At 43.5% G+C, this 230,686-nt stretch carries 214 protein-coding genes, 4 tRNA genes and 2 pseudogenes (1 of these 220 cut by a window edge); 144 read left to right on the top strand and 76 right to left on the bottom strand.

Annotation, left to right across the window (positions count from 1 at the left end; all coding sequences use genetic code 11):
* The 3 genes in view from uvrB to J3998_RS02285 are tightly spaced (at most 40 nt apart) and all read left to right on the top strand, a layout consistent with a single transcriptional unit that may run on beyond the window.
* On the top strand, positions 1-899 hold the 3' end of the coding sequence (uvrB, locus tag J3998_RS02295) for an excinuclease ABC subunit UvrB (RefSeq protein ID WP_208147255.1). It extends 1,141 nt beyond the left edge of the window; the window shows 899 of its 2,040 coding nt (coding positions 1,142-2,040); its start codon lies beyond the left edge, outside the window; its stop codon occupies positions 897-899.
* 40 nt (positions 900-939) lie between these two features.
* Entirely contained in the window at positions 940-1,833 is an 894-nt protein-coding gene (locus tag J3998_RS02290; protein ID WP_208147253.1) for a L,D-transpeptidase Cds6 family protein, read from the top strand.
* Positions 1,817-2,890 carry a L,D-transpeptidase family protein gene (locus tag J3998_RS02285; protein ID WP_208147251.1) on the top strand — a complete coding sequence of 358 codons (1,074 nt, stop codon included), beginning with the start codon at positions 1,817-1,819 and terminating at the stop codon, positions 2,888-2,890. Before J3998_RS02290 ends, J3998_RS02285 begins: the two co-directional genes overlap by 17 nt.
* Before the next feature lie 58 nt (positions 2,891-2,948).
* Here J3998_RS02285 and J3998_RS02280 read toward each other — a convergent pair whose 3' ends face one another.
* From J3998_RS02280 to J3998_RS02260, 5 genes are all read right to left on the bottom strand, one after another.
* Entirely contained in the window at positions 2,949-3,842 is an 894-nt protein-coding gene (locus J3998_RS02280; RefSeq protein WP_208147249.1) for a M14 family zinc carboxypeptidase, read from the bottom strand.
* 38 nt (positions 3,843-3,880) lie between these two features.
* Complete coding sequence (locus J3998_RS02275; protein ID WP_208147247.1) at positions 3,881-5,029, bottom strand: PilT/PilU family type 4a pilus ATPase; 1,149 nt, start codon at positions 5,027-5,029, stop codon at positions 3,881-3,883.
* A 9-nt stretch (positions 5,030-5,038) separates the two neighbouring features.
* Complete coding sequence (locus J3998_RS02270) at positions 5,039-6,076, bottom strand: type IV pilus twitching motility protein PilT (RefSeq protein WP_208147245.1); 1,038 nt, start codon at positions 6,074-6,076, stop codon at positions 5,039-5,041.
* Between the two features lie 121 nt (positions 6,077-6,197).
* Positions 6,198-6,668 (bottom strand): DNA polymerase III subunit chi, encoded by a 471-nt coding sequence (locus J3998_RS02265; RefSeq protein WP_208147243.1) that lies wholly within the window; start codon positions 6,666-6,668, stop codon positions 6,198-6,200.
* A gap of 5 nt (positions 6,669-6,673) precedes the next feature.
* A complete protein-coding gene (locus tag J3998_RS02260) occupies positions 6,674-8,152 on the bottom strand; it encodes a leucyl aminopeptidase (RefSeq protein WP_208147242.1) in 1,479 nt (492 codons plus the stop codon).
* A 389-nt stretch (positions 8,153-8,541) separates the two neighbouring features.
* On the opposite strand from J3998_RS02260, the gene lptF reads away from it, so the two are divergent.
* On the top strand, positions 8,542-9,696 hold the full coding sequence (gene lptF, locus J3998_RS02255; RefSeq protein WP_208147239.1) for an LPS export ABC transporter permease LptF: 1,155 nt from the start codon (positions 8,542-8,544) through the stop codon (positions 9,694-9,696).
* Positions 9,693-10,844: an LPS export ABC transporter permease LptG gene (gene lptG / locus J3998_RS02250; RefSeq protein ID WP_208147238.1), complete on the top strand. Its 1,152-nt coding sequence runs from the start codon at positions 9,693-9,695 to the stop codon at positions 10,842-10,844. Before lptF ends, lptG begins: the two co-directional genes overlap by 4 nt.
* A 4-nt stretch (positions 10,845-10,848) precedes the next feature.
* On the opposite strand, the gene J3998_RS02245 is transcribed toward lptG, so the two are convergent.
* The 7 genes from J3998_RS02245 to J3998_RS02215 form a co-directional block, all read right to left on the bottom strand.
* Complete coding sequence (locus J3998_RS02245; protein WP_208147237.1) at positions 10,849-11,706, bottom strand: 23S rRNA (adenine(2030)-N(6))-methyltransferase RlmJ; 858 nt, start codon at positions 11,704-11,706, stop codon at positions 10,849-10,851.
* 76 nt (positions 11,707-11,782) lie between these two features.
* Positions 11,783-13,141: a phosphohexomutase domain-containing protein gene (locus tag J3998_RS02240; RefSeq protein ID WP_208147236.1), complete on the bottom strand. Its 1,359-nt coding sequence runs from the start codon at positions 13,139-13,141 to the stop codon at positions 11,783-11,785.
* 76 nt (positions 13,142-13,217) lie between these two features.
* Entirely contained in the window at positions 13,218-14,462 is a 1,245-nt protein-coding gene (locus J3998_RS02235; protein WP_208147235.1) for a UDP-glucose dehydrogenase family protein, read from the bottom strand.
* On the bottom strand, positions 14,459-16,018 hold the full coding sequence (gene pgi, locus J3998_RS02230) for a glucose-6-phosphate isomerase (protein WP_208147234.1): 1,560 nt from the start codon (positions 16,016-16,018) through the stop codon (positions 14,459-14,461). Before pgi ends, J3998_RS02235 begins: the two co-directional genes overlap by 4 nt.
* Positions 16,015-16,884, bottom strand: a complete 870-nt coding sequence (galU, locus tag J3998_RS02225; protein ID WP_208147233.1) for a UTP--glucose-1-phosphate uridylyltransferase GalU — start codon at positions 16,882-16,884, stop codon at positions 16,015-16,017. The genes pgi and galU overlap by 4 nt, the downstream gene beginning before the upstream one ends.
* Positions 16,885-17,023: 139 nt before the next feature.
* A complete protein-coding gene (locus J3998_RS02220; RefSeq protein WP_208147232.1) occupies positions 17,024-18,118 on the bottom strand; it encodes an HD domain-containing phosphohydrolase in 1,095 nt (364 codons plus the stop codon).
* Between the two features lie 262 nt (positions 18,119-18,380).
* Positions 18,381-18,965, bottom strand: a complete 585-nt coding sequence (locus J3998_RS02215) for a LexA family protein (RefSeq protein WP_341829240.1) — start codon at positions 18,963-18,965, stop codon at positions 18,381-18,383.
* Between the two features lie 186 nt (positions 18,966-19,151).
* Between J3998_RS02215 and J3998_RS02210 the strand changes: the two genes are divergently transcribed.
* From J3998_RS02210 to J3998_RS02175, 8 genes are all read left to right on the top strand, one after another.
* Positions 19,152-19,913, top strand: a complete 762-nt coding sequence (locus J3998_RS02210; protein WP_208147225.1) for a CHAD domain-containing protein — start codon at positions 19,152-19,154, stop codon at positions 19,911-19,913.
* 143 nt (positions 19,914-20,056) lie between these two features.
* A complete protein-coding gene (locus tag J3998_RS02205; protein ID WP_208147223.1) occupies positions 20,057-20,539 on the top strand; it encodes a hypothetical protein in 483 nt (160 codons plus the stop codon).
* A 431-nt stretch (positions 20,540-20,970) separates the two neighbouring features.
* Entirely contained in the window at positions 20,971-21,681 is a 711-nt protein-coding gene (locus J3998_RS02200) for a transglutaminase-like cysteine peptidase (protein ID WP_208147221.1), read from the top strand.
* A 77-nt stretch (positions 21,682-21,758) separates the two neighbouring features.
* Positions 21,759-23,687 (top strand): bifunctional diguanylate cyclase/phosphodiesterase, encoded by a 1,929-nt coding sequence (locus J3998_RS02195; RefSeq protein ID WP_208147219.1) that lies wholly within the window; start codon positions 21,759-21,761, stop codon positions 23,685-23,687.
* Positions 23,688-23,928: 241 nt separating this feature from the next.
* Positions 23,929-25,089, top strand: coding sequence for an MBL fold metallo-hydrolase (locus J3998_RS02190; RefSeq protein WP_243750551.1), 1,161 nt, complete (start codon positions 23,929-23,931; stop codon positions 25,087-25,089).
* Positions 25,082-25,723, top strand: coding sequence for a TetR/AcrR family transcriptional regulator (locus J3998_RS02185; protein WP_208147217.1), 642 nt, complete (start codon positions 25,082-25,084; stop codon positions 25,721-25,723). The genes J3998_RS02190 and J3998_RS02185 overlap by 8 nt, the downstream gene beginning before the upstream one ends.
* Before the next feature lie 531 nt (positions 25,724-26,254).
* Positions 26,255-26,330, top strand: a tRNA-Asn gene (locus J3998_RS02180).
* A gap of 50 nt (positions 26,331-26,380) precedes the next feature.
* Positions 26,381-26,456 (top strand) — tRNA-Asn (locus J3998_RS02175).
* Positions 26,457-26,585: 129 nt separating this feature from the next.
* On the opposite strand, the gene J3998_RS02170 is transcribed toward J3998_RS02175, so the two are convergent.
* The 6 genes from J3998_RS02170 to yajC form a co-directional block, all read right to left on the bottom strand.
* Positions 26,586-28,160, bottom strand: a complete 1,575-nt coding sequence (locus J3998_RS02170) for a peptide chain release factor 3 (protein ID WP_208147215.1) — start codon at positions 28,158-28,160, stop codon at positions 26,586-26,588.
* 155 nt (positions 28,161-28,315) lie between these two features.
* Entirely contained in the window at positions 28,316-28,744 is a 429-nt protein-coding gene (locus tag J3998_RS02165; protein ID WP_208147213.1) for an acyl-CoA-binding domain-containing protein, read from the bottom strand.
* Positions 28,741-29,469 (bottom strand): hypothetical protein, encoded by a 729-nt coding sequence (locus J3998_RS02160; protein ID WP_208147211.1) that lies wholly within the window; start codon positions 29,467-29,469, stop codon positions 28,741-28,743. The genes J3998_RS02165 and J3998_RS02160 overlap by 4 nt, the downstream gene beginning before the upstream one ends.
* A 152-nt stretch (positions 29,470-29,621) precedes the next feature.
* Positions 29,622-30,641: a protein translocase subunit SecF gene (gene secF / locus J3998_RS02155; RefSeq protein WP_208147209.1), complete on the bottom strand. Its 1,020-nt coding sequence runs from the start codon at positions 30,639-30,641 to the stop codon at positions 29,622-29,624.
* An 8-nt stretch (positions 30,642-30,649) separates the two neighbouring features.
* Positions 30,650-32,533 carry a protein translocase subunit SecD gene (gene secD / locus J3998_RS02150; protein ID WP_208147207.1) on the bottom strand — a complete coding sequence of 628 codons (1,884 nt, stop codon included), beginning with the start codon at positions 32,531-32,533 and terminating at the stop codon, positions 30,650-30,652.
* A gap of 118 nt (positions 32,534-32,651) precedes the next feature.
* Positions 32,652-32,981 (bottom strand): preprotein translocase subunit YajC, encoded by a 330-nt coding sequence (gene yajC / locus J3998_RS02145; protein ID WP_208147206.1) that lies wholly within the window; start codon positions 32,979-32,981, stop codon positions 32,652-32,654.
* Positions 32,982-33,260: 279 nt separating this feature from the next.
* Between yajC and J3998_RS02140 the strand changes: the two genes are divergently transcribed.
* Both J3998_RS02140 and J3998_RS02135 read left to right on the top strand, forming a co-directional pair.
* Positions 33,261-34,409, top strand: coding sequence for a YeeE/YedE thiosulfate transporter family protein (locus J3998_RS02140; RefSeq protein WP_208147204.1), 1,149 nt, complete (start codon positions 33,261-33,263; stop codon positions 34,407-34,409).
* 240 nt (positions 34,410-34,649) lie between these two features.
* Complete coding sequence (locus J3998_RS02135) at positions 34,650-34,937, top strand: GIY-YIG nuclease family protein (protein WP_208147202.1); 288 nt, start codon at positions 34,650-34,652, stop codon at positions 34,935-34,937.
* Between the two features lie 250 nt (positions 34,938-35,187).
* Here J3998_RS02135 and tgt read toward each other — a convergent pair whose 3' ends face one another.
* Together tgt and queA are read right to left on the bottom strand one after the other, a co-directional pair.
* Complete coding sequence (gene tgt, locus J3998_RS02130; RefSeq protein WP_208147200.1) at positions 35,188-36,306, bottom strand: tRNA guanosine(34) transglycosylase Tgt; 1,119 nt, start codon at positions 36,304-36,306, stop codon at positions 35,188-35,190.
* Positions 36,307-36,317: 11 nt separating this feature from the next.
* Positions 36,318-37,373 (bottom strand): tRNA preQ1(34) S-adenosylmethionine ribosyltransferase-isomerase QueA, encoded by a 1,056-nt coding sequence (gene queA / locus J3998_RS02125; protein WP_208147197.1) that lies wholly within the window; start codon positions 37,371-37,373, stop codon positions 36,318-36,320.
* 230 nt (positions 37,374-37,603) lie between these two features.
* Between queA and J3998_RS02120 the strand changes: the two genes are divergently transcribed.
* From J3998_RS02120 to fcl, 21 genes and pseudogenes are all read left to right on the top strand, one after another.
* Positions 37,604-37,690 (top strand) — tRNA-Leu (locus J3998_RS02120).
* 31 nt (positions 37,691-37,721) lie between these two features.
* A tRNA-Val gene (locus tag J3998_RS02115) sits at positions 37,722-37,798 on the top strand.
* Between the two features lie 447 nt (positions 37,799-38,245).
* Positions 38,246-38,746 (top strand): hypothetical protein, encoded by a 501-nt coding sequence (locus J3998_RS02110; protein ID WP_208147189.1) that lies wholly within the window; start codon positions 38,246-38,248, stop codon positions 38,744-38,746.
* Between the two features lie 86 nt (positions 38,747-38,832).
* The gene (locus J3998_RS02105) at positions 38,833-39,981 is read left to right on the top strand and encodes a surface lipoprotein assembly modifier (RefSeq protein ID WP_208147188.1); all 1,149 of its coding nucleotides are present in this window, start codon (positions 38,833-38,835) and stop codon (positions 39,979-39,981) included.
* Between the two features lie 64 nt (positions 39,982-40,045).
* The gene (locus J3998_RS02100; RefSeq protein WP_208147187.1) at positions 40,046-40,807 is read left to right on the top strand and encodes an SLBB domain-containing protein; all 762 of its coding nucleotides are present in this window, start codon (positions 40,046-40,048) and stop codon (positions 40,805-40,807) included.
* Entirely contained in the window at positions 40,807-43,140 is a 2,334-nt protein-coding gene (locus J3998_RS02095) for a GumC family protein (protein ID WP_208147186.1), read from the top strand. Before J3998_RS02100 ends, J3998_RS02095 begins: the two co-directional genes overlap by 1 nt.
* A 14-nt stretch (positions 43,141-43,154) precedes the next feature.
* Complete coding sequence (locus tag J3998_RS02090; protein ID WP_243750550.1) at positions 43,155-43,883, top strand: tyrosine-protein phosphatase; 729 nt, start codon at positions 43,155-43,157, stop codon at positions 43,881-43,883.
* Positions 43,884-43,891: 8 nt separating this feature from the next.
* Positions 43,892-44,614 (top strand): hypothetical protein, encoded by a 723-nt coding sequence (locus tag J3998_RS02085; RefSeq protein ID WP_208147184.1) that lies wholly within the window; start codon positions 43,892-43,894, stop codon positions 44,612-44,614.
* Between the two features lie 27 nt (positions 44,615-44,641).
* Positions 44,642-44,770: pseudogene (locus J3998_RS02080) on the top strand (UDP-glucose 6-dehydrogenase); the annotation flags it as partial.
* A 14-nt stretch (positions 44,771-44,784) separates the two neighbouring features.
* Positions 44,785-46,122 (top strand): flippase, encoded by a 1,338-nt coding sequence (locus J3998_RS02075; protein WP_208147183.1) that lies wholly within the window; start codon positions 44,785-44,787, stop codon positions 46,120-46,122.
* Positions 46,100-46,732, top strand: coding sequence for a LicD family protein (locus J3998_RS02070; protein WP_208147181.1), 633 nt, complete (start codon positions 46,100-46,102; stop codon positions 46,730-46,732). The genes J3998_RS02075 and J3998_RS02070 overlap by 23 nt, the downstream gene beginning before the upstream one ends.
* Positions 46,729-47,184 carry an adenylyltransferase/cytidyltransferase family protein gene (locus tag J3998_RS02065; protein ID WP_208147179.1) on the top strand — a complete coding sequence of 152 codons (456 nt, stop codon included), beginning with the start codon at positions 46,729-46,731 and terminating at the stop codon, positions 47,182-47,184. Before J3998_RS02070 ends, J3998_RS02065 begins: the two co-directional genes overlap by 4 nt.
* Positions 47,171-47,485: a hypothetical protein gene (locus tag J3998_RS02060; protein WP_208147177.1), complete on the top strand. Its 315-nt coding sequence runs from the start codon at positions 47,171-47,173 to the stop codon at positions 47,483-47,485. Before J3998_RS02065 ends, J3998_RS02060 begins: the two co-directional genes overlap by 14 nt.
* Entirely contained in the window at positions 47,466-47,801 is a 336-nt protein-coding gene (locus J3998_RS02055) for a hypothetical protein (protein ID WP_208147175.1), read from the top strand. Before J3998_RS02060 ends, J3998_RS02055 begins: the two co-directional genes overlap by 20 nt.
* Positions 47,794-48,828 (top strand): glycosyltransferase family 2 protein, encoded by a 1,035-nt coding sequence (locus J3998_RS02050; RefSeq protein WP_341829239.1) that lies wholly within the window; start codon positions 47,794-47,796, stop codon positions 48,826-48,828. Before J3998_RS02055 ends, J3998_RS02050 begins: the two co-directional genes overlap by 8 nt.
* A 150-nt stretch (positions 48,829-48,978) precedes the next feature.
* Positions 48,979-49,950, top strand: coding sequence for an IS5 family transposase (locus tag J3998_RS02045; protein ID WP_208147172.1), 972 nt, complete (start codon positions 48,979-48,981; stop codon positions 49,948-49,950).
* A 362-nt stretch (positions 49,951-50,312) separates the two neighbouring features.
* Positions 50,313-51,551, top strand: coding sequence for a glycosyltransferase (locus tag J3998_RS02040; protein ID WP_208147171.1), 1,239 nt, complete (start codon positions 50,313-50,315; stop codon positions 51,549-51,551).
* 1 nt (position 51,552) lies between these two features.
* Complete coding sequence (locus tag J3998_RS02035) at positions 51,553-52,884, top strand: hypothetical protein (protein WP_208147169.1); 1,332 nt, start codon at positions 51,553-51,555, stop codon at positions 52,882-52,884.
* The gene (locus J3998_RS02030; RefSeq protein ID WP_208147167.1) at positions 52,881-54,104 is read left to right on the top strand and encodes a glycosyltransferase WbuB; all 1,224 of its coding nucleotides are present in this window, start codon (positions 52,881-52,883) and stop codon (positions 54,102-54,104) included. Before J3998_RS02035 ends, J3998_RS02030 begins: the two co-directional genes overlap by 4 nt.
* Complete coding sequence (gene gmd / locus J3998_RS02025; RefSeq protein ID WP_208147165.1) at positions 54,101-55,228, top strand: GDP-mannose 4,6-dehydratase; 1,128 nt, start codon at positions 54,101-54,103, stop codon at positions 55,226-55,228. The genes J3998_RS02030 and gmd overlap by 4 nt, the downstream gene beginning before the upstream one ends.
* Before the next feature lie 3 nt (positions 55,229-55,231).
* The gene (fcl, locus tag J3998_RS02020; RefSeq protein ID WP_208147163.1) at positions 55,232-56,191 is read left to right on the top strand and encodes a GDP-L-fucose synthase; all 960 of its coding nucleotides are present in this window, start codon (positions 55,232-55,234) and stop codon (positions 56,189-56,191) included.
* 6 nt (positions 56,192-56,197) lie between these two features.
* Here the strand turns inward: fcl and J3998_RS02015 are convergent, their stop codons facing one another.
* Positions 56,198-56,356 carry a hypothetical protein gene (locus tag J3998_RS02015; protein ID WP_208147161.1) on the bottom strand — a complete coding sequence of 53 codons (159 nt, stop codon included), beginning with the start codon at positions 56,354-56,356 and terminating at the stop codon, positions 56,198-56,200.
* Between the two features lie 73 nt (positions 56,357-56,429).
* Here J3998_RS02015 and J3998_RS02010 point away from each other — a divergent pair, with 73 nt between their 5' ends.
* Positions 56,430-56,720 (top strand): GIY-YIG nuclease family protein, encoded by a 291-nt coding sequence (locus J3998_RS02010; RefSeq protein ID WP_208147159.1) that lies wholly within the window; start codon positions 56,430-56,432, stop codon positions 56,718-56,720.
* A gap of 247 nt (positions 56,721-56,967) precedes the next feature.
* Here the strand turns inward: J3998_RS02010 and J3998_RS13355 are convergent, their stop codons facing one another.
* Entirely contained in the window at positions 56,968-57,099 is a 132-nt protein-coding gene (locus tag J3998_RS13355) for a hypothetical protein (RefSeq protein ID WP_279576186.1), read from the bottom strand.
* A 227-nt stretch (positions 57,100-57,326) separates the two neighbouring features.
* Here J3998_RS13355 and J3998_RS02005 point away from each other — a divergent pair, with 227 nt between their 5' ends.
* From J3998_RS02005 to J3998_RS01820, 38 genes are all read left to right on the top strand, one after another.
* Positions 57,327-57,797 (top strand): GDP-mannose mannosyl hydrolase, encoded by a 471-nt coding sequence (locus J3998_RS02005; RefSeq protein ID WP_208147157.1) that lies wholly within the window; start codon positions 57,327-57,329, stop codon positions 57,795-57,797.
* Positions 57,794-59,224: a mannose-1-phosphate guanylyltransferase/mannose-6-phosphate isomerase gene (locus J3998_RS02000; protein ID WP_208147155.1), complete on the top strand. Its 1,431-nt coding sequence runs from the start codon at positions 57,794-57,796 to the stop codon at positions 59,222-59,224. The genes J3998_RS02005 and J3998_RS02000 overlap by 4 nt, the downstream gene beginning before the upstream one ends.
* Before the next feature lie 10 nt (positions 59,225-59,234).
* On the top strand, positions 59,235-60,662 hold the full coding sequence (locus J3998_RS01995; RefSeq protein WP_208147153.1) for a phosphohexomutase domain-containing protein: 1,428 nt from the start codon (positions 59,235-59,237) through the stop codon (positions 60,660-60,662).
* A gap of 14 nt (positions 60,663-60,676) precedes the next feature.
* A complete protein-coding gene (locus tag J3998_RS01990) occupies positions 60,677-62,071 on the top strand; it encodes an undecaprenyl-phosphate glucose phosphotransferase (RefSeq protein WP_208147152.1) in 1,395 nt (464 codons plus the stop codon).
* Positions 62,072-62,114: 43 nt separating this feature from the next.
* Complete coding sequence (locus tag J3998_RS01985; RefSeq protein WP_208147141.1) at positions 62,115-62,477, top strand: VanZ family protein; 363 nt, start codon at positions 62,115-62,117, stop codon at positions 62,475-62,477.
* 24 nt (positions 62,478-62,501) lie between these two features.
* Complete coding sequence (locus J3998_RS13470) at positions 62,502-63,866, top strand: O-antigen ligase family protein (protein ID WP_208147139.1); 1,365 nt, start codon at positions 62,502-62,504, stop codon at positions 63,864-63,866.
* Positions 63,867-63,897: 31 nt separating this feature from the next.
* Positions 63,898-64,755 carry an SPOR domain-containing protein gene (locus J3998_RS01975; RefSeq protein WP_208147137.1) on the top strand — a complete coding sequence of 286 codons (858 nt, stop codon included), beginning with the start codon at positions 63,898-63,900 and terminating at the stop codon, positions 64,753-64,755.
* A gap of 147 nt (positions 64,756-64,902) precedes the next feature.
* Positions 64,903-66,123 carry a nucleotide sugar dehydrogenase gene (locus J3998_RS01970; protein WP_208147135.1) on the top strand — a complete coding sequence of 407 codons (1,221 nt, stop codon included), beginning with the start codon at positions 64,903-64,905 and terminating at the stop codon, positions 66,121-66,123.
* A 105-nt stretch (positions 66,124-66,228) separates the two neighbouring features.
* Positions 66,229-66,651: a nucleotidyltransferase substrate binding protein gene (locus tag J3998_RS01965; RefSeq protein WP_208147113.1), complete on the top strand. Its 423-nt coding sequence runs from the start codon at positions 66,229-66,231 to the stop codon at positions 66,649-66,651.
* A complete protein-coding gene (locus J3998_RS01960; RefSeq protein ID WP_208147111.1) occupies positions 66,641-66,952 on the top strand; it encodes a nucleotidyltransferase family protein in 312 nt (103 codons plus the stop codon). The genes J3998_RS01965 and J3998_RS01960 overlap by 11 nt, the downstream gene beginning before the upstream one ends.
* The gene (locus J3998_RS01955) at positions 66,952-67,995 is read left to right on the top strand and encodes an NAD-dependent epimerase (protein ID WP_208147109.1); all 1,044 of its coding nucleotides are present in this window, start codon (positions 66,952-66,954) and stop codon (positions 67,993-67,995) included. The genes J3998_RS01960 and J3998_RS01955 overlap by 1 nt, the downstream gene beginning before the upstream one ends.
* 316 nt (positions 67,996-68,311) lie before the next feature.
* A complete protein-coding gene (locus J3998_RS01950) occupies positions 68,312-70,108 on the top strand; it encodes an ABC transporter ATP-binding protein (RefSeq protein WP_208147107.1) in 1,797 nt (598 codons plus the stop codon).
* A gap of 13 nt (positions 70,109-70,121) precedes the next feature.
* Positions 70,122-71,111 carry a hypothetical protein gene (locus tag J3998_RS01945; protein ID WP_208147105.1) on the top strand — a complete coding sequence of 330 codons (990 nt, stop codon included), beginning with the start codon at positions 70,122-70,124 and terminating at the stop codon, positions 71,109-71,111.
* A 3-nt stretch (positions 71,112-71,114) separates the two neighbouring features.
* Positions 71,115-72,275, top strand: coding sequence for a glycosyltransferase family protein (locus J3998_RS01940; protein ID WP_208147103.1), 1,161 nt, complete (start codon positions 71,115-71,117; stop codon positions 72,273-72,275).
* A 20-nt stretch (positions 72,276-72,295) separates the two neighbouring features.
* The gene (locus tag J3998_RS01935) at positions 72,296-73,330 is read left to right on the top strand and encodes a polysaccharide biosynthesis protein (RefSeq protein WP_208147101.1); all 1,035 of its coding nucleotides are present in this window, start codon (positions 72,296-72,298) and stop codon (positions 73,328-73,330) included.
* A gap of 2 nt (positions 73,331-73,332) precedes the next feature.
* The gene (gene wbjC, locus J3998_RS01930; RefSeq protein ID WP_208147099.1) at positions 73,333-74,442 is read left to right on the top strand and encodes a UDP-2-acetamido-2,6-beta-L-arabino-hexul-4-ose reductase; all 1,110 of its coding nucleotides are present in this window, start codon (positions 73,333-73,335) and stop codon (positions 74,440-74,442) included.
* 12 nt (positions 74,443-74,454) lie between these two features.
* Complete coding sequence (gene wecB / locus J3998_RS01925) at positions 74,455-75,621, top strand: non-hydrolyzing UDP-N-acetylglucosamine 2-epimerase (protein WP_208147097.1); 1,167 nt, start codon at positions 74,455-74,457, stop codon at positions 75,619-75,621.
* Between the two features lie 4 nt (positions 75,622-75,625).
* Positions 75,626-76,858 (top strand): glycosyltransferase, encoded by a 1,233-nt coding sequence (locus J3998_RS01920; RefSeq protein ID WP_208147095.1) that lies wholly within the window; start codon positions 75,626-75,628, stop codon positions 76,856-76,858.
* A gap of 6 nt (positions 76,859-76,864) precedes the next feature.
* The gene (locus J3998_RS01915) at positions 76,865-77,953 is read left to right on the top strand and encodes an EpsG family protein (protein ID WP_208147093.1); all 1,089 of its coding nucleotides are present in this window, start codon (positions 76,865-76,867) and stop codon (positions 77,951-77,953) included.
* 14 nt (positions 77,954-77,967) lie between these two features.
* The gene (locus J3998_RS01910) at positions 77,968-78,966 is read left to right on the top strand and encodes a glycosyltransferase (protein ID WP_208147091.1); all 999 of its coding nucleotides are present in this window, start codon (positions 77,968-77,970) and stop codon (positions 78,964-78,966) included.
* The gene (locus J3998_RS01905; RefSeq protein ID WP_208147089.1) at positions 78,963-80,270 is read left to right on the top strand and encodes a glycosyltransferase family protein; all 1,308 of its coding nucleotides are present in this window, start codon (positions 78,963-78,965) and stop codon (positions 80,268-80,270) included. Before J3998_RS01910 ends, J3998_RS01905 begins: the two co-directional genes overlap by 4 nt.
* Positions 80,271-80,280: 10 nt before the next feature.
* The gene (locus tag J3998_RS01900) at positions 80,281-81,312 is read left to right on the top strand and encodes a glycosyltransferase family 2 protein (RefSeq protein ID WP_208147087.1); all 1,032 of its coding nucleotides are present in this window, start codon (positions 80,281-80,283) and stop codon (positions 81,310-81,312) included.
* Positions 81,313-81,336: 24 nt separating this feature from the next.
* A complete protein-coding gene (locus J3998_RS01895) occupies positions 81,337-82,461 on the top strand; it encodes a glycosyltransferase family 4 protein (RefSeq protein ID WP_208147085.1) in 1,125 nt (374 codons plus the stop codon).
* Positions 82,462-82,530: 69 nt separating this feature from the next.
* On the top strand, positions 82,531-82,782 hold the full coding sequence (locus tag J3998_RS01890) for a helix-turn-helix domain-containing protein (RefSeq protein ID WP_208147083.1): 252 nt from the start codon (positions 82,531-82,533) through the stop codon (positions 82,780-82,782).
* 251 nt (positions 82,783-83,033) lie between these two features.
* Entirely contained in the window at positions 83,034-84,086 is a 1,053-nt protein-coding gene (locus tag J3998_RS01885) for an AAA family ATPase (RefSeq protein WP_208147073.1), read from the top strand.
* A gap of 2 nt (positions 84,087-84,088) precedes the next feature.
* A complete protein-coding gene (locus J3998_RS01880; RefSeq protein ID WP_208147071.1) occupies positions 84,089-84,607 on the top strand; it encodes a cysteine--tRNA ligase in 519 nt (172 codons plus the stop codon).
* 6 nt (positions 84,608-84,613) lie between these two features.
* Positions 84,614-85,210: a sugar transferase gene (locus J3998_RS01875; protein ID WP_208147069.1), complete on the top strand. Its 597-nt coding sequence runs from the start codon at positions 84,614-84,616 to the stop codon at positions 85,208-85,210.
* Positions 85,207-85,833: an acetyltransferase gene (locus tag J3998_RS01870; protein ID WP_208147068.1), complete on the top strand. Its 627-nt coding sequence runs from the start codon at positions 85,207-85,209 to the stop codon at positions 85,831-85,833. Before J3998_RS01875 ends, J3998_RS01870 begins: the two co-directional genes overlap by 4 nt.
* Before the next feature lie 28 nt (positions 85,834-85,861).
* A complete protein-coding gene (gene galE, locus J3998_RS01865) occupies positions 85,862-86,914 on the top strand; it encodes a UDP-glucose 4-epimerase GalE (RefSeq protein ID WP_208147066.1) in 1,053 nt (350 codons plus the stop codon).
* Between the two features lie 84 nt (positions 86,915-86,998).
* Positions 86,999-87,889: an Rpn family recombination-promoting nuclease/putative transposase gene (locus J3998_RS01860; RefSeq protein ID WP_208147063.1), complete on the top strand. Its 891-nt coding sequence runs from the start codon at positions 86,999-87,001 to the stop codon at positions 87,887-87,889.
* Between the two features lie 110 nt (positions 87,890-87,999).
* On the top strand, positions 88,000-89,211 hold the full coding sequence (locus J3998_RS01855) for a DegT/DnrJ/EryC1/StrS family aminotransferase (RefSeq protein ID WP_208147061.1): 1,212 nt from the start codon (positions 88,000-88,002) through the stop codon (positions 89,209-89,211).
* Positions 89,204-91,126, top strand: coding sequence for a polysaccharide biosynthesis protein (locus J3998_RS01850; protein WP_208147060.1), 1,923 nt, complete (start codon positions 89,204-89,206; stop codon positions 91,124-91,126). The genes J3998_RS01855 and J3998_RS01850 overlap by 8 nt, the downstream gene beginning before the upstream one ends.
* Positions 91,127-91,448: 322 nt before the next feature.
* The gene (locus tag J3998_RS01845; protein ID WP_208147058.1) at positions 91,449-92,912 is read left to right on the top strand and encodes a Fic family protein; all 1,464 of its coding nucleotides are present in this window, start codon (positions 91,449-91,451) and stop codon (positions 92,910-92,912) included.
* Positions 92,913-93,103: 191 nt separating this feature from the next.
* Positions 93,104-93,358 (top strand): prevent-host-death protein, encoded by a 255-nt coding sequence (locus J3998_RS01840; RefSeq protein WP_208147056.1) that lies wholly within the window; start codon positions 93,104-93,106, stop codon positions 93,356-93,358.
* Entirely contained in the window at positions 93,348-93,623 is a 276-nt protein-coding gene (locus J3998_RS01835) for a type II toxin-antitoxin system RelE/ParE family toxin (protein ID WP_208147054.1), read from the top strand. Before J3998_RS01840 ends, J3998_RS01835 begins: the two co-directional genes overlap by 11 nt.
* A gap of 789 nt (positions 93,624-94,412) precedes the next feature.
* Entirely contained in the window at positions 94,413-95,741 is a 1,329-nt protein-coding gene (locus tag J3998_RS01830; RefSeq protein WP_208147052.1) for a capsule assembly Wzi family protein, read from the top strand.
* Between the two features lie 100 nt (positions 95,742-95,841).
* Complete coding sequence (locus tag J3998_RS01825; RefSeq protein WP_208147050.1) at positions 95,842-98,700, top strand: SLBB domain-containing protein; 2,859 nt, start codon at positions 95,842-95,844, stop codon at positions 98,698-98,700.
* Positions 98,700-99,719 carry a Wzz/FepE/Etk N-terminal domain-containing protein gene (locus J3998_RS01820; protein ID WP_208147048.1) on the top strand — a complete coding sequence of 340 codons (1,020 nt, stop codon included), beginning with the start codon at positions 98,700-98,702 and terminating at the stop codon, positions 99,717-99,719. The genes J3998_RS01825 and J3998_RS01820 overlap by 1 nt, the downstream gene beginning before the upstream one ends.
* A gap of 303 nt (positions 99,720-100,022) precedes the next feature.
* On the opposite strand, the gene J3998_RS01815 is transcribed toward J3998_RS01820, so the two are convergent.
* The 8 genes from J3998_RS01815 to J3998_RS01780 form a co-directional block, all read right to left on the bottom strand.
* Positions 100,023-100,667 carry an OmpA family protein gene (locus tag J3998_RS01815; protein ID WP_208147046.1) on the bottom strand — a complete coding sequence of 215 codons (645 nt, stop codon included), beginning with the start codon at positions 100,665-100,667 and terminating at the stop codon, positions 100,023-100,025.
* A gap of 96 nt (positions 100,668-100,763) precedes the next feature.
* Positions 100,764-102,116 (bottom strand): magnesium transporter, encoded by a 1,353-nt coding sequence (gene mgtE, locus J3998_RS01810; protein WP_208147044.1) that lies wholly within the window; start codon positions 102,114-102,116, stop codon positions 100,764-100,766.
* A gap of 277 nt (positions 102,117-102,393) precedes the next feature.
* Positions 102,394-102,726 (bottom strand): ribosome hibernation-promoting factor, HPF/YfiA family, encoded by a 333-nt coding sequence (gene hpf, locus J3998_RS01805; RefSeq protein WP_208147042.1) that lies wholly within the window; start codon positions 102,724-102,726, stop codon positions 102,394-102,396.
* A 360-nt stretch (positions 102,727-103,086) separates the two neighbouring features.
* Entirely contained in the window at positions 103,087-103,809 is a 723-nt protein-coding gene (gene lptB / locus J3998_RS01800) for an LPS export ABC transporter ATP-binding protein (protein WP_208147040.1), read from the bottom strand.
* Positions 103,810-103,865: 56 nt separating this feature from the next.
* The gene (lptA, locus tag J3998_RS01795) at positions 103,866-104,414 is read right to left on the bottom strand and encodes a lipopolysaccharide transport periplasmic protein LptA (protein WP_208147038.1); all 549 of its coding nucleotides are present in this window, start codon (positions 104,412-104,414) and stop codon (positions 103,866-103,868) included.
* A gap of 31 nt (positions 104,415-104,445) precedes the next feature.
* Positions 104,446-105,072: an LPS export ABC transporter periplasmic protein LptC gene (gene lptC, locus J3998_RS01790; protein ID WP_208147036.1), complete on the bottom strand. Its 627-nt coding sequence runs from the start codon at positions 105,070-105,072 to the stop codon at positions 104,446-104,448.
* An 86-nt stretch (positions 105,073-105,158) separates the two neighbouring features.
* On the bottom strand, positions 105,159-105,704 hold the full coding sequence (locus J3998_RS01785; RefSeq protein WP_208147035.1) for a KdsC family phosphatase: 546 nt from the start codon (positions 105,702-105,704) through the stop codon (positions 105,159-105,161).
* Between the two features lie 179 nt (positions 105,705-105,883).
* Positions 105,884-106,879 (bottom strand): calcium/sodium antiporter, encoded by a 996-nt coding sequence (locus tag J3998_RS01780; protein ID WP_208147033.1) that lies wholly within the window; start codon positions 106,877-106,879, stop codon positions 105,884-105,886.
* 221 nt (positions 106,880-107,100) lie between these two features.
* Here J3998_RS01780 and J3998_RS01775 point away from each other — a divergent pair, with 221 nt between their 5' ends.
* The 21 genes from J3998_RS01775 (at position 107,101) to J3998_RS01675 (ending at position 127,918) form a co-directional block, all read left to right on the top strand.
* Positions 107,101-107,730 (top strand): hypothetical protein, encoded by a 630-nt coding sequence (locus J3998_RS01775; RefSeq protein WP_208147023.1) that lies wholly within the window; start codon positions 107,101-107,103, stop codon positions 107,728-107,730.
* A 199-nt stretch (positions 107,731-107,929) separates the two neighbouring features.
* Positions 107,930-108,751, top strand: coding sequence for an ATP-binding cassette domain-containing protein (locus J3998_RS01770; protein WP_208147021.1), 822 nt, complete (start codon positions 107,930-107,932; stop codon positions 108,749-108,751).
* A gap of 14 nt (positions 108,752-108,765) precedes the next feature.
* Positions 108,766-109,560, top strand: coding sequence for a lipid asymmetry maintenance ABC transporter permease subunit MlaE (gene mlaE / locus J3998_RS01765; RefSeq protein WP_208147010.1), 795 nt, complete (start codon positions 108,766-108,768; stop codon positions 109,558-109,560).
* A 39-nt stretch (positions 109,561-109,599) separates the two neighbouring features.
* Positions 109,600-110,070, top strand: coding sequence for an outer membrane lipid asymmetry maintenance protein MlaD (mlaD, locus tag J3998_RS01760; RefSeq protein ID WP_208147008.1), 471 nt, complete (start codon positions 109,600-109,602; stop codon positions 110,068-110,070).
* On the top strand, positions 110,070-110,720 hold the full coding sequence (locus J3998_RS01755) for an MlaC/ttg2D family ABC transporter substrate-binding protein (RefSeq protein ID WP_208147006.1): 651 nt from the start codon (positions 110,070-110,072) through the stop codon (positions 110,718-110,720). Before mlaD ends, J3998_RS01755 begins: the two co-directional genes overlap by 1 nt.
* Before the next feature lie 9 nt (positions 110,721-110,729).
* Positions 110,730-111,023: an STAS domain-containing protein gene (locus J3998_RS01750; RefSeq protein ID WP_208147004.1), complete on the top strand. Its 294-nt coding sequence runs from the start codon at positions 110,730-110,732 to the stop codon at positions 111,021-111,023.
* 49 nt (positions 111,024-111,072) lie between these two features.
* The gene (locus tag J3998_RS01745; RefSeq protein WP_208147002.1) at positions 111,073-112,023 is read left to right on the top strand and encodes an ABC transporter ATP-binding protein; all 951 of its coding nucleotides are present in this window, start codon (positions 111,073-111,075) and stop codon (positions 112,021-112,023) included.
* Positions 112,017-112,781: an ABC transporter permease gene (locus tag J3998_RS01740; protein ID WP_208147000.1), complete on the top strand. Its 765-nt coding sequence runs from the start codon at positions 112,017-112,019 to the stop codon at positions 112,779-112,781. Before J3998_RS01745 ends, J3998_RS01740 begins: the two co-directional genes overlap by 7 nt.
* A 16-nt stretch (positions 112,782-112,797) precedes the next feature.
* Positions 112,798-113,016 (top strand): BolA family protein, encoded by a 219-nt coding sequence (locus J3998_RS01735; protein WP_208146998.1) that lies wholly within the window; start codon positions 112,798-112,800, stop codon positions 113,014-113,016.
* 25 nt (positions 113,017-113,041) lie between these two features.
* A complete protein-coding gene (gene murA, locus J3998_RS01730; RefSeq protein WP_208146987.1) occupies positions 113,042-114,301 on the top strand; it encodes a UDP-N-acetylglucosamine 1-carboxyvinyltransferase in 1,260 nt (419 codons plus the stop codon).
* A gap of 62 nt (positions 114,302-114,363) precedes the next feature.
* Positions 114,364-114,996, top strand: a complete 633-nt coding sequence (hisG, locus tag J3998_RS01725) for an ATP phosphoribosyltransferase (protein ID WP_208146975.1) — start codon at positions 114,364-114,366, stop codon at positions 114,994-114,996.
* A gap of 1 nt (position 114,997) precedes the next feature.
* Positions 114,998-116,299 (top strand): histidinol dehydrogenase, encoded by a 1,302-nt coding sequence (gene hisD / locus J3998_RS01720; protein ID WP_208146964.1) that lies wholly within the window; start codon positions 114,998-115,000, stop codon positions 116,297-116,299.
* A gap of 102 nt (positions 116,300-116,401) precedes the next feature.
* Entirely contained in the window at positions 116,402-117,139 is a 738-nt protein-coding gene (locus J3998_RS01715; RefSeq protein ID WP_208146962.1) for a Nif3-like dinuclear metal center hexameric protein, read from the top strand.
* 263 nt (positions 117,140-117,402) lie between these two features.
* Complete coding sequence (gene petA, locus J3998_RS01710) at positions 117,403-118,020, top strand: ubiquinol-cytochrome c reductase iron-sulfur subunit (protein ID WP_208146953.1); 618 nt, start codon at positions 117,403-117,405, stop codon at positions 118,018-118,020.
* Positions 118,020-119,258, top strand: coding sequence for a cytochrome b (locus tag J3998_RS01705; protein ID WP_208146951.1), 1,239 nt, complete (start codon positions 118,020-118,022; stop codon positions 119,256-119,258). Before petA ends, J3998_RS01705 begins: the two co-directional genes overlap by 1 nt.
* Positions 119,259-119,918: a cytochrome c1 gene (locus J3998_RS01700; RefSeq protein ID WP_208146949.1), complete on the top strand. Its 660-nt coding sequence runs from the start codon at positions 119,259-119,261 to the stop codon at positions 119,916-119,918.
* A gap of 118 nt (positions 119,919-120,036) precedes the next feature.
* Positions 120,037-121,596 (top strand): FMN-binding glutamate synthase family protein, encoded by a 1,560-nt coding sequence (locus tag J3998_RS01695; RefSeq protein WP_208146947.1) that lies wholly within the window; start codon positions 120,037-120,039, stop codon positions 121,594-121,596.
* A complete protein-coding gene (gene radA, locus J3998_RS01690) occupies positions 121,596-122,960 on the top strand; it encodes a DNA repair protein RadA (protein ID WP_208146945.1) in 1,365 nt (454 codons plus the stop codon). The genes J3998_RS01695 and radA overlap by 1 nt, the downstream gene beginning before the upstream one ends.
* A gap of 116 nt (positions 122,961-123,076) precedes the next feature.
* Positions 123,077-124,318 (top strand): OmpP1/FadL family transporter, encoded by a 1,242-nt coding sequence (locus J3998_RS01685; RefSeq protein WP_243750549.1) that lies wholly within the window; start codon positions 123,077-123,079, stop codon positions 124,316-124,318.
* 12 nt (positions 124,319-124,330) lie between these two features.
* Entirely contained in the window at positions 124,331-126,397 is a 2,067-nt protein-coding gene (locus J3998_RS01680) for a lipase (RefSeq protein ID WP_208146934.1), read from the top strand.
* A 222-nt stretch (positions 126,398-126,619) separates the two neighbouring features.
* On the top strand, positions 126,620-127,918 hold the full coding sequence (locus J3998_RS01675) for an OmpP1/FadL family transporter (RefSeq protein WP_208146932.1): 1,299 nt from the start codon (positions 126,620-126,622) through the stop codon (positions 127,916-127,918).
* 264 nt (positions 127,919-128,182) lie between these two features.
* Here the strand turns inward: J3998_RS01675 and J3998_RS01670 are convergent, their stop codons facing one another.
* The 4 genes from J3998_RS01670 to J3998_RS01655 form a co-directional block, all read right to left on the bottom strand.
* Positions 128,183-128,770, bottom strand: coding sequence for an HvfX family Cu-binding RiPP maturation protein (locus J3998_RS01670; protein ID WP_208146922.1), 588 nt, complete (start codon positions 128,768-128,770; stop codon positions 128,183-128,185).
* 103 nt (positions 128,771-128,873) lie between these two features.
* Positions 128,874-129,680 (bottom strand): inositol monophosphatase family protein, encoded by an 807-nt coding sequence (locus J3998_RS01665; protein WP_208146920.1) that lies wholly within the window; start codon positions 129,678-129,680, stop codon positions 128,874-128,876.
* Positions 129,673-130,974: an HlyC/CorC family transporter gene (locus J3998_RS01660; protein WP_208146918.1), complete on the bottom strand. Its 1,302-nt coding sequence runs from the start codon at positions 130,972-130,974 to the stop codon at positions 129,673-129,675. The genes J3998_RS01665 and J3998_RS01660 overlap by 8 nt, the downstream gene beginning before the upstream one ends.
* Before the next feature lie 117 nt (positions 130,975-131,091).
* Positions 131,092-131,895: a cytochrome C assembly family protein gene (locus J3998_RS01655; protein WP_208146915.1), complete on the bottom strand. Its 804-nt coding sequence runs from the start codon at positions 131,893-131,895 to the stop codon at positions 131,092-131,094.
* A 272-nt stretch (positions 131,896-132,167) separates the two neighbouring features.
* On the opposite strand from J3998_RS01655, the gene ffh reads away from it, so the two are divergent.
* The 6 genes from ffh (at position 132,168) to xerD (ending at position 136,708) form a co-directional block, all read left to right on the top strand.
* On the top strand, positions 132,168-133,547 hold the full coding sequence (gene ffh / locus J3998_RS01650) for a signal recognition particle protein (protein ID WP_208146903.1): 1,380 nt from the start codon (positions 132,168-132,170) through the stop codon (positions 133,545-133,547).
* A gap of 201 nt (positions 133,548-133,748) precedes the next feature.
* Positions 133,749-133,985 carry a 30S ribosomal protein S16 gene (rpsP, locus tag J3998_RS01645; protein WP_208146901.1) on the top strand — a complete coding sequence of 79 codons (237 nt, stop codon included), beginning with the start codon at positions 133,749-133,751 and terminating at the stop codon, positions 133,983-133,985.
* A gap of 24 nt (positions 133,986-134,009) precedes the next feature.
* Positions 134,010-134,531 carry a ribosome maturation factor RimM gene (rimM, locus tag J3998_RS01640; RefSeq protein ID WP_208146891.1) on the top strand — a complete coding sequence of 174 codons (522 nt, stop codon included), beginning with the start codon at positions 134,010-134,012 and terminating at the stop codon, positions 134,529-134,531.
* Positions 134,528-135,208 (top strand): tRNA (guanosine(37)-N1)-methyltransferase TrmD, encoded by a 681-nt coding sequence (gene trmD, locus J3998_RS01635; protein WP_208146889.1) that lies wholly within the window; start codon positions 134,528-134,530, stop codon positions 135,206-135,208. Before rimM ends, trmD begins: the two co-directional genes overlap by 4 nt.
* A gap of 135 nt (positions 135,209-135,343) precedes the next feature.
* A complete protein-coding gene (gene rplS, locus J3998_RS01630) occupies positions 135,344-135,688 on the top strand; it encodes a 50S ribosomal protein L19 (RefSeq protein WP_208146876.1) in 345 nt (114 codons plus the stop codon).
* A gap of 132 nt (positions 135,689-135,820) precedes the next feature.
* A complete protein-coding gene (xerD, locus tag J3998_RS01625) occupies positions 135,821-136,708 on the top strand; it encodes a site-specific tyrosine recombinase XerD (RefSeq protein WP_208146866.1) in 888 nt (295 codons plus the stop codon).
* Here the strand turns inward: xerD and J3998_RS01620 are convergent, their stop codons facing one another.
* Complete coding sequence (locus J3998_RS01620; protein WP_208146864.1) at positions 136,709-139,030, bottom strand: ATP-binding protein; 2,322 nt, start codon at positions 139,028-139,030, stop codon at positions 136,709-136,711.
* Complete coding sequence (locus tag J3998_RS01615) at positions 139,031-139,876, bottom strand: substrate-binding domain-containing protein (RefSeq protein ID WP_208146862.1); 846 nt, start codon at positions 139,874-139,876, stop codon at positions 139,031-139,033. It lies immediately after the preceding gene.
* 147 nt (positions 139,877-140,023) lie between these two features.
* On the opposite strand from J3998_RS01615, the gene J3998_RS01610 reads away from it, so the two are divergent.
* Complete coding sequence (locus tag J3998_RS01610) at positions 140,024-140,767, top strand: DsbC family protein (protein WP_208146859.1); 744 nt, start codon at positions 140,024-140,026, stop codon at positions 140,765-140,767.
* Between the two features lie 160 nt (positions 140,768-140,927).
* Here the strand turns inward: J3998_RS01610 and J3998_RS01605 are convergent, their stop codons facing one another.
* The 4 genes from J3998_RS01605 to J3998_RS01590 are packed head-to-tail and all read right to left on the bottom strand — an operon-like array spanning position 140,928 to position 145,688.
* Positions 140,928-142,391: a type II secretion system protein gene (locus tag J3998_RS01605; protein ID WP_208146857.1), complete on the bottom strand. Its 1,464-nt coding sequence runs from the start codon at positions 142,389-142,391 to the stop codon at positions 140,928-140,930.
* Positions 142,391-143,956 (bottom strand): type II secretion system protein, encoded by a 1,566-nt coding sequence (locus J3998_RS01600; protein WP_208146855.1) that lies wholly within the window; start codon positions 143,954-143,956, stop codon positions 142,391-142,393. Before J3998_RS01600 ends, J3998_RS01605 begins: the two co-directional genes overlap by 1 nt.
* Complete coding sequence (locus tag J3998_RS01595; protein ID WP_208146853.1) at positions 143,910-144,701, bottom strand: type II secretion system protein; 792 nt, start codon at positions 144,699-144,701, stop codon at positions 143,910-143,912. Before J3998_RS01595 ends, J3998_RS01600 begins: the two co-directional genes overlap by 47 nt.
* 9 nt (positions 144,702-144,710) lie before the next feature.
* Positions 144,711-145,688, bottom strand: coding sequence for a hypothetical protein (locus J3998_RS01590; RefSeq protein WP_208146851.1), 978 nt, complete (start codon positions 145,686-145,688; stop codon positions 144,711-144,713).
* Between the two features lie 217 nt (positions 145,689-145,905).
* Between J3998_RS01590 and J3998_RS01585 the strand changes: the two genes are divergently transcribed.
* Positions 145,906-146,871: a DUF4382 domain-containing protein gene (locus tag J3998_RS01585; RefSeq protein ID WP_208146849.1), complete on the top strand. Its 966-nt coding sequence runs from the start codon at positions 145,906-145,908 to the stop codon at positions 146,869-146,871.
* 70 nt (positions 146,872-146,941) lie between these two features.
* Here J3998_RS01585 and J3998_RS01580 read toward each other — a convergent pair whose 3' ends face one another.
* From J3998_RS01580 to J3998_RS01570, 3 genes are all read right to left on the bottom strand, one after another.
* Positions 146,942-147,646, bottom strand: coding sequence for a TIGR04211 family SH3 domain-containing protein (locus tag J3998_RS01580; RefSeq protein ID WP_243750548.1), 705 nt, complete (start codon positions 147,644-147,646; stop codon positions 146,942-146,944).
* Positions 147,647-147,653: 7 nt separating this feature from the next.
* Complete coding sequence (locus J3998_RS01575) at positions 147,654-150,425, bottom strand: valine--tRNA ligase (protein ID WP_208146845.1); 2,772 nt, start codon at positions 150,423-150,425, stop codon at positions 147,654-147,656.
* A gap of 293 nt (positions 150,426-150,718) precedes the next feature.
* Entirely contained in the window at positions 150,719-151,516 is a 798-nt protein-coding gene (locus J3998_RS01570; RefSeq protein WP_208146833.1) for a flagellin N-terminal helical domain-containing protein, read from the bottom strand.
* An 84-nt stretch (positions 151,517-151,600) separates the two neighbouring features.
* Here J3998_RS01570 and J3998_RS01565 point away from each other — a divergent pair, with 84 nt between their 5' ends.
* Complete coding sequence (locus J3998_RS01565; RefSeq protein WP_208146830.1) at positions 151,601-152,035, top strand: hypothetical protein; 435 nt, start codon at positions 151,601-151,603, stop codon at positions 152,033-152,035.
* 26 nt (positions 152,036-152,061) lie between these two features.
* Here the strand turns inward: J3998_RS01565 and J3998_RS01560 are convergent, their stop codons facing one another.
* The 3 genes from J3998_RS01560 to J3998_RS01550 form a co-directional block, all read right to left on the bottom strand.
* Positions 152,062-152,520 (bottom strand): flagellar basal body-associated FliL family protein, encoded by a 459-nt coding sequence (locus J3998_RS01560; RefSeq protein ID WP_243750547.1) that lies wholly within the window; start codon positions 152,518-152,520, stop codon positions 152,062-152,064.
* A 185-nt stretch (positions 152,521-152,705) separates the two neighbouring features.
* Positions 152,706-153,953, bottom strand: coding sequence for an ammonium transporter (locus tag J3998_RS01555; protein ID WP_208146826.1), 1,248 nt, complete (start codon positions 153,951-153,953; stop codon positions 152,706-152,708).
* A gap of 15 nt (positions 153,954-153,968) precedes the next feature.
* Positions 153,969-154,307 (bottom strand): P-II family nitrogen regulator, encoded by a 339-nt coding sequence (locus J3998_RS01550; RefSeq protein ID WP_208146824.1) that lies wholly within the window; start codon positions 154,305-154,307, stop codon positions 153,969-153,971.
* Between the two features lie 200 nt (positions 154,308-154,507).
* Here J3998_RS01550 and J3998_RS01545 point away from each other — a divergent pair, with 200 nt between their 5' ends.
* Positions 154,508-155,305, top strand: coding sequence for a class I SAM-dependent methyltransferase (locus J3998_RS01545; protein ID WP_243750546.1), 798 nt, complete (start codon positions 154,508-154,510; stop codon positions 155,303-155,305).
* A 20-nt stretch (positions 155,306-155,325) separates the two neighbouring features.
* A complete protein-coding gene (gene glnE / locus J3998_RS01540; protein ID WP_208146820.1) occupies positions 155,326-158,064 on the top strand; it encodes a bifunctional [glutamate--ammonia ligase]-adenylyl-L-tyrosine phosphorylase/[glutamate--ammonia-ligase] adenylyltransferase in 2,739 nt (912 codons plus the stop codon).
* Between the two features lie 102 nt (positions 158,065-158,166).
* Here glnE and glnA read toward each other — a convergent pair whose 3' ends face one another.
* Positions 158,167-159,573, bottom strand: a complete 1,407-nt coding sequence (glnA, locus tag J3998_RS01535; RefSeq protein WP_208146810.1) for a type I glutamate--ammonia ligase — start codon at positions 159,571-159,573, stop codon at positions 158,167-158,169.
* Positions 159,574-159,950: 377 nt separating this feature from the next.
* On the opposite strand from glnA, the gene J3998_RS01530 reads away from it, so the two are divergent.
* The 6 genes from J3998_RS01530 to phoR are packed head-to-tail and all read left to right on the top strand — an operon-like array spanning position 159,951 to position 167,508.
* Positions 159,951-162,218, top strand: coding sequence for an ABC transporter permease subunit (locus J3998_RS01530; protein ID WP_208146799.1), 2,268 nt, complete (start codon positions 159,951-159,953; stop codon positions 162,216-162,218).
* Between the two features lie 12 nt (positions 162,219-162,230).
* On the top strand, positions 162,231-163,868 hold the full coding sequence (gene pstA / locus J3998_RS01525) for a phosphate ABC transporter permease PstA (RefSeq protein ID WP_208146797.1): 1,638 nt from the start codon (positions 162,231-162,233) through the stop codon (positions 163,866-163,868).
* A 38-nt stretch (positions 163,869-163,906) separates the two neighbouring features.
* Complete coding sequence (gene pstB / locus J3998_RS01520) at positions 163,907-164,725, top strand: phosphate ABC transporter ATP-binding protein PstB (protein WP_208146795.1); 819 nt, start codon at positions 163,907-163,909, stop codon at positions 164,723-164,725.
* 20 nt (positions 164,726-164,745) lie between these two features.
* Complete coding sequence (gene phoU / locus J3998_RS01515) at positions 164,746-165,477, top strand: phosphate signaling complex protein PhoU (protein WP_208146793.1); 732 nt, start codon at positions 164,746-164,748, stop codon at positions 165,475-165,477.
* 31 nt (positions 165,478-165,508) lie between these two features.
* On the top strand, positions 165,509-166,213 hold the full coding sequence (gene phoB / locus J3998_RS01510; protein ID WP_208146791.1) for a phosphate regulon transcriptional regulator PhoB: 705 nt from the start codon (positions 165,509-165,511) through the stop codon (positions 166,211-166,213).
* 5 nt (positions 166,214-166,218) lie between these two features.
* Complete coding sequence (gene phoR / locus J3998_RS01505; RefSeq protein ID WP_208146789.1) at positions 166,219-167,508, top strand: phosphate regulon sensor histidine kinase PhoR; 1,290 nt, start codon at positions 166,219-166,221, stop codon at positions 167,506-167,508.
* Between the two features lie 13 nt (positions 167,509-167,521).
* Here phoR and J3998_RS01500 read toward each other — a convergent pair whose 3' ends face one another.
* The gene (locus J3998_RS01500) at positions 167,522-168,097 is read right to left on the bottom strand and encodes a response regulator transcription factor (RefSeq protein ID WP_208146787.1); all 576 of its coding nucleotides are present in this window, start codon (positions 168,095-168,097) and stop codon (positions 167,522-167,524) included.
* A complete protein-coding gene (locus J3998_RS01495; protein ID WP_208146785.1) occupies positions 168,097-169,410 on the bottom strand; it encodes a sensor histidine kinase in 1,314 nt (437 codons plus the stop codon). Before J3998_RS01495 ends, J3998_RS01500 begins: the two co-directional genes overlap by 1 nt.
* A gap of 247 nt (positions 169,411-169,657) precedes the next feature.
* On the opposite strand from J3998_RS01495, the gene J3998_RS01490 reads away from it, so the two are divergent.
* The 3 genes and pseudogenes from J3998_RS01490 to J3998_RS01480 all read left to right on the top strand — a co-directional run bounded on the left by J3998_RS01490 (position 169,658) and on the right by J3998_RS01480 (position 173,113).
* Positions 169,658-169,903 (top strand): hypothetical protein, encoded by a 246-nt coding sequence (locus tag J3998_RS01490; RefSeq protein WP_208146783.1) that lies wholly within the window; start codon positions 169,658-169,660, stop codon positions 169,901-169,903.
* Positions 169,894-170,868: pseudogene (locus tag J3998_RS13465) on the top strand (cytochrome-c peroxidase); the annotation flags it as partial. The gene J3998_RS01490 and the pseudogene J3998_RS13465, both read left to right, overlap by 10 nt.
* Before the next feature lie 19 nt (positions 170,869-170,887).
* The gene (locus J3998_RS01480; RefSeq protein ID WP_208146779.1) at positions 170,888-173,113 is read left to right on the top strand and encodes a TonB-dependent receptor plug domain-containing protein; all 2,226 of its coding nucleotides are present in this window, start codon (positions 170,888-170,890) and stop codon (positions 173,111-173,113) included.
* A 98-nt stretch (positions 173,114-173,211) separates the two neighbouring features.
* Here J3998_RS01480 and J3998_RS01475 read toward each other — a convergent pair whose 3' ends face one another.
* The 3 genes from J3998_RS01475 to J3998_RS01465 form a co-directional block, all read right to left on the bottom strand.
* A complete protein-coding gene (locus J3998_RS01475) occupies positions 173,212-173,481 on the bottom strand; it encodes a type II toxin-antitoxin system RelE/ParE family toxin (protein WP_208146777.1) in 270 nt (89 codons plus the stop codon).
* Positions 173,482-173,491: 10 nt separating this feature from the next.
* Positions 173,492-173,704 carry a TA system antitoxin ParD family protein gene (locus tag J3998_RS01470; RefSeq protein ID WP_208146775.1) on the bottom strand — a complete coding sequence of 71 codons (213 nt, stop codon included), beginning with the start codon at positions 173,702-173,704 and terminating at the stop codon, positions 173,492-173,494.
* Between the two features lie 161 nt (positions 173,705-173,865).
* Positions 173,866-175,440 carry an inorganic phosphate transporter gene (locus tag J3998_RS01465; protein WP_208146773.1) on the bottom strand — a complete coding sequence of 525 codons (1,575 nt, stop codon included), beginning with the start codon at positions 175,438-175,440 and terminating at the stop codon, positions 173,866-173,868.
* Between the two features lie 352 nt (positions 175,441-175,792).
* Between J3998_RS01465 and J3998_RS01460 the strand changes: the two genes are divergently transcribed.
* Entirely contained in the window at positions 175,793-176,755 is a 963-nt protein-coding gene (locus J3998_RS01460; RefSeq protein WP_208146771.1) for a PstS family phosphate ABC transporter substrate-binding protein, read from the top strand.
* A gap of 126 nt (positions 176,756-176,881) precedes the next feature.
* On the opposite strand, the gene J3998_RS01455 is transcribed toward J3998_RS01460, so the two are convergent.
* Positions 176,882-177,133: a 2Fe-2S iron-sulfur cluster-binding protein gene (locus J3998_RS01455; RefSeq protein WP_208146761.1), complete on the bottom strand. Its 252-nt coding sequence runs from the start codon at positions 177,131-177,133 to the stop codon at positions 176,882-176,884.
* Positions 177,134-177,262: 129 nt separating this feature from the next.
* Between J3998_RS01455 and J3998_RS01450 the strand changes: the two genes are divergently transcribed.
* Positions 177,263-178,093, top strand: a complete 831-nt coding sequence (locus J3998_RS01450; RefSeq protein ID WP_208146759.1) for an ion transporter — start codon at positions 177,263-177,265, stop codon at positions 178,091-178,093.
* A gap of 70 nt (positions 178,094-178,163) precedes the next feature.
* Here the strand turns inward: J3998_RS01450 and J3998_RS01445 are convergent, their stop codons facing one another.
* Positions 178,164-178,685, bottom strand: a complete 522-nt coding sequence (locus J3998_RS01445) for a DsrE family protein (protein WP_208146757.1) — start codon at positions 178,683-178,685, stop codon at positions 178,164-178,166.
* Between the two features lie 147 nt (positions 178,686-178,832).
* Here J3998_RS01445 and J3998_RS01440 point away from each other — a divergent pair, with 147 nt between their 5' ends.
* Positions 178,833-179,135: a BolA family protein gene (locus tag J3998_RS01440; RefSeq protein WP_208146755.1), complete on the top strand. Its 303-nt coding sequence runs from the start codon at positions 178,833-178,835 to the stop codon at positions 179,133-179,135.
* Here J3998_RS01440 and J3998_RS01435 read toward each other — a convergent pair.
* The 6 genes from J3998_RS01435 to J3998_RS01410 all read right to left on the bottom strand — a co-directional run bounded on the left by J3998_RS01435 (position 179,132) and on the right by J3998_RS01410 (position 186,310).
* Positions 179,132-179,752 carry a hypothetical protein gene (locus tag J3998_RS01435; RefSeq protein ID WP_208146754.1) on the bottom strand — a complete coding sequence of 207 codons (621 nt, stop codon included), beginning with the start codon at positions 179,750-179,752 and terminating at the stop codon, positions 179,132-179,134. The genes J3998_RS01440 and J3998_RS01435 overlap by 4 nt on opposite strands.
* A gap of 96 nt (positions 179,753-179,848) precedes the next feature.
* The gene (locus J3998_RS01430; protein ID WP_208146752.1) at positions 179,849-180,715 is read right to left on the bottom strand and encodes a symmetrical bis(5'-nucleosyl)-tetraphosphatase; all 867 of its coding nucleotides are present in this window, start codon (positions 180,713-180,715) and stop codon (positions 179,849-179,851) included.
* Between the two features lie 12 nt (positions 180,716-180,727).
* Positions 180,728-181,573: a 16S rRNA (adenine(1518)-N(6)/adenine(1519)-N(6))-dimethyltransferase RsmA gene (gene rsmA / locus J3998_RS01425; RefSeq protein WP_243750545.1), complete on the bottom strand. Its 846-nt coding sequence runs from the start codon at positions 181,571-181,573 to the stop codon at positions 180,728-180,730.
* 2 nt (positions 181,574-181,575) lie between these two features.
* A complete protein-coding gene (gene pdxA / locus J3998_RS01420; protein WP_208146750.1) occupies positions 181,576-182,556 on the bottom strand; it encodes a 4-hydroxythreonine-4-phosphate dehydrogenase PdxA in 981 nt (326 codons plus the stop codon).
* A gap of 70 nt (positions 182,557-182,626) precedes the next feature.
* Positions 182,627-183,940, bottom strand: coding sequence for a peptidylprolyl isomerase (locus J3998_RS01415; RefSeq protein ID WP_208146748.1), 1,314 nt, complete (start codon positions 183,938-183,940; stop codon positions 182,627-182,629).
* A 12-nt stretch (positions 183,941-183,952) separates the two neighbouring features.
* A complete protein-coding gene (locus J3998_RS01410) occupies positions 183,953-186,310 on the bottom strand; it encodes an LPS-assembly protein LptD (protein WP_208146745.1) in 2,358 nt (785 codons plus the stop codon).
* Positions 186,311-186,378: 68 nt separating this feature from the next.
* Here J3998_RS01410 and J3998_RS01405 point away from each other — a divergent pair, with 68 nt between their 5' ends.
* From J3998_RS01405 to yaaA, 8 genes are all read left to right on the top strand, one after another.
* Positions 186,379-187,446: an aminoglycoside phosphotransferase family protein gene (locus tag J3998_RS01405; protein ID WP_208146743.1), complete on the top strand. Its 1,068-nt coding sequence runs from the start codon at positions 186,379-186,381 to the stop codon at positions 187,444-187,446.
* Entirely contained in the window at positions 187,407-188,144 is a 738-nt protein-coding gene (gene murU / locus J3998_RS01400; protein ID WP_243750544.1) for an N-acetylmuramate alpha-1-phosphate uridylyltransferase MurU, read from the top strand. The genes J3998_RS01405 and murU overlap by 40 nt, the downstream gene beginning before the upstream one ends.
* 10 nt (positions 188,145-188,154) lie before the next feature.
* The gene (locus J3998_RS01395; protein ID WP_208146741.1) at positions 188,155-188,916 is read left to right on the top strand and encodes a pseudouridine synthase; all 762 of its coding nucleotides are present in this window, start codon (positions 188,155-188,157) and stop codon (positions 188,914-188,916) included.
* Positions 188,885-189,142, top strand: coding sequence for a hypothetical protein (locus J3998_RS01390; RefSeq protein ID WP_208146732.1), 258 nt, complete (start codon positions 188,885-188,887; stop codon positions 189,140-189,142). Before J3998_RS01395 ends, J3998_RS01390 begins: the two co-directional genes overlap by 32 nt.
* 116 nt (positions 189,143-189,258) lie before the next feature.
* A complete protein-coding gene (gene minC / locus J3998_RS01385) occupies positions 189,259-190,011 on the top strand; it encodes a septum site-determining protein MinC (RefSeq protein WP_208146730.1) in 753 nt (250 codons plus the stop codon).
* Between the two features lie 62 nt (positions 190,012-190,073).
* Complete coding sequence (gene minD / locus J3998_RS01380) at positions 190,074-190,883, top strand: septum site-determining protein MinD (RefSeq protein ID WP_208146728.1); 810 nt, start codon at positions 190,074-190,076, stop codon at positions 190,881-190,883.
* 2 nt (positions 190,884-190,885) lie between these two features.
* Entirely contained in the window at positions 190,886-191,146 is a 261-nt protein-coding gene (gene minE, locus J3998_RS01375; protein WP_208146726.1) for a cell division topological specificity factor MinE, read from the top strand.
* A gap of 70 nt (positions 191,147-191,216) precedes the next feature.
* Positions 191,217-191,993 carry a peroxide stress protein YaaA gene (gene yaaA, locus J3998_RS01370; protein ID WP_208146724.1) on the top strand — a complete coding sequence of 259 codons (777 nt, stop codon included), beginning with the start codon at positions 191,217-191,219 and terminating at the stop codon, positions 191,991-191,993.
* Positions 191,994-192,060: 67 nt separating this feature from the next.
* Here yaaA and hslO read toward each other — a convergent pair whose 3' ends face one another.
* Positions 192,061-192,918: an Hsp33 family molecular chaperone HslO gene (gene hslO, locus J3998_RS01365; protein ID WP_208146714.1), complete on the bottom strand. Its 858-nt coding sequence runs from the start codon at positions 192,916-192,918 to the stop codon at positions 192,061-192,063.
* Between the two features lie 173 nt (positions 192,919-193,091).
* On the opposite strand from hslO, the gene J3998_RS01360 reads away from it, so the two are divergent.
* From J3998_RS01360 to J3998_RS01320, 9 genes are read left to right on the top strand one after another with little or no spacing between them, the layout of a single operon-like run.
* Entirely contained in the window at positions 193,092-193,745 is a 654-nt protein-coding gene (locus J3998_RS01360; RefSeq protein ID WP_208146705.1) for a TnsA endonuclease N-terminal domain-containing protein, read from the top strand.
* A gap of 9 nt (positions 193,746-193,754) precedes the next feature.
* A complete protein-coding gene (locus J3998_RS01355) occupies positions 193,755-195,632 on the top strand; it encodes a Mu transposase C-terminal domain-containing protein (RefSeq protein WP_208146703.1) in 1,878 nt (625 codons plus the stop codon).
* Complete coding sequence (locus J3998_RS01350; protein ID WP_208146701.1) at positions 195,629-196,531, top strand: TniB family NTP-binding protein; 903 nt, start codon at positions 195,629-195,631, stop codon at positions 196,529-196,531. The genes J3998_RS01355 and J3998_RS01350 overlap by 4 nt, the downstream gene beginning before the upstream one ends.
* Before the next feature lie 2 nt (positions 196,532-196,533).
* A complete protein-coding gene (locus tag J3998_RS01345) occupies positions 196,534-197,571 on the top strand; it encodes a TniQ family protein (protein WP_208146699.1) in 1,038 nt (345 codons plus the stop codon).
* Positions 197,572-197,612: 41 nt separating this feature from the next.
* Complete coding sequence (locus J3998_RS01340) at positions 197,613-200,408, top strand: type I restriction endonuclease subunit R (RefSeq protein WP_208146697.1); 2,796 nt, start codon at positions 197,613-197,615, stop codon at positions 200,406-200,408.
* A 14-nt stretch (positions 200,409-200,422) separates the two neighbouring features.
* Complete coding sequence (locus J3998_RS01335; RefSeq protein WP_208146695.1) at positions 200,423-202,123, top strand: type I restriction-modification system subunit M; 1,701 nt, start codon at positions 200,423-200,425, stop codon at positions 202,121-202,123.
* Complete coding sequence (locus J3998_RS01330) at positions 202,120-203,715, top strand: restriction endonuclease subunit S (RefSeq protein ID WP_208146693.1); 1,596 nt, start codon at positions 202,120-202,122, stop codon at positions 203,713-203,715. The genes J3998_RS01335 and J3998_RS01330 overlap by 4 nt, the downstream gene beginning before the upstream one ends.
* Positions 203,712-205,520: a restriction system-associated AAA family ATPase gene (locus J3998_RS01325; RefSeq protein WP_208146691.1), complete on the top strand. Its 1,809-nt coding sequence runs from the start codon at positions 203,712-203,714 to the stop codon at positions 205,518-205,520. The genes J3998_RS01330 and J3998_RS01325 overlap by 4 nt, the downstream gene beginning before the upstream one ends.
* A gap of 2 nt (positions 205,521-205,522) precedes the next feature.
* On the top strand, positions 205,523-206,617 hold the full coding sequence (locus tag J3998_RS01320) for an HNH endonuclease (protein WP_208146689.1): 1,095 nt from the start codon (positions 205,523-205,525) through the stop codon (positions 206,615-206,617).
* 67 nt (positions 206,618-206,684) lie between these two features.
* Here J3998_RS01320 and J3998_RS01315 read toward each other — a convergent pair whose 3' ends face one another.
* From J3998_RS01315 to J3998_RS01260, 12 genes are all read right to left on the bottom strand, one after another.
* Complete coding sequence (locus tag J3998_RS01315; protein WP_208146687.1) at positions 206,685-208,889, bottom strand: S8 family peptidase; 2,205 nt, start codon at positions 208,887-208,889, stop codon at positions 206,685-206,687.
* Positions 208,886-210,007, bottom strand: a complete 1,122-nt coding sequence (locus J3998_RS01310) for an AAA family ATPase (protein WP_208146684.1) — start codon at positions 210,005-210,007, stop codon at positions 208,886-208,888. Before J3998_RS01310 ends, J3998_RS01315 begins: the two co-directional genes overlap by 4 nt.
* Positions 210,008-210,143: 136 nt before the next feature.
* Positions 210,144-211,814 carry a hypothetical protein gene (locus J3998_RS01305; RefSeq protein ID WP_208146682.1) on the bottom strand — a complete coding sequence of 557 codons (1,671 nt, stop codon included), beginning with the start codon at positions 211,812-211,814 and terminating at the stop codon, positions 210,144-210,146.
* Positions 211,815-211,856: 42 nt separating this feature from the next.
* Positions 211,857-212,897 carry a lipoyl synthase gene (gene lipA / locus J3998_RS01300; protein ID WP_208146680.1) on the bottom strand — a complete coding sequence of 347 codons (1,041 nt, stop codon included), beginning with the start codon at positions 212,895-212,897 and terminating at the stop codon, positions 211,857-211,859.
* A 73-nt stretch (positions 212,898-212,970) separates the two neighbouring features.
* Complete coding sequence (gene lipB / locus J3998_RS01295) at positions 212,971-213,603, bottom strand: lipoyl(octanoyl) transferase LipB (protein WP_208146678.1); 633 nt, start codon at positions 213,601-213,603, stop codon at positions 212,971-212,973.
* 3 nt (positions 213,604-213,606) lie between these two features.
* Positions 213,607-213,891, bottom strand: a complete 285-nt coding sequence (locus tag J3998_RS01290; RefSeq protein ID WP_208146676.1) for a YbeD family protein — start codon at positions 213,889-213,891, stop codon at positions 213,607-213,609.
* 172 nt (positions 213,892-214,063) lie between these two features.
* A complete protein-coding gene (locus J3998_RS01285; RefSeq protein WP_208146674.1) occupies positions 214,064-215,269 on the bottom strand; it encodes a D-alanyl-D-alanine carboxypeptidase family protein in 1,206 nt (401 codons plus the stop codon).
* Positions 215,270-215,428: 159 nt separating this feature from the next.
* Positions 215,429-216,553: a rod shape-determining protein RodA gene (gene rodA, locus J3998_RS01280; protein ID WP_208146672.1), complete on the bottom strand. Its 1,125-nt coding sequence runs from the start codon at positions 216,551-216,553 to the stop codon at positions 215,429-215,431.
* The gene (gene mrdA / locus J3998_RS01275) at positions 216,550-218,418 is read right to left on the bottom strand and encodes a penicillin-binding protein 2 (RefSeq protein ID WP_208146670.1); all 1,869 of its coding nucleotides are present in this window, start codon (positions 218,416-218,418) and stop codon (positions 216,550-216,552) included. The genes rodA and mrdA overlap by 4 nt, the downstream gene beginning before the upstream one ends.
* 25 nt (positions 218,419-218,443) lie before the next feature.
* Entirely contained in the window at positions 218,444-218,950 is a 507-nt protein-coding gene (gene mreD / locus J3998_RS01270; RefSeq protein ID WP_208146668.1) for a rod shape-determining protein MreD, read from the bottom strand.
* A 20-nt stretch (positions 218,951-218,970) separates the two neighbouring features.
* Positions 218,971-219,876: a rod shape-determining protein MreC gene (gene mreC / locus J3998_RS01265; protein ID WP_208147287.1), complete on the bottom strand. Its 906-nt coding sequence runs from the start codon at positions 219,874-219,876 to the stop codon at positions 218,971-218,973.
* Positions 219,877-219,937: 61 nt separating this feature from the next.
* Positions 219,938-220,984, bottom strand: coding sequence for a rod shape-determining protein (locus J3998_RS01260; protein ID WP_208146666.1), 1,047 nt, complete (start codon positions 220,982-220,984; stop codon positions 219,938-219,940).
* A gap of 415 nt (positions 220,985-221,399) precedes the next feature.
* On the opposite strand from J3998_RS01260, the gene gatC reads away from it, so the two are divergent.
* The 8 genes from gatC (at position 221,400) to J3998_RS01220 (ending at position 228,245) form a co-directional block, all read left to right on the top strand.
* Entirely contained in the window at positions 221,400-221,687 is a 288-nt protein-coding gene (gene gatC, locus J3998_RS01255) for an Asp-tRNA(Asn)/Glu-tRNA(Gln) amidotransferase subunit GatC (RefSeq protein ID WP_208146664.1), read from the top strand.
* Positions 221,688-221,699: 12 nt separating this feature from the next.
* A complete protein-coding gene (gatA, locus tag J3998_RS01250; protein WP_208146662.1) occupies positions 221,700-223,157 on the top strand; it encodes an Asp-tRNA(Asn)/Glu-tRNA(Gln) amidotransferase subunit GatA in 1,458 nt (485 codons plus the stop codon).
* 17 nt (positions 223,158-223,174) lie between these two features.
* Positions 223,175-224,605: an Asp-tRNA(Asn)/Glu-tRNA(Gln) amidotransferase subunit GatB gene (gene gatB / locus J3998_RS01245; protein ID WP_208146660.1), complete on the top strand. Its 1,431-nt coding sequence runs from the start codon at positions 223,175-223,177 to the stop codon at positions 224,603-224,605.
* 77 nt (positions 224,606-224,682) lie between these two features.
* Positions 224,683-225,645, top strand: coding sequence for a hypothetical protein (locus J3998_RS01240; protein WP_208146658.1), 963 nt, complete (start codon positions 224,683-224,685; stop codon positions 225,643-225,645).
* The gene (locus J3998_RS01235; RefSeq protein WP_208146656.1) at positions 225,605-226,042 is read left to right on the top strand and encodes a hypothetical protein; all 438 of its coding nucleotides are present in this window, start codon (positions 225,605-225,607) and stop codon (positions 226,040-226,042) included. Before J3998_RS01240 ends, J3998_RS01235 begins: the two co-directional genes overlap by 41 nt.
* A 121-nt stretch (positions 226,043-226,163) precedes the next feature.
* On the top strand, positions 226,164-227,060 hold the full coding sequence (gene htpX / locus J3998_RS01230; RefSeq protein WP_208146654.1) for a protease HtpX: 897 nt from the start codon (positions 226,164-226,166) through the stop codon (positions 227,058-227,060).
* Positions 227,061-227,347: 287 nt separating this feature from the next.
* Positions 227,348-227,905, top strand: coding sequence for a hypothetical protein (locus J3998_RS01225; RefSeq protein ID WP_208146651.1), 558 nt, complete (start codon positions 227,348-227,350; stop codon positions 227,903-227,905).
* A gap of 202 nt (positions 227,906-228,107) precedes the next feature.
* Entirely contained in the window at positions 228,108-228,245 is a 138-nt protein-coding gene (locus J3998_RS01220) for a hypothetical protein (RefSeq protein ID WP_208146649.1), read from the top strand.
* Between the two features lie 88 nt (positions 228,246-228,333).
* On the opposite strand, the gene trpB is transcribed toward J3998_RS01220, so the two are convergent.
* From trpB to J3998_RS01205, 3 genes are all read right to left on the bottom strand, one after another.
* Positions 228,334-229,530 carry a tryptophan synthase subunit beta gene (gene trpB, locus J3998_RS01215; RefSeq protein ID WP_208146647.1) on the bottom strand — a complete coding sequence of 399 codons (1,197 nt, stop codon included), beginning with the start codon at positions 229,528-229,530 and terminating at the stop codon, positions 228,334-228,336.
* A 160-nt stretch (positions 229,531-229,690) separates the two neighbouring features.
* Positions 229,691-230,128 carry a SufE family protein gene (locus J3998_RS01210; protein WP_208146645.1) on the bottom strand — a complete coding sequence of 146 codons (438 nt, stop codon included), beginning with the start codon at positions 230,126-230,128 and terminating at the stop codon, positions 229,691-229,693.
* 68 nt (positions 230,129-230,196) lie between these two features.
* Positions 230,197-230,686 (bottom strand): energy transducer TonB (locus J3998_RS01205; protein WP_208146642.1); only part of this gene is annotated, 490 nt, incomplete at its 5' end.

Here is a 230,686-nt window from a genome sequence, read left to right as displayed (position 1 = left end):
AATTTGATGAGTTTGAAGATTTGATGCCGCAAACCATCTTTGTTTCCGCGACGCCGGGTAAATATGAAGGTGAGCATACGGATACCATTATTGAACAGGTGGTGCGCCCGACCGGATTGCTAGACCCTGAGATCGAAGTGCGTCCGGCTTTGAGCCAGGTTGATGATTTGCTTGGTGAAATCAATTGGCGGGTAGAGAAAGGACAGCGTATTTTAGTGACGGTGCTGACCAAGCGTATGGCAGAAAACCTCACTGAGTATTTTGAAGACCACAATATCCGTGTTCGTTATATGCATTCGGATATTGATACGGTTGAACGTATCGAAATTATTCGAGATTTACGTCTCGGCGAGTTTGATGTATTGGTTGGGATTAACTTGCTTCGAGAAGGCCTCGATATTCCGGAAGTGGCTTTGGTGGCCATTCTGGATGCCGACAAGGAAGGTTTCTTACGTTCCGAGCGTTCTCTGATTCAGACCATAGGAAGGGCGGCACGTAATGTAGAAGGCAAGGCAATTCTGTATGCCGACAAAATCACGCGTTCGATGAAGGTAGCGATTGACGAAACCGAGCGTCGTCGTGCCAAACAGATTGCCTACAATGCCGAGCGAGGAATCGTTCCGCAACCGCTGAATAAAAAGGTTACCGATATCCTTGAAGATTCGCCGTATGCTTCGAAAAGTAGCGCTTCCGCGAAGATCGCCATCGCTGCTGAAAGAGGTGGTGAATATGCTGTACAAGAGAAAATGACTCCGGCGCAATTAGCCTCTCATATTAAGAAGTTGGAAAAGCAGATGTATCAGGCTGCCAAAGATCTCGACTTTGAAACGGCAGCATCCTTAAGAGATCAGATAAAAAGCATGAAATCCGACATGGTCGGCGTAGGGGATTTAGGCTAGAATAGCTGATTGCTGAGAAATTTTAACTTTTAGGAATGTAATGAATACTGCTTCTCGCATTGCGTGTAACCCATTGAAAACGATCACTTCCACGGCATTTTTGAGTTTGGTGCTTTTGTTTACGCCTCCGGCGTTTTCAGCGATGAATGGCGCTGAACAAAAACAGGCATTTGAGAAGGGCTGGCAGGCGATGAAGAACGATAAGTTGGATGAAGCCTATAATATTTGGGATAAGCTCAGCAAAAATCCAAACAATTCCCCCGAACTAAAACGTGCTTTAGAGAATAATTTGGCCGTCGTTTTGATGCGCCAGAAAAAATATGAACAAGCACAACAGCGTTTAGATGCTGCGTTACAAGCCGATAAGCAGGTTGCCAGAACACTGGATAACTTAAATCAAATTTATGCCTATCAAGCACAGCAAGCTTATAAAAAGGTGTTTGAGAAAACCACGGTAAAACAGCCAAAGGGTGAGCTGTTATTTATTGAACTGCCGGGTGACGTAAGTGTGCCGAAAGAGACTAGTGTGGCAGTGGTACCTGAAACCCCAGCTGAACAAAAACCGTTAAGCAATGCGTTGTTTGAAGTAACCGGTCTGGTAGAAGGTTGGCGACAAGCTTGGTCTTCGCAAGATGTTGATCGTTACTTAAGCTTTTATGATCCGAATGAATTCCAGCCAAAGAACGGTATGAGCTATCGTTCTTGGGAAAAAAGCCGTTATCGTAATGTCCGCAACCCAAAATATATCAGAATCTATTTAGATGATTTGAAGCTGACAGAACTTGATGGCGGAGAGCAGGTTCGAGCCGACTTTGAGCAGCGTTACGAATCAGATCGTTTTAGAGACACGATTCATAAATTCCTTGTTTGGCAGAAAGACGGCGGTGATTGGAAAATTATCCGCGAGGAAGTAGTTTATGCGAATGGTGATTAAAACGGCATTAAGGTTTTGTCTAGCTTTCCCTTTGGTGGTAAATGCTGCACAAGGGGATAAAGCGTTGATGGTTGAACAGAAATTGTTGACCGGAATGCAAGCGATGCAAAACTTAGCATTAAACCAAGCCGTCGGGGCATTTTCCGAAATCAGCCAAGAAAATCCCAATTATAAGTTGGTGCAGCTAATGCAAGCCGATTTGTTAGCGCTCAAAGCCGGTAAGCAAGAGATGTTGGCGGAGTATCGTAAAAGCCATCCAAAGACAATTTCTAAGTTGGAAGACGAGGCGCGTGTACGTTGGCAATTTGCCGAAAATGCATTACAGAAGAATTCCGGTTTTGAGCACTATGTCCTTAAATCTGCTCAGCAGAAGTACATGGTCATCGTCAATATTCCAGATAGCCGTCTGTATCTGTTTGGGGCTGATAAAAACGGTAAGATGCAGCAGTTAGCCGATTATTATGTGACGGTTGGTTCTAAAGGGGCAGGAAAGCAGAAAGAGGGCGACAAACGAACTCCGATAGGTGTTTATCATGTGGTCGATATGATTGAAGATCAACGCCTTCCAGAGCTTTACGGAGTGGGTGCCTTGCCAATTAATTACCCAAATAAATGGGATAAATCGCTTGGCAAAACAGGTTCTGGGATTTGGTTGCACGGCGTGCCGCGAGACACCTATATTCGTGCGCCTCGTTCAAGTCGAGGTTGCGTTGTACTAAACAACAGTGCGATGGAAAAATTGCTGACTGAATACAGCTTGCCTTTAAGTACGCCGATTATCATCGTCGACGAAGAAAGCTCGCAGTTGACCTTTAATCGCGATTCGGTGTATTTAGTGGATGAAGTACGTGCTTGGTTAAATGACAATCAACCGGGCTTAGCATGGAAGGATGTGTCTATCTTCCGTTATCCAAGTGAAGAAAATTTATATTATGTGACTTTTCCTGCCGGTAAAGACAAGATGGTGCATCAGTTCTGGAAGCGGGATTTGGAAGGTGAATGGCGCATTGCGGTTCAAGACACCGAGGCAAAAGAAATTAAGTATGTTTTCCGTTAACCTCTTCTGATTTAGCGAATAAAAAAGCAGCTGCTATGGCTGCTTTTTTTATGGTCGGTTAAAAATCTCGTTCTAAGTGACGAATTTTTTCATTTGACCATTTTTCGATATCTTGCCACATCTGTACAATATCTTTTTCTTTCGGCATAGCTCCAGCAGAACGCAATTCTAAAGTGAGCACCGGAATGTCCAAATATTCTCCTGCGTAACGACCAAGAGAGCCTGGAAAAGTACCTAATTCACGATAGTCAAGTACACCGATTTTACTGGGTACGGCATGCTCAGGACCATCGTAATCCAAGAGTCCATAAGGTGCATGAACGGAGATAATTGCATCTGGTTGGAAACGTTCAATGGTTTTGACCATCCATTGAGTCTCAATCTCTGAAGCGGCTGATGGCCCAGGGTAGCGACGCTCGTTTTTACGGTAATAGTGCTCCCAAAAATCCAAAGCGCTGTCATCCCAATCCGGTGAAGGAAAGTTGCGATTCAAATCCACGCCATTGGCATTTTGGCGTGTTGCAGGGTCACTGCGGAATAAGCCGTCGGGATTGGTCAATGGTAAAAACAGCCAGTGGTGGTTACGGACATTTTTGTTGTTTTGCATTGCCAGCATCCACAAGTAAGTGATACTGATCGCAGAGTACTCATCACCGTGAATGCCACTGATAAAAAGGATTTTTCCTTTTGGACGAGTTGCTTCGCCGTTGTGTTCGGTCGGCACAAATTCTTTGTAGGTTAGTAATCTTTTTTCCGACGAACGAGTATCGGCAATTTTCAGGTGTAAATCCAGACAACCATCATATTTGACGGTGCGGAGCTTTTTTGACCATTGACTACAGAACACTTCAATGGAAGTCTGCTCTTCGTGAAAGGCTTGTGCCTGAGCATTGTTAGTTGTCGCACTAAAAACAAAAACGCTGCTCAATGCAGCGAAAAAGGTTTTTTTCATCGGTTGCTCAAGCAAGCTGTGAAAGTGTTTTTTTAGTCTCATTCTTCTTTCGACTGCTCTCGTAAAATAAAGTTACTATCTTCACCGATATCAGTGTCGCCGGGACGATGACGCTTACTGTTCAGTTTGATATTCAGACGTACATCATTCATCGCGTCGGCATTGCGCAAGGCGTCTTCGTAACTGATTAAACCATCTTCATATAATTGAAAGATATGTTGGTCAAATGTTTGCATGCCTTGCGCGGAAGATTTGGCGATAACTTCTTTAATTTCGCTCACCTTACCCTGCATGACCAGTTCGGCAATACGTGGTGAGTTAATCAATACTTCAACGGCGGCAATCATGCCCCCACCAATTTTAGGGATTAGCCGCTGGGAAATGATAGCACGTAAGTTCAAAGAAAGGTCGAGCAATAAATGGTTTTTATGATCAATCGGGAAAAAGTTGATGATACGATCCAAAGCTTGGTTGGTGTTGTTGGCGTGCAATGTTGATAGACATAAGTGGCCGGTTTCGGCAAAGGCGATAGCGTGTTCCATGGTTTCTTGAGCACGGATCTCACCGATTAAGATAACATCTGGAGCCTGACGTAAGGTGTTCTTAAGTGCATTTTCATAAGAATCTGTATCAACGCCAACTTCGCGCTGGGTTACGATACAGCCGTCGTGGCTATGCACAAATTCGATAGGATCTTCAATGGTGATAATGTGTCCTTGCGTCTCACGGTTACGTACTCCGATCATACTCGCCAAACTGGTGGATTTACCGGAACCGGTTCCGCCAACAATGAGAATCAGACCGCGCTTTTTCAGAACCAGTTCGCGTAATACCGGCGGTAAATTCAACTCTTCAAAACTCGGGATTTCGGTATGTACGGAACGAATGACCATGCCCGGTGTTCCACGTTGCACGAAAACATTGACACGGTAACGAGCGCGGCCGGTAATTCGGTAGGCAAAGTTGGCTTCCGACGTGGTTTGGAAGGTCGATAGTTGGTCATGATTCATGATTTCGTAGCACAGTTCGCGCGCTAAATCCGGGGTTACCTTATTTTCGGTAAGATCAACCAGTTTGCCGCTTTTTTTCATTGCAATCGGTCGACCGGCGGTAATGAAAAGGTCGGAGCCGTCGTTGTCAGTGAAGTGAATCAGCAGTTTCTGTAGGTCGGTGAGTTCTTGATCCATCCTAAACTCCTAGGTAAAGTTCTGTTTGTTAACTGCTTTCGAGCGCGCAGCTTCAGGGGTTATCATGCCGCTGTCGACCAGCTGTTTCAGGTTCTGATCGAGGGTTTGCATCCCAAGTTGGTTAGAGGTCTGAATGACCGAATACATCTGCGGAATTTTTGCTTCACGAATCAGGTTTCGAATCGCTGCTGTTGCCAGCATGATTTCATGCGCGGCAATACGGCCGCCGGAGATTTTTTTCAAAAGCGTTTGTGAAATTACCGCTCGTAGCGACTCTGACAACATCGAGCGAACCATATCTTTCTCTTCAGCAGGGAATACGTCGATAATACGGTCAATGGTTTTTGCTGCTGAACTGGTGTGTAAGGTTCCGAACACCAAGTGACCGGTTTCTGCCGCGGTTAGCGCTAGACGAATGGTTTCTAAATCACGAAGCTCCCCGACTAGAATGACGTCAGGGTCTTCACGCAGCGCTGAACGAAGCGAGTTTTCAAAACTCTTGGTGTCGCGGTGCACTTCACGCTGGTTAATCAGGCTTAGAATCGGTCGATGTACGAATTCAATCGGATCCTCAATGGTCAGAATATGTGAAGCGAAATTTTTGTTTACGTAGTCAATCATGCCGGCCAGAGTGGTTGATTTACCGGAACCGGTTGGGCCGGTTACCAGAACAATGCCGCGTGGAAAGCTTGAGATGTCTTTGAAAATCGCAGGAGCCTTGAGCTGTTCAAGTGTCAGAATTTCACTCGGGATGGTTCGGAATACGGCACCGATACCACGGTTTTGCATAAAGACGTTAACACGAAAACGCGCTAAATCTGGAATTTCGAATGAGAAATCCGCTTCGAGTTCGCCTTCGAAGTGACGGCGCTGTGCGTCAGTCATGACATCGTAAACCATTAACTGCAACTGTTCTTCTTCAAAATCCGGTGCATCGATACGGGTGATATCACCGTTGATACGAAGGATTGGCGGTTGACCGGCGGAAAGGTGGAGGTCAGATGCGCCTTGTTCGACACTGAAAGTCAGTAGGCTGGTAATGTCCATAGCAAAACCTCTAGTAATTGAGTTTTTAAGAGATTAGGCCAATTATAGAGAATGGCTTTTTTAAAACCTAGATAAGATTACATTAATGGCGAGGGATATGTGTTAAATCATGTTTTATCACTTACTCAAAACCGATTTTATGTACGGTCGGTTGTAAGTTACGAGCCCCGTAGTCTTTATAGCGTTGCCGACCTTTTTGCACCAAAAATTCGGACTGGTCAACGACTTCAATCGTTCTTTGATAGTTGTTGTACTGTTCGGAAAAGTCAGGATGCAGATTGATTAGAACATCTGCACAAGGTTTATCGATCTGCCCTGAATAGAGTTGCACCGGTGCCGGTACTTGTCGTTGTATGGCGTGCGGGATAAAGCTCTCGGCCTTCCAGTTCCATAGTGTGAGTTCGAAGCGTTGCGCTTCTTGCTGATCGGCAAAACGCACATCACAGTGTCGGCCCTGTTGGTAAATTTTGTTAATCAATTTACAGACAAAAGCTTCGCGACTGGCGCTATCAGTGCTGTTCAGAATGTAAAACAGTACGTCTTTGGCATTATCGTCGCGAGTTTCGACACTGGTTGATGCGTTCGGTTTCATCTTGGTTATTTGGCCTGTTTATTTAGGTATTCAACTAAGGCAGGAACCGGACGGCCGGTCGCGCCTTTGTCATTACCGCTAACCCAAGCCGTACCGGCGATATCCAAGTGCGCCCAAGGGATCTCTTTCGTGAAGCGTGCCAAGAATTGTGCTGCGGTGATCGTGCCGCCAGCACGTCCGCCGATATTGGCCATGTCGGCGAAATTCGATTTCAGCTGCTCATCCCACTCTTCACCAAGCGGTAACTGCCAGAGGCGGTCATAGGTTTCTTCACCGGCGGCACGGATTTCATCAATCAAGGCTTGATCGTTGCCTAAAATACCCGATACATGTTTGCCTAGGGCGATAATACAAGCGCCGGTTAGCGTTGCCATATCAATTACTTTGGCTGGTTTATAGGTCTGTTGGCAATAGGTCAGAGCGTCGCATAGAATCAAGCGACCTTCGGCATCGGTGTTTAGTATTTCGATGGTTTGACCAGACAGAGAGGTTACGACATCCCCCGGTTTAACCGCTTTACCGCCCGGCATATTTTCGGTCGACGGTACGACTGCCACTACATTAATGTTCGGCTTTAGTTCGCCAAGCGCCTTGAATACACCGAATACGGTTGCCGCGCCGCCCATGTCGTATTTCATTTCGTCCATGGCTTCGCCCGGTTTTAAGGAAATACCGCCGGTATCAAAAGTGACCCCTTTACCAACCAAGGCAATCGGTGCCTCATCGCCGCCGCCGTTATATTGCATACAGATCATTTTCGGCGGGGTTGCACTGCCTTGTGCGACTGACATAAACGAGCCCATGCCCATTTCCAGCATTTGCTCTTTATCTAGAATATTGACGTCGAAACCGTAGGTTTCGCCTAACTCTTGTGCCGTTTCGGCAAGGTGGGTCGGGGTGCAGAAATTCGGCGGCATATTGGCTAGGTCTTGAGTCATCTCCATGCCCATTGCGGTTGCCTGCGCGATGGCAATAGTCGCTTCGGATACATCCTGAGTGAAATGCATTTCTGCCAGTTTGTTGTTTGGCGATTCGAATTTACCACGGCTGACATGTTCATAGCTATAGAAGCTACGCTGGAAAATCTGGACGTTTTGGCGAGCGCACCATTCGCTGTCACGGCCTTGTGGCGCGCTAGCGATGGTTGCGTTTAGCAGTTTTTCAGTGCCGCCGCTATTAACCGCTTTGCTCAATGCCGTAATTGCGGCAAGGTAGCTTTTGCTGGTTAGCTTTTCACATTCGCCTAGGCCGACTAGGTATAAGCGTTTAACGCTCAAGCCGCTCGGCATTGCCAAGGTAAAGACTTCACCGGTCTTGCCTTTGAAATCGCCATTTTCTTGCAAAGATTGGATAAGTGACTGTACCGCTGCTTTTTCGGTTAGGTTGTCGCATAAGACTTGCCCGTCGGCAGAAACGCTTATCGCTAAGCTGTCGAAGTTTTCACAAGATTGAGATGCTGAAGCTGAGAAATGAATTTTTTGCATAGTCGCGCAGATCCTTTTGACCGAGGGAAGCATAAGGCTTCCCGAAAGTAATTTGATTTTGCGTTATTGAAGCACAAATTTTTATGAATATCAGCAATTGCTGGTTATTGAGAGCTTTGCACGAGATAGTTTCACAAGTAAAAATGATTAAAATTCACCTGAATTGTGTTGAAAAAACGGCTAATAGCGGGTTATTAGCAGCGTTTCCCGCCTTATTCAGTCAAATTTTTCCTCATTTTTCATCCGCGACCTAGTCGTGTTTATTCCTTTTGGGTGCAAAGCTCTCTTATTTTCGAAAAAATGCGCTTGGTTCGGCAGAAAACTACCCCCGCCGAGCGGCGAGTTTCTATAATAGGCGTATTTCTATATTTGCCGACGGTGTAGCGATTTTGCGCATTATTGATCGAATGCTCCTGCGAGAGCTGACTTTAACATTTCTAGCGGTCATCAGTGTTTTGCTATTGATTACCTATGGGGGCGAAGCGACCAAATTACTAGGCCGCGCGCTAGATGGTCGGGTGCCGGTCAATCTAGTAGGACAATTGCTCCTGTTAAAATTGCCGGACGTCCTAGGAATGATAATACCGCTGTCGGTATTGATCGCCGTGGTACTGACTTTCGGGCGTCTGTATCAAGATCAAGAGATGGTGGTGCTCAGTTCTAGCGGTGTTTCACCGAATTACTTCCGTAAATTGTTAATGTGGTTTCTGCTACCGATTACCTTGTTGCTGTATTTGCTATTGAATGTTCTCGATCCTATGGCGTTGCAGTATGAGAAGAAACTACTGGTGGAAAATCAATCAATCTCGCCGATAGCTGCCTTGCAAGAAGGTAAATTCAATCCTTTACCGAAAGATAAGGGCGTTCTTTATGCCAAGAGGATTAATGCCGACGGGACGCTGGAACAGGTGTGGATTAAATATCGCGACGGCAGTAATGATTTGATTTTAATGGCGCCAAGCGGCAAGTTTGTGCGTGAAAAAAACGGGCTTGTTCTGCGTTTACAGGATGGATGGCGTTATCAGAATTTGCATGGCAGTCTGCAAACGCAAAGTCAAATGCAATCTCCACCAGCCGATGGGCTAGAAGTACAAAGTTTTGAGCTGTTTGAGGGAGTGATTCCTGAATTATCAATTGAACAAAGTAAGTTAAGAGAAAGAGAGATGTTTACTTGGCAATTGCTGGATTCGGATTCGGCTAAAACTCAGGCGTTGATACAGTGGCGTCTGAATATGCCGTTAGGCGTTCTAGTGCTTGGGTTAATCGGCTTGATGCTGTCTAAAAGCGGTCCAAGACAAGGACGATTCGGCAAGATGTTCCTCGCTATTGTGGTTTTTATTCTCTTTAACCAAGCTTTATCGGCAGGTGAAAGCGCTATTGAAAAAGGTCACTGGCTCGCAGAAATCGGGCTTTGGCCGATTCCGCTGTTATTTCTTTTGGTCGGGCTAGGGCTGTTTGCATGGTTACAAGCCACGCTGCGAAGATGGCTGATAAGCACCAAGATAAAACCGCAACGGATTGATTCTAGCGGAGCGAAATCATGATGAATATTACCGAGCGCTATTTAGGGCGGACTATGTTTGCTTACAGTGCTTTAGTGCTGTTTGTATTGGTTTCGCTGGTCGGTTTCTTCGATTTGATTTATCAGCTCGGTAAGGCAAGCGGGGATTTCACTTACCTCAAGGTTGTGCTCTATGTGACCTTGAAATTACCGACCTATTTCTATGAGCTGTTTCCGATTGCTTTATTGATCGGTTCTTTAATGGGATTGGGAAATCTGGCGAATCGTGGTGAACTAACGATTTTGCGCGTCACTGGCTGGTCAATGTGGCGAATTCTGTTGGCCTTGGCGAAGACGGCTTTTTTGATGTGGTTAGCGGTTGCGATTATCGGCGAATTCATTGCCCCGAAAAGTGAATCCTTAGCGCAGAAAGTCCGTGTTGAAGCGCAGAACAAAAACTTCTCTTTAGATATCGGTACCTCGCAGGGCTTTTGGTTAAAAGACGGTACACGTTACATTCATATCGAACGCATTATTTCCGAACGGGAGATGAATAAAGTCAGCATCTATACGCTGAAAAATGGTCAGTTACAAAGCTTACAGGTGAGCGATAAATTGATTTATAACGATGATCGCGGGTGGCTTATGCCGAACGGAGAATCGATTTCTTTGCAGTTTGTCGCTTTGCCTGGCGAGCTAAGGCAGCTATTGTCCGAGCAGGAGACGGGTATGACTGCCGGACAGTTGGCGGTGACGCGTCTGCAATTGATTCAGCAGTCGTTACAACAGCTTCCTATCGCTTTGCCGTTTCTTCCTGAAGATTTGGTTAAATTGGATATCGATAGCCGTTATTTGAGTCTGTACGACCTGTATAACTATATTCAATTTCTGCAACAGAACGAATTGGATGCCAGCGCGTATGAGTCGGATTTCTGGCGCAAGTTGTCGATGCCGGTGGTCGCTTTCGCAATGTGGATTCTAGCTTTTCCGTTACTATTTGCTTCGCAGCGCCAGGTTAGTATCGGGCAGCGGATTTTTATCGGTGTCGTCATCGGTTTGGGCTTTCAACTGATGAATATGCTGATTAGTAACGCCGCTTTAGTCTATCAATTGCCGATTGGCGTAGTGGCTTTTGTTCCGGCATTGTTATTAATCAGCTTCGCAATTTGGTCAATGCGGCGTTTGCCATAGCGGTTTATTCGTCCACCAATTGTTCGCAGCGGTAGTAACCTTCGCTGTTGTTCGCTTGTCCTAATATTTTCGCTAAAAACGGCAGGGTTTTCTGCATTTCCGCAAACAGAGTCCAAGGTGGATTAATCCATAACATGCCGCTACCGTTCATACCGCGTCCACGGCTGTCTGGGGCAATGCCTAGTTCAAACACTTGAATATTGCGAATGCCGCTTTCTTGCAGATTCTTGCAGAGCTTATCGATGGTTTTGCGTTCCACAACGGGATACCACAAAGCATAGCTTCCGGTCGCAAAGCGTTTATGACATTCAATCAGTGTCTGCACCACTTTTGCGTAATCTTTTTTGTCTTCGTAAGGAGGGTCAATCAGCATTAGACCACGACGCAATGGTGGCGGCATGGAAGCGATCGCTTGTTGAAATCCGTCGTTGAAAAATAGTTTAATTCGGCGGTTGCTACCGAGGTTTTTACGCAGCGTTTGTTGTTCGCGTGGATGCAATTCACAAAGTTGTATCTTGTCATTGTCACGTAACATCTGGTCGGCAAACCACGGTGAGCCAGGATAGAAGTTCAATTCATTAGGCTTATCGCTATTCAGTTCTTGCACTAAGTCTTTGTACTGTTGCAGACTTGTATAGTCGCTACAGTCCTGGTTCCAAAGCACGCCAATGCCATTGGCAAATTCTTGGTTTTTCTGTGCCTCAGAGCCGCCAAGACGATAAACGCCGGCACCGGAATGACTATCGAAATACAGCATCGGCTTTGGTTTTTGTGTTAAATAATCAAGCGCATGCACAAGATTGACGTGCTTAAGGACATCGGCAAAATTGCCGGCATGAAAAGAGTGAAGGTAACTGAGCATAGGCACTCCAAATAGTAGAGCGCCTATTTTACTCGGGGGCGAGGATTCGTCCTAATAGTTTTATGAGTGTGGGCGGTTAGCCAATCTGGTTAATAATTGCTTCGACTTGTCGCACCTTGTCTTGAACCAGTGCAACATTGCCGCGACTTTCGACATTTAAACGCAAGAGTGGTTCGGTGTTTGAGGTGCGGATATTCAAGCGCCATTCGGCAAATTCCAGTCCTAAGCCATCGGTTAAATCCACCGTTGGGTTCTGCTCGGCAAAGGTTTCCTGCACAGTTTGAATAATCTGCTTGCTGTTCTGTACTTTGTAGTTCAGTTCGCCGCTACACGGGTAGGCAGCAGTGCGTTCTGCGACCAGTTGGTGCAATGTTTTGCCGGTGCGGCTGATGAGCTGCAAAATCAGCAGCCAAGGAATCATGCCGCTGTCGCAATAGAAAAAGTCTTTGAAATAGTGATGTGCCGACATTTCGCCGCCGTAGATGGCATCGACTTTGCGCATGTGCTCTTTAATAAAGGCGTGACCGGTTTTCGATTGAATCGGTTCGCCACCGGCTTGAGTCACCTGCTCGATAGTATTCCACGTCAAACGTGGGTCATAGACGATTTTACTGCCCGGTTGTGTGGCCAAAAGCGTTTCGGCCAGTAAACCAACCAGATAGTAACCTTCGATAAACTGCCCGTTATGATCGAATAAAAAACAGCGGTCGAAATCGCCATCCCAGGCGATACCAAAATCGGCATTATGCTCGCGTATCGCCTGCTCGGTGATAGTACGGTTTTGCGGAATCATTGGATTCGGCACACCTTGCGGAAAGTTCCCATCCGGTTCGTGTTGTAGACGGATGAATTCGCATGGCAGATGTTTGGCTAGCAGATCGAAAGTCGGGCCGGCTGCGCCATTACCGGCATTGACTACGATTTTTAATGGCTTAATCGTCGGCAACTCGATATAGCTCAGCAGCTTTTCGATATAAGCGCTTTTGTCATGTTTGGCGATAACGTCGGCAGGCGTTTGGCTTAGTGCAGTGAAATCCTGTTTTTCAATACGCTGTTTTATGGCGGTCAAGCCGCTGTTGCGACTGATTGGTTTAGAGCCTAGGCCGACCAATTTCATGCCGTTATTGCCTTTTGGATTGTGGCTGGCTGTGATCATAATGCCGCCGTCAGCATGATAGTGACTGGTAGCAAAATAAACTTCTTCGGTGCCACAAAGTCCTAAATGCCAGACTTCAACGCCGCTAGCAATTAACCCATCGCACAGTGCCTTGCTTAAGCTAGGACTTTCTAGACGGATGTCGTGCCCGACAATCATCTTTTTGGGGTGAAATTCGGAGGCATAGGCGCGACCGATTTGATAAGCCAAATCCGGATTGATTTGTCTGGGTACTTCGCCACGAATGTCATAGGCTTTAAATCCACTTAAGTCTTGCATTCTATTGCCTTTGTAAAGAGTGGAGTGATAAAAAGCCCAAGTGCAACTTGGGCATTTCTGCTTGTGCTTGGTCAGTTTAGCGCCCAACCCCGAAATAGGTAAAACCTTGTTCTTTAAGAAAGTTTTTGTCATACAAATTACGTCCGTCCAGTATCACTGGCTGCGACATCAATGTTTTAATTTTGTTGAAATTCGGGGTCCAGAAGTTTTTCCATTCTGTCAGAACGCACAGAGCATCACTTGCTTCTAGGCTGGCATACATATTGTCGTAAATATGAATTTTTTCCTGTTGTGCTTTGCTTAGGTGTCGGTTCATCCATTGATAGAAATTATCATCTAATTTCGGATCAAATAGGTGCAGCTCACACCCTTGATGAAGTAGTGCTTGAATCATTACCAAGCTTGGCGCGCCCTCAATCGAATTGGTGTTCGGTTTATAGCTGATACCCCAGATTGAAATCTGTCGGTTTTGTAGGTCACACTCGTAGTGGCTCCAAAGCTTACGGAACAGCAGTTCTTTCTGTTGTTCATTGATATTATTGACGGAGCGAAGCAGGTTCTCCTGAGAGCCGGTCTGGTCGATTAAATCCTGGACGCGGTGGAGGTCGCGTTCAAGGTAAGCACCGCCAAAACCGACACCGGAATAGAGGTAAGCAAAACCGATACGATGATCGGAGCCTAAACCTTGACGAACTTCTTCGATATCGGCATTCATCTGCTCGGAAACTAAGGCCAGTTCGTTCATCAAACTAATACGTGTCGCGATCAGAACGTTAGTGGCGTACTTGGTAAGAATCGCCGATTCCGGTTTCATTTGGATAATGGTGTCACGGTTTCGGTTGAAGGGTGCAAACAGACGACGGAATTTAGCAATTGCGGTATCATCTGTGGCGCCGATAATAATGCGGTCAGGACGTTGGAATCCCTGAATTGCGCTACCTTCCGGTGCAAAATCCGGGTTGATGATAATTGCCATCTGCGCCGCTTGCATAATCTCGCGGGCAATGTCGATACCAAAGTTCGAACGAATTAATAAAGTGCTGTTCGCGGAATTCTCTTGTGCCAGATGTTTTGCCATATCCAAAGCGACAGAGCAATCGCCATCGCCATAAGCGAAGATATGAAAGTCGGCCTCTTTAGCGTGTTGGTCAGTAATCTGTAAATGTTTTTGCTGTAGCTGTTTTTCAAGCAGTTTCTGTAAACCCGGCTCGGCAATTTCGTTCGGGAGCTGGCCTATCAGTTTAACGTCATTCCCGGTTTCGGCGAGACATCCAGCGGTCACTAGCGCGCTAATAGTTGAACCAAATACGTTAATAATCATGCGTTATGTTCCCAAATTTGCTGCAAAATGCCCTGAGTTGATTGATCAAGTTGTGTTGCGTTGCGTTCGTCAATGCATTCTAGAATGCTTAGCGCAATTTTCTTTCCAAGTTCTACGCCCCATTGGTCAAATGGGTTGATGTTCCAGATAACAGATTGGGTGAAAACCTTGTGTTCATACATTGCAACTAGCATGCCTAGGTGGTGGGCATCGACACGTGTCATTAGTAGGGTGTTAGAAACTTGGTTGCCCGGATAGTGCTTATGCGGATCGTCACTCTCCTGTCCGACCATCATGGCTCTGCTTTGAGCAAGGCAGTTGGCGATATTTAAATTTTGGTGGAAAGTGGCACGTTCACCGCTGCCTTGGCCTTCTTTAAATAAAATAAAGTCGGACATGACGCGCTCGGTGCCTTGGTGTAATAGTTGATAAAAGGCGTGCTGCGCATTTGGGCCGACTTCGCCCCACAGAATCGGGCAGGTGCGGTAATCGACAAATTCGCCATTGCGTTTAGTGTGTTTACCGTTACTTTCCATTTCTAGCTGTTCAAGATAACCGGCAAAATATTTCAAGCGTGAGTCATACGGTAGAATAGCTTGTCCGGCAAGGTCGAGGAAGTTAGTATTCCAGACGCCGAGCAAGCCAATTAATGCAGGAATGTTTTCTTTGAAAGGAGTGTTCTTAAAGTGCATGTCGACTTCATGAGCACCGGCCAACATCTGTTTGAAACCGTCCATTCCCATTTGAATGGCGATGGTTAAACCGATACTGGACCATAAAGAGAAGCGACCGCCGACCCAATCCCAGAAAGCAAGTTGCATCTGCGGCAAAATACCCCATTCGGTCATTTTTTGCGGGTTGGCAGAGACACCGATAAAGTGACGCATTGCGGATGTTTCAACACCGCAACTGCTAAGCATCCACGCCTTGGCAGTTTCAGCCAGTGATAGAGTGTCAATGGTGCCGAAAGATTTTGAAGCAACGATAAACAGAGTGGTCTCAGGGTTGAGTTTCGCCAAAATTGACTGCAGTTGGCGGCCATCCAGAGTGGAAACAAAGTGGATGTCCGGACTGTTAGAGTTTTGCTGCATTTCTAAGGCGTGCGTTACCATTAGCGGGCCGAGGTCGCTGCCGCCAACACCAATATTGACGACGTCGGTAATCGCTTTGCCTGAATAACCGCGCATCTGTTTTTGGTGTAACTCATCAACAATATAGGCCATCTTTTCCCACTGCTCTGCCACTTCCGGGTTCGGATTGCTGACATCTCGTAGCGCGGTATGCCAAGCCTTGCGACCCTCAGTGTGATTCAGTTCATCACCGTCAAGTAAGCGTTCAATCCACTGTTGTAGATTAGCTTCTTCGGCCATGGAAACTAGGCCGTCTAGCACTTCTTCAGTGATCTTCTGTTTGGAAAAATCGAGCATGGCACCAGGCATTTGCACATGGAACTGGGCAAATCGTTCTGGGTTTTGAGTAAACAGGTCATTAAGATGGGTTTGCTGTAAACTCTCAGCCTGTGCCTTTAATTGTTGATAGGCATGGAATTGCTTCATTTGATCTCCGTAGCGAGCCATTCTTTAAAGTCTGAGCCAAGCTCAGGGTGTTTCATTGCAAATTCTACCGTCGCTTTCAGATAACCGAGTTTGTCGCCGCAGTCATAACTTGTCGACTCCAGTTGATAAGCTTGCGCACCTTTTTCTTTCATTAAGGTGGCAATGGCATCGGTAAGTTGAACTTCGCCACCGGCACCTTTCGGTGTGGTGTGCAGAATTCCCAAGATGCGGTTATCAAGTACGTAGCGTCCGGTAATTGATAGATTAGATGGCGCGTCTTCGTTTTTTGGTTTTTCTACCATACCGACCATATTGACCGATTCACCAGCGGAAAATTCAACGCCTTGACAGTCAACGATACCGTATTTATGAACCTCTTCCGCTGCAACCGGTTCAACCATGATTTGACTCTTACGGCTGGTCTGGAATGCTTGCACCATCTTGGATAGATCACAGGTGTCATTTCCGAGGATTACATCCGGCAAAATTACGGCAAAGTCATCATCGCCGATAATCGGTTCTGCACAGAGAATAGCATGACCTAGGCCAAGAGCTTCAGGCTGACGGATGGAAATGATATTGGCGTCGCTTGGCAGAATATTGTCGACCACTTCAATTAACGCTTTTTTGTTCTTTTTCTCTAGCGTGGTCATTAGCTCAAAGTTATGGTCGAAATGGTTCTCGATGGCATTTTTTGAGGAGTGGGTAACTAAAATGATGTCGGTGAAGCCTGCACAAATCGCTTCGCAGACAACATATTGAATGAGAGGCTGATCGACAAGGGTGATCATCTCTTTAGGAATAGCTTTGGTCGCAGGAAGAAAACGAGTGCCAAGACCGGCAACGGGGATTACAACTTTTTTCATTTATTCACTCTAAATCTATTTAATTCATAATTTGGGTTTTGACCTCATTCTAACCAATAAATATTGAATTTAAATGAACAATTTTAAAAAAGCAAAATACCGTCATTATTTGCACCAAGTTAAAGCAAAGTGTGCTTTTTTATTGGTCAGGGTTGGCTTCGGCAATCATTTTTAGCTGATCTTTTATCTCGGCAAAGGTTTGTAAAATAACTTCTTGGAAGTGTGTGCCGGCTCCTTCAAACATAATTTCTAGAGCTTTCTCTTGGCTAAAGGCTTTTTTGTACGGGCGCTCGCTGGTTAACGCATCATACACATCCGCTACAGCCATAATTCGAGCTGAAAGAGGGATTTCTTCGCCGGCAATCCCATTTGGGTAACCGGAACCATTCCATTTTTCATGGTGGTAATAGGCTATTTCTTGTGCTACCTCCAGAAACAGGCCTTTTTCGCCCATCGAGCAGGCCGCTTCCTGCAAGATTTTGTAGCCTTTCTCGGCGTGGGTTTGCATGATACTGAACTCTTCGGTAGTGAGTTTTCCGGGTTTGAGCAGAATGTCATCTGGAATCGCAATTTTACCAATATCATGCAAAGGTGCCGATTTGGTGATCACTTCAATGTTTTGATCATCTAGTCGGCTGGTGAACTCGGGATTTTTCGCCAAAGCTTTTGCTAGCGCTTGTACATAATATTGAGTGCGGCGAATATGATTGCCGGTGCATTCGTCACGAAACTCTGCCAAAGAAGTCATAACAAAGACGGTGCTATCTTGTAGTTTATTGATTTCACTAAGACGCTGACTTACTTCTTGTTCAAGACTCTCAGCACGTTGTTGGATTTTCTTTTGCGCGTATTTGAGTTTGAGCTGGGTGTCGATTCGCGCCTGTAATACGCCAGGGTTAATCGGTTTGGAAATAAAATCGTTGCCACCAATTTGTAAAGCATATTCTTCATCTTGCGGCTGATTTTTAGCAGTAATAAACAGAATCGGTAGGTCTTGTTTGTCGAGAGTCTTACGGATATTTTTACAGGTTTCAAAGCCGTCCATAACGGGCATCATTACATCTAGAAGAATCAAGTCGGGTTGCTGTTGCTCGACGACTTGTAGAGCTTTTTCGCCATTGGTAGCAATGCGCGTATTGAAACGAGCGCTAAGGAGGTCAACTAGAAGTTTTAAGTTGAGAGGCTCGTCATCTACACAGAGGATAAGTGGTTTTTCAGAACTGGAAGGGGTCATTCGGTCGTGCACTCTTTATGGGTTGTAGAGTAAATGCTCTTTATGATAATAGTACGTATTCTTTCGAGTGTAAACAGCTGGAAATTATGAAATGGGATTTTGCAGGTATGGTTTTGACTACAGCTATTTGTAATCAAGTTTCTTCACAGTTTTTGTGTTGATTCTGCCGTAGAAATTAATTGATATTCTGTTGTGAATGTTGGCTCAAAGGAGTTGGCCATCTAAGAGTTAGGTAGCCAACTTCAGTTTTTTAGGTGAGACGTTAGAACTGGTGGATACATGAGGTAACCACACCCCAAATGACCATTTCGCTTTCGGCGCCGACTTTAATGTCGGGATAATCGGGATTTTCCGGTAAAAGATAGGTGCCGTCGTTACGAATGTCTAAACGTTTGACGGTTAATTCTCCGTCCAGTGCGGCGATGACAATTTTTCCCGGGCGTGGCGTGATGCTGCGATCAACGACTAAAATGTCACCGTCAAAAATTCCGGCGTCGCGCATTGATTCGCCTTGTACCTTAAGAAGAAAAGTACTGCTGTGGTTTGGCGCCAGTTTTTCATTTAAATCCAAACGGTCTTCGATAAAGTCATCCGCAGGAGAGGGAAAGCCGGCCACTACTTTATGGCTATAGAGCGGAAGTAACTGCGCGGCTTCTTCCATCATTCCGCTAATGGCATCCAAATTTTCCAAACTGGCTTCGCCGACTTGCTCTTTGTAATTTTGCAGCCAGAGCTTGACAGTATCAACCTGTGACTCAGGGATACGTACTACCTTAGTTGCTTCTCCAAAGGCACCGCTGCCTTTTTTTCGCCCTGCTCCGTTACGTTTGCCACCGTGACTTAACACTTGAATTTCCTTATTATTTGAAATGAGATAGGTTTGATGGTTTTGGTTATTGTAACATGTTTCAAAAGGGTGCCGGATGAACTGTTATAAAAATGTCTTAAGCTTGTCATCAGCCTGTCAAATCCGAAGCGAGACTCTATGGCACTATTCGCACATTATTGAGTATGGATAGATGAGTGGATGACGATGAGTAAAGAAAAAGATTTACCGATTGGCAAAGTGTTGCGGTTAAGTGACAGTTATTTGCAGTCGCCGCCAAAATTAAAGTCGCAGGCTAAGAGTTTGCATAAATTGCGCCAAACTGCACGCCAGATTGTTTCGCTACTGCCTGAAGATGGTTATTCCCAACAGCGAGTCAAACGCGTTATTCAAGCCAGTAATAAGATTCGTGATTTGGATGTTTTGTTATTGGAATTATTGCCTGGGTTTCCAGAGGAATATGCTGAGATAGTGGCAGAGATTAAAGAACAGCTATTGGATGTTCGTTGGCGTTTGGACGACGATTTTAAAAACGATTTGCAGATGGAAATGGTGCCGGAAATTGAATCTTGCATCGGTGATGATCAAGTGATGAGTCACATGTTTGCGCCGACTGCTGGCGAGGCGTTACATGACCGGCTTAAAGATATTAAAGCGCGTTTTAAGAAAATCAAAAAACAGCTCGGTTTACTCGATAACGATAGCGGTCAGATTCATAAACAGCGTTTGAAGGTAAAACGAATTCGTTATCAGGTAGAACATTATTTTCCAGAACAGCAGTCTTTGTTAGATCAACTTAAATATTTGCAGAAGCAGCTTGGCGAATTTCATGATTATGCTCAGGCAGAGAAAATGATTGGCAAATACACCGAGCTAGATGCTACACAAAGAGGTGTCGTTAAAGCTTATCTTCTGTCTCAGCAACAGCAGATTCTGTCAAAGGTGCGAAAAAAGTTGAATAGGCTCTGATTGATGGCTTCGGCCTTATCGGTCAAATGACTGAATAGAGTGAATTCAGGCGTGCTTTTGGTTATTTTGGAGAGTGCGTTTTGGTAGAATTTGCGCCATTAATGTTTTCACCGATTGAGTTCGGTACAAAGGATTTAGAAAAGATGGCGAGCATTCAATCATGGGAATTTTTTAGACGCGTAAGCGTACTTTGTAAAGCATGGTCGTCGCAAGTGCTGTTGCTTGCCGGTTTGAGTTTTTTGTTGCTAAGCGTTTTATTGCAGAGCGGTTGTTCAACGAGCAGCAGCATTGAGAAAGATCGACCGGCCAGTCAGTACGCTTTGACAACGAATTTATCGGATAGTTTTGGCCGACTTTATCCAAAAATTTATATTAATGGCAGCTATGTTTTTCGCGATAAATTGTTGCTAACGCCGAATCAATATCATTTCAAGATTACCTATAGAGATGCAGCCGGGTTAATTCATACTGAAAACATGCAGGTGAAAATTGAATCGAACCACTGTTACTATCTACAACGCAAAGATGGTCGTTTTCGTTTTAATGCCAATGCTTTGGATGGTGACATCTGCTCAGATGTGATTGACCGAACTCGCTACGAAATGACTTATTTTCGTAAGTCCTAAAGAAAGGCTGAGCATCCCACGAATGTTATTGGGGAGCTTGTTCAGTGCGATTTGAACGAAAAAGAGGCTACAACAATCAAGTTGTTGCCTGCTTTGGACAAGCCTGCAAACGTCCGGTTTGCTAGACACGTTTTTCTGCGCCTGAATCTAATTTGGACGTGTTCTGTACTTTCCTCGCTTTTTTTCACTAAAACTTGATTTGCCGCTTGTGAATGCGGTTTTCTTATCTTGTGTAAATCTTTGCTTTTGGTAAGGTAACAGCTGTATAAAACGGTTGTGTAAATCGCGTTTTGGTTGAGTTGATGGCATAGTTATGGAGGGCGAGAAATTGGCTGAGTATAGAGCACAAGTGTATGCCCAATATATTAATGTCTCTCTTCAATCGTTGCGTGTTGGCCTTCGCTTGAAAATAGCTGCTGGACGGAGTTTTTATGGCTAAGCCACTCTTTTCTGCTCCTTCTAAGATATCGGGGGCGATTTTGCGTTCGCAGTATAAGATTCTATTAAGCTTAATTTTGCTATTGGGCATTGCCGGATATGCCGTTAGCCAAGCGACTCTCGATTTCAATCGCTTTTATCAGTCAATTTACTCGGAATATGGCGAACAACGCTCGCGTCTAGCCAAAACTTGGCAAACCACTATGGAGCGGGTTAAGCCGCTGCCAGATCAGCAAAAGCTACAAGAAGTGAATAACTTTATCAATATGGCAGTCCGCTACCAATCTGATATGACTAATAACCGGGTAAAAGATCATTGGTCGTCACTTGTCGAAACTTTTGGCAAAGGTGTCGGAGATTGTGAAGACTATGCCATTGCTAAATATGTCACTTTGCGTTTGGCGGGCGTGGAAGATAAGCATCTGCGTATGATTTATGTTAAAGCGTTTAATCGAGGCCGTACTGAGGCGCATATGGTGTTAGGTTATTATCCAACACCAGATTCGATGCCGTTGATTTTGGATAATTTGATTTCTGAAGTGAAACCCGCCAGTCAGCGTAATGATTTGAAACCGGTTTTCAGCTTTAACAGCCGAGGGCTTTGGGCAGGGCTTTCTAAAGCGACCAACTCAGATCCAATGGCACGCCTGTCGCGTTGGCAGCAGGTTGTTTCGAAGCTGAAAAGCGAAGGGATCACCTTATGATTATTTGTCGGACGATTGCTAATAATAAACGTCATTTTCTTTTTCAAATAACCTCGTCGGTCACAAAGGAGTAGGTTATGTCTTTGGTTAAACAGTTATGGATTGCGATTGTCGGATTGATGGTTCTGGTGTTTTTTGCCAGTTTTTCCATTAGCACCCTAAGCGCCAAAGGCTACTATATTGAGCAATTGAGTTTGAAAAATAGCGATAACGCCAACTCTTTAGCGTTGATGCTGTCACAAATGGATAAAGACGAAATTATGGTCGAGTTATTAGTGGCAGCACAGTTTGATACTGGTAACTATAAAAAAATAGAGCTGCTGGATCAAAACGGGACTGAGCGCTTAGTTAAAACGCATGAATATAATATTGAAGCGGATGTGCCGAATTGGTTTAAGAAAATGGTGCACATTAAAGCGGGTAAGGGGGTTGCTCAAGTACAGGATGGTTGGAAACAGTATGGCACTTTGATTGTCGAAAGTGACGACCGTTTTGCCTATGAATCCTTGTGGGAAACGACTCGCCAGTTCTTCTTATGGTTTCTGGTGGCGGCATTGGTTTTAGGCGCTTTGGGAACTTGGGTATTGCGAATTCTGACGCGTCCGTTGGAAGATGTGGTCGAGCAAGCCGAGGCAATTGGCGGGCGTAGGTTTATTACCTCGAAAGAACCGAAAACACTTGAATTTAACCGTCTTGTTCGTGCCATGAATACCTTGTCCGACCGAGTGCGTACTATGTTGGAGAATGAAAGCCGTCGTTTAGAAGAGATGCGCTATAAAAATCAGCATGATGCTCTGACCGGTTTGGCGAATCGTGATTTCTTTATTAGTAAGCTGGAAACGATTCTTGCTGATGAAGATAAGAATACGTGTAACGGCATGTTGCTACTGCGAGTTGCCGATTTGCTGACTGTCAATAAAACTCTTGGTCACCAAAAAACGGATTTGCTGCTAAAAGGGATTGCCGAGCAGATGGACAATACGATCAAACAACATAGTAAAGAGTTTGACGAAGGGATGCTTGGCCGCTTAAACGGCAGTGATTTTGCCGTGATTTTAACCAATATTGATGATTTGAGCTCGGTTGCTAAGGCGTTGGAAGTCTTTATTAGTACTTATTTGAAAAATTATGAGTCGCAATTATCGGTAGTGTTGCCAATGGCAGCGTGTTCTTTTAAAGGTGATGCGAGTCGACCAAATCTGTTCCAGAAGATTGATAGTTTATTGGTGAGTGCGGAAAGTGAAAAACGCACTAATATGGTTGTTGAAGATAGCGAAGCACAAAAATCGGTATTGAAAAATGCCGATGAATGGCGCGAAATGCTAGTGAGTGCGATCTCTTCTGGAGAAGTGATTGCGCAGCTGTTCCCTGTTGTTGATATTAAAAATCGTTTATTGCATCTGGAAGCAATGATGCGTTTGCAAGTGGAAGGCAAAATTTTATCGGCAGGGGAATTCTTACCTTGGGCGCGTCGATTAAATCTGTTACCGCAGTTGGATTTAGCGTTGGCGGAATTCATTCTTTCGCAAGAGCAAGATCAGCCGCAGGATATCGCTATTAACTTGTCGATTGAAACCCTTAAGGATATGCAGCAGCGCGATATATTAGTTGATATGCTAAAAGCGTCCAAGTATGCCGATAGATTGTGGTTAGAATTGCCTGAGCGCGCTATTCTAGATAATTTAAATTATTTCGTTGAGTTCTGTGGATTAGTCAAGCCACTTGGTTGTAAAGTCGGTTTAGACAAGGCTGGGTCCGGTTTCGGAAATATCTCGCATTTGCAGGAAGTTGGCTTGGATTATATTAAGATTGACGCGGTATTGATTCAAAATATTACTCGCAATAATCAGGAGACCGAAGGCTTTGTGCGTGGCGCTTGTACATTAGGACACTCAATTGGTCTGCAATTAATTGCGGAAGGTTTACAGGACATTAGTGAGCTGAATCATCTTGAAGGGATTGGTTTAGACGGGGCTACAGGTCCAGGGATTCAAACGCGTAACTAAGCACGCCAAAAACTTTTCTATTAAGCCACTACTTGGATTTTCTGAGTAGTGGCTTTTTGTTTTTAGACCCTGAAGGAAAGATCGTCGGGTCTTAAAAATAATTTTAGTTGGTATAAATTTTTTCAGGTTTTTCCATGGATATAAGTTGTTATGATAGCTGCCTAACAGTTGTTAGAATTTCGGTTTGTTTATCGATAGTCGCAACGTCATTTAAATTTAATGTCCATAATCTGGAGGGCCTATGTCCGCAATAAATCATCAAGCTAAATCATTTTGTTCGTTAGCGAAAAGTGGTCGCAAGTCGAACTACCTGAGTAAGTTGGCTTGGCCTTTGTTGTTGATGTCTACAACGATGAGTGGAACGGTGCAAGCGTCTAGCCAAGATCCTTATATAGCCGGTTTTGAAGTTTATGCCAAAGAGAATGGTTCTTTGACTGGTTCGATTAATGCTTATGTTCAGGACGTTAATAAAACCGTGCGCAGTGTAGGTTATGTTGGCAAAGAAGTCAGCCTACCGCAGCCGACTAAAGTTATGGATGGTGTTTACACCGTAGTCGGTAGCTTGATTTGGCATAACCCGAGTAATTTTGGGTTAAATAACAATTTGTCATGGATCGAATTTGAAGACGGTGTTTTTGTTTTTAACGCAGGGCCAAACCCTGCTGTAGCTCACAGTTTTCATCAGATTATTAAGCGCCATACCAATAAGCCGGTTAAATGGTTAGCGGTAGAAAATTCACAGGGGCACGCCTATCTCGGTGCGAGTTATTGGTATGATGTCGGCGTGCGCAATATGTATTCGCATAGTCAAGCAAATAGTGATTTTGCCAATGGTTATCAGCAGATTAAAGCTAGCTGGGCACGTGCGGTTGGGCAAGCGATTACTCAAGATGCGCGAGACGTTAGTGATAAATTTACCGAATTTGATGATAAATTGGTGATCAATGTAGGCGGGGGGGAGACCGTTGAGCTACTGAATTTCGGTCCAGGACATACTCCAGGGTCAACTCTCGCTTATATTCCGAGTCGTAATCTCTTATTTACCGGAGATGTCGGCTACAATAAACGCTCGCTTGCCTTCTTCTCTTATACCAATGTTGGTTACTGGATCGATACTTTCAAAGCGATGAAAGCGGCTATGCCGGAAGATGTCGTGGTCGTGCCTGGGCACGGTGCGCCGACCGATATGGCAACCATTACTCGCGATACCTTAGGATACATGGAGTATCTGACTAAAGAGGTGCAAAAGAAAATCGATGCCGGTCAAAAAGAAGAAGATATGAGCTCTATTGACCAATCAATGTACAAAGACCGTCCGGTATTTCAGCAGACGCACGAACACAATACCGTGCATATCTATAAAGAGCTGACCGGCGGCGATTTAGGAATGAGTTTTGAATAGTTCGGGAAACAGTACCCAATTAAAACCGACCGCGCGCCGCATTGTTGAACAGGCGGCGCGTTTATTTGCCGATCAAGGTTACGATCTAATCTCGATGCGTGATATCGCCAAGGCTTGCGATATTAAAGCTCCCTCACTTTATCATCATTTTAGCGACAAACAGAGTCTATACCAGGCAGTGCTACAAGCAGTATTCGCGCAGCAAAATGCCGAGATAGCGGAAGTGTTTGTTACTCAAATGGCTGCGGAGGAAAAATTGCACCAAGTGATTTTGCTTAGTGCCCGAAAAATTTCCTCCGATCATGTTTTTCGCCAATTACTATGGCGCGAATTATTACAAAATGATCCTGAAAGAATGCAGTTTCTGGCTGAAGAGGTAATGGCACAGTCTTGTTTGCAATTGCAAGAAATTCTCCAGCAGATTCAACCGAATTCATTGCAGACCGATTCGCACTTTGCGATCACTTCAGTGATGGGGTTATTGTTGTTCCATTTTCAACTTGGTGCCATGCGTCAGTATCTTCCGGGTGCGCAAGCGCTGCATCAAGATGTTGATTATCTTGCCGAGCAAATTTTTCATATGATTAAATCTGGCGTGGTTTATGCGCCACCACAGCGTATCAATGATAAATAAAGATAAGTGTGTTTATAGGTCATAAAATTCCTTTTTGCTGTCTGTAAATTTTCTATGCCTAAGCCTTGGCGAAATCGTTATAATCCCCGACGATTTTGAAAAGGGCCGGTTTTACTAAGTAAAACAATTTGATAAGTGAATCAGCACTTAAGGCCATCTACAAAAAGGATAAAAAAATGGAAAAGAAAATTATTCCGGGCGCGATTATTTTTGCAGCAGCGATTGTTGGTGTTCTTGTTAATATGCCAGTTGCTGAAGCGGCTCAAGCTGCGGTATCAATGGTTAAGTAAGCCATGCTTAGTCTCTAATATCGGGTTAGTTTCTTAACCTGCATTGAGATTAAAAACGCCAGCTTTGTTATTGACAGGCTGGCGTTTTCTATTTTTTAGTGATGGAGTTCAAATTCAAGCGCTGCTTCGATAGTCGCTTTTGTGAGTTTAGCTTAATAAATTTAAAAAAATACTTGCATTGAATTTTGCACTCAATATAATACGCACCACATCAAAACGAATTACCGTTTTGAAGTATTTTTCCCCAATAGTTCAGTTGGTAGAACACCGGACTGTTAATCCGTATGTCCCTGGTTCGAGTCCAGGTTGGGGAGCCAAATTTTAGGTTGAGATGAATTTCTTAACCTGCTCTTTTTGAGCAAATCATTCCCCAATAGTTCAGTTGGTAGAACACCGGACTGTTAATCCGTATGTCCCTGGTTCGAGTCCAGGTTGGGGAGCCATTAGAAAGCCCGCTTTGAGATGACTCAGCGGGCTTTTTTATTGCCCGAAAATAATAAGATGGTAATAGAACGAAAAAAGCCGAAGTCGTTTTACGCTCCGGCTTTGTTCTGTTTTGCTGTTAAGGCTTGTTAGTGTTCTCGTGTTGCCACAAATTGTAGTTCCGGCCAGCGCTCTTCAATCAACGATAAATTAACGCGGGTTGGCGCGATATACACCAGCTGGTCAGCAGCATCGTAAGCGACGTTCTCGGTGACCTTTTTAGTGAATTTATCGATTTCTGCTTGGTCGCCGATTACCCAACGGGCGGTATTGACGTTGACCTGCTCGAAAATACAGTTAACGTTGTACTCGTCTTTCAGGCGTTGTGCCACTACTTCAAACTGCAGCACACCAACCGCACCGAGAATCAAATCATTGTTATTGACCGGACGGAATAGCTGGGTCGCACCTTCTTCGGAAAGCTGTTGTAGACCTTTTTGCAGAGCTTTCATTTTCATCGGATCTTTTAACTGTGCTCGCCGGAATAGTTCCGGCGCAAAGTTTGGAATACCGGTAAATTTCAGTTCTTCGCCTTGGGTGAAGGTATCGCCGATCTTTATGGTGCCGTGATTGTGCAGACCGATAATATCGCCCGGATAGGCTTCTTCGGCATGGTCGCGTTTATTGGCAAGGAAAGTAATCGCTTTCGATACCTTAACGTCTTTTCCGATACGGACGTGTCGCATCGACATACCACCGTTGTATTTACCTGAAACGATGCGCATAAAAGCGACTCGGTCACGATGTTTCGGGTCCATATTGGCTTGGATTTTGAAAACAAAACCGCTTAGCTTGTCTTCTTCGGCTTCAACGAAGCGGTCATCAGTTTCACGTCCTTTTGGTGCCGGAGCGTATTTTTCAAAGCCGTCTAGTAATTCTTGTAGACCGAAATTATTGACGGCCGACCCGAAGAATACCGGCGTTAGTTCACCGGCTAAAAACAGCTCCAAATCAAATTCATGACTGGCGCCGCGCACTAACTCCACTTCGTCACGAAGTTCTTCGGCTTGTGACCCAAGCAGTTCATCCAGACGAGGGTTGTCCAAGCCATCGATTAACTCACCTTCCGAGGCTTTTTGTCCTTCGGCCTGAGCAAAGATACGAACGGTATCGTTATAAAGGTGATAAATCCCTTTAAAGCGTTTGCCCATGCCGATAGGCCAAGTCATTGGTGCACAGGCGATATTTAATACTTCTTCGACTTCATCCAATAGTTCAATCGGCTCTTTACCTTCGCGGTCAAGCTTGTTGATAAAGGTCAGGATTGGCGTAGTACGCAGGCGACAGACTTCCATCAGTTTAATCGTACGATCCTCGACACCTTTTGCCACGTCGATAACCATTAGTGCTGAATCCACCGCGGTCAGAACACGATAAGTGTCTTCCGAGAAATCTTCGTGCCCCGGAGTGTCCAAGAGATTCATGATCGCACCCTTATAAGGGAACTGCATCACGGATGAAGCCACCGAGATTCCACGTTCTTGCTCCATCTTCATCCAGTCGGAGGTTGCGCCGCGATCGGTCTTGCGGCTTTTTACTGCACCGGCCATCTGAATGGCGCCGCCGTATAACAGCAGTTTTTCGGTAACGGTGGTTTTACCGGCATCCGGGTGAGAAATTATCGCAAAAGTGCGACGCTTGGTGGTTTCGAGATGTAAAGACATTTAAATATCAACCGCTTAGCAATGATTTGGCTTGGAGAAAAGAGCCGTATTATACAAGTGAGATTAAGGCTTGGCAAAGAGTGCGACAGGGCTGGGTAAAAAATAAGCGAACAACATGGCTATTGTTCGCTTAAGGCACTACTCAGGCAAAAAAGTTAGAAGCGTTGAGCTAAATATAGCTTTTTTAATGATTGCGCTGTTTTGTCGTCATTAGGTTTATCTGTCAGGGGATCGCCCAGTTCCGGGAATAACTGTTCTTGCAGTCGAGTAATTTCTTGTAGAAACAGCTCGGTGGCGTCTTCGCGAGGCATGCCTTTGAGTGTTTTCCAGACGTCCTGTTTATGCCGTTCGAATAAGCTCTGTCCAGCAATTTTTATACGTTTGCAGTCACCATGTAAGGCTTGCTGGTAAAGCGCCTTTAACAGACATTCATCTTGATAGGGAAAGCTAATCTTCTCTTCGGAATGATGAATCGAGCTGTATAGCTCGTTGTACATTACTAGAGCATCGGCCAATAAATTCGGTGACGCTTGTTGGCGTTCGTTTACATCGTCAATGGCAACAGCGGAGTTGGCGGAATTCATGCTTTTGCCTCGCTTTGGTAGTTATGATGTCGAAGTTGTCTGTTTTGCGCCTGTCGACGCTGTAAAACTTGTGCGACTTGGTACAGCCAATACAGAGCGACAAAACCGAGATAGATGCTGAAGAATGGCAGATTACTTGGCGCGAGGGCGCCAAAAAGCAGAAGCACGCTACCGACAATGATGCCGCGACGTAGCATATAGAGTGGCCAAAACTTTTGCCATAGAGGCGCTTTGACGGTGTGTAATACTCGACAGATGGTGCGGGTGAATTGGTATTCAAACAGCCCGATGGCGGCGAGGGCAGAAAGGTTAATCCAAAGCTGTTCAGTAAACAGTTCTAATACAAAAGGCAGCCATAACAGTAGCGATAAAGCTAAAAACGGATTGAGCCATAAACGGTTGCGCCAGAGCGCGAGTTCAAATGCACTGATCCGAGTTTCATTACGGCGTTTTGCCGAATCAAACTGTGCACCGAGTATGACTTTATTGCTTGTTGAGGTTGAGACTTTCTGCGTTGGTTGGGACGTATCTATTGCCGTGTCGCTATCATTGTCTGCAAAGGCGGCATGCGCTGCGGCCTCGGATTTTTCGAGAGTATCTATTGTCGCCGGCGTATGCTGCTGTGCTCTAGGTTTTTGGTTTGATTGTGGATGCTGGATAAACTCTGCCAATTGCTCGGCTAGAGATCTTGCATTTTCAAGCTTTTGGAGGCTTGCTGCTTGCATAAGCAATGCCCTTTATTCTTTATTTATCTTTGCGCCGCCAATAAAAAAGCGGCTTAGTAGCCGCCTTTAAATGTATCAGTTTCTTTAAAGTGTAAAAAGAATTTACCTATATTTTAAGCACTGAATTTTTTTATGGTGTTCAAGAGAGAGTTTTATTCATCTTCTTTAATGCCCTTCTGCGCTAACTTAGCTTCACGCTTGGCTTCTTGTTCCAAGAATATACGTTGTAGCTCTGCTTCGTCAGTTTCGCTATCACGCTCTTCCTTCGGTTGTTTCATCAGGTCTTCTTTTGATACGCCTAGCATCAATGCAAATGCAGAGGCAACGTAGGTTGAAGAGTAGGTACCGACCACGACACCGACAATCAATGCCGCTGCAAAACCGCTGATGACTTCACCGCCTAAGAAGAACAAAGCCAGCAATACCACTAAGGTCGTTAGGGAGGTCATAATGGTTCGTGAGAGCATTTGGTTGACCGCGATATTGGTGATCTCTACCGGATCCGGCTCGCGCATGGTGCGGAAGTTTTCACGGACACGGTCAAATACAACGATGGTATCGTTGAGCGAGTAACCGATGACCGCAAGCAGAGCGGCAACAACAGTCAGATCGAATTGCATTTGTGTCCATGCAAAAACCCCAAGGGTAATCACAACGTCGTGCACCAACGCAGCCACCGAACCAAGCGAGAAACGCCACTCGAAACGCAAGGCAACATAAATCAGGACGCCGAACAGAGCGTAAAGAACCGCTAGAGCGCCATCTTCAGTCAGTTCGTCACCGACTTGCGGGCCGACGAATTCAACACGGCGCAGTTCAATCGGTTCTGAACTGGCGGCCTTTAGAGAATCCATGACTTGGTTGCTTAATTGTGCCGAGTTCATGCCGTCACGTGGCGCGATGCGAATCAATACATCTTCGGCGGCACCGAAGTGTTGGGCAACGGCTTCTTCAAATCCGGCATCGGCCAAATCTTGACGGAGGTTGTTTAAATCAACCGGTTTTGGGTAGGAGACTTCAATTAAGGTACCACCGGTAAAGTCGATACCAAAATTCAAGCCTTTCATCCACAGACCGGCTAAAGAAGCGATAATCATCACCGCTGACAGAGCCACCGCCAAAAAGCGTTGACCCATAAAATTAATCATTTTCGTTTCAGTCGCAGTACTCATATCCGTTCCTAAATCGATAGTTTCTCAACACGCTTATTACCGTAATACCAATTGATAATAGCGCGGGTGCCTAAGATGGCAGTAAACATCGAGGTTAAAATCCCGATAGACAGGGTGATGGCAAAGCCTTTAATCGGCCCGGTTCCAAAGCTGAACAGCACCAATGCCGCCAGCAGGGTGGTGATATTGGCATCGGCGATGGTGACAAATGCTTTCTCGTAACCGGCATAAATCGCGCTCTGAATTGAGGTGTTTTTCAACTCTTCACGAATACGCTCGAAAATCAGCACGTTGGCATCGACGGCCATACCGACTGTCAAAACGATACCGGCAATACCCGGTAAGGTAAGGGTGGCTTGTAACATGGAAAGTACGGCAATGATAATCACCAAGTTCAGCATTAACGCGAAGTTAGCAATCATGCCGAAGAACTTGTAGCGCCATACCATTAGGATCAACACCAGTACAAAACCGATTACTACTGACATAAAGCCTTGATTGATATTGTCTTGCCCCATGCTTGGCCCAACAGTACGTTCTTCAACGATTTCCATTGGTGCGGCTAGAGCTCCGGCACGAAGCAATAGAGCTAAGTCTTGGGCTTCTTGAGGAGAGTCCAGTCCGGTAATTTGGAAGCGGTCGGCGAACTGCCCACGAATGACCGCCGCATTGATAACGTCTTTAGTGGTGATTCGTTTCTTAACTTTCTCGCCATTTACCTCAATCGTTTCGACGCGGTTTTCGATAAACAATACCGCCATGCGGTTACCGATGTTTTTCTTGGTTGTCGCCAACATCTTACGCCCGCCGGCACCGTCAAGCGAGACACTAACCATTGGCGAGCCTTGTTGCGGGTCAATGCTCGATTGTGCGTTTACGACATTCTCACCGGAAACGATAATTTGGCGTTGTAGCAGAATCGGGCGGCCGTCACGGAAGTGTTGCAAAGTTGAGTTGCTCGGTGCAAAACCGGTTTTCGCGGCGCGTTCCGCATCCCCTTTTTCATCTACCATGCGGAATTCAAGCGTTGCTGTCGCCCCAAGAATTTCTTTAGCACGCGCGGTATCTTGAACCCCCGGAAGTTGCACGACAATACGACGGTCACCTTGCTGTTGAATTACCGGCTCGGCAACACCTAACTCGTTAATACGGTTACGCAGGGTGGTGATGTTCTGTTGCAGTGCGTATTTTTGTGTTTCGGCAATAGTTGCGTCACTGAAAGTCAGCATTACACTTGGTTTCGCAGCGGCGTCATCCGGCGCAATAATGAAGCGATCAGCGAACTCAGTTTGCAGCGCTTGAAGGCCGCTTTGGAAATACTCGTCGGAGGCAAAAGGGATTTCAATCTTGTCTTTTTCTGCTTCAAACGGTAAGTAACGAACCTTCTGTTCGCGTAGCAGTCCTTTAATTTCGTCAACATTACGTTGGTAGGCTTTCTCTACCGCCGCTTCCATGTCAACGTCCATCAAAAAGTGCACCCCGCCACGCAGGTCAAGACCAAGATACATTGGTTGACCGCCGACACCGCTCAACCAAGCCGGTGTTGCCGGAGCAAGGTTTAAGGCGACCACTGCCGTGCGTCCCATCTCTTCTTTAAGCAGGGATTTGGCTTTCAGTTGATCTTCGGTATTGGTGAAACGGATTAAGAATTTACCGTTTTCGAATACCGAAGATTTAACGTCAATATTGGCGTTTTGCAGAATGCCGGCAACTTGCTGTTGAGTCTGTTGGTTAAACTCGACCGACTTGGCCGGAGAGATCTGTACAGCAGGATCGTCGCCAAAAATATTTGGCATGGCGTAGGTGATACCGAGCACGGTAATCACTATCAGTAACAGGTATTTCCACGCGGGATACTGGTTACTAATCACTTTTTGTTGTGTTTGAAACATAGATTGCTTTCCGGGATTGATCGCTGTTTATGAAGAAAGAAATTATCTGTTGAAACAGCGTAGAAATAGCATTGTATAGACAACAAAGGGGCTGATTTGCCCCTTTTGCTTTTTGGAATTATTCGCCGCGCATGGTGCCTTTAGGAAGTAGGCGCGCAATGTTTTGACGTTCAACCTTTACAACAACGTTGTCAGCGATTTCTAGGTCGCAGAAGCTGTCGTTGATTTCGCGAATCTTACCTAGCATGCCACCGTAAGTGACCACTTCGTCGCCTTTCTTTAGCGATTCAACCAGGTTTTTGTGCTCTTTAACTTTTTTCTGTTGTGGGCGAATCAATAAGAAATAAAACACCACAAACAGTAGAACTAGCGGAATTAGGCCTTCCCAGCCACCGCCTTGTGCTGCTGCGGTACCTTCTGCCATAGCGTCGCTAATAAAAAAGCTCATAGATTTCTCCTAAAAGTCTCAAATAGTAAAAATTAAACCGATGTATTTTGGCACAGCTAAATTAAAAAATCCTTAAATAATGCGTTCTTTTCCGCGATTTACTCGCTGGTACCGATATGAGCTGTGTTTTTGTATGCGGCAAAGTTATTCCCCTATCTAAAATTTGAATTACAAAAAACTTCTTCAGAAACGCAAATAGCAGGTCAATGCTTCTACAATACACGCAATTGTATAAGGGATATTGTGATGGGGTTCGCTATTTCACTGAGAAGCGCTTTTATGAATTCTGGACTGCATCGAACATTGGTTTGGTTGTTGTTTGTTGCGGTTTTTTTCGCGGAGGCAATGTTTGTCGAGCGGCCAGTATTGCTGTTGATCGGTGTATTGATTGGTTTGGTATTTCAGTATTTTAGTTTTGGTTTCGCCAATTTTTGGCGTAATGCATTGGTCGAGAAAAACACGGTTGGCATGCGTTCTCATCTATTGATGCTGGCGGTTGGTGGAATATTGTTCTTTCCTGCTTTAGCGCTCTTGCCGGATTTGCATGGCGCGATTCGTCCTGTCGGCTTGAATGTATTAATCGGCGCTTTTTTGTTTGGTATCGGGATGGCGTTAGTCGGCAGTTGTTCTTCCGGAACGATTCGGCATATGGGAACCCTGAATCTGCGTTTTTATTGGGTATTTCTGTGGATGGTGATTGGCGGCACCATTGCCGCAGCCTTGGCCGATTGGTGGCAGAACTTAGCTAGTTTGCCGAGTTTTTCTATGGCGTTGCAGTTACCTTGGTTTGTTGGATTGGTTGCACATTTAACGGTTCTCGGTTTTTTGTACCTGTACTTGCATCGGCAAGAGTCTAAGGCGTATGGAAAGGTTAAACCTTTGATAAGCAAAATGTCGCCATTTTTATGGGCAGGTGTTTTGCTGGCGCTATTGAATTTCGTACTGCTTTTGGTCAATCAAGCGCCTTGGGCGATGAGTTGGATTTTTCCGAAGCTTGGAATTCTGACCATGCAAGTTTTTGCTTTGCCGATTGAATGGGAATTTTGGGATTTCACCGCTCAAAATGAATTGTCATTAGCGAAACCACTGCTACAGGATTCCATTGTTGTGGTGGCAGTCGGTATGTTACTCGGCGTTTTTTTAGCGTTTTGGTGGCAATCGAGAGCAATGGATGGTTCTGGCTTAGCCACTAAGAAATGTGCAAAGATCAAGCCGTTGCAAACTGTAGTTAAAGATCCGGCAATGGGCGGATTAATGGGGTTTGGTGCAGTGACTGCCTATGGTTGTAATGTTGGTGGTTTTTTCAGCGGAATCGTGTCCGGAAGTCTGCACGGCTGGGTATGGATGTTCGCAGCATTGCTAGGGATGAGCACCGCCTTGCTGGCTTCGAAATGGTTGTCGCAAGGGATTACTCGTCAGAAATATTAAAAGATTTTGTCCCTCGGCTGGAATCGGGGATGAAGGTGTTTTTGAATTAAGTGAATCCAGTATTAACCCCAGAATGTTTCTGTAGTTTAAAGCTTGTCATTCTCTCTATCTAAAATCTACGTCATTCCCGCGTAGGCGGGAATCTATGAGCTTGCTGTTGTTCTCACTATAGGTATGATCGTCGCCCTTGAATGTGGTTAGAAATCAGGCGCTCTCTTTTAAAGGATGGACTAAGAGTTTATGAAAGTACCGACTGTTTATATTTTGACTAATCAAACGAACAGCGTCTTGTATATTGGTGTCACCTCAAACCTAGTGCAAAGAGTCTATCAGCACAAAAATAATCTTGTAGAAGGCTTTACTAAAAAATATAAAGTTCACAAGTTGGTCTACTTTGAGCAGTTTGAAGATATGTATGCCGCGATTGCGAGAGAAAAAGCGTTGAAGAAATGGAATAGAGGCTGGAAAGACCGATTGATTAACGAAATGAATCCTAATTGGCGTGATTTATGGGGTGAAATTATTTAATTGATTAGGCAAGAGATCCCCGCCTACGCGGGGATGACGATGTTTTCGGGAGGATTTTACTGTTTGCTATAAAGAAGTCACTGGCTTTAATAGTGCAAATATATGCCGTTACCGAACCCCAAGTCATTCTCTCTATCTAAAATCTACGTCATTCCCGCGCAGGCGGGAATGACGTAGATTCTGATCCGTTTTCACTGAAGATAGGCGTAGCATTATTAACTTTAGTCGTGGAGCAAAATCTCTTTTTGTCTTATGCAGTAAGCGGTGGAACTGGCTGGCCGATACCGTCGTAGAATTCTTGCACAAAGGCATCCAGATGGTTTTCGGCAATCGCCGCACGCAGACCTTTCATCAAGTCTTGATAATAGGTCAGGTTGTGGATGGTGTTCAGGCGCGCGCCTTGAATCTCGCGGCACTTATCTAAATGGTGCAGGTAAGCGCGAGTATAGTTTTTACAGGTGTAGCACTGGCATTCAGAATCCAACGGTTCCAAACTGGTTTTATTCACCGCATTACGAATCTTGACCACGCCTTTACGGGTGAATAAGAAACCGTTACGCGCATTACGGGTCGGCATAACGCAGTCGAACATATCAATCCCGCGACGAACCGCCTCAACAATGTCTTCCGGTTTACCCACGCCCATTAAGTAACGCGGTTTGTCTTTCGGTAGGTGCGGTTCGGTGTAATCCAGTGTCGCCATCATTTCATCTTTAGGCTCACCCACCGATAAACCGCCGATAGCGTAACCGTCAAACCCGATTTCTTTTAAGCCTTCGGCTGAAATAATGCGCAAGTCTTCATACATTCCGCCTTGCACAATGCCGAATAGTGCCGAAGGGTTGTCGCCGTGCGCTTCTTTAGAGCGTTTTGCCCAGCGCATCGACAGTTCCATTGATTCACGTGCGGTTTTATGGTCGGCAGGGTAGGGTGTGCATTCGTCAAAAATCATCACGATATCTGAGCCAAGCTTGCGCTGAACTTCCATCGACTCTTCCGGCCCCATAAAGATTTTTGAACCGTTAACCGGGCTTTGGAAAGTGACGCCTTCTTCTTTGATTTTGCGCATCTTACCAAGGCTGAAAACTTGGAAGCCGCCGGAGTCAGTCAAAATCGGACCTTGCCAGTGGGTGAAGTCGTGCAAGTCGCCATGCTGTTCGATAATATCCGTCCCCGGGCGTAGCGAGAGGTGAAAGGTGTTGCCCAAAATAATCTGTGCGCCGGTGGCTTCAATTTCTTCTGGTGTCATGCCTTTTACCGAACCGTAAGTTCCCACTGGCATAAATGCAGGCGTTTCGACTACGCCGCGGGCAAATTTTAAACGGCCACGGCGCGCACGGCCGTCGGTATTGTCTAGTTCAAATTCCATATTCTGTCTTCTTATTTAGCATTGGCAGGGTGCACTAACATCGCATCCCCATAACTGAAAAATCGGTATTTATTTTCTACTGCATGTTGGTAGGCGCTCATGGTGCGCTCATAGCCAGCCAGTGCTGAAACCAACATAATTAAGGTCGACTCCGGCAGGTGGAAGTTGGTTTGCAGAACATCGACCACTTGGAATTGATAGCCAGGAGTGATGAAAATGTCGGTTTCACCGCGATAGGCTTGCAACTCGCCATCCGAGTATTTAGCGGCACTTTCTAATGAGCGCACTGAGGTGGTGCCGACAGCAATTACGCGGCCGCCGTTAGCTTTGGTGGCTTTAATCTGCTCAACCACGTTCTCATCCACTTCTAAGTATTCCGAGTGCATGACGTGTTCTTTAATGTCATCCACTTGTACCGGTTTAAAGGTGCCGGCGCCAACGTGCAGAGTGACAAAACCAATTTGCGCGCCTTTGTCCTTAATGGCTTGCATTAACTCATCATCAAAATGCAGCCCAGCAGTCGGCGCTGCAACCGCGCCGGGTTTGTAACCATATACGGTTTGGTAACGTTCTTTGTCTTCAGCGCTATCGCCGTCTTCATCTTGATGGCGTTCGATATAGGGCGGCAATGGCATATGGCCGTGTTCTTCTATCAACTCCAGAGCACTCAAATCATTATTAATGACCTGTACTTTAAATAATGCCTCTTCACGACCAATTACTTCAACATCAAAAGCGTTTTCAATGGTTAGTTTTGCACCGGTTTTTGGCGAACGGCTTGAGCGAATATGCGTCAGCAGGGTTTTTTCATCGATTACCCGTTCAATTAAAAACTCGACTTTTCCACCGCTTTCTTTCTTACCGAACAGGCGCGCCGGAATAACACGAGTATTATTAAAGACCAGCAAGTCATTCGGCTCAATAAAGTCCAAAATATCTGGGAAGCTTTTGTCTGCAATGCCGCCGTCGGGTTGCATTACGAGTAGACGGCTACCGCGGCGCTCTTTAGCAGGTTGTTGCGCAATTAACTCTTCGGGTAATTCAAAATGGAAGTCTTGGCGTTTCACTGACAGTTCTCAAAAATGGGTGGAGTTAGGCATAGCCTGAAAAACGCGATATTCTACTGAATGCCCCTTATTTTTCAACTGTTTAGCGAGGTAGCTAGGTTTTTAATTACTGTGTTAGCATAGATTTTGTAGATCACGACTTTAATAGTTTGTTAAATAGATGTCGTTTTTACTTATAACTTGCTTGACAGCTGTGGGGGGAATGATTAACATACGCGCCACAATTCAGTGCCAGTGTGATGAAATTGGTAGACATGACGGATTCAAAATCCGTTGGTGGTGACACCGTGGCGGTTCGAGTCCGCCCACTGGTACCAATTCAATTAAGCTTCTACGCTTATCTATAGTACGACCGTAGCTCAGTTGGTTAGAGCACCACCTTGACATGGTGGGGGTCGGTGGTTCGAATCCACTCGGTCGTACCAATTTTCTTTTGATTCCTTTTTTTATTTCGTTGTTAGCCATGTTTCGTGGTTTTATGTATTTGTCGTTCGCTTATCTATTTGTAGAGTTATAGCAGAAAATTTTCTTTGAGAACTTGGTCTAGTTTTTGTAGGTGGATTGAGTGTCTGGAACGTTTGATTCAAATATCTTTGTTGTTATGTGGCAGTTTGAGTCTGTTTAATATGTATTAATACATATTAAATTGTGTTTTTTAGTATGGTGCGTGAAGCTATAATTTAGTTTGATAAAGGGTTGTTTGGGTGTTTTGAAAACTACTTACTTTGTTACGTGAAAAAAGCAAGGAAAAAATATAAACATATAATTGTTTTTCAATATCAAATGTTTATAATCAAGACTATAGTAATTCTTTATAGGTCTTCTGTTTTGAATTTTTAGTGATTGTTTTAAAAGTTTTGAAGGTGAGTGATATGCGTAAGACAATATTGGCATTAGCCGCGAGTTTAGGATTGGTTTCTGTGAATGCATTTGCAGACACAAAAGCATTAACGTCAGTGCAGAATGGAATTGCTGGATTGAGTGAGGAGCAACAGCTTCAGCTTAGTGATGAGCAGTATAATATGATTTTGAATGCTACTGATGAAGAGTTGCCAGCAGTTGTGGCTGAAATCATTGCATCGATTTCAAAATCAACACTTGATGTAGCTAAAAAAGAAGAATTGGTTTCATCTATTTTGATCGCTCTGATGCAGGCAAAACCAGAGTTGTCTGACTTGATTAGTCAAGCTGTAATCGCCGCCGCACCAGAGATGGAAACTGTGGTTCTTACCGCATCGCTTGAAGCGACGCCTACGGCAGCAGGTCCAGACGGAGCTGAAAATCAAACTCAGCAAACTTCACCTGATAATAATGTTGTAGCAACAGTAACTCCTCCGCCTGCAGGAGGCGGTCCTGCAGTTAGTCCAAACTAATTCAAATCTCTAAAAAAATAATATACAAAAAGCCATTGCTTCGCCTTAGTGGGGTGGTGGCTTTTTTGTGAGCAGTGGTGGATATTATGTTTTCAAAAAAACCTTTACTAATTTCAATCGCAGGGCTGTTAGCGAGTGGCCCTGTATTCGCTTTGCAGCCAGCTTCACTTGGTTCTTCTGGTGAGTCTTGGACGCCGACACTTGGCGTTTCCTTAGTCCATGATGACAATATTCGAGCAACCAGTGAAGGTGAGTCGGCATTGATCAAAACAGTAAACCCTAAACTTTTCATGAGAATGGATACGGGTAAATCGATGTTTGATGCCCAGTTATCGGTTACTCGTCGTTACTACTCGGCAGATGCGATTCCAAGTTTTACTGATTATTCATTTAGTAGTGTTTCTGCCTTGATGTTTGATGTTCGCAACCGTGTCGACTTTGGTTATAACTTAAGCAAGACGACCAGTGCTGCCGGTGCGACGGTGATTGGCAATGTGGATACCTTTAAAAACCAAAATTTATTTGCGAATTATAAATATGGCGCTCCGAGTGCAACCGGTAATATTGTTGCGGGCATTAACTTTAATAAGTATGACGCTTTACAGGCGGTTAATAATCGTTTGAATCGTGAGTCAAGTACGGCAAGCTTGGAGTTTTCTGTTAAGGGTGCCGGTCAATCAAGAGTCTTGGCTGAGGTGATAGCGGTTAAGAATGATTATGTGACAGCGGATGATAAAGACAGTAATAACTATATTGGTCGTGTAGGTATTCGTTGGGATGCAACGGCGAAAACGACTGGTGAAGTGAAGGTCGGTTACGAAGAAAAACAGTTTGATGCTAGCGGCGTTGACGACAGCAATCTTGTGAACTGGAAAGCAAGTATTCAATGGCAGCCTAAAACCTATTCAACTTTTACACTAAGCACATCACAAAGAATTGACGAAGCAAGTACTTTAGACTCAAATGCAATTGATAGTAGTGATGTCTCTCTTGGCTGGGCTCATGATTGGGGGAATAAAGTTTCAACGAATTTGAATCTTAGCTATTTTCATAAAGATTACTTGGACTCTACACGAGTTGATAAGGCGCGTAATGCATCGCTTCAAATGACCTACGAGTTTAGACGTTGGTTCGATATTGCGCTTGGTTATAATTTCACTAAACAGGATTCTACGTATGCGGATTACGATTATGATCGTAATCAGTACACACTTACTTTTGTAATGTCTTTATAGTAAGGGAAGTAATTATTCAAGATATTTGGATTTTTTTAGGATAAGGGCATTTTTTAGGAAAGGTATGTTGAGCATCTTTAAATATTTATTTGTTTTTTCAGTGATATGGATTTTTAACCCTGTTTTGGCGCAAGAAGTTAGTGATGATTATAGGTTGGCTGCTGGCGACTCTGTATCCGTCAATGTTTTTGGAGAGGAAGAATTAAGCTTTGAGTCTCTAAAGCTTAACGAAAAAGGGCAATTCTCTTATCCTTTTGTTGGTGATATTGAGGCTCAAGGGTTAACAGCGAAGCAATTGCAGGAAAAATTAGTCAATATATTAAAAGATGGCTTTTTAAAAGATCCCAAGTTAACGGTAAGTGTTGAAGAATATCGTCAAATCTATGTTAGCGGTGCGGTAAACGAGCCGGGCGGCTATCCTTATCAACCAGGATTGACAGTGCGTGGTGCAACTACGTTGGCAGGAGGTCTGACTGAAGAAGCGGATGAAAAACGCATTTTTATCATTCGTGAAAAAGGTCTGGCACAAACTGAAACCCTTGCAGGTATGGAAGTTGAAGTTGGTCCAGGTGATAGTGTTAATGTTAAAGAGTTTAAGAAAGTCTTTATCACTGGTGCAGTAAAAAAACCGGGTAGCTTTCCGTTTGAACAAGGTTTGACTGTCGCGCAGCTTACTGCCTTAGCGGGTGGGCTTACTGAAAGGGCTTCTGAAAGTAAGATTACCGTGGTTCATGATAATGATGAGTCAAAAACTGCTTATTCAATTGAAATGAAGAATTTTATTCAACCAGGTGATTCTGTAACGGTTGGGGAAGGGTTCTTTTAATGAGTTATCAAAGTAATCATGGTCGTCAATCAGTGTCTAATGCAAATTCCGAATCCTTCCAAAATAACTTTTCAAGTTCCGAACAAGCAAATAATGATGTGATCGACTTACTGCCGATTTTCAAATATTTGTGGGCAAGGCGTTGGTCAATTGTTTCTTTTACAGGCTTAGCTGTAGTGCTTGCAGTACTAATTGTTTCGCAAATGGAGCCGGTTTATAAAGCGACTACGAGCTTGCAAATTTCTTCCAAAGAGGCGCAGGTTGTATCGGTTGAAGAGCTGTATGGAATAGATAATAGCGACGAGTACCTAAATACTCAATTTGAGTTGATCAAGTCTCGTACTGTTGCTGAACGAGTGGTTCAGGAATTAAACCTTGTTAACCATAGGGAGTTTGATCCGGCACAGAAACCAGAGCCTCTGTTTAATTGGCGATCCTTTGTTTTAAATTGGTTGGTGTCCGATGAGGTAATGAATAACTCAAGTTTAATGGAATCAGAAGATGTCTCTCTTTCGAATGGCTTTGGGTTGTGGAAGGATCAAATTCTAATCGATATTGCCGGGGCTCCTGAGGCGTTAACTGAATCGGAAGTTTTTGAACGAGTGGTTTCTGCTTTTATGAAGCGCGTCAGTGTTACACCGGTCAAAAAAAGTCAGTTAGTCAATATTAGCGTTGAAATGGCAGATCCACATACCGCTGCACTTGCCGCCAATAAAATTGCGGAAAGCTACATTAATACTAAGCTAGAAGCGTCGATTGCTGCTTCAACCGAAGCAACCGGTTGGATGAATCAGCGTTTAGCCGAATTGAAGGTTAAGTTGTCAAAGGCGGAAGAGGCTCTGCAAGCCTTTAAAAAAGAAAAAGGGTTGATTGACTTAGACGGTATTGTCACCGTCTCGGCAAATGAGCTTTCAGAATTAAATCGTAAGTTGGTCACGGCAAAAGCTGAGCGTGCAGAGGCAGAGAGTCAGTATATTCAAGTGCGTGACACAAAGCCGCAAGGTTGGGAAGCATTGGCTTCGATTCCTGCTGTATTAAGCCATCCTGTTATTCAAACATTCATTGCAGAAGAGGCTAAGGCGCAAGCGAAAGTTGCAGAACTGTCAGAGCGTTATGGCAGTCGACACCCTTCAATGAAGGCTGCGCAGAAGGAGTTGGAGTCGGCTCAAGCCGGTTTGAAGCTTAAAGTCGAGCAAATTGTAGCAGGGATTGAAAAGAAATATCAAATCGCTCGTGCTAATGAAAAAGCGCTTGCAGGGGCTGTTTGGAGTAATAAATCGCAAATCAAAAAAGTGGCGTCTAACGAGTTTGAGTTAACGCAACTTAAACGTGAAGTCGAATCTAATCAGGCTCTCTACAATACGTTCCTAACTCGAATTAAAGAAACCAATGCAACATCTGATATGCAGTTAGATGTAACGGCAACCATTGTTGATAAAGCTTTGAAGCCGTTAGAGCCGATCAAGCCTAAGAAAAAGTTAATTGTGGTATTGGCAGCGATTCTCGCAATGCTGCTTATCGTAACGCTATTTATTGTGTTAAAAGCTTTAAATAATACCTTTAAAACCTCTAGAGAGGTCGAATCAAAGTTAAACCTATCGGTTTTAGGGGTTCTGCCGCTTGTTAAAGTGAAAAAAGCATTTTCTGAAGATTTGGTTGAGCTTTATCATAAAAATGAAGATCGTTCATACATTGAATCCGTGAATACTTTACGGACGAGTGTAATGTTAACCTCTCTGAAACATGACTATAAGAAAATAATGGTTACCTCATCAATACCTGGGGAGGGGAAAACCACTACTTCAACTAATTTGGCTTTTGCAATCAGCAATATGGAAAAGACTTTGTTAATTGAAGCGGATATGCGTCGTCCGAACTTGGCAAAGAAATTGCGTATAGGTGTTGGTGTTGCTGGTCTGGCTAATGTGTTATCCGGTGTCTCAGAGTTAGAAGAGGCTATATACACGGTTGATAATCTGGACGTGCTACCTGCAGGTAATGTTCCACCAAACCCGCTTGAACTCTTGATGAATAATCGATTTACGGAATTACTTGCTAGTTTAGAACAAAAGTACGAACGAATTATTATCGATACTCCGCCGGTAAATGCGGTCAGTGATGCTCTAGTCCTTGCTGGCACGGTTGACAAGGTCGTTTATGTTATCAAAGGTGATGCGACTCCCGTTGATACTGTAGTGAAAGGGGTGGGGCAATTATTGCAAAATAATGCACCATTGAAGGGCGTAGTGTTGAACCAAGTGAACATTAAGAAGGCTCAAAAAGAAGGCTACTATCACGAAGGCTACTATGACTACTATGGCTACAATAAATAAATCCCGTTTGTTTTATGTATGACTTGCATAACCATTTGTTACCTGAAATTGATGACGGAGCTAGAGATCTTCAAAGTGCCGTAAAAATGGCTAAGCAAGCTGTCGAGTGTGGGGTGACCCATATGGTTTGTACGCCGCATATACACATTGGTCGCTATGATAATGACTTAAAAACGATTGCTGAGGCATTGAGCATTTTTAGAGCGGCGTTAGAGCAAGAGTCGATACCCCTAAAAGTTGCGGCAGCAGCAGAAATACGATTGGCAGCAGAAGTTATTCCTTTGGTAAAAAAGGAACTGTTGCCTGCTCTGGGGGAGTGGCAAGGGAAAAAAGTGTTGCTTATAGAATTCCCTTCAGATCGCATACCGCATGGTGCAATAGAAATGATCGAATGGTTACTTCAGTTAGGTTATGTGCCTATGATTGCCCATCCTGAACGTAATAAAGCCTTCATAAAAGAGCCGTCTAAACTTGATCAATTTATTGATAAAGGGTGTTTAACGCAATTGACACTAGGTGCTTTGACAGGACAGTTTGGCGTTAAGGTAAAGGAAACCGCCATCCGTTTTTTAATGGAAGATAAGCTAACGATTATGGCGAGTGATGCGCACAATATGCGTTATCGGCCGCCAGTTTTTCAGGAAGCAATCCAATACGCGCGATCATTAGTCGGTGTGGAACAGGTCGAAAAATTGCTTGTTGTAAATCCACGGCTGATTAGTCAATCAAAGTTTTTCGATTAAGGTTGAATGTGTTCCAGACTGAATGGTTAGGCCGTTTATTGGTGCAAAGGTTGGTTAAGTGGTTGTTTGCTTTTCTGGTAATTGGTTGTCTAATTGCCTCCGCACGTTATTTTGTTAGCTCGGCAATGCTTAGCTCCGCCACGAGTAAAGTTGATGTCTGGAGTGCAAATAACCTGCCTTCTGAACAGCAAATAATAAGAACGAAACAGTTGCTTAACACCTCACTGCTTTGGGTTGATAATGCAAAAGCCTATTATTACTTATCAAAAGTATTCCAGTGGCAAGCTTATCAATTGCAGCAATCGGATGCTGTTGAGAAAGAGGTTGCTAGCTTATTAAGGCTAGCGAATAAATATGCTGTAAAAGCGGTAAGTGTGCAACCTGCAAACCCATACTATCAATTACAAGTACTTGAAACAAAAATACGGCTCAATGAATTTGATAAGCAATTTGCTGAGATATTCAGCGGTCTTCAATTGGTTCTGGGACAAAACTCGAAAGTGCATTGGTTAACAACCATGTCAATGCTGCCTGCTTGGAACAAGATAACAAGTAAACAAAAGGCGCAGGTTTTGTTCAGTATTAAATGGCAACTTGATACTAAATCCTATTATCGATTTGATCTATCTAAGCGGTTAATAACTAGCTTAGCTAAAAATGATTTTTGCCATTATATGAATATCGTTCAGCTAAATGAACAATCGACAGTTAAAAAGATTTGCGCAAAATAGGTTGGCATGATTTGTAAAAGGGTAGTTATGAAAATAGCAGTAGCGGGTACGGGTTACGTAGGCCTTTCATTGGCCGTTTTGTTGGCACAAAATTATGAAGTTATGGCTTTGGATATTGTGCCGGAAAAGATTGATTTGTTGAACAATAAAAAATCACTGGTGGATTTGGCTTGATTTCTAAATTACTTGCACTTAAAAACCACCAAGGCTTCATCCGCTACTTTACAAACACCAGCTGGATGATGGCCGAACAATTCTTGCGCATTATTGCCGGCCTGTTTGTCGGCATCTGGGTAGCGCGTTATCTTGGCCCAGAGCAATTTGGTCTGTTTAGCTATGTGCTGGCCTTTACCGCCATCTTTGGCGGCATTGCCAAACTCGGGTTAGACGGCATTATGGTGCGCGAACTCGTCAATTTCCCCGAAAAGCGCGATGTTTTTCTTGGCACCGCCTTTTGGCTAAAAATCATTGGCGCGTTTATGGTCATGGGGCTGATGGCGGTCATTGTGCCTTTCACCAGTAATGATGCCACCACCAACACTTTTATCTTTATAATCGCCGCCGGGCTGATTTTTCAGAGTTTTGAAGTAGTTGAGTTCTACTTTCAATCTCAAGTGCTCGCCAAAATTGTCTCGATATGCAAAGTGATCCAGCTTGCATTATCGTCGGTCATTAAAATCTACCTCGTGCTTAATGAAGCCGAATTGATTTGGTTTGTGCTGGTTACCGCGTTTGATGCCTTCAGCTTAGCGATTAGCTACTTTATTGCCTACAAAATAAATCAGCACAGCAGCTTTTACAAACACTTTGATCTCAGTATCGCCAAACAACTGCTTAAAGACTCATGGCCACAAATTATAACTGGCATAGCAGTATTGATTTATATGAAGTCAGATCAGGTTATGATTCAGTACATGATTGGATCATACTATAACGGTTTATATTCAGCCGCTGTGAATTTGTATCTTGCTTGGGTTATGTTTCCATATGTTTTAACAATTTCAGTTTTTCCTTTAATTGTTAAGCTTAAAGATGATGTTTTAAAGTATGAAAGGTTCTTAGTTTATTTATCAGCATTTGTTTTTTGGACGAGTATGTTGGTTTTTTTTATTATACTTCTCGTTGGTGATCTGTTAATTAATTTAACCTATGGTGTGGAATATAAAGGTTCTGCAATTGTATTAGTGATTTTGATGTTTGCATCTGCATTTACGGCACTTGGTTCTGTATCAGGAAGATATCTAACGGCAGAAAATATGTTGAAAAAAGTTGCATCAAGAACTGTTATTGGTGCCATATTGAATGTGATTCTTAATTTTTTATTAATACCAAAATACGGCATTGTTGGAGCAGCAATCTCATCTCTCATATCTCTAGCTTTTGCAAATTATGTTTTGAATTACTTTGATAATAAAATGGATTTTATACAGAATACGCATAATAAGGGTATTTTTATATTTGCGTTTGTTTTAAAGAGTGTTGTTTATGGAAAAAATAAAAACAAGTAGCGGGGGGTATGAGTATGAGCCAACCGCCTTATATTATGGCCGAAAAATTATTGATAAATCTATAGCATCGGAAAATCTACTTTTATTAAAGTCTGTTTTGGATAAAGATGGTGTGTTTTTTGGTTTAATTTATGGAACTTTACTTGGGGCATATAGAGATAATGATTTTATTTCTCATGATGAAGATGCAGATATATACATATTGGATGAAGATAGAATTAAAGTTATCGACTTGCTTTTTTTTCTAAGAGAAAAAGGTTTCGAGGTAGCAAGATATGAAAATGACCTTTTGTCAGTAATTAGAAAAAATGATTACATTGATATTTATATATTCAAAAAGTCTTTTGGTGGACGGAAGTGTAATGGTGACTTTTTGCCAAATAGGTTTTTTAAAAAAACTTCAAAAATTGAGTTTTTAGGCTGTATTTTTAATGCGCCTGGAACAGTTGAAGATTTTTTAGAGTTTGCCTATGGAAAAACTTGGAAAACACCTATTAAAAATAAGCCAGCAGAAGTCAAGTCATTCTCTTCAAAAATAAAATCACTACTTAGAAAGATTTTACCTGGATTTATTATTAAACTATTAAAAATTATTTTAGGAAAAAAATGAAAACTGTTATAACTTATGGAACCTTTGATCTTTTTCATGTAGGACACCTTAGGTTGCTAGAGAGGCTTTCAAACCTCGGTGATAAGTTGATTGTTGCAGTTTCTTCTGATGAGTTTAATTCTTTGAAAGGAAAAAAAACAATAATTCCTTGGGAGCAACGAGCTGAAATTGTTTCTGGCTTAAAATGTGTTGATCTTGTTATTAAAGAGTCAAACTGGGAACAAAAGAAATCTGATATAGAAAAGTATGATGTTGATGTTTTCGCAATGGGAGATGACTGGAAAGGAAAGTTTGATTTTTTAAATGATATAGTTGAAGTAGTATATTTAAAGAGAACAGAAGGTATTTCATCTACTGAATTAAAAACAGCAATACGTGATATTTTGTTAAGGAAGGATGATTTTGATAAAGCCTTTGCAATTCTAGAACAGATAAAGAATGATTTATCTTAAAAAAATTCAAGGCTTTAGGGTAGTGCAGAAGGGTTTATGGAAGATTAACAATGCTCATTCGTTTTGCGAGCTGTTTCTTGATAAGTTTCTAGTAAACGGTTTTGGTGCTATGCCTAAGCGTGAATGTGAAATTTATTTGCTTCACTTATTGCTCAAAGACGGTCAGTTCAAGAATGAAAAAGGTCAAACTGACTTTCATGAAATGTCGTTAGATTTAAAGATGACTGAAACCAAAGTTCGCAATTTGGTTTATGAGATTGAGCTGAAATACCAACAGTCCTTTGCTAAAACAGGCTTTTGAATATGAAGTCCGTCAGCTGGGTGGCATCAGTGATGGCAGTTTTGCCAAGCATTTGGTTACAATCAAAGAAGAGACTTTTGCAAAATTACTCAACCACTTGTATGGCGAGGCGGTAAACGATACGCTGATGAATCGTGTGTCTGTTCAACTAAAAGACAATGAAACGCCTAAAGCTGGCTTGTTTCGACTGTTTGCCGAAGAATTTGTAAAGACCAGCGGCGGTAAAACTGCCGAAATGATATTTGATAATTTGAGCCCTATCGAGTGGCTAAAAGCACTCACAGATAGGAAAGAAGTGGAAACCCTAAGTGAATAAAATAGTAACTCTTGATGAAACCTACAGCACCACCCGCCGAATGGTCAAATCTGAGCCGGAAGTGATTGCAGATTTAATCAAGCAATCGGCCAAGCCAGAAGATCAGTTTGAAACCCAAGTATTTCTACCGGCCGGTGAAAACCGCCAAGGCGAAGGCGGCTTGCGTACAAAAGGCTACTTTAAAGTCGGTGGGTTAATTCCAAATGAAACCATGATTGCGGGTGCAGTCTGTCATCCTGAACGAAGTGAAGGATCTAACAAACCCCTCATCACTGTCGTCACCGTGGTCTATAACGGCGAACAATTTTTAGAGGAAACCATTCTCAGCGTCATCAATCAAACCTACGACAATGTCGAATACATCATTATCGACGGCGGCTCCACCGACGGTACCCTCGACATCATCAAAAAATACGATCACGCCATCGACTACTGGGTGTCTGAAAAAGACAAGGGTATCTACGATGCGATGAATAAAGGCATTGATTTAGCCACAGGTGAATGGATTAACTTTATGAATGGTGGGGATAGGTTTCATGCGCCAACGACACTTAAAGATATCTTCCTTGAAAAGAAATATGAAGAAATAGTGTTGTTCGGTGATGTCTTAGCCGATTACGGAGATTTTAAAAAAGTATTTAAAGCCAAAACAAACCTTGGCAATCTTTGGAAAGGTATGTGTTTTTCGCATCAAAGTACCTTTCTGAATACAAGATATCATAAATCCAATAAGTATAATATTAGCTTTAAGTTAGCTGCTGACTTCGATGTTATTTATAATGCTTATGTTAAGGGTTGTTTATTTAAGTATGTTGGAACAATAATCTCAACGATTGAAGTTGGAGGGGTTTCATATGTTCAAAGAGAGAAAGTGCTTAATGAGTATTCTAAAGTATCTGCATCCCATAAATACTCCATTCGTGCTCTGTATTTCTACATTTCTAGAATACAATTAAGACTTAAGAGTATGGTGAAAAAAATTATTGGAAAAAAAGCAACGCAACTGATAATAAAGGGTTCTAGTTAAATGGTTTTTAATATTTATAATATATTTTAGAATAGTGGCTGACAATGCTTTATTTTTTTCTCCCATTTATTAAGGAAACGCGTAACAAGTCCCTCGTTTTGGTCTCTGTGAGATAATTCCCACTCTTTTGACTATTTTGGATTAGTTTTCATGACTCAACTCAGCTTTTCAGACAGCGAATTCGCGCAAAAAAAGTATCAGACTCGTAAGCAGGTGTTTCTTGGTCGAATGGAAAAGCTGATGCCGTGGAAACGGTTTGAAGCGATTATTGAACCGTATTATCCAAAAGCCGGCAATGGACGTAGACCCTATCCGTTTTCCACCATGCTGCGTATTCATTGCATGCAAAACTGGTATAACCTTGCGGATGAAGCGATGGAGGATGCGCTTTATGAGATTGCCTCAATGCGCCAGTTTGCTGGCTTGTCACTCAATCAAGCGATTCCAGATAGTTGTACCATTATGAATTTCCGTCATCTTCTGGAAAAACACCATCTATTTCGGCAAATTTTTGAGGAAGTGAATCAGTGGTTAGTCGATGCGAATGTTTTCTTGAAAGAAGGCTCTTTAATTGATGCCACGATTATCGATGCGCCCAGTTCGACCAAGAATAAAACAGGAACACGCGATCCCGAGATGCACCAGACCAAGAAAGGCAACCAATACTATTTCGGTATGAAAGCGCACATCGGAGTCGATGCCAGACTCGGCATTGTCCATTCATTTAGCACCACCGCCGCCAATGAGCATGACTTAAATCAAGCGCATAAGCTATTGCATGGTGAGGAGTCCGCGGTGTTTGCCGATGCCGGATACCTTGGCGCACAGAAACGAGAAGAACTGGAAAAGTATGATGTAGATTGGTTTATCTCTCAACGCCCAAGCAAAACGGCGGCTTTGAAAAAGCACCCACGCAAAAACAAAGTCGCGTTGAACATTGAATACGGCATATCGAGTCTTCGTGCGAAAGTTGAGCACCCGTTTCGCATTATCAAACGGCAATTTGGTTTCACCAAGACCCGTTATCGTGGGCTGGCTAATAATGATAACAAGCTTGCGATGTTATTTACGCTCGCCAACGTGTTCAAAATTGACCAACTGATTCGACGAAATGCGGGATAGGTGTGTCTAACATCACCTGAATTCGCTGTTTTTGGTGAAATTTAGGGGGTAAATGGCAGAATAATGCTTGGAATTCAGCAAAATCTGGAGTTTGAGGTCAAAAAGATAAGCAAGTTGGACTTGTTACGCGTTTCCCTACTAAATTGGATTTTCATTTTATGCAATATTTCAAATTTTTCTGTTTATTTACACTTGGTTTAAGGTAAATCTATGTTCTGATTTAATTTATTATGTCGTTCCAGTTGCAGGATTGCTTTTCTTTTCTAGGTTTTTAACTGTTGATATTTCAATGGATGAATTTCTATTTAAAATGAGGCAGTTTTTATGTTTGTTATTTCTCTAGTTTTTATTGGGTTAAGATTTTGAATCTAAAAGTAATGTTTATATCATATTCCTTTTATAAGGGCGGCGCTGGGATTGCGGCAGGTAAATTTAAGAATTTACTGAACTCTAAGTTCAAAGTTATGTCTGTATCTCAAGATGAGGTTCGTAAAATAAGTTTTCAGTTTGTAAAAAGGCTAATAGGTTATATGGTTTTTAAGTTTACATTTTATGATGTAAATCCTATAAAACATTCATTGAATTTCTTTTCCTATTCTCCTGTAATCAGAAAGCTTCAGCAAAATGATGTGATTTTTAATGTTCACTGGGTTAATAATGATACCTTAAGTGTTTTTGATATAAATAAAATCCCATGTGGTACAGTTTTGACTTTACATGATGAATGGTTTTATCTTGGTTCCGAGCATTATGCTAGATTAAATGATGATAGGTATTACTTGGGTTATAATTTTTTCAGGATGGGAGAGTTTGGTGTTAATTGGAACTATTTAATCTGGAAGATAAAGATGAGTCAGGTTGCAGGCTTGAAGGATAGAATTATTGTGACTGTGCCTTCGAACTGGATGCGAGAGAGAGCTAGCAAAAGTTTAATTTTAAATGGTTTTGATATTAGATTGCTACCAAACCCTATTAATACTGACTTATTTTACCCGATTAAGAATGAGTTAGAATTAAGAGAGTATTTTGGGCTAGAACCAAATGATTTCGTACTTGTATTTGGAGCTATTGACGGAAGTAAAAATAAAATAAAGGGTGGGGCTGTGCTTGAAGAATCCTTGAGGGTTTTGAAGGAAATAATCCCGAAGCATTTTAGGAAAATTAAAATAGTTACTTTTGGTGAGCAAGCGGCTTATGTTGATAAGGATTATTTTTTTGAAAAAATATCATTAGGACATATTTCTTCTCCTGAAGAGTTGAATCGGGTTTACAACATAGCTGATTGTGTTTTGGTTCCCTCAATAGTTGAAGCATTTGGTCAGGTTGCTGCGGAAGCTCAGGCTTCAGGAAAACTAGTTGTTTGTTTTAATACATCTGGCTTGAAAGACATTGTTGTAGATGATGTTACAGGTTTTTTAGTAGAACCCTATGATGCTTCACAGTTTGCTAATAAGATTCTAGAAGTGATGCTTATGGAAAAAGATAGGGTATCTGAGGTGGAAAAAGAGGCTCGAGATAGAATAATCGAGAAGTTTAGCTTAGAAGCCGTAAGAATACAGTATGAAAGCATCATAGATGATGCCTTTAGATTAAGAGACTAAAATGGATAAGCTTTTTTTATTCGCGGTTTTTTTAATTCCATTTGATAATCTTAGTTTTGCTCCTTCTAGTGGTTGGGCTGCAGTATCTCCTTATTTTTTTTTCTTATACGCACTTTTGTCATTGTTTGCTAGAAGAGGTAAGGTTACTAACAAAATTACGACACCATTTATTTTTATGCTAGTTGTGATTATGGTTTCATGTATTCGTTTTTTTTGGTACGAGCCGGAGTTTAATCTTGTAGTTAGGAATTTTGTGGCGCTTGTATTAGGATTCTCTTTTTTACTCTCGCTTAGCTTGTATTTGGAGAATTATTCAAGTCAAAAAGAGTTGCAGTATAGAAAAAACAATTTATTAAATATGGTTTTTTATGGTTATGTTTTTTCTTTGGTTTATGGTGTTGTTTACATTGTTGCTTTTAAGTTAAATGTTTCACCTGTAATTTCTTTATATGAGTTAATTCAATCCAGAAATTATGGAGAACGGTTTCAGTTTTCGTTTACTGAGCCTTCTTTTTCTAGTTTGCATTTGTTTGGTATTTTGCCGTTCTTTATTATGTTGGGTGTCGTTATAGGTGCTGATAAGTTTTTTGTAAATAGACTTTCTGTACTTATGGTTTTATATTTTTTCATATTGCTTTTCTTTTTAGATTCGGCTAGGTTTATGCTGGATTTTGTTGTTTTTTTCTATTTGTTAATGGTTTTCTATTTTCTTTATAATAAACCTTTTTTAGCGTTGTCTGTGATGTTAATTTCTTTTTTTATCGTGAATAGTGTTGCTCCTGCTATTTTGGAATTATTGGTCCCAGGTCGCTTTGATACATCTGGTTCTTTGCTTGCTATTATTAATTCTGATGCAAGTTCTGCGGCGCGTTTTTTTAGATCTTCGGCTTTATATTATGGTGTTATGTCAGATGATGGTGTTTTTCTATGGGGGGCAGGATTGTCGAATGCTTGGCACAGCTTTCACTCTGGTTTTGACGCAGCTTTTACTAACTATACTAATGGTTATTTGGCTGAGATTCTTTCAGCTCGAGATAAAAATGAATCAAATTATTTTAATATGCATCTTAGGTTGATATCTGAGTTTGGTTTATTTGTATATTTGCTAGTTCTTTATTTGTTATTTGATAAAAGGTTTTGGTTTCTATATGTTTTAATTCTCTATTTTTATTTGCAGTTTGACTCCTTTGCTTTTTATTTGGTTTGGTTGTACTTGTTTATTAAATTTTATTCTGATCGCTTTAATCCTTATGCCAGTTGCGATGGAAACGAAGTTAAGTTGTTTTTTTTAACTAAGTTTTTTTATTCTCTTGTTTCTAAGGTTCGTCAATGAAGCTTCTTTTAATCTCTACCAATTATTCCCCTGAACTGACCGGCATTGGCAAGTATTCCGGGGAAATGGCGCAATGGCTTGCTGAGCAAGGGCATGAGGTACGTGTCGTTTGTGCACCGCCATATTATCCTGAGTGGCAGGTGCATGCAGGTTTTTCAGGTTGGAAATACAAGAAAGAAACCTCTGATAATTTAACGGTTTATCGTTGTCCGATTTGGGTGCCGAAAAAGGTCTCGGGTCTGAAACGTCTGGTTCATTTGGCATCGTTTGCCGCTTCAAGTTTGCCAGTAGTGCTTCGTCATATTTTTTGGCGTGCGGATGTGGTGTTTTGTGTTGAACCGCCATTATTTAACAGTTTTGGCGCGATTGTGACTGCGAAACTGTCGGGTGCTAAATCGGTTTTGCATATTCAGGACTTTGAAGTGGATGCTGCCTTTGAGTTGGGCATTGTTAAAGCGGGTTGGTTGAAGAAGTTTATTTATGGTGTTGAGCGGTTTTTAATGCGTCGTTTTGATCGTGTTTCTACGATTTCCCTGTCCATGATGAATCTTCTGGATAAAAAACAAATCGACCGTGAACGTCAGTTGTTTTTCCCGAACTGGGTAGATACATCGATTATTCATCCTTTACAGCGTTCCAGTTATCGAAACGAATTGAACATTGCGGATGATCAAGTGGTGTGTTTGTATTCTGGCAATATGGGTTTAAAGCAGGGGCTGGAAATTATTATCGATGCCGCTGAATTGCTAGAAAACGAGAAGATCGTATTTTTAATGGCAGGCTTTGGTGCGGCGGTGGATGTTCTGAAAGGAAAGTCGGCAGGCATAGAAAAAGTGGTGTGGCTGCCACTTCAGCCGTTTGAAAAATTGAATGAGTTTTTGAATGTTGCGGATATTCATTTATTACCACAACAGGCGGGTGCGGCGGATTTGGTGATGCCGTCTAAATTAACAGGGATGTTGTCGTCGGGTCGTTCGATTGTCGCTACGGCAGATGAAGGTACAGAAGTTCATACGGTGTTGAATGGCATGGCAGAAATTACCAGGCCTGGTGATGTGGATGACTTTGCAGAATCTATCAAAAAATTGGCGAAAGATGCCGATTTAAGGTCAGAATATGGTATAAAAAATCGTTATTATGCCGAACAGAATTTAAACGTTTCTGCGATTATGCAGAGATTTGAAAATGAATTAAATAATCTATTGGAAGTGAAGAAATGAAGAAAAAAGCACTCATTACTGGTGTTACGGGTCAAGATGGTTCTTACTTGGCTGAGTTCTTGTTAGAAAAGGGCTATGAAGTCCATGGTATTAAGCGTCGTGCATCTTCGTTTAATACACAACGTGTCGATCATATCTATCAAGATCCGCACACGGATAATGCGAACTTTATTCTTCACTACGGTGATTTGACGGATTCGTCTAATTTGACGCGTATCTTGAAAGAAGTGCAACCGGATGAGGTTTATAACCTCGGTGCTCAATCACACGTAGCGGTGTCATTTGAATCGCCTGAATACACAGCCGATGTAGATGCGATGGGTACGCTTCGTTTATTGGAAGCGATTCGTTTTTTAGGCCTTGAGAAGAAAACAAAGTTCTATCAAGCTTCCACCTCTGAGTTGTATGGTTTGGTACAAGAAATCCCACAAAAAGAAACCACGCCTTTCTACCCTCGTTCGCCTTATGCGGTGGCAAAAATGTACGCCTACTGGATTACAGTCAACTACCGTGAAGCCTACGGAATGTATGCATGTAACGGGATTTTGTTTAACCATGAGTCTCCGCGTCGTGGTGAAACTTTCGTAACGCGTAAAATCACCCGTGGTTTGGCGAATATTGCTCAAGGTTTGGAAGATTGCCTGTTTATGGGGAATATGGATGCTCTGCGTGACTGGGGGCATGCGAAAGATTACGTGCGTATGCAGTGGATGATGTTGCAACAAGATAATCCAGAGGATTTTGTCATTGCGACAGGTGTGCAATATTCCGTGCGCCAATTTATCGAATGGTCTGCGGCTGAGTTGGGTATAACGGTTGAGTTCACAGGTGAAGGTGTGGATGAAAAAGGGATTGTTAAAGCGATTGAAGGCGATAAAGCCCCAGCATTGAAAGTGGGTGATGTGATCGTTCAAGTTGATCCACGTTACTTCCGTCCTGCAGAAGTTGAAACGCTATTGGGCGATCCAGCCAAAGCCAAAACCAAGTTGGGTTGGACACCTGAAATCACAGTACAAGAAATGTGTGCGGAAATGGTGGCTGAAGATTTGAAAGTGGCTCAGCGTAATGTACTGCTTAAGTCACACGGTCATGATGTTGCTGTATCGATTGAAGAAGGTCGATAGGCGATGAAACGCATCTTTGTAGCCGGGCATAAAGGCATGGTGGGCAGTGCGATTGTTCGTCAGCTTTCGCAAGATTCAAATAATCAAATTATCACTGCGGATCGTAGTGAGGTTGATTTGGTTAATCAGCAATCCGTCAGTGACTTTTTTGCTAAGAATCAAATTAATCAAGTGTATTTAGCCGCGGCAAAAGTGGGTGGTATTCATGCTAATAATGAATACCCAGCCGAATTCATTTATGAAAACCTAATGATTGAGGCGAACATTATTCATGCGGCACATAAAAACGATGTGCAGGATTTGTTGTTTTTGGGTTCTTCGTGTATTTATCCGAAAATGGCTCCACAGCCAATGAAAGAAGATGCCCTTTTGACAGGCCTGTTGGAATGCACGAATGAACCTTATGCGATTGCCAAGATTGCCGGCATTAAGCTGTGTGAAAGTTACAATCGTCAATATGGGCGTGATTACCGCTCGGTGATGCCAACCAACCTCTATGGTGAAAATGATAATTTCCACCCTGAAAATTCGCATGTGATTCCTGCGTTAATCCGCCGTTTTCATGAGGCGAAGTTGGCTAATGCTCCGGTAGTGAATGCATGGGGTACAGGCAAGCCGATGCGTGAGTTTTTATACGTTGATGAGATGGCAGAAGCGTCGATTTTTGTGATGAACTTGGATCGCGAAATCTATCAGCGTGAAACTCAAACGATGCTGTCGCATATCAATGTCGGCACAGGTATAGATTGCACTATCAAAGAGTTGACTGAAACAGTGGCCAAAGTCATTGGCTATCAGGGTGAGATTCACTGGGACACAACCAAACCCGATGGTACGCCACGTAAACTAATGGATGTTTCACGCCTAGAACGATTGGGCTGGAAAGCACAGATTTCTTTGGAAGAAGGACTAACGCAAACCTATCAATGGTTTTTAGAAAATCAGGATAGCTTTAGAGGGTGATTATTGTCATGCTGAGCCTGTCGAAGCATCTTGTTGTTGGTTGGAGATCCCTCGACTACGCTCGGGATGACGGATACGTATGTCATTCCGAATGAAGGGCGGAATCTGTAAAGCCGGTAGGAGATTCTTCACTTCGTTCAGAATGACGCGTGTGGTTGAAGTCATGCTGAGCCTGTCGAAGCATCTCGTTGTTGGTTGGAGATTTTTCGCATCGAGATTACAAAGAATGGTTTAGCAGATGAATAGATACTATGTTTACATTCTCACTACAGAAAATAATAAGGTGATGTATGTAGGAGTAACGAATAATTTGCAGCGTAGGCTTTTTGAGCATAAAAACCATCTTGTGGAAGGTTTTACTAAGAAATATAACGTCACCAAGTTGGTTTATTTTGAAGAAACATTTGATGTCAAAGCCGCTATAGCTCGTGAAAAGCAATTTAAGGGTTGGCGAAGAGAGAAGAAAAACCAATTGGTCGAAAGTATTAACCCTAATTGGGTTGAGCTTTTTATTGGTGATTCTCTATAGCACTGGAACCTCTTGTCTTGGGGTGACCCAGTATCTGTCATTCCGAATGAAATGAGGAATCTGTAAAGTCGGCAGGAGATTCTTCACTCTGTTCAGAATGACGTGTGTGGTTGCTGTCATGCTGAGCCTGTCGAAGCATCTTGTTGTTGGTTGGAGATCCCTCGACTACGCTCGGGGTGACGAATACGTATGTCATTCCGAATGCAATGAGGAATCCGTAAAGTTGGAAGGAGATTCTTCACTCCGTTCAGAATGACGTGTGTGGTTGTTGTAATGCTGAGCCTGTCGAAGCATCTTGTTGTTGGTTGGAGATCCCTCGGCTACGCTCGGGATGACGGATACGTATGTCATTCCGAATGGCGTGTGTGATTGCTGTCATGCTGAGCTTGTCGAAGCATCTTGTTGCTAGTTGGAGATCCCTCGACTACGCTCGGGATGACGAATACGTATGTCATTCCGAATGACGTGTGTGGTTGTTGTAATGCTGAGCCTGTCGAAGCATCTTGTTGTTGGTTGGAGATCCCTCGACTACGCTCGGGATGACAAATACGTATGTCATTTCGAATGACATGTGTGGTTGTTGAAAAGTGTTGTGAATAACATTTGATGCTTTTAGAAAAAGACTTTAAACAGTTAATTAAAAATGCGCCGCTTTTTGCCATTGATCTGGTGATTGTGAATGAGCAAGAACAGATTTTAGTCGGTCGGCGCAAAAATGCTCCGGCAAAAGATTTCTGGTTTGTTCCTGGCGGGCGCGTTTATAAAAACGAGTCTCAGGAAGAGGCGTTTGAACGTATTTCTAAAGCTGAGTTAGGCTGCGTTATTCAACGTCATCGGGCGCAGTTATTGGGTTTGTTTGATCATTTTTATGACGATAGTTTTTTTAGTTCCGATATTTCAACCCACTATATTAATGCGACTCATGCATTTCGTTTAACATCTGAAAAACTGTCTTTGCCTTTAGAACAACATAACGACTACCGTTGGCTATCGATACAAGAGCTTACTGAAGATTCGCAAGTACACTCATTCAGCAAAATATTTTTACCCAATTTAAAAGCGTGGCTAAAACAATGATTAATATCATCCTTTGCGGCGGTTCTGGCACCCGTCTATGGCCTTTGAGCCGTACTATGTTGCCTAAGCAGTTTGTGCGTCTGTTTCACGGTCGTTCGCTGTTTCAAGATACGGTATTACGTAACCAATCTCTTTGTCAGCATTCAATGATCGTCTCAAACCGTGAGCAGTATTTTTTAGCGGTCGATCAGTTGGAGCAAATATCAGGGATTGAGGTCCCCGAGTCAAGCCCGAGGATGACGTGTGATTTTAGTCACTCACAATTTTTATTAGAACCGGTGGGGCGTAATACCGCACCAGCCATTGCTTTAGCTTGTATGGCTGTGGATAGCGATGATTTGGTGTTTGTTACCACTTCCGATCATTTGGTCAAAGATCAAGTGGCTTATGAAGAGGCTGTATTGCAGGCAAAAGCGTTGGCCGAGCAGGATAATCTAGTCACTTTTGGGATTCAACCTGCGTTTGCGGAAACCGGGTTTGGCTATATTGAGGCCGATGGTAACGAGGTGTTGTCATTTAAAGAAAAGCCGGATGCAGTCACTGCTCAGTCTTATATTGACCAAGGTAATTATTATTGGAACTCTGGCATGTTCTGTTTTAAAGCCGGCGTTTTCTTGGCGGAATTGGAAAAGCACAGTCCAGAGATTTATCAAGCTTGTAAAAGCGCAATGCCAAACAGTGTTGATTGTGCCGAAATCGCGATTGAATTGTCGGCTATGCAAGCCATTCCGGAAGACAGTATTGATTATGCGGTGATGGAAAAGTCGGATAAGGTCAAAGTGGTGCCGTGCGATATGGGTTGGTCGGATTTGGGCAGTTTTGATGCACTGTACGATGAGGTTAAAACCTCTGCTCAAAGCAATGCCGTGCTTGCGCGTTTGGACAATTCGCCCGCACCAATCTGCGTTGATTCCGATAATAATCTGATTGTGGCGCGTGATCGTCAGATTGCATTAGTTGATGTTCACGATTTATTGGTGGTAGATACCACCGATGCGATTTTGGTTTCCAAAAAAGGCAGTTCGCAAAAAGTCAAAAATGTCGTCGCGGAAATTAAAAAATCTCGTCCGGAAATGGCCGAGATTCATCGTCTTGCTTATCGCCCTTGGGGAACCTACGAAGTGTTGGTTGATACAGAGGGCTATAAAGTGAAACGCATTATGGTCAAACCCGGCGGGCGCTTGTCGTTGCAGAAGCATTTTCACCGTAATGAACACTGGATCGTGGTATCCGGTACGGCAACTGTGACCGTGGATGATGAAGTGAAATTGGTGCGACCAAATGAATCCACCTATATCAAAATGGGGCAATTACACCGTCTGGAAAACCACGGCAAAATCGATTTGTATATGATCGAAGTGCAAGTGGGTGAATACACCGGTGAAGACGATATAGTGCGTGTAGAAGACACTTACGGACGTTCCTAAAGGCAAGATTGTGACGCAGACTGTTAAAGAAATCATTCAACAAAGTGGCATCGGTTTTGGTACCAGCGGCGCACGCGGTTTGGTAACTGATTTTACCGATCAAGCCTGCGCCGCTTTTACCTTGTCGTTTATTGCTGCCATGCAGCACGATTTTTCATTTAAACGCCTTGCCGTTGCCATGGATAACCGACCAAGCAGTCCGCAGATCGCGGCGGCTATTTGCGGCGCAGCAAAGGCAATGCAGATTGACGTGGTGTTCTATGGTGTGATTCCGACTCCGGCATTGGCCTTGCAGGCGATGATCGACCAAGAGCCGTCGATTATGGTTACCGGTAGCCATATTCCGTTTGATCGCAATGGCATTAAATTCTATCGGCCGGATGGTGAAATCACCAAAGCCGATGAAGCCGCTATCATCGCTTGTGATTTACCAATGTTAGCCATAGAGCCTGAACTACCGGATGTGAATAGTGTTGCAACGCAAACCTATACGAATCGTTATGCCGATTATTTCGGGAAACAAGCGCTCTCTGGACTGAAAATCGGTATTTACGAGCACTCCAGTGCCGGACGCGATTTATACAGTGCTTTACTGACCCAAATGGGAGTAGAAGTTACGTCCTTGGGTCGCTCTAATGAATTTGTACCAATTGACACCGAAGCGGTTGCCGATGCCGATCGCGAAAAAGCGCGCGCTTGGTCAAAACAATATGGCTTTGATGCGATTTTCTCCACCGACGGTGATGGTGATCGTCCACTCATTGCCGATGAAAAAGGTGAATGGTTACGAGGTGACATCGTTGGTCTTCTAACGTCTAAATTTTTAGGGATAGAAGCTTTAGCGGTGCCGGTGAGTTGTAATACGGCGATTGAAAAAAGTGCTGAATTCAATTTAGTTAGCCGTACTCGAATTGGCTCTCCTTATGTCATTGAAGCTTTTATGGAATTGTCTGATAATTACGCCAGTTTTGCTGGCTTTGAAGCGAATGGTGGTTATCTGTTAGGTTCGGACCTAACCTTAAATGACCAAGTATTAAAGGCCTTGCCAACACGCGATGCCTTATTGCCGGTTATTGTGCTGCTCTCGCATGTTGTGCAACAGAAACAATCGCTTTCATCGTTTGTAAGTGCCTTGCCACAGCGTTTTACCGCAAGTGATCGCATTCAAGGTGTACCAACCCAAACCAGTCAAACCTTGATTGCCGAAGGAGCGGAAAACCCTGAGCGATTGTTGGCAAAACTGGATGTGCAAAATCGGCAAGTAAGTACAGTTAATCAAGTGGATGGCTTGCGTTTAACGCTGAGTGATAATTCGGTTATTCACCTACGACCGTCGGGTAATGCACCGGAATTGCGTTGTTATGCTGAGGCCGAAGACCAATTAGAAGCGGTAGCACTTGTTAATCAATGTTTGAATAAGATTCGAACGTTAGTTTAAAGAAGAATAGAAAAATGAACAAACGGGCTAGTTTACGAACAAAGGACAGTGTCCCTTCTATTTTTAGAGTTTTGGATATTGCTGTACTTTCTCTCTCTTTATTTGTTGTTGCCTCCTTGTATTCTGTTCCGCTGACAACAGATTATCTGTTGGTGCTTACTGTCATGACGACGGTTTACCTTTTCTTCTCCGATTCCACCGGACTGTACCGACGACTTCGTCACGGTCATTTTTCAGAAAGGGTGACATTGATTGGCATTGTTACCAGTGTTAGTTTTTTAGTGGTTATTTCCATTATTTTCCTGTTTAAAGAGAGTGAGACTTTTTCTCGATTAACTTTCTTTTTATGGTATCTGTTGTCTTTGGTAGGGCTTGTTGGTTGGCGAGTGATTTATCGTTTTAATCGCAGACGAAGTTATCGTTCAGGGCAGAATCTACGTAAAGTGGCTATTGTCGGGCTAACGGAGTCAGGCATCAAACTGCGCAATGAGATCGAAAAGTTTCCTGAATTGGGTTTTAAATTTGTCGGTTTTTTTGATGACCGAGATGTAGAGAGGCTGCAAATCCAAAATGAAACCCTAAGCGGTGGCGTTATGGATGCTTTAGAGTTAGCTAAAAATGACGCCATTGATAGTGTCTATATTTGTCTGCCTGTCGCAGCTGAAGGGCGCATTGCACATATTATTCGTACCTTAAGTGACTCAACGGTTAATGTGTTTTTTGTCCCTGATTTTCTTTTAAGTACCATGATGCACGGTAATGTCAGTAATTTAGGAACCGTTGATACCATTAGTGTCTTTGAGCAGCCGGTATCGGGTAGTCAGCAGTTCTATAAGCGTGCATTTGATATCGCGTTCAGTTTCTGGGCTTTATTGCTATTAGCTCCGGTTTTACTTGCCATAGCGGTTGCCATAAAGACAACGTCGAAAGGTCCTGTTTTGTTTAGACAGCATCGTTACGGTTTGGATGGTAAGAAAATCAATGTCCATAAGTTCCGTTCTATGACGGTAATGGAGAATAGTGATAAGGTTGTTCAAGCGAAGAAGGGCGATGCACGAATCACCAAAGTCGGAGCGTTTTTACGGCGCACTTCATTGGACGAGCTGCCGCAGTTCTTTGATGTGTTGATTGGCAATATGTCAGTGGTTGGTCCGCGCCCGCATGCGGTGGCTCATAACGAGGAATATCGTAAATTGGTGGACTATTACATGTTGCGTCACAAAGTGAAGCCGGGGATTACTGGCTGGGCGCAAATCAATGGTTGGCGGGGTGAGACTGATACGCTCGATAAGATGGAAAAACGCATTGAGTTCGATTTGGAGTATATCCGTAATTGGAGTCTTTGGTTTGATATTAAAATCATCTTTTTAACGATTTTTAAGGGATTTATTAATAAAAATGCCTATTGATCGTTGTCACTTAAGTCTTGAGCGGCTTGTTGGAAGTTACTAAGTGGTTTTGCGGGTTGTAATCTTTCTAGCTGTATTGTCGATTTTATTGTGGGGCATGTTTAGAGCAGAATCTCCGCCAGAGCTGTGGCAAGGTGCTTTTTATGGTATTAGCTCTGATAAATTTTTGCATTTTTTCGCTCTTCTGATATTTTCTGTTTCCGCCTATTTCGTTTTTCAATTAAAGCAACGATGGATTCTTTGGGCATCGCTATTTATTGTTGCCGGGGTTCTTGAATTTTTACAAAATCATTTTCAGCCATCCCGTCAGTTTTCTTACTTGGATATGGCTGCGAATGTGTTTGGAGTCTTTGTAGTGTTCATGTGCTGTCAGCTTAGAGCTTTGGCTGCAAAGTGGAATCGATAATAATCATTTTTGGAATGCTTGTTTGTGTCTAGTCAAAGTCGTTTGTTTGCCATTAACCAATGGTTTCTATTAATTATTTTGTTATGGGCTCCTTTGCCAAAAGGGAGCAATACTGACTGGTCGGCTGCACTATTGGTATTCTTGGTTGCGACGTCTCTTTTTATTTGGTCTATTCATCTTTTACGAACCAAGCACAGCTCTCTCCCGATTAAATCCCCTGCGGTTATCTTGTCTGGCCTGTTGCTACTGTTTCAAGTTTGGGTGGCTGGGCAATGGTTATTTGAAACTAAGTATGATCCTGCTCAGCATTTTCAATATTTGATGTTGGGGGTCGCTTATAGCAGTATGTTTATTCTTGTGTTAGCGCACTTTAGAAAACGTGTTGACTTAACAAAGCTAATCGCGGTATTGATTATCAGCGGAACCTTTCAGGCATTTTATGGTACCAGTGTTGTGCTTGGCGCAATGGAACCGTTTTTGTTTGAGAAGGTGCATTACATGACGGATGCAACGGGAACATTTGTTAACCGAAACCATCTGGCTGGTTATTTGGTCATGGTGATTGGGCTTGGAATTGGACTGATGTTAGCGATGCGTGATGGTCGTGAATGGAACTGGCGAAATTTTATGGAGTTGGTTTTAAGTAATAAGATGAAGATTCGTTTGGCTTTGGTGGTGATGGTTATCGGCTTGGTTATGTCGCACTCTCGAATGGGGAATACGGCCTTTTTTATTGGCTTGATCATTGTCGGCGCCATGTTTATTTTTAGCCTTAAAGAACATCGAGTTCGTAATAGTTTATTGTTGGTGAGTTTTATTGTTATCGACATCATTATTATCAGTCAATATTTTGGTTTGGATAAGCTCAAAGAGCGTTTAATGAATACTGAAGTTACGGTCACCCAGCAAAGTGGTGAGGTTTTGGTGGATATTAATGACTTACGTGGCCCGATATTTGAGAAAAGTATGCATTTGTTTGAACAGGCACCTTTGGTTGGGATTGGAGCCGGTGGCTATGAAGTTGCCTTTATGCCGTTGGCTGGTCCTAATTTCGGAGGGGTTGTTGATCATGTTCATAATGACTATATCGAATTTTTGGTCGAATACGGATTGATTGGTGTTATTCCTCTGGCTTTATTTGTGGCTATCGCTTTAAGTTATGCGATTAGGAGTTTGCGAAACCGACAATCTTATTATCGCAGTGGCATCGGTTTTGGTAGTGCCATGGCGATTATTGGGATCTTGGCGCATTCTTTTACCGACTTTAATTTGCACATCCCTGCGAATGCATTAACTTTTGTTGTCGTTTGTGCGATTGCAGTGCTCTCTTTTACCCATGAATCGCATTCAAGAAAACGGGTCAAAAAGCGCCGACTGTCTTCAGAATGAGCATGTGCAAGAGGCGTTTTGGGAGATTGAATTGAAAAGAACGTTGCTTTTTGCTGTGATTGCCATCTTTAGCGCTCAAAATGCGGTTGCTGATTTTTATGATGGTGTTAAGGCATTTCAGAAAGAAGATTATCAACGAGCCTATGACGAATGGCTGCCCTTAGCTGAAGACGGTGTCGCTCAAGCTCAGAGTAATCTTGGGCTTATGTATGATGTTGGCACGGGAGTTAAGCAGGATTTTGCTAAAGCAATACAGTGGTATCAAAAGGCGGCTGAGCAGAATAATGTTAATGCACAATACAATCTTGCGGTGATTTACTATCAAGGCAAGGGCGTTGCAGTGAATTATCAAAAAGGTTTTGTCTTATTGCAAGCAGCAGCTAAAGAAGGGCATTCAAGTGCGCAAAATGACCTGGGTTGGGTCTATGAAAATGGTGTCGGAATTGATAAAGATTTCGCTAAGGCAGAGTTTTGGTATCAATTAGCATTGGAGAATAAACATTCGCTCGCTTTAGAGAATTTAACGAATCTTCGAAGCAAGATGGCGAGTAATGCTGAGGAAATTGGGCACTTACCTGCTGGATTAGATGATGACGCTGATATTTCTTGGTTGAATAGTCAGCCAGATAGTCATTTTACAATGCAACTGGCTAGCTCCGAGTCTGAAGTGAAGTTGCGGGCGATGGTTGTTAAAAATGCAATCTCTGGAGCTAAGGTCATACCTCAAAAGCGTGATGGCCGTTTGTATTATGTGGTTCTTTTGGAGTCAAAAGAAGATAGAAAAGAGCTTAAAAAACTAGCGGAAAAAGTTAAACAAAAGTGGTCAGTGTCTCCTTGGATTCGACAAATATCTGGGGTGAAAAAACTAGTTTATCTGAAAGGCGCATAAAATCTGCCATTCACTTAGGGGGCTTATTCAGCCCTTTTTAAAGGGAAGTTGTTATTGTGACGTTTACCAATTTTTGGCAAATTCCTATAGAATAGTTTCTACATTGAAATTAACAGTTTTGAATAGATTGAACTTGGAAATAAAGATATGAAAATAGCAGTAGCGGGTACGGGTTATGTTGGCCTGTCATTAGCGGTTTTGTTGGCGCAAAATCATGAAGTTATGGCTTTGGATATTGTGCCGGAAAAAATCGATTTGTTGAATAATCGAAAGTCACCGATTGTCGATGCGGAAATCACCGATTTTTTGGATAACAAAGCGCTAAATTTTACCGCTACCTTGGATAAGGCTAAGGCTTACGAAGGGGCTGAGTATGTTGTGATTGCGACGCCTACTGACTATGATACGGAAACCAATACCTTTAACACACGCAGTGTCGAAGTGGTGATTGCCGATGTGCTGGCAATCAATCCAGATGCAGTGATGATTATTAAGTCAACCATTCCGGTTGGTTATACCGATCAAGTCAAAGCAAAATTCAATTGCGACAATATTATTTTCTCCCCAGAGTTTTTGCGCGAAGGCAAAGCGTTGTATGACAATCTCTATCCGTCGCGTATTATCGTCGGTGAAGAATCCGAGCGCGCCAACGTTTTTGCCAATCTGTTAGTCGAAGGTGCAGAAAAGCCCGCTGATGATATTCAAGTTCTGTTTACCGATGCCACTGAAGCCGAAGCAGTGAAACTATTCTCAAATACGTATTTGGCGATGCGAGTGTCTTATTTCAATGAATTAGATACCTACTGCGAAACCCATGGTTTGAACTCAAAACAAGTTATTGAAGGTGTCGGTCTTGATCCACGAATCGGCAGCCACTATAACAACCCATCATTTGGCTATGGTGGTTACTGCTTGCCGAAAGACACCAAGCAATTGCTGGCTAACTACAATGATGTACCGCAAAACTTGATTAAAGCGATTGTTGATTCCAATACCACGCGTAAAGACTTTGTGGCAGATCAAATTATTAAAAAATGCACTCAAGCAGCAGGTCATTCCCGCGTAGGCGGGAATCTTTCGCCTGTTGTTGGAATATATCGCTTGATTATGAAGCAAGGCTCGGATAACTTCCGTGCCAGTGCGATTCAAGGCGTGATGAAGCGCATTAAAGCCAAAGGGATTGATGTTGTCATTTATGAGCCGGTGCTTGAAGAAGCGGGCCAAACTGAATTCTTCCATTCAAAAGTGATTACCGATCTGAATGAGTTTAAAGCGATGAGTGATGTAATCGTCGCCAACCGTTTGGTTGAAGATGTTGCAGACGTTGCCGAGAAAGTCTATACACGCGACTTGTTTGGAAAAGACTGAGTCTAATTATGTGTCATTGCGAGGCCCTTTTTTCTGTGGGCCGCGGCAATCTATGTATTGAGCGTTATAGCAATCCAAGTTAGTAATCTCGGTAAAGGCGGGAAGGTGATTCAACAAAACATTGATACAACTTATTTGAAGCGTTGTATTGCTGCTTTAGATAAGGCTTTTTCCAAGTTGCAAGACTCCAAAGAGGATGAGATTGAGTTTGAGATTTATCGCTCGGCGGTGATTAAAGAGTTTGAGATTATTTTGGAGCAATCCGGAAAGCTTTTGAAAAAACGGCTGAGACCTTTTTTTCATAGTAACAAAGCCGCAGATCAATTGTATTTTAAAGACCTTTTTCGTCATGCTGCTTTGCATAGTCTTTTAACGGCTGAAGAGGTTGAAAGGTGGTTGGGGTATCGTGATAACCGAAACTCAACCAGTCATGACTATGGTGAAGAGTTGGAAAATAAGACGCTAGTGCTTATTCCGCAATTTTTATCAGATGCTCAAAAGTTGGTTGAAGTCATTGATGCAGCTTAGAGATAAAGATAAACAAATGATCATTCAAGTTGCAAGGCAGTCATTTACACAGCCTGTTAAAATTTGGGCTTTTGGCAGTCGTGTGAATGGTCAAGCACATGAAGGGAGTGATTTGGATTTGGTCGTTATTCCTAGTGACGAGAAGTCCATCGATTTTGATGAATTCACCGATTTTAAGGAAAGGCTGACAGAATCAACTATCCCGATTTTAATACAGGTGATGGATTGGAATCGAATCACAGAGTCGTTCAAAGAAAATATCTTGACCGCTTACGTAGAGTTGGTCGAGTTGGATAAATAATGAATTTAAAACAAAAAGTATTAGTCACCGGCGGCGCCGGTTTTATCGGTTTTTTCCTAACTCAGCAGTTGCTGAACCGCGGTGACCAGGTTGTCGGTATCGATAATCTCAATGATTACTATGATCCGCAGCTAAAACATGATCGGCTGTCTGAATTAGCGGAACATTCACATGCGGCCAATTACCGCTTTATTGAGTTGGATCTGGCGGATCGCAGCGGGATTGAAGCTTTGTTTGCCGAACAGCAGTTTGACGTGGTCGTGAATCTGGGGGCTCAGGCTGGCGTTCGTTATTCGATTGATAATCCGCACGCCTATGTAGATTCCAATCTGGTCGGTTTTGTTAACATTCTTGAAGGTTGTCGTCATTCCAAAGTGAAGCATCTGGTTTATGCCAGTTCCAGTTCGGTATATGGCATGAATACCAAGCAGCCTTTCAGCACTGATGACCGCGTCGACTTTCCAATCAGTCTGTATGCCGCGACCAAAAAATCCAATGAGCTAATGGCTCACACTTATAGTCATTTATATGGTCTTCCTACCACAGGTTTGCGTTTCTTTACCGTTTACGGGCCTTTCGGTCGCCCGGATATGGCGTATTTCAAATTCACTAAGGCGATTCTGGAAGGCAAAGCGATAGATGTTTATAACAACGGAGAAATGCAGCGCGACTTTACCTATATCGACGATATTGTTGAAGGCGTCATCCGAGTTATGGACCGCATTCCTGCTGTTACTCAAGGTGGTGTCATTGCGAACGAAGCGAAGCAGTCTATAAGCGCAATCACCAGTGCTCAAGCTCCATATAAGGTTTATAACATCGGCAATAACCAACCGGTCACCTTGCGTCGCTTTATCACAGCCATTGAAGATGCTTGCGGCGTAAAAGCCAAAGAAAACCTTTTACCTATGCAAGCTGGCGACGTTCCGATAACCTATGCCGATGTGGGTGATCTGATCGCAGATACCGGATTCAAACCAAGTACTTCGATTGAAGAGGGGATTGGTAAATTTGTTGAATGGTATGAAGTTTATCGGAATTAGATATGTTTTTTTGGAGCTTTGTTGTCATATAAATGTAAGTCGAATTTCAAATTGAGGTGTTGGATGAAGAGGTATGTGTGAGATGTTAAGTGGTAATTTTACGTAAAGGGTGTTCGAAAATAAGTAAGGATAATATCTAGCCTAGATTTAAATAATTTGTTTTGTTTTGTGTGTATTGAAATGATGTTTCGGATTTAAGTTATGTTATGAGATTGATAGCACAGATGGTAAAACATTAGACTGTAGTTGTGGTGTTGAATTGCAAACAGTTAGTTCCATAGTGAGTTTTGTGTAAAAGTTTATTGGTGAAAATTTCATGATAAAAATAATTAAGAGACTTTTAGCTCTCCTGACAGTTCGCCAGAGGCGACAAATTATTGGATTACAGGTGCTGATGGTTTTAATGGCGGTTTTTGAAGTTGCAGGTGTTTTGTCAATTGGTCCATTTATGGCGGTTGCTATGGACTTTGAAAAAATTAACTCGAATCATTATTTAAATGAGCTTTATATTATTAGCAAGCTAGAAACACCTGAGGGGTTCTTATTTTTATTAGGAGGTGCTTCTTTACTGTTTCTATTAATTGGTAGCACTTTATCAACCATCACTTCATGGAGACTAATGAGGGTCGGTGAGGTTATAGGAGCAGACTTTGCATCAAATCTATTCACATATTATCTTTCAAAACCTTGGTTATACCACTCTCAAACAAGTAGCAGTAAATTAGTTAAAGCTATATCCACTGATTGTATAAGAGTAACTCAAAACATTCTTTATCCGACTCTTCAGGTTAATGCAAAAATCTTCTTGGTTTTAATTATGGGCGTTTCAATTTACGTTATTGACCCTGTGATTATGGTTGCAACAATCGTTATATTTGCATCAGTATATGGATTTATATTTTTCTTTGTGAAAAAGCCTTTATCTAGTATGGGTAAATCGATTTCTGAACTAAGTTCTGCACGTTTCAAATTAATGTCTGAAGGATTTGGTTGTGTAAAAGAGGTTTTATTGCTACATAGACAAAAATATTTTTTTAGTGCTTTTGAAGAAGCTTCAAAGGATATTGCTAAGTCTCAAAGCAATATATCTATCATAGGAGTGATTCCTCGTTACGCTCTAGAGTTTGTTGCTTTTGGTTTTATCATAGTTTTGGTTATGTATTTAATAGGTGTAGAAGGTCAGAGTAATGTTATTGCAACTCTTTCCATAATGGCGCTTGCTGGTATGAAACTATTACCATCGTTCCAATATATTTACATGGCACAATCGCAAATTAGAGGGAGTTTTTCCTCGCTTGAGGCTATAGAAAAAGACTTGCTCATGTTTAATAAAGAAACAAGTAACAGAAGCAAACTCGAATTTTCTGTTGACCTTGACTTCAAGAGGAAGTTTGAATTAGAAGGCATCTTATTTTCTTATGATAAAGAGATTAAACCAGCTCTAAATAAACTTAATCTCACAATCTATAAAAATCAATCTATTGCTTTGGTTGGAGCCTCGGGCTCTGGAAAATCCACAGTAGTAGATTTAATTTTAGGTTTATTAACACCTCAACAAGGTCGTATATTGGTAGATTCCGTAAAGCTCGATGATAAGGGCCTTCTTTGCTGGCAAAAGAAAATTGGTTATGTTCCTCAGACAATCAACTTAACGGAAAATTCAATTGCTGAAAATATTGCTTTTGGCATACCTAAACAAGAAATTTCATTTCAACAAGTTGAAAAAGCAGCGAAGTTAGCTCATTTAGATGAGTTTGTATCCAAATTACCCGAAGGCTTGGAAACTAGTGTGGGTGAACGTGGCGTTCAACTCTCAGGAGGGCAGAGGCAAAGAATTGGGATTGCAAGGGCTCTTTACAACGACCCTGAAATATTGGTTTTGGATGAAGCAACCAGTGCTCTCGACGGTGTTACTGAAACATTAATTATGAATGCAATCCATGAATTCGCTGGTAATAAAACCATCATTGTTATTGCCCATAGGCTTTCTACAGTTGAAAGTTGCGACCAAATCTATTTACTTGACTCAGGAGAAGTTGTTTCACAGGGCTCCTATCAAGATCTAATAAATGAAAATGATGCTTTCAAGAGAATGGCAGGTAAACAAATTTAAGGTTTTCACAATTATGACAAAAGTACCAGTTGCTTTGATATTTTTTGCAAGACCTGATGTTTTGGAAAGAACATTTGCAGCAATACGGCATGCAAAACCAAAACAGCTTTTTCTGATTCAAGATGGGCCAAGAGAAGGTAAGCAAACTGACCTAGAAAAAATTAAAGAATGCCGAAGCATTGTTGAAAATGTTGATTGGGATTGCCAAGTTTACCGTAACTATTCAGATGTAAATTTGGGCTGTGGTGGTCGAGTTTCTTCTGGAGTGACTTGGGCATTTGAGCATGTAGACCGTTTAGCAATTATCGAAGATGATTGTGTGCCTTCTGAAGGCTTTTTTACGTTTTGTCATGATTTATTAGAAAACTATAAAGATGATGAGCGTATTGACATGATTAGTGGCATGAATAACTTGGGTGTCTACGATGAAATTCAAAATGATTATCTGTTTGCTCAAGAAGGCTCAATATGGGGCTGGGCAACCTGGAAAAGAGTATGGGATAAGATTGATTTTGAAATGAATGAGTTTAATGATCCACACACACTAAAACTCCTTAAAGAGCATCGCGGTCAGAGTTTTATTAATGATTATGAATCCTTCAAACATCGACTGCATCACGGGGATAAGATGTCATCTTGGTCATTGCAGCGCGGCCTTAATATGTTCTTAAACTCTGGTTTGATTATTGTTCCCAAAAAGAATCTGATTACAAATATTGGCCTTGCTGAAGATGGCGCTAATTCCGTTTCGTCTTTAAAAATGATACCCAAAAGCATGAGGGGAATTTATTTTATGAAAACTTATCCCGTTGAATTTCCATTAAATCACCCAAAATACGTTATTAGAGATGTCCTTTTTGAAGAAAAGCTAAAAAACATTATGGGCCGTGGGAGTAAATGGCAACAGTTTTTACGCCAGAGTGAATCGATTATTTATCGAATTTATTATCGAGACGAAAAGCTTACACAAAAATTGAAAAAATTGTTTACATTCGGACGGTAATGAATGTTGAAACAAAATAAAATTAAGTACATCGGCTATTACTATTCGCCTGAACTAGGGCAGCCAAAACGACTATATTCACCGGCAGCGGCGACTAAGATGGATTATGTTGCGAGTACTCTAGTTCAAAATGATTATGATGTTGAAATACTATCTCTATGTAAGCCAGAAAAAGAAGGAATTGTTTTTAATAAAAAAACACATCACCACAACGGTTATACAATAAACCTTATTGCGTCACTCGGTACTGGTAATAAGCTTAGAAATGTACTTGATTATTTTTTGGGTAATTTGATCCTTTTTTTGATTTTGATTTTTAAAACAAAAAAAAATGAAATGGTGTTTGTTTATCACTCTTTAGGTTATGGAAAAACAATCACTTTAGCCAAACAAATCAGAAAATTTAAGCTTGTTCTGGAAGTTGAAGAGATTTATCAAGATGCAGTCACTTGTTCGACACGCCAAAGAAAACAAGAAAAAAACAATATCATGGCTGCAGATGCTTATATTTTCCCTACTTATATTTTGAATTCTGAATTGAATACTTCTAACAAGCCATCGATTGTTATTCATGGCACTTACAGCATCCAGAAAAATGACTCAGAGTCAGCATGTACTGATGGCTTTATTAACGTAGTTTACGCTGGAACGTTTGATATAAAAAAAGGTGGTGTATACGCTGCTATAAAAACAGCTCAATACTTACCAGAGATATACAAAATACATATTCTTGGATTTGGTTCTGATGAGGAAGTCAAATCTGTTGAATCACTTATAAAACAAGTTAATGATTCATCTTCTTCAAAGGTTTTTTTTCATGGTCTCATCACGGGAAAAGATTTTACAGATTTTCTGTTTTCATGCTCCATAGGCTTAAGTACCCAAGAACCTAATGCGAAATATAACGAGACATCCTTCCCTTCAAAGGTTCTCACATACATGGCCCACGGCCTACAAGTTGTTTCAGTTCGTATCAAAGCAGTAGAAGGCTCTGATATTGGTGGATATATTCATTTTTATGACTCTAACCGCCTTGAACTGATTGCGGAAACAATTAAGAATATTGATTTACAGAAAATTACTGACACCAGAGACGTAATATCTGATTTGGACATAAAAACCATTAAAAAAATGTCAAATTTTATTAGCTCTGTAACACAATAACTCACAATTAAGGCAAGACTATGTTTAATGGAAAAACTCTATTGATTACTGGCGGGACTGGTTCATTTGGCAATGCAGTATTGAAAAGATTTTTAGATTCTGATTTAAAAGAAATCCGTATTTTTTCACGTGATGAGAAAAAGCAAGATGATATGCGTAAGCGTTATGCAAATTCAAAGTTAAAGTTTTACATTGGTGATGTTCGTGATTTTAATTCAGTGTTGAGTGCGACACGCGGCGTAGATTTTATTTTTCATGCGGCCGCTTTGAAACAAGTGCCTTCTTGTGAGTTTTATCCAATGCAGGCGGTGCAAACAAATGTAATAGGCACGGATAATGTTTTAGAAGCGGCGATTCAAAATGGTGTAAAGCGAGTCGTTTGTTTAAGTACCGATAAAGCAGTGTATCCGATTAATGCGATGGGTACTTCCAAGGCGATGATGGAAAAGGTGTTTGTTGCTAAGTCTCGCGAAGTGGACGATGCACAAACAGTAATCTGTGGTACTCGATATGGAAACGTAATGGCTTCTCGTGGTTCAGTAATCCCATTGTTTATTGAACAGATGCGTGCAGGTAAAAACCTTACGATTACCGATCCAAATATGACGCGTTTTATGATGACTTTGGCTGATGCAGTCGATTTGGTGCTGTATGCATTTAAGCATGGGAATAACGGCGACATTTTCGTACAAAAAGCACCTGCGGCCACTGTAAAAATGCTTGCCATTGCATTACGTGAAATGATGGGATTACCAGATCATTCAATTGATGTTATTGGTACAAGACATGGTGAAAAGCTTTTCGAGGTCTTGTGTAGTCGTGAAGAGATGGCTTGCGCTGAAGATATGGGAGATTATTTCCGGATCCCTCCAGATTTGCGTGATTTGAACTACTCAAAATACGTTGAAGAGGGCGATAAGCAGGTTTCTGAATTAGAAGATTACAATTCGCATAATACAGACCGTTTGGATATTGAAGGCATGAAACAGTTATTGTTAAGACTCGAGTTTATGCAAAAAATCGCCAACGGCGAATACGCCACGCCTGAGGAGTAACGATGAAAGTTTTAGTAACCGGTGCTGAAGGCTTTATTGGTAAAAATTTATGTGTGACCTTGCAGCGTCGCACTGACCTGGAGGTGATTAAGTTTACGCGTGAATCGAATTCTGCGGATTTATCAGGCCTGGTAGCGCAAGTGGATTTTATTTTTCACTTGGCGGGTGTGAATCGCCCAAAAGAAGAAAGAGAATTTTTTGAAGGTAATGCAGATTTAACCAAGTTGATTTGTGGTGCGATTCGCGCTAGTGGGCGCCAGATACCAATTGTTTTATCATCATCCATCCAAGTGGAGCGCATGAATCCCTATGGACGCAGTAAATTGCAAGCCGAGATGCATTTGCTGAACCTTTACATGGAATCCGAAAACCGGGTGTATATTTATCGCTTACCAAATGTGTTTGGTAAGTGGTGCAAACCGAATTACAACTCGGTAGTCGCGACCTTTTGCCACAATATCAGCCACGATTTGCCGATTCAAATTAATGACCCCGATGCTCAAATGAATTTAGTCCACATTGGTGATGTGGTCACTTCGTTTATCAAGGTTATGACTGAACAACCAAAAGAAACTTTGCATATTGATGTTGAACCGGTTTATCAAACTACCGTCGGACAATTAGCTGAACAGTTACAGCAGTTTAAAGCTAGTCGTGAGACTTTAATTACCGAAGCGGTAGGTGATGGGTTTATGCGGGTGTTGTATGCCACCTATATTAGTTATATTTCACCGGATGATTTTAATTATCCATTGACCAAGCACGAAGACCCGCGCGGGGTGTTTGTTGAGATGCTTAAGACCAAAGATTCTGGGCAATTTTCGTTTTTTACCGCTCATCCAGGGGTGACTCGTGGTGGGCATTATCATCATGTGAAAACCGAGAAGTTTTTGGTGATTAAGGGCAAAGCACGTTTTGGGTTTCGCCATATTGTGACCGATGAAGTGAGTGAGATTTTTACCTCGGGCGATCAACCTGAAATCGTGGAAACCGTGCCGGGTTGGGCGCACGACATTACCAATGTCGGCGATGATGAAATGGTGGTGATGCTTTGGGCGAATGAGAATTTTAACCCTAAAAAACCCGATACCGTTGCTTATAAGGTTTTGTAGAGAATGAATAATATGAAAAAACTAAAAGTGGTGACCGTGGTTGGCACACGCCCGGAAATTATTCGCCTAGCCTGTGTGATGCAAAAACTAGATGAGCATTGCGAGCATATTTTGGTTCATACTGGGCAAAATTACGATTATGAACTCAATGAAATCTTTTTTAATGATTTAGGGATTCGTAAGCCAGATTATTTTTTAGGTGCTGCTGGAAAATCAGGTGCAGAAACGATTGGTAATGTCATTATTGCTGTGGATAAAGTACTTGCAGAAGTAGAGCCTGAAGCGGTTTTGGTATTGGGCGATACCAATAGTTGTATGTCGGTATTACCTGCGAAACGTCGTAAAATTCCAGTATTTCACATGGAAGCAGGTAACCGCTGTTTCGATCAGCGGGTGCCAGAAGAAATCAATCGCCGCTTAGTCGATCATATGGCAGATATGAATTTAACCTATAGTTCTATCGCTCGTGATTATTTGTTAGCAGAAGGTTTACCGGCCGATAGAGTGATAAAAACGGGTAGCCCAATGTTTGAGGTGTTGAATACCTATCGCGACGGTATTGAGGCTTCGGATGTATTAGAGCGATTAGAACTTAATAAGCATCAGTTTTTTGTCGTAAGCGCGCATCGAGAAGAGAATATTGATTCGGACAAGAACTTTGTTAATTTAATGGAGTCGTTAAATGCGATTGCGGAAAATTATCAAATGCCGGTGATTGTTTCGACTCATCCAAGAACGCAAAAGCGAATTGATCAATTAGCAGCGGAATTTAATTCTCAAAGAGTTGATCAAACTGGCATAGAGATTCATCCGTTGATTCAATTTTTAAAACCATTAGGGTTTAAGGATTACAACAAACTTCAATTGTGCGCTAAGGCTGTTTTATCTGATAGCGGAACCATCAATGAAGAATCGTCGATTATGAACTTTCCGGCTTTAAATTTACGTGAAGCCCATGAACGCCCAGAAGGCATGGAAGAAGCGGCAGTGATTATGACCGGGTTGCAAAAAGAGCGAATCTTGCAAAGTTTAGCGATTATTGATACTCAGCTACGTGATAATGAGCGTTTAATTCGCCAAGTGTATGATTATTCGATGCCGAATGTGTCCGACAAAATCGTGCGAATCATTCATAGCTATACTGATTATGTAAACCGCGTGGTGTGGAAGAAATACTAATATAATGGATAAATTAATTAAAGTCGTCCAAATTAACGCTGTTTATGGTGTTTCAAGTACGGGTCGAAATTGTTTGGAGCTGGCTGAAGCAGCTAAAAATCATGGCATTGAAATGCACTCTGCATATGCCATTGAAGGGCCTTTTGCCCCAGAAAATGGAACATTGATTGGAGACCCTTTAGATCGGAAAATACATGCTTTATATAATCGCTTGACTGGTTTACAAGGTTACGCTTCTGGCAGGGCAACCAAAAAATTTATTCATTATTTGGAACAAGTCAAACCCCATATTATTCATTTAAATAACCTTCATTCTAATTTTATTAATTTAGAACTATTGTTCCAATATATTCAAGCTAACAGCATTGCAGTAATAATTACACTTCATGATTGCTGGTTTTATACAGGTCGATGTGTGCATTACACTGTGGATAATTGCCATAAATGGCAAGACAGCTGTGGTAATTGTCCAAGATTAAAAAAAGATAACCCAAGTTGGATTTTTGATCGTTCCACAAAAATGCTATACGACAAAAAACATTGGTTACATGATATTAAGAATTTAACGGTAATAGGTGTTTCTGACTGGATTACAAATGAGGCTAAACAATCTCCTATTCTAGAAAAGGCTGAATTTAAAAGAATTTACAATTGGATTGATACTGATGTTTTTAAACCTGAAACAGAAAAAAAAGCTATGTGGTGCAAAAAGTGGGAAGTTGATCCCAGTACTTTTATTGTACTTGCCGTCGCTTCAAATTGGAGTTTAGATAAAGGCTTAGCTAAATTTAATCAACTAAGGCCACTGTTAGACAATAACTTCTTAATTGTGTTGATCGGGAACCTACCACAAGATTTTGAACTTTATTCAGGTATTGTGAATATCGCAGAAACACACGATGTTCGGGAATTATCATCATTATATTCAAGCGCAGATGCTTATCTGAACCTTTCAACTGAGGAAAGTTTCGGAAAAGTCATTGCGGAGTCATTATCTTGCGGAACCCCAGTAATTACTTCAAAAAAAACGGCTAATCCAGAGCTAGTCGTTGAAGGTAGAACTGGATATATTGTTGATACAAATGATAAAGTAAGTGTAATTGCGTCATTGAATAAAATTAAAAGTGAAACAAGAAAATCCTATTCTAAGGAATGCAGGGAATTTGCCTTAGCTAATTTTAATATCTATGATCGTGTTTTGGATTACATGAAATTGTATAAGTCCATAGGGTTTTAATTTTTCATGTCTATTTATACAGTTAATATTGTGTTTATTATAATCTTCGCTTTTTTTATAAGGTTCAAAATTGGTGGTTTAAGAAAGGCATCAAATAAGCAAGGGGCATTAATTTTTTCTGTTGCTGCTGGATTGAATTGGATTCTGATATCAGGTTTAAGACATGAATCTGTTGGTGATGATACTTCTGTTTATATGGATGGGTACATTCAAGTCAATGACTACTCCTGGAGTGAATTATGGCTAAAATTTGTGGCTATATCTGTTGGTGTTATTGGTGGTAAAGATCCTGGCTATCCTATTTTCGAAAAATTTACTCAAACCTTTATTTTTGACTACACAGCGTATCTTTTGATAGTAGCTACAATGTTTACAGGCTTAATGACCAGATGGATTTATAAGTATTCGTCGGATGTTTTTTTGAGTTTTCTGATTTACTCCATTCTTTTCTTTGCATTCTTTTCAATCACTGGTATCAGACAGACCATAGCAACAGCTTTAGTGGTATTTATTGGATACGAGTTAATTATTAAACGAAAACTTTTATGGTTTTTACTTGTGGTTCTAGTCGCCGCAACAATACATAAAAGTGCTTTGGTGTTTGTCGTATTTTATTTCTTGTTTAATATGAATTTAAAAAGGGCATATCTGATATTTTTTCTGGCCTTATGGCCAATTTTGTTTATTTTCAGAGAACCGATTTCCAGCTTTTTTAAAGCTTTAGCTGGCTTGGAGGAATATGGTGTTTACGAAGGCGCTGCGACTTATACTTTTACATTGTTAATGTTCTTAATTGGTGTCGCAACGATTTGGAAATATAAATACATAGTTGAAAATAACGTTTTGTCTAATACATTTATTAATGCTTATGTATTGGCAATGTTTTTTTTACCATTAACCTTTGTCAACCCTTCCGCCATGAGAGTGGTTCAATATTTCTCGATTTTCTTATTATTGCTCATACCTGAAATAGTAAGAGGATTTCATGGCCGTGAGAAAGCTTTAGTATATATAGTGCTAACAGCCTTGTTAGTAGTTATGTTTTTTAAAGGCGGTGCCGGTGGGGAATATTATTTCTTCTGGCAATCCCCATAATTTTGGTAACGTAAATGCCTTATTTCTCAATAATTATTCCTGTTTACAATGTCGCTGATTATTTGAGTCAATGTGTTGATTCCGTTTTGAACCAGACTTATAGAGATTTTGAAATAATTCTAGTGAATGACTGTTCAACCGATAACTCGTTACCTATTTGTGAAGAGTATTCTGCAAAGGAACAAAATATTCGCTTAATAGACTTATCAAAAAACTTAGGTTCATCAGTAGCAAGAAATACAGGTGTAGATAATTCAAAAGGCCAGTATCTTATTTTTTTAGACAGTGATGATTTTTGGGATTCTTCAGATGCTTTACAAAATATTGCAACTAAATTAAAAAGTAATTCTGCTGACTTACTTTTATTTCATTCAAAAGATTACTTATGTTCAACGGGGAAAGTTATAGAACCCCAGAGCCTGTATTCAAGCGTACTTAGCTCTCCAACGGATAACTTGAACTTCATCAGATCATCAATTGATTCAGGGCTTTTTCCTGGCGCAGCTTGGGTTACTGTAGTCAAGAGCAGTTTACTAAAAAAATGCTCTATACATTTTAGTCAAGGAAGAAGGGCTGAAGATATTGATTGGTTATTCGAAGTAATCAGTGTTTCTGAGAAAATAGACTACGTGGACGATGTTTTCCATGTTTACAGAAAATTCAGAAATGGTTCCATAACCATGACGCCAAACTTAAAACACTTGCAAGATCTTTTATGGGTTATTGAAAAATGGAAAACCAAAACAATCTCTGAAAAATTATTCAAAAATGCAGACACACATATCCTTAAATATTTAGCTTATCATTTGGCCATATCAATATTGATGTATAGTCAATTATCTTCGACAGAAAAAATGTCTGTGAAACCAGATATTTTGAAACTACTGGATTTACTAAGTTTTGGCAGTTTGAAATACACGGCCAGTTATAACTTGATTAGGGTTATTGGTTTGAATAATTTTTCTCGCTTACTGCAATTAATTTATTTACTAAAAAAGAAGTTAATCTCGTGAAAGTCTTAATTGTTTCCGCAGAAACTTGGCGCGATGATACCAATGGTGGCAACGTGCTTAGTAATCTATTTTCAGGAATGGATGCTGAGTTCTCCCAAATTTATTGTAATCCAGGAAAACCTCAAAACTCAGTATGTAATAACTATTTTCAAATGACTGATCAAATGGTCTTATCTAGAGTTTTGTCCCGTAAAGAAATTGGTAAAAGTTTTATAACTTCAAAAGCTTCTACAGATTCTAAAAAAGAAATCATATCGCCTGATTCAAAAGAGAATCGAGTTGTTAAACTTCTAAAAAAATTTAATTCCGAGTCTTTAAGAGTATTAAAAGATATTCTTTGGCTATCCTCTAATTGGAAAAATAAAACGCTGGATAGATTTATAAAGGAAACGTCACCAGACGTTATTTTTGCGCCATGCTATGGCAGCTTTTTTATGCACCAATTGGTGCGTCATATCCATAAAGTCACAAATAAGCCTGTAATTTCTTATATATCTGATGACTTTATTGGTTATCGCCAATTTTCTTTATCTCCAATCTTCTGGATTAACAGAATTTTGATGCGTAAAACGGTGATAAATACTTCAAAGATATACTCTTTACTCTACACCATGACCAAAGAACAAATGGATGAAACGGCACCTATTGTTCACTGTCCAATGAAAATTTTGAAAAAGCCCGTGAGTTTAACAAATCTCTCTGTTGCAAAAACTACGTCACCTCCAATAAAACTTATATTTGCTGGAAATCTTTATGTTGGTCGTTTAAACGTGTTAATCGAACTTGCCAAAGCAATCCAAATTTTAAACAAAGATGCCTCAAAATTTGGATTACATATTTATTCTGGCTACCAACCAAGTGAACCTGAACTTGCAGTTCTCAATGATAAACAAAATACATTTTTTCACGGTCTTATCTCGAGCAATGAGTTGCAACAAAGGTATTCAGAGTCTGATGTCGCACTGCATATTGAGTCGTTTAAGGTGAAATATAGATTAACGACTCGATTATCCTTTTCAACCAAAATAACGGATTGCCTATCAAGCGGCTGTGCTGTTATGGTCATAGCTTGGAGCGAACATGCTGGTTTTACTTATTTGAAGGCTAACAATGCGGCTATTTGCATCGATAGCTTAAATAAGGTTTCTGAAACCTTAAATGACCTTGCATCATGTCCAGAAAAGATAGGTTTTTACAGGCAGCAAGCAAAACAACTAGCTATTAAAAATCACAACAGAACGGAGATTCAGTCAATGGTTTCTAATGACTTCCAAGAAGTGATTACTGACAAAGCTTATCACTAGAGGGAATGTAATGAGTGTAACGATATCAGCTATTGTTCCCGTGTATAACGGCCAAGATTATATTGAAAAATGTCTAGATTCTATTTTGAATCAGACGTTTACCGATTTTGATGTCATTGTGGTTAATGATGGTTCTACTGATAACACTTCTAAAATTATTAGTAAATATCAAAAAATTGACGATAGAGTAAAGGTGATCTCTCAGGCAAACCAAGGTCTTTCAGGGGCAAGAAATACTGGAATCTCGCACTCTAATGGTCATTTTATAGTTTTTATTGATGGGGATGACTGGATTGATAAAGATATGTTTAAAGCGCTTTTAGATAAAGCAAATGGTTCAGAGTTAGTTGCATGTTCCTATTATCGTGAGTTTTCTGGTATGTCTTTAGTTAGAAAGTTCTCTATTGAAGGGATGTTGGAAAAAGAAGATTATTTGTCTTTATTAGTTTGCCCTATCAATCAGGGAAAGGCGGATCCATCTGAGCTCGATATTTTTGGGACGGTTTGGGGAAAACTGTTTCACTCTTCAATCATTAGGGACAAATCGATTACATTTCTACCTTATGGGGAAATTGGTAGCAATGAAGATTTGCCCTTTAATCTACAATATGCCAGACATATCAAGAATGCGTTTATTATAGACTCTCCATATCTACACTATAGAAGGGATAATGAAAGTTCTCTCACAAGCGGCTATAAGCCCTTGTTATCTGAGCAGTTTCCAAAGTTACATAACTATGTTTATAATCTTTTAGGTAACCATACAAAGTTGCTTGAGTTATATGATTATCGTGTCGCTTTTAATCTAATAGGTTTAGGATTGAATGAGTTAAGAAACCCGAAAGGCTTTTTTTCAAGATATAAAGCGATAGACAAAATTTTAAACAACTCACATTATTCTAAGTCTTTACGGAAAGCTCCGATTAATAAAATGAATTTGAAGTGGAAGGTTTTGTTTTTTTCTGCAAAACACAAACTTACGCCTATTGTTTATCTGCTTTTAAGAACCATTTCATTAATACTTAAATTTAGAAATTCCTAATATACTCATGCTAGTGAAGAGTTTATGAAGATAGTCATTATAGGAACAGTCGCTTCTTCCATTCTTGGTTTTCGTGGCCCATTGATTAAAGAACTATTATCGAAAGGCCATGAAGTTTTTGCTTTTGCGATGGATTATTCCGAAGAGCAAAAACAGACATTAATTGATTGGGGAGTTGTTCCCGTTGATTATGATTTATCGCGCTCTGGCTTAAACCCCATTGCCGATTTAAAGATGATGTTTCATTTGAAAAAGCAATTAATCGATATACAACCTGATATGGTTTTCTCCTATTTTGTAAAACCCGTCATTTATGGTTCTTTGGCAGCAAAATTAGCCAGAATCCCTCAACGGATTGCGATGCTTGAAGGATTGGGCTTTGCATTTACTGAACAGCCTGAAGGTAAGGCTTTTAAAACTAAGTTGATTCAACGCGTTCAGTTGTTTCTTTACCGTATTGCTTTTCCTGCAACCACACATTTACTTTTTTTAAATCCTGATGATCGTGATGAGTTATTAGTTGAGCACAAGCTGCCTGCTAAAACTACTTCTGTTTTGGGTGGGATTGGGTTGGATTTTGAAGAATATCCTTACCGGCCGGTGAAATCTTCAAACATTCGTTTTTTGTATATTGGACGACTTCTCAAAGAAAAAGGCATTTTTGATTTTATAGCGGCGGCAAAATTAGTTAAAACTCAATATCCTGAAGCGGAATTTGTGGTGCTAGGTGCGATCGACCATACCAGCCCAAATGCTTTGCCAGAGAGTGAATTACATGCTTGCATGGATTCAGGGCTGATTGAATACCCAGGTCAGGTTGATAGTGTTTTAGAGTGGATTGAGAACAGTTCGGTGTTTGTACTGCCTTCATTTCGTGAAGGTGTGCCAAGAAGTTCTCAAGAAGCTATGGCTGTTGGGCGCCCAATTTTAACAACGGATGTTCCAGGATGCAGAGAAACAGTGATTGAGGGTGAAAATGGTTTTTTTGTCCCGGCATTTGATGTTGATGCGTTGGCTGAAAAAATGATTTGGTTTATTGAAAATCATGAGCAAATTGAACCAATGGGCTTGGCTTCTCGCAAAATAGCAGAAGAGAAATTTGATGTGCATAAGGTGAATGCACGGATGTTAGAGATTATGGAGCTTTAGCGTTAACTTTGTTTAAAATGTTGTACAATTAATGTTGTATTTAATTTTTTGTAAGGTATTTTGAACAAAATGACATTCCAAGAGTTTGGGCGTTTTATCCAACAAACACGAAAATCCAGCGGTATCAGTCAGCAGCAGATGGCGGATGATTTGGGCATTGCTCGTGCAACCTTAAGTGGTTTTGAGAGTGGACGGGTTGCCGATATTGGTTTTCGAAAAGTTCTAGAGATGTTGTCTTACTTAAACTATGAACTCACGCCACAAGAGGTCAGTTCGTTGCCGACTTTTGAGATGTTACGTGCGGAGTTCAAAGATGACTGATTTATCGGTTTGAGAGGATTTAGATAGTTAAGTTGTGTTTTGGTTGGGAAAAAAATCGTCTAAAACTTGAAGCAAACACTTACTTAAAATGGATAAACTGGCACGGTAAATTGTTCTCGTGTTTGTTTATATGCACCTGAAATCATGTTTAACCTAGGTGACGATGCATCGTTATACGGTATTGGCAAAAAAATTTACTAAGTGCGGTTGCTCTAGTTGCGCAGTAATAATCGTTGGAAAAGGAATCATGAATGTTAAATAGCTTTAAAGTCAAAAATTTAACCGTTTTTAGTGAAGCAGATTTCTCTTTTTCTTCGGGTTTGAATGTCATTATTGGTGAGAACGGTTGCGGTAAGTCGCATATTCTAAAATCTGTATATGCATTGATTGCTGCGAGTGCCGAAGAGGGACGCAAGCCCAATGCAAATGCTCCGACTAAAACTAGCTTACAAAAAAATTATGCTGATAAATTGGTCAATGTATTACGTCCAGAGACGCTGGGGCGTTTAGCAAGACGCAAACAAGGGCGTGAGCGCTGTGAGTTAAGTTTGGTATTTGAAGAGTCCAGTCTAAATTGTTCCATGGGGTTTGCGACTTCGAGTAAATCGGAAGTGCAAATTGATGTACTCAATCAGTCTTGGCAATTAAAATCCCCTGTTTTTTTACCGACTAGAGAGTTATTGACCTTATATCCTGGATTCGTATCTATTTATGACAATCATTATTTAGAATTTGATGAAACTTATCGAGATGCTTGTTTGCTATTGGGTGCGCCTGCGTTAAAAGGACCGAGAGAAAAGCAGGCGGCAAGCTTATTAAAACCGCTTGAAGAGGCCATGGGTGGACGTGTTGTTTTGGATGCCAATGGCCGTTTTTATTTGTCTTTGCCTGGTGCAGGGAAAATGGAAATGCCGCTTGTAGCCGAGGGTTTGCGTAAACTTGCGATGTTGGCACGGTTGATTGCGACAGGTTCTTTATTGGATAAGGGTTATTTGTTTTGGGATGAGCCTGAAACGAATTTAAATCCCAAACTGGTTAAGTTGGTAGCACAGGTTATTTTGCATTTGTGTAATAACGGAATACAGGTTTTTATTGCCTCGCATTCTTTATTTTTGTTGCGAGAGTTAGAGATTCTCTCACAGCAAAAAGCATTTAGAAAAATACCACAACGCTACTTCTCATTACGTGCTGGCGATGATGGCGTTGTTGTTGAGCAAGGTGATTCGGTAGAAGACTTACACACATTGGTCACGCTTGATGAGGAGTTAGCACAATCGGATCGCTTTATGGAAATTGGGGTTTGAATATGGCGTTTTCTAATGCTGTTACTGAAGGGCATCTAAATTTTCGGTTCAGCAGGGCTGATGATTGTGCAACGAAATATGATGATTGGTTTTTTTATCGAAAGCAATTTAATGGTGCTTTTGGAGGCACGAAAGCCGTAGATATTGTTTTTATCGATACTTGTCAAACATGGTTGATAGAGGTTAAAGATTATCGTAACAATCCTCGTACAAAAACGATTGACTTAGGTGAAGAAATCGCGTTAAAAGTTCGAGATACTTTGAATGGATTAATTGCGGCTAAACACAATGCAACCGATGCTGATGAAAAGCGTTTCGCACGTAAAGCTTTAGCGAAGCATCAATTTCGTGTGGTGTTGCACTTGGAGCAACCTCGAAAAAAATCAAAGCTTTTTCCCAAGGCGATAGATGTTTCAAAAGTGCAGTTAAAGTTAAAACAGTGGTTAAAGGCTTTGGATGCGCATCCGAATGTTGTGGATAAAGGTAGTTTAAAGGCAGCGATGCCTTGGATAGTGGTCTAAAGATTTATGAAACGATTATTTGATTTATTTTTAATTTTATTGAGTTTGCCGCTGTTATTGCCTATTTTTTTAATCGTTGCGTGGTTGGTGCGCAGAAAGTTAGGTTCGCCGATCTTTTTTACTCAGGTGCGTCCTGGAAAAGATGCCAAGCCATTTAAGATGATTAAGTTTCGCACCATGACCGATGAGCGTGATGAAAACGGTGAATTGTTGTCTGATGAAATTCGCTTGACGAAATTTGGTAAGTTTTTGCGTTCCACCAGCTTGGATGAATTGCCAGAGTTGTGGAATGTGGTCAAGGGTGAGATGAGTTTGGTGGGGCCGCGTCCTTTGCTAATGGAATATGTACCGCTTTATTCAAAAGAGCAGTATCGTCGCCATGAAGTTCGTCCTGGCGTTTCTGGTTGGGCGCAGGTGAATGGTCGTAATGCGATTAGCTGGGAAGAAAAGTTTAAGTTGGATGTGTGGTATGTCGATAATCGGTCGTTGTGGTTGGATATAAAGATTGTCTATTTAACACTTAAAAAAGTTGTCGTCCGAGATGGCATTTCAGCGGAAGGTGAAGCCACGATGTCTAAATTTACGGGTAGCGAAGAAAAATGAAGCATCTTGCGATACTCGGTGCAAGTGGGCACGGCAAGGTGGTCGCCGAAATTGCTGAATTGAATGGTTGGAAAGTCTCTTTCTTTGATGATGCGCATCCAAATTTAACTCAAATCGAACATTGGTCAGTTGAAGGTACTACTCAAGATTTAATTGATTCGGTATCGGTTTTTCAAGGTTGTTTTATAGCGATTGGTAATAATGCAATACGAATTACCAAACAAGTCGAGTTGAGTGCATTAGGTTTTCATTTTCCAGTGTTGATTCACCCTGCTGCCATTGTCAGCCGTTTGGCTAAATTGGAAGCTGGCACGGTTGTGATGGCGGGCGCAGTGATTAATCCATTTGCCAAAATTGGTCAAGCATGCATTATCAATACTGCTTCGACCATTGATCATGATTGTGTCTTAGCGGATGGCGTTCATGTCAGTCCAGGGGCAAATTTAGCGGGTGCCGTTGAAGTCGGCCATTGTTCTTGGGTTGGTATTGGGTCGAAAGTCAAACAATGTATCAAGATTGGTCACCATGTTGTGGTTGGAGCGGGTGCAGCAGTCGTGTCGGATATTTCGGATCATCAAATTGTGGTCGGTGTGCCTGCTAAACCAAAGACTTCAAAGTGTTAGTTTGCAGATTTTATAGAGTTTTTTGAGTATGAGTTTTATTTTGGTTACTGGTGGAGCAGGCTACATTGGTTCACACACTTGCATTGAGTTATTGGCGAATGGACAGTCTGTGATTGTTTTGGATAATTTGTCGAACAGTTCGCTGGAATCAATGCGTCGTGTGGCGCAGATTGCCGATGTTGAACTTCAAAGGTTTGAACAAGCCAGTGATCAGAGCCGATTTGTGTTTGTTCAAGGTGATATTCGTGATTTAGCATTGTTACGATTATTGTTTGCTCAGTTTTCGATTGAATCGGTCGTGCATTTTGCCGGTTTGAAGGCGGTGGGTGAGAGTGTTGAAAAGCCGTTGATGTACTACGATAACAATGTTTCGGGTTCGGTCAAACTGCTTGAAGTAATGGCTGAAAATGATTGTAAGAATATTGTTTTCAGTTCTTCGGCAACCGTTTATGGTGATCCTGCTTCGGTGCCGATTTCAGAAGATTTCCCGCTTTCAACGACAAACCCTTATGGTGCATCGAAATTGATGGTGGAGAACATTATGCGTGATTTGATTGTCAGTGATGATTCATGGTCGATTGCCCTGTTACGTTATTTCAACCCGGTAGGCGCGCATGAGTCCGGTTTGATTGGTGAAGACCCGAATGGCATCCCTAATAATTTAATGCCGTTTGTAGCGCAAGTGGCGGTTGGCAAGCGTGAACAATTATCGGTGTTTGGCGGTGATTATTCGACACATGATGGAACTGGCGTTCGGGATTACATTCATGTGGTTGATTTGGCAAAAGGACATTTGAAAGCACTTGAGGCACTAAGAAAACAACAAGGCGTTTTAACGGTCAATTTGGGTACGGGTCAAGGTTATTCGGTTTTGGATATGGTCAAGGCATTTGAGAAGGTTTCTAACCGGCCGGTAAAGTATCAAATTGTTGAACGACGTCCTGGCGATGTAGCGCAGTGTTATGCCAATCCTGACTATGCTTATGAAACTTTGGGTTGGAAAGCGGAATTTGGCATCGAGCGCATGTGTGCTGATGCTTGGCGCTGGCAAAGCCAAAACCCGAATGGCTATCGCGAGTGAATTTGTTAGGGTGTTAAAGGCACTATAAATCGTGCTCCTAGACAGCTTTATAGGGCAATGGTGTTTTGGTTTTTGGAGTGATGTATGAAAGAGAAATACTTAAACTTATTTACTGATTATGGCTTTAAAAAGTTATTTGGTGAAGAAGATTCGAAAGAGCAATTGATTGCTTTTTTAAATACATTGTTGCCTGAAAAACACCGTATTAAAACACTGAGTTTTACAGTGAATGAGCAGTTGGGGCAAACACCGGTAGATCGACGAGCGGTGTTCGACCTGAACTGTGTGAGCCAAAGTGGTGAACACTTTATTGTTGAGTTGCAAAAGGCGAAACAGAATTTTTTTAAAGATCGTTCGGTGTTTTACGCCACCTTCCCGATTCAGCAACAGGCGGAGCGCGGGGATTGGGATTTTAAACTGAATGCGGTGTACACCATCGGCATTTTAGACTTTACATTTGATGAGGATAAACATTCGACCGATGTGGTGCACACGGTGCAACTGAAAAACCAGCATAATCAAGTGTTTTACGATAAATGCACCTTTATCTATTTAACGATGCCCTGTTTTACCAAAACAGAAGACGAGTTAGAAACAGACCAAGACAAATGGCTCTATTTATTTAAAAACTTGCATCTGTTGCAATCGGTGCCGCCGCGTTTTCAAGAGCAAGTGTTTTTACGAATTTTTGAAAAAGCGCAAATCGCAAAATTTGATCCAGAAGAGCGTCAAGCCTACGAAAGCAGTTTGAAATACTACCGAGACATGAAAAACGTCATCGACACGGCTAAGCACGAAGCAAAAGAAGAAGGGCGTTTGGAAGGGCGTTTAGAAGGTCGCTTGGAAGGGCATTTAGAAGGCTCCTTTGAAAAAGCAAAAGAAATTGCGTCAAATTTATTGTCAGTCTTCGATGATCGAACCATTGCAGAAATGACCGGATTATCAGAGCAAGAAGTGCGTTCGTTGCGAAAATAGGGCAACCTCTGAATAATTACGGAAATCATATATTGTGCTCACGCAACATATCAGATGTTTTTTTCATAACAATTTAATCTTTTATAACTTTTAATTGATGGAGTGTTTCGATGTTAAACGGTCCTTTTTCTCCCTGGCCATCTTTTTCTCAGCAAGAGGCTGATGCAGTTTCAAATGTACTTTTATCCAATAAAGTAAATTATTGGACAGGCCAGGAAGGACGTGAATTTGAAAAAGAATTTGCCTCCTGGTGTTGTGCAAAACATGCGGTTGCATTAGCGAATGGCACTTTGGCTTTAGATGTAGCCTTTAAGGCTTTGGGAATTGGTGAAGGTGATGAGGTAATTGTTACTTCCCGTACTTTCTTGGCTTCGGTGTCTTCGATTGTGAATACCGGTGCGAAGCCTGTTTTTGCCGATGTTGATCGGGATTCGCAAAACATTACGGCAGAAACGATTGCTGCAGTACTAACCTCTAAGACCAAAGCGGTTGTGTGCGTCCACTTAGCTGGTTGGCCGTGTGATCTGGATGAGATCATGGCTTTGGCTGAGCAGCATTCTTTGTATGTGGTGGAAGATTGTGCTCAAGCTCATGGTGCCAAATATAAGGGCAGAGCGGTTGGCTCAATCGGGCATATTGGTGCTTGGAGTTTTTGTCAGGATAAGATTATGACCACCGGCGGAGAAGGTGGCATGGTGACGACCAATGATGAAGCTTTGTGGAAAACGATGTGGGCTTATAAAGATCATGGTAAATCTTGGGATGCGGTTTACAATACCGAGCATCCGCCAGGGTTTCGCTGGTTGCATGAATCTTTCGGTACTAACTGGCGTATGACAGAAATGCAGGCAGTGCTTGGACGAATCCAACTCAAACGAATGGTTGAGTGGACAACAAAACGCGTCGCTTATGCCAATCAAATTTGGAATGCGGCTAAAAGCTTAAAAGGTCTGCGTGTTCCAGAGTTTCATTGCCAAGGGTGTGATGGTTCTTGCGTGTCTGATAAAGCTTGTATGCATGCGGCGTATAAATGCTATATGTTTGTTGAACCGTCTGAATTAGCTGAAGGGTGGAATCGCGACAAAATTATGAATGAAATTTCTGCACAAGGCGTTCCGTGTTTTTCAGGATCATGTTCAGAGGTGTATTTGGAAAAAGCCTTTGATAGCACGGATTTTCGTCCTAAGGAACCTTTGCCTGTCGCTAAAGAATTAGGGAAAACTTCCTTAATGTTTTTGGTACATCCTACTTTGACTCAGGATGAGATCGATAAGACCTGTCATACTATTCAAATGATCTTTAAGCAGGCTGCCAATGGCTAAATTAACCTCTCTGTTCACGCCATTTTTGACTATACCCCGGTGGCAAAAACGTTTAATTTCGGTTGCGGTTGATACCTTATTAATGGTTGTTGTTGCCTATCTGGCACTGGCCTTGCGATTTGGTGAGTTGCATTGGCCGTCGTTAGATTATTGGTTCGCTATTATTATCTTGCCGTTAGTGGCTATTCCCGTTTTTATCCGCATGGGATTGTATCGAGCCGTAGTACGTTACATTGGTGTTTGGTTTGCGTATACGGTTTTTGTAGCAGTTTCCATCGCCTTTATTTTATGGGCCGCGATTCATTTTATGTTCCATTTGGATTTTCCTCGTTCAGCTATGATCATCGCTTGGCTTTTAGCTTTACTCGTGGTGACTGGTAGCCGCCTGGTCGCGCGTTCTATTTTGAATGAAGGGACGATCCGTGCGCACGGTAAAATCAAAAAACGTATTGTGATTTATGGGGCTGGGAGTGCCGGTCAGCAGTTATTGAATGCGGTTGTAAAGATGCCTTTTGTGAAGGTCGTCGGCTTCATTGATGACAGTCCTCAACTGCAAAATTATGTGATTCACGCAGTAAGGGTTTTTAAGCCGGATGATTTGGAAGCTCTTCTTGAAGAGCAGGCCGTTACGGATGTTTACTTAGCTATCCCATCCTTATCTTTAGCTAAGAAAAAAACTATCTTACGTTGGCTTGAAACTTTGCGTGTTAAGGTATCGATCCTTCCGCCAATAGATCAAATCGTGGATGGTCAGATACAATTTTCTGATGTTCGTGAGGTGGGTGTTGAGGATTTGCTAGGCCGAGAGGCAGTGCCTCCAAAACAGGAACTTTTGGAACAGTGTGTTAAAGATCAAGTAGTTTTTATTTCCGGTGCAGGTGGCTCGATTGGTTCGGAGTTATGTCGGCAGGTTGTCAAATTGCAGCCAGCGTTGATTATTTTGTATGAACTTAGCGAGTACGCCCTTTATCAAATCGATAAAGAATTGCAGGCGTCCGGCGTAAAAATAGTCTCTATTTTGGGATCTGTACAGGATCGGGATAAGCTAGAAAAAATCATTCGAAAATATCAGGTTGTAACGATTTATCATGCCGCTGCGTATAAGCATGTACCTTTGGTTGAACATAATATCGCGGAAGGAATTCGCAATAATACGTTTGGTACCCTAACCATTGCGCAAACTGCCGCCGAGCAAGGTGTTAAGAACTTTGTTCTAATCTCTACCGATAAGGCGGTTCGCCCAACCAATTTTATGGGGGCGAGTAAGCGTATGGCTGAGTTGGCGTTACAAGCTCTGCAGCAGAAGTTTTCAAATACCCGCTTTGTAATGGTTCGTTTTGGTAATGTTTTGGGTTCTTCCGGTTCGGTGATTCCGCTTTTTAAACAGCAAATTAAAAAGGGCGGGCCGATTACGGTGACTCACCCGGAAATCAATCGATATTTTATGACGATTCCAGAGGCTGCGTCATTGGTTATTCAGGCTGGATCAATGGGTGTTGGTGGCGATGTCTTCGTGCTAGATATGGGTGAGCCGGTAAAAATTGTTGATTTGGCTAAGCGCATGATTCATTTGTCTGGACTTGATGTGATTGATGAAAATGGTGAGGGTGATATTGAAATCCAATTTTCAGGATTGCGTCCGGGAGAAAAGCTCTACGAAGAGTTACTGATTGGCGATAATGTCGATGGTACAGAGCATCCTAAAATAATGAAGGCGCATGAGTATTTGATTCCATTGGATGCGTTGAACGCTGCTTTTGCGCAGATGAAGAATGCCATTGAAAGTTCCGACTTTGAGCTGCTGCAAAAGCTCGTTAATGATATTGTGGATGGCTTTAATCATTCAGCGGATATCGTTGACTATTTTTACGCCTCTGAAAGTTTAAGTCCTAAGTTATTAGAAAGTGCTAGATGATTTCCTGTTGGTTTTGTGGATCGCCGCGCTTCGCTCGCGATGACGGGGTTTAGATGCAGAGTGTTCTGGGTTATCATTGCGAGGAACGGAGTGACGTGGCAATTTAGGGTTGGGTAGGTTTGAAATAGATCGACACGGCCTGACGGGCTTTAGGCTTGTCATTGTTGGTTTGACTGGATTGCTTCACTGCGTTCGCAATGACAGGCTTTGGGTGATGAGTTTTTAATGCAATCATTGAAGTTGATTTAACGGTTATTTATTTTTAATAAAAAAATGAGCATAATAGTTATTTTTAATAAAAACTTTATTGGTTTAATAAAAAATGACATCTATAGGGTATCAATGGCTGTGTAAGGAGCTGGGCTTACAGGTTTTTCCGATCGCTCGACCGGCAGTTGTTGGTGGTGTCTCTCGGGTTACGGTGACACAAGAATCGATTTTTATTCCCTCTTCCGTTGCGCCCGGTGATGACAGTGTTATTTCGCATATTCTTTTTGCAATAAAGCATGAAGGCGTAAATCTGCAAGTTCTGTCTCAGGCGGTTAAGTATGTTAATGAAGCGGATCTTTGTCGTTTTGTCGAGTCTTCTCCTTCGAGTCGTTATGTTCGCCTGCTTGGATTTCTCTGGGAGTCGTTTAATCAATGTTTTTTAGATGACGTTTCTATGGTTTCCGGGCCAACGGTTGGGCTGTTTGATGAAAAAAAATATATCACGGCTCCGGGACCGAGAAATTCGCGTTGGAAAGTGCGTTTTAACGGGCTTGGGACAATCGATTATTGTGTCGTTGTCGAGCGTACTTCATTGATTACAGCTTTGCTCGAAGAGTCTATTCTTGATAAGGCATACTCTTTTATCGCGGAATTGGACAAAATATCAGTTGAACGAGCTCTCTCGTGGGCATATCTTCATGAAACGGAGAGTTCTTATGCGATTGAGAAGGAAACGCCGGCTTACGACAAGACAGAAGCGTTTATGGCTCTTCTAAAGCAAGCTCACCATCCAAGGAAAATGGATGAAGGGTATTTGGTCGAGTTACAAAATGTGGCGGTTTCGAATCCTTTTGATCAGGCTGGGAGCTATCGCCATCAACAAAATTGGTTAAGAGGCCCTTTGCGAGGAGTGGCCGGCATTACTTATATTCCACCACCACCTTCGATGGTTGATGAGTTGATGTCATCAGTGCTGGCTTTTGCTAATGAACTTCCAAAGGTGATTGATCCGATTATATCGGCTTGCATTGCATCGTTTGGGTTTGTGTTTATTCACCCGTTTATGGATGGTAACGGTCGATTATCTCGATTTTTATTTCATTATGCTCTTTGCCAGTCAGGTCAGCTACCTGACGGTATGTTGTTACCTGTTTCAATTGCAATGAAGCGCAATGAAGCGGAGTATCTTAAAGCTTTGCAGAGCTTTTCCGTTCCTATGCGTCAGTATTGGAATGTGAGTTGGCTTCATGATGAGGAGTATCTGTTTGCCTTTAAAGGCGAGGAATCGTTGTATCGTTATTGGGATGCAACGCCTTGTGTGGAGTTTGGACTGAAAATGACCCAAGAATCCTTCGAAAAGGATTTGCGTGAGGAAACGGTGTTTTTAGAAAAGTTTGATCGGGTTTACCGAGCTGTAGATGAGGCGTTTGATGTTCGAGGCAATGAATTAACGACCTTGGTATTAACGACCTTGCAGAATAATGGAAAGGTCTCTATCAGGCGCAGAAAAAAGTTTCAGGGGAAAATGTCCGAGCAGGTTTTTGAATTTATTGAAAAAGTTTGTGAAGAGCTTTGATTATTTAGATTTGGATTTAGTCATAGTCGGTTAAAGTGGATCGCCACGCTTCGCTCGTGATGACGGAAGTGGGTTTGGCGAGAGATTTTGAGTTTGTCATTGCGAGGAACGAAGTGACGTGGCAATCTAGAGAGTTGTTTTGGTTTTGATTTTGCTATAATGCGCTTAAGAGTACGATTGGGAGTGTTGTTATGATTGTGTCTGCAAATGATGTAAAAACCAAAGGGGTGTCTTTTTTAGGCAGAATGTTAGAGAAAGCCGATGAGTTGATTATTAATGTCCGTGGAAAAAATAAGTATGTTGTTTTGGATATTGAGCGTTATGAGGCTTTTAGACAGCAGGAGCTGGATTTGGCGTATTTACTGGCTATGAAAGATATTCAAGAGGGACGTTTTAAGATTCAGGCTTCTGATGAGCACTTAAAAGAGTTAGTTAATGAACTATAAAATTATTCGTACTGACGAATATTTTAAAAAGCTAAAAAAGTTCATTAAGAAGCATCCTGAAGTTTTACCTCGTTACGGCAAAACGATTGAATTACTTGAAATCGACCCTTTTCACCCATCTCTGCGTTTGCACAAGCTACAAGGTTCATTAAAAGAATACTATAGCGTTTCAATTAATATGAAGTATCGAGTTGTGATTGATTTTGTGATCCAAGATAATCATATTATTCCCATTGATATTGGCTCTCATGATGAAGTTTATTGAGCGGTTTTTCGTTTTGCACCGCGGCAATCTAGGGTTTGGGTGATTTGATAAAAATCCTTTTACGTTATTCCCGCGTAGGCGGGAATCTTGTAATTGTCTAGTAATTTAGAGTTGGTTGTTTTGAAGTGGATCGCCGCGCTCCGCTAGCGATGATGATATATGTACAGGTCGTTGCGAGGAACAGAGTGACGCGGCAATCTAGGGTTTGGATGATTTGATAAAAACCCATTTACGTCATTCCCGCGTAGGCGGGAATCTTGTAATTGTCTAGTAATTTAGAGTTGGTTGTTTTGAAGTGGATCGCCGCGCTTCGCTCGCGATGACAAGGTTTAGATTCAGAGTGTTTTGGGTTGTCATTGCGAGGAGCGGAGTGACGCGGCAATCTAGGGTCTGGATGATTTGATAAAAACCCTTTTACGTCATTCCCGCGCAGGCGGGAATCTTGTAATTGTCTAGTAATTTAGAGTTGGTTGTTTTGTTTTGAAATGGATCGCCGCGCTCCGCACGCGATGACAGGGTTTAGATGCAGAGTGTTCTGGGCTGTCATTGCCAAGAACGGAGTGGCGTGGCAATCCAGAAGTTTAGTTAAGTCGTTTTGGCTTTACCTTGTTTAGTTAAAGTGGATTGGTCGTGATGACAAGGTTTAGATGCAGAGTCATTTTTATGAGTTACCTTTTTAGAAATAAGAATAGATAGCAAGTGTTGGCTTTTTTTAGAATTTTTTCATTTCTCTTTTTACTTCCTTCGACGGTTTTAGCCAGCGTTTGGTTTTCGCCATCCGATTATCGTTTGAAATCAGATATAGAGCTATTGACTCAGCGAGGTGTTTTATCAATCGCGAGCAGTTCTTGGCCTGTTTATGCTCCAGATCTTGACCGAGCACTTGCAGAAGTATCTTCGATTAAACGTCTTTCCAAATTAGAAAAACAGGCGTTTTACCGGCTAAAAAATCGTGTATCCAAGCTACGTTATAGTCAGACAGATTTAAGAACTGATAAGGTTTTAAAAGGGACTGTACTTAGTGAGAATGAAGCATTCTCTGACTTTAGCCAACGGGAGCTGTACTCGAAAGGTTCGGTAATTGGTGTGGAAACACGACAATTATATAAGTCGGTCGCTTTTCAAATCTCGCTTTCAAGAACCGAATCGGAAACGCGGCTGGACAATAGCTATATTGCAACGAATATCGGCAATGCAGCGATTAGTGTGGGTTCGCAAAACCGTTGGTGGGGCCCAGCTAATGATACCAGTTTGTTATGGTCAACTCAGTCCCGACCTATTTTTGGTGTGCATATCCAAACGGTTAATTCGACCAGACATGCTTTCGATTTCCTAGAGGAATTTGGTCCAATTAATGTTCAGGCGTTTGCCGGTAAATTAGAGAGTTCTTCTGTAATAGATGGCGATGATCTAAACGTGAACTTATATGCGGCACGTATCGAAATTCAGCCTTTTAACCGTTTACAGATGGCTTTTGGCGGTATGTCATTTGATGAACAAAATTTGCCCAATATTGAACCTTTGCAACAGAATCGAGTTGGCATCGATTTTCGTTACGGTTTGCCGTTTGATGAACCGGTGGCCGTGTATGCCCAAGCGGTGAAAGCATTAAGTGGCGTTGCAAGTGGGGATTGGAGTTTATTGGTTGGCATTGACGCCTTGCCATACGTGTCGGCAGAAAATGGTCGTTTTCATTGGTTCTTGGAAGTGGTCGATACAACCTCAGACCGTTATACTGCCAATGCTGAGCAAGAGGCGGGTACTGTACTTGCGATAAATCAGCATCAACAAAGCTTTGCGAGCAATATTGGCTTGGGTGGTCGCAGCCTGACGTTAGGCGGGATTTGGTCGGCAAATGCGGGTTGGACGTTAAAATCGGCCATTAAATATGCAAAATGGTCGGATATCGAGTCGACATTCGCACGGTTTAATCCTCTCTTTGCGGGAGAGGATTTATCAGGTGATATTGATTTTTTAGGTGCAACTTTTTCCGGCGAGTTTTACTGGGATAAAAATCTCAAAATAGAGCCGCGGGTTTTTTATCAAAACTTTAACCGAGAACTGGGTGAAATGAGCCATAATTCGGGTATTAAATTGAGCCTGAGTTATCTTTACTAGAAACCTGTAAAAGGTTGTTAAACTGGCTCGGCAAATTAATTAATCGTAATTTAGATTGGAATGAATAAATATGAAATTGGGTAAGCTAAAGATTGGCATTATGTCTAAAAACGTGTTTTTAGGTGTGTCGTTATTGTCTGCTGCATTTTCGAATAATGCGGTGGCAATTGAACCGAGCGCCGCCCAGTTACAGATGTTTCAATCTTTGCCAAAATCACAGCAGGAATCGTTGATTAAGCAATATGCGCCAGGTGTTGTGCCGTCAAATAGCGGGCAAGTGGTCGAGCTAAATCAGCAAGATGTTACTGCCGAACCGGTTATTGAACAAAGAAATGTCGATGCGGATGTGAATCAGTCGTTGCAAGTTAAAGAGGCACAGAAGTCGATTGATAATGCCGATCTTGAAGAGCGTCAGGTTTCAACCGCAATTGAGGATGAGATTAAGCCTTTTGGGTATGACCTCTTTGCCGGTACCCCGTCAACCTTCGCACCATTGGCAAACGCGCCGGTTCCTGCTGATTATATTGTTGGGCCGGGCGATTCATTGAATGTTCAAATCTACGGTGCCGAGAACGAATTCTATACATTGCAAATTGATCGCGAGGGCAGCATTCAGTTACCGAAAGTCGGGCCGTTACAAGTTGCCGGAATGCGTTTTAATAAAGCCGCGCAGTTAATTGAGTCACAAATTGCACGGGCTGTTATTGGTGTTGATGTTAATGTCACTGCAGGCGCTTTGCGTTCGATTCGTGTGTTTGTTTTGGGTGATGTTTTTAAGCCGGGTGCCTATGTGGTTAGCGGGCTATCGACTATGTCCAATGCCTTGCTTTCAAGCGGCGGAATCAAGACGATTGGCTCTCTGCGAAATATTCAATTAAAGCGCCAAGGTAAGGTCATTTCGACACTGGATCTATATGATTTTTTATTGAAAGGGGATATGTCGAAAGATGTTAGCCTTCAGGATGGTGATGTTTTATTTGTACCGACCTTGCAAAAGACAATCACTGTAGCGGGTGAAGTGAAACGCCCGGCAATTTATGAATTGAAATACGAAAAAACCTTGGCAGATGTTGTTGCTTTGGCAGGCGGCTTTACTCAAGATGCCAGTCCTTCACATTCCAAACTTGAAAGAATTCGTACCGACGGTTACCGCGAAGTAAAAGATGTCAATTTGCGCTCAAATGCAGTGATGCAGCAGGCAATTAAGAACGGTGACGCTGTTCGTGTTTTGGCCTCAGTTGATGAGTATAAAGATATTGTTCTTGTAAATGGTAGCGTTAGTCGACCTGGGGAGTATCAATGGCGTCAAGGTTTACGAATTGCCGACCTTTTCAAGGGTCAGGCGTCTGATGAATTTTTGGCGAGAACCGATCTTGAGCATGTCTTTATCAAACGCGAAGTCGGTCTTGAACGTAATATTCAAATTTTGATGGTCGATTTAAAGCAGGCTATTACTGACTCTCTAAGTGGGCAGAATATCGCCTTGCAAGCTCGCGATGAATTATTGATTTTGAATTTTGATGATAATCGTGTTGATGTGCTAAAGCCTTGGGTTGCCGAACTTAAAAATCAAGCTAAACAAGATCGTTTGGCGGAGGTGATTTCGGTTGTCGGTAGTGTCAATTATCCGGGCGAATATCCTTATGTGCAAGGAATGTCGGTGGCGGATTTACTTTCTGTTGCAGGGGGCGCGTCTTTAACTTCGATGGAGAAAGCGTTGTTAAAACGGGAAAATGCTTATAACCGTAAAGTATCCGCTTTGTTAATCGGGCTAAATTCTGAACTGAATCTTAAAGCCCAGCCGATGGATGAGTTGATTATTTTGGACGCAAATGTCACGGTAGAAAATTCAGGCTCTAGCAGTATTAAATCGGGTAATCCGCATGTAAAGGTTGAAGAATTACTGAAACGTTTGCATGAGCAGTCGACGGCTAAATCTCCTGCCCAGATTGTTTCTGTTGAGGGGTTTGTAAAATATCCGGGGGAGTATCCTTTAACTAAGCAGATGAGCGCGCTTGATTTGATTGAGTTAGCAGGCGGTTTTGCTGAATCAGCTTATACGCTAGACGGTGAAATTGTTAGCCGAAATATCGACAAAAAAGATCAAAAGCTAAAAGTGTTAAATCAAATCATCGCTTTGGATGAGAAGTCCCTTAGCAATCTGCAATTACAATCACTTGATAGCTTGGTTGTTAAACGAAAACCGGACTGGTCTGAGAAAAGTACGGTTACTTTAGAGGGCGAGGTTAAGTTTCCGGGGACTTATGTGCTTAAAGAACAGGAAACCCTTGCTGAGCTTATTCAGCGTGCCGGCGGTTTTACAAAGCAGGCATTTGTTTCGGGAACAGTTCTACAGCGTCAAACTTTGCTTGAAAAGCAGGGCGAAGAGTTAGATAAGATGCGTTATCAATTGGAATCTATTCTTGCTCAGAGCAACGTTTCGAAAAAGTCTTCGATCTCAGCGGAAGCGAGCGAACAGTTGTCGAAAATAATCCAGCAAGCGAACCAAGCCAAGGCTACCGGTCGTCTGAGTTTGGTCAATAGTGATAGTGATTATAATGTCGCTTTTAGTAAGGTTTATCTAAAAGACCAAGATAAGGTACTTGTTCCGTCAGAGCCGAGAACGGTCGCGGTAATTGGCGAGGTCTTTGCCTCTCAAACCTTTAACTTCGACGACAATATGATGGCCTCGGACTATATTCAAATGGCGGGTGGTCCAAACAACTTAGCGGACATGGAGCGTGCTTATATCGTCAAAGCATCCGGCAGAGTAGTTCCGTTTCAACAAAGCGGATTTTTCTATGCTTCGGCCAGTTCAGAAATTGAGCAAGGTGATGTCATCGTTGTACCGATGGATGTAGAAAAACTGCAAACAATCGAGTTGTGGAAAGAAGTGGCGACGATTGCCGGACAAATCGGTCTAGCACTGGCTAGTTTCAAAACAGTGGGTGTATTTTAATGAGAAGTGAATCCGAAATGAGTAACAACTCGACAAATCAACAGAATAATTACCCACAGCCATACCCGCCGCAATTCGCCGACGATGAGATTGATTTGCGAGAATTATGGCATGCCGTTTGGTCGCGCAAATGGAGCATTGTTTTAATTACTGCATTGGTTATGAGCGTGGCTCTGGTGTATGCCTTAAATCAAAAAAATTATTACAAAGCACAAGTGGTATTGGCTTCTGCGCAAGGTGAGGGGAAGTCTGCGGGATTGGCTGCACAATTTGGTGGTTTAGCCTCACTTGCGGGCATTAATATTGGCGGCGGCGGGGCGTCGGATACCGGCACAGCGATTGCCATTTTGCAATCACGTAAGTTTGGTGAGCGCTTTATTCAGGAGAATAATCTAAAGCCGGTACTGTTTGCCGATAGTTGGGATAAGAATAAGCAAGCTTGGATTGCAAAATCCCCTAGTGTTTTGGCTTCAATCAAAAATATTGTCAGTCCTGCCTCTAATGAGGCTACCCCCGGCTATCAGCGGGAAAGCCTTGCTCCTAATGAACCTTCTCTTTGGAATGCTTATAAGCGGTTTAAAGGGATTGTTTCAGTGGCTGAAGACAAAAAGTCGGGTTTTATAACCTTGTCGGTTGAGTTCATTGACCCTGTTTTGGCTGCAAAATGGGCAACGCAGATGGTGAAAGATATTAATGCTCAAATGAAAGAACAGTCTTTGACTGAGGCGCAACGCTCGAATGCGTATTTAGAGCAGCAGTTGAAAAAGACCTCTTTGGCAGAAGTAAAGCAGTCAATTTATCAAATGATGGAAGCCAATATTAAGACGATGATGTTGGCGAATACTTCTGAAGATGTGGTGTTCAAAACCATTGATCCGGCTGTCGTGCCAGAAGAAAAATCAAAGCCGAAACGCGCATTGATTATGGCGGTAGCGATGGTGCTAGGGTTAATGCTAGGTATTTTCTGGGCGCTGATTCGTAATGTAATCAACAAAGAGCCGGATGGGTTAAAAGAGTAAACGACTTACAAAATAAGAACTTGTCATCGCAATGAATGTGCTTAGTCTTTGCGAGGCATTTAAGTGCCGTGGCAATCTTTAGGGATTAAATTCAGTGTAGGTTTTAAGTATGAATCGCCGCGCTTCACTCGCGATGATAAATGTACAGGTCATTGCGAGGAGCGGAGTGACGCGGCAATCTAGGGTTCTGATGGATTGCTTGTTTAAGAATATCTACTTACGTCATTCCCGCGAAGGCGGGAATTTTCACAAGAATTTTTGGAAGTGACGCAGTATTTTAGACAATAGCGATTTAGTTGTTGTTTAAATCTCACTAATCAAGAAGGTAACACGGCGGTTCATGCGTTTGCCTTCTGCTGTGGCGTTGCTGGCGATAGGACGTTCTTCGCCGTAGCCGTAAGTGACGATTCGGTCGCGAGTAATGCCATTATCCATTAAATAGAAAGCGACGTTTTTAGCGCGGTTTTCTGAAAGCTGTTGGTTAAATTCGTTACTTCCGTCACTGTCAGTATGGCCTTCGACATAAACACGTGTATTTGGATAATTATTCAGTGCATCCAATACCGGCTTTAATCTACTTAGTTCACTCGGTTCAAGTGTGGCGGAACCTGAGCGGAAATTTACATCTTTAACTTCTACCTGAATATATTCCTGACCGTTGATATTAACCGGTGTTACATCGGTATTTGGGTCACTTGCGGTGTCTTTGTTAACGTCTTCATAGATTTTGCGAGCGGTGAAACCGGTGACCGCACCGACCACAACTTTACCGGCATTGCTATCCATGCCTAGTGCATTTGCCATTAAGGCACCGCCGATTGCGGCCACACCGGTTACCACGTTTTTCTCGACTTCACGGTCTTCTTTAGTCATTTCGCGATTCTGGCTACAGCCGGATAATACAAGCGAACCGATAAGTAGTGAGCCAATAGCTAAACGATATTTCATGGTGTACTCCTCTAAAAATTAACACCTTAAATCTTAGGATTTTCTAACTCAATGGGCAAACGCCTATTGTCAGTGTTTTGCCAGAATTTCTTCAATCTATAATAGCACGATGGTTGCTAAACCTAGGAATACAAAGAACCCTAGGGAATCGGTTACGGTGGTTAGCATCAGTCCCGAGGCCAGTGCCGGGTCGATACGCATACGTTGCAAGATTAACGGAATCATTGCGCCGGCAAAAGCGGCAGCCAATAAATTTATCAGCATGGCGGTGGCGAAAATTGCGCTTAGCTGCCAGTCTTGGAACCACAATAATACGGCTAAACCAGTGAGTACTGCCCAGATAAAGCCATTGTAGAGTCCGACGGTGGATTCTTTAATTAACAACGAACGACTATTGGATTTACCGAGTTTTCCAGTCGCAAGCGCTCTAATAACAATCGTGGCGGTCTGGGTGCCGGCAATTCCGCCCATGCTGGCGATAATCGGCATTAATACCGCTAAGGCGACCACTTTTTCAATTGAAGCGTCGAACAGGCCGATGACAATCGAGGCAAAAATCGCGGTGAGTAAATTAATCCCGAGCCAGAAAGTACGGCGTTTCGCGGCGCGGCTAGCCGGTGCGAAAATATCCTCGTCTTCATCCAGACCGGCGCTCGCCATTTGTTGGTGTTCGGCTTCTTCACGAATAATATCGACCACATCATCGATGGTAATGCGCCCAAGAATATGATTTTGGTCATCGATAACTGGAGCAAAAATCAAATCTTGTTTCTCGAAAAGGTGCGCGACCTCTTTAGTTGAAGTATAGGCATTAACGGCTGGGACGCTTTGGTCAACAAACTCCTGAACTTCGCAATCTTCATCATGTGTCAGTAGGTAACGGAGTTGCAGACAACCGACATAATGATCGTCACGGTCGCGAACCAATAGTGCAGTCGTTGATGGCGGTAGGTCACCAAGTTGGCGCAGATAACGCAAAACAACGCCTAAGGTGACATCAGCACGCACCGAGATAAAGTCAGTGCTCATTAGACCGCCGGCAGAGTCTTCGTTATAGGTCATCGCTAACTGAACGGCTTCTCGATTGCTTTCATCAAGCGATTCGACAAACTCTTTCTGTTCTTCCTCTTCTAGCGATTGGGCGATATCGACAATATCATCAACGGGAAGTTCTTCAGTGATTTCGACGATTTCGTGAGTTTCCAGCTCACCAAGAAGATTGGCACGTACTTCATCGTTAAGGTGAGTTAACACCTCGCCTTGTTTTTCTGTGGGAATGCCGTTCCATAACGTATTACGATCTTTTTGCGGCGAGGACTCCAGCATTTCCGCCAATTCTTCTGGTACAAAATGCTGTGAGAGCTGTTCAATGGTTTCTAGATTCTCTTCACCAACCGCATTGAAAAGCTGTTCGGTGATTTGCTGCTTGTCGATATTGGTATTGCTCACGGAAGACCTTTACTGTTTTTAGGGCGCTTTTTGGGCATTTAAAGGTTGATTGCCAAATATGAGTTGTGGCGGAAACAACGCTTGGGATGTTAGCGCTGTATGCTGCTGAGATGCAATCGATTTTCGTTATTGTAGCAGTAACTAATTGGCTACAGAAGCTGGTTTAAAGGAAGGAAAGAAAAAAATATCACTCATAAAAAACGCCTCTAACCAAATGGTTGAGGCGTTTTTACTATTCAGCTATTGCTTAGCTGCTGTAATCGGCTTTTTGGCTAGCTTAAGCTTCTGCTGCGGCCATGTTTTTCACGCCACCGGATTTTTTCTGGTGGTTACCGATTTTTTCTTTGTGTTTAATGATTTGGCGATCTAATTTATCAACTAAGCCGTCAATTGATGCGTACATGTTTTCCGATTCCTGTTGCGCGAACAAATCCGCACCTGAAACGTGTACCGTTGCTTCAGCAATTTGTGCTTGTTTGTTTACGGTTAGGATGACATGAACATTGGTTACATGATCGAAATGGCGTTCTAGTTTTTGTAATTTTTCTGAGACATAGCTACGAAGGGCATCAGTTACGTCGATGTGGTGGCCTGTGATGTTGACTTGCATATAATCGCTCCTTTAGTTGTGAGATTTGCGATTTGACTAGGAGAGTCGATGTTAAGAAAGTTTGAAACTTTTTTCTAACTCTTTGTTCTCTTCTTTAAGGCTCTTTTTCCTGTCTTCGATTTCAGTATAGCACCAGTTTTCAGAAAAAACAGTCAAGAAAGTTTCCAAAAGATGATTAGTAAAATTAATAGTGATCCAACTCAATAACTACCGTCATACCGCTGTAAAAGCCAATTTTAATTTCTGTTGAAAATTCAAAGGGATATTTTTCCATATTAGAAGTGGTGCTTTTCTGATGGGGCAAAAACGCTGCTTTAAATGGCCGGAAAAAAATTGAAAAATTCGTTTAGGTAGAAAAAATTAAGCGAAATTTTCACCTAGATAGACACGTTTTACTTCGCTGTGTTGCAGGATGTCTTGTGGTTGGCCTTTGGCGAGAATGGTGCCGGCATGCAGAATGTAGGCGTGGTCGCAAACGCCCAGAGTTTCGCGAACATTATGGTCGGTGATGAGCACGCCAATGTCGCGTTCTTTAAGATGGATAATAATGTTTTGAATGTCTTTTACCGAAATTGGGTCGACGCCGGCAAAGGGTTCGTCCAATAAGATAAATTTTGGCTCCATCGCCAGTGCACGGGCGATTTCCACGCGACGGCGTTCACCGCCGGACAGCGCTTGTCCCATCTGTTCAAGGATATGACCAATCTGTAAATCGTCGACCAGATTTTCGAATAATAGATTCTGTTCTGCTTTGCTTAAATCCGGACGCATTTGCAATATCGCTTTGATATTGTCGGTCACGGTCAGTTGGCGAAAAATCGAACTTTCTTGCGGCAGATAACCGATGCCGAGGCGAGCGCGTTGGTGAATCGGCATTTGACTGATTTCATGATCGTCTAGATAGATTTCGCCACCGTCATTTTGCACCAAGCCGGTCATCATATAAAAGGTCGTGGTTTTCCCGGCGCCATTCGGTCCAAGTAGGCCGACCACCTCGCCACTGTGCACATCTAAATCAACTTGAGTAACAACGTGACGTTTTTTGTAGCTTTTCGCTAGGTTGCGAGCGTAGAAGTGCGCCATAAATCTATTTAATAAACTCTCTATTATGCGAAGTTAGGCAAAGGTGCGGTTTTGGGTTATTCGGTTGCGCTATTCGGCACTAAAATAACCTGCACTCGTTCATTGTTTTGACTGCTTGATTCGGCTTGTAAGGTCTGTTTTTGCAAATCGTAAACCAACTTGGCACCACTGATTTTATGCTTGCCGGCTTCTTCAACCAATGCGTCGCCGATAAACGTCAAAGTATCGGTTTTGCTTTGGTACAGGATTTTTTGTGCATGACCCTGAGTGACATTGCCGCTCTTTTCATCCACGCGCTTGAAAGTCGCAGGCTTGCCGCTGATTTCAATGCTTTGCAGTTGGTTGTTTGGATGAATAATTTTAATCTGCTCGCCATTCAGTTGCAGTTCACCTTGAGTGACTTCAACATTGCCTTGATAACGGCTAATACCTTGTTTTTCTTGAACCAAAAGTTGGTCGGCATTAATGCTAATCGCTTGCGATTTTTCTAGTGTTCGCTCGGCACTGAAAGCCACGCTAGGAGTGGCTAATATGCAAGCAAGTAGCGTATTAACACTAAATTTGCCAAGCTGGCGAGTAAAAGAAGTTGGTCGGCGTTGAGTCATAATTCAGCACTTTATCATGGTTTGGCAGTGGTTACTCGGTGCGTTGCGGCAGTTGAAAAAGACCTTCAACACCCTTGCCAAAATTCCAGTCACCGGTTTTGATGTCGGCTTGTAGATTTCCTGCTTGAATTTCGGCATCCGGTTGCGTCAAGGTGACCGGTTGTTCGCTGAGTAACGTTTGTTGCTGCCCATTATAGGTAAATTCTGCGCCGGAAATTTGAATTTCTCGGTGCCATTTCTGTTCGCTTTCGCGCCAGTGTTGCAATTGAACCGGATTTTCTTGCTGGGTGAATTGCATACTCTGGTTTTTATCGATTTGTGCTTGGTCGCTACTGATTAAATTGAACTGGTTTGCCGAATAGCTAGCCAGATTAAGGGTTTCAATCTGGGTGTTGTGCTGTTGTTGATAGGTAATCTGTTTTGCGTAGAAGTACAAGTTAGTGTCTTGTTGGCCGTGTTCACCATTTTCGTTGTCTGCCGTCTGAATACTTGGCAACCAGAGTTGAGTATCCTTGAACTGCCATACCGCCTGTTCGGCTAGGGTTTGAGGTGTGTCTTCCTGTTCTTGCTGATTGGATTCAAGCCAAATATTAAGCCACAGTGCAAAAGCCGCTAGGGCAAGGCTAAGAATCAGTAGATGGCTTTTGGAAAGTCGCATAGCACTGCTTATTTTGAGAGGGAATTAAGATAATTATAGGTGCTTCAGATACACAGAAGCCAGCAAAATGCTGGCTCTGTTAGTAATTAATCTTCAAGATCGCGTAGGTAGAAGTCCATGTGTTGTTGGAAAGTGCCTTGCGAGCGCATAATGATTTCGCACACTTCTCGAACCACGCCTTTACCGCCGATATACTTGGAAACATAGTCAACACGCGATTTTACTTCGTCTTCGCCATCCGCCGGTGTGACGCTTAGGCCGACGCGTTTTAAGATTGGTAGGTCAAGAATATCGTCGCCGACATAACCAATTTCATCCAATTCTAGACCCAGTTTAGAAACTAAATCCAAAAAACTTGGTAATTTATCCGGCACACCTTGGTATAGGTGTTCGATTTTCAAGTCTCGACAACGGTTAGCCACCAATTGTGATTTACGCCCGGTAATGATGCCGATATCGACGCCGCTTTTCTTAAGCATGACCATGCCGTGGCCGTCACGAGTGTAAAAGGTTTTGGTCTCAATACCGTCATCGCTGTAGTACAGGCGGTTATCGGTCAAGACGCCGTCGACATCAAGAATAAGAAATTTAATTTTTTGCGCCTTGGCGGCGATGTTTGCGTCGATTTGCATGAGTCGTCTCGCTTATTGCTACGGTCTGTTGAAAATTCATAATTAGGTTCTGCCACAATCATTTTTGCGTCCAACAAGGCGAAAATCGTGATAAACACCCCAGAGTGCCCTCTCTTGGCTGAAGCCAATTCACCTTGTAGTCATTCTATTTGATCGAATTTTCAACAGACCCTGTGAGGTTACATTCCACCGGTGGAGCGTAAATATAGCATATACAGATAACCGAAGAAGGCGGCGCTTAACAATAAACCGCGGGTACGGTCGATGCTCGCTTGTCCACGTAACGGTAGCGCGAATATCAACATCGCTAGGGTAAATCCAAGCATGACCACCATGTCGATACGGAGGATTTCCGGTTCTAGAACGCTTGGCGCCAATAAGGCCGGTACAGCCATGACCGCAAGAATATTGAATAAGTTTGAACCGACGATATTGCCGATAATTAAATCGGCTTCGTTTTTACGCGCTGCGGCAATCGCTGCGGCCAATTCCGGCAAGCTAGTGCCGATAGCGATAATGGTCAGACCGATCACAACTTCCGGCACTTCAAAATAATGGGCAATCTCGACGGCACCGGCGACCATCATTTTGGCGCTAATCATTAAAATAAGCAGGCCGCCAATTAGGAAAATCAGCGATTTTTTCATGCTTAATTCCGGCATATCTTCCATTTCTTGCAAGGTTTCTTGCGCCATTGGGTCGGAAGGGTCCATCGACTTATTGGCTTTAATCATCCAGAACATGACCACGACGAGAGCCAATAATAAGATAATGCCGTTCAAAACATCCAGATTACCGTCAAGAACCAGTAAGTAGACGCCGACAGAAATCGCCAAAAGAATCGGCAATTCGCGTTTTAGAATCGAGGATTTTACAATGACCGGTGCAATCAGCGCGGTTAACCCTAATACCAGACCGATATTGGCGATATTGGAGCCGACGGCATTACCGATTGCAATGCCGGGACTGCCATCCAAAGAAGCAAGGGTGGCGACGACGATTTCCGGCATGGAAGTACCAAAACCTAGGACAACGACACCAATAACCAGTGGTGAGATGTTTAAGTGGGTTGCCGTACTGGCGGCACCGTCAATAAAAATATCCGAGCTCCATACCAGTAAGGCTAAGCCAATAAGCAAAAGCAGGCTTGGAAGAATAAGTGATGTCATTGTCATAATTTGTTAACTTTTGGCATTCAAAATTTTGAAGTTGCACGAATTATAGCTGAAATAGGGAAGGGGGATAAAACTTATTTATAGCTGTGCTTAACCATTCTATAGTAATGGTTATTGCTTTTACGACAGGCTGCTCTCTGTTGTATGTGGTCTCGAAATGGAAATTTAATAACGTAAACCCTACAATGGGCGCCGATTATGTTTTGTTAAGCAGGTTAGTGATGAAGTCTTTACAGAATACGGAAATTAGTCCTCTTGGCTGGGCGTTTAGTGCTTGGCAGCCGGATTTTTATCCAACAGATTTGCCGAGTGATTGGTTTTTTGATTTTTACCTCAACCATTTTCGTTTGGCGTGCGTACCTTCTATTGAGTGGCAAAAGTTGATGCCGGACGGACGAATAGATCAAGATGCTTTGGAAGATTTCGTCGATTGCGTCAATGAACATAATTTTTTACTGTTTGTTGCAGAGGAAACCGAGATAGAAGCCTTGCAAATTCTACTTGGCTTTTTGAAAGGAAGTGACATTGCTGAAGCGATAATCAGGGTGGTTGTACTTGCCGAAGAGCGATTGCCAGAAGCTGAGATTGCAGGTTATCCGGTCAGTTTGGTTTCCCGTCATTTACAACTACCGGGTTGGACTTGGCAGCAGCAAGACAGAATTGTTTCTGGCGAGCCTCTGTGTTGGCTTGAACGTTTGCCAAGCGATGGTAAGGAACAGAGTGCTTTGTTGATGTCGTTTATGCAGTCATTACCACAAGCTACAGCAGTACCGGTTTGTATTGCAGATGCTGAGGTGGACATTGCATCGATAACAAATTTAAAAACCGTTGCGGAATTACTCGGGTATTGAAATAAATGCGGATTTTGGCATTTGTCGTAACTTTGCAACGAATTAATCTCGCCAGCTTGTATTCAGCATTTTTGCTTTTCCTTATGTGTTTGAGTCGGTAAACTTAGTCGCATTCTCGCACCTGTGTTGCAAAAATGACACGGTTGAAGCGGTCGGCTGAGTGTAAATTAGATAATAAGAATGTTAGGTTGCCTTGAGCATGTCGGATAATTTAATACAAATTGAAGGTTTGAGTTTTTCTCGTGATGATCGAGTGATTTTCGACAATATCAGCTTGCAGATTCCGCGAGGCAAGGTGACGGCGATTATGGGGCCGAGCGGCACCGGTAAAACGACCTTGTTAAAGTTGATTGCCGGCCAGTTAGATCCGGATCAAGGTCGCATTCTGGTTGATGGTGAAGATGTTCACAAGTTAAAGCGCGGCCCGTTGTATGAATTGCGTCGCCGTATGGGTATGTTATTCCAAAGCGGTGCTTTATTGGCTGACTTGAATGTGTTTGATAATGTCGCCTTTCCGTTGCGAGAACACACTAGGTTACCGGCAGAAATTATCAATCCATTAGTGCAGATGAAATTACAAGCAGTTGGTTTACGTGGCGCACGGCATCTTAAACCGGCGCAGCTTTCCGGTGGTATGTCGCGCCGTGTCGCTTTGGCGCGTGCAATTGCGCTTGACCCGGATATGATTTTTTACGATGAACCTTTTGTTGGCCAAGACCCGATTACCATGGGGGTGTTGATTGAATTGATCGGCAAACTGAATGATACGCTTGGATTGACCTCGGTTGTGGTTTCGCATGACGTTGATGAGGTGCTGTCGATTGCCGATTACGTTTGTGTCATCTCAGAAGGCAAAATCATTGCACAAGGCGATAAAGAAACCATTTTGGCGGAATCAAATCCGTTTGTGCATCAGTTTGTGCATGGATTGGCAGACGGTCCAGTGCCGTTTCATTTTGCTAAAGAAGATTACCGTCAATCATTAGCTAACCCACGCACTGCCACTGGCGGAGCCGAGTAACTTAAAGGAAATGCATGTCTGATAAGTTTTCTATTGCGCAGTTTCTAGGCTCGATTGGCGCAAAGTTTATTAACTTTTTGGCGGTTCTGGGGCAGGCGGCTTTATTTACCGTCTCCTTGTTCCCGGCATTACCCGTAGCGCTATTGCGTTTTGATTTGTGGATTAAACAGTTATACATTGCCGGTGTTTTATCACTGCCGATTATCCTGACTGCCGGTCTGTTTGTCGGCATGGTGTTGAGCCTGCAAGGCTATAACGTACTGGTTGATTATAACTCCGAAGAAGCGGTTGGCACCATGACCGCTCTGTCGCTGTTAAGAGAGCTCGGGCCGGTGGTTGCTGCACTGTTGTTTGCCGGTCGTGCCGGTTCCGCCTTGACCGCTGAAATCGGTTTGATGCGTTCCACTGAGCAGGTTTCCGCTTTGGAAATGATGGCGGTTGACCCGATTAAATATATCTACGCGCCACGCTTTATGGCGTCAGTGATTGCATTGCCGATGTTGGCGTTGCTGTTTACCGCGATGGGAATTATCGGCGGTTATATGGTCGGTGTTGGCTGGCTCGGTGTGGATGAAGGTGCATTCTGGTCACAAATGAATAGCTCGGTCGATTGGCAAGATGATGTAATGAATGGCGTCATCAAGTCGGTCGCTTTCGCGATTTTGATTGCGATTATCTCGCTCTATCAAGGGGTGAGCGCCATTCCGACATCGGAAGGGGTGAGCCGCGCGACCACAAGAACCGTTGTCCACGCTTCACTCGGCGTTCTTGGACTAGACTTTATTCTAACTGCGATTATGTTTGACTAAGATTTGAGCCTGACTGCTCGGATTGACTTGGGAATCAAGATGAAACAAAAAACAACAATGGAAATTTGGGTTGGCGCTTTGGTATTAATGACCATCGCCGCTTTGCTAATGATTGCTTTGCAAGTGAGTAACTTCACCGCATTAAAAGAGAAGCCGAGCTATCAGGTGACGGCGCTGTTTAGCAATATCGGCGGTTTGAAAGTGCGTGCTCCGGTTAAGCTGAGTGGCGTTGTGATTGGTCGTGTTACCAATATCACTATTGACCAGAAAACCTTTAAGGCGCGTGTCTGGATGCAAATTGACCAACAGTTTAACGAGCTATCTAGTGATTCGTCGGCAGCGATTTTGACTTCTGGATTGTTGGGTGACCAATATGTTGGCATCGCGCCGGGCGGTGACTTTGAGTATCTGGAAAATGGTTCCGAAATTGAATATACCCAGTCGGCTCTTGTATTAGAAGAGTTGATTGGACAGTTTTTAGTGAAATTTACCGAAGGCGGAGATAAATAATGATCACTTCGAAAATGCGAATTCACTCTCTTTGGCTACAGGCGCTATTAGCGATTGCCTTGGCGTTTAATGCGATGAGTGCGCAAGCGGTTACGCAAAACGATCCAGGCAAGATGGTGCAAGAGTTATCGGATATGTTGATTGCTAAGGTTTCTGAACAGCGTGCCGAATTGCAAGAGAGCCCGGAAAAAGTCATGCAGTTTGCCAAAGATAATGTCTTGCCATATGTGGCCGAAGACAAAATGGCGCGTTTTGCCATGGGCGTTCACTGGCGCTCTGCGACGGAGAAACAACGTGTCGAGTTTACCGATGCGTTTATCAATAACTTAATTCGCAGTTATTCGTCAAACTTCCTGAAATTTGAAGTGGTTTCCGCTTCGGTTGATCAAGTGACTGAGCCAAAACCGGGTCGTGCGGAAATTTCCTCGACGGTTAAATTAAGCGATGGTCAGGCCTTGCAACTGGTGTACCGTGCTTTCCAAGATAAAGATTCCGGTAAATGGTTATTGTACGATTTCACTTTTAATAACATCTCGACTCTGGTGAGTTTTCGTAATGTTTACGGTGGCATGATTGATCGCCAAGGCGTTGATGCCGTGATTCAAGAACTGCGCAGTCGTGACGCGACCGCTGATGCTAGCAGCCAATAGGTGATCTAGGTGGCGCAAGCAATCCCTTCTTTACATTGGCAACCTGAATCGGGTTGCCTAAAACTTCCGCAAGAATTAACTATCCTTAATTTGGATGGATGGGTTAAGGCGCATAAAGTTTTGAGTCTGCCGGTTCAGTGTGTGGATTTTGCCGAGAATCAAAAGATGGACTCTTCGGTTTTGGCATTGATTTCTCACTGGGCGGTTGCTTCTTCACAGCCAATTTCGATTTTGCATTGCCCGCAACAGGCGCATACGTTAATCGAATTGTATGACCTGCAGGAGTTGGTTGAGCTCAATTAAACTCAATCAAGTCTTAGTATTCTATTAAACCTCAAGTCCGGTTACTCCTATGTCAGCAGTAGAATTTTGTAATGTTAGAAAACACTATGCCGATTTGCAGGCATTAAAAGGCGTTAGCTTTTCTGTTGAGGAAGGCTCGTTTTTTGGTTTGCTTGGCCCGAATGGAGCCGGTAAGTCCACCTTAATCAATGCGATGTCCGGCTTAGTGGTTCCGTCTTCCGGTTCGATTAAGGTCATGGGTAAGGATGTGATTAGTGATTACCGAGAAACTCGTCGTTCTTTAGGGCTGGTTCCGCAAGAACTCATTGCCGATCCGTTTTTTAATATCCGCGAATTATTGAAACTTCAGTCAGGTTATTTTGGTTTGAAGGGCGCTAAACAAAATGCTTGGATTGATGAGTTGTTAGAGCGTTTGGCTTTAACCGATAAAGCGGATTCGTTAACTCACCAGTTATCCGGTGGTATGAAACGTCGCGCCTTGATTGCCATGTCTTTGGTTCACAAACCGCAAGTTCTGGTATTAGATGAGCCGACTGCCGGTGTTGATGTCGACCTGCGCCGAACTCTGTGGGAATTTACTCGCGAACTGCATAAAAACGGTCACACCATTATTTTGACTACGCACTATCTTGAAGAAGCGGAAGCCCTGTGCGATAAGGTGGCGATTATGCAAAAAGGTCAGATTAAGGCGTTGGATAAAACCTCGGCATTGCTTTCCAAGCATGCTTACCGTTATTTGAAAGTCAGTGTGCCGCAGTCTTATCTGCAACAGCAGGCACCGTTGCCACCGGCTTTGCAAAATCTTTTGGTTGAGGACGAAGCCAGCGCTTTGGTGTTTAAAGTTGATAAAGAAGTCGCTCTCGGAGAAATCTTGGGACAGCTACATCAAGCTCAAGTGCCGGTTGAAGACATCAGTAGTCGTGATGCGACTTTGGAAGAGGTGTTTATTGACTTAACAGCCGATAGTGGTGAAGTGCAGCAAGGAGAAGGCAAATGTTAAATTGGGCTGGAACTTGGGCGCTCTTTTTAAAAGAGGTGCGTCGTTTTAATTCGGTCGCGGTGCAGACCGTTTTTGCGCCGATTGTCGCGACTCTACTTTATCTCTTGGTGTTCGGGCAGGTTATTGATTCAAAAACTGATGTCTTTAGCGGTTTAGCTTACAGCCAGTTTTTGATTCCCGGTTTGGTAATGATGGCGATTTTGCAAAATGCTTTCTCGAATAGTTCATCCAGTCTGATTCAGTCGAAAATGCACGGTAATTTGACCTTTGTGCTGTTAAGTCCGATTTCGCCATTGGAATTCTATATTGCCTTTACTGCGGCAGCGATAGTGCGCGGTATTGCGGTCGGCTTAGGTATTTTGATTGTCGGTGCTATCGCTTTTGATCTGACTTGGCAGGCTCCGCATTGGATTATTATCTTTGCGGTTCTGAGTGCTGCGATGATGGGCGGGCTTGGGATGTTGGCTGGTATTGTCTCCGATAAATACGATCATCTCGCTGCGTTTCAGAACTTTATTATCATGCCGCTGACCTTTTTGAGCGGGGTCTTCTATTCGATTCAGGCATTGCCGGAGTTCTGGCAGAAGGCGTCGCATTTTAATCCGTTCTTTTACATGGTCGATGGTTTTCGCTATGGATTTTTCGAGAAGGCCGATGTCAGTATCTACCTGAGTTTGTCGGTGACGTTGCTGTTCGTCATAGTGGTTTCTGCGATAAATCTGATTTTATTAAACAAAGGCGTTAAAATACGCGAATAATTCTTTTGGAGTAGCTATGTCGCCGGAGACAATTCGTCAACGAATTCAAGAAGTTCTGCCTGGTAGCACGGTAGAAACAAGTGGTGCCGATTGCAGTTTTGCTGTGATTGTGACCAGTGCCGAGTTTGAAGGTAAGCCGCCAATTAAGCGTCATCGTATGGTGAACGAAATTTTCAAGGCAGATATTGAAAGCGGTGCGCTTCACGCACTTTCAATTAAAACCAAAACTCCTTAATCTAATAGCGCGATTACACTTTACGATGGATAAACTTGTTATAAACGGCCAGAGCAAATTATCTGGCACGGTAGAAATTTCCGGTTCTAAAAATGCAGCTTTACCGATTTTAATGGGCTGTCTACTAGCTGAAACGCCGGTGAAACTTGGAAATGTTCCACATCTAATGGATGTCACCACAACCTTGCATCTGCTTGGAGCTATGGGGGTCGATATTCTGTTTGATGAAAATTGTTGTATTGAAATTGATGCATCGAAAGTGAATCATCGTGAAGCGCCGTATGAGCTTGTGAAAACCATGCGGGCTTCGATCTTGGTTTTAGGGCCTTTATTGGCTCGTTTTGGCGAAGCGAAAGTGTCTTTGCCGGGCGGTTGTGCGATTGGTTCGCGTCCGGTGAATATTCACTTGGACGGTATGGAAGCCATGGGAGCAACCATTGATGTGCAAGACGGTTATGTTGTTGCCACAGTGGAAGGTCGCCTGCAAGGTGCCGATATTGAAATGCCGGTGGTCACGGTTACCGGTACGGAAAACTTGCTGATGGCAGCGGTGCTGGCCGAGGGCGTTACGATTCTACGCAATGCCGCACGCGAGCCGGAAGTTACCGATCTTGCGCAATTCCTGGTGAAGATGGGAGCTAAAATTACCGGTATCGGGACTGATACATTGGTGATTGAAGGTGTTAAAAGACTGAACGGTGTTGAATACCGCGTCATTCCAGATCGTATTGAAGCGGGAACTTATTTAGCGGCAGCCGTTTTAACGCAGAGTATTTTGACGGTAACTAAAGTGGTTCCACAGCACTTAAAAGCCGTTATCGAAAAATTTAAAGAAGCGGGTGCCGATGTCTGTTGTACGGCGGAAACCATTACCATCGATATGCAAGGACGCAAGTTACGCCCGGTTGATATATCCACCGCCCCATATCCGGATTTTCCGACCGATATGCAGGCGCAGTTTTTAGTAATGAATTGCGTTGCCGAAGGTAAGTCAAAAGTCGAAGAAAATATTTTTGAAAACCGCTTTATGCACGTTTCAGAATTGGCGCGTATGGGGGCAAAAATTGACGTTGATGGCAATACGGCCTTGATTCACGGTGTGGAGCAGTTGAAAGGTGCGCGCGTTATGGCGACCGATTTACGTGCTTCGGCCTGTTTGGTTTTAGCCGGTTTGGTTGCCGAAGGTGAAACTGTGATTGATCGTGTTTATCACATCGATCGAGGCTATGAACTAATTGAAGAAAAATTCCATAAGATCGGTGCGCATATTTACCGCCGTACATAATTTTGTACCGGCTTTGCCTCGATTTTGAACCCAATTTATAAATGATTTATTGACCAGTAGTTATGAATGAACAGTTAACGATTGCCCTATCGAAAGGGCGTATTTACAAAGATACTTTGCCGCTACTAGAAGCGGCGAATATCATTCCGCAGGAAGATCCGAGCAAAAGCCGTAAGTTGATTATTCCGACTAACCACGACAATGTTCGTCTATTGATTGTCCGTGCTACCGATGCACCGACTTATGTTGCGCATGGTGCGGCGGATATCGGTGTTGCCGGTAAAGACGTATTGATGGAAGCACCATCAGACAATATCTATGAGCTGCTGGATTTGGAAATCGCCAAATGTAAGTTAATGGTTGCCGGCCCAGAAGTAGAAAAGCCACACGGCCATCGCCTGAAGATTGCTACCAAATACATTAAATCAGCGCAAGCTTACTATGCTCAAAAAGGTGAGCAGGTTGATTTGATTAAGCTTTACGGTTCAATGGAAATCGCGCCGCTAATCGATTTGGCCGATCGTATCGTTGACCTAGTTGATACCGGTAATACGCTAAAAGCCAACGGCTTAGTGCCAATGGAGCATATTGCGGAAATCAGCTCGCGTATGATTGTTAACCAGCATGCGTACAAAACCAAATTCAACCAAATTAATGAAATCGTCCAACAATTTAAATCAGTGATCGAGAAATAAGATGTTAAATATTCGACGTTTATCTGCTAACGAAGCAGGCTTTAGAGAAGAACTAGATAACCTATTGGCGTGGGAAACGGTATCTAACCAGTCGGTCAATGATATCGTTAATGAAGTTTGCGCGCGCGTTCGTTCGGATGGTGATGCGGCGCTATTGGAATACACCGCGAAATTCGACCGTATGCAGCTTGAGACGGGTGCTCAGCTAGAAATTCCAAAAGTGCGTCTACAGCAAGCACTGGAAACCATTCCGGCAGCTCAGCGTGAAGCGCTAGAGATTTCTGCGCAGCGTGTTCGTGACTACCATGAGCGCCAAGTGCAAGATTCATGGACCTATGAAGAAGCGGACGGCACTATGCTAGGTCAACAGGTGACGCCGCTTGATTCAGTTGGTCTGTATGTTCCGGGTGGTAAGGCAGCTTACCCTTCATCGGTCATCATGAATGCGATTCCGGCGAAAGTTGCTGGCGTTGAAAGGCTAATCATGGTTGTGCCGACGCCAGACGGTGAAGTCAACGAAATGGTTCTTGCGGCAGCGGCTATCTGTGAAGTTGACGCAGTATTTACACTCGGTGGTGCGCAAGCGGTTGCAGCCCTAGCTTACGGTACGGAAACGGTGCCAGCGGTTGATAAGATTGTTGGTCCAGGGAATATCTTCGTTGCGACAGCTAAGCGTCTGGTATTCGGTACGGTTGGTATTGATATGATTGCCGGTCCTTCTGAAATCCTCGTTTACTGTGACGGTAAAACCAATCCGGATTGGATTGCAGTTGACCTGTTCTCGCAAGCCGAGCACGATGAAGATGCGCAAGCGATTCTAGTCACTCAAGACGCGGAATTTGCAGATAAAGTTCACGCGAGCATGACTAAGCTTATCGAAACCATGCCACGTAAAGAAATTATCGGTACTGCGTTAAAAGATCGTGGCGCGATTATCGTTGTGGATAATGAAGAGCAAGCGATTGAAATGATTAATATCATTGCGCCTGAGCACTTGGAGCTGTCGGTTGATGATCCGAAGGCACTCTTGCCTAAGATTCGTCATGCGGGTGCAATCTTTATGGGTCGTTTCACTGCGGAAGCTCTAGGTGATTACTGTGCAGGTCCTAACCACGTACTGCCGACTTCTCGTACTGCGCGTTTCTCTTCTCCTCTGGGGGTATATGATTTCCAGAAACGTTCGAGCTTGATTATGGTTTCTGAAGCGGGCGCAAATACATTAGGCAAGATTGCTGGTGAGCTTGCTGACGGCGAAGGCCTACAAGCGCACGCCGCTTCAGCTCGTTACCGTGTAAAAGACTAATTTAGTTATTTTTTAACTGAATTATATTGAAAAGCCACTGGTCTAATTGATAGGCCATGTGGCTTTTTTCACAAATAAACTGCTTAAAACAAGGAGGTTGTGATGCAAAGACAAGCGTTACAAGCTTATATTGATGAGCTTTTAGAAGTTAACCTTTATAAAGATTATGCGCCGAATGGCTTACAGGTTGAAGGTAAATCCGAAATCAAAAAAATGGTTACCGGTGTCACGGCTAATCAAGCTTTAATTGATGCTGCGATAAGATTGAATGCGGATGCAATTTTGGTTCATCACGGATATTTTTGGAAAAGTGAACCGCAGCAGATTATTGGTTTCAAAAAGCGCCGTATCAAAAGTCTATTGATTAATGACATTAACTTGTTTGGGTATCATTTACCTCTAGATGGGCATGCCGAATTGGGTAATAATGCGCAGCTTGGTAAGTTATGGCAGCTGGATAATATTGAACAGGACGGTTTGGTTTTTACTGCTAAGCTGGAAACGCCAGTCAGTGTTGAAGAATTTTATGATCGAGTTTATGAAACCTTAGATCGCAAACCGCTTTGGTTACAGGGCGGGCCGGGTATTCTTAAAACTGTATCTTGGTGTTCCGGCGGGGCGCAAGGCTATATCGATAAAGCGATTGCTAAGGGGGCTGATCTGTTTATTAGCGGTGAGGTTTCCGAGCAGACCACGCATTTGGCACAGGAATGTGGGATTCATTATTTTGCAGCAGGGCATCATGCGACAGAGCGATTAGGAATCAAGGCGCTAGGTGAGCATTTGTCAGAGAAGTTTAATTTGGATGTCACCTTTATTGATATCGATAATCCGGTGTAAAATCGGTATAAACCTTATATTTGTCAATTTTATGGCTGTTAATAGAAAAAATTTATTAATAGCTCTATAAGTAGATACTGATTTAAGTTTAGTAGCTGCTTATGTAGAATAGTTGCGTTTTATTTGTTGGTAAGAGAAACCTTGCCACACATAATTACCATAACGACAAGGTTTAAAGTTTTTCCGAGAAATTAGAAAAGCTTTTAATCTCAAGTTAGACAAGAATGGGCTTGATAGTCGGTTCTCAAACTAGGAAGACAGCTATGTCGATAGAAGAAAATAAAAACTCTAGTGTAGACCTTAAGCGCCGAAGAATTTTAACCGGTGCAACAGGTGTTGTCGGAGCGGCAGGTGCCACTTTCTTAGCGGTACCGTTTGTGAGTTCTTGGCAACCGAGTGAAAAAGCCAAGGCGGCTGGTGCGCCAGTCAATGCGGATATTAGCAAACTGCAACCGGGACAAATGTTAACCGTAGAGTGGCGCGGTAAGCCAGTGTGGATTGTACGTCGCACACCGGAAATGCTTGCTGCCTTGCCAAAATTGGATGAAGAGCTGCGTGATCCAGCTTCTAGTGAATCAGATCAGCCGCAGTACTGCCAGAATGCAACCCGTGCCGTAAAAGAAGAATATCTTGTTGTGGTCGGTGTTTGTACTCACTTAGGTTGTGCGCCGCTGTACCGTCCTGCTATTGGTTCGCCTGATGTAGGTGAAGATTGGCAAGGTGGCTTTTTCTGCCCATGTCACGGTTCGCGTTTTGATTTGGCCGGTCGCGTATTTAAAGCGGTTCCTGCACCGACTAATTTGGAAATTCCGCCATATCATTTTGTTACCGACAGTATTGTGCGTATTGGTGAAGGTCCTGCACAAGGAGGCGTTGCATAATGGCTGAACATAAGAAATTTGAAGCCAAGAACGGTACGGTTCTTGGCTGGTTTGATCGTCGCTATCCTCTGGTTAGTACATGGAACGAACACGTTGGCGAATACTATGCGCCGAAAAACTTTAACTTCTGGTACTTCTTCGGTTCATTAGCGCTATTAGTATTAGTGAACCAATTCGTCACTGGTATCTGGTTGACCATGAGCTATAAGCCGAGCGCGGCAGAAGCCTTTAACTCGGTTGAATACATCATGCGTGATGTCGAATGGGGATGGTTGATCCGCTATATGCACTCGACTGGCGCCTCGGCATTCTTTATCGTCATCTACTTGCATATGATGCGCGGCTTGATGTACGGCTCCTATAAGGAACCACGCGAGCTGGTGTGGATTATCGGTATGCTACTGTTCCTCGTGTTGATGGCAGAAGCGTTTATGGGGTATCTGCTTCCTTGGGGGCAAATGTCATATTGGGGTGCTCAGGTAATCATCTCGCTATTTGGTGCGATTCCTCTGGTTGGACCGGATTTAGCTTTGTGGGTACGTGGTGACTATATTATTTCTGATGCCACTTTGAACCGCTTCTTTGCGCTACACGTTATCGCGTTGCCATTGGTACTGTTGATTCTTGTATTCATGCACATTGTTGCACTACACAAAGTCGGTTCTAACAACCCGGATGGTATTGAGATCAAAAAGGTTAAGAATAACCAAGGTTTGCCGAAAGACGGTATTCCGTTCCATCCTTATTATTCCGTGAAAGACTCGATGGGTGCGGTATTCTTTGCGATTCCGTTTGCGTTAATCGTATTCTACTGGCCGGAAGGTGGTGGTTTCTTTATTGAGCCGCCTAACTTCGAACCGGCTAACCCGCTGAAAACGCCTGAGCACATTGCGCCGGTATGGTACTTCACGCCGTTCTATGCCATTCTGCGTGCGGTTCCAGATAAGTTCCTAGGGGTTGTGGCAATGGGTGCGGCGATTATGTTCCTGTTCGCTATGCCGTGGTTAGATCGTTGTAAGGTGCGTTCAATCCGTTATCGTGGCCTATCGTTTAAACTCTTGTTGGCGATGTTTGTAATCAGTTTCATTATTCTTGGTTACCTAGGTACGCAACCTGCCACAGCAACGCTAACGTTGCTTGCACAGATCTTTACGGCGACTTATTTCCTTTTCTTCTTGATTCTGCCGTATACCTCGGCCAGAGAGAAGACCAAACCAGTACCAGAGAGGGTGAGATAGATGAAAAAATTATTTTTACTAGCTAGCTTCTTGGTGTTGTCAATCTTGGGCGCTGCGCAAGCAGCCGGCGGCCCGGCGATTGAGCTGGAAAAAGCAGAAAATAATCTACGAGATCAAGATTCACTGCAACGTGGTGCGATTCTGTTCTCAAACTACTGTATGGCATGTCACTCAGTTAAGTATATGCGTTATAACCGTATTGCTCGTGACATCGGATGGACCGATGAAGATGCGATTGCCAAAATGGCTTATGGTCAAAACAAAATCGTTGATAACGTGATGACTCGTATGCAGCCCGGCGTTGGTATGGAAGTCTTAGGTACCGAGCCGCCTGATTTGTCTTTGATGGCGCGTTTGAAAGGCCCTGATTATATCTATACTTTCTTGCGTGGTTACCACCAAGACGAGAATGGCAACTGGGATAACATTGCTCTGAAAGGAACGTCGATGCCGAACGTTCTGGAAGGCATGCAACGTCACTCAGCACCGGACGACTATGCACAAGCGGCTCGTGACATCACTAACTTCCTTGAGTACGTAGGTGAGCCAGCTAAACTGGATCGTCATGATCTAGGCTGGAAAGTGATCGCTTTCTTGTTGGTGCTGCTGTTACTGAGTTATCTGTTGAAGCGTGAATATTGGCGAGATATTAAACATTAAGCTGATTTGCTGCTAAGCAAAGTATATAAGCCCGTAATGATAGTTTCATTGCGGGCTTTTTTTGTGCCCGATTTCATGGCATTCTTGCAGTTGAGTTTTTGCCTAATTGGGAGGGCTTATGCAAATTGTTATGGACGGTACGCAATTGGTATTGCACTGGATGTCGCTATTATTTGTGTTTACCGTCGGCACGATTGTCTTTTTGTTAGTCCTTTTTTACCTGCAAGACCGGTTCCAAACCGATCATGCCATTCGCCGCAACTATCCGGTCATCGGTCGTTTTCGTTATCTGTTTGAATATTTCGGCAAATTCTTTCGCCAATATCTGTTCGCCGCCGACCAAGAAGAGCGGCCGTTTAATCGTGCGCAACGTTCATGGGTGTATCGAGCTGCTAAAGGTTTGTCGACAGTACAAAGCTTCGGTTCGACCCGTGATAATAGCCATCCCGGCAAAATCCTGTTTGTGAACTGTGCATTTCCGATGTTGGAAAAAGATGCAGTGACTTCTCCGCCAATGGTCATTGGTGAGGACTGTAAGCATCCGTATCGCGCCCAGTCGATGTTTAATATTTCCGGCATGAGTTATGGTGCTCTGTCAAAACCCGCTGTTCGGGCTTTGGGGCAAGGCGCAAAACTGGCAGGTTGTTGGTTGAATACGGGTGAGGGGGGTGTTTCGCCTTATCATTTAGAAAGCGGTTGCGATATCGTTGCGCAAATCGGTACTGCCAAATATGGGTTCCGCGACAAGAATGGAAATCTCAGTAATGAGAAGTTGCGCGAGATTGCTGCACATGAACAGGTCAAAATGTTCGAGTTGAAACTAAGCCAAGGGGCTAAGCCGGGGAAAGGCGGCATTCTGCCGGCAGCAAAGGTGACCGCTGAAATCTCTGAAATTCGCGGAATTCATCAAGGCGAAATTTCGATTAGCCCAAACCGCCATTCCGATATTGGCAATAACCAAGAATTGCTGGAGATGATCCAGCATTTACGCGAAGTTACCGGTAAGCCGGTCGGTTTTAAGTTCGTGATGGGATCACACGATTGGATTACCTCATTTTGCCAAGACTTGCTTGATTTTGGCGAACAGGGAACTCCCGATTTTATTACTCTAGACGGCGCTGAAGGTGGTACCGGTTCTGCACCGGTGGCATTGATGGATGATGTCGGTTTGTCGATTAACGAAGCCTTGCCGATGTTGGTTGACACGCTCGATCAATATCGACTTCGCCCGCGTATTAAAGTCATCGCTTCCGGTAAGCTGATTAATCCGACCACCGTTGCATGGGCAATCGCGATGGGAGCAGACTTTATCAACTCGGCGCGCGGTTTTATGTTCTCGCTCGGCTGTATTCAAGCAATGCAGTGCCATCAAGATACGTGTCCGACCGGCGTCACCACGCATAACCCAAAACTGCAACGCGGATTGATTCCGGCAAAGAAAGCGCATCGGGTGGCTAATTATCACAAGGCGTTGATTGCCGAAGTCGAATCCATTGCGCACTCTTGCGGTGTTGCCGAACCCCGTCAGCTCAGTCGTGCACATGTTCGCAAAGTCATGTCGCGCGGCACTTCAAAGAGTTTTGCCGAACTTTATCCATCGGTCATGCCGCAAGAGGATGCCGACTTTAAAGGAATCGCTATAATGAGCGCAGCACAAAACGTTAGGAAAATGGATTAATGGCAAAAAGCAAAACCGCTTTTGTCTGCACCGACTGTGGTGCGGAGTATGCGCAGTGGGCCGGTCAATGTCAGGCCTGTAAATCATGGAATACCCTTAAAGAGATTAAATTAAGCGGCGCTAAAAAGGCCGCTAAAAGCAGTGGTAGTAGTTATTCCGGAGCCGCCGATTCGCAAGTGCAATCGATTAAGGATGTTGATCTGTCCGAAGTGCCGCGTATCAGTTCAGGAATGAGCGAGCTGGATCGTGTGTTGGGTGGGGGCATCGTTCCTGGTTCGGTGGTCTTGATTGGTGGTGATCCTGGAGTAGGTAAATCTTCAATCTTATTACAAGTGATGTGTGCGCTCAGTACGCAGATGAAAGTGTTGTATGTGACCGGTGAGGAATCGCTTCAGCAGGTGGCGAGTCGTGCTAAGCGTATGGAACTGCCGGATGAACAATTGCGTTTATTGACGCAAACCGATGTTGAAGATATTTCTATCGCTGCGCAGAAAGAACAGCCGAAGGTGATGGTGGTTGATTCCATTCAAACCATGCAGCTTGCGGATGTCGGCAGTGCTGCCGGTGGCGTCTCCCAAGTTCGCGAAAGTGCCGCTTTTCTTACTCGTTTTGCCAAGCAAAATAATATCGCCATTTTTTTGGTCGGTCACGTTACCAAATCCGGTGAGGTTGCCGGGCCGCGGGTATTGGAGCATATTGTCGACAGTGTACTGTTTTTGGAAGGCCAATCCGATAGTCGTTTTAGAACCCTGCGCGCGATTAAAAACCGTTTTGGAGCGGTCAATGAACTGGGGGTGTTTGCCATGACAGAAAAGGGCATGCGCCAGATTAAAAACCCGTCGGCGATTTTCCTAAGTCGTGGTGAAGAAGCGGCGCCCGGTTCAGTGGTAATGGTCATCTGGGAAGGCTCCCGTCCACTTTTGGTTGAGGTTCAAGCTTTGGTTGATGAATCGCCATATGGCGCACCTAAACGCGTCACCGTTGGTTTGGAGCAAAATCGCTTGGCGATGCTATTGGCGGTCATGCATCGTCACGGAGGGATTCAAGCCGGTGACCAAGATGTTTATGTCAATGTGGTTGGTGGTGTTAAGGTCTTTGAAACCAGTGCCGATTTGGCGCTCCTCAGCGCGATTCTTTCCAGTATGCGTAACCGCCCAATTGATCAAGGGGTGATTGTCTTCGGTGAAGTCGGACTGGCCGGTGAGATTCGTCCGGTTCCGAGTGGGCAAGAACGTCTTTTTGAAGCGGCTAAACACGGTTTTACCCGTGCAGTAGTGCCGTTTGGTAATGTTCCGAAAGGCGGCATTCCGGGGATGGAAATTGTCGGCGTCAAAACGCTTCAGCAAGCACTGGATGCTTTGTAATCATATAAAGCCTTGATGATATTAAATTTCTCTATGGTGATACAGCTGGTTTTTAGCGCTCTGGGCAAATGGTGTTGCTAGAATATGGGCGTTTTATTTCTTATTTAGGAGTCCGAATGAAGGCTTTTCAATCTAAAGTTTTATTAATGGCGATGGGCTTAGCGCCGCTTTCAGGGCAGGCGTCTGGTTTTGCGTTGATTGAGCAGAGCGCCAGTGCGCAGGGGTTGTCGTATGCCGGTGCGGCAGCGTTTGCCGAAGATGCCAGTATTATGTGGTTCAACCCAGCCGGTCTGACTAAGATTGAAAACAATCAACTGATTGCCGCCGGTCATGTCATAAAGCCTTCGGCACAGTTTGCGAATGACGGATCTTATATTCTGACTGAAGATAATCTGATTACTGGTGCTAATGATGACGGCGCTCAAACCAGTTTCGTTCCAAATTTCTATTGGAAAGGGCAATATCAGGAGCTTGATATTGGTCTTGGCATTAATGTTCCATTCGGTTCGACGGTTGAATACGATCAGGATTGGGTCGGTCGCTATCATGCCGTGTACACGGCAACCAAAACGGTTAATATTAATCCGGCTTTTGCGGTCAAACTGCATCCGCAAGTCAGTTTCGGTGCCGGTTTGAATATTCAGTATATCGATGTAAATCTGACTCAAAAAGTTGACTTGGGCGACCAAGAAAATGACGGCTATGTTGATCTACAGGCTGACGGTATCGGCTACGGTTTTAATTTCGGTTTCCTGTATGACTTGGATAACGGCGCCAATATCGGCTTGAGTTACCGTTCGCAAATCAAGCATCATGCAACCGGTGATGCCGATTTCACCGCGATGCCATATCAAGACCAAGGGATTGAGTCGACGGTGACTCTGCCTGCCAGCGCTTCGTTGAGTATCGCTTACCCGTTTAGTGACAAAATCAATATCTTGGCGGATGTGACTTGGACTGGTTGGTCGAGCTTTGATGAATTGCGTATCGAGTTTGATAGTAAGGAAGATTCGGTCCAACCGGAAGAATGGAATGACATTATGCGTTATTCATTCGGCGCAACTTACCAGTATTTGCCAAATTTGATTCTGCGTACCGGTGTTGCTTATGATCAGACCCCGATCCCGAGTGACGATTTACGTACACCGCGTATTCCAGATAGTGACCGTGTTTGGCTGTCGTTCGGTGCAGGTTATCAATGGAATAAAGCGATGCGCATCGATGTTGCTTATAGTCATCTTTGGGGCGGAACCGGAGGCATTGAAGCCGTCAGTTCCGATACTGGCGCGCACGTTCTGCAAGGAAGCTTTGATACCAAGGTGGATATCCTGAGTGCACAGCTGGTTTGGAATTACTAAGGAGCGAAACCGATGAAATTAACGACACTTAGTAAAGTGACTAAAACTTTTTTAGCCGGTGCATTTCTGTCTTCAACCGCGCTACTAACTGGCTGCGGTGGTTCTGATCAAGAAATAAGCTTGGAACCGGTCAATGCGGATGCATCCGGCTATGTGGTCATGAACTTTGCTTTAAGCGATATTCCGTTTCCGCATGATGCGCTGTTTTCAGGAAGCACGGATGGCACTTTAAATATTCCGGTCGATGACCCTGAGAATTATGCCGACCCGCGTGTGGCGATGAATGCTATTGATGGGTTTTCCACTTCTGCGCCGATTACTTTTAAAACGAGTCAAGCTTTAGAGATTGCTGATAGTAATACCAATGGCTTATCGGATATTTTTGAGAGCGGCGTGGCGGTTTATAAAACATCGGTTGTGATTGATCCTGAAACTCACGCCCGAGTGATAACGGCGATTGATAAACAGTTAGTTCCAGGCGTAGATTACTTTCCTGTTGTCAGTGATGCTGAAACGGATGCAAAAAATATTGCGATTCTGCCGTTAAAACCACTTGAGCCGAAAACGACCTATTTGATTACCGTAAACAATACAGTGGTCGACAGTGATGGCGATCCGCTAAAGAAAAGCATTTATTACAGCGCTCTATCCGGTACTGAATCTCTGGTAGGAACGGTTTATCAAGAATTGGAGCCACTTCGTCAATTGACCTTAGCGCACTTAAGTGCCATAGCAGGTGAAGGTCATAATACTGACAATGTGGTGGCTTCGTGGAGCTTTACCACTCAGTCAATTGGTGCGGTTTTAACTGATGTACAAACGCAAGTTAGCAATAGCTCTTTAGGTGTGGTGGACACTGGAAAAGACACTTCTATTGTTGGCGGTGCCGGGTTGGCTCAGCTTTATGCCGGAACTATGTCAGTGCCTTATTACAGTGGGACTCCAAGTGAGGCTAATCCTATTGCGCCACTGAATACTTTTTGGAAAAGTGCAGATGGTGCTCTATTAAGCTTCTTGAATACCACGCCGGCTAAAAATGCTGATGCGACCATTCCGGTATTGATGTCGGTGCCGAAAATTGGCACTAAACCGGATGCCGGTTGGCCGGTGGTTATTTTCCAGCATTCAGTTACGGAAAGTCGTACCAATCTGTTAGCTATTGCAGATACCCTTGCGAATGCGGGCTTTGCTGCGGTGGCAATCGATATGCCATTACATGGAGTTACCGACACGGAAAGTGCTTTGTATATGGGAGCACTTGAGCGAACCTTTAATGTCGACTATGTGACGCAAGACGGTGAAGATGTGCTTGCCGCTGCGCCGGACGGGGTCATTGATACTTCCGGACGTCATTTTATTAACCTAAGTCACCTAGTGGTAACGCGTGATAATTTGCGTCAGGCGGTATCGGATTTAATGCAGTTGCGCTCTGCATTGGAAAATTTTCAGAGTGGTGGCTTGTTAGATGCCTCGCAAGTTTCATTCGTTGGGCACTCCCTTGGCGCGATGGTTGGTGGTATTTACCAAGCCTTTGAGCCGGCTGATGAAGCGGTTTACGCGATGCCGGGACTGCAAGCCCCCTATCTGTTGGCGGCTTCTGCAAGTTTTGCCCCGGAAATTGAAGCGGGTTTAGCGGCGCAAGGTGTGGTCACTGGCTCTTCCGAGTATCAGCAGTTTCTGCTAGCGGCGCAAACGGTGGTCGATTCGGCTGATCCTGTAAATTATGTGTCGCATCTCGCTAATAACACTTTGTTGTTTGAGGTGGTCGGTAATGAAGTGTTGGGTAATGTCCCTGATCAGACTATTCCAAATGCGGTGGCAACTGCGCCATTGGCAGGAACGAATCCATGGATTGCTTTGCAGGATTTGAATCTGGTTTCTCCCTCGGCTAATGTGCTAACGGCAGTGAGTGACGGCAAAGGTGTTATGCAGTTTACTGATGGACATCATGGTTCCATTTTAATTCCGAGCGATGGGAATGATGTCGTAGTAACGCAAACCATGCAGGAGGCAATGGCGAGTTTCCTTGCTTCGGGTGGCACGAGCGTTACAGTCTCTGATGACTCGACGGTGAAATAAATTTCTATTTATTTACGTCTATAATCCCCGCTAAATGCGGGGTTTTTTATTGTCTGACGTTTTGTATTCCTAAGCTTCTCTTACTGGCTAAGGTTTTGTACTAATCTCCACGCTTTATTCTTACCCTAGAGCATTTAATCGGTGAATAAAATTTACCTGTTAAAATACGCGGCATAAAAATTAATAACGAAAACAATAAGATAAAAACTAAGCGATACGGTTATGAGGCATTTCAAACATCTAGCACTAATTTCGATGATTCTTCCATTTGGTCAGTTGCAGGCGTCCGGCTTTGCCTTGATCGAGCAGAGTGCTAGTGGACAAGGGCTTTCCTATGCGGGAGCCGCTGCCAATCCAGAAGATGCCAGTGTAATGTGGTTTAACCCTGCCGGTTTAACGCAAATCAAAGGTGACCAGATTGTCGGAGCTTTGCATGTTATTTCGCCTAAGTTGGCTTTTAGTAATGAGGGCAGTTTCCAAAGCCAAGAAATTCCGATTATCGGTGCGGGTGGCCCAATTGATGGGGCAGATGATGATGGTGCGCAATTAGGGCTGGTGCCGAATTTTTTTTGGAAGACTTCTTATGGTGAAATCGACTTTGGTTTCGGTTTGAATGTTCCTTATGGTTCGCATCTGCTGTATGACGAGAGTTGGGTCGGGCGCTATCATGCGGTGGAGACCGATTTAAAAACGGTTAACCTTAACCCTGTGATGGCTACGAAAATTACCTCTTGGCTTGCATTTGGTGCTGGCCTGAATGTGCAATATGTCGATTTAATATTGACGCAGGCGATGAATAATAACTTGTCTTTAGAGACTGATTCAGCTGATGGAGAGGCTTTGGCACAGGCCGACAGTATCGGTTTTGGCTATAACCTAGGCTTGCTGTTCACTCCGACCGATAGCACCACTATTGGTTTAGCTTATCGTTCCAAGGTTAACCATTCTGCAGAAGGTGAAATTACCTACAGCAATATTACCGACACTCTTGCTTATAATACGGTCAATGTTGAAAACGGTACCTTTGGTGTGAGTTCGGATGTCAGTCTGCCGGCGACCACTATGCTGAGTGTGAAGCAAGAAATTGGCGATAAATTTGCGCTGCTTGCTGATGCGACTCTGACTGAATGGAGTCAGTTTAAAGAACTGGTGATTGAATTTGATTCTGAGCAGGATGATTTAAATTCTCGCCAAGGTTTTGAGGATGCATGGCGTTATTCAATTGGCGCGCTTTATCATAGTTCTCCAAGTCTGACTTGGAGAACCGGTTTTGCCATTGATCATACGCCGGTTCCAAATGCTGACAGCCGGAGTCCTCGAACTCCAGATTCAAAACGTACTTGGTATTCGGTTGGGGTTGGTTATCAAATGACCAAGTCACTGAAAATGGATTTGGCTTATAGTTATCTGAAAGGCGAAAAAGCGCCGGTTAACTACACAACCGACGATGTACATTTTCTGATTGGGGACTATGAAGCTGAAGTGGATATTTTCAGTGGTCAGCTGGTTTGGAGTTACTAGGGTCTATTGAGAATTCATAATTAGGTTCTGCCACCGCCATTTTTGCCTCCAACAAGGCGAAAATCGTGTGAAATAGCCATTCTATTTGAGCGACTTTTCAACACAGTTGGCGTAAAAATGGCAATGGCCCTTTGGGTTGTGCTTAAAAATCCGACACTCTGTGTTGCTCATCTCTTATTTGGAATAACCAAACTGCGCTCAGAGCGCCTTGATTGTCGAATTTTTAAGCGACAACAGAATCAAATATGAATTTTCAACAGACCCTTAGTCTTTCGGCATATAACGCTGTTTGATGTAGTAGTCGAAGCTGAAATATTTACCGGCTCCGATAAAGAACAGCGCTAATAGCATAATGAAATACGTCGCTGCCCATTCAATACCGTTATTAATCACAGCTAAGTTGCCGTGCTCCATCAATGTCTTATAGCTTTGCATGTTATAGGCTTTCTGTTCAAATTTATTCAAACTCTCGATCACTGCTGGTGCGCTTGTGCTAGCCCACGGAGCGGTTAAATCATGCACCGCCTGCCAGCCGTTATCCCAATGTACTTTGAAGGCTGCAACCGCCATAGTAATCATCAGTGGAATCGCTACCCAACGTGTCGCCAGTCCTAATGCTAATAACACGGCACCACCTATTTCCGATGCAATGACTAAACTCGCCATGACAGGGGGATAGGGTAATTGCATATAAGTAAACCATTCGACTATGCCGCTAAAGTCATTCAATTTATTGGTGCCTGCTACCCAGAAAACCGGCACCAGATAAATACGGATTGCCAAGGGGGCGAGAAAGTCGAACGCGCGAAAGCTGAGGAGCATTCGTTGTAGGCTGATAAGCAGTGAAACCATATGGACTCCAAATGAACCGGAAATTATGATGGTTTCATTATTAATGAGTTGCCGGCAAAAAGCGAATCAAAGCCAAGGGAGTCTTGGCTTTGCTTGAGTGAAATCAGATTTTTAGATAATCGGCCCACTGGTTGAAAAGTTCCGGTGTTGTTGCCGCTACGGCAGAACGTTTTTGAATTTGCGGTAGTAAGACATCTTCGCCGTCCAAGGTGCAGCTTTTTCCGCCGGCTTCGGTCAGAATCAATAAGCCTGCGGCATAATCCCAAATGTTCTGCGAACCGTGGATATAAATATGACCGCGACCAGCCGCCAGCCATGCCCAATCCAATGCCACAGAGCCGAAGCTACGTTGCGAAGAATATGGATTGTCTTGGATAATTTGGAACGCCAGTTCCGGGGTCAGGCGTTTAAAGTCGATAATCCCGCTGGTCTCTTTTAGCAAGCGTTTTGGGGTTTGTGCGACCAAGCGCTCATCATTCAACTCGGCACCTTGACCTAGGCGTGCAGCGAACATTTCGTCTCGGTCCGGATCGTAAACTAAACCGGCGACCAATTTTCCATTCATCATTAAAGCTAGAGAAACTGCATAAACCGGAATGCCGCTGGCAAAGTTACTGGTACCGTCAACCGGGTCAAGAATCCAGCAACCTTGTGGACTGCATAGCGCTTGTTTCTGTTCTTCAAGACTCATCTCTTCACCAAGAAAAGCAAATTCAGGCCAGTTCGACTGTAGGAACTTCTGGGTCTGTTTTTGCATTTCGGTATCTGCTTCGGTTAGCAAAGAACCATCGGCTTTCTGCTCGAAACCTACTTGTTCGAAACGAGAGAGGATTTCCGCTTTTGCCAGTTGGCGAATCCCGTTTTTAAGTTGCTGCCAGTGGCTGTCTTGATTGAAAAGAAAGTTAATCATGAGTGGTGTGTCTTAATCGTTTATTGGTGTAAAAGGTTAAAGTGACTTCTTCAATCGCATTCTGCGAGATCTTGGTAACTTCCAGAATGTAATAATCTTCAACGCGAATGCAGGTGCCGACAGGCGGAATCATCTCCATGGTCTCTTGGATTAAACCATTGATGGTTTTCGGGCCGTCGGTCGGTAAGTCCAGATCGTGTTCCTTATTCAAATCACGAATGAACTCCGAAGCGCTAATGGTCATGCTGCCGTCTTCGTTGACGGCAACCGCTTCCGGTACCGGCTTGGATTTGGCATCGGTAGAAAGCTTGCCGACAATTTCTTCCAGCAAGTCTTCAACGGTCAGTAAGCCTTGCAGATCGCCATATTCGTCAACAATTAGAGCCATGCGGCGCTTTTTCTGATTGAACTTACCAAGCTGTATGCTCAATGAAGTCGGTTCTGGAATAAAGTACGCCGGACGAATCAATTTGACCAGGTCTTTTAGGGTCACGTCACTGCGCATTAGCACCGGTAGGGCGCGACGCAGGTTTAGAATCCCAATCAGGTCTTCATCCAGAGAGCCGCGATAAATTGGTACTCGGGTGTATGGCGATTTTTGCAGGTCTTTAAGAATGTCTTCAAATGGCTGATCGAAATCGATAGCGTAGACTTCTTGCTTAGGAACCATAACATCTTCAACGGTTACCGTTTCTAATTGCAGCACTGAGTTAAGCATTGAACGGTAGTGTGCCGGAAGCTGACTAGTCGCTTCGTTAATCAGGGTTTGTAGCTCTTCATAGGTTAGCGCGTGGTCGTCATCATGGTGGCCGACCTTAACACCGAACATGCGAAGGAAGCCGTTGGCGAAGAAATTGACCAACCAAACAATTGGAGAAAGGATCTTCAGTAGCGGCGTTAGCATATAGGCGGCCGGGAAGGCGATTTTTTCCGGATAAAGTGCGGCTAAGGTTTTTGGTGCCACTTCAGCAAAGACCAATACAACCATGGTCAAAAGGCCTGCGGCCAGAGCGATACCGGCCTCACCAATCAGCTTCATGGCGATAATGGTTGCGACCGACGAGGCAAAAATATTAACGAAATTGTTACCTAGCAGGATGACACCAAGCAGGCGATCTGGTTTTTCCAGCAATTTCTGCGCAAGGATAGCGCCTTTATGGCCGGATTTAACCTTATGTTTAAGGCGATAGCGGTTCAGCGCCATCATGCTGGTTTCGGAGCTAGAGAAAATTGCCGATAGGATAATCAGCAGGCCAAGAATCCCAAACAGGACTGAGACATCTAAAGAGTTCAAGGGCGTTCAATAAGGTTATGAATTAGAACTAGTGATTATACTTTTTTCTCGTTGATGACTAAAGCTTAATCCATATTGAATGGTGAGTTTTTTGTAGGCAGGAAAGTGGTTAAGGCGTTAGCCGTTTATGCCCATCAGACTAAGTACGATTTCTGTACCGATAAAACTCAAAATCAATAGTACGTAAGCCCAAATAATGTAGCGTACCGCTTTCTGGCCACGCCATCCGGCACGATAGTGACCGATAATAAACCAGCCATAAACAAACCAAGAGAGGAAAGCGAAGAAGGTTTTGTGGATTAGGTGTTGTGCAAACAGGTCTTCAACAAAGAAAACGCCGCTGACCAGTGCGAAACTTAGGAAGACAAAGCCAATCAGTACCAACTTAATCATCAGATTTTCCATCTGCTGTAACGGCGGTAGTGCGCGCATTAGATTAGATAGTTGGCGTTTTCTAAAACGCTTTTCCTGAATGGAATACAGAATCGCTTGCGCCGCAGCAATCCCGAGAATACTGTAAGCAGCGATGGAAATCAGGACATGGCTCCCCAGTTCCAGCGGCATTTGAATGTGTTCATTGAAACCAATCGGTAATAAGGTTACCAGTGCGGCCAACGGGTAGATGAAAATCCCCAAAGTTTCGCAAGCCATGCGGCGGTTCAGATAGAGCAGAATAAAGCTGCCAAGCAAGGCAATCATCGACAGCGCATTAGCGAAATTGAAAACGAAGTAACCTTGCCATAGGGTTTGGCTAAGGGATACTAGGTGTAATAGCGAAGCAGCTCCAGCGATAACCAGAATGCGCTTGCGCTGATAATTCGGCTCGAGTTTTTCCACAAAACGGATTTTGCGCCAGATTAATAGGCTCACGAAGATATAAAGTAAGCTGGCAACTAGGGCAGTGAAACCACTAATAATCATACAAATCCTTTGGTGAAAAAGCTTGCGGCAAGGTGAAACTACGACAAGATACCGAATTTAATCGCTTTCGCCAAGTAAAAAACCGGTAAAAATGGAAAGCTTTCCCTACTCGATGCATAAAAAATTACGAATTGTTTATAATAGCGAAATTATTTTTTGAATTGAAGTGTGCCTAAGCAGCACCCAGTACTTAACCCCATTATTAAGTCCATTGAAAAATTACGATTGTGCGGTTTATTCATCGCGCTGTGGTCTTAAGGGTAGGAGAGAAGATGTTTGATAATTTATCCGAACGCCTCAATCGGACGCTGAAAACGTTAAAAGGACAAGGGCGCCTTACCGAATCGAATATTAAAGATGCGTTGCGTGACGTGCGCCGTGCTTTGTTAGAGGCTGACGTTGCGCTGCCAGTTGTTAAATCATTCGTCACTAAGGTTCAAGAGCGTGCGATTGGTCAAGAAGTTTCGACCAGCCTTAATCCGGGACAAGCGTTCATCAAGATTGTAAAAGACGAACTGACTTCGGTGATGGGCGAAGAAGCGGCGCCGTTAAATTTCAATGTTGAGCCGCCTGCGGTGATTATGATGGCCGGTCTGCAAGGTGCCGGTAAAACCACCTCGGTTGGTAAGCTCGCTAAATGGCTGACCGAGCGTGAGAAGAAGAAAGTTATGGTGGTTTCTGCCGACGTGTATCGTCCGGCGGCCATCAAACAGTTGGAAACTCTAGCCGATCAAGTTGGTGTTGAATTCTTCCCGTCAACGGCTGATCAGGATCCGGTCGAGATTGCTCGTAGTGCACATGCCGAAGCTCGCAAGCAGTTTGTTGATGTTTTGATTCTCGATACTGCCGGTCGTTTGCATATCGATGAAGATATGATGGGTGAAATCCAGCGTCTGCATGATTCGATTACTCCGGCGGAAACGCTGTTTGTTGTTGATGCGATGACCGGTCAAGATGCAGCCAATACTGCCAAAGCCTTTAATGATGCGCTACCGCTAACCGGTGTTATTCTGACCAAGACCGACGGTGATGCACGCGGTGGTGCGGCCTTATCGATTCGAGAGATTACCGGTAAGCCGATTAAATTCTTGGGTGCCGGTGAAAAAACCGATGCGCTGGAACCGTTTCATCCGGAACGGATGGCTGGCCGTATTCTTGGCATGGGCGATGTGCTGAGTCTTATTGAAGAAGCGGAAAGCAAAATCGATAAGCAGAAAGCGGAGAAGTTTGCCCAGAAATTACAGAAATCCGGCCAATTCGATTTGGAAGATTTCTTAGAGCAGTTGCAGCAAATTAATAAAATGGGCGGCATCGGCGGCATGTTGGGTAAATTACCAGGTATGGGTCAGCTAAAGGGACAGGTCGATAATGATGTGGCCGAAAAAGAGTTCGGCCGTCTGGCAGCGATTATCCATTCGATGACACCGCAGGAACGTCGCTTTCCGGCCGTTATCAAAGGTTCACGTAAGCGTCGTATCGCCGCCGGTTCCGGAACCAGTGTGCAAGATGTTAATAAATTGCTGAAGCAGTTTACGCAGATGCAAAAAATGATGAAGAAGATGAAAGGCGGCGGCATGAAAAATCTTATGCGCGGTCTTGGCGGAAAACTTCCTCCAGGCATGGGCGGCGGCTTACCGCCCGGTATGCGCTAACTAGTTGTTTTTACGGTTTAATTTCCCGTAAATAAGCCAATTGAAATTTGCTTTCAAAAGGCTTGAAATAAAGCCGCGGTTTCTATATAATCGCGGCTTTCCTGTTTCTGGCTGGATAAAAGTCGAAATAGTGTCATTTTTAATAGAAGAATTTGTTGGGTGGATTTCCACTCATCGCCTGATTAATACAAGGAAATAATTATGGTAGTTATTCGTTTGGCCCGTGGTGGTTCTAAAAAGCGTCCTTTTTACAAACTAGTTGTTGCTGATCAGCGTTTCAGCGCGACTGGTCGTTTCATTGAACAGGTTGGTTTCTACAACCCAGTTGCTCGTGGCCAAGAAGAAAAGCTACGTGTTGATCAGGCGGCAGTTGACGCTTGGGTTGCAAAAGGCGCGCAAATGTCAGATCGCGTTAAGAGCGTTCTTAAAAACGGTTAATTGATAAAACTGGCAGGTAAATTTATGGCGGTAACACCAGACAATCTCTTGCCTGTTGGTCAAATTAACGGTGTTTTCGGGGTTCAAGGCTGGGTAAAGATTTACTCGGATACTGAACCTCGTGAAAATATTTTTAGCTATTCGCCTTGGTGGATTGAACACAAAGGCGAGTGGCGTGAAGTCAAAGTAGAGGGCTTCAAAGGGCAAAACGGTGGTAAAGCACTGGTTGCCAAACTTGACTTGATCGGTGATCGCGATATTGCACGTGAATTTATGGGATGTCCAATCGCCATTGATCGTGCTGCGCTAGAACAAGACGAGAACGAATTTTACTGGATCGATTTGATTGGCTGCCAAGTGATTAACCTTGAAGGTGAAAACTTAGGTGAAGTTGTCAATCTAGTCGAGACAGGTGCCCATGATGTTTTACGTGTCAAAGGCGCGACTGACGAACTGATTCCATTTGTTTGGGAAGAGTTCATTATCGACATCGATATTGCTAATAAGCAAATTAAAGTGGATTGGCAAGCGGAAGAGTCAGAGTGAGATTTGATGTCATCACGCTCTTTCCGGAGATGTTTAGTGCGTTAACCGAGTCGGGTGTAAGCCGACGTGCGATTCAAAAAGAGCTGTATCAGCTTAATACCTGGAATCCACGCGAGTTTACTCATGATCGTCATAAAACCGTGGATGACCGTCCTTACGGCGGTGGTCCGGGAATGGTAATGATGTATCAGCCGCTCAAAGACACGCTGGACGCGATTAAAAGCGACCAGCAAACAAAACCGCATGTGGTGTATTTATCGCCGCAAGGTAAGCCGCTAACTCAAGAGAAGGTGGCTCAGTTAGCGCAGATGGCTTCAGTGACCTTATTATGCGGTCGTTATGAGGGCATCGACGAGCGTTTGCTGGAAACCGAGGTCGATGAAGAAATTTGCATTGGCGATTTTATCGTCAGTGGCGGTGAGTTACCGGCCATGATGTTAATGGATTCAGCGATTCGTTTGATTCCAGGTGCATTGGGTCATGCGCAATCAGCCGAGCAAGATTCCTTTTCGGATGGCTTGCTTGACTGTCCGCACTACACTCGTCCTGAAGAGATTAACGGGATGAAAGTGCCGGATGTTTTGCTTGGTGGTAATCATGCTCACATCGACGCTTGGCGTCACGAACAAAAGTTGTTGCGTACCCAGCAACGACGCCCGGATTTACTTGATCAGTAAATCTTGCTTCAGGGTTAAATGAAGTGACAATTCGGATTCAACCTCTGACATTATTTTGGTGTTCCTAAAGTTGGATAAAATTAACAGAGGCAAAACCTCTGCGGTTCAAAAAGAACCACAATGGAGAAGCTTAAAATGAGCGATATCATTAAAAAAATTGAAGCTGAACAAATGACTAAAGAAATCCCTGCGTTTGCACCGGGTGATACTGTTGTTGTTCAAGTTAAAGTTGTAGAAGGTAAAAACGAACGTCTTCAGGCATATGAAGGTGTTGTTATCGCGAAGAAAAACCGCGGCCTAAACTCTAACTTCATCGTGCGTAAAATCTCTCACGGTGTTGGTGTAGAACGTACTTTCCAAACTTACAGCCCACTAGTTGACAGCGTAACTGTTAAACGTCGTGGTGCAGTTCGTCGTGCGAAACTATACTACCTACGTAACCTATCTGGTAAAGCGGCTCGTATCAAAGAAAAAGTATAAGCTGTTTCGCCTTGCGGCATGTAAGTGCCGCAGCGTTACGAGAAAACCCTGCCAAATTGATTTTGGCGGGGTTTTTTTATGCCTACTGAATAATTGCTATACTGCTGCTAATTAAGTTTGTTGGAGGCTTTGATGTCGACACCGGTTCCTTTGGCGGAATTTTTGCATTTTTTACAATTCAATCAAGGTTTAAGCACCAATACCTTGGCGGCTTATCGCACGGACTTAAATAAGTTTATCGCTTGGTTGGAGCAACAAAAACTAGCTTGGCAAAACTTGCAGAATGAACAGTTAGAAGACTTTATTCTTGATTTAAGTTCTGAACGCAAAGCCGCTTCCAATGCACGTTTATTAAGTTCGGTAAAGCGATTGTATCTGTGGGCACAGCAACAAAAACTGTTGGATTCGAATCCGGTACAACAAGTCGTTGCACCAAAAGCAGAGCGGAAAATCCCGAAAGTGTTAAGTGAATCGCAAATTGATGATCTACTGGATGCACCGGATTTAGGTACGGCTTTAGGATTACGTGATCGCGCGATTTTGGAATTGATGTATGCCTCCGGTTTACGTGTCTCGGAAGTGGTTGAGTTGCCATTTGAGCAGCTGAATTTAAATGCCGGTATGGTGCAAGTTACCGGTAAAGGCGCTAAAGAGCGCATTGTGCCGATTGGCGAAGAGGCGGCTTATTGGTTACAAAGGTATTTGCAAGGTGCACGGGCGGAGTTGCTTGGCAAAAAAGTCGCGTCGACGTTATTTGTTTCGCGCTTAGGTCGGCAGATGACTCGCCAGACATTATGGCACCGAGTGCGTAACTTGGCTGAGTCGGTCGGTATTTTCAGTGATTTGTCGCCGCACGGTTTACGGCATGCGTTTGCCACGCATTTATTGAACCATGGTGCCGATTTACGCAGTGTTCAGTTGTTGTTAGGGCATAGTGATCTATCAACCACGCAAATCTATACACATGTTGCCAAGGCTCGATTACAAAGCTTGCATCAGCAACATCATCCGCGAGGCTGATTAGACTTTAACTAAAACTTCCGCGAAAACGCGTTTCAATTCCGGCATATTGATTGGTTTGGTTAAGTAGTCATCCATGCCGGCAGAGATAAATCGTTCTCGGTCGCCGGTCATGGCGTTGGCGGTCAAAGCAACTATGGCTTGCGGCTCGATTTGTTCTTTCTGTTCATAGATGCGAATTTGTTTAGTGGCTTCGATACCGTTTAAATTCGGCATGTTCTCATCCATTAAAATCAAGTCGTAGCGTTTGTTTTTAACGGCTTCAACCGCTTCTAGTCCGTCATTAGCTAAGTCGCAGTTTAAGTTGAGTTTTTTCAGAATGGCTTTCATTAACATTTGGTTGGTAAGGTTGTCTTCAACAAGAAGAATCTCGCCGCTGAAGTTTACTTCTTCAATGTTGTCAGTGGCATTCGTTTTTTCTTGGACTTTCTGCTGGGCAGCTTGTACTGGAATGCTGAAGTAGAAGGTACTGCCTTCTCCAAGTTTGGAGGTTACCTTTAGATTGCCGCCAAGCATTTCAACCAAGCGTGCACTAATGGTGAGTCCTAAACCGGTGCCGCCGTAGGTGCGGGTGGTTGAGGTTTCTGCTTGGGTAAATGCTTCGAAAATTTTCTCCTGCGCTTCTCGACTCATGCCGATGCCTTGATCTTTAATGGCAATGCGTAGCCACCCCGGGCTGTAATCGATCATTAAGTCGATATTTTTGCCTGAATCAGTGAATTTAACTGCGTTTGACAACAGGTTGGAAATGACCTGTTTAAGACGTAAGGCATCAGAGTGCAGAATATCCGGTAAGTCACCGGTAAACTCTACTTTAAAGGTAATGTTTTTCTCGCTACAGCGTGCGCGGAACAGGTCGGCAACGTTATTGAATTCAATTTTTGGGGAAAAGTCATTACGGTCAATTTCAAGTTTGCCGTTTTCGATTTTGCTTAGGTCGAGAATGTCGTTAATGATTCCAAGAAGCGTATGGCTCGATTGCGAGATTGTATCGAGGTATTTTTGGCTTTCACTATCCAGTTTTTTGCCTTTCAACAGGTCGATAAAGCCGAGAATTGCATTCAGAGGCGTGCGGATTTCATGCGACATATTGGCAAGGAATTCACCTTTCGACTTGGTGGCTTCCAATGCTTTGTTTTTCTCAATATTCAAGTCGTTGTTAATCTTTTCCAGATTGGTGATATCGACGAGTGACACGATATAGCGTTGGTAGCGGTTGGACTTTTGGGCGGAAAGTTGGAATGTACGTATGCTACCAAGGTAGTCAATTTTGGCTTTATGCGTGACATTCGGATTTTCTAAAAGATATTCAATCCAGTTTTTATCCGAAAACTTATATACCAAGCCTTCTTCTTTGACAAAAAGGTCGCAGATACAGGTGTAATCTTTAGAGAAGCTTTCCAAGGTTTCGTATTCGGAAAAGAAATTGAAGAAACCGCCACTGGCATCGATCAGTTTTTCTCCATCATTCACAATGATGATGTTTTCCTGTGAATTAAGAATGTCTTGAGTGTAGTTACGGCTATTTTCGATCTCTACCGAGGTGCGGTGGATATTTCGACTGAGTGCCCAAAAAGCGAGTAGCCCGAAGATAAGTAAAAACAGCGTTAAAGAAATTTGCAGATTTTTATAAAACAGTTTCTGCGATTCAACTTTAGAGCGAATTTTTGCAAAATTAATCGAGTTGCTATGAATGATATGGTTAGCATCTTCTTTGATACGTTGGAAAATCGGCTTAAAGAGTTTTACTTCCAATTTAAGTTCCGATAGAGCGTCGGAAAGTCGATCGTCTTTAGTTAGACGGTAATGATCGATTTGGTCGAGGGTTGAATTGATCTGCTGAATTTTTTCAAAGACTCGTTTGATTTTCGGCATGATATCCGCTTCAACAAAGCTGAACTGATTGGTCTTTAGAGGGGAGTAATACAGCACTTCTTGTTGTTTTGGTGTGTTTGGCAGATTCAAATCTAAGTAGTGGCTATAGGTTCCGCCAATATTGAGAATTTTTAAAGCGTGCTCTATTTCGTTGGCATTTTCATTAATTTCATTTTGCAGAATATTGCGAAGATGTATATTGGGGAAAGTCGACATTTGGAAGAAGCTCGACTCGAGCTTGTAAATTTCCAAAATAATTTCTTGGCCGATGACATTTTCAATTTCGGCATTACGTACTTCGGCATCCAATTCAGCAATATAGTTAGCAACACGAAAATTCAAAATGGTTTGTGAAACTAAGCCAAATACAAAGATGGTCAACAACAAGAAAAGGTTGATAGTGGTTTGGTTAACAATCGAATTGTCTTCATGTTTTCTCGACTGCATTTATTGATCCAACGATATTATTTGGGGAGGGTTTTGCTTAAATTGTTGCTGTTCCTCAGGCGTTAGAAAACCGTAGTCAGCAAAAACTTGAAGCCCTGCCGGAGAGCTGGCAAAACGCATAAACTCAAGTGCCAATTCAGGGTTTTTGGAAAAGCGTAATAAATTAAGTTCTAGATCTCGTTTTGGTGAAATCTTATTGTCGATAATTAGGGCGTCCATGTAATCAACGGTTTCTGGCCATTTAGAGGTAGCATACCAGTTTACTGCGATATCAGCATGCCCGGAGCGTATTGCAGTGAAAATTCGGTGTGAGTCAGTCGTGAAATAGGTGACATTCTCATAAACCGCGTTAGCAATGCCGAGCTTGCGCAAGGCAAGCTCAGTTGCGCGGCCGACAGAGCTGGCTTCAGGCGAGGAGATTACCACCGAAAGTTCTGGGTTGGTTAATTGCTTCAAATCCGCTTTGAGTTGTTTTGGATTGTTTTTCGGGGTAATGATTGCCAGACGGTTATAGCCGACTAAAACATAGCTGGCAAACAAGTTTTCTTGCAGATGGCTTTTACGGAAATTTGGGGAACCGGGAAAGTAAATGTCGCCACTTTGTTGCTTTGTTAAAGTGTCAAACAGAAAGCCGGACGCTCCTTGAACCAGCTTGACTTTTACATGATGTTGCTCGCTGAATTGGTCGGCAAGTTTCTGCAATGGACGAACCATTGTTATGCCGCTGTATAGCAATAACTCTTGTTTAGGGCTATCGGTATTCCCATCTTCAACTGAATCTGGCTGATAGTTTAAAACTAGCAGGGTTATAGCAACCAATATAAATGTAATAGATATGGTTTTCATAAAATCATTATCCATTTTCCGTTTAGACAGTTAAGAGTTTATCCATTTTGTTGGCGGTTCTTTAACTAAAAAATTGATTTGAGCGTGGTATAGTGAGAAAAATTTTAAATTCGCCCCAATATGGACTTTTAATAAGGAAATAAGTTGATGAAATCAATTGCAAAATGGATGGCAGTAACGCTGATTAGCGGCTCGGCTTTTATGGTTACGGCTCAAGCCTCTGATGTTGGTTTAAAAGAGCGCCAGTCTATTGAAAATGCATTGAAGCCGTTACTGAACGGTCCTGTAGGAACTTTGGATATTCAAAGCACGCCGATTAATAATTTGTATCAGGTAAAGCTTGGTTTTGACATTATTTATGTCAGTGGCGACGGTAACTACCTTATGCAAGGACAGATGATGGATTTGCAGACAGGTGTGAATATGACTGCTGCTGCAGTAAACGGTGATCGTAAGGCGATTATTGATTCGATTCCTGAGTCATCTATGGTGGTGTACCCAAGCGATAAAAATGCTCCGAAACAATCGACGATTACGGTTTTTACCGATATTGATTGTCCATATTGCCGTAAATTCCATAAGGAGATTCCAGCGCTAAATAAAGCCGGTGTTACCGTGCGTTACTTGGCGTTTCCGAGAAGCGGCCCTAATACGGATTCCTACTTTAAAGCGGTGTCTGCTTGGTGTGCGGAAAAGCCGGCAGAAACGCTGGATAAATTGATGAATGGGGCTGAGGTTGACAAAAAGAGTTGCCAAAATCCGGTTAATCAGCATATGCAATACGTAAGAGAATTAGAGATTAATGGTACACCGAATATTATTTTAGAAGATGGTGCTTTGCTACCGGGTTATGTTGAATCGCAAAAGTTGATTCCAAGAATTTATAACTAAGGGAACCTAGGGAAGCGCAGAATAAGTCACCATTGACTTCAGAGAGGTGGTTGAAGCCATTTGGACTTATTCTGCATTTTCCTAATAGTTTGCTGCCGTTGCAAACTTTAAAAGGCCGTCTTGCTTTTAGCAGATGGCTTTTTTAACATTCAGGCGTACGCTAATTGAGCTCTAAATATTCTCGATTGCCGTTGTCATCGGCTTTGAAAATAACGAGTTCAAATTCATTCACAAAGTCTCGAAGTGTACTATCGTTTTGGTAGTCACTTTTGCTAGTTTGTTCCAATACTAAAATATCGTAACCGTCATCGCCTTTAATATTGCTTTGAATTTGGCCGCTTTGCGGGTCTTCGCTATTGCCGACCCAAAGAATATCGTCCCCATTCCCCATTTCCAAAATATAACGTTTTCTGCCTCGGCGAGTGCCGTAGCCTTCCAGTATGTTGCCTTGAATCCAGATTCTGTCGTTGCCATCCCCAGTAAAAGCCTGACTTTGCATATCCGTTCCTAATACAAAAGCATCATCGCCATCACCGAGATAAATAGGGGTCGTTGCGGTACCAACAATATACAGTTGATCGTTACCGTCACCCATATCCAGTTTCGGATTAGAATCGGTGCTCGCAAGATTGTTGCCGATTGCAAGGTAATCATCTCCTCCGCCTAAATCTAAATCGGTGGTCATATTGCGGTTGATGAGGATGACATCTTGTTCATCAGGATTATTGGAAATTGGAACATTATCATCGGCGGTTAAGTCAAAATCCTCATAAGTAGGTGTTAGGCCAGAACTGCTGCTTGTTGTCGTATAGCTATCCCAGTTTATGTTATTGGCGAGAAGGCTGGCCTTGATCTCGTAACCACTAATGCCAAGCAGGCTATCGTCAAAAAATTTTTGCGCTTGGTTGTAGGCTTGCGCCTGATGAAAGTATAGATCATTGTCGCAGTTTTCTTTTGTGGCTAAATTTTGTCCAGAGCAATTATTTAGAGTCTGCGAGCCGTCTTGATTGTAAGCCAGTAAAACGATACTGGCGGTATTTACGTCAATGCCTTGCATGGATGTTGAGGCATCACAGCTAGCGGTCTTTTGGTTGCAAATGGTGTAATTCCCGCTACCTGAATCTGTACTGTTCGGTGGTGTATCGGTCATATTAAACCAAGGGGTGGTATCAGCTGCTAGAGTACAAAAGAAGCTGGCGGAACTTCGTTTGTCGCAGACTTTGGCTCCGTCTGTTGTTTCGGTGTTGACGGCGTAGCGGATTGGGTTGTTCCAGCTATCGGTAATTGCTTCCTTCTGCAAGCCTAGGGTCAGATAAGGAACCGTGCCGGAAGATGAATCGCAGACATCGAGGGTTTCGGTCGCGACAATCATATTCGTACGATTTTCCAAGCCATCGTTATCCGTATCAGGGCAGGGCAGATATTTATGTGCTTTACCAAAATTGAGTAATTCGGTTTTTAACGTTTTTAGCTGGTTTTGGCTTTGTTTGATTTTCTGCACATGGCCTATTGCGCCCATATTATTAGAAAAATAAATAAAAATAATTCCTAAAATCAAGACCACTAGAGTTAATTCGACTAGGGTAAAACCGCTTTGTTTCAACCGAGAGGATTGTGTATTCATTATTCAAGCCCCTGTGTTTGCTCAATGCCGTCAATTGCATTAACGCTAGGAAAGTTAGGGATAAGTGGCGGGGTGTCATAGACAATTAATTCGATGTTTGTGAAATCGACTTGTTCGTCCGTTCCGGTGGTGGCAACAGCAAACTCTAGATTGGCATCGCCATTCTCGTCTAGCTGAAAAACCAGCTCATGAGTGTCATCCCAATATTTTTCGGTACGGTTGGTTGAGCTACCGTCTCCACCTTGAGCAGGATCATAATAGCTATAGTAGCCATCATGGTCATTTTGGGTCGCATCATAAGTTAATGTTTCCAAAATAGAACCATTAGCACTGATAAAGGCCTGGTCACTGGTCAAGCCGGGATCCCATCTGCTCGGTTGATCCCACGTTCCATAGGCTTTGGTGTCCAGAGACATAACGACGGTTTTGCCTGCATAGTCACTGCCAAAACTCACCGTTTGGCCGATAATCGCTGTTTGTACGTTGTGGCTGTATGGATTGTTGTCGCCGATGTCACCTATGCTTTTATCCGCGCCGCCGCCGATTACATTTTCGCCGCTTTTTAATGTGATGTTTTGATTGTTATTGACTGTGTTGACGATTTCATAGCTGTTCATTTCATCGTTTTTTTTCAATTCGTAAGCACCGATAGACAGGATGACGTCATCGTATGCAGAAGATTTACTATATTGTGTCTGGATAAATTTTCGATCGCCATCTAGGTTTTCTTGTTCGTCACTCCCTAAGTCTGAGCTATTTGAGTTACGTTGATTTTTTGCTAAAAGTACAACCACTTGACCATTTGAGAGGGGTTCTGAGCAACTGCTATTACTGCAAATTTGTAAATTTTGTGCTCCTAAATTACTGCCGACCGGTAAGGTTTGTGAGTTATAGGCCGGTAAAGCACTGCCGGGATAAACTTTATTGGGTGGTAGGCTGGGAATAGGGTCGCGGTTGAAGAAACATGCGGTTTGGTTTGGACAGTCAAGCATGAGGTCTTCATCTGTTACGCCTTGATCGACGGCATAGATGATTAAGTTTCCCCAGCTGTCTTGAGCGTCAGCACGAGATAAACCGAGCGTTTCGTATGGGACATAGCCACTATTTACCGAGCAGGTACTGACATTAATGTTAGGGATTGCTCCTTGCGCCGGCACAGCAGGAATAGCAGGAATGGTTGGTCGGCTTTCTGTTCCCGGTCTGGCAGGGATAGCGGGGATGGCCGGGATAGCAGGGATTTTGCCTTTTTTTACTGTGCGTGATTCTAGGCCGTTCTCATCTTGAGCGGGGCAGGGAACAAACTTATAGCGTTCGTTAAACTTTAAGATTGCCTTTTTAACGACTGCGATACTGCGTTGCGATTCCTGCCATTTAGCATGGTCATGAAATTCACTGTAAGCTACTAGGCTACCGCCGCCAATAATACTGATAATGGCCAAGGCAATGGTTAGTTCCAGTAGGCTGAAACCGGCATTTTGGAGAGTCGTTTTTCCCGTTTTCATAGTCAGTCCTTGCCAGTTAATTGAGCTGAAAGCTGGATTGTAATAGCGTGTATTTGGCTTCATAGCCATTAATCCATGTAAGGTTGTCATCCGCGAAGTTGTGTTTAGCAAGCCAGAAATAGGCGTCACCGTCGGCATTTTCTTGTTCAGCTGGAGCGTCCATATGAATGCTGTTGCTATTGATTTGTTGCCATGTGCTTACGCTGTTATTGCCAAAAGCGACCACAACTGCAATAGCCGCTTCTTCAATGAAATGATCGCTTCCAGTGCTAATATTACAGTTTTGCGATTCTGCGGCGTCGCAGATTACCATATTGCCGTTACCTGCATTGATACCAGATGGTGGTGTGCTTAAGTTGAAATTGGGTATCGTGCTGGTACCAAAAAAACTGGCAGAATTAATTGGGTCGTCTATCTCGGCACTGGTTGTTCTTGCATTGACTTGGTAGTAGTAAGGTTGGAAAGAGGCATCGTTTTGGGTAATGCCTAGCATTAAGTGCGGAAGTTTTCCTTTTGCCGCATCACATTGGCTGCCGGTACGGTTTTCCCAGCCGTTGTTATCGGTATCAGGGCAAGGCAAGTATCCATTGGTTTGCAGGAAACTGAGTAAAAGGCTTTTAACGTCTCCGACTTGAGCTGCACTAGTACGGTTTAAATCGTAGTCTCTGCTGATTTTGCTTAGATCGGCAATTTGTATAGTTAAAATGACTAAGATTACAAGCGCGATAGTTATTTCAAGCAGGGTGAATCCTTGTGCTTTTTTTCTCTTTCTGCATAATCGTTTGGCATTGAAAACAGTTAATTGCATTGACATTTCCTATGGGCAAATCAGTGAGCGCCAGTTCTGCCCTGTCAGGTTGTCGAAACTGGTTTCATCACACTGGTAAATCGGCCGAGTTGCCGTATTGGTATAGGCACATTCATTAAACCAATGCTGAGCGTTGTCATTTAGGCTTACGCACAAATCAGGCACAGCATCCGGCGGATTGTTATCTTGACTAGCTCGTGACAAGATAGCCGCTTCCCATTCACTACGAGTAATACTTAATACGTAGTCATTAAAAGAAGTGCCTGAGCTGCCGGCAGAAGTAAAATCAATGTTTTGACCAATGATCTCGGTTGGCTGCTCTAGATAGTCATCAACTTGGTTGCTTGGTCGATTCTGCCCGCTCAGGGCATTGCCCGCATAAAACAGTACCATCACAATTTCTGTTTTGCCGTCTAGCAATAAAGGCGGAACATCATGATTGGAGTTGTCTTTAACCTCATTTTCCATATCAGGGTTTACATTACTAAAACGTTGGTTGCCTGCAAATTGATAGAGGCCATGAGAGCTGACTAAGCGGGCATCGACGGCATACCAGAAACGGTCTTGGTCAATGTCGGCATCGATAAAAGAGAAAAAATGCCCTGTAATTTCTCTTGGAACTCGGCCGTATACAAAGGTTTGGTTAACTGCCGATTCGTAACCGCAAGGTTCGTCTACGTTGCCGTCGCCATCTTTGTCTGGGCATGGAAAATAGCCAAGCCCCGGTATGGGAGATTGATCCGCATAAATTTCTGGAGTAAGAATGGAGTAGGCGAGCATTTTCTGTTTTATTTTTTGTAACTGCAATAGATTACGGTCTTCGCTCTCCACTTTCATGCTACTTGCTTGTTGCTTGCCGATATTGGTAAACCAAGCTGCCGCACCAATTACCAACATTAACGAAACCAGCAGGAACATAAAACCGTGCTGGTTTCTTTGTTGTTTGGCGTTACAGCGTCTATTGCCGCGGCATTGAATTGATTTCATTGTTTAAACCAAGGCAGAAACCATTTAATTAACAAGTATTTAAAATAGTAAAACAAAACGGTTCTGTTTAGGTAAGTAATTGAATTGTACTGAAGATAAGAATGATTCTGAATAAGAGTTTTTGTAATGGATTATTCTTTTACTCTGTTTTTGCTATCAGCAAATTTGTAATCTGACTTTTAGTTATTTGAGACAAAGCGTCTGCAAGGAGAGTCTGATGTTATTTATAACGCCTGTAATGGTAAAAACCTTGAAATGGATTTTGCTTCCTGTACTGTCGGCGCTTATGCTTGCCGGTTGTGGGGGCGGTTCTAGTGATGGAACTGGAAGTTTGAGCGTAAGTCTGACTGATGCACCGATCGATAGTGCTCAAGAGGTCTGGGTGCAGTTTGCCGGTGTAGCAATTCGTCAAGATGTCGATGATGAGTCTTCTTGGATTGCAATCGAATTCCCGGAACCGAAAAATATAAACCTTTTGGATTTACAAGGAACGCAGCGTGTCTCATTGCTCTCGGGGCAGGAGCTTTCGGCCGGAACTTATACTGAATTTCGGTTAGATGTGAATGCCGTAGAAGATAGTGTTTTCGATTCGTATATCGTTTTAGATGATGGTTCAGAAGTTGAGTTAGATATTCCTAGCGGATCTCAGACTGGGCTGAAGGTTAAAGGTGAAATTATTGTCCCGGATACCGGTGAGGCGGCATTTACCGTTGATTTCGATGTGCGTAAGTCAATTGTTGTCCAAGGTAATGGCGAATATAAACTCAAACCTGTTTTGCGCATTGAACAGGATGACTCGATTGGTCATATTTCTGGAACTGTTGGAGCTACATTAATGAGTAGCTGTACAGCTCCAGTGGATACAGTGGATTATAGTTATTCGGCTTCACCTGTTATTTACGTATTTAATGAGAGTTATGCTCAGGCGTCAGATATCCCAACGGATATGGAAGAATTTACTTCATCGCTTATTCGCTTCGATGAAGGAGAAGCTGTCTATAAATTTGAAGTTGGGTATTTGCCAGCAGGTGAGTACAGCGTCGCTTTCAATTGCGTGCTTTCGGAAACGGATGTGGTCACTGAGGAAACAAGCGACACAAATAACTATGGAGCTGTGGGTGCGGTTGTAGTGGAGCCGGAAGGCGTTGTTACTGAAGTTCATTTGGATGAACCTCTTGGGTAATAAAAGAGCGCTCGGAGGTAAAAAAATCCCGCAGTTGCAGGATTTTTTATGAGTGTTGTAAAAGTGGCTTTTACAGCTCACCCCAGCGTTTTTTCTTGGTTGGCATGCGGAAGAAGCGACCAAGAAGTAAGCCAAGCAGAAGCACGCCACCGCCGGTCAAGAACCATTGGCGTTTAACGGTATCTTCGGCTTGGTCAATCTGTTCGCGCATAATTGCGTTTTGACTTTCTGTTTCATTAAGACGAAGTTTCATGGCTTTGTTTTCTTCATCTAAAGCAACTGCATTACTTGAAATTGCTTTTAGACGATCCAATTCCTGGGTTGTCTCAAACTTGTCTTGTTTGATGGCACTTAGTTCTGTGCTCGCGGTATCGAAGCGTTCTTTCAGCGTATTCAATTCAAGCTTCAGAGCATTGTATTTCTCTTCAACTTGATTGGTTTTTTCCATTTGTTCTTTTAGACGTTCTTTAGCAACAGGCTGGTTTTGTAACATGCTAGAGGGCATCCAACCACGTGAAGTTTTTGAGCCTCTGCTGTATTCAATCTGAACCCAGCCCTCTTTATCGACTTCTAAAATTTTAACGGGTGTGCCTGATTTCAACATTTGCGAAATCTTAAATTTATAACCTGCACCACGACGAACCGGAACATCAATGGAGTCGGTTACATAGTTGGTATAACCAACCGTTGTTGCCGCCGCCGCAGTGCTTGCGTGTCCAGCAAATAAAGTCGCAAGACTCAAGCTCGCAGCAATCGCTATAGGTTTAAAAATCATAGAAAACTTAAAGTTTAGAAATTTTGTCATATTGCGCCTCAAGGTTATTTAGGGCAGTTTCATTTTCGGCCAGTTTTTCACGTTCTTTGGCAACAACCGCTTCTGGAGCTTTAGCAACAAAGCTTTCGTTGTTTAGTTTGCCGCTTAGGCGTTTAATTTCGCCTTTGAGCTTATCGATTTCTTTGGTTAAACGTGCCATTTCGGCATCTTTATCGATAAGACCAGCCATAGGAATCAAAACTTTCATTTCGCCAACGAGTGCAACGGCTGATTCCGGTGCATTTGCCTCATCAGTCAATATTTCAATTGATTCCAGCTTAGCAAGAGTTTGCAGGAATAGACGGTTGTTTTCAAGCCAAGTTGTATCTTGTTTGCTTAAACTTGCCAGAAGAACCGGTAATGGCTTACTTGGTGCGATGTCCATTTCTGAACGGATTTTACGCACGCCGACGATAAATGATTTAACCCATTCCAATTCAGCAATTGCTTGCGCGTCGATTTTGCTTTCGTCTGCTTCCGGGTAAGGTTGCAACATAATGGTGTTGCCGTCTTTACCTGCCAGCGGTGCAACCGCTTGCCAAGCTTCTTCGGTAATGAATGGCATAACCGGGTGCATCATACGTAGTAGTGCTTCCAGTACTCGTACCAGTGTGCGACGCGTGCCGCGTTTCGCTTCATCAGAAGAGTCTTTATTCAAAATCGGTTTCGCCAGCTCTAAATACCAGTCACAGTACTCGTTCCAAGTGAATTCATACATCGCGTTGGCCGCCAGGTCGAAACGGTAGCTGTCGATATGTTTCTGAACTTCGGCTTCAACTTGTTGTAGACGCGACGTAATCCAACGGTCAGCTAGCGATAGTTCAAACGGCTGGCTTTCGTCAACACCGGTATCGAAACCTTCCGTGTTCATCAACACGTAGCGCGTTGCATTCCAGATTTTGTTACAGAAGTTACGGTAACCTTCGGCACGTTGTAAATCGAAGCGAATGTCACGACCGGTTGAAGCCAGTGAGGCGAAAGTGAAACGAATCGCATCGGTGCCGTAAGGATCGATGCCATCCGGGAATTGGCGACGCGTAGATTTTTCAATCTTCGCGGCTTTTTCAGGCTGCATCATGCCGTAAGTACGTTTCGAGACAAGGTCTTCAAGCTGAATACCATCAATCAAGTCGATTGGGTCAAGGACATTACCTTTTGACTTCGACATCTTCTGGCCTTCACCATCACGAACCAGACCGTGTACATAAACTTGTTTAAATGGTACTTCGCCGGTAAATTTCAAGGTCATCATAATCATACGAGCAACCCAGAAGAAGATGATGTCGAAACCGGTTACTAATACTGAAGACGGGTGGAACATGTCTAGTTCTTTGGTTTTCTCCGGCCAACCAAGAGTTGAAAAAGTCCATAGCGCAGATGAGAACCAAGTATCTAGAACGTCGTTATCTTGCGAAAGTTTAACCTCAGCAGAGATGCTGTTTTTCTCGCGAACTTCGTTTTCGTCACGACCAACATAGACATTACCGTTTTCGTCGTACCAAGCCGGGATACGGTGTCCCCACCAGATTTGACGAGAAATACACCAGTCTTGGATATTGTTCATCCACTCGAAGTAAGTGTTTTCCCAGTTTTTTGGTACAAATTCGATATCACCGTTTTTCACAGCGTCGATTGCCGGTTTCGCCAGTTCTTCAACGGCAACATACCACTGGTCGGTTAGGAAGGGTTCGATAACCGAGTGCGAACGGTCACCGCGAGGCACCATCAGCGTATGCGGTTTGATGCTATCTAGTAGGCCAAGCTCTTCAAAATCAGCAACGATGGCTTTACGTGCTTCAAAACGATCCATGCCGCGGTATTTTTCCGGCGCTTCGTCGTTAATTGCCGCATCCACGGTTAGGATGTTCAGCATCGGTAGATTGTGGCGTTTGCCCATTTCGTAGTCATTGAAATCGTGAGCAGGGGTGATTTTTACACAACCGGTTCCAAATTCCATATCGACGTAATCGTCAGCGATAATCGGAATTTCACGACCGACTAACGGTAGGGTAATGGTTTTGCCAACTAAGTCTTTATAGCGCTCGTCTTCTGGGTGAACGGCAACCGCCTGGTCACCTAGCATGGTTTCCGGACGAGTCGTGGCAACCGTTAGATGACCGGAACCGTCAGTCAATGGGTAGTTGAAGTGCCAAAGATTGCCTTGCTCTTCTTCCGAGATAACTTCAAGATCAGAAACCGCTGTGTGCAGTACCGGATCCCAGTTAACCAGACGTTTGCCGCGATAGATTAGGTCTTCTTCATACAGGCGCACGAATACCTCTTTAACGGCATTCGATAGGCCTTCATCCATAGTGAAGCGTTCACGACTCCAGTCAGGGGATGCGCCTAGACGACGAAGCTGTTTGAAAATGGTACCGCCGGACTCTTCTTTCCAATCCCAAACTTTTTCGATGAATTTTTCACGACCAACATCATGACGGCTCAGACCTTGTGCTGCTAATTGGCGTTCTACCACCATTTGCGTGGCGATACCGGCGTGGTCGGTGCCTGGCTGCCAAAGCGTGTTTTTACCGCGCATACGATTGAAGCGGATAAGCGTATCCATAATGGTGTCTTGGAAAGCGTGCCCCATATGCAATGAACCGGTGACATTCGGCGGCGGAATCATAATGCTGTAAGGGTCGGCTGAGGTGTCGTAGCTTGGCTTGAAGTAACCTTGGTTTTCCCAAGTCTGATACCACTTAGTCTCAATTGCGTTAGGGTCGAAATGCTTATCCATAGAATTCTTAATTGGCTCGTTAATTAGGGAAAATCAGAATAAGTCCATAGGGGGACTTGTTTTGTGTTTCCTTAGGTAAATTCCTGCGAAGCTTAAGGCGCAGTTTTTCATGAAAAAAATAATCGAATGATTATAACAATCCCTTATTGGCTTGTCATACAGAAGTCAGTTGAAAGTGCGTAAACAAAAAAAGCGGCGAATAATCGCCGCTTGATTTACTTTGGTTGATTAGGGAGTCGCAGAATAAGTCCAAACACTTCGCTGCAGCCAATGGGTGCTTATTCTATGATTCTCTAGGTATTGAGAAGTTGTAGAACTGAAGCGCGGCTTTGATTGCTTTGTGCCTGCATGCTGATTTGTGCATCAGTCAGAATGTTTTGCCGAACTTGTTCGGACACTGCTTGTGCATAGTCTGTGTCGTTAATTTGGCTGCGTGAAGCCTGCGCATTCAGGTTTTGTGATTGCAGGTTGTCGTATTGTGCCAATAAGCCGTTTTGTTGCGAACCGAATTCGCTACGAACTTGGCTGATATTTTGTAAGGCATTGCCCAAACCTTGTAGAACCGTTGCTGCATTACTTGGGTTGTCGATGGAAAGACCGGATAAACCTAGACCGTCGCTAGTCAAATTTGGCAAGCTCAAAGTAGCAGAAGTTTCGCCGAGTGCAATGTCTAATGTATTCAGTTCCCCGTTTAAAAGCGTCTGCTGGTTAAAGGTGGTGCCTTGTGCGATTTCATTAATACCGGCCAGGTTTTGTTGGAATTCTTGGTTGAGAATTTGCCGTTGCGAATCATTTAAGGTGCCGTTACTGGCTTGCAGAGCGAGTTCGTTCATGCGCTGTAATTGTGCAGTAATTGAGCTAGAGGCGCCATCCGCGGTTTGCAGAAGCGAGATTCCATCCATGGCATTACGGCTAGCCATGTCCTGAGTGTTGATTTGCGTTGTGAAGGCGTTAATGACAGCCAAACCACTGGCATTGTCGGCTGCGGAGTTAACTTGCGAGCCGGATGCAATCGCTTGGTTGTTGCTATTTACCGCCTGCGTATTGTTATAGCTGGGAATAGGTAGAGAGTTGTAACTGTTGATGACCATCGTTATTATCTCCCACGTAAAACATTAATTCTCTATTAGATAGTGTACGCTTGTTGCAGTGGTTTTCATAGGAGTTGTGCTGAAATGTCTTGTTGTTCAAAGGGTTACTGCCAGTTTAATTTTCCGGATGGGCCGCCATTGGTGGATAATCCGGTTGGTAACTTACAGGCGAAGTATCAGTTTTTACCGTATGGCACGCTACTGCAGCAGGGTGAAATTGTTCGTATTTGGATGGAGTCCGGAAAAACGGAAACGGTGATTATTGACCAGAAACTGGTATTGGATATTTTGCCGAGTGGTCCGGTCGTTAAGGGGGGGGATGAGTACGTGCCGTGGCAATTGGTGGCGCATGACAGCGAAATGGCCTATAACGATTTAATGAGTTGGTCAGAGCATCCGCTTTATAACCCGCATGAACAGGCGGTATTGCTGGTTTATGGGCATATGGTAAAAGAGAAGCCAACCTTCAAAGAGCGCTGGCTGAGTTTTTTATTCAAAATGCGTAATTTGGGGAGATAGTTGATTCTCTCTGAAATGATTGCTTTCTATTGCATTACAAATCTTTCCAGATACACATCAATTAGCAAATCTGGATAAAGACGGTGTTTCTCAAGAATTTCGCGCGCCGTTTTTAGAATCTCTTCTCGTAATACATCTGGGCCGTCTGGCGTTTTCAAATCACTAAATTTTTGGCTACGCAAAACACGGTCAATATCGTTTTTCAGAATCGGACGTAGATGCTCCATTTCCACCTCTACTAGCTGCGGATAATAGCTCATAAACTTCAAATCAATGGCCAAAAACTTTGCCTGACCCTCGCCTTGAAAGTTAACAATGTTCTTGTCCATCGCAAAATATTTGGGAATTTTCTCGGCAGGGGGATCGAATTGCTTGTATTTCGGTGAGTAAGCCGGAAATTGCGACTCTTCGGCCATACTGATTGTTGGTGTGCTTAAACCTAACGTTAGTAATGCGCTGAGTAACCATGCGGTGGTTTTGGTCATAAGAAAAGTCTCCAAGAAGTGATGGCTATTATTGTAACTAAATCGGTAAAGAGGAATACTGCTTGCAGGCATTTGTTGATTTGCTTCAAGCAAAAAACATTTCGATCACGCATAAAAAACCCCGCTTGCGCGGGGTTTTAAAGGTTACCAAGTAATTTGGTAAATTCTTCTGATCGAGTTCCTAATTATTTTGTGAACTCTGGGTATGCTTCCATACCGCATTCAGATTGGTCAGCACCTGTGTATTCATCTTCTTCAGAGATACGGATGCCCATAACCGCTTTGATGATTCCCCAGACAATCAAGCTTGTAACGAATACCCAAGCGAAGATCACTGCGATACCCGTTAGCTGAGCTACGATAGAAGCGTCAGGGTTAGTGAAAGTTACTGCGATCAGACCGAAGATACCTACGATACCGTGAACTGAGATTGCACCAACTGGATCATCAATTTTGAACGTTTTGTCAACGATCAGGATAGCTAGTACTACGATGATACCGCCAACTAGACCGATTAGTGTTGCTTCTAGTGCCGAAGGCGTTAATGGTTCAGCAGTGATTGCAACTAGACCCGCTAGAGCACCGTTCAACATCATTGTTAGATCCGCTTTACCGAACTTGATTTTCGACATGATTAGCGCACCGATTACACCACCAGCAGCTGCCATTAGCGTGTTTACAAAGATTTGTGCTACTGCGTTCGCTTCATCAACGTTTGAGATTTTAAGCTCAGAACCACCGTTGAAACCGAACCAACCTAGCCATAGGATGAAAGTACCTAGGGTTGCTAGAGGTAGGTTTGCACCTGGGATAGCTCGTGATTCACCGTCTGCTGAGTATTTGCCTTTACGAGCACCTAGAAGGATAACACCTGCTAGAGCTGCTGCTGCACCAGCCATGTGAACAACACCAGATCCAGCGAAGTCAAGGAAACCTAGACCGTCTAGGAAACCGCCGCCCCATTTCCAGTAACCTTGCATAGGGTAGATCACCGCAGTGAACACGATTGCGAATACGAAGAAAGACATAAGCTTCATGCGTTCAGCAACCGCACCCGATACAACTGACATAGCCGTTGCAACGAATACTACTTGGAAGAAGAAGTCAGACATAGCTGAATAGTAAGGAGCATCGTCGCCACCAGCGATAACGTCTGCAACTGCATTGTCACCACCAACTAGGAAAGAGATGCCAGGGAAGAATGAAGAAACTGCTTCACCAGGGTACATGATGTTGTAACCAACTAGCATGTACATAATACAAGCGATGGCGAATAGGCCAACGTTCTTCGCTAAGATTTCGGTCGTGTTCTTGGTACGAACCATACCGGCTTCCAGCATGGCGAAACCAGCCGCCATCCACATAACAAGCGCGCCAGACATCAGGAAGTAGAAGGTGTCTAGGGCGTAACTAACTTGAAGTATTTGTTCCATTGTTTTTCCCCTTTATTACAGTGCAATGTCGCCAGATTCTTCGGTACGAATACGGACAGCTTGCTCAAGAGGCATGACGAAAATCTTACCGTCGCCAATTTTGCCTGTTTTCGCAGCACTGCTGACCGCTTCGATTACGCTCTCGACTTGATCATCGCCAACGGCGATTTCAACGCGTAGTTTTGGTAGGAATTCAATTGCGTATTCCGCACCACGGTAAATTTCGGTGTGGCCTTTTTGGCGCCCGAAACCTTTAGACTCGGTAACAGTCATGCCGTGCACATCAATGCTGTGCAACGCTTCACGAACGTCATCAAGTTTAAAAGGTTTGATAATTGCAACAACCAGTTTCATACTAACCTCTCTGATGAAAATGAATATAAAGTTCGTCCAGTAGTAAACATTTAATGTGCCATGTTATCTAAATATTCTTTAAATTCATGTTGTTACGTTTTTTTAGTCGGCTATTTTCTAGAAATTTAATTTTCCAGTACAGGTTATTGTTTTTAATTGGTGCGTAAAAAGTTTTTTATGGTGCAATGGTGGTGCGATCTTTGAAGTTATTCTCTGTTGAAAAATTTCCGGCGATAGCAAAGGCGTTGTTAGCACAGTTTTTAGGATTGTTATTACTGGCGATAACGGTAGTCTTATTAGCGCAGTTTGTTGAGCCTCCTTTTGCTGATAGTTTGTTATTGGCTTTGCAGGTGATATATGCCGCTTTGTTTACCACCTTGTTTGTTATGCCGCGCTGGTGGTATCTGATTCAAATTGTACTGCCGCCAAGTCTTTATTTTGCCTTAAGTTCAGGTGTTAATCCTTTGCTGGCACTGGGCTTGTTTATACTGTTGATTTTGGTGTTTAAGAACGCGGTATTTGAGAGAGTGCCGCTGTATTTGAGTAATCAAACAACTAGACGAGCCTTGGTGCAGATAGCTGAAGAATACCATTTACAACGTTTTATCGACCTAGGCTGTGGTAACGGCAGTAATGTCCGGTTTATGGCCGAGCAGGCAAAGATACAAGAATCGGTTGGTGTAGAAACCGCTCCGATCCCGTTGTTGCTCGCTAAGTTGCGCGTATTTGGCGGTCACGGCACTGTTTTGGCGCAAAATCTGTGGAAAACTGATTTGGCGAGCTATGATTTTGTTTATGCGTTTTTGTCGCCGCAGCCGATGCCGGAATTATGGAGCAAGGCTGTGCGGGAAATGCCAGCGAATAGTGTCTTGGTCTCCAATAGTTTTGCCGTGCCGGATATTGAGCCGAGCGAAGTATGGCAATTGAGTGACCGTCGTAAGACTAAGCTTTATATTTATAAAATGTCCGAGACGCAGCGGAGTAAGACGTCTTGTTAATGCAATTATTGAGGAAGTGAATGAAATACGATTTGTCGCAAATTCAGCAATGGAGTCCTTATTTAGAGCGCAATTTACGCCGTTATCCGCAATTGGCCGAGCCGATGTTTTGGCAAGACGCTTTTGCCGAAGGCCAGTTATATCAGCAAGTGTATGATTTAGCTCGCAATAGTGACACGGATGCCGAGTTGAAAAAGCATTTGCGTGAACAGCGGAATTGGTTGATGAGTCGTATTGCTATTCGTGATCTGTCCGGTGCGGCTGAGCTGGAAGAAACCATGCGTGATGTCTCGGATTTGGCGGATGCTTTGGTTAATGCAGCATTAGATTGGCATTACGATAAGCTCACTGAGCGTTTTGGTGTGCCGATTGGTGAAGAATCCGGTGAGCAGCAGAAGATGTTGGTTATCGGTATGGGTAAATTAGGTGGTCAGGAGTTGAACTTCTCCTCGGATATTGATCTGATTTTTGCCTATCCCGAGCGAGGTCAAACTAATGGTCGTAAGCAGATTTCCAATGAGGAATTTTTTGTCAAGCTCGGGCAGGCAATGAATAAATCCTTGGTGGAGGTGAATGAGGACGGTTTTGTCTATCGAGTCGATATGCGTCTGCGACCTTTTGGTACAGCCGGCACTCTAGCGGTTAGTTTTGCTGCTTTGGAACATTATTATGAGGTGCATGGTCGTGCTTGGGAGCGTTACGCGTTGGTCAAAGCACGAGTAATGGCGGGGGAGTCGCAAGCCACTAAAGAATTGTTTGAGGTGTTGCGACCGTTTGTTTATCGCCGTTATGTCGACTTTACTGCGATGGATTCGTTGCGAGACTTGAAGCGCATGATTGCTGAGCAGGTTAAAAAGAAAGGCATGCAGGAAAATATCAAACTAGGGCCGGGCGGAATTCGCGAAATTGAATTTATTGTGCAAGCTTTCCAGCTGGTGCATGGTGGTCGGGATCGGGATTTACAAGGTCGCAGTCTATTACCGAATTTAACCTTGCTGGTCGAGCACGGTTTTTTGCAGGCCGGTATTTCCGAAAAATTGCGCCAAGCTTATCGTTTTTTGCGTCGTGCCGAAAACCGTTTGCAGATGTGGAATGACATGCAAACCCATGAATTACCGACTTCCGAAGAGCAGCAGGCGTTATTGGCGCAAAGTATGGGGTTTGAGTCCTATTCTGCGTTTATGGCCGAGCTGAATGTGCATCGTGATTTTGTTTCACAGCAGTTTGCGATGGTGTTTGACGAGCAGGAAGTACTGGAAGAACGCGATGCTATGGATAAGTTGTGGCACAGCGATATGGATGATTCCGAGCTGTTAATCGAACATGATTTGACCGACGAGCGCAAAGCCGAAGTGCTGGCGTTGTTAAAAGGTTTAAAGCAGTCGCGTACGTTGCAAATGCTGAGTAAAGACGGGCAAGAGCGTCTCGATATGGTGATGCCGATGTTGCTTAACGAGGCCTTGAAGCCGGAATATGACAAGATTGCTTTAACGCGTGCCTTTGCAGTGATTGAAGCGATTGCGCGCCGAAGTGTCTATCTGGTGTTGCTAAAAGAGAATCCGCAGGCGCTGAAAAATTTATTACAGCTCTGTCACGTCAGTGCATGGCTCAGTGAGATGTTGGTGAAATACCCGGCGCTGCTTGATCAATTGATTGATGACCGCAGTTTGTATGAGCCGTTGCATGCCAATGAACTTTTGCAGGAAGCCTGTAAGTTATTGGATCAGGCGGAGATGGATGAAGAGCGTTTTATGAGCGATCTTCGTCAGTGGAGGCATGCTCAGGTATTTAAGGTGGCGGCCGCCGATGTTACCGGTAATGTGCCGATTATGAAGGTCAGTGATTATCTGACTTGGATTGCCGAGGCGGTGCTGAAGGTGGCGTCCGAATTTGCATGGCGTTTGATGCAGCAGAAGAGCGGCCTGCCGGGTGGTCTTGAAGCGGGGGCGGAAAATCCGTTTATGATTCTTGGTTATGGCAAGCTCGGTGGCATTGAATTGGGATATGGCTCGGATTTGGATATTGTCATGCTTTATCACGGCATTGATTCCGGTGCGAAAGCGGTTTCGTCGACCGGTCGAGAGTTGGATAATTCGGTGTATTTCCTGCGCTTCGGGCAGAAAGTGATTTCATTGATTACCACTCTTATGCCGGCCGGTATTGTCTATGAATTGGATACGCGTTTGCGTCCGAACGGCGCTTCCGGTCGAATGGTGGTCAGCTTTGATGAATTCCGTAATTATGAAGAGAATAAGGCGTGGACTTGGGAGCATCAAGCTTTAGTTCGAGTGCGTGCTGTGGTCGCTAGTGAATTAGGGCAAAAAGCATTTACGGAATTTAAACAGGAATTTATCGGCAAGCAGCGTGATTTGGCCGTCTTGCGTGATGAAGTGGTTGAGATGCGTCAGAAAATGAAAGATCAGCTAGATAAGTCGAATGATGAGCAGTTTGATCTTAAGCAGGGGTCTGGCGGGATTGTTGATATTGAGTTTATGATGCAGTATCTGGTTTTGGGCTATGCACACCAGTATCCAGATTTAAACGAGTTTAGCGACAATATGCGGATTCTGGAAGCGGTTGAGCGTTATCAATTATTGTCTTCTGAACAAGTTGCGGCATTGATGGATGCCTATAAGACCTATCGTTCTAAATATCATCGAATGTCATTGCAAAATGAGAAGCCGCTAGTACAAACAACCTGTTATCCGGAGCAGCGAGAAAATGTTCAGCAGATTTGGCAGCAGTTGATGTTGGATTGACTTGGATTGACGGAGGTTGATGGTTGTTGCTTAAGCAAGTGTTTATAAACTAAAAAACCCGCATTAAAGCGGGTTTTTTGTAACTCAAATAATCTAAGGAGATTATGAAGAGTAGTACATGTCGAACTCGATAGGGTGAGTCGTTGCACGTAGACGAGTAACTTCTTCCATCTTAAGCGCGATGTAAGAGTCGATAACTTCGTCAGTGAACACGCCGCCAACTTTAAGGAAGTCGCGGTTTTTATCTAGTTCTTCTAATGCTTCGTCTAGTGACGCACATAGGTTATCGTAATCTTTCTCTTCTTCAGGAGTTAGGTCATATAGATCTTTCTCTGCTGGATCGCCTGGCTCAATTTTGTTCATGATACCGTCAAGACCAGCCATCAAGCATGCTGAGAACGCTAGGTATGGGTTAGCCGTTGGATCAGGGAAACGAAGCTCAACACGACGTGAACGCTCAGACGGTGCATATGGGATACGGATTGACGCAGAACGGTTAGAACCAGAGTATGCAATGAAGATAGGTGCTTCAAAGTGTGGAACTAGACGTTTGTACGAGTTAGTACCAGGGTTACAGAAAGCGTTTAGAGTACGAGCGTGCTTCATTAGGCCGCCGATGTACCATAGTGCTTCTTGTGAAAGACCTGAGTAAACGTCACCCGCGAAGATGTTTTTACCGTCTTTAGATAGCGACATATTGATGTGCATACCCGTACCGTTATCACCAACAACTGGCTTAGGCATGAAAGTCGCTGTTTTACCAAGTGCCTGACAAGTGTTGTGTACTGCATACTTAAGAATTTGAACTTCGTCCGCTTTAGCCGTTAGGGTGTTACCGCCAACCGCAAGCTCACATTGACCTGCACCAGCAACTTCGTGGTGGTGAGCTTCAAGCTTAAGACCCATTGCTTCAGCCATTGCACAGATGTCAGCACGAACTTCGTGTAGTTGGTCGACAGGAGGAACAGGGAAGTAACCGCCTTTAACTTTAGGACGGTGAGCTAGGTTTCCACCTTCAACTACGGCTTCAGTTGCCCATGAAGATTCGCCAGCGTTGATCTTAACGAAAGAACCTGACATGTCCGCACCCCAGCGAACGTCGTCGAAGATGAAGAATTCTGGCTCTGGACCGTAGAATGCTGTGTCAGCAATGCCTGTTGATTTTAGGTAGGCTTCCGCTTTTTTCGCGATACCACGTGGATCTTTTTCATAAGATTCCATGGTTGAAGGCTCAACGATCATCATACGGATAACGATAGTAGGGTCGTTAGTGAACGGATCCAAGAAGAAGCCATCAGTTTGCGGCATAAGGATCATGTCAGAGTTGTTGATGCCTTTCCAACCTTGGATTGATGAGCCATCGAATGTTTCACCTTCTTCGAAGAAATCTTCATCGATTTTCGATGCAGGAACGGTTACATGCTGTTCTTTACCGTGAGTATCGGTAAAACGTAGGTCAGCCCATTTAACGTCGTTTTCTTTGATTAAATCTAAAATTGCTTGTGGCATTATTTCGAATCCTTGTAAAGGGTTTGGTTAAAATTGAACAAGTCGATATTAGCGGGAATTGTGCCAGATTGCACCTTTTTTTTCCAAATGCACTAAATCGTTGATTTGCTTGGCAATTAGAAAACCGTATTTGCCTACTGGTTAAAGGGCTTTAGGTGTTTTTTGTTCGATTATGGTGCATTCTTCGTCTTTAATTTGTGCAAATTGTCTTGATTTGCATTGTTGCAGAAATGTTACAGGAATGTAACGGAACGTCTCGAATTTGTTATTTTCTTGTCACATAGCAAGCCTATTATTCACGCTATAAATTAAGCCGTAGCGATTAGTTTAATCAGCTGGCTAATCAAACTTTTGCAAAGTGTGTGATAGGTAACTTTATGAGTCGTTCTGTAGAGAATGCTTTGGATAAGGCGCTGAAAGGGCCTGCTTTTGAAAAACGCATCAAACGCCGTAACTTGCGAGATTATCTTGCAAAGGTCGGTATTTCAGTTGGCGGTTTAGGCATCATCGGTGCCGTACTGCTGATTATGTTCTTCCTTTTTTATGTGGTACTGCCGTTATTCGTGCCGGCAAGTATTGATAAACACCATCAATTTGCTCTGCCTGGTGGCACAGCAGAGAAAACGTTGTACTACGGTATTGATGAATATCAGAGTTCCGGTGTCCGTTTTACCAATTCAGGCCAGATGTATGGCTTTGATTTGGAAAAAGCCTTAGCAACGTCACAAGAGCAATTGCCACTTAATGGTGCAAGTATTACCAGTTTTACTGTGGTTAATGAGCTGCAAAGCTTGCTTGCTTTCGGCCTTTCCTCAGGTGAAATGCTGATTGCTAAATACGGTTATAAAGTCTCTTATCCGAATAATGTGAAAACCATTACTCCGGAAATTACTTATCCATTTGGTGAAGAGCCTATCGAAATCGCCAATGGTTCAGTTGACTATTTGGGTGTACGCACTTCTGACTCTGAGGTTCGAGTTGTTTATAAGCAAAAAGATTCTGCGCAAATCGAAGCGAAGCTCTTCACTAAAGTCGAGTCAATGCTAAGTGACAGTATCACCCTTGAAGAAGATACCAGCGGTAGTTTTGTCAGTAACTTGAAAACCAAATGGCTGTTTTTGGATTCAATGGGGCGCAACCTATATAACATCAATGCCGACGGCATGATTGAGTATATCGATCTAACCGATGTTAGTGAACCGGCTCTAATCGAAACGGTTTCATTGGTTGAAAATGATAAGCCTTCTACTATTCACTTCTTACTTGGTGATTACTCGTTAATGGTCGGTACTGAAAAAGGCCAAGTGCTGCAATGGTTCCCTGTGCGCCAAGCGGATAACACTTTCAAACTACAATTTATCCGTAGTTTCGATATCGGCGGCGGAGCAATTACCAATATTGCGATTGAAAAAGCCCGTAAAGGTTTTGCAGTGAGTAACGAGGCTGGCGAGTTTCATTTAATGCACTCCACTGCCGAGCGTGATGTTGGCGATATGATGATTGACGCCAAAGGCATTTCAGCGATTGCGATGGCGCCACGTGCCAATGGTGCTTTGGTTGAAACCAACAATGGTCAGTTAGTGCAGTTGATGATTGAAAACGAACACCCTGATGTATCGCTTTCTAGCTTATGGGGGAAAGTGTGGTACGAAGGTTATGAAGAGCCAAGCTACACTTGGCAGTCTTCATCCGCGAGTTCTGACTTTGAGCCGAAATTCTCGCTAATGCCTTTGACATGGGGAACCATTAAAGCCGCGCTATACTCAATGTTGTTCGCTGTACCTATCGCGATTCTAGCGGCTATCTACACCGCTTTCTTTATGGACAAGCAAACTCGCCAATGGGTTAAGCCATCGGTGGAAATGATTGAAGCATTGCCAACGGTAATCCTTGGTTTCTTGGCCGGTCTATGGCTTGCACCTTATATGGAAACGCATCTGCCTGGTTTCTTCTCGATATTTATTATCGTGCCGTTCGGAATTATCCTGTTCGGCTATGGCTGGACCAAACTGCCGAAAGCGATTCGTCAAAAAGTTTCAGTTGGCCGACGTGCAGTACTGATGATTCCGGTAGTGATTTTCCTAGGTTGGTTTGCGATGCAACTGAGTACGCCGATTGAAAACGCTTTCTTTGAAGGGGATATGCGCCACTGGTTGACTTACTCAGCGGGTATTGATTTCGACCAGCGTAACGCGATGGTTATCGGTTTTGCGATGGGCTTCGCTCTGATTCCGACTATCTTCTCGGTTGCGGAAGACGCTATCTATAACGTACCGGCTTATCTGGTTAACGGTTCACTTGCATTAGGTGCTTCAGGGTGGCAAACACTGGTTGGCGTTGTGCTTCCGACTGCATCACCGGGTATCTTCTCGGCGATTATGCTTGGTTTCGGACGTGGTGTTGGTGAGACGATGATTGTATTGATGGCATCAGGTAACACGCCGTTGATGGAGACCAATATCTTTGAAGGCATGCGTACTCTTGCAGCTAACTTGGCGGTAGAAATGCCGGAAGCAGAAGTGGCGAGTTCGCATTATCGAGTGCTGTTCCTATCGGGTCTGGTGTTATTTATCTTCACCTTCTTCTTTAACACTATTGCCGAAGTGGTGCGTAATCGCATGCGCCGCAAGTACGGTTCACTTTAAGGAGTTTCGACAATGAAAGAATGGTTCAAAAAGGGCGAACACTGGATTTGGATGAGCTCCGCTATGGTAGCGCTGAGCGTCGTTCTTGTGTTTGGTCTATTTGGCATGATTGCCTACAAAGGGATGGTGCACTTCTGGCCGCACACGGTTTATGAGTACCAAGTTAACAATGGGACTGAAATCGAGCGCGTGGTCGGTGAGCATCGCGATTCGAAAATCAAAGAAGTTTTTGATGTTAAAGGTCAGCCGCCGCGTGAAGTTGAGCAGTTACTGATTAAAGTTGGTAACCGCGATGTTTACGGTATCGATTTCCGTTGGATCAGCGCCGATGACCTAGTTGCAGCAGAACCTGCGATTGCGGATAACGCTGTGGTTATCGAGCGTTACGAGTACGGTAATGTGTACGGCTGGTATAAGACGCTTACGGTTAACGGCCAAACCTTTACCGGCGACAAGTTGGTACTTGAGCTGGAGAAGCAAGTCGATGAAGGTAAGCGTCTACATGATGAAATCAAATCGATTGAAAAGTCAGACATCGGCTCCATCAACTACAAGCTTGAACAACTTCGTCTAGAAGAAAAGAAGTTAAAAGCTGAAGATGAATGGAATGCTGAAGAAGAGCAACGTTTAGCGAGTAAGCGAACTGAACTAAATAAACAGTTCAAGGAACTCCAAGCGCAAACCCAAGTGCTTTATAAAGAGCAAGCAACACTGGGTGAAGTCAGCATGACCATTAGTGGTGGTCAGGCTCTGAACGTGCCGATCAAAAACATCGTTGACTACTGGCAACCAAATGAAATGTCGATGGCCGATAAGATTGGTTTCTTCTTTCATGGCATGGGACGTTTCCTAACCGAAGATCCGCGTGAAGCGAATACTGAAGGGGGGATTTTCCCTGCGATGATCGGTACCATCACTATGGTTCTGATTATGACGATTCTGGTAACGCCGATGGGGGTTATTGCTGCGGTCTATATGCGTGAATATGCTAAGGACGGCCCGGTTCTGAGAGCGGTGCGTATCTCGATTAACAACTTGGCAGGGGTTCCGTCGATTGTATTCGGTATCTTCGGTCTTGGTTTCTTTGTCTATATTTTAGGTGGTTCAATCGATGAACTCTTCTATGGTTATGCGCTGCCAAGCCCGACGTTCGGTACTCCGGGTCTATTGTGGGCATCGCTGACTATGGCGCTATTAACCTTGCCGGTTGTGATTGTTTCGACCGAAGAGGGTCTATCACGAATTCCTCGTTCATTGCGTGAAGGTGGTCTGGCTCTGGGGGCAACTAAGATTGAAGTTATCCAGAAAATCGTATTGCCGATGGCTTTGCCTGCGATTATGACCGGTCTAATCCTTGCGGTTGCGCGTGCGGCCGGAGAGGTTGCACCTTTGATGCTGGTTGGTGTTGTCAAACTGGCACCGGAGCTGCCGGTGGATGCGATTGCTCCGTTTGTGCATCTTGATCGTAAGTTCATGCACCTTGGTTTCCATATCTACGACGTCGGTTTCCAAAGCCCGAACGTTGAAGCATCACAGCCATTGGTTTATGCCACTTCACTACTGCTGGTATTAATCATTGTCGGTCTGAACTTGGGTGCGATTTCGATTCGTAACCGTCTGCGTGAAAAATATAAGGCGCTAGAGCACTAAGGCTCGCGCACTGAGAGAATTTACAAAGGTATTTAGAAATGAGTGAACAAAACTTAACGATTTCAATGGATCGCGATAACCGTCAGCTAAAGTTGGCCGATGAAAAAATTGCTATCCAAGTCAAAGACTGGAACCTGTTTTACGGTAAGAAGCAGGCGCTACAAAACATCACAATGGATCTTCCGGAAAACCGTGTAACCGCGTTTATCGGTCCATCTGGTTGTGGTAAATCAACATTGTTACGCTGCTTTAACCGTATGAACGATTTGATTGACATCGTTCGCGTTGAAGGTGACATGACCTTGCACGGGGATGACATGTATTCAAAAGACATGGATGTCGCTGCGCTACGTCGCCGTGTCGGAATGGTGTTCCAGAAGCCGAACCCATTCCCGAAATCGATTTATGAAAATGTTTGTTACGGTTTACGTCTGCAAGGTATCAGTGATAAACAGATTTTAGATGAGACGGTTGAGTGGGCTTTGAAAGGCGCGGGTCTTTGGGAAGAAGTTAAAGATCGTCTTAACGAAAACGCATTAGGAATGTCAGGGGGTCAACAGCAGCGTCTATGTATAGCCCGTGCCATTGCGATCAAACCAGAAGTTTTATTACTGGATGAACCGACTTCGGCACTTGACCCGATTTCGACACTGGCAATTGAAGAGTTAATTTTCGAATTGAAAAAAGACTTTACGATTTTGATTGTTACCCACAATATGCAGCAGGCGGCTCGTGTTTCTGACTATACCGCCTTCATGTATATGGGCGATCTTATCGAGTACACTGACACCGACAGTCTATTCACTAATCCACAAGTTAAACGTACAGAAGATTACATCACTGGCCGTTACGGTTAAGCTGTTAGAGGAGATTTAGCATGAACCGAGATGAATTTAATAACCATATTTCTGAACAGCTTAACCGCAATCTTGAGGGGCTATTTAATCAAGTTCTGGAAATGGGTGGTATTGTCGAACAGCAGTTGGCGGATTTGAATCAAGCATTGGAAAACAATGATGAAGAAAAAGCGCATAACGTGTTAACACTAGACAAGTTAATCAATCGTGAAGAGATGGAAATCGACCGTCTTTGTGCGGCGGTGTTAGCTCGTCAGCAGCCAACGGCTTCAGATTTGCGTTTAATCGTTATGGCGATTCGTATTGCCGTCGATTTAGAACGTATGGGTGATGAAGCGGTTAAAATTGCGAACATGGCGATTGCTCAATGTAAGGATGATGGAAGTTGCTCAAGTTTGCCGGCTTTTGATTATTTGAAGCAGTTGATGGCGGCGAGCAGCGATATGCTGAAGACGACTTTGAATGGCTTCTCACGCCTGGATACTTCGAAAACCATGGAGATCTATCATGAAGAAGAGCGCATGGATGAAGTGTTGAAATTGGCAAGTCAAGAGATCCAAGAAAAGCTGGCTGAAACAAATGATGTGGAAACGGTTGATATCTATATTAAAATGCTTCTGGCAATTCGTGCTGCAGAGCGCATTACCGATCACTCTTTGAATATTGCTGAAAGCGTGGTTTACTTGGTGCGCGGAAAAGATGTTCGTCAAATGGATGAACAAGCTTTGGCAAAATTTTTGCAGTCAGAGTAACCTTTTGAAAGGCTAATTCAGGAGAGCCCTTTTGAGCCAAAAAACGATTCTAGTTGTCGAAGATGAAGCGGCGATTCGCGATATGTTGAAATTCACCTTAACCTCGTCGGGGTTCTGGGTGGAGGAGGCAGATAATGCCGAACAAGGTATGCGCATCGCGCTGGAGAAAAAACCGGATCTAATCTTACTGGATTGGATGTTACCGGGGATTTCCGGTGTCACCATGGCGCAGAAGTTACGTCAGAATGGCGCAACTGAAAACATGCCGATTATTATGCTGACAGCACGAGGGGAAGAAGAAGCACAGGTTCAAGGATTTGAATCGGGTGTGGACGATTATGTCGTTAAGCCTTTTTCGCCGCGTGCCTTGGTAGCGCGTGTTAATGCTTTATTGCGTCGTCAAAAAGGCGGGCACTCTTCTGAGAACGGTAATCAGATTATTTCCGGGCGTATGTGTTTGGATATCGAAAGCCATCGCTTTTATGTGGATGGTGACGAAGTCAAACTGGGGCCGACGGAATTCAAACTGGTGAACTTCTTTATGTCGCATCCAGATCGTGTTTTCTCCAGAACGCAATTATTAGATCAAGTATGGGGTATTAATGTTGTTGTTGAAGAACGCACCGTTGATGTTCATATCCGTCGTCTACGTAAATTGCTAGAGCCGATTAATGTCGCTGATTACATTCAAACGATTCGTGGTTCCGGCTACCGTTTCTCTGTGGTGGAGGAATAAACGGATTGTTAACCAGCGGAATTAAGCGCGAGCTTACCTGGATTATTGGCACGCTTTGGCTGTTCTTAGCCTTTGCTTGGTTAACCGGTTGGTGGTATTTTGCCTCCGCCGGTTTTGTTGTTTTTTACATTGGCCGTCACTTGTGGAGTATCCGCAAATTTGAGTTGTGGATTCAAGGGCATGATATCGATGCACATCCACCAACGAGCGGTCTATGGTCCGAACTTTCCTATCAAGTTTCCAAAAAGCAACGTGCGTTGGAAAAACATGCCGATTTAAACTTCTATAAATCCGAGCAGTTCAAGGCTGCTTCAATGTTGTTACCGTCAGCGGTGGTATCAATTGATCAAAATAACTATATCGAATGGCTGAATGAGCCGGCGATGCGTATGCTGGGGATTCTGCGTCAGGACGTTGGACGTCGCATTGAAGCGGTGATTCGAAATCCAGATTTTCTGGATTATCTAAAAGGCCAAGATTTTCAACGCTCGCAAACTTTGACTCTGGATCAATCGCGCATTTTTGAATGCAAGATTATCGAATATTTCGAAAACCATAAGTTGCTGATTGCCACTGACATTACCGAGCTTTATCAATTAGCACAGATCCGTCGTGATTTTGTTGCTAACGCTTCGCATGAACTGCGCACGCCTTTAACGGTTTTACACGGTTATCTGGAGTTAATGCAGGAGATGCCTCACGATGATCACTGGAACATGCCATTAGAGCATATGCATAATCAAACATTACGTATGCGCGCGATCATTGAAGACTTGTTGACCTTATCTTCGATTGAAGCCGATTCGATTACTGCCGAACAAGAGTTGGTCGATGTACCGGAGATTCTCAAACATCTGAAAATTGAAGCAGGGCAATTGAAATCCGATAGGCATTCGCTCTATTTTGATATCGACAATGCGATTCGCATTAAAGGTTTTACCGAACCGCTGAAAAGTGTGTTTATGAACCTGATTTCCAATGCGATTCGTTACTCGCCGGATGGCGGTAAAATTCGTGCCCGCTGGTATGCAGACGCACAAGGCGTGCATTTTTCAGTGTCCGATGAAGGGCTCGGCATTGCCCCCGAGCATATTCCGCGTTTAACCGAGCGTTTTTATCGTGTGGATAAAGATCGCTCGCGCACAACCGGTGGCACGGGACTCGGTCTGGCGATTGTTAAGCATGTTCTGGAAAAACATGAATCACATCTTGAGGTAAGCAGTGTGATCGGTAAAGGCAGTGTTTTTGGTTGCTCTTTCCCGATTCACCGCATTGTTATCGAAGACGAAGAATAATTTTTAGGAACGGCTAATTCTGCACCGGACGCTTTTGTAATTTACGTTGCAGAGTGCGGCGGTGCATATTCAATGCTTTGGCGGTCGCGCTGATATTGCCGTCGTTTTCCGCCAAGGTTTTCTGAATGTGTTCCCACTCCATCCGTTTTACCGACATGGTCTGAAAAGCCTCGTCATTTACGGATTCTGGTTCCGACCTACTTGTTTGGGTTGCCTTCTCGGGCGCCGATAAGCTAGTAAATTTTTGCAGTATTTCTTGTACCGAAGCGGGTTTACACAAATAATCAATTGCCCCAAAACGCATTGCTTCGACAGCGGTGGTGATGCTAGCGTAGCCGGTCAAAATTAAAGCGCGGCAATCTGGATGATGTTGCAGTAAATCTTGCAATACTTGTAAGCCACTTAGGCCGTCGAGATTTAAATCGAGAATGGCGTACTCAATTTTATTCTGCTGATAAATCTGCGCCGCCTCTTCTGGATTATTCGCGAGCAAGGTCTCGATTTGCTGCTGTCCCAATGCATTGCCAAGAATGCGCAAGAAGGTGGAATCATCATCAACGACTAAAATAGGTGAATGGATTGGTTCCATTAGGTATCTTCTCTTGATTGTTCAATGATGTTACTTAGACCGATATTCACTTCCAAGCCAAGTGGAAGCTGTTGATTATCGACATAATTCTTAAACTGCAACTCGCCGTTAAAGCGTTGCAAAATCATTCGACTTAGAAAAACCCCCATGCCTAAACCATGCTTAGATTCAGCGGGCGCTTTGCCTAATAAAGCTAGATTTTCAGCACTTAACCCACCGCCTTGATCGCGAATCCGTAAATGTAATTGTGGTGCGGATCCTGATTGATTAATCTGCCACTGTAGTTCGATGAATTGTGGGCTATAGCGTGCGGCATTATCAAGTAGGTTCATTAAGGCCAGTTTAAAACTCGGGTCAGCTTTTAGACAGACATTACTGGCCGATTGTTGTTCACTGACTACGCTTAAAGTACTTTGCGGATGCAGTAAGGCAAATTCCTGCTTAAGGTCTTTTAAAAATTGCGGCAGCGTGATGCGTCGAGATTGAGTGCTGTTCGCGTTGTCGGCGCGGACTCGCAAATTTTGTAGAGCGTGGGTGCAAACTTGCAACTGCTCTTGCATGGTCTGTAAATAATCTTTTCCGGCCTCGCTTTTGACTTCGCTTTGCAGCAAATCATGCAGAAAAGTTAAGGTGTTGAGCGGGGTGCTGAGCTGATGTGCTGAAGCCGAAGCGATACTGGCTACGGATAGAAAATATTCGGTTTCTAAGGCATTTCGCTGCTGCTTTTCAAGTAAATTTTGCTGTTTATCCAAACGCGACTTCATCGGCAGAATAAATAGCGCTAAGAACAATACCAGTAACATAAATACCAGCATCGAACCGTGCAAGTGCCAAGCAAAGAAGGCTTGAAGACTCTGAACCTTGAGTGACATGATCGGCACATAAAAATAATTCAGCACAATGTAGAGCAGTGCCGATACGACTGCCAAACTCATAAAGAACGGTGGTGATAGCAATAGCATTCCGAGCGCTAGCGGAAGTAATAGTAGATGTATCAATGGGTTAATGGTGCCGCCTGTCTGGTAAAGCAGGGCACTATTAACCAACATTACCCACATTAACATAATCATCCAAAAGCCGTTATTACGCGGCTCGGGGTTGAGGTTTTCTTTGTCTCGATTCATCAACGCAAAGCTACCCAGCAATGTCAGTAGTAATAAAGCGTAACTAAACAGCACCCAGCCAAAAGACAATTGCATCTGTAAATGGCCTATAAACCAGCTGAGGGTGACTAGCCATGTGATGCTGAGAAACAGCACCATACTGGTGAAATAGCGAAGTTGACCTTGTTTAGGGAGTTGGATTTTAAACATTCAGATAGGATCGTTGAGTTGTCGTAACAAAATTAATGTTGGCTAATCTTACTGAAAAACCAAGTAAAGTGTGGCGGCAATTTATTTGCTGCACTGCCGTGCGTAAATTTTTTTGGGTAATTATTCGTTATAAATGTTAAGGAAAGTGAATAGTTTTGGTGGGTGCGACAATATGTCGCAGGCGCTAGTCGTAATGAATCGTTAAAATCGGCGTAAATTTTTAACTGACCTTTAAATGAATAGCCTAATGACTCATAAAAAACTTACCGGTTCGGCTTTATTCACTGCTTTATTGTCCTCAATATTAACGGGGTGTGGCGGCGGTGGAGAGACTGCAGTAATTTCTTTGCAGGAGCCGGTGGACTACATCAATATTGCCGAATTAGGCAGTGATCTATTAGTTGATATTAATCTTTCCAATATCGCAATCAATCTTGTGCAACTTGTCATGCTGCTGGTCGCGCTTTTACTGACCCGCGTCATCATAGTTTAGGTAATGGCACTGTAGCGGTTTTGGCACGTGAAACCGGTGTTTCTGTCGGCGATGATAATTTTTCAATTGGCATTCGTAATGCTCCGACCGCTGCCTATGCCGCTTTAACGCCGCCATTTTCACAAGATGAAAATGGTTATATTGGCGGGCAATTCTGGGATGGTCGTGTCAGTACTTTAGCTGACCAAGCCGGCGGGCCTCCATTGAACTCGGTGGAAATGCAGATGCCGAGTAAGCAAGCAGTAATCGAACGACTTCAGGAAAATGACAGTTATGTAAACGCTTTTAAAAAGTTCTATGGTGAAGGCATTTTTAATGATGTCGATGCCGCTTACCTTGCTATGACTCAAGTGATTGAAGCTTTCGAAAAGACCTCAGAATTTCAGACATTTGATTCCAAATGGGATCGTTCTTTAACCGGCGATTACACCTTTACGGCTTCTGAGCAGGCTGGCTATGAGTTATTTGAAAATAAAAACTGCATGCTTTGTCGTACCAGTAATGCCGATTTAGCAAGTGCCAAACAGACCTTTACCAATTACCGTTATTACAATCTTGGCTTGCCGAAAAATCAGGTATTGATTGATGAGAATGACGAGCGAGGATTGAACACAGATTTTGTTGAGAATGGCGATCGTGGTTTGCTAGATAACCCAGCCGTAACCGATCAAGCTGAAATCGGTAAATTCAAAACGCCAACCCTGCGTAATGTCGCAGTCACCGCACCTTATATGCATAACGCGTCATTCAAAGAGCTGCGTGATGCATTGAATTTTTTAAATGCCGGTGTTGCCGATACTGAAACCCCTTTCCCTTCAACTGTGACAGTGCATATGAGTGCACAAAATATGACTGAGCAAGAGGTGGAAAATCTTGAGTGTTTCTTACGTACTTTGACTGATCAAAGTTATGAGGCCGTAATGCCAACCACACGTACCGATGGTACGACGATTCTTTGCGATTAATGTTTTAGAGAAACGAACAATGCAAAATAAAAAAATGAAAAAGAAAATCTTAGCGTCTTTAATTCCAGCATTAATAGCTGCGCAAGCCGCTTATGCCGAAGAACTTGCGCCAGTCTTGGTAACCGATACCGCCGAGCAACAAGACAGTAATCAAATCAATAAACAACAGATTGACGAGCACAGCGCATCCGCAACTGATTTGGTCGATATTATTGCCGATTCACCGAGTGTATCGGTCAATCAGGCAGGTGGTGTATCCGGTTTTCCTGTGATTCGCGGGATTGCCGATAATCGTCTTAATGTTCAAGTAGACGGCATGCAATTGGTCGCTTCGTGTCCGAATCATATGAATACGCCGTTGTCTTATGTCTCTCCGGCACAGGCTGAAACGGTCGAGATTTATCCGGGGATTACGCCGGTTAGTGTCGGTGGAGACAGTATCGGCGGCGCGATTCTAGTGAAAACTTCAGATCCGGTTTTTGCGCCGAAAGGTGAACAAATTACCCAAGGTGAATTTGGAGCTTATTACCGAAGCAATGGTGTCGCTAATGGACAGAGTTTCTCGATTATGACTGCGAGCGATAAGTTGAATCTAAGCTATGACGGCAGTATTGCGCAATCGAAAAATTATTCGGCGGCCGAAGATTTTAAAACGACTGGAACCACAACCAATGCGGCGGCGGGAACCGAGTTTACTTCAGGCACTGAAGGTACCACTTCCGGCTTAGATGAAGTGGCCGGTACGGCTTATAAAGTGATTAACCATAATTTTAGTGCCGCCTATAAAATGGATGAAGATAGTGTTTTAAAAGCGACGGTCAGCAAGCAAGTAGCGCCTTATGAGCAGTATCCAAATCAGCGTATGGATATGACCGATAACCAAAGCACTAAGATCAATCTGCAATATGATCGTTCCATGTCGTGGGGGGCGGTTCATTTACAGGTGTATCACGAAGAGGTCGATCACGAAATGGCATTTATGGATTATAAAATCCAAACACAGATGCCGATGGATACCGAAAGTGAAACGGACGGTTTTAAACTTTCCAGCGATATTTTCTTAACGGACAGCAGTAGCTTAGCGTTGGGTGCAGAAATCCAGCAATTTACACTCGATGATTATTGGGATCCAAATCCGGCTTCTGCCGGCATGAGCCCGAATACTTTCTGGAATATTAATAACGGGACTCGTGACCGTTATGCATTGTTTGCTGAGTATGAACAGCAACTTAACAGTGCTTGGAAAACTCGTATCGGTGCGCGTTTTGAACAGGTACAGATGGATGCCGACCAAGTACAGGGTTATCACGATAGTGATACCTTTGTTAAACCGAATGGGCAAACCGTTGTGACCAATGAATTAACACAAGCGGATGCTTTCAATGCCGCTGACCGTTCGCAAACCGACAATAATCTTAATCTAACTGCGTTGGCGAGTTATAAGCACAGTGATAGATTGGATATTGATTTTGGATTAGCTCGTCAGGTTCGTTCACCGACGCTTTATGAGCGTTACACCTGGTCAACTTGGTCAATGGCGGCAGTGATGAATAATTTCAATGGCGACGGCAATGGCTACTACGGTGATATCAATCTGACGCCGGAAACCGCTTATACCTTGAGCAGTAATTTCGATTGGCACTCGGCGGATAACAAGCAGTGGGGCTTACAGGTGATGCCGTATTTCTCATATGTTGAAGATTACATTGATGCAGTAGCCGTTAATTATGCGGCAGATGTTTACAATGTATTGCAGTATAAAAATCAGACTGCGCGTATCTACGGTGTCGATATTGCCGGACATATGCACCTTGGTAACGATCAAGCAACCGGCGACTGGTCGGCAAAAGCCAAGCTGAATTACGCGCGTGGTATCAATACTGAAACCAATGATAATCTGTATAACATTATGCCTTTGAACGCGACCATTACGATTATGCAAAAACTGAATCGCTGGAACAATGCGCTAGAAGTAGTGATGGTGGATTCAAAAGATGACGTTTCCATGTTGCGTAATGAATTGACGACAGCAGCCTATTCTCTCGTTAATTTGAAATTCAGCTATACCCTTAAAGCAGTACGTTTCGATTTTGGTATCGAGAATGTCTTTGATCGCGCTTATAACTTACCGACTGGTGGCGCTTACACAGGTGAAGGGAAAACTATGGCGATTAATGGGATTGATATGCTAACTGTACCGGGCGCAGGCCGAAGCTTATATATGGGCGTAAATCTTAAATTTTAATAACTAAAAAGTATTTTATGACTGATTCTCCCTATAGTCAGTCATGAAACTTTTAACGGCCTATATGGCCGTTTTTTTTTGTGTTTTTTATCCTGTTTTTATAATGCTTTTAAATTTCGGTAAAAGTTTTCATGAACACCGAGCATTAAAAGTGTTCTGCTTTTTTCATCCCACTCATAAGCCAATAGATACTGTTGGTTAACGCAATCAAACTTGTAAACAAAAACTTTTTGCAGGTCGCCTTTCTTTTCAGTGCCAAGTTGAGGGTCGGAGATGATTTGTTTAATCGCTTCATTTACTGATTTGCGTTGATTCGGATACAGTTTTTTATAAGCGCGCTTAAAGGTTGGTTTTTGTAAGATCTCCATTCACAAAACCTTATTCGTCAATAAATTCAAACGATTCACTAACTTCTTTACGGGCAATGAGAAGATTTTTAACCGCTTCAATGCTTAGGTCAGGGTTATCTATAGCTGTGCGGCCAATTTCAGCCCAGTATTCAATCTGATTTTGAATTGTTCGGTGTTCGGCCTGTGCTTGGGTTTTGGCGGCTTGGTAAAAATCATCATTAACGCGAATAGAGATACTCATGTAACAGACTCCTAAAAATATGTTACTACAATTGTAGTAAAGGCTCGCAGTAAGTCAATACTGTTTGCCAATATTAGATCTTCTATTAAAAGCCCCAGACACAAAAAAACCGCTAGAGGATTGTTCCTGCTAGCGGTTTTTTTAGCCTTAGGTTCTTCAGATTAGCCGGGAATCATCATGCCACGGATAGTGAAAAACAGTAGGGCTGCAAGGGTTGCCGAAGCCGGCACTGTTATGACCCATGCGGCGACAATTTTCAAGAAGGCAGAGCGTTTAACAAGCTCTTTCTGATAGACTCGGTTTAGAGACTTACGCTCTTTCTTGCTTAACTCAACCGTCGCTTTTTTCGCTTTCAATTGTGCCAGCATGATTTTTTTCTGCGCCACATTCGCTTTCGAGAATTGGTTAATGAATTCATTGACCTCTTCTTCGTCTTCGCCTTGGTGGTGGTCTTTGATTTCTTGAACCGCTTTCGCATAACTACGCTTCAGGTATTCACGCAAGAAGCCGACACCGAAGATTGCACCGACCGCGATATGTGTCGAGCTAACCGGTAGGCCAAGTTGTGAAGCAACGATAACGGTGATAGCTGCGGCCATCGCAATCGTGAAAGCACGCATTTGGTCAAGTTCGGTGATTTCCGAACCGACGGTACGAATTAACTTTGGACCAAATAACATCAGACCGATAGAAATACCTACCGCACCAATCACCATAATCCATAGCGGGATTTCTGCTTTAGTCGTGACTTCGTGGCTTTGAAGGGCTTCATTGATTGCCGCTAGAGGGCCAACTGCGTTAGCTACGTCATTGGCACCGTGCGCGAAACTCAGTAGGGCCGCCGCGAAAATCAATGGCATGGTGAATAAGGTATTCACGCTTGCCTTCGTGTTTTCTAAACGCGCCGCTTGACGGGCAACCATTGGTTTAACGATAAGGTACACCGCTGTGGCCATCGCTAGACCAATTAGTAAGGCACTTATAAAATCGACTTTCCAGACTTTCTTAAGTCCTTTTAGAATTAAGTAAGTCGAGAAAGCCCATGCCATGATTGCAATCAGCAGCGGCACCATTTTTTTGGCTGCGGCGAGCATATCGTCCTGATAGGTTATCGATTTTTTTATCCACATCAGAAAACTGGCTGCAATTATCCCACCGATAACCGGCGAGATAATCCAGCTGGCCGCAATCGCGCCCATGGTGTTCCAGTTGGCGATTCCCCAACCGGCTGCAGCAATGCCTGCACCGAGTACACCACCGACAATCGAGTGAGTAGTGGAAACCGGCGCGCCCATTGCGGTGGCGATATTTAGCCAGATGGCACCGGCTAGCAGAGCGGCCATCATTAACCAGATAAAGGTGTCAGCATCGCCGATGAGAGCGGGGTCGATAATCCCTTTCTTAATGGTACTGACTACATCACCGCCGGCGATAAGTGCACCGGCCGATTCGAAAATCGCGGCAATAATAATGGCGCCGGTTAGGGTTAGGGCTGCGGAGCCAACCGCAGGGCCGACGTTATTGGCAACGTCATTGGCACCGATGTTCAGGGCCATATAGCCACCAATCATGGCGGCGATTACTAGTTCAACGCTGACTGTTCCGGTACCGGTCTGGATGTTAGCGGTGAAGAGAATAATCATCACAATAAAAAGTAGCGCGGTTCCGAAGCGGAACATCTCTTTACGACTTTTTGATGTGGCGTTCTCTAGTTCGTTGATATCACGAAACTCCATAACTCTCTCATCTTTCTTTTTGTTAGGAAAAATCTCGATGCAATTTTATAGAATTTTGCTGCTGGTTAGGATGAATATTACAGTTTTCTGACAAGGTACTTAAGTTTGCTCACTTATTTAAAGCGCTTTTACGATAGCTTTTGTGGTTTAGGTATCGCGAAAACGCATGAACTTACTCATTTTGAACAATCAGCGCTTATAAAGCCCCATCGAAAAACCTTATGAAGTAGGTGTGCGTGTCATATTAATGTCATTTTTGTGTAAAAAGGGTTTTATAGAGCCTACCTATAATCAGCGTCACAAAATAACAAATAACCTAATTTTTAAATTTCAAATTTTGGAGTCACCCCCAATGAAAAAATCTGGTCTTATTCTAGCGATGGGAATCGCAGCTGCTTCTTTTGCACCTGTAAACGCTCACGCAACTGCTGATCTTCCTGTTTATGAGAAAGTTTCTGGTGTTTCAGGTAACCTTTCTTCTGTAGGTTCTGACACTCTTGCTAACCTAATGACCCTTTGGGCAGAAGAGTTCAAGCGTACTTACCCTAACGTAAACATCCAAATTCAAGCGGCGGGTTCTTCTACTGCACCTCCAGCGCTAACTGAGTCTACTTCAAACATCGGTCCTATGAGCCGTAAAATGAAAGACAAAGAAATCGCTATGTTCGAGAAAAAGCACGGTTATAAGCCGACTCCTATCGCAGTAGCAATCGATGCGCTAGCGGTTTACGTTCACAAAGATAACCCAATCGAAGGTTTGACTATTCCACAAGTTGACGCGATCTTCTCTTCAACTCGTAAATGTGGTGCAAAAGACGATATCGCTAACTGGGGTCAAGCAGGTGTTTCTGGTGAGCTAGCTGACAAGACTATCCAGCTTTACGGTCGTAACTCAGTATCTGGTACTTACGGTTACTACAAGAAAAAAGCACTTTGTAAAGGTGACTACAAATCTTCAGTTAACGAACAACCTGGTTCAGCGTCTGTAGTACAGTCTGTTTCAGCGTCAATGAACGGTATCGGTTACTCAGGTATCGGTTACAAAACTGCGGGTGTTAAAGCGGTTCCTCTAGCTAAGAAAGACGGTAAGCCTTTCGTTGCTGCAACGCCAGAGAACGCTGTAAACGGTACTTACCCACTATCTCGTCTACTTTACGTTTACGTAAACAAAGCGCCTAACAAAGCGATCGAGCCAGTTGTAGGTGAATTCTTGAAACTAGTTCTTTCTAAGAAAGGTCAAGAAGACGTAGCGAAAGACGGTTACATTCCGCTACCTAAGAAAGTTCTAGAAGACCAACTAGCTAAAATCAAATAATTGATTCGCTAAACAGTCTGAGAACTGAAAACCCCGCTTAGGATTTCCTAAGCGGGGTTTTTGTTTTACTGTAGATAAAAACGAAAAAAGCGCCATTTAGACGCTTTTCATATCATGAAATCTAGTTTAAGGAATTTCAATCACCACATCGCTAACCGGAATACAGCTACAGGTTAAGATTTCATCGTCATTCGGTTCGTAGATTGGGGTTTGAATCTCTTCTACTTGGCCGGAAATCAATTTCACTGCACACGCGCCACAGTTACCGCCTCGGCAGCTGTAAGGCATATCAAAGCCGCTTTCATCAAGTGCTTCCAACATGGAAAATTGTCCGTCAAATTCGCAGTCGCCTTGTCCGATTACCGTAATCTTAGCCATTGGATTGTTCCTATCAATTTATTTTCAAATTAGCGACATTCTAGCAATTTCAAAAACAAAATTTTGCAGTAAAATAGCGCCAAATTAACCTATAAATAAAATTTATCATTATTTTGAGAGACTATTAATATGACGTGGTGTGATTTTCAGCAACGTTTCCAAAAAGTGCGCGATAACAAACTGTTCGAGATGTTTGTCATTACCGTTATCGTATTTTCATCACTCATGATTGGGGTGCGAACCTATGACCTAAATCCATGGTTTGAATCATCCCTGTATTTTCTGGATTATGCGGTAACCATTTTCTTTTTAGTGGAAATCATGATTCGTATGGCGGCGGAAGACCGTTTTCGTGATTTCTTTAAGAAAGGTTGGAATGTTTTCGACTTTACCATTGTGGTCATCAGTTTGATTCCGTTGGAGTCGTCCGAATACGCCTTGATTGCGCGTATGCTGCGATTGTTCCGTGTCATGCGTTTGATTTCATTCATCCCGGAATTACGCGTTTTGGTTACTGCATTGATTACGGCGATGCCGCGAATGGGCTATGTAGCGCTGTTGATGTTTATTATTTTCTATCTGTATGCCGTCATTGGTAATCTGCTGTTCGCACATATCAACCCAGTATTGTGGGGCGATTTAGGGATTTCTCTGCTGACTTTATTCCGCGTCGCTACTTTTGAAGACTGGACAGATGTTATGTATGAAACTATGGCGGTTTATAGTCTGAGTTGGATTTATTACATTACCTTTATCTTCTTCTCGGCGTTTGTATTTTTGAATATGATGATCGGTATTGTGGTCGATGTTCTAGCCGACGAGCACAAGAAGATGGAAGCGGAAAAAATGGGGCTGACATTGGAGGAGCACGAGTCGTTTGAAAAACGTATGCAAGATGAAGTGCAATCCTTGCACGCCAAGATTGACCAGTTAGTGGCAATGCAGTCAGAAAAGAAGTAGCGGATTTATCGCTATAAATAAAAAGAGGCTCGAATGGAGCCTCTTTTTTTGCCTGCAAGACGAGTTTGAATTACCAAACCAGAAGCTTAAAGCCTTCTTCTTGCAATTCCATTAAAGCGGCTGCGCCAACTTCGGAATATTCCGCAAACGGACGCATATCGGAATGTTCCCAATGAATTGTGTTCATGGTGTTGCCGCAAGCAATCCAACGTACGTTGTAATCTTCAGCAAAGCCTTTAACGCGGTCGTAAATCAATTTGTCTATTTCACGCTTTGGTTCTTTGGCAAGCACGTGCAAACCTGGGCCGATGGCGACCACAGCGATTTCGACATTATCGCCGTATTTCTTAATCATCGCTTGAATTGAATTCAGAATACCGGTTTGGTAGTCGGTGCCGTGCTTGTTCCACATATATACTGCTTTATGTTCGGCCGGATCGCCTGGGAAACGTTCGCTTGGCGGATCTTGTAGTTCTGGAACCGGTTTTAATTGGAATTTACCGGTCGGGGCTTCCGCGGCAAAAACTTGGCTAGAAGTCAGAGCAAGGCTAGCAGTTAAAGCGGTTGCTAGAAATGAATTCAGTAAGTGCATAAAGGACTCCGATTAGACTTAAATGTGTTGTTTTCTAGTCATTATACTGAGAAGAAGTATGAATAGTCAGTGACTCTATGGACAGAGTTTGAAAATGTTAGGACTAAGCCATCTATAATACGGCCTCAGTTTTTAGGAGAAATTAAGATGCAAATTCAAACGCAAATCGAGCAGGCCATTCAAGAAACATTTCAAGTGGCTTTTATGCAGTTGCTGAATGAAAGCCATATGCATGCCGGTCCGGCCGACGAGTCGCACTTTAAATTGACTTTGGTAAGTGAAGATTTTGAGTCATTGAATCGCGTTAAGCGTCAACAGGCGGTCTACCGCGCGTTGCATGAATTAATGCCGCAGTTTCATGCTTTGGCGTTGCACACCTATACCCCGCAAGAGTGGCAAGAGAAGGGCGGTGAGATTCCAGCGTCGCCTAAATGCGGCGGTGGACATTAAGCCCTTTTTTGCGCGTTTTGTACAATGTCGGCGAACGGATGCTCGTCGCCGTCATCTTGCGGCGCACTTTCCGGGTGTTTCAGATACCAGAATTTCATAAATTTTTGTTCGTCCAAGCTGCGTTGTAGCAGGGTGACTGCTTGCGTATATTGTTCGATATAGATGTAATTGCCTTTGCGCAAAGATTGCCATAGATGGCGATAACGTTTCGGCAGAAAATAGCTGAAATGCGGTAGCAATCCCTGTTCGCCTTCCATTTGTGCAATTTGCTGCATAATTTCATTGCGAGCTTGAATAGGTAAGTGGCGTTGTTGGCCGTCAATCATATTGCCTATCCAATAAAGTAGTGCGGCGGCAATCAAGAAGCTTGGAATCGGTTGGTCAAAAGCGAAAGTGCCGATTAGCGTGAAGATTGTCAAAACCAAAGCGCTGACCGGAATAGCAAGAGCAGAAAACCAAACGCGTTGGCCGCGCATCTCTTCCATGCGTTTATCGATATTTAACTGCTCGCAATCGATGGCTCTTAAGCGCTGCAAAAGTTCGTCCGGGCTTGGCAGATTACTGACGGCGGCGTCTCTTTGGTTAGCGCTGTTTTCAGTTTGGTTTACATTCGGCATGATATTCACTGCATATATAAAATTCTATAAAAACGTTTGGTTGAGTTAAGCAATAACAATACCATCCTGAATGCACTGTTTTTTGGCGCTTGTTAGCTAGATCTTAGTGTTTTTCTTTTTCTTCTTCGGCGCTTGTTGTTGCGGGCATTTGATGCAGATACGACGTTTTCCTTCAAGGTGGTAAGCGCTTAAATGTCCGCCCCACAGACAACCCGTGTCGGTTGCGTGTACGCCGTAATCATCGATAGCGCCCAGCGTTGACCAATGGCCGAAGAAAATCTCCGTGCCGAGGTTTTGACGTTTTTTGAATTGGAACCAAGGTTTGAAACCTTTGATTTTTTCCATATCGGATGGATTGCCTTTCTGTTTAAAATCCAGAGTGCCGGTTTTGTCGCAGTAGCGCATGCGTGCAAAGCAGTTAATAATATAACGAATACGCGGCCAACCGTTCAGCATCGGAATCCAGTTCTTGTCTTCAGAACCGAAAAGGTGTTCACGGACAAAGGTTTGCCAGTCATCGCTAAGGAGTGGGCGCTGTGCTTCTTCAGCGTAATGCATTGCGTCGCTGATGCTCCATTGCGGTGGAATACCAGCATGCACCATCACTGCATTTTCGGTCGGATGTTGAACCATTAATGGTTGCTTACGTAACCAGTCCACTAATTCATCGGCATCGTCAGCTTGCAGAATCGGGTCAATGGTATCGGATTGACTTTTAAAACGTTCCAGCCCTGCGTAGACCGCCAATAGATGAAAGTCGTGATTACCTAAAACCGTCTCGGCTTTACCTTGCTCATTCAGTTGTTTGACAAATCGAAGGCATTCCAGCGATTTTGGGCCGCGGTTAATTAAATCGCCGACAAACCAGAGATGGTCTTTTTCCGGTTGGTAGTCAATTGCATTCAAAAGTTCTAACAGTTCGTCAAAACAGCCTTGCAAGTCGCCAATAATATAAGTGCTCATAAATATCCGTCTTTATGCTTCACTGTGTTGTTGATAAAAGTTACACAATTTTACAAAGTCTGCAACTTGCAATGTTTCCGAACGGGCGCTCGGTGAAATACCACAGGCTTCAATCTGCTCGGAATCTAACCAGCCTTTGAGGTTATTGCGCAGGGTCTTACGTTTTAAGGTAAAACACTGTTTCACAAATTTCTCGAACAACGCTTCGTCGTCGGCAATGACCGGTTTCTGTTTGTAAGGAAGCAAGCGCACAATGGCCGAATCGACTTTCGGTGGCGGAGTGAAGTTTTCCGGTCCGACATCGAAAAGATATTCAGTCTTACAGTAATACTGCATCATGACGCTTAAGCGTCCGAACTGTTTACCGCCCGGTTGTGCACAAATACGCTCGACGACTTCTTTCTGCAACATAAAGTGCATATCGGTGATATTGGCGGCGAATTTCAATAGATGGAACATCAGCGGGCTGGAGATGTTATATGGCAGGTTGCCGACCACACGTAACTGTTCGTCTTCGGCTTGTAAAAGTTGCGCATAGTCGAATTTCAACGCATCAGTGTGATGCAGGTGAAAGGCCGGCAGAGTGGCAAATTTAATTTTCAGCGGTGCAATCAGGTCGTTATCGATTTCGATAATATCCAGATGTTTGACTACGCGAATAATCGGGTCGGTCAGCGCCGCTTCACCCGGTCCGATTTCAATCATGTGATCATCCGCCTGAGGGCGAATTGACGCAACAATGCGGTCGATAATCTGGTTATTATTCAGAAAGTTTTGCCCGAACTGTTTTTTATGTTGATGGCCACTGCTTTGTGGACGGCGTTTTCCAGAGCGAGTATTGCGCATGTCTTTAGCCATAATTATTCCTGTCCGGTCATTTGCATCGCAACTTCGATGGCGTAGTTAAAACTGCCGACATCGGCTTTACCGGTTCCGGCTAAATCCAGAGCGGTACCGTGGTCAACCGAGGTGCGCACGAATGGCAAACCAAGGGTGATATTAACGGCATTTCCAAAGCCCATATGTTTTAGCACCGGTAGCCCTTGGTCATGATACATTGCCACGACGGCATCCGCTTGTTGCAGATATTTGGGTGTGAATAGCGTATCGGCGGGATAAGGGCCGTGCAGGTTCATACCGTTTTTTGACAATTGCTCTAAAGTCGGTTCAATGACTTCAATCTCTTCGCGTCCCATATGACCGCCTTCGCCGGCGTGCGGGTTCAAGCCGGTCACCAAAATGCGTGGCGATTCAATCGCGAACTGTTCGCTTAATGACTGATTAGTGATATTCAAAATGTCGGTTAGTAGTTCTGGCGTAATTGCATCTGGAACATCTCTCAGTGGCAAGTGCGTCGTCACCAAAGCGACACGTAAACCCGGCGTTGCCAACATCATCACCACTTGTTTAGTGTTGCTCTGCTCGGCTAAGAGTTCGGTATGCCCGCTGAATTTCAGTCCCGCTTCATTAATTACGCCTTTGTGAATCGGGCCGGTCACCATCGCTGCGAATTCGTTGTTCATACAGCCTTTAATAGCGCGTTTCAACATGCGTAAAACATAGCTGGCATTGATTGTATTGAGTTTGCCCAGTTCTACCTTAGCCGGTAAATTGACTTGTTCGATCAGCAGTTGACCGGCGCGGCTCGGTTGCGGTTTGGAACCGGCTTGGTAGTCAAAAAAGTCAACTTCTAAACCGAGCATTTCAGCGCGCTCTTCAAGTAGTGCTTTGTCGGCAAGGACGACTAACTGTACCGGCCAATCTTGTTGCGCTAAAGCTAAAACCAAGTCTGGACCGATTCCGGCCGGTTCGCCGGAAGTAATGACAAATCGTGCAGTCATTTAATTGTTCTCTTTAAAAACGAAACAAGGGCGTTACAGCCCTTGTGAAAATTAATAGGGATTGAGTCGATTATAGTTCAATACGAACATAAGCTTCATCGCGTAGACGGCGTAACCAAAGATCAAACATCTCGTTGGCTTTACGCATTTGCACAGCTTTAGCGGCTTCTTCACGTTTATCGGCAGCGTCTTCGTTAACGGTACGAATGCCATCCAGATAGTAGATCATCCAACCGCGGTCGGTGGCGACCGGTTGCATCGCTTGACCAACATTAATACGTACCAGCAGCTCTTGTAAGTTAGGAGCGATGTCTTCACCCGAACGCCAACCCATATCGTTATTAGCATTGACCTCTTTTGGAATGTCGGCAAATTTTTCTTGCAGACCTTTAAAGTCTTCTAAGCTGTTAATGTTAGCCGCCGCTTGTTGAATGGATACCGGTGCTTGAGCCTGGCTCATGGCGCCGTCACTCAATACCAAGAAACGGTATAGATGGAACTGGGAAACTTTCTGAGTACCGGCTTGGCGCTGGTCGGCAATCTGAATCAAGTGGAAACCGCTTGGACTCTGGATGACTTCACTAATTTCGCCGAGTTCTAGTTTATTGACCTCTTTAGCGAAGAAAGTCGGAACCTGTGAGTCATTCATCCAACCCAAATCGCCGCCTTCCAAGGCGCGTGAGCCGTTTGAATATCGCACTGCCAGTTGGGCGAAATCTTCACCGCTTACTGCGCGTTGGCGGATGTCATCGATTTTCTTTAATGCCTCTTGGCGTTGTTTTTGATTAGCCGATTCCGGCAATGCCACCAAAATATGGCGCAGGTTGATTTCACGGTATTTATTGGCGAGGGTTTTACGTTTTAGGTAGTTCTCGATTTCGCTTTCGGTAACTTGCACACGGCTGATAACATCGCGCTGACGTAATTTTTGAATCAACATCTGGGTCTTGATTTTATTACGCATCTTATTGAAACCGTCATCGACTTCCAGATTAAGGCGGTTACGTAGTTCAAGCAGCGTCATTTTGTTTTCTGCCGCAATCTTTTCCATCTGCTCATTTAATTCCTGGTCTGAAATCTTCAAGCCGGTCAGTTCGGCACGGCTCAGTTGCACGGCTTCGGTAATCAAGCTTTCTAAAACCTGTTCACGTAAGGCGTCCACATCGGTTACAGGAATATTTTGTTGCGCCAATGCGTCGGATTTTTCCAATAGCCGAGTATTTAATTCGCTTTTCAGAATAATGCGGTCATCGACGACAGCGACGATTCGGTCAACCAAGACGGCATCTTGCATGGCATCGTTGGTAGCGGCTGCACTGATTGGTGGAATCATTGCAGCTAGACTTAGGGCGGAAACAAGGGTGGCTTTAACAAGTGGTTTCATTATGCTCAATCACTAAAAATTAAATAGGTTGTCCAGTTTTTGCAGAGTATTGTTCGGGGTACTAAGCCCTTTTAGCTCAAACTGAAATCGAATGCTGTCATTATACAAATCATTTTCTAGTTGTGTGCGTTCTGCAATGATTGTCGTTGACCAACAGCAGCTATCGTAGCGTACACCAATTTGCGAATCGACCCATTGCTTCAGTTCGGTATCGTAGTTACCGATAACATTCAGCTGCCAATTTTGATGCACTTGCGACAGGGCTCCAAGCATAACGGTCTCACTGGCATAGAGAGCTTCTTGACGTTGTTTGATGTGGCTGGCAAATAAGGCGTTACGCTCGTTCGGCTGCCAGCGAATACGGTTGGCACTGGCGCGAATGCTTTGCTCTTGCGGGTCAAAAGCGATGGTCGAATAGATTCGCAATTTATCAAAATTGAATTGCGCTTTACTGTAAATGTCGGATGCACCTTGGGAGCCGTCAAAACCGTCCTCAAGTAAGACTTCAGAATCGCTTAAACGGTAGCTTTGACCAATCGCCAATTCCAAGCGACTTTTGCCTTTTTCGTCAATAAAGCGACTGGTTAAAGCGGCGCTGATCTGATTACTGTCAGCAATGCGGTCGGCACCGACATAAGGGTTTAGTGCAAATAGATTTCCGAAATCGAGACTACGTAGAGCACTGTCAAAGAGCGGCAATTGGTTTTGCTGACGATAACCTGTGTACAGATATTGCACGGTGGGTTCCAGCGTTTGACGATACTTGCTCTGAGAGAACTGGAAGGGTCTTTCAAAGATTAAGCCGCCGCTCACTGCTAACTGCGGGATAAAGCGTTGTTCGCTTGTTACTGCGCCTTCATCAAGCTGGTAGTCGGTGTAATAGGCGTTTGCCTGTGCTTGGGCGAAAGCATAGGGTTTACGCAGCCGATAGTTGATACCGGCTTTGTTATGCCAACGTAGACCTTCGGCACGGTTGAGGTCGCTGGTTTTTAAACGGAAATCGGTCGCTTGAGTTTGAAAGTACCAACTGGCCTTACCCGGTATTTGATCTTTAAACAAACTTTGTTGTAAATTTAAGCCCGCTTCTGGACGTTTTTCATAGTTGTTTTCAAAATTAATCAGTTCTTGGTAACCACTGTACAGCAAATAGGCGTGTGCATTCTGGTGCCGGTAGTCCAAACGAGCCATCTGGGTCGCTTTGGTGGCGTTCAGGTATGTCTTTTCAATTGGTGCGTCATTGAAAACATTCGGATCAGACGTCTGCTGCCAATCAATATTGGCAGAGAATTTTGGAGTAAAGCGAATCGCGTCCTGTAAACCGACGCGCCAACGCGGGTTATCTTCCTGATTATCGGGACTATTGTTGTGGTACAGACTGGTATCTAAGGTTAGGCGCTGTTCGGTTGTTCCAAGGTAGCCCCAATAGCGGAACTCATTATCCAATGCCAAACCATCGGTCATCGGGATAACCGTCAGGGTATCATCATAATTCGGTGCTAGGGCGAAGTAATAGGGTAACGCCGCATATTCAGTACGGCGTTGGTTATTCAGTGCTTTGTAAGAACCAATTTCAGGAAACAGCAAACCGCTAGCACGGTCGTTCAGCGGGTAGTTTAAGTAAGGACTATAGAATATCGGTACATCTTTAAAGCGAAGTACGGTGTTTTTGGCGATAACACGCTGTTCTTGCTGGTCGATAATCATTTTGCCGGCGGTCAGTTCCCAGTCTTTATCGCCATCATCTTTAAGTTTACAGGTAGTCAGGCTAGCGTCATGCAACTCGGCATATTGTTTAGCTTGATCAAGCTCGATGCTACTGGAGTCACCGTAAGCACGACTCGGCAGAATTTGGTAGCGATTGGCAGCGATTTTCAGATGTTGAGGTTGGATGACGATTTCTTCGGTCAGTAAACTCAGATTTTTCTGTAGCAGGCGTACCCCGTGTTTTAGGGTCGCTTGACGCTGTTCGCTATTTAAAAGTAACTCGTCAGCGTAGATTCGCACTTGTGGGTGCTGAAGTTCAATTGCACCTTCAAGGAGGAATTCTTGTTTATCCGTTTGATGCAGCCGGTCAGCGTTAATGGTAATTGGCGAGGCCAGCAGATTGGTATTCAGCTCGGTCTGCGGATTGCTAAAAAGATTTGCAGGGCGGTCGGTGATTGATTCAGGAAGACAGTCATTACTGATGTCAAAATATTGTTGTATAACGGTATTGTCTTCGGCTAGCACGGGAGAGCTGAATATACCGGCAAGAGCCAGAGAGAGCGCCGCGTGTAAAACGGGTTTTTTCCGCAGTCGGGGGGCTATCGGTGCTAGACTTTGCGACAATTCGGCAAAGTTTTTATTGGCAGTTGCGTCGAGATTTGACATTACACAGACAATCATTAGAGTGCTTTGTTATTATTCTTGATCGCTTATTTTAACTGGATTAACCCTGAATGGACGAAAGATTTCAACAGATTTGTGTTTGGCTTGAACAATTACCGTTATTGGCCGAGCACCGCTTTAGTCAACCGGTACCGGCATCCAGTGATGCCAGTTTCCGTCGCTATTTCCGTATTGAATTGGATACGCCGTTTATCGAGCAAGAATCGGCGTTGCTTGGCTATCACAATAACAGTCTGATTATTATGGACGCGCCGCCGCAACATGAAGATTGCGGCCCGTTTATTTCGGTCGCGCAAACCTTAGCTGAGTTGGGGTTGAATGTGCCGAAGGTTCTAGCGCAAGATTTACAACAAGGCTTTCTATTGTTGTCTGATTTAGGCACGGATACATACTTAAGTCAACTTAATCCAAATGATGAAAGCAGAGCCGATAACCTGTATCGCGATGCCTTGAGTGCATTGGTGGCCTTGCAGTCAGGAGGAAGCCAAGTAGCGAAGAAGTTACCGAAATACGACCATGCGTTATTGAATACTGAAATGAATCTGTTCAGCGACTGGCTAGGGCAGAAGCATTTAGAAATCAGTTTGAATAAATTGCAACAAGGTCAATGGCAAGACATCAAACAATTGCTGGCTGAGTCGGCTTTAGCCCAACCGCAAACCTATGTGCATCGCGATTATCATAGCCGTAACTTAATGGTTGCGCCGGGCTTGAATCCCGGAATTATCGATTTCCAAGATGCGGTGCATGGCGCCTTGACTTACGATGCGGTATCGCTATTGCGCGATTGTTATATTGCATGGCCGCCGGAGCAAGTCGAAGAATGGCTGCGCGCTTATTTTCTAGAGTTGTGCGCGGCACAAGTCGTGGCTAAGAATGAGTGGTCGGAATTTGTTAAAGCGTTTGACTTAATGGGCATCCAACGTCATTTGAAAGCGTCAGGCATTTTTGCACGCTTATATCACCGCGACGGTAAAGACGGCTATCTGAATGATATTCCGCAAACCTTGCAATACATTACGCAAGTCGGCGAAAAATATCCGCAAATGAAACCGCTGGTCGAGTGGATTGATAGCCAATGGTTGCCGAAATTACACAGCTTGCAGGTGGCGAGTTAATGACGGTGCAATTCATTCCCAGAGCGATGATTTTGGCGGCGGGGCGTGGCAAGCGTCTGCGCCCGATGACTGATACCATTCCCAAGCCGTTGGTGCCTTTGTGCCAAAAGCCGTTGATTGAATATCATCTGGAAAAATTGGCGCAAGCCGGTGTGCAGGAAGTGGTGATTAATCACGCTTGGCTTGGCGAGCAGATTGAACAGACCCTTGGCGACGGCAGTCGTTTCGGCTTGCAAATTAGTTATTCGCCGGAGCCGGAAGGTGGTTTGGAAACGGCCGGCGGTATTATTAATGCTTTGCCGAAACTAGGAACGGAACCGTTTCTATTGGTAAACGGCGATGTGCATTGCGATATTGATTTTGTCGAAATGGTCGAACGCGCTAAGCAAGTGCGGGAACAAGATTTATTAGGCCATCTGACATTGGTGCCGAGTCCGGCGTTCAATGCGAAAGGCGATTTTGGTCTGCAAAATCAGCGCGTCACTGAGCAGGGTGAATTTACTTTTGCCGGCATTAGTGTGCTCAAGCCGCAGATGTTTGCTGATATGGAAGTCGATTTTATTCCGCTTGCACCGATTCTAAGAAACGCCATGCAACAGAAATTATTAAGTGGCGCGGTCTACCAAGGTTTTTGGTCGGATATCGGTACTCTAGAGCGTCTGCAAGAAGCCGAAGCGCTTATTTGCCCAGATTGCTAATTGAATCGCTGTGCGCATTAATCAATTCTTTAGTCGTCAGGGAGTTTGTTCAAAGCGCCAGGCGGATCGCTGGATTGCCAATGGGCGGGTTGTGGTTGATGGCAAGCTTGCTAAAGTCGGTATGCAAATCAGCGGCACCGAAAAAATCTTGATTGATAATAAGCCGTTAGCAACTGCCAATATCAAACCGTGGTTTGTACTCTATTATAAGCCTCGTGGGGTTGTTACCAGTAAAGCTGATGTAGCCGAGAATTTAAGTGATGCTTTGCTGGCTGTCGGATTGAAATTGCCGCTGCATTGGTTTCCGGTTGGGCGACTGGATAAGGATTCTGAAGGGCTTTTATTGCTGACCAATCAAGGCGCTCTGGCGGAAGGCTTATTGAAAACCGGCAAGCAGTCTGCGCCGAAACGCTATTTGGTTACGGTTGATAAAACCGTTGAATTATCGCAGGTTGAACAGTTAGCCGCCGGTGTTGAATTGCCAAGTAGGGTACAACTGCAAAAGACCCTGCCGTGTAAGGTTAGCCGCTTGGCCGAGAACCTGATGCAGTTTGATTTACAGCAAGGTCTGCATCGCCAAATTCGTCGTATGTGTGCGGTCGTCGGTTTGCGAGTCGAAAGATTACTGCGCATCGAATTTGCCGGTTTAACGGTGAACGGTTTAAAAGCCGGACAGTGGCGTTATCTGGATTTGAACGAAATACAGCTGCTACAAAAATTGATTGCTAAGGAGAGATGTGATGAGCCAAAAACACCAAGCGATGCTTCGTAAGATTTTCGCCCATCCGATTGCCACTAATTTGGATTGGAAAAAATTAGCCGCGACCTTGGAGCATTTCGGTGCCGATGTCGATACCACCACCGCTAATCGAGCGCGAATTCGTCTCAACGGTGCGGAACTTATTCTTAGTTTGCCGCATCACGGTCATGAATTGACCAATAAAAGTGATGTCACCAATCTTAAGCATTTTCTCGAAGAAGCCGGTATCACGCCTTAAGTTTTTTTCTGGTGACAGCCTAACGGCAAAAAAATCCACTAAGAGAGTAGTATTTATTGCGGAGAGACTCTAAAATCAGTGCATTCTTACTACAACAATAAAATATAGTCCGACGCATGTCCGAACAAGTCATTGAATTAAAAGGTTCAGTCCTCTCTCTTACCGTCCTGCACATTTATTCCGCAGATATTAATGAGACCAAAGCGAGTCTTGCCAAAAAAATTGAACAGGCTCCGAGTTTTTTTGTCGGCATTCCGATTATTATCGAGCCGAAAATCGAGTTATCAGACCCGACTTTCCTAGCGCTTTTGGTTGAATACTTGCATCAATTGCAGATGATTCCTATCGGTTTGCGTTCCAAAGACCCTGTAATTCAAGAACAGGCAACCTATACCGGTTTGGCGATTTTCCCTGAAGATACTCGCCGTCCGACCAATGAAGGCAGTGACGAAAAACCGCGTGCCGCCATTCAAGAGAAACAGCCGGAACAGCCAGCGGAGCCGAATTATGCGCCGGTGGTGATGGATGAACCGGGTCTGAAATCGGCTTTGGTAATTGAACGTGCGATTCGCTCCGGTCAGCAGATTTACGCCAAAGACAGAGATTTAATTGTGCTCGGTTCGGTTAATCCGGGGGCGGAGATTATCGCCGACGGCAATATTACGGTATTCGGTAAACTGCAAGGTAAAGCCATCGCCGGTACTGCCGGTTGCATGAATGCCAAAATTTTCGCCAAACAGATGAATCCAGAATTAGTTTGTATCGCCGGTATCTATCAGCTTGCCGATGATATTGACGAACAATACAAAAACAACGGTCTGGTCGAAATTCGACTTAAAGACGAACAGCTCATTATGAGCGCAATGTAATATCAAAACGAAGGTTTTGCATCAGTGCAAAGCTTTCTCTATAGCGACTTAGGAGAAGTAGAGTGTCAAAAGTCATCGTGGTCACTTCTGGTAAAGGTGGGGTTGGTAAAACCACTACCAGTGCAAGTATCTCAACTGCATTAGCGCAAAAAGGCAAAAAAGTTGCCGTTATCGATTTTGACGTAGGTCTGCGTAACCTTGATTTGATCATGGGCGTTGAGCGTCGCGTCGTTTATGATTTCGTTAATGTCGTGCAAGGTGAAGCGACTTTGAAACAAGCGCTAATTAAAGACAAGCGAGTTGAAGGGCTTTATATCCTAGCGGCATCGCAAACTCGCGATAAAGACGCTTTGACTCAAGAAGGCGTTGAACGCGTAATTAATGAGTTGAAAGAAGACGGTTTTGATTTCATCGTCTGTGACTCTCCGGCCGGTATCGAAAAAGGGGCTCAATTAGCACTGTATTTCGCTGATGAAGCGATTGTGGTAACTAACCCAGAAGTTTCTTCGGTGCGTGACTCGGATCGTATCCTAGGTATTCTGCAAGCCAAATCGCGTAAAGCGGAAGAGGGCGGAGCGGTTGAAGAACATTTGGTTCTGACTCGTTACAATCCATCTCGTGTTAATGCCGGTGAGATGTTGTCGAAAGATGATGTGGTTGACCTGCTAAGCATTAAACTGCTGGGTGTGGTGCCGGAGTCGCAAGACGTGCTGAATGCGTCTAACTCGGGTGAGCCGGTGGTTTTAGCGCAAGATACCGATGCAGCCCAAGCTTACCTAGATATTGTCGAGCGCTTCTTAGGTGGCGAAGTTGATCACCGCTTCTTGGAAGAAGAGAAGAAAGGCTTGTTTAAGAAACTATTCGGGAAATAATTATGGCTTTATTAGACTATCTACTGGGACAACGCAAACAGAAGTCTGCTAATAAGGCTAAAGACCGCCTGCAAATTCTACTGGCACACGAACGTGCCGAGAACAAAGCACCGGACTATTTGCCGAAGATGCGTGACGAAATTCTGCAAGTGATTGCCAAATACGTCGAGATCGATCAGGATCAGTTGAAAATCAATATCGATGAAGAAAATGGTTTTGAAGTACTGGAATTAAACCTAGTGCTTCCGGACGAACACAAGTAAGCGTTTTCTTGTTAAATGCCCTGCTTAGCAGGGCTTTTTTATCGATAAAAATTATCATTAGGAGTAAACCATGTTAATGCTTGTTTCCCCTGCCAAGTCGCTGGACGAGAAAAATACCGTACAGACCGCTACGGCGACGGAATATCCGTTTGCAGCCGAGTCACAAGAACTGATTGAACAGCTTAAAGAGCTTGGGCCGGTCGATATCGGTCAGTTAATGCATATCAGCGAGAAGCTTTCGGAACTGAATTATGATCGTTTTCAAGAGTGGGCGTATCCGTTTGCGGAAGACAAAGCAAAACAAGCGGCATGGTTATTCAAGGGCGATGTCTATCAAGGCTTAGATGCTTACAGTCTGGATCAGGAATCAGTGGACTACCTGCAAGCCCATCTGCGTATTCTGTCCGGTCTGTACGGTTTGCTCAAACCGTGCGATATGATGTTGCCATACCGTCTGGAAATGGGGACTAAGTTTGCCAATAAAAAAGGCAAAGACCTGTACCAGTTCTGGGGCGCAAAATTGAGTGAATCTTTGAATGCCGATTTGGCGAAACAGAATAGCAATACCATTGTTAACTTGGCTTCCAATGAATACTTTAAGGCAGTTGATAAGAAGGCTCTGAACGGTCGTATTATCACGCCGATTTTCAAAGATTGGAAAGGCGGTAAATACAAAATCATCAGCTTCCATGCAAAGAAAGCACGCGGCTTGATGGCGCGTTATGCCGCTGATCATAAAGTTGAAACTGCCGAAGAGTTAAAGCATTTCGATTATCAAGGGTATGGCTTTAATCCAGAAATATCTTCCGATACCGACTGGGTATTTACTCGGAAGTTGGAAGACTAAATCGTCAGCTTCGGACATAGAAAACCCGCCAATTGGCGGGTTTTTACAAAGTAATTTTAATAATGAATTATTGCACGCTTGATTCTTCATTAAACAAAGCTTCGACATCTTCAGCCGAGTAACGTAGGTGGTAGTTACAAATCTCGTTGTGAACTACGATTTCTCCTTCGTCTTCAATAATCTTCAGTGCCTCTTCCTTACCAAGTTTACGCAGCATATTATCGACCCGTTCTTTATCCTGCGGGCATTCGTAAACTACTTTCTGTGCGTCGAATAATTCAATGGTTTCCTCATGGAATAGACGATGTAACAGTTCTTCGCTGTCCAGAGTCATCAATTCATCATCCTTAACGGTTTCCGCCAAGTGGTTGATACGATCCCAAGCATCTTCATCTTTACTATCGGTATCCGGCATTTTTTGAATTAATAAGCCGCCAAGATGTTGGTCATCGGCTGATAGCCACAGACCAGAAGGTAATTGTTCTGACTGTTGGAAGAAAATCTCAAAGCACTTAGCAACGGTATCCGCTTCACGAGGGACATAACTTTGGAAATGGTGGTTGGTTTGAGTGTTTTCCAAGGTCACCAGAATTTGACCGTCACCCAGCAGTTCATCCATCGTTTTCTGTTCATCAATCGGCTGAGAAGTTTTAGCGACACCGCGTAGTTTAAAATCGTGAGTCACTTCAACCACAAGCAGGTTAACCGGCCCTGAGCCCTGAATTTGCAGGGTGATTTTGCCTTGATGTTTTAAGCCGCTTGCCATAATCACACTCACCGCTGTCAACTCGCCTAATAGCTCGCTGATCACCGCCGGATAATGACGGTCTTCGGTCATCTTCTGCCAAGCTTTATCCAACTGAACCATCTGCCCGCGGATGCTATGCTCTTTAAATAAAAAACGTTGAACGAAATCTTGTGACATCTTAATTTCCTAAGTTACAAAGCGTTGAACTGGATATTCTGTGTGACTTCCAAAATTAATTTGTACTGGAAGTGCCTTATAAAGCTTTTTCTACAAAATAATTTTGTACTGAACTACAATCAATTCAGTAAAGTAAGTTTTGTACAAAATTAAACTGGACTGGATTTCTAATTATGCCTGTTAGACGTATCCCAAAAAGCTACCGTAACGTCACCGGAATCCATGCTTCCAGCAAGTCGATTGATTCGGCGATGTTTGAATCCACTTTGGAGCGCGATTTTATCACACTTCTCGAATTTGATTCCCGAGTGCTTGAATTCGAAGTTCAGCCTGTAAAGATCGAGTGGACGGATAAGAATGGTAAGCGTCGTCGATATTTTCCAGATGTCATTTTTAAGCGCAAAACCAAGCATGGCATTGAAACCTTTTTAATTGAAGTGAAATATCGTTCCGATCTCAAGGAAAAATGGGACGAGTTGAAGCCTAAACTCAAAGCGGGTTTGCACTATGCTAAGCAGCAGGGTTGGAAGTTTAAGATTATGAGTGAAGTCGAGATTCGTTCGGTTTTGCAGCAAAACGCAAAATTCCTTCAGCCATTTATTCGGCGTGGTGCGGATAGAGAAGGCGATATGGATTTGCTAGATAATAAATTGCGTGAGCTCAAAAGTTCGACACCGGCTAAGTTATTGGGCGAACTGGTTCAAAGTGACTGGGATAAGGCTGCATTGCTTCCTACGCTTTGGTATTTGGTGGGAACTCGTCAAATCCGATGCGATTTGGAAAACGAAGCGTTAAATATGAATACGCCAATTTACTGGAAGCCATAGGTGAAAGATATGAGTAACAACGGGCTATTGAGATTGGAAGTTGGCGAAAGTGTTGTATATGAAAATCAAGGATATTTCATTCGTCAGCTGAATAACCTAAATAGTGTCGTGCTTATTCACTCTGAAACTAACGAGATAAGGGAAGTACCAATATCGGAAATTTCAGTCGCTAAATTTGACGAATCTAATAAAACGGACGATTTGCAGAAAATTTCAGACACGCTTTGGAATAATGCGATGAAGAGATTTGAAATTATCCAGCCGTTGTTGGCTTCCGGAAGAACTCGTCAAATGGTTTCAGAAAGAGCTAAACAAGCAGGTGTTTCAACCAATACACTTTACGGCTGGATTAAACGTTATCAAGAAACGGGGAAGGTAACGGATCTTATTCCCGAGAAGCGAGCCGATAAAGGCGAGGCGCGATTGAGTGTTGAGGTTGAAGAAATTGTTAAGTCGGTAATTAAGACGGAATATAAAACCCAGCAGAAAAAGTCCGTAGCTAAGGTATGCCGAGAGGTTGAAAGAATTTGCCGAGAGAAAAAATTGAAAATACCTCACTGCAATACCATTCGAAACTGGATTAAGAAAGAGAATCCTAAAGAAATGATGGCGGCACGTGAAGGGCAGAAAAAAGCCGCTGAAAAATATACGGCTATTAGAGGTAAGTTTCCAGGAGCGGATTGGCCCTTGGCTTATGTTCAGGTCGATCATACTGAACTTGATATTCAGCTTTGCGATGATTATTGGCGTAAGCCTTTGGGTCGTCCTTGGATTACAGTTGTTTTTGACGTTTATTCACGAATGGTTTTAGGTTTTCGTGTCGGATTTGATGCACCGTCCGGTTTGATTACCGGCTTGGCAATTTCCCATGCGATTTTGTCCAAAGAAAATTGGCTCGCTAAATACAACATTAATGGCGACTGGCCCTGTTGGGGGCTTCCAGATGGTTTGCATATGGATAATGGGGCCGATTTTAGAGGGAAAATGATTCAACGAGCATGTGACCAGTATGGCATTAATGTTGATTGGAGGCCTGTAGGTAGACCTAATTATGGAGCTCATATTGAGCGTTATTTGGGAACCCTCGGTGAAGAGTTAAAAGGGGTATCAGGAGCAACGTTTTCTAATATTAAGCAAAGAGGTGATTACGATAGTGAAGGCAACGCTGTTTTAACTTTATCCGATCTGGAAGAGTGGCTGACTGTATATATCGTTGGCGTTTACCATAATCGCGTTCATTCGGCATTGGGTATGTCCCCTTTGGAAAAGTACAAAGAAGGTCTGTTAGGTGATGACGAGAACCCCGGTAAAGGTTTACCTCCTAAAATTCTAGATGAACGAAGATTACGATTGGATTTTTTACCGTATTTTGAAAGGACGGTTCAAAGAGCTGGAATTGTGATTGACGAGGTCGTTTATTTTTCCGATGTTTTGCGTGTTTGGGTGAATTCAGTCGATCCTGACAATCCAAGAGCGAAACGTAAATTTATCGTTCGTCGTGACCCTCGCGACATCAGTCATATTTGGTTTTACGACGAATTAACCGAAGAATATTATTCCATTCCTTATCGTAATACTGCCTATCCAGCGGTCAGTGTTTGGGAACTTAAAGCAGCTCAGAGACGATTGAAAGAGCAAAATCAAGGTAAGCATGACGAACATCAGTTATTTGAGATGATTCTTCGATTAAGAGAAATTGAAGAAAATGCAGCAATAAAATCTAAAGCGGCTAGAAGATCGCAAGCTCGTAAAAAACACATTTCGATGCAGCCAATACAGCCGGAAAAAAAGCCGGTTGTCATTGAAGACGAATTAGAAGTAGTGGAAGAAGTCGTAAAGCCTAAAAAGGCTATCAAGCCTTTTGATGATTTGGATGAAATGTTATGAATTTAGAACATTTAACCCTGAAAACTCGCGAGTTATTGGAGTTATCCGACGAGGAAAGAATGCAAGCGATTAGGTCTTCACGCTGGGTTGGTTATCCTAGAGCTCAACAGTTACTAGCAAAGATGGAAGAGCTTTATAACTACCCCGTTTCCGATCGTATGCCGAATCTTCTAATTATCGGAGATACCAATAACGGAAAAACAATGCTGGTGAAACGCTTCTGCAATATGCATCCGCCGGAAGATAATCCGGAAGGCGAAAGTGTAATCGTTCCAATTCTCTATATTGATTGTCCCCCTAAACCGGAAGAAGGTCGTCTGTATGATGAAATTCTCGGCAAGCTGTACGAGAAATTTAAAGAGCGAGACAGTGCCGGTAAAAAACTTTCGCAGGTGGTGAAGGTCTGCCAGAGAATAGGAGTAAAAATGTTGGTCTTGGACGAAGTACAACATATTCTTGCCGGTAGTACGCATCAGCAACGTTCGTTTTTAAATGTGCTTAAAACGCTAGGTAATAAGCTGAAAGTGCCGATTGTTGCTGTCGGTATTCGAGAAGCATTTAACGCGATTCAAACAGACCCTCAGTTAGCCAATCGTTTTGAATTGGCTCCGCTTCCTAGATGGCGTTTAGGTGACGAAGACTATGAGCGGCTACTGGCAAGTTTTGAAGCTTTGTTGCCGTTGAAAAAGCCGTCGTATTTGTACGAGGATAAAATTGCCGGCAAACTCCACTCTATGACGGACGGTTATATTGGCGAGCTTGCCAAGCTACTATCGAAGTCGGCTATAGAGGCAATCAAAAACGGCGACGAGCAAATTACGTTGAAATTACTCAATAGTATGGATTGGGTTGCACCTTCGGACAGAAGAGCGCAAATGGATAGAATTTTGGGGATCTAGCGATGTTTACGGGTAAGTTATGGCCGGTTCATCCCCATCCTTATCAGGATGAACTATTGTCGTCGTGGCTCGTTCGAATCGCTCATGCTAACGGAGAGAAGGTTCAATCTTTTTGCCATCATGAGTTCGGCTCCAAACATCAGATTTGGAATCGGGATATTGATCGGTTAGCTCCTGAATGGTTGCTAGCTAAACTTTCCGAAAAAACGGCAACACCGATTGAAAGAGTCCGGCAGACAACGCTTAAACGCTACGAAGGTGTTTTGTTCGATCACTCCTCGCTTTCAGGTATTAAGAAATGGATTACTCCGCTCAGAATCTACCATCGTACTCGCAAATCTCACGGTTTGCAGTTCTGTTCGGAATGTTTAAAAGAAGATAAAGAGCCGTACTTTAGAACTTATGGGCGAATTTCTCTCTATACATTTTGCCCGAAGCATAACGTCATGATGCAAGATCGTTGTCCGTGTTGCGGTGAACCGGTTGTGTTTCAGCGTATTGAGCTTGGCAAAGGCAACGAAGAAACTGCTTGTGATAAACCTTTATCTACCTGCTTCAATTGCGGGTTTGATTTGGTTGATTCAAAGTCTGAAAAAGCAGTTTTCTGGAATAACGATATTTCGAAACGATGGAGCCTGCTACTGTCAGGGATGCAAGAAAATAAGCTAACCAAATACCAGTCAGAACAATTAGTCGTGTTACACCAATTTGTTAAGTTGTTTTCGCATGGCGTAACGGCTGAAAAGTTGTTGGTTTTTATGGAGTCAAAAACTAATTTGACTATAAAACAACCTAATCCGAATTTAAGGTATTTTGAAGTACATGATGTTAGGACTCGTTTTCAAATTATTCAGTGTGCTTGGTGGTTGCTATTGAATTGGCCTCTGAACTTATATCAGGCTTGGTTGGAGGGGAGTATCCGTTATAATCGCTTGCTAAAAGATTTAGAAAAATCTCCGGATTGGTATATAGAGTCGGTCGAAAACTTAAAGCTTAACTATAAAACAAGGCAAAGGCTTTATCATTCATTAAATAAATAGTTTATGTATTCGTATTTCGATGCATTGTATTGGATTAATTTATGGCAATTTCTGAAGCTCAAACTAGAGCTAATCTGATTGACAAACTTTTAATAAATGCCGGTTGGAATTTATCTGATCCAACTCAGGTTGTTGAGGAGTTTGATATTCTTGTTGAGCCTTATAAAGTTGCTGAACCACAACGCAAATATGAAGGACATCAATTTAGCGATTATGTTTTGCTTGGTAAAGATGGAAAGGTTATTGCTGTTATAGAAGCAAAGAGAACAAGTAAAGATGCAGCTTTAGGGCGAGAACAAGCTAAACAGTATTGCTACAACATCCAAAAGCAATTTGGTGGCGAGCTGCCATTTTGTTTTTACACTAATGGCCATGAGCACTATTTTTGGGATTTGGAAAACGCACCACCCAGAAAAGTCATTGGCTTTCCTACTCGCGATGATTTAGAGCGTTTCGCTTATATCCGCCGCAATCGAAAACCACTCACTCAAGAATTGATAAATACCTCAATTGCTGGTCGCGATTACCAAATTCGTGCGATTCGTTCAGTACTTGAGGGCATTGAACAGAAAAAACGTGACTTTCTGTTGGTGATGGCAACTGGTACCGGTAAAACCCGAACCTGCATAGCACTCACTGATGCATTGATGCGCGCAGGCCATGCTGAAAAAGTGTTGTTTTTGGTAGATCGCATTGCCTTGCGTGAGCAAGCGCTAGCCTCTTTCAAAGAGCATATGCCTAACGAACCGCGCTGGCCGAAAGTGGGTGAAAAATTAATCGCCAAAGATCGCCGTGTCTATGTTGCCACCTATCCAACCATGCTTAATATTATTCGCGATGACTTGCAGTATTTATCACCGCATTTTTTTGATCTCATAGTGGTCGATGAAAGTCATCGTTCTATCTACAACACCTTTGGTGAAGTATTGAATTATTTTAAAACAATCACTCTTGGGTTAACTGCTACACCAACTGATGTTATTGATCATAATACTTTTGAGTTATTCCACTGTGAAGATGGAATCCCTACTTTTGCCTACACCTACGAAGAAGCCGTTAATAACGTACCGCCTTACCTTTGTAATTTTCAAGTAATGAAAATTCAGACTAAATTTCAAATGGATGGTATTAGTAAACGCACCATTTCACTGGAAGACCAGAAAAAACTGATTCTTCAGGGGAAAGAGGTCGAGGACATTAACTTCGAAGGTACTCAACTGGAAAAGCAAGTAGTAAACAAAGGTACCAATACCCTAATCGTGCGAGAGTTTATGGAAGAAGCTATCAAAGATGCTAATGGTGTGCTGCCGGGCAAAACGATTTTCTTCTGCGCTACTAAGGCTCATGCTCGTCGTATTGAAGAAATCTTTGATAAGCTTTACCCTCAATACCACGGTGAACTTGCCAAGGTTCTTGTTTCTGATGACCCTCGTGTTTACGGTAAAGGCGGTTTGCTCGATCAATTTACCAACAATGACATGCCTCGCATTGCTATTAGTGTGGATATGCTTGATACCGGTATTGACGTGCGAGAGATTGTTAATCTGGTTTTCGCCAAGCCGGTTTATTCCTATACCAAGTTCTGGCAGATGGTTGGACGTGGAACCCGTTTGCTGGAGGCCAGCAAGCCTAAACCATGGTGTACGGAAAAAGACGTCTTCTTAATTTTAGATTGTTGGGATAATTTCGAATATTTCAAACTTAATCCCAAAGGAAAAGAACTCAAACCTCAACTACCGTTACCTGTTAAGTTAGTGGGTTTGAGGCTGGATAAAATCGAAGCGGCAAATGATACAGACCATGTAGATATAGCTGCTCGGGAAGTAGCCAAGTTGTGCGCGCAAATTGACGCCTTGCCACAAAATTCCGTCGTAATCAAAGAAGCGGCGGCACAAATTGCCCATCTTAATGATGATAACTTCTGGCTTACACTTAACCATGACAAGCTAGAATTTCTACGCACCCAAATTAAGCCGCTATTTCGCACTGTCTCCGAAGCAGATTTCAAGGCCATGCGTTTTGAACGGGATGTTCTCGAATATTCGTTATTAGTTTTAAGGGAAGAAAAAGAGCAGGCTGAAATTTTAAAAGAAGGCGTAATCGAACAAATCAGCGAACTACCTTTATCGGTGCCTTTTGTAAAACTTGAAGAAAAGCTAATCCGCGCAGCGCAAACACTAATTTTTTGGAGTGAGGCCGACGAAGATTGCTTTGATGAGATGGTGACCAAACTTGGTCCTTTAATGAAGTTTCGCGAACAAAACAACGGGCAGGAGCAAACTCACCTCGACTTAATAGATGAACTTCACAAAAAAGAACGAGTGGAGTTTGGTCCGCAAAATGAAGCGGTTAGTGTCACTCGTTATCGAGAAATGGTAGAAAGTCTAATTTCCCAACTCACCGAACATAATCCAGTACTGCAAAAGATTAAAAACGGCGAAGAGATCAACAGTGATGAAGCAAACCAGTTAGCAGAGTTACTTCACGAAGAGCATCCTCACATTACCGAAGACTTGTTGCGTCAAGTTTACAAAAATCGCAAGGCGCGTTTTATTCAGTTCATTCGTCATATTGTCGGCATTGAAGTATTGAAAAGTTTTCCTGATGAAGTAAACGCTCTCTTCGAACAATTTATTCATGCACACACCACGCTCAACAGCCGCCAACTGGAATTTTTGAACTTGCTGAAAAACTTCATTATTGAACGTGAAAAGGTGGAAAAAAAAGATTTAATCAATGCGCCTTTTACGGTGATACACCCAAAAGGTATAAGAGGGGTATTCAGCCCTTCCGAAATTAATGAAATTTTGCAACTGGCGCAAGTGCTGGCGGCCTAATTTAAGGTAAATTCATGTTACAGAACAACCCTGAACTCAAAACTAAAATTGACCAGCTATGGAATAAATTCTGGAGTGGTGGCATTAGCAACCCGTTAACAGCTATTGAACAAATCACTTATCTATTGTTTATGAAACGCCTTGACGAGCAGGATTTAAAGCGTCAAGCAGATGCTGAATGGATGGATGAATCTTATACTTCAAAGTTTGAAGGTCAATGGATTCCTCCTGAATATCGAGCCCGAAGAGAAGAAAGCGATACAGACGCCGATTGGGAAAAAAAGCTTGAGGAAGAAAAAAAGCACCAGATTGAAAAATCTACATTACGTTGGAGTGAATTTAAGCGCATGCAAGCCGAAGAGATGCTTAAGCATGTACAACGTAAAGTGTTTCCGTTTTTAAAAGATTTAAACGGTGCAGAATCCAATTTTACTCACCACATGAAAAATGCTGTGTTCATTATTCTTAAGCCTGCATTGTTGGTGGAGGCTGTTAAAACTATCGACGAAATTTTCGTGGTTATGGAACGAGATTCCCAGGAAAAAGGTCAAGCTTTTCAGGATATTCAGGGTGATGTCTATGAAATGTTGCTATCAGAAATTGCGACAGCTGGTAAAAACGGTCAGTTCCGCACACCTCGCCATATCATTAAATTGCTTGCTGATTTGGTCCAGCCGCAGCTCGGCCACAAAATTGCCGATCCAGCCTGCGGTTCGGGTGGTTTCTTGTTAGGGGCGTACCAATACATTGTTACGCAATTAGCGCTTAAAGCGGGGGCAAAGAATTTAGTACCGGATGAAGATGGTTTTGTACGTACCTCGCTTGCTGCGGGGCTTACCGAAAAAGCGCAGGCTATTTTAAGTTCCTCGCTTTGGGGGTATGACATTGACAGTACTATGGTCAGAATGGGTTTAATGAACTTGATGATGCACGGCATTGATGATCCAAATATTGATTACAAGGATACGCTTTCTAAAAGTTATAACCAGGAAGCAGAATACGACATCATAATGGCTAACCCACCGTTTACCGGCAGTATTGATAAAGGTGATATAAACCAAAACTTGCAGCTTTCTACCACCAAATCAGAATTACTGTTTGTTGAAAATATTTATCGGTTGCTAAAAAAAGGTGGCACGGCTGGTGTGGTTGTACCTCAAGGCGTGCTGTTTGGCTCTAGCAAAGCCTTTAGAGATTTACGCAAAATATTAATCGAGAGTTGTGATTTAAAAGCGGTGATTACTTTACCCAGTGGAGTTTTTAAACCTTACGCAGGCGTGAGCACCGCTATTTTGCTCTTTACAAAGGTTTGGGGGCCATCAGACAAAGTCACACAACCTGCCACCGAAAACGTTTGGTTTTATGAAATGACTTCCGATGGTTATTCATTAGATGATAAACGTAGTAAGCAAGATGGCTATGGTGACCTGCAAGACATTGTTGAAAAATACCGTACCCGCGATGCCGCAAAAGACACAAACCGCAGAGCCAAGTTTTTTATGGTGCCGCGTATAGAGATAGAAGGCGAGGGTTATGACTTATCCCTGAGCCGTTACAAAGAAGATGTATTTGAAGAGGTGCATTACGATGCACCCAGTGTGATTCTGGATCGCCTGATTCAAGCGGAAGTTGGTGGACTGGATGATGTGGGGTTAAGCAATGTTCAGAGTGGCATTGTGCATGATTTGTTGGAGCTTAAGGGGATTATCGGATGAAAAGCTGTTACCAAGTAGTAGAGCTTGGAAAACATGTTCATCAGGTAAGGGTCCGAAATAACTCAGGTTCTGAGATTGAAGTGTTTTCAGTTACAAACTCAGGAGGCTTTACACGGTCAACCGAGTACTTTAGTAAGGAAGTATTTAGTAAAGATGTTTCCAACTACAAAGTGGTTAAGCCTGGTCAATTCGCTTATAACCCTTCTCGAATCAATGTTGGGTCAATTGACTACCTTCGCCATTCATCCTCTGTCTTAGTTAGTCCCCTCTATATCACGTTCGAATGTAGCAAAGATCTTCATGCAGATTATTTGTTACGTTATTTGAAAAGTGAATGGGGTAACTCTCAAATTCGAGCGAATACAGAAGGCGCTGTTCGGAACTCGCTTAAGTACAAAGGCTTGGAAAATATAAAATTTCCTCTTGCCCCCATCAATGATCAAATCCGCATTGCTCATCTGCTTGGAAAGGTGGAAGGGCTGATCGCTCAACGTAAACAACACATACAACAACTCGAAGATCTACTCAAAAGCGTGTTTTTGGAGATGTTTGGTGACCCTGTAAGGAATGAGAAAGGATGGAATAAAAAAATATTTAAAGACTTGCTGTCTTCTATTGATAGTGGGAAAAGCCCTAAGTGTGAAGCAAGGCCAGCCATTGACGATGAGTGGGGCGTTTTGAAACTTGGGGCAGTTACACGTTGCGAATTTGAGCATAGTGAGAATAAAGCCCTACCTTATGATGTGTTACCTGAGATTAAGCATGAAGTCAAAGTAGGTGACTTGTTATTTAGTAGAAAAAATACGTACGAACTTGTGGCAGCTTGCGCATATGTTTTTGAAACGCGCCCAAAGCTATTAATGCCGGATCTTATTTTTCGATTTATTTTTAAAGATGATGCTGAAATTAATCCCATCTATGTTTGGAAGCTTTTGATAAATGATTCTCAGCGCAAAGTAATACAATCATTTGCTACAGGTGCAGCAGGTTCAATGCCTAACATTTCTAAGACTAATTTAAAAACCGTTGAATTACCAGTCCCACCGATAGAGCTTCAAAATCAATTCGCCGCCATAGTCGAAAAAGTCGAAGCACTTAAGTCCCAATATCAGAAAGGCTTGAATGATTTTGAGTCACTTTATGGTGCATTAAGTCAACAAGCTTTTAAAGGCGAACTTGATTTGTCTCGAGTTCCATTAGTAGATAGACAGCCTATATTAGAGAAAAATACGCAACTTAGAGGCCTTATAACTGGTGATACAGTGGAACTGACTACGTCAGATATTCATTTACCTGAGAGTGACTATCTCTTAAAGGCTTTAATAGACAGAGAAAATTTACCTTATCTGCTTAATGAATGGCTAGAGAGCTATTCATTACAGTTAGGTTTAAATTCCTTTTCTTTTGATGAATTTATTTCTATGGCACAAATTCGTATCTCTGAACTTCATCCAGAGGATGACTTTGAACTGAGTTCTAGTGATTATGACTCCATACAAAAATGGGTTTTTAAAGCGTTGTCTGATGAAAAATTGGTTCAAACGTTTAATGAGATAAACAATCGAATTGAGCTAAAGGTTGCTCAGTTATGAAATTACTTCGTCTCAAGATTACTGATCCATCGGGATTTCGTAGCTTACCGTTTGGCTTCGAGCATCACTTTCGCAACGAATGGTCATTGCAGGAAGAGCTAACAGATAATGAAGGCTTTGCCTCCTTTGTTTGTGCTGGTCCCAATGGCAGTGGTAAATCAAATTTACTAGAAGTATTGGGTTCCATCTTTTATCACATGGAATGTCTCTATCTGGATAACCCTCCTGGCAGCTTTGCTTACAATGAGGATCAAAACCCAGAAGGATTTCGGGGTAGTAAAGCGATCCCCGATGGCTTTGAGTTAGAATACCTGATTAATCCTCTCGACAACTTCAAAGTAAAAGGTTATAGCAACCTAGCGCGGGTATGTGTCAAAAAAATTCCCGATGAGCCTCCTCAATGGTGGTTACTCAATCACGAAGACTCTGATCAGCCCACTGAGTTGACGTTGGGTAGAACCTATGCTCGCCAGCTGCTGCCAGATTTCGTACTAGGCTATTCCTCGGGTGAAAATGAAATTTTAAGCCTGCCGTTCTTTAAAATGCGCTTTATCCAGCTTGATGAATACTGGAATGCCTTGAGCCAGCAATTGCCTTACTCAGGTTACCCTGAAACGAGTATGGTTTATTTGGATAACAGTTTTAGCCAAGCGATATTACTATGTAATTTACTGTTTCAGGATGAGAGAACCTTGCAGCCATTTCGAGAAGATGTGGGCATTGAAGCTCTGAAGGAATTTCGCATTATTCTGCGCCGTACAATTGCGCTAACACCAGAACAACTTGAAACTTTTGTTAGTAGTAACGAAAGCCAGCCTCAAACCCTTGAAAGCATTGTCAAAGATCACCCCGCACTGAATACCGAAGAGGATGAACTGGGCAACACTCTTTACCGGCTAGATCTATTGCAGCTATTGGAGGGTGATGAAAAATCGTCACGCATGGTCAGCGCCCTAAAACGCTGCGCAACACTGAGCTATAAGGATGATGCCAGCGATAGTTTGATATTGGATTACTGGGTCAATGGGGCAACTCAACAGGCGTTCAAAGAGAATTTTAGTAACGATCCGCTATCACTATTTCAAGCATTTCAAGTGCTATTGACGCTTAACTTGTACACGGTAAGCGAAACACTCAAGGCCGATTTGTACAAGAGTCACAGCCACTATGTTAGTGAGACAATTCCAACGCTAGCGTCAGACCAGCGAATTATGCGTTTTAAATTTGTTCGCTTTAGTAAGGTCGGTGTTACAGAACAGATGATGCTGAAAGAGCTATCAGATGGTGAACACCAATTACTACATAGCCTCGGACTATGCTTACTGTTTCGTAACACCAATAGCTTGTTTTTACTGGATGAGCCAGAAACCCACTTTAATCCTGAATGGCGAGCAAATTTTATAAGTCGTTTGCGTCAATGTTTCCCAGAAAGTGGTGAGACTTCTTCTGAAATACTCATCACCACTCATACCCCATTTTTGATTTCTGACAGCAAGCCTGAAAAGGTGCTGGTTTTCGAAAAAGATAAAAATACGCGTGAAGTGAGTATTCACAAACCAGAATACAATACCCTCGGTGCATCAATTAATAAAATCACTATGAACACCTTTGGCAAACGCGAAACCATTGGCGCTCATGCCCAACGGATTTTAGATGAGTTTCGCTGCCGATTTGAAGAAGGCGGTGAAGATAGTGAAGAGTTGATTAATGAAATCCATCAGAAACTAGGTGACTCCGTCGAAAAGCTATTGCTAATCAAAGCAATTCTTTCCAGTGAAGGACGTGATAGTCCGGAGGTCGAGTAATAATGCTGTTTGCTTACACCTATGTGCCGCATCAAATGGAAAAGATGCAGGAATTTATTGATTTTATTTTTCATAAGGTTTGGTGCAGGGCTCCAATGTGTGGTGATTTTAAGCTAGAGCTTTTTGATGATAAACCTGAGTTGCGAGAAGTAATGGAAAGTTTCTATTACTCAGATAAACAGAATGCTGATTTTTTTTATGGCAATGTAGAAAAAATCTACCTTCACTTTGCGCGTTTTAGTTTAAAACAGATTCGTAAATTGAAATGGTGGTATTTGAGTAATAATAATATTGAAGGGTTATGTAGTAATCAAATAGGTTTGCATGCTACGCACTATTCTGATATTGAACGAAAATTCCCAGATTTACTAAACGATCTGAAAAAGTTTTTTACAGGGTTATACAATTTTGAAGCCAAAGAAATGTCTCGCAAAGTGGGGAAAATTGATGAACATTATCAAGCCTTTGTCGAAATCAATAAGTCAGGCAAATGTCCATTTTGTGGTATTAATGATTTGTTTGGTGAATATCATAGTAAACGTGAGGCCTATGACCATTATTTGCCTAAAGCGATATACCCTTTTAGCTCAATTAATTTCAAGAATTTAGTGCCTGCTTGCCACCACTGCAATAGTAGTTATAAAACAAGTAAAGATCCTTCCTACTCTCCGAAAGCCCATACTCGTTCAGTAGAACGCCGTGCTGCTTTTTATCCCTATTCAACAGAACAACATGCAATCGTTATAAAAGTTGAACTGACAAATACAGATATTGAAAATCTGAAACCTGAAGACATCAATCTGCAATTCGGTCCTGATGCAGTCAATGAAAAAATCGAAACATGGAAAGATATTTACGGTGTTGAAGAGCGCTATAAGGCTAAGCTATGCGCCAAAAACGACGGTAAGGAGTGGCTGGTGCAGGTATTTGATGAATGGAAACATTTGGGTCGAGATCCTGATGATTTTCTTCAATCGGTAGATCTTAATTTTCAAATTCGTCCATTCACTGATAGTAACTTTCTTAAAAAACCGTTTTTAGACGCTTGTCAGCGAATAGGGCTCTTTGAAGAGAGTTATTTGAATATGCTGAGCTGAAATATTTAATGACAGTTTTTTGTAATTTGAAAAAACTGTCATCGGTTTCTGGAATAGATTATTTCAGCTAAATTCTTACCTGATTTGAAATTGAAACTCTAGGCTGAATTTCCGTAAGAATACCTGAATAAGCACTTAAAATATCGGTAAAGATCTCTCCGTATTTTGGAGACTCAATTGTGACCACGAAAGCATATTTAATGGAGGAGGCTTTGCTTCCGTCAATAGCCCCTCCACCTTCTCGAGCCATATAGTGCAATTCGAAGTATGGGTCATCTAATTTATTTCCGCGTTTTGTTTTTTCAGCGTGGAGAACTGACTCCCACTTAGCGGCATCTCTCCTTAATTCGGCTTCAGTGGCTTTTTTAACCTGCTGAAAAAAGCTCTCTTTTTTACCTGAGTTTGACCAACTGATTTCAACACCTGCCTTTGTGTACATTGAGCTGTCTTGGGGGTCAACTGGTGTTGAAAAACAGCAGGTGGCTCTAATTTTAACGTTTCCGGTAATTTCACTGTCTGGAAGCGGTAATGGAACTCGAAGATATTTTCCCGGTAACAATTCGCCTTGGTAAAGGATTCTAGCGACCCCGGTTGGAGATTCAATTAAGTGGCTTATATCGTCTGGGACTTTTCCCCAACCAACTTCTTTTTGATCATGACCGTTTGTTTGTGCTGCGTTTACTAGGAGGGCCTTTATTGCAAGCGGAGAAATAGAATGTCCCATTAATGAACGAATTCCTACTGCTTTTCTCAATAGGTATGGTGCTGAGAAGCTGGTGCCTTGAACTGGCATTAATTGTGGGATTGGGTTTGAGTTTACCACATGGAAGTATTCATCATGTGAACCGCCAAAGGCTAACAAGTCTGGTTTTACTCGGCCGGGAGCTCTACCAGGACCAACCGCGCTGTATGATGCTCTGCTCCATGAATTCTGTGCACTATTGGCAGAGCCAACTGCAATTGCGTTGACACAGTCTGATGGTACCTGAATTCTATTTAATTGTAGTTGGTGGTCTGCTTCACCATTATTTCCAGCAGCGATTGTTAGAAATGTTTCTCCATCTGCCAGATAGCTATCAATTAATGATGTCCAAGCGTGAATTTCGTCGTCTTCAATAGGAAGATCTGGACCTAAGCTAATATTAATGAATTCATACTGTCTGGAAAGAAGTATGTCTTCAATGTGACCAAGTGTTCGGTATAGTTCAAATGGATCTTCGTGGTGAATATTGTTGTCTAGTATTCTATGGTGATCAACGTAAGCAAAGGGTCTGGGAATTGCTTGGCTGGGCTTTATTGGCCCAAAAAGGAATGCTGAGGTAACGCCTTCCCCATGAATTGGACCATCTGTGCAATCATTGGCGGAAGTGTCTGATAGTTTAAAATCTCTTATCCAAGGCTTAAGTGAATGCAAATTTGGCAGGCCTGCGTCTAATATTGCAACTCGGACATCGTCCGAGACAGGTGGTTCTTTAGGAAGTTCGCATCTATTGCCAACTTGAATTGAACGACTAATTGAAGGAAGTCCTCTCAGTTGTGGCATAGGTCTTACTACCCTGATAAAGGAGTGTTTAGCTAATTCAAATAGCTTGCTTTGGTCTCCTGTTACGGGAACAAACCATAGGTTTGAAATTTCAAATGAAATGTCTGGATTTGCCTCGAATCCTAGTCTTTGGGCATATTGTAGGAAAGAGTTTTTAATAAAGTCCGCTGGTCCTCCTTGGATTAGCTGAATACCTACTTCAAAGGCTGAGCTATCTTTCGAATCTCCTTGCTTTAGCTTTGATTCAGGGGAAATGCTTTCGATACTCCAAATTTTATGAATATCGTCTGCTCCTGGTGTTGATTCTGAAAAGCTTGAAAGTTGCTTTGAAAAGTCGGCTAATTGCTGTCTTTTTCCTGCTACAAACAGACTGGTTGTTGGTGATTGCTCAGGTTCTCCTTTTCTCGTCCAGCGATCAGGGGTAATTTCAGTACTTTTGCTTCCTATAGAGTGCACGCCCATTTCGCGTAAAAACCGCTTTGGAAAATGCCCCTTGGCAATATAAGAAGGGTGCAAAGTTAATTTGGTTACAGTGAAGTCTTTAGGGCAGATGTCATCGGTAAGTTCTTGGAGTTGTTTAGAAACTTCTTCAAATTGAGGTAATAATCTTTGAACGGATTCTTGAACTGTGTATAAATTTCCGCTTGGAGGGTTCATTTTAGGAGGAGGAGTTAAAGAGGTTAGTTCTTCTGCTTTTCCAATTAAATAGTTTTTTTTACTCATTTTCATTCACCTCGTTCAACGGAATTAATTCGTTTTCTGATTGTGTCGCGGCTTACACCAAATAGCTTAGCGGCTTTTAATTGACTCATACCTTGATTTACGACAGAGCCAACAGCCAGATTGATTTTTTCATCTCGGGATAGTTCATCTATGTTTGGGAGTATGTGTTTTAAGATGTTTTGCTCCAACTCTGATGGGTTTAAGATTCTGAGCTTCCTAAGTTTTAATATAGTTCTTTTAATGTTGCTATAAGAGGTTCCTGAAAGGCCTGCTACTATAAGCTCAATCCATTGTTTGAAATGTGCTTCGTCTTTCCCTAGAAAATGTATGACAGCATTACGTACTTGGTTGATTGATGGGGTATGGAAATTGATTTCGATATCAAATCTTCGCCATAATGCAGGGTCTACTAATTCTGGATGGTTAGTTGCTGCAATAAGGATTCCTGTAGAAGGCCAATTTTCAAGCTCTTGAAGCATTACTGTTACTAATCGTTTAAGCTCCCCGACATCACTATCGTCACTACGTCGCTTAGCTATTGCGTCAATTTCATCTAAAAGCAAAACACATGGATGACTTTTGGCAAATTCAATTACTGAACGTAAATTACTACCTGTTTTTCCCAAGTAACTGCTCATGACGGCAGTTAAATCGAGAATGTAAAGAGGCAAGTCTAATTTTGAAGCTAGCCACTTGGCAGACATCGTTTTTCCTACACCTGGAGGCCCTTGAAGAATCATGGAACTGGTAGGTTGTAATCCATTTTTCTGAAGTAACGTTAGGGATTTTCGTTCTACTATTATTTGTTCAAATTGCTGTTTGATTGGGTTCTCAAGGATTGGTTCTTCTTCTGAACGGATTTCTTCAAATGTTTTTATTAAAGGGAATTCACTTTTTTCTGCTGGATCAAATATGGCGGATTGATCATGTTGACCTGTATCCTTTCTAAGGACGCTAGAGGACCTTGCTGGATTGATTTTTAAAAGTTCTTCAAGTTGTCCACCGATGGCTGGCTCCGCTTTACGTAATTTTCGAACAAGTTTTGCTAAAAACAACCGAATGTCAGCATCTCTCCCTTCTAGGGCAAGTCTAGATAAGGAAATAAAATCATTTGAGTTGATCATTTGGATTCTCGTTTTGTGACTAGTTATATTAATTTTTATGTATTGTAGTCAATTTTTTATTTTTGTTCTATTTTTACAAGGTTTTTTGGGTGGCTAGTTTTTGCAGTTTTGTTTTTTTGTAGTCAGTTTTGCATTTTTAAATGCACTGGTGGGATTGATTGGGTGAGGTTTTGTCTTCTATTATGTACGAAAGTTTTTGTACTGAATTCCAAGTATGAAGAACTCTATCAAGTTTTATAGATATGCCAGATACGACCGAGCCGTTTTCACCTTCCCAAACACCCTTGTAACGAGCTAGATTTTTCATAATGCTATCAAGTGTTTCATCGCCAATTTTGTGATCGCTTTTAAGTAATCCAACTGTGCATTCGCCTTTGCGGCGCTGTTGAATATCAATCCAGCAGTAGTGAATGCCATTGCTTTGTATATCGACTGCAATATAGCTTCTTCGTGTTCTACTAGCAGATTCCAAGTAAGCCCATTGTCTTCTGGTACTTGCTTCTGATAAAGGAACGACATCAACTCTTCTGATTTTGATGTTCATCCCTTGTTTTGAAAGTTGATCAACTGCTTCTTGAAGCATTTCCAAATCAGCGCCAACGCCTTTGCTTCGATTGATTTTCGCCTGTTGGTTGGTCGAGTCTTTGCTATAGTCGCCTTGTCCAGTTCCTAGACCTTCTGCTTTTGGCGCTTTCGGTTTGTTCGGCGGCGATTTATAGCGGTTGTACTCTTTACTTTCCGGCTTGATGATTTCTTTATTTTCCAAAAAGTCGAATTGAAGTGATTGACTGAGAATATTTTGAATCGGCAGGTTTTTGTGCGTTTCCGTGTCACTATTTAATTCTTGGCCGTCTAGTTCGTTTTCATCATCCTTATTTAGGTTTCGGTCATATGTTGTTTTGTCTTCCGGTTCAATATCGGTTTCAGTGTCGGCCTTGGTCGAATTATTATCTCGATCAACTTGAAGCTGAATGAAAGGAAATGGATGAGAGCATTTCAGTAGTTGGAGAATTAGGTATCTTGGCTTACTTTGAGTTCCTATTTGTAAGCCTTTAGCTATCCAACGAGTAGTCCCGATAAAAGGAATGCCGCATTCAAAGAATCCTGATTTTGAGGTATCTAAATTTCTAAGCAGGCTGTCGTGAATTTCTTGAACACCTTGTTCGGCATTTTTATCAAAAAGGATTCGTCCGATTGTCCAAGCATCGACATCTGAAAATCGCTGTCTTAAATGAATAATGGCTCTGTCTAATTCTGGATCAAAACCGCATTTTCCGTAATTAACAATATCGTTAAGGTCGTAACTATATTCTCCCCAAAATGCACTATGGGCTAAATCAGTTGAATGGCAGTAATAGAAGCGGGCTACTTCGGAAGCAGGAATGATGATGCCGTACGGATCGTTGTTATATTGAATTGCTAAACAGTTTGATGAGGCAAATTCTTTGGGTATCTCTCGAATACTTGGAGGAATTGCATATTTTCCGGCTTCGATTTTATCCCAGGCTTCAATAGTTCTAATTGTTTCTCGGCTGATGTTTATTTTGGGGAGATTAAAACGCTCTATTTGACTCGGCTCACGGATAGTTTGGCGTTTATCTATCCAGTTACATCCGAGTTTTAGTAACGGAAGTTGGCCGACTCCGATTTGGATTATTCGATTACCGTTTTTGGATCGAATAAGAACTTCAATCAGCAGTTCGGACGGAACGTCTGGATTTCTGGTTACCCGTCCGTGCCAAATGATTGTCCAGTCTCCTGTCGGAAACTCTCTAATAGGTGGTGTGTTTTGGTAGATTTCGGCCATTCTCAGTACAAATTAATTTTGTAGAATCCAAAATAATGTTGTTCAGTCCAAATTAATGTTGAAACTCACATTCTGTTTATCGCTACTTTTAGCTTGCAAATCTGCATGATAGCTTGATCGTACCATCGGGCCTGCTGCGACGTTTTCAAAGCCCATTTCATAACCGGCATCTTCAATCTGTTTGAACTCTTCCGGTGACCAGTATTTTTTGACACTAAGGTGGAAGCTACTCGGTTGTAGGTATTGCCCAACGGTTAGCATTTCCACATTGTGAGCACGCAGGTCACGCATCACCTGTAACAGCTCTTCCATGGTTTCACCAAGGCCAACCATTAAACCGGATTTAGTTTTTACTTCGGGATGCATCGCTTTAAAGCGCTTTAGCAAATCCAGAGACGATTGATAATCTGCTCCCGGGCGTGCTTCTTCGTATAAACGCGGGACGGTTTCTAGATTATGGTTCAGTACATCCGGCGGCTGTTTGCTGATCGTTTCTAACGCCACGCTTAGGCGGCCGCGGAAGTCGGGAACTAAGGTTTCAATTTTGGTTTTTGGAGATTGTTCGCGAATTGCGGCGACGCAGTCATTGAAGTGTTGTGCGCCACCATCACGAAGGTCATCACGGTCAACCGATGTGATAACGATATAGTTCAAGCCCATCGCTTTGACGGTTCCAGCCAAGTGGCTCGGTTCGTCTTGATTGAGCGCTTTTGGGCGACCGTGGGTCACGTCGCAGAACGGACATTTACGGGTACAGATGTCACCCATAATCATAAAGGTCGCGGTGCCGTGTCCAAAACATTCGGCAAGGTTTGGGCAAGAGGCTTCCTCACAAACACTGTGCAGACCTTGTTCGCGCATGATATTTTTCAGCTCGCGAATACGATGAATGTCTTTTGCCTTTGGCAGCTGCGCCTTAATCCAGCGCGGCTTTTTCAGTTTTGGCGCTTCTGGATCAGGACGATGCTTAAGCGATTTGGTTTTGTACTGACCTTTAGGCATGGCGGCATTGCGGTCTTTTAGGCTGCCGACATTACCGATCTGGTCTAGTTGAATCTCTTGTCGCTGCGGCGGTTGTGACATAGCTTGCACTCGTGTATTCGCTTGAAAGGCGGCTATTATAAGTCATTCCTGAAGTTTTCAAAAATCGGTAGTGCTATGAACGGGCTACTGAGGTAATTTGTGTTTCTAGAATGGTGCATAGACGGGTGCCGAGTTCCGCTAAACTTGGTAAGTTCTCAGTGGCAACTAAGTCTTTGAGTTGCGTCATTCGCATGTCAATTAAGCCGCATGGATTAATCGCCTGAAATGGGGCTAAGTCCATATCCACGTTCAGTGCGAGGCCATGATAGCTTTTCTGTTTGCGGATTTTCAGGCCGAGTGAGGCGATTTTCTTGCCGGAAACATAAACCCCCGGAGCATCGGAACGTGCTTCACTGTTGATGTTGAACTGTTGCAGAAGTTCGATAATGCTGTTTTCCAATATCGACACCAAAGCACGTACGCCGAGTTTATTGTGTTTTAAATCGACCAAGACATAGACAATTAATTGCCCGGGGCCGTGATAAGTGATTTGCCCGCCGCGGTCGGTTTGCACAATCGGAATTTCAGGATTAGGGCGGAGCAGGTGCTCTGCCTTGCCGTTTAAGCCTTGAGTGTAAACCGGCGAGTGTTCGACAATCCAGAGCTGGTCGTCGCTTTCGGCACTGCGTTGATTCGTGTAATCCTGCATGGCTTGCCATGTGGATTGATAGTCCTGCAAGCCAAGGTGTTTAACCTGAATTGTCATTAATTACAGAGTCATTTTAACTTCTGGGTGTTGTTTCAGATCGCCGTAGATTCCATGAATCTGTTCAATGCAGGTTGCATAGAAAGTGACGTTTACCGAAATAAAACGCTTGCCGCTTGAGTTATTGATTTTAATGTTTTCGCGAGGGGTATTTGGGGCATATTTACAGGTGATTTGATATACCAGTTCAATAAAGGCTTCATTGTTTTCGCCCATCGCCTTGAGACGATAATCACATGGAAATTCAATAAGGGATTCGGAGTCTGGAGTGTGTAAATCTTTAGTCATGCTAGGTACCATTTAAATGAAGCGCTCGGCTTGGTCAACTTTATGAGCGGAATTTTAGGGTGCTTTATCATGCATATCAAGTTATCACGGCTTGATTGTTGCGCAAAACAAAAAAGCCGCAGTGTAGGCCGCGGCTTTTCAAAAGGTCAGGGCGTTTGTCGAATAATAAGGACTATTCTCCGCCAAGTAGGGATTGGAAAGTCATTTTAACTTGGTCAATCAGTTTCTTAAAGAAAGAACCTTCTTGTACCGAGTCTAGGGCGATAAGTGGTCGCGTAGCGATTTCTTTTTCTCCAAGTGTGACTTTCAATTCTCCCATTTCGCTCCCTTCAGAAACGGGTGCTTTTATTGCATTGGCAACAAGCGTGTCTAGTTTCAGATTGTTGTACTGGCCGCGTGGTACGGTAACAAACAGGTCTTCTGCTAGGCCAAGACCCATTAAATCGCGATTGCCTTCCCAAACAGTGACGTCTTTTAAGCGTTGGAAAGCGTTGTACATTTTGTGAGTCTCAAAGAAACGGAAACCGTAGTTCAGCAATTTTTGCGTCTCTTGCACACGAGTATTGGCGCTATTGGTGCCAAGTACCACAGAAATTAAGCGCATATCGTCACGTTTTGCCGAAGATACTAAACAGTAGCCTGCGCTTTCAGTGTGTCCGGTTTTCAGGCCATCAACGGTTTCGTCTTGCCATAATAGCTTGTTACGGTTGTATTGAGTAATGCCGTTAAAAGTGAATTTCTTTTCCGAGTACCAAGCGTATTCTTCCGGAAAGTTTTGGATTAACGCCTTAGTCAGTAATGCTAGATCATGTGCACTGGTGTAGTGGTCTTCGTGTGGTAAGCCGGTTGCATTGACATAATGTGTATTGGTCATTCCCAGTGATTTGGCGTATTTGTTCATTAGTTGCGCAAAGACTTCTTCGCTACCGGCGATGTGCTCTGCCAGTGCAACCGACGCGTCGTTACCTGACTGAATAACCATGCCTTTGATTAGGTCGCGTACCGAAACTTTTTTACCAACTTCGATAAACATTTTCGATCCCGGCATTTTCCATGCTTTTTTGGAGATGGTGACCATGTCATCCATGCTCATATTGCCGTTGTTCAGTTCATTGATGACAACATAACCGGTCATGATTTTAGTCAGACTAGCTGGTTCAACACGTTCATTTGCTCTTTTTTCAGCCAGAACGCGGCCGCTATCAAAATCGATTAGCAGATAGGCATCACCGGCGATTTCCGGTGCTGAAGGGACTACGTGTGGCGTTTGTATTGCGGCATTGGCAATTGGGTTAGCATTGGCTAAAGGAGCAACCATTAGCAACAGGCTTAAAATGAAAAAACGCACAGGGGATAGTAAGATTTGTGTGTATTGCATGGTAATCAGACTTTCTCGATTTTCTTGAGGGTAGAACCGCTTATAAAGTGGTGATAAGACCACTGTGTGACCGGTCAATAAATCGTTTGCTAATGTATCACACTTTGTCGGTAAACCTAAGCGGTAACCATGAATCAAATTTTAAGAAACATGGTTTGCCTATTCGGTCAGCATTTTACGGTGGGTTTGAATCGACATGAGTATCCCGAAACTAATCATCAATGTGACCAGAGAGCTACCGCCGTAACTAATGAGCGGTAATGGCAGTCCGACTACAGGCAGTAGGCCGCTGACCATGCCGATATTAACGAATACATAGACAAAGAAAATCATTGTTAGGCTGGCGGCAATCAATCGGGTGAACTGATCTTGTGCATGTGCGGAAATGTACAAGCCGCGGGCGATAACAAACAGATACATCGCCAACAAGGCGATAACGCCAATCAATCCAAACTCTTCAGATAGCACTGAAAAGATAAAATCAGTGGTACTTTCAGGAAGGAATTCCAAATGCGCCTGTGTGCTACCGAGATAGCCTTTGCCTTCGATTCCGCCGGAACCGATGGCGATTTTCGACTGAATAATGTGGTAACCGGCTCCAAGGGGGTCGGATTCAGGATTGAGGAAAGTCATAACACGCTGTTTTTGATAGTCGTACATATTTTCCCAAGCAATCGGTACGGCTGCGGCAACCGCAAGTAGGGCAGCGAGGATCATTTTCCATGGCAGTCCGGCAAAGAAAATCACAAATAGACCGGACATGGCAATCAATAGTGACGTTCCCAAGTCAGGTTGAATCACGATTAAGCCGGCACTGAGTCCGATGACGGCTAGCGCCGAGATAATGCGCTGATAACTTGGCGGGTAGCCGGAGTGGGCAAATATCCAAGCGATGGTGATCGGGAGCACCACTTTCATTAGTTCAGACGGTTGGAAGCGTATTGGTCCGAATTCCAGCCAGCGTTGAGCGCCCATGCCGATGGTTCCAACAAGCGGTACCGCGATTAACAGTGCTAAGGCAAAGAGGAATAAAAAGGGGGTGAATAGGAAAATAATTGAGGGCTTAAGTTGTGCAAACAGAACCATTAATCCCAACGCGAAACTGACACGGATTGCGTGTCGTTGCGTAACTGCCCAGTCACCGCCTGAAGCGCTGTAGACAATCGCTAGGCTGCTAGCAAGCAATAGCATTACACCAAGTAGAAGCCAGCCGTCAAGATGTAGACGGTTGAGCAGACCTTTGTTGCGGCGATAAACTTGTTCTTTTTCGTCAAAGATTCTCATCGATCATACACTGCTTGTTTTGGCATAGGGGTTAAAGGTAAATCCGGACGCAAGTAACGTTTGATTACATTTACGCCGATAGGGGCGGCAGTCTTCGAGCCGCTGCCAGAGTTTTCGGCAATAACCGCTACCGCGATTCGTGGACGTTCAACCGGGGCAAAACCGACAAACAGCGAGTGGTCATGTAACGATTTATCCAATTTAGCGGCGTCATAGTCGGCTTCGTTCAAACTGAAAACCTGCGCGGTGCCGGTTTTTCCTGCCATGGTAAATGGCAGATCAGTGCCATAACGGCGTGCGGTTCCGGTTGGACCGTGCATGACTGCTACCATTGATTGAATGACTTGCTCCCAGTGCTCGATTTTTTTGATTTCAATTTGCATCGGTGGCATGTCGTTATCATCATGCAAGCGCTGTAATAGGTGTGGCGTAATCTGTTTACCGCGGTTTGCCAAAATGGCGGTGGCGCGCGCCAACTGGATTGGTGTACTTAGGTGGTAACCTTGGCCGATAGATGAAATGATGGTTTCTCCTCGATACCAGGCTTCGCCTTTGGTTTCACGTTTCCAAGCTTGGGATGGCAAGATGCCTTTAGATTCCCCTGGTATGTCAACACCACTGCGTTCACCGAATCCAAACGGCGACATTGAATCGTGGATAGCGTCTATTCCCATGTCTAAACTGAGTTCATAAAAATAGGTGTCACAGGATTGAGCGATAGCGAGATGCATATTGACTAAACCATGCCCCCAGCGTTTCCAGTCACGATAACGATGACCTTTATATTCGAAATAACCCGGGTCGTAGATTTTCTTCTGTGGAGTGATGTAGTCATTTTCAATTGCGCCCAGAGCCACAAATGGCTTAATGGTTGAACCCGGTGGATATTGGCCGTTGATGGCACGGTTAATAAATGGTTTATTTGGGTCGTTCAGCAAACTTCGATAGGTTTTGCTGTCGATACCATCCACGAATAGGTTAGGGTCAAAAGTCGGGGTGCTTACATAAGCGAGAACTTCGCCATTTTGTGGGTCAATGGCGACAATACTGCCACGACGGTCGCCCATTAGTTGCTCGGCGAATTTTTGCAGTTCAATATCTATGGTCAAGTGAATATCTTGTCCCGGAATGGCCGGAGTGGTTTCCAGTTTACGCAATACCGAACCGCGCACATTGGTCTCGACCTGCTGTACGCCGGGATAGCCGTGCAGGATGTCTTCGTAATACTTTTCAACCCCGGATTTGCCGATAATCTCTGTACCGAGATACCGTTTTTCATCAAGCTTTTTAAGTTCTTTTTGATTGATGCGTCCGACATAGCCGATAGCATGTACTCCGACGTCTTTAAAAGGATAGGTGCGTTTGAGACGACTGCTGAGAGTTACTCCCGGATGCTTGTGGTTCAGCACGGCAAAGCGTGAAGCTTCCTGTTCGTTCAGGGGGTAAGGTAGGGTGTAGGTTCTAGCGCGTCGGCCTTTTCGGAATTTCTCGAAAAACTTGTCCATGCGCTCTTGTGGATAATTGTCGAGTACTTGTGATAAGTCGAGTTCCAAATCGTCAATGCTATCCATGTCTTCGCGAATCATTTTGATGGCGAATACAGGTTGATTGTCGGCGATTAGAGTGTGATTTCGGTCATAGATTTTGCCGCGAGTCGGTGGTAGCACTTCAATCGAGATTCGGTTGCCTTCCGCAAGGCCGTGATAGCGATCATAATTTAACCATTGTAGATAAGCCATGCGGCCAATAAGAAACAGAAACAGTGCGGAGACAAAAAGCAAAGCAATAATCAAGCGCAGACGGAATTGCCGTTTGCGTTGTTGATTTTCTTGGTCGGTGCTGAATTCGAGGCGTTCTGGTTGCATGCTGTTAAGTGTCCGCTATAGCCGACTAGTTTTCAATGGCGTTTTGTTGGGTCAGCAAATTCAGTAACTTGGCGAAAATCAACCATAAAAACGCTGAAACAACGGGCATTGACCAGAATTGAATCATTTCATTATCGTCAAGTGTCGGCGACAAAATGAGTAAGTGTAAAACTTGGAAAATAAACATGAAGACAATAATGTTCAGTGCTTGCTGAATGACCGAATAGCCACGGAAATGCAAGCGGTGACGCAACATAGTAAAGGTCAGAGTGACATAAATCAGGGCGTGCATGCCGAGCGTGGTTTGATACAGAGTATCTGCTAAGAGTCCGATGACAAAAGCAGTACTGATGTAGGTGTAATCCAGAAAATGACCGGACCAATAAAGCAGTACCAGCAAGGTAAAAGGTGGCAGAAATTGATAACTGGCGCCGATTAGATTGATACTGTCTAGCACCAGTGCAATCACGAAACTTAGGATAATCAGCCAGCGTACTTGGCGGCTGGAGATGTAGATAAAATTATCGCCCATATCTGCTTTCTCTCTTGCCTTTAGTTGCGGCCAGGGTGGTCGGGGTTTATGGCAGTGCCGTCCAGCCCTTTAATGTTTGGGGTGTTCTGCTGATTTGGCTTAATCTCGGTATCCAAATCGGTATTGATGGTGGCAAACGGGTCGCGCTGCTGTTTTAGAATCAATACTTGCTGTGCTTGGTTAAGTTGTCCAAGTGGGGTCGCGTAAATCTCGTAATAAGGGTCGCTATCGCGACTAATTACTTTGGAAATGACCGCTACCGGATAACCGGATGGAAAGATACCGCCTAAACCGGAGGTTTCCAAGAGATCGCCGACCAGAATTTCGCTACTTTTCGGAATAAAGTTTAGCTGGGTATTGTCATGCCCGTTGCCACTTAGAATTCCACGTTGACCTGTACGTTGGATGCGCACCGGCAAATGGTGAGCGGGGTCGGTAATCAGTAAAACACGCGATGAATTGGGTGTCGTACTAATGACTTGACCGATCACGCCTTGAGCGTCAATCACCGTTTGCTGAGGGGTAACATCATCGAGCGCACCTTTATTAATGGTAATAAATTGTGACAAAGGGTTGCTGGAGAAGAAATTAACAGTGGCAATTTGGAAAGTCGAATTATTAACGCGTCCAGTGGTACCGAGTAAAGCTCGAAGACGGCCGACTTCTTGTTCCATCATAATAAGCTGCTGTTGTTTGGCTTTGAGCAGAAGCATCTCGGTTTTAAGACGTTCGTTTTCCAGTTTCAGTTCATCAAATGAGGTGAAATCGGTGGTCAGGTTTTGATAAACCTGTTTAGGGGTTTGTGCAATGCGTTCGATTGGATCAAGCAGAGTCAGTAGGGCGCTACGCAGATCGCCCATAAAATCACTGTTACGGTCGGCAGCAATAACCGCTAACGACAAGATGAACGCCACCAAAAAATGGATGGCGTCTTTTTGCGGGGTCGTTGCGATATGGTTGATGACTCGGCTCCTAAGAGGCTAGTGATTAATCGAAAGAGAAAACGTCTAGACCTTTTTCATCCATAAGCTCAAGCGCGCGACCGCCACCACGAGCGACACAGGTTAACGGATCATCAGCAATGATAACCGGAATGCCGGTTTCTTCAGAGATCAGAGTGTGGATATTGCGAAGAAGCGCTCCGCCTCCGGTTAGTACGATTCCGTGTTCGGCGATATCGGCACCTAGTTCAGGAGGCGTGTTTTCTAACGCCGTTCGAACTGCGCTGATAATGGTATGCAATGGTTCTTGAAGCGCTTCCAGCACCTCATTGCTGTTTAAAGTAAAACGGCGTGGCGCTGATTCTGCCATGTTAGAACCATGGATTTCCATGGTTTCAGGGTTTACTTCGTGATAGGCCGTGCCGATATTCTTTTTGATGCGTTCGGCAGTCGATTCCCCAATCACCATGCCGTAGTTTCGGCGCACGTATTTAATAATGGCATCATCGAAGCGATCACCGCCAATTTTTACCGAGTCTGACCAAACAATTCCGTTTAGGGATAGTGTGGCGACTTCAGTGGTACCGCCACCAATATCAACCACCATCGAACCAGTCGGTTCGGAAACCGGCATGCCGGCACCAATTGCAGCAGCCATCGGTTCTTCGATTAGATACACTTCACGCGCACCGGCTCCAGCCGCTGATTCACGAATTGCACGACGTTCAACTTGGGTCGAACCGCACGGAACGCAAACCAAAACACGAGGGCTCGGTTGAAAGAATTTCGCTTCATGCACTTTGCGGATAAATGACTGTAGCATCTTTTCAGTCACTTCAAAGTCAGCGATAACGCCGTCTTTCATTGGGCGCACGGTTTGAATGTCCTTGTTCTCTTTTCCGAGCATCATCTTGGCATTTTCACCAACGGCAACGATTGAACGCATGCCGCTACCGCGATGGTTGTTTCGAATCGAGACCACTGAAGGTTCATTCAAGACCATTCCTTTACCGCGCACATAAATAAGTGTGTTGGCGGTACCTAAGTCAATAGAAAGGTCATTAGAGAAAAGGCCCATAAACTTACGAAACATTCTGGTGCATCCTTGATGTCGGTCATTAAAACAATCCCGCTATTCTAACTGAATTAATTAAGCGGGAGAAGACTTCTCAGGGGAAAAGCCCTGATAAAAATTAAATCTATATTTATGCAGACTTTTGGCAATTTAGGGCGTTATAAAACAACGCGATGTCTGTTTACGAATTTGATGTCTGAGAATGCGTAGAAAGGTCGGTCAGTTATCGAAAATTTCGCGCTAATTTGGGGCAGGCTATTTAGTTGATTTTGAATCATTGGCAAACTTTACGATTGTTGCTGTCGAGTTGGATTTTCTCGCGCCCATTTGCCTTGCTCCTCTGTATCTGTAAGCGAATTTATGGTATTTTATTGCGTTATTTTTTGCGTCCGAATGGCGGGCGAGAACGGATTTCCAAATTGGGAGTAGCACAGTGTCGATAGGAAAAAGCGAAGTCGAATATATTTCGCGTTTGGCGATGATTGATGTCGCGGATAATGAAGTGGAGCAGGTCTCTGGAAAACTTTCTAAAGTTTTGGATTTGTTCGAGCAGATGCAAGCGGTCAATACCGATGGTGTTGAACCGATGGCGCATCCGCACGATGTTGCACAACGTCTTCGTGTTGATGAAGTGACTGAAACAGATCAACACGAAAAACTTCAGAAAGTCGCGCCAGCCACGGCGAAAGACATGTATCTAGTGCCGCAAGTTATTGAATGATAAGAGATTAAGATGTTACACACACTAAGCGTAAAACAGATGAGCGAAAAGCTGCACGCTGGGGAAATCACCAGTGTCGAGCTAACGCAGCACTACTTAGATCGTATTGCCCAATTTGATCCTGAACTGAATGCCTATGTTACCGTTACCCCTGAACTGGCGTTGCAAATGGCGCGCGAAGCAGATGAGCGTTTGCAAAACGGTACTGCCGGTCAGTTAACCGGTATCCCGATTGCTCACAAAGATATTTTCTGTACCGACGGCGTAAAGACGTCTTGTTCGTCGAAAATGCTGGATAACTTTATCGCGCCTTACGATGCGCATGTGGTTACTTTGCTGAAAAAAGCCGGTATGCCGATTTTAGGGAAAACCAATATGGATGAATTCGCGATGGGGTCATCGTCGGAGAGTTCATATTATGGCCCGACCAAAAATCCTTGGGATTTGAATGCAGTTCCGGGCGGTTCTTCCGGTGGAGCGGCGGCAGTTATTGCGGCCAACCTAGCGCCGATGGCAACCGGTACCGATACCGGTGGTTCAATCCGTCAGCCGGCTTCTTTTTGTGGGATTACCGGTATTAAGCCGACTTACGGAACGGTTTCGCGTTTCGGGATTATCGCTTATGCCTCAAGTTTCGACCAAGCAGGGCCTATGAGCCGTTCGGCGGAAGAGTCGGCGTGGATGCTAAATGCCATGAGCGAGTTCGATCAACGCGATTCGACTTGTCTTGAACAAGAACGCGCCGATTTTGCCGCCGAGTTAAATAACTCGCTTGAAGGTTTAAAAGTGGGCGTTCCGGCTGAATACTTCGGCGAGGGTCTAGACCCTGAAGTTGAGAAGGTGATTAAAGACGCGATCGCTGAAATTGAGAAGCTAGGTGCAACAACCGTTCCGGTCAGCTTGCCGAATAAAGATTTAGCGGTGCCTTCTTATTATGTATTGGCTCCGGCAGAAGCTTCTTCTAACTTGTCACGTTACGACGGTGTGCGTTTTGGTCACCGTTGCGAACAGCCAAAAGATTTGGAAGACCTTTATAAGCGTTCACGTGCCGAAGGTTTCGGCGCCGAAGTTAAGCGTCGTATTATGGTCGGTGCTTATGCGCTATCGGCCGGTTACTACGATGCTTACTATCTAAAAGCTCAGCGTCTGCGTCGCATGGTGCATGATGATTTCACTAACGCTTTCGAGCAGTGTGATGTGATTATGGGGCCGGTTGCACCAACGCCTGCGTTCAATATTGGTGAAAAAACCGATGATCCGACCAGCATGTACTTGGCTGATCTGTATACCATTCCAGTGAATCTAGGCGGTTTCCCGGGTATGTCGATTCCGGCCGGTTTCGCCAACGGTCGTCCGGTCGGGCTACATGTAGTCGGGCCGCATTTCTCGGAAGCTAAGCTTTTGAATATCGGTCACCAATTCCAACAAGTCACTGACTGGCACAAACAGATGCCAGAGCAGTACAGTTAAGCGCAGGGAGAGAATTAATGAGTTGGGAAGTTGTAATTGGTCTTGAGATTCACGCTCAGTTGACCACCAAATCGAAAATCTTTTCTGGCGCGTCGATTGCCTATGGTGCAGAGCCAAACAGCCAAGCGTGCGCGGTTGATTTGGGTATGCCTGGCATGTTGCCAGTGGTAAACCATGCGGTAATCGGTAAAGGCATTGCGCTAGGTATCGCACTGAATGCCGAGCTAGGTAAAAAGCAGGTCTTTGACCGTAAAAACTATTTCTATCCGGATTTGCCGAAAGGTTATCAAACTACGCAGATGGATTATCCAATTGTCGGTAAAGGTTATCTGGATATTGATGTCGACGGTGAAACTAAGCGTATTGGTGTGACCCGCGCGCACTTGGAAGAAGATGCCGGTAAATCTAACCACGGTATTGTTCCGGGGATGACCGGTATCGACTTAAACCGTGCTGGCACGCCGCTACTAGAAATCGTTTCTGAACCGGATCTGTCTTCGGCGCAGGAAGCAGTTGCTTATGCGCGTAAAATGCATGAACTGGTCACTTTCTTAGGAATTTGTGACGGTAACATGCAGGAAGGTTCTTTCCGTGTTGACTCCAACGTTTCAGTACGTCGTCCGGGCGAGCCGTTAGGTACCCGTGCTGAGTTGAAGAATATCAACTCGTTCCGTTTTATCGAAAAGGCTATTGAGTTTGAAATCGAACGTCAAATCGAGCTTATCGAAAATGGTGGTCAGGTCGTTCAGGAAACCCGTCTATACGATTCGGAAACCAATACCACTCGTTCAATGCGTACTAAAGAAGAAGCTAATGATTACCGTTACTTCCCTTGTCCGGATTTGTTGCCGATTCACGTTAGCGATGAAGACATTGCCGCGGTGCGTGCGACCATGCCGGAACTGCCGGGTGCCAAACGTGCACGTTATGTTTCTGAATTAGGGCTAAGTGAATACGATGCCGGTGTACTGACTTCTTCACGTGCAATGGCGGAATATTTCGAAGCGCTGTTTGAACATACCGGTTCAAAAGATGCCAAAGTATGCGCTAACTGGATTACGTCAGATTTAGCCGGTGCGCTAAATAAAGCCGGTCTGGATATTTCTGAGTCGCCAATTTCAGAGCAAATGCTGGCAGGTATGATTAGCCGTATTCTGGACGACACTATCTCCGGTAAGATTGCTAAGCAAGTATTTGAAGCGATGTGGAAAGGCGAAGGTTCTGCTGATGAAATCATTGAGGCGAAAGGCTTGAAGCAAATTACCGACAGCGGTGCGATTGAAGCGCTGGTAGATGAAGTGCTAGCCAATAATCCTTCGCAAGTTGAAGCCTATAAAGGCGGTCAAGAGAAGATGATGGGCTATTTTGTCGGTCAAATAATGAAAGCGTCAGGCGGACAAGCTAATCCGGGTCAAGTGAATAAAATTCTTAAAGAAAAACTTTCCTAAGGTTTCCTGACGGAATATATACTTATCCGTAGCTGCCGGTGCAATGCCGGCGGCAGTTCATGTTACGGAGGCCGAAGTTGAATCGATTTACTCAAGGCAATTCTCGACGCTATTTTCGATATTCCATTCAATGTAAGTATTTTGTTTCTCCTGAACTCCTCGAATCCACCACCGACCTCTACAGTAATGGTATCGATTATTTCAATCGCGCTACCGAAGATAATATCCTGCACTTAAAAACCCAAGTGATGCATAAGTTGCATCGGTTGCGCGCACATCAACAAATCTTTTTACGTATTGTTAGTGATATTTTTGAAAAGTTCGACATGGTGATGGGGTATCTACGCATGTTGAATCGTGGCGAAGAGATCGCCAGCCGGAAGATTTATTGGCAAAACCAACAGTATCTATTGTCTGGATTTAAAGGGTTGCAAACTCTGCAAGAAGAAGCCCCGAAGACTTATGAGTTGTTACTGCAAATCGAGAAGCAATTCATTCGTTACACGGAAATGATTCAAGAGACCGTTGATAATTCCACGAGCACTCGCCTGCATATCTGTGATTATCCCGAGGCGTTCCGTTTTAAGCCGCAAATCCGCGAAAAGTTTTTGCATAGTGGCGAAGCAGTCAATAACAGTGATTTGTTGCAAATGATTTTATCGTTAGAGCAATTGTTTGAAAAAGGCTTTGAACCCTTTACCAATTTGGCGACTGATTATCTGCTCTATCAGAAACATGAATCGTGGATTAAACGCGACCTGAATTTGTCGGCGTGTGGCTTGCGTTTTGCCGATACTCGACTTTACCCGAATTTGACTCGTGCCGATGTTAAGTTATCGTTAGAAAATAGTTATGCCGAGATTATTGAGCTGGACGGTAAGATTGTCCGTTCGCGTTATCTAGCTCAGCAGAGTTTAAATGAAACCGCGGTGGATTTTTATTTCCCGAAATCTAAGGATCAGCAAGAGTTGCTGGCTTATTTACATCGTTTGGAAACGAATGAATCAATGCAGAGATGGAACTATGCCGGGAACCAGTGAAAATTTTGAGGTTAATAATCTTGCCGGTGTTTCAAACCGTTGTGTTGAGCCGATTCGGCTATTGATTAATCACTATTCATTGGAAAGCTTGGTCGGGTTTGTCAAAGAAGGGCTACCGCCTGAAATGGTGCAAGATTATCAATCATTAAGAGATGAAGAGTGGCGTTTCATATTGCAAAATGTGATTTTCAGTAAGATCACAGCGCTTAAAGTTGATGCCTATTACTCGGTCGAGCAACTCTATTTTCTGATTGATTTGCTAGGTTATTGTGTCATGTTCAAAGGGACGGGTAGATTACTGCCGAAAGACCTTCCTAAAGAATATGCTCATGCGCAGAAGTGGTTGAATCATGTTTATGCGGTGCTACGTTTAAAGAAAAAAGTAACAAACTCGTGAACTAAAGCTGAATCTTTACTTAAGCAATAGAGAAAAGGCTTGAAAGGTTATAAAAAAACCTTATATTAAGCCTACATAGCATTTTATTAGATTTACATAGCCAACTTCAAAGGAGAGTTTCATGAAGCGCATTGGTTTATTTCTATTAACTAACATCGCGGTAATTGCCGTCGCGATGATTACCCTAAACTTGTTAGGGGTAGGCAGCTACATGCAAGGTACGAGCCTAAATCTAGGTAACCTATTCATGTTTGCTTTGGTATTCGGTTTTGCTGGTTCTTTCGTTTCTTTGGCGATGTCAAAGTGGATGGCGAAAATGACGACTGGTGCGCAAGTTATCGAAACGCCGCGTAACCAAGATGAGCAATGGTTGCTTGACACTGTTCGTCGCCAAGCGGAAAAAGCGGGTATTAAATGTCCGGAAGTTGCTATCTATGACTCACCGGAGCCGAATGCGTTTGCAACCGGTATGAGCAAAAACAACTCTCTTGTTGCGGTTTCTACTGGTCTATTACGTTTTATGCAACGTAACGAAGTGGAAGCGGTGCTAGGTCATGAAGTTGCGCACGTTGCCAACGGTGATATGGTTACTATGGCTCTGCTTCAAGGTGTATTGAATACTTTCGTTATCTTCTTCGCCAAAATCGTTGCTTACGTGGTTGACCGCGTAGTACTTAAGAACGAAGAAGAAGGTCACAGTTGGGCGTTCATTATTACTGATATCGTGGCGCAAATCGTATTCGGTATCCTAGCGAGCATTATCGCAATGTGGTTCTCACGTTACCGTGAATTCCATGCCGACAATGGCGGTGCTTACCTAGCCGGTAAAGAGAATATGATTGCTGCACTTAAGCGTCTGCAAACCATGCAACCTGGTCACCTACCTGACCAAATGGCGGCATTCGGTATCTCGGCGGCGCCTTCTTCATTCGGTGATCTATTCAAGTCTCACCCAGATTTGGCAGACCGTATCGCTAAACTTGAAGGCACCACTCAAGACCAGCTAAAAATCGCTTAATTCAAACAATTGAATAAAGCTAACCGGTGTAAGCCGGTTATTGAAACCCTGCGAAGAATTATCTTCGTGGGGTTTTTTATTGCAGTTAAGAAATTCGCTTTTGTCTAGTAAAGGTATTTACTCGTTATGTATATAAATCGTATTGAAAAATTTTGTGTTTACATGGAAATCTCTCACGACTGTAAATAACTTTATGATTTGTAAAGAATTTTCTATTTCTTTTTTTTAAAGGGCACTGTTTATACTGATTTTGCATAAAGAAGTTTGATGATATAGGAGATAAATTTATGGCAATGCGTACAGGTTTAGTTTTAGCGGCGGCGTTAATGATGTCGGTCAATACGGCTTCGGCCAGTTCACCAAAAGAAATTTATGATTGGACGGCTAAACTGCAAGGGGATTGGAAGTTAGCTCCGGCGGATATGCAGGTGGGCGGGGCGACGAAAAAAGGGCCAGCCGCGAAGATGCTTGGAACGGATCAAACAGCGATGAAATTCCATGTTACCGGTCGAGGTTCTGCGGTGCAGGAAATCTTGTTACCGGGCACTAAAAAAGAAATGATGACCATGTACCATTGCTATGACAAGACTTGTTCTTGGGTGAAGGCGACACACTATTGTGCCAAGAAAAATCAACCGGAATTTAAGTCGAATGTAAAAAGCAGCTCAGCACAAAAGATTGCTTTTGATTGTGACATGAACACTGAACTATGTAATTCCGACGACGGTCATGTGCACGGTATCGAGCATGAATTTTTAGAAAATGACGTTCTTCAAACAACTTATACCATTTGGGAAAACGGATTTGAGCAGAAAAAATCGATTTATCGTTTTGTAAAAAAATAATCGTTAAAACAGTAAAGATTTAAAAAATTATTACTTTGTTTTAAGCCCTGCAGGCAATTGTTTTGTGGGTTTTTTTTGTCAATTTGGAAAAATGGTTTTTAGAGATTAATGGCACTTCTATCGGTATAAGTATCTTAAATATAGTCTTATAAGCGAAATGCTATATAGTTACGTTTTTTTGAACACTAAGCGGGAATTAAAAATGTCTGATAATAATCAAAAGGTAACAGTGAATAAGAAAGGTATGGCTGTAAAATACGGTGCAATTGGCGCTTTGCTAGCGGTTGCTCCAGTTGTGTTGGTGACTGAAATCCTAATGCCGATGCTTTCTGTTCAGTAAATATATAAATCTACAAATACAAAAAAACGCCGCCTTGGTTTGTTTCTAAGGCGGCGTTTTTTATAGGTCTGGATATTATCGGAGCGGGCTATTCTCCGGTTCCGAAATTATCGGCAACATAGTCAATGTCTTTATCGCCGCGACCGGAAAGGTTGATCAGTATTGTTGATCCAGGATTTTCTTGACCATACTTCATTGCCCAAGCTACCGCATGAGAGCTTTCCAGTGCGGGAATAATGCCTTCCATTCGGGACAGTTTATAAAATGCATCTAAGGTTTCTTCATCGGTTACTGCATGGTAGTTCACGCGGCCGGTTGTTTTAAGGTGCGAGTGTTCCGGGCCGACGCCTGGGTAATCCAATCCCGAAGCAATTGAGTGCACCGGTGCCGGATTGCCTTCTTCATCAGATAATAACATGCATTTGAAGCCGTGAATCATACCCGGTTTACCAAAGGTCATGGTAGCCGAGTGTTCACCGAGTTTGGTGCCGCGCCCAAGCGGTTCGACGCCATTTAGACCAACACCCTTGTCTTCGATAAAGCCTGCAAATAACCCCATTGCATTTGAACCGCCGCCGACGCAGGCGCCAACTTGGTCGGGTAACTCGCCGGTCATTTCAAGAAACTGTTCACGAGATTCATGCCCGACTACCGATTGGAAGTTACGTACCATCATTGGGAATGGGTGTGGGCCAACGACAGAGCCGATGGCAAAAAGGGCAGTATCGGCTTGCGGTACATAAGACTGGAACGCTGAATCTACCGCTTCTTTTAAGCTGCGACCACCAAACGAAACCGGCACCACTTTGGCGCCAAGTAATTTCATACGGGTGACATTCGGCGCTTCTTTGGCGATGTCGATTTCACCCATATGAATCTCACATTCCATGCCGAAGTATGCAGCGGCGGTAGCGAGTGCAACACCGTGTTGGCCTGCTCCGGTTTCGGCAATCAGTTTGGTTTTTCCCATGTGTTTGGCTAACAGTGCTTCAGCCATGCAGTGGTTGAGTTTATGAGCGCCGGAATGGTTGAGATCTTCTCGTTTAAGATAAATATGCGCGCCAACTTCTTTACTTAAGTTATGCGCATAGTAAACAGGAGTCGGGCGGCCTTGGTAGTGTTTACGGATGTATTTAAGTTCGTTGAGAAAGTCCGCTGAGCGCCCGAGCTCTTGGTATGCTTTGTTGATCTCTGCAAAGTGCGGTTCTAGTTCCGGTGGTAAAAAAGCGCCGCCGAATTCGCCGAAATAACCTTCTGCATTCGGGCTATTTTTTAGATAAGACATCAAATTCCTCCAATTCTTGTTTGATGTGTAGCATCAATTAGAATAATAGCGTGTTTGCTGGAGATTAGCGCAGGCTTGCCAATGAAAATTTTCGATAAGGCTAGAAGTAATTGGAAAAGCTCACGCTATTTACACAGCGTGATTGGAATGAAAGATTAACTTAAGCAGTAACCCGTTTTTTGCCTTCGGCTTGAATTCGTTTAATCATGTGATATAAGCCCGTCGAACGGTTTGGGGAAAGTTGCTGTAGTAGGCCGATTTTGCCAAGAAAATCCAGAGGTGCAGTTGCGACTTCTGCTGGAGTGCGGCCGTGGTAAATGCGAAGCAGTAAGGCGATTAGTCCGGAAACAATAGCAGCATCACTTTTCGCTTCCATAAATAGACGTCCGTCTTTTTCTTCTATGTGAATCCACACCTGAGATTGACAGCCGTGAATACGGTTATCTTCGGTTGCAAAGCTTTCATCCATTGCTTGAAGATGTTTGCCCATATCAATCAGATAACGGTATCGATCTTTTGGATTGGCAAAGTGAGTAAAGCGTTTTACTAAATCCTCTTGTACTTCGGCAATACTCTTACTTGGCGCAGTAAAGTCCATCGGAATTTCCTGTAGATTGAAAAAACGCACATTTTAGCAAATTTTTTGCCGAGTACCGAGAGAAACCCTCAGTTTAAGCGGTAGCTTACCGGTACGCGAATATTCCAGCTATCTCGTTGAATTCTTTCGGGAAACCGATGGAAACGCGATTGCATTTTGTCGGTAATAATTTTCAGAGCTGCGTCATCCAGCATATCTCGACCGGAACTGTCTTCCAGCTTAAGATTTTCAATACTGCCGTCGGCATTTATTGTAAAGCTGATCATCACATCACCTTCCCAATTGCGGCGTTTAGCACGGCGAGGGTAGGTGTCCTGTGCATATTGCATAATTTTTTGGTGCAGTTCTGACAAATACGCCTGCTCCGCTTGCATCACCTGTGGTGCAGAAAATTGTGGTTTTGCCGCAGGTTTTGGTGCGGGCGGCGTCATTGCTTTTTGAACTGGCTCAGCCTTGGCTATTTGTTCAGGCTTCGGTTCAGGCTTCGGTTCAGGCTTCGGTTCAGGCTTCGGTTCAGGCTTCGGTTCAGGCTTCGGTTCAGGCTTCGGTTCAGGCTTC

This window comes from Thiomicrorhabdus marina, assembly GCF_017571465.1.
GTDB classification, from domain to species: Bacteria; Pseudomonadota; Gammaproteobacteria; order Thiomicrospirales; family Thiomicrospiraceae; genus Thiomicrorhabdus; species Thiomicrorhabdus marina.
Note: the sequence above shows the minus strand (reverse complement) of the source record. Positions and strands in the feature narration are given on the sequence as shown.

Excerpts from the sequence above, each read along its gene's own strand:
- rsmA (WP_243750545.1), bottom strand. The coding sequence starts at position 181,573 with ATGGCTAAAGACATGCGCAATACTCGCTCTGGAAAACGCCGTCCACAA.
- J3998_RS01405 (WP_208146743.1), top strand. The coding sequence starts at position 186,379 with ATGGACGAAAGATTTCAACAGATTTGTGTTTGGCTTGAACAATTACCG.
- murA (WP_208146987.1), top strand. The coding sequence starts at position 113,042 with ATGGATAAACTTGTTATAAACGGCCAGAGCAAATTATCTGGCACGGTA.
- J3998_RS01595 (WP_208146853.1), bottom strand. The coding sequence starts at position 144,701 with ATGCAATTAACTGTTTTCAATGCCAAACGATTATGCAGAAAGAGAAAA.
- J3998_RS01685 (WP_243750549.1), top strand. The coding sequence starts at position 123,077 with ATGAAGGCTTTTCAATCTAAAGTTTTATTAATGGCGATGGGCTTAGCG.
- tgt (WP_208147200.1), bottom strand. The coding sequence starts at position 36,306 with ATGGAATTTGAACTAGACAATACCGACGGCCGTGCGCGCCGTGGCCGT.
- mrdA (WP_208146670.1), bottom strand. The coding sequence starts at position 218,418 with ATGCAACCAGAACGCCTCGAATTCAGCACCGACCAAGAAAATCAACAA.
- J3998_RS01835 (WP_208147054.1), top strand. The coding sequence starts at position 93,348 with ATGAACTATAAAATTATTCGTACTGACGAATATTTTAAAAAGCTAAAA.
- J3998_RS02195 (WP_208147219.1), top strand. The coding sequence starts at position 21,759 with ATGTCTTTGGTTAAACAGTTATGGATTGCGATTGTCGGATTGATGGTT.
- J3998_RS01555 (WP_208146826.1), bottom strand. The coding sequence starts at position 153,953 with ATGGAACAAATACTTCAAGTTAGTTACGCCCTAGACACCTTCTACTTC.
- fcl (WP_208147163.1), top strand. The coding sequence starts at position 55,232 with ATGAAACGCATCTTTGTAGCCGGGCATAAAGGCATGGTGGGCAGTGCG.
- pdxA (WP_208146750.1), bottom strand. The coding sequence starts at position 182,556 with ATGACTGCACGATTTGTCATTACTTCCGGCGAACCGGCCGGAATCGGT.
- J3998_RS01775 (WP_208147023.1), top strand. The coding sequence starts at position 107,101 with ATGAAGTCTTTACAGAATACGGAAATTAGTCCTCTTGGCTGGGCGTTT.
- J3998_RS01580 (WP_243750548.1), bottom strand. The coding sequence starts at position 147,646 with ATGATTTTTAAACCTATAGCGATTGCTGCGAGCTTGAGTCTTGCGACT.
- J3998_RS02245 (WP_208147237.1), bottom strand. The coding sequence starts at position 11,706 with ATGCTCAGTTACCTTCACTCTTTTCATGCCGGCAATTTTGCCGATGTC.
- J3998_RS01440 (WP_208146755.1), top strand. The coding sequence starts at position 178,833 with ATGCAAATTCAAACGCAAATCGAGCAGGCCATTCAAGAAACATTTCAA.
- J3998_RS01770 (WP_208147021.1), top strand. The coding sequence starts at position 107,930 with ATGTCGGATAATTTAATACAAATTGAAGGTTTGAGTTTTTCTCGTGAT.
- J3998_RS01475 (WP_208146777.1), bottom strand. The coding sequence starts at position 173,481 with ATGGAGATCTTACAAAAACCAACCTTTAAGCGCGCTTATAAAAAACTG.
- murU (WP_243750544.1), top strand. The coding sequence starts at position 187,407 with ATGGTTGCCGAAATTACACAGCTTGCAGGTGGCGAGTTAATGACGGTG.
- J3998_RS01465 (WP_208146773.1), bottom strand. The coding sequence starts at position 175,440 with ATGGAGTTTCGTGATATCAACGAACTAGAGAACGCCACATCAAAAAGT.
- J3998_RS02060 (WP_208147177.1), top strand. The coding sequence starts at position 47,171 with ATGATTTATCTTAAAAAAATTCAAGGCTTTAGGGTAGTGCAGAAGGGT.
- J3998_RS01335 (WP_208146695.1), top strand. The coding sequence starts at position 200,423 with ATGTTACAGAACAACCCTGAACTCAAAACTAAAATTGACCAGCTATGG.
- J3998_RS01495 (WP_208146785.1), bottom strand. The coding sequence starts at position 169,410 with ATGTTTAAAATCCAACTCCCTAAACAAGGTCAACTTCGCTATTTCACC.
- J3998_RS01220 (WP_208146649.1), top strand. The coding sequence starts at position 228,108 with ATGTCTGATAATAATCAAAAGGTAACAGTGAATAAGAAAGGTATGGCT.
- J3998_RS02170 (WP_208147215.1), bottom strand. The coding sequence starts at position 28,160 with ATGTCTTTACATCTCGAAACCACCAAGCGTCGCACTTTTGCGATAATT.
- J3998_RS01530 (WP_208146799.1), top strand. The coding sequence starts at position 159,951 with ATGAGTCGTTCTGTAGAGAATGCTTTGGATAAGGCGCTGAAAGGGCCT.
- J3998_RS01695 (WP_208146947.1), top strand. The coding sequence starts at position 120,037 with ATGCAAATTGTTATGGACGGTACGCAATTGGTATTGCACTGGATGTCG.
- J3998_RS02090 (WP_243750550.1), top strand. The coding sequence starts at position 43,155 with ATGTATGACTTGCATAACCATTTGTTACCTGAAATTGATGACGGAGCT.
- J3998_RS01350 (WP_208146701.1), top strand. The coding sequence starts at position 195,629 with ATGAATTTAGAACATTTAACCCTGAAAACTCGCGAGTTATTGGAGTTA.
- J3998_RS01860 (WP_208147063.1), top strand. The coding sequence starts at position 86,999 with ATGAAAGAGAAATACTTAAACTTATTTACTGATTATGGCTTTAAAAAG.
- J3998_RS01740 (WP_208147000.1), top strand. The coding sequence starts at position 112,017 with ATGTTAAATTGGGCTGGAACTTGGGCGCTCTTTTTAAAAGAGGTGCGT.
- J3998_RS01430 (WP_208146752.1), bottom strand. The coding sequence starts at position 180,715 with ATGAGCACTTATATTATTGGCGACTTGCAAGGCTGTTTTGACGAACTG.
- J3998_RS01820 (WP_208147048.1), top strand. The coding sequence starts at position 98,700 with ATGAGAAGTGAATCCGAAATGAGTAACAACTCGACAAATCAACAGAAT.
- rodA (WP_208146672.1), bottom strand. The coding sequence starts at position 216,553 with ATGAGAATCTTTGACGAAAAAGAACAAGTTTATCGCCGCAACAAAGGT.
- mlaD (WP_208147008.1), top strand. The coding sequence starts at position 109,600 with ATGAAACAAAAAACAACAATGGAAATTTGGGTTGGCGCTTTGGTATTA.
- glnE (WP_208146820.1), top strand. The coding sequence starts at position 155,326 with ATGAAATACGATTTGTCGCAAATTCAGCAATGGAGTCCTTATTTAGAG.
- rpsP (WP_208146901.1), top strand. The coding sequence starts at position 133,749 with ATGGTAGTTATTCGTTTGGCCCGTGGTGGTTCTAAAAAGCGTCCTTTT.
- J3998_RS01480 (WP_208146779.1), top strand. The coding sequence starts at position 170,888 with ATGCAAAATAAAAAAATGAAAAAGAAAATCTTAGCGTCTTTAATTCCA.
- J3998_RS01910 (WP_208147091.1), top strand. The coding sequence starts at position 77,968 with ATGCCTTATTTCTCAATAATTATTCCTGTTTACAATGTCGCTGATTAT.
- J3998_RS01210 (WP_208146645.1), bottom strand. The coding sequence starts at position 230,128 with ATGGACTTTACTGCGCCAAGTAAGAGTATTGCCGAAGTACAAGAGGAT.
- rplS (WP_208146876.1), top strand. The coding sequence starts at position 135,344 with ATGAGCGATATCATTAAAAAAATTGAAGCTGAACAAATGACTAAAGAA.
- J3998_RS01940 (WP_208147103.1), top strand. The coding sequence starts at position 71,115 with ATGTTGAAACAAAATAAAATTAAGTACATCGGCTATTACTATTCGCCT.
- J3998_RS02105 (WP_208147188.1), top strand. The coding sequence starts at position 38,833 with ATGTTTTCAAAAAAACCTTTACTAATTTCAATCGCAGGGCTGTTAGCG.
- J3998_RS02285 (WP_208147251.1), top strand. The coding sequence starts at position 1,817 with ATGCGAATGGTGATTAAAACGGCATTAAGGTTTTGTCTAGCTTTCCCT.
- J3998_RS01345 (WP_208146699.1), top strand. The coding sequence starts at position 196,534 with ATGTTTACGGGTAAGTTATGGCCGGTTCATCCCCATCCTTATCAGGAT.
- htpX (WP_208146654.1), top strand. The coding sequence starts at position 226,164 with ATGAAGCGCATTGGTTTATTTCTATTAACTAACATCGCGGTAATTGCC.
- J3998_RS01435 (WP_208146754.1), bottom strand. The coding sequence starts at position 179,752 with ATGCCGAATGTAAACCAAACTGAAAACAGCGCTAACCAAAGAGACGCC.
- J3998_RS02005 (WP_208147157.1), top strand. The coding sequence starts at position 57,327 with ATGCTTTTAGAAAAAGACTTTAAACAGTTAATTAAAAATGCGCCGCTT.
- J3998_RS01360 (WP_208146705.1), top strand. The coding sequence starts at position 193,092 with ATGCCTGTTAGACGTATCCCAAAAAGCTACCGTAACGTCACCGGAATC.
- J3998_RS01560 (WP_243750547.1), bottom strand. The coding sequence starts at position 152,520 with ATGACCAAAACCACCGCATGGTTACTCAGCGCATTACTAACGTTAGGT.
- J3998_RS01390 (WP_208146732.1), top strand. The coding sequence starts at position 188,885 with ATGAGCCAAAAACACCAAGCGATGCTTCGTAAGATTTTCGCCCATCCG.
- J3998_RS02200 (WP_208147221.1), top strand. The coding sequence starts at position 20,971 with ATGGCTAAGCCACTCTTTTCTGCTCCTTCTAAGATATCGGGGGCGATT.
- J3998_RS01410 (WP_208146745.1), bottom strand. The coding sequence starts at position 186,310 with ATGTCAAATCTCGACGCAACTGCCAATAAAAACTTTGCCGAATTGTCG.
- J3998_RS01880 (WP_208147071.1), top strand. The coding sequence starts at position 84,089 with ATGGCGTTTTCTAATGCTGTTACTGAAGGGCATCTAAATTTTCGGTTC.
- J3998_RS01500 (WP_208146787.1), bottom strand. The coding sequence starts at position 168,097 with ATGGAACCAATCCATTCACCTATTTTAGTCGTTGATGATGATTCCACC.
- minC (WP_208146730.1), top strand. The coding sequence starts at position 189,259 with ATGTCCGAACAAGTCATTGAATTAAAAGGTTCAGTCCTCTCTCTTACC.
- J3998_RS01870 (WP_208147068.1), top strand. The coding sequence starts at position 85,207 with ATGAAGCATCTTGCGATACTCGGTGCAAGTGGGCACGGCAAGGTGGTC.
- J3998_RS01680 (WP_208146934.1), top strand. The coding sequence starts at position 124,331 with ATGAAATTAACGACACTTAGTAAAGTGACTAAAACTTTTTTAGCCGGT.
- J3998_RS01950 (WP_208147107.1), top strand. The coding sequence starts at position 68,312 with ATGATAAAAATAATTAAGAGACTTTTAGCTCTCCTGACAGTTCGCCAG.
- J3998_RS01755 (WP_208147006.1), top strand. The coding sequence starts at position 110,070 with ATGATCACTTCGAAAATGCGAATTCACTCTCTTTGGCTACAGGCGCTA.
- J3998_RS01890 (WP_208147083.1), top strand. The coding sequence starts at position 82,531 with ATGACATTCCAAGAGTTTGGGCGTTTTATCCAACAAACACGAAAATCC.
- J3998_RS13355 (WP_279576186.1), bottom strand. The coding sequence starts at position 57,099 with ATGACAGCAATCACACACGCCATTCGGAATGACATACGTATCCGTCAT.
- J3998_RS02220 (WP_208147232.1), bottom strand. The coding sequence starts at position 18,118 with ATGACCCCTTCCAGTTCTGAAAAACCACTTATCCTCTGTGTAGATGAC.
- J3998_RS02100 (WP_208147187.1), top strand. The coding sequence starts at position 40,046 with ATGTTGAGCATCTTTAAATATTTATTTGTTTTTTCAGTGATATGGATT.
- J3998_RS02210 (WP_208147225.1), top strand. The coding sequence starts at position 19,152 with ATGAGTAAAGAAAAAGATTTACCGATTGGCAAAGTGTTGCGGTTAAGT.
- J3998_RS02015 (WP_208147161.1), bottom strand. The coding sequence starts at position 56,356 with ATGACTTCAACCACACGCGTCATTCTGAACGAAGTGAAGAATCTCCTA.
- J3998_RS01550 (WP_208146824.1), bottom strand. The coding sequence starts at position 154,307 with ATGAAACTGGTTGTTGCAATTATCAAACCTTTTAAACTTGATGACGTT.
- J3998_RS01290 (WP_208146676.1), bottom strand. The coding sequence starts at position 213,891 with ATGACTAAAGATTTACACACTCCAGACTCCGAATCCCTTATTGAATTT.
- J3998_RS01850 (WP_208147060.1), top strand. The coding sequence starts at position 89,204 with ATGGCTAAATTAACCTCTCTGTTCACGCCATTTTTGACTATACCCCGG.
- J3998_RS01875 (WP_208147069.1), top strand. The coding sequence starts at position 84,614 with ATGAAACGATTATTTGATTTATTTTTAATTTTATTGAGTTTGCCGCTG.
- J3998_RS02165 (WP_208147213.1), bottom strand. The coding sequence starts at position 28,744 with ATGAATTCCGCCAACTCCGCTGTTGCCATTGACGATGTAAACGAACGC.
- J3998_RS01665 (WP_208146920.1), bottom strand. The coding sequence starts at position 129,680 with ATGATTAACTTTCTTTTCAATCAAGACAGCCACTGGCAGCAACTTAAA.
- J3998_RS02135 (WP_208147202.1), top strand. The coding sequence starts at position 34,650 with ATGAAAGTACCGACTGTTTATATTTTGACTAATCAAACGAACAGCGTC.
- J3998_RS01885 (WP_208147073.1), top strand. The coding sequence starts at position 83,034 with ATGTTAAATAGCTTTAAAGTCAAAAATTTAACCGTTTTTAGTGAAGCA.
- J3998_RS01325 (WP_208146691.1), top strand. The coding sequence starts at position 203,712 with ATGAAATTACTTCGTCTCAAGATTACTGATCCATCGGGATTTCGTAGC.
- phoU (WP_208146793.1), top strand. The coding sequence starts at position 164,746 with ATGAACCGAGATGAATTTAATAACCATATTTCTGAACAGCTTAACCGC.
- J3998_RS02205 (WP_208147223.1), top strand. The coding sequence starts at position 20,057 with ATGGCGAGCATTCAATCATGGGAATTTTTTAGACGCGTAAGCGTACTT.
- J3998_RS01575 (WP_208146845.1), bottom strand. The coding sequence starts at position 150,425 with ATGGATAAGCATTTCGACCCTAACGCAATTGAGACTAAGTGGTATCAG.
- J3998_RS01845 (WP_208147058.1), top strand. The coding sequence starts at position 91,449 with ATGACATCTATAGGGTATCAATGGCTGTGTAAGGAGCTGGGCTTACAG.
- J3998_RS01900 (WP_208147087.1), top strand. The coding sequence starts at position 80,281 with ATGAGTGTAACGATATCAGCTATTGTTCCCGTGTATAACGGCCAAGAT.
- J3998_RS01460 (WP_208146771.1), top strand. The coding sequence starts at position 175,793 with ATGAAAAAATCTGGTCTTATTCTAGCGATGGGAATCGCAGCTGCTTCT.
- J3998_RS01915 (WP_208147093.1), top strand. The coding sequence starts at position 76,865 with ATGTCTATTTATACAGTTAATATTGTGTTTATTATAATCTTCGCTTTT.
- yajC (WP_208147206.1), bottom strand. The coding sequence starts at position 32,981 with ATGAGCTTTTTTATTAGCGACGCTATGGCAGAAGGTACCGCAGCAGCA.
- J3998_RS01855 (WP_208147061.1), top strand. The coding sequence starts at position 88,000 with ATGTTAAACGGTCCTTTTTCTCCCTGGCCATCTTTTTCTCAGCAAGAG.
- J3998_RS01285 (WP_208146674.1), bottom strand. The coding sequence starts at position 215,269 with ATGCAATACACACAAATCTTACTATCCCCTGTGCGTTTTTTCATTTTA.
- J3998_RS01620 (WP_208146864.1), bottom strand. The coding sequence starts at position 139,030 with ATGCAGTCGAGAAAACATGAAGACAATTCGATTGTTAACCAAACCACT.
- J3998_RS02190 (WP_243750551.1), top strand. The coding sequence starts at position 23,929 with ATGTCCGCAATAAATCATCAAGCTAAATCATTTTGTTCGTTAGCGAAA.
- trpB (WP_208146647.1), bottom strand. The coding sequence starts at position 229,530 with ATGTCTTATCTAAAAAATAGCCCGAATGCAGAAGGTTATTTCGGCGAA.
- J3998_RS01970 (WP_208147135.1), top strand. The coding sequence starts at position 64,903 with ATGAAAATAGCAGTAGCGGGTACGGGTTATGTTGGCCTGTCATTAGCG.
- secD (WP_208147207.1), bottom strand. The coding sequence starts at position 32,533 with ATGTTTCAAACACAACAAAAAGTGATTAGTAACCAGTATCCCGCGTGG.
- J3998_RS01815 (WP_208147046.1), bottom strand. The coding sequence starts at position 100,667 with ATGAAATATCGTTTAGCTATTGGCTCACTACTTATCGGTTCGCTTGTA.
- xerD (WP_208146866.1), top strand. The coding sequence starts at position 135,821 with ATGTCGACACCGGTTCCTTTGGCGGAATTTTTGCATTTTTTACAATTC.
- J3998_RS01960 (WP_208147111.1), top strand. The coding sequence starts at position 66,641 with ATGCAGCTTAGAGATAAAGATAAACAAATGATCATTCAAGTTGCAAGG.
- J3998_RS02030 (WP_208147167.1), top strand. The coding sequence starts at position 52,881 with ATGAAGCTTCTTTTAATCTCTACCAATTATTCCCCTGAACTGACCGGC.
- gmd (WP_208147165.1), top strand. The coding sequence starts at position 54,101 with ATGAAGAAAAAAGCACTCATTACTGGTGTTACGGGTCAAGATGGTTCT.
- lptG (WP_208147238.1), top strand. The coding sequence starts at position 9,693 with ATGATGAATATTACCGAGCGCTATTTAGGGCGGACTATGTTTGCTTAC.
- J3998_RS01490 (WP_208146783.1), top strand. The coding sequence starts at position 169,658 with ATGACTCATAAAAAACTTACCGGTTCGGCTTTATTCACTGCTTTATTG.
- J3998_RS02045 (WP_208147172.1), top strand. The coding sequence starts at position 48,979 with ATGACTCAACTCAGCTTTTCAGACAGCGAATTCGCGCAAAAAAAGTAT.
- lipA (WP_208146680.1), bottom strand. The coding sequence starts at position 212,897 with ATGTCACAACCGCCGCAGCGACAAGAGATTCAACTAGACCAGATCGGT.
- J3998_RS02160 (WP_208147211.1), bottom strand. The coding sequence starts at position 29,469 with ATGCAAGCAGCAAGCCTCCAAAAGCTTGAAAATGCAAGATCTCTAGCC.
- J3998_RS01565 (WP_208146830.1), top strand. The coding sequence starts at position 151,601 with ATGTCTTGTTGTTCAAAGGGTTACTGCCAGTTTAATTTTCCGGATGGG.
- lptA (WP_208147038.1), bottom strand. The coding sequence starts at position 104,414 with ATGACTCAACGCCGACCAACTTCTTTTACTCGCCAGCTTGGCAAATTT.
- J3998_RS01955 (WP_208147109.1), top strand. The coding sequence starts at position 66,952 with ATGAATTTAAAACAAAAAGTATTAGTCACCGGCGGCGCCGGTTTTATC.
- J3998_RS01585 (WP_208146849.1), top strand. The coding sequence starts at position 145,906 with ATGTTATTTATAACGCCTGTAATGGTAAAAACCTTGAAATGGATTTTG.
- J3998_RS01780 (WP_208147033.1), bottom strand. The coding sequence starts at position 106,879 with ATGACAATGACATCACTTATTCTTCCAAGCCTGCTTTTGCTTATTGGC.
- J3998_RS01615 (WP_208146862.1), bottom strand. The coding sequence starts at position 139,876 with ATGAAAACCATATCTATTACATTTATATTGGTTGCTATAACCCTGCTA.
- hpf (WP_208147042.1), bottom strand. The coding sequence starts at position 102,726 with ATGCAAGTCAACATCACAGGCCACCACATCGACGTAACTGATGCCCTT.
- rimM (WP_208146891.1), top strand. The coding sequence starts at position 134,010 with ATGGCGGTAACACCAGACAATCTCTTGCCTGTTGGTCAAATTAACGGT.
- gatB (WP_208146660.1), top strand. The coding sequence starts at position 223,175 with ATGAGTTGGGAAGTTGTAATTGGTCTTGAGATTCACGCTCAGTTGACC.
- J3998_RS01705 (WP_208146951.1), top strand. The coding sequence starts at position 118,020 with ATGGCTGAACATAAGAAATTTGAAGCCAAGAACGGTACGGTTCTTGGC.
- J3998_RS01470 (WP_208146775.1), bottom strand. The coding sequence starts at position 173,704 with ATGAGTATCTCTATTCGCGTTAATGATGATTTTTACCAAGCCGCCAAA.
- J3998_RS01715 (WP_208146962.1), top strand. The coding sequence starts at position 116,402 with ATGCAAAGACAAGCGTTACAAGCTTATATTGATGAGCTTTTAGAAGTT.
- J3998_RS01935 (WP_208147101.1), top strand. The coding sequence starts at position 72,296 with ATGTTTAATGGAAAAACTCTATTGATTACTGGCGGGACTGGTTCATTT.
- J3998_RS02065 (WP_208147179.1), top strand. The coding sequence starts at position 46,729 with ATGAAAACTGTTATAACTTATGGAACCTTTGATCTTTTTCATGTAGGA.
- mreD (WP_208146668.1), bottom strand. The coding sequence starts at position 218,950 with ATGGGCGATAATTTTATCTACATCTCCAGCCGCCAAGTACGCTGGCTG.
- J3998_RS01330 (WP_208146693.1), top strand. The coding sequence starts at position 202,120 with ATGAAAAGCTGTTACCAAGTAGTAGAGCTTGGAAAACATGTTCATCAG.
- wecB (WP_208147097.1), top strand. The coding sequence starts at position 74,455 with ATGAAAAAACTAAAAGTGGTGACCGTGGTTGGCACACGCCCGGAAATT.
- J3998_RS02070 (WP_208147181.1), top strand. The coding sequence starts at position 46,100 with ATGGAAAAAATAAAAACAAGTAGCGGGGGGTATGAGTATGAGCCAACC.
- J3998_RS01310 (WP_208146684.1), bottom strand. The coding sequence starts at position 210,007 with ATGATCAACTCAAATGATTTTATTTCCTTATCTAGACTTGCCCTAGAA.
- hisD (WP_208146964.1), top strand. The coding sequence starts at position 114,998 with ATGTTAAATATTCGACGTTTATCTGCTAACGAAGCAGGCTTTAGAGAA.
- J3998_RS01825 (WP_208147050.1), top strand. The coding sequence starts at position 95,842 with ATGTCTAAAAACGTGTTTTTAGGTGTGTCGTTATTGTCTGCTGCATTT.
- lipB (WP_208146678.1), bottom strand. The coding sequence starts at position 213,603 with ATGACAATTCAGGTTAAACACCTTGGCTTGCAGGACTATCAATCCACA.
- hslO (WP_208146714.1), bottom strand. The coding sequence starts at position 192,918 with ATGTCACAAGATTTCGTTCAACGTTTTTTATTTAAAGAGCATAGCATC.
- galU (WP_208147233.1), bottom strand. The coding sequence starts at position 16,884 with ATGAAAAAAGTTGTAATCCCCGTTGCCGGTCTTGGCACTCGTTTTCTT.
- J3998_RS01450 (WP_208146759.1), top strand. The coding sequence starts at position 177,263 with ATGACGTGGTGTGATTTTCAGCAACGTTTCCAAAAAGTGCGCGATAAC.
- J3998_RS02240 (WP_208147236.1), bottom strand. The coding sequence starts at position 13,141 with ATGCAAGACTTAAGTGGATTTAAAGCCTATGACATTCGTGGCGAAGTA.
- petA (WP_208146953.1), top strand. The coding sequence starts at position 117,403 with ATGTCGATAGAAGAAAATAAAAACTCTAGTGTAGACCTTAAGCGCCGA.
- pgi (WP_208147234.1), bottom strand. The coding sequence starts at position 16,018 with ATGAAGCAATTCCATGCCTATCAACAATTAAAGGCACAGGCTGAGAGT.
- J3998_RS01895 (WP_208147085.1), top strand. The coding sequence starts at position 81,337 with ATGAAGATAGTCATTATAGGAACAGTCGCTTCTTCCATTCTTGGTTTT.
- hisG (WP_208146975.1), top strand. The coding sequence starts at position 114,364 with ATGAATGAACAGTTAACGATTGCCCTATCGAAAGGGCGTATTTACAAA.
- J3998_RS01675 (WP_208146932.1), top strand. The coding sequence starts at position 126,620 with ATGAGGCATTTCAAACATCTAGCACTAATTTCGATGATTCTTCCATTT.
- J3998_RS01305 (WP_208146682.1), bottom strand. The coding sequence starts at position 211,814 with ATGGCCGAAATCTACCAAAACACACCACCTATTAGAGAGTTTCCGACA.
- J3998_RS02290 (WP_208147253.1), top strand. The coding sequence starts at position 940 with ATGAATACTGCTTCTCGCATTGCGTGTAACCCATTGAAAACGATCACT.
- lptC (WP_208147036.1), bottom strand. The coding sequence starts at position 105,072 with ATGCGACTTTCCAAAAGCCATCTACTGATTCTTAGCCTTGCCCTAGCG.
- J3998_RS01355 (WP_208146703.1), top strand. The coding sequence starts at position 193,755 with ATGAGTAACAACGGGCTATTGAGATTGGAAGTTGGCGAAAGTGTTGTA.
- J3998_RS01315 (WP_208146687.1), bottom strand. The coding sequence starts at position 208,889 with ATGAAAATGAGTAAAAAAAACTATTTAATTGGAAAAGCAGAAGAACTA.
- lptB (WP_208147040.1), bottom strand. The coding sequence starts at position 103,809 with ATGGCGCACTTCTACGCTCGCAACCTAGCGAAAAGCTACAAAAAACGT.
- J3998_RS02110 (WP_208147189.1), top strand. The coding sequence starts at position 38,246 with ATGCGTAAGACAATATTGGCATTAGCCGCGAGTTTAGGATTGGTTTCT.
- J3998_RS01445 (WP_208146757.1), bottom strand. The coding sequence starts at position 178,685 with ATGCACTTACTGAATTCATTTCTAGCAACCGCTTTAACTGCTAGCCTT.
- secF (WP_208147209.1), bottom strand. The coding sequence starts at position 30,641 with ATGAGTACTGCGACTGAAACGAAAATGATTAATTTTATGGGTCAACGC.
- J3998_RS01455 (WP_208146761.1), bottom strand. The coding sequence starts at position 177,133 with ATGGCTAAGATTACGGTAATCGGACAAGGCGACTGCGAATTTGACGGA.
- J3998_RS01655 (WP_208146915.1), bottom strand. The coding sequence starts at position 131,895 with ATGATTATTAGTGGTTTCACTGCCCTAGTTGCCAGCTTACTTTATATC.
- J3998_RS02235 (WP_208147235.1), bottom strand. The coding sequence starts at position 14,462 with ATGATTATTAACGTATTTGGTTCAACTATTAGCGCGCTAGTGACCGCT.
- J3998_RS01745 (WP_208147002.1), top strand. The coding sequence starts at position 111,073 with ATGTCAGCAGTAGAATTTTGTAATGTTAGAAAACACTATGCCGATTTG.
- J3998_RS02035 (WP_208147169.1), top strand. The coding sequence starts at position 51,553 with ATGGATAAGCTTTTTTTATTCGCGGTTTTTTTAATTCCATTTGATAAT.
- J3998_RS02265 (WP_208147243.1), bottom strand. The coding sequence starts at position 6,668 with ATGAAACCGAACGCATCAACCAGTGTCGAAACTCGCGACGATAATGCC.
- J3998_RS01920 (WP_208147095.1), top strand. The coding sequence starts at position 75,626 with ATGGATAAATTAATTAAAGTCGTCCAAATTAACGCTGTTTATGGTGTT.
- J3998_RS01320 (WP_208146689.1), top strand. The coding sequence starts at position 205,523 with ATGCTGTTTGCTTACACCTATGTGCCGCATCAAATGGAAAAGATGCAG.
- yaaA (WP_208146724.1), top strand. The coding sequence starts at position 191,217 with ATGTTAATGCTTGTTTCCCCTGCCAAGTCGCTGGACGAGAAAAATACC.
- ffh (WP_208146903.1), top strand. The coding sequence starts at position 132,168 with ATGTTTGATAATTTATCCGAACGCCTCAATCGGACGCTGAAAACGTTA.
- galE (WP_208147066.1), top strand. The coding sequence starts at position 85,862 with ATGAGTTTTATTTTGGTTACTGGTGGAGCAGGCTACATTGGTTCACAC.
- J3998_RS02275 (WP_208147247.1), bottom strand. The coding sequence starts at position 5,029 with ATGGATCAAGAACTCACCGACCTACAGAAACTGCTGATTCACTTCACT.
- J3998_RS01260 (WP_208146666.1), bottom strand. The coding sequence starts at position 220,984 with ATGTTTCGTAAGTTTATGGGCCTTTTCTCTAATGACCTTTCTATTGAC.
- J3998_RS01570 (WP_208146833.1), bottom strand. The coding sequence starts at position 151,516 with ATGGTCATCAACAGTTACAACTCTCTACCTATTCCCAGCTATAACAAT.
- J3998_RS01840 (WP_208147056.1), top strand. The coding sequence starts at position 93,104 with ATGATTGTGTCTGCAAATGATGTAAAAACCAAAGGGGTGTCTTTTTTA.
- J3998_RS02095 (WP_208147186.1), top strand. The coding sequence starts at position 40,807 with ATGAGTTATCAAAGTAATCATGGTCGTCAATCAGTGTCTAATGCAAAT.
- J3998_RS01735 (WP_208146998.1), top strand. The coding sequence starts at position 112,798 with ATGTCGCCGGAGACAATTCGTCAACGAATTCAAGAAGTTCTGCCTGGT.
- wbjC (WP_208147099.1), top strand. The coding sequence starts at position 73,333 with ATGAAAGTTTTAGTAACCGGTGCTGAAGGCTTTATTGGTAAAAATTTA.
- J3998_RS01610 (WP_208146859.1), top strand. The coding sequence starts at position 140,024 with ATGAAATCAATTGCAAAATGGATGGCAGTAACGCTGATTAGCGGCTCG.
- J3998_RS02010 (WP_208147159.1), top strand. The coding sequence starts at position 56,430 with ATGAATAGATACTATGTTTACATTCTCACTACAGAAAATAATAAGGTG.
- J3998_RS01605 (WP_208146857.1), bottom strand. The coding sequence starts at position 142,391 with ATGAATACACAATCCTCTCGGTTGAAACAAAGCGGTTTTACCCTAGTC.
- J3998_RS01785 (WP_208147035.1), bottom strand. The coding sequence starts at position 105,704 with ATGCAAATCGACGCAAACATCGCCGCCAAGGCGCAAAAAATTAAATTT.
- J3998_RS02270 (WP_208147245.1), bottom strand. The coding sequence starts at position 6,076 with ATGGACATTACCAGCCTACTGACTTTCAGTGTCGAACAAGGCGCATCT.
- J3998_RS01235 (WP_208146656.1), top strand. The coding sequence starts at position 225,605 with ATGAATCAATGCAGAGATGGAACTATGCCGGGAACCAGTGAAAATTTT.
- J3998_RS02140 (WP_208147204.1), top strand. The coding sequence starts at position 33,261 with ATGAATTCTGGACTGCATCGAACATTGGTTTGGTTGTTGTTTGTTGCG.
- gatA (WP_208146662.1), top strand. The coding sequence starts at position 221,700 with ATGTTACACACACTAAGCGTAAAACAGATGAGCGAAAAGCTGCACGCT.
- J3998_RS01340 (WP_208146697.1), top strand. The coding sequence starts at position 197,613 with ATGGCAATTTCTGAAGCTCAAACTAGAGCTAATCTGATTGACAAACTT.
- J3998_RS01415 (WP_208146748.1), bottom strand. The coding sequence starts at position 183,940 with ATGAAACCACTTGTTAAAGCCACCCTTGTTTCCGCCCTAAGTCTAGCT.
- J3998_RS02280 (WP_208147249.1), bottom strand. The coding sequence starts at position 3,842 with ATGAAAAAAACCTTTTTCGCTGCATTGAGCAGCGTTTTTGTTTTTAGT.
- J3998_RS01590 (WP_208146851.1), bottom strand. The coding sequence starts at position 145,688 with ATGAAATCAATTCAATGCCGCGGCAATAGACGCTGTAACGCCAAACAA.
- pstA (WP_208146797.1), top strand. The coding sequence starts at position 162,231 with ATGAAAGAATGGTTCAAAAAGGGCGAACACTGGATTTGGATGAGCTCC.
- mlaE (WP_208147010.1), top strand. The coding sequence starts at position 108,766 with ATGTCTGATAAGTTTTCTATTGCGCAGTTTCTAGGCTCGATTGGCGCA.
- radA (WP_208146945.1), top strand. The coding sequence starts at position 121,596 with ATGGCAAAAAGCAAAACCGCTTTTGTCTGCACCGACTGTGGTGCGGAG.
- J3998_RS01670 (WP_208146922.1), bottom strand. The coding sequence starts at position 128,770 with ATGGTTTCACTGCTTATCAGCCTACAACGAATGCTCCTCAGCTTTCGC.
- J3998_RS01600 (WP_208146855.1), bottom strand. The coding sequence starts at position 143,956 with ATGAAGCCAAATACACGCTATTACAATCCAGCTTTCAGCTCAATTAAC.
- J3998_RS01700 (WP_208146949.1), top strand. The coding sequence starts at position 119,259 with ATGAAAAAATTATTTTTACTAGCTAGCTTCTTGGTGTTGTCAATCTTG.
- J3998_RS01945 (WP_208147105.1), top strand. The coding sequence starts at position 70,122 with ATGACAAAAGTACCAGTTGCTTTGATATTTTTTGCAAGACCTGATGTT.
- J3998_RS01225 (WP_208146651.1), top strand. The coding sequence starts at position 227,348 with ATGGCAATGCGTACAGGTTTAGTTTTAGCGGCGGCGTTAATGATGTCG.
- J3998_RS02260 (WP_208147242.1), bottom strand. The coding sequence starts at position 8,152 with ATGCAAAAAATTCATTTCTCAGCTTCAGCATCTCAATCTTGTGAAAAC.
- J3998_RS01990 (WP_208147152.1), top strand. The coding sequence starts at position 60,677 with ATGAACAAACGGGCTAGTTTACGAACAAAGGACAGTGTCCCTTCTATT.
- glnA (WP_208146810.1), bottom strand. The coding sequence starts at position 159,573 with ATGCCACAAGCAATTTTAGATTTAATCAAAGAAAACGACGTTAAATGG.
- pstB (WP_208146795.1), top strand. The coding sequence starts at position 163,907 with ATGAGTGAACAAAACTTAACGATTTCAATGGATCGCGATAACCGTCAG.
- J3998_RS02000 (WP_208147155.1), top strand. The coding sequence starts at position 57,794 with ATGATTAATATCATCCTTTGCGGCGGTTCTGGCACCCGTCTATGGCCT.
- minE (WP_208146726.1), top strand. The coding sequence starts at position 190,886 with ATGGCTTTATTAGACTATCTACTGGGACAACGCAAACAGAAGTCTGCT.